Consider the following 226,474-nt stretch of genomic DNA (forward strand, 5'->3'; position numbering starts at 1 on the left):
GACATCATGTCGACCAGCTTCTTCCTGGGCCGCCGCTCGCTGATCCCGTCGGCGCGCCAGGGCATGCCGCTGTGGCAGGACCGGCTGTTCATCTTCCTGATGCGCAACGCCGCCAATCCCACCGACTTCTTCCATATTCCGCCCGGTCGGGTGGTCGAACTGGGCGCGCAGGTGGCCGTATGAGTGCTGAGGGACAAGGCGGACAAAGTTCGCAGGCGCGCGGTCGCCGTATGGCCACCAAGGGCCGGCCTCGTCCGGCCCCCGCCGAGGTCGCCCAAGGTCCGTCTCAAGACGACATCGGCGTTGAGGCCCGCGTCGTCGCCGGCATTCTGCTGAACGCCGCGCTTGAGAAGCGCAACGGCCTGGACGAGGCCTTGGCCCAGCCTGCCGCCCGCGCGCTGGAGCCGGTGGACCGCGCCTTCGCTCGCGCTGTGGCCATGGCCGCGCTGCGTCGTCTGGGCGAGATCGACCAGATCCTGGACCGCCGCCTGAAGAAGTCTCCCCCCGAGGCCGTCCGCACCCTGATGCGCATCGCCCTGGCCCAGACCCTGGTGCTGGAGACGCCCGCCTTCGCCGCCGTCTCCACGGCGGTGAAACTGGCCGAGCGCGACCCCAAGACCCGGCCCTACAAGAACCTGGTCAACGCCGTGCTGCGCGGCGTGGGGCGTGAAGGACCAGGCCTGACGACGGCCGAAAGCAATCTGCCCGACTGGATCGCCGCCCGCTGGAAGGCGACCTATGGCGAGGCCGCCCTGACCGGCCTGGCCCTGGCCGCTCGTGAGGAGCCGGCCACCGATCTCAGCCTGAAGCCGGGCGTCGATCCCGCCGCCGTGGCCGCCATCGTCGAAGGCGAGGCTCTGACAGGCGGCACCGTTCGCACCGGCCGTCGCGGCGATGTGGCGACCTGGCCCGGCTTCGACGACGGCGACTGGTGGGTGCAGGACGCCGCCGCCGCCGTTCCGGGGCGCCTGCTGGACGTCAAACCGGGCGAGACCGCCCTGGACATGTGCGCCGCGCCGGGCGGCAAGACCCTGCAACTGGCCGCCGCCGGCGCATCGGTCGTCGCCCTGGACCGTTCGGCCCCGCGCCTGAAACGCCTGAGCCAGAACCTTGAACGCACCGGCCTGACGGCCGAGGTCGTCGCCGTCCCGGCCGAGGACTGGGAAGACGACCGCACCTTCGACGCCGTCCTGCTGGATGCGCCCTGCACGGCCACCGGCACCTTCCGCCGCAATCCGGAAGTCCTGCGCGCCACCAAGCCCGCAGAGGTCGCCAAACTGGCGGACGTCCAGCACCGCCTGCTCGACGCCGCCGCTGAGCGGGTCAGGCCGGGCGGGCGGATGGTCTATTGCACCTGTTCGTTGGAGCGCGAGGAGGGCGAGACCCAGATCATCGCCTTCCTGCGCCGCAACCCCGCCTTCCGCACCGTCGTCGCCGATCCGGCCATCCTAGGCGCGCCGCCAGAGGCCCTGACGCCCGAAGGCTGGCTGCGCATCCTGCCCTCCATGTGGGCCGAACACGGCGGCCTCGACGGCTTCTTCGCCGCCAAGCTGGAACGGGTTTCCTGAGGGAGAGCGGCTTGCTCCCGTCCGCAAGCCGTCCTATCCGAGGGGCCATGGCCCTTACCCCCCTGATCTGTCCGTCCATCCTCGCCAGCGACTTCGCGCGGCTGGGTGAAGAGGTTCGCGCGCTGGAGGCGGCGGGCGCCGACTGGATCCATGTCGATGTGATGGACGGGCATTTCGTGCCGAACATCACCCTGGGCCCCGACATCGTGAAGGCGATCCGGCCGCACACCCGCCTGCCGTTCGACGTGCACCTGATGGTCGCGCCGGTCGATCCGTGGCTGGAGGCGTTCCGCGAGGCGGGCGCCGACGTCCTGACCGTCCATCCCGAGAGCGGGCCTCACCTGCACCGCACCCTGGGCCGGATTCGCCAGCTGGGGGCCAAGGCCGGGGTGGTGTTCAATCCAGCGACGCCGCTGTCGATCCTGGAAGAGGTGGTCGATCTGGTCGATCTGGTGCTGATCATGTCGGTCAATCCGGGCTTCGGCGGCCAGAAGTTCATCGACAGTTCGTTGCGCAAGATCGCCGGCGCGCGGGCCATTCTGGACCGGGCCGGATCGGCGGCGCACCTGCAGGTGGACGGCGGCGTGACCTCGGCCAACGCCGGGGCCTGCGTCGCCGCCGGGGCCGACGCCCTGGTCGCCGGGTCGTTCGTGTTCAAGGGCGACTATTCGGCCAATATCGCCGCCCTGAAGGCTGCGCCGAACGCAGGGCAGAACGCGGCGTGAGCCCTCTCGGCCCCTTCGCCCCGCGCAGCGCCGACGCGACGCCGGACGTCGCCTCGGGTCAGATTCCCGGGCTGCCGGGCGCCCCGGTGCGCACCCCGGTGCGGGCGGGCGATGCGGCGACCGGACCGGGCTTGTGGCCCGCGCTGGCCGGACGGCTGGCGACGCGTCAGCTTTGGATCGAACTTTACGGCCTGCCCGGCTACGGCCTGACCTTGGGCGGGGGCAAGGTGACCGCCTTCGCCGCCACGCCCCGCGACTTCCGTCCCCACGATCCCGCGCCGGGTCGCACCGTCCTGGTCGGCCGCTTCATGCTGGCGGGCGCCTCTATGGAGGTCGAGCCGCCGGCCGATCCCTGGAACCGGCCCAGCCCCTCGCGGCCCTTCGCCGTCGAATTGCACGCCTTCGTCTGGTTGCCGGGGCTGATGGCCCAGGGCGATCGCGGCGCGCGCGAAGCCTTGCGCCTGACCCTGGCCTGGGCTGACGCCTTCGCCCGCTGGTCGCCCTTCGCCTGGGGGCCGGAAGTGCTGGCGCGCCGGGTGATCAACCTGGCCTGCGGCGCGCGCCGTATGGGCGCGGTGGCGACCGAGGCCGAGCGACTGAGGCTGGCCGACACCCTGGCGCGCCAGACCCGGCAGCTGCTGCGTCCGCCCGGCGGGCTGGCGACGCGGGCGGAGCGTCTGACGGCGGCGGCCATCGGCGGCTGCGTCCTGGCCGGAACGCCGGGGCAGGCCCTGCGTCGTCGCGCGCTGTCGCGGCTGGACGGCGCCTTGAAGACGACCGTTCAGGACGACGGTGGCCACGCGTCGCGCAGTCCCGAGGCCGGGCTGGAGCTTCTGCTCGACCTGCTGACGCTGGACGACGCCCTGTCCCAACTGTCCGAGCCGACGCCCGACGGGATCTCGGCGGCCATCGCCCGACTGACCCAGGGCCTTCGCCTGCTGACCTTGCCTGATGGGCGCCTGGCCAGCTTCCAGGGTGGCGGTCCGTCGAGCGCCGAACGGGTCGCTGCGGCCCGCGCCCATGACGATGAGGCTGTTCCGGTCAAGGGCGAGCCGCCCGTCTCGCCCATAGGGACTGTCGCCGGTCTAAAGCGGATCGCCAGTCCGCTTCTGGCTATCGTCGCCGACGCCGCCGCGCCGGCGCGGGGCGCCTGGGGCGCGTCCGCCTGCGCCCAGCCGATGGCTTTGGAGATCGCATGCGGCAAGGATCGGTTGGTGACCGGCTCGGGATGGACGCCCGCCTCGACCGACCGTCAGGCCTTGCGGCTGACGCCGGGCCATTCGACCCTGACGCTGGGCGAACGGTCGCTGAACGAGCCGCTGGGCGGCTGGAAGGGCGATCTGCTGGGTCCGCGACTGGTCGGGCCGCCGATCCATGTGACGACGGACCAGCGCGGCGGCGACGGGGCGGTCTGGCTGGAGATGGAGCACGACGGCTGGACCGAGCTGTTCGGGCTGAACCACCAGCGGCGTCTGTATCTGGACCAGCGACTGGACGAGCTGCGGGCCGAGGAGAGGCTGTTTCCGACGCCCGGCCGCAAGGAGATGCTGCGCCAGATCGCGGCGCCCTACGCCATCCGTTTCCATCTGGAGCCCGGTGTGCAGGCGTCCCTGGCGCGCGACCGTCGTTCGATCCTGCTGCGCGGGGCCTCGAGCCGGGGCTGGTGGTTCAGGACCGACGGACCGGACGTGGCCATCGAGCCCAGCGTTCATATCGACGCCGGCCTGACCCGCCGCTCGCTTCAGATCGTGGTGCGCGGCTCGGCCCGCACCGACAGCGAGACCAAGATTCGCTGGAAACTGAGCCCGGCGGGCGCGAGCGGCGACCCGACCTAGAATCGTCCGTGGGGTGACGGGGAGCCCGATTGGCGCTAGAGGGCGCGCCATCCTCCCCCAGCCTTCCACGGACGCCGCCTCATGCCCGCCGCTCCCGACTTTCCGCCCGCGCCCGATCAGGTGAAGCCGCAACGCGCCCTGATCTCCCTGTCCGACAAGGCCGGGCTGGAAGACGCCGCCCGCGCCCTGCATGACCTGGGCGTTGAACTGGTCTCGACCGGGGGCACCCGCGCGGCGATCGAAAAACTGGGCCTGCCGGTCAAGGACGTGGCTGATCTGACCGGCTTCCCCGAGATGATGGACGGCCGGGTCAAGACCCTGCACCCGGTCGTCCACGGCGGCCTGTTGGGCGTGCGCGACGCGGCAGACCACGCCAAGGCCATGACCGACCACGGCATCGGCGCCATCGATATCGTCTGGATCGACCTCTATCCGTTCGAATCCACCGTCGCCGCAGGCGGCTCGTTCGAGGCGGCGGTCGAGAATATCGACATCGGCGGCCCGGCCATGATCCGCTCGGGATCCAAGAACCACGGCTATGTCGCGGTCGCCGTCGATGGCGAGAGCATCGGCCTGATCCTTGAGGCGCTGAAGGCGGAGGGCTCGACCGATCTGGCCCTGCGCAAACGCCTGGCCGCCCGCGCCTTCGCCCGCACCGCCGCCTATGACGCCGCCGTCTCCGGCTGGTTCGCCCAACAGGTCGAGGACGTGGCCCCGGCCCGCAAGTCCATCGCCGGTTCCCTGGCCCAGCCCCTGCGCTATGGCGAGAACCCGCACCAGACCGGCGCCTTCTACCGCACCGGCGAGGCGCGTCCCGGCGTGGCCCATGCGACCCAGATCCAGGGCAAGGAGCTGGGCTACAACAATATCGCCGACGCCGACGCCGCCTATGAGTTGGTCGCCGAGTTCGAGGCCCCGGCCGTGGTCATAGTCAAACACGCCAACCCCTGCGGCGTGGCCGTGGGCAAGGACCTGTCCGAAGCCTACGCCCGCGCCCTGGAATGCGACGCCGTCTCCGCCTTCGGCGGCGTGATCGCGGTCAACCGCCCGCTGACCGGCGACGACGCCCGCGCCATCACCGGCATCTTCACCGAGGTCGTCATCGCCCCCGGCGCGGACGACGAGGCCAAGGAAGTCTTCGCCGCCAAGAAGAACCTGCGCCTGCTGATCACCGACGGCCTGCCGGACCCGCACGGGCCGGGCGAGGTGTTCCGTTCGGTCGCCGGCGGCTTCCTGGTCCAATCTCGTGATCGCTCGCTGATCAAGCCGTCGGACCTGAAGATCGTCACCAAGCGCCAGCCGACACCGACCGAGATTCAGGACATGCTGTTCGCCTTCACTGTGGCCAAACACGTCAAGTCCAACGCCATCGTCTACGCCAAGGACGGCCAGACGGCCGGCATCGGCGCCGGTCAGATGAACCGCCGCGACAGCGCCCGCATCGCCGCCATACGCGCCAAGGAGGCCGGCGAGGCGAAGGGTCTGGCCCATTCCCTGGCCGAAGGCTCGGCCTGCGCCTCGGAAGCCTTCTTCCCCTTCGCCGACGGTCTGCTGGAAGCGGTCGCGGCCGGCGCCACGGCGGTGATCCAGCCCGGCGGATCGATGCGTGACTCCGAGGTCATCGCCGCCGCTGACGAGAAGGGCATCGCCATGGCCTTCACCGGGGTTCGGGTCTTCAGGCACTGATCGTTGGGAAGAAGGGCGCTACCGCTCGACGCGCGGCGTTTCGCTGCTTGAGCGCCCTTCTCCCGGGTCGCGGGACCTTTGCGACGCGCCTTAACGTGACTGGACGCTCGGCGTCGGGCGTGATCGTCTGCGCGTCTGTTTCGCTGGAGCGCGCCCATGACCGTCCTGATCCGTCCCGAAGGCCAGACCGCCGACGACCTGAAGCTGAACCGCCGAACTTTGGGGGCGCTCGGGGGGCTGCTGTTCTCCGGCTATGCCGTCGCGGCCCTGGCCAAGGAGTCCAAGCCGATCACGACGGACGCGGACGGACTGGCGACCGAGGCGGTGACCTATGCCGCCCCCGACGGCTTCGAACTGCCGGCCTATGTGGCGCGGCCTGCCGGAAACGGGCCCTTCCCGGTCGTGGTAGTGGTGTCGGAAATCTTCGGCGTTCACGAATATATCCGCGACATCTGCCGCCGGCTGGCCAAGCAGGGCTACGCTGCGATTGCCCCCGCCTTCTTCAACCGCGTCGAAGATCCCGCGCCGTTGTCGGACATGGGGCGGATCATGCAGATCGTCGGGGCGGCGAATTATGAACAGGTGATGGGCGACCTGTCGGCGACGCTGGAATGGGCCAGCCAGCAGGGCTGGTCGAAAGACGGCAAGGTCGGGATCACCGGCTATTGCTGGGGCGGCAAGGTGGTCTGGCAGGCGGCGGCGCGCTTCGCCGCCATCGGCGCCGGCGTGGCCTGGTACGGCCGTCTGGCCCCCGCCGCCGATGCGACGCCGGTGCAGGTCTCGTCGGGTCAGCCCTGGCCGGTCGATTTGGCCGACGACCTCAAGGCGCCGGTGCTGGGCCTGTATGGCGGCAAGGACCAGGGCATTCCGCTGGCCAGCGTCGAGCGGATGCGCGAGGCCCTGGCCCGTGCGGGCCAGACCGGCAGCGAGATCGTCGTCTATCCCGACGCGCCGCATGGTTTCCACGCCGATTATCGCGCCAGCTATTCCGAGGCTGACGCCAAGGACGGCTGGTCCAAACTTCTGGCTATCTTCGATAAAGCGTTAAAGAATTAGGGCGTTAGTATCGTTACGGCTGCGGAGGGCGGCCCTGTGCGGAGGAGTTCGGGATGAGCGGATCGCGGCGTCGCGGGGCCATATGGCTCGGCCTGGGTCTGATGTTCCTGCCGCTCGCTGCGTGCGGAGGCGGCGGCGGTGGTGGTGGGGGGGGAGGCGGCACGATCACACCGCCGCCCCCGCCTCCTCCCCCGCCTCCTCCGCCTCCGCCTCCCCCACCGCCGCCGTCGGTGACCTCGAGCGAATATCTTCGGAACTACGGCCTGGCCAATATGAGGGCGGAGGTCGGCTGGCAGGCCGGCGCGACCGGTGACGGCGTCACGGTCGCCGTGGTCGATTCCGGCGTCAGCTCCACCCAAGCCGACCTGCAGGGCCGGATCTCGTCGGACTCGACCGATGTGGTCGCGGGACGCAACACCCCCTATGTCGCCAACGACAGCCACGGCACGCTGGTATCGGGCGTCATCGCCTCGAACTTCAATGGTCTGGGGACCATCGGGGTGGCCTATGAATCCACCATCCTGTCGATCCGCACAGACATCTCCGACTGCGATGACGAGGAGGATCAGGTCTGCTTCTCCAGCTCGGATCTGGTGCGCGCGCTCGACTACGCCGTCGCCCACGGGGTCAAGATCATCAACATGTCGCTGGGCGGCGACGGTCGTCTGGGGTCGGGTTTCGAGGCGGCCCTGCTTCGGGCGGTCAACGCCGGGGCGGTGATCGTCGCCTCGTCCGGCAACGACGGCGAGGCCAACCCGGGCTGGCCGGCGCGCTACGCCATCGATCCCCGCTTCGCCGGCGCCGTCATCGCGGTCGGGTCGCATGGCGAAAACAGCCTGATGTCGGATTTCTCGAACCGGGCCGGCGACACCGCCGCCGCCTATATTTCCGCGCCGGGCGAGGATGTCATCACCGGCTGCGACGGGACGCAGTGTTACCGGATCAACGGCACGTCCTTTTCGGCGCCGCACGTCTCGGGCGCCCTGGCCCTGCTGATGGACGCCTTCCCCAATCTGAGCGCGCGCGAGGCCCTGGCCATCCTGATCGACACGGCGCGCGACGCCGGCGATCCGGGTACGGACATCGTCTATGGGCGCGGCCTGCTGGACATGAGCGCCGCCTTCCAGCCCGTCGGCGCGACCTCGACCCCGATGGCGGACGGAACCTCGATCGTCGCCGAGAGCGAGCCCGGCAGTTTCGTCGGCGCCGCCTTCGGCGACGCCTTCTCGCGCCAGACCGCCCTGGAGACCGTGCTGTTCGACGGTTATGAGCGGATGTTCGCGGTCCAGCTGGGCGGAGCCTATCCGACAGCGCCCAGCCGCTCCTATCAGGCCGCGCCCTTCGAGCAGAGCACGACAGCGACCACCAGCCTGGCCTTGCCCGGGGGCGGACGGCTGAACCTGATCGCGGCCCAGCCCGGTCCGACGCCGGAACCCGTGGCGCCCCGACAGGACCTCTACAACGCCCCCTGGATGGGCGACGAGCCGCGCCAGGAGGCCATGCTGAACCTCGAGACCGGGCGGATGAACTTCTCGGTCTGGCAGGGCAAGGGCGGGGCGGTCTCGCCCTTCGACGGGACGGCGGGTGACGGTTTCGCGGCCCTGGCCCAGGCCGATCATGCGATGCGCGGCGCCATGCGGTTCGGGGCCGTGACCGTCTCGGCCGAAAGCGGCGGCGGCGATCGTCGCATGCCGCTGCGCCGGGTGGAGGGGGACGCCTCGACCTATAGCCGGGCCTCGATCGGATGGCGTGTCGCGGACGGCGGCTTGTCGTTCAGCGTCGGCGCCCTGGACGAGCGGCTTGGCCCCTTGGGCGCCTTCCTGCCGGGCGGGTCGGATTTCGCCCTGCCGTCGCGCACCAGCTTCTACGCCGTGGGCGGCGACTGGTCGTTGAGACCGAACCTGCGGCTGATCGGCGAGGCGGGGATGGGGTCCAGCCGGATCGAGGGACGGTTCCTGTCGATGGACCGGGCGGCGATCAGTTCGAATTGGCGGCTGGGTCTGCTGACGGGCTGTTCGATGGTCTGTGACCGGTTCAGCCTCACCCTGGCGCAGCCGTTGCGGATCGAGAGCGGGACCTTCTCGGCCTATCTGGCCGATGTGCCGATCGAATATTTCGATCCCCTGACCTATTCGCGCCGCAGCTTCTCGGCGACCCCCAGCGGACGGCAGGTCGATTTCATTCTGGGCGGCGAGCGTCGTCTATGGGACGGATCGAGCATGACGCTGCAAGCCGTGGCCAGCCGCGAGCCGCGCCATGTGGCGGACGCGCCGCCGGAGTTCGCCCTGATCGGGGCCTGGCGGCGTCAGTTCTGACCGACGCCGCCTGACGACCCTGGATCAGGCCTTGCCGTCGAAGGCCTGACCCTCGGCGGCCTGTGCGCCGCTGTAGGGGTTGGAGCCTTGCGCGCCCGACCCCTTGGCCGCGACGACCACCATGGCGGGACGGACGGTGCGGCCGAACAGTTCGAAGCCGGACTGCATGGTCTGGATCACCGATCCGCCGGGCACGGTGTCAGACGGCTGTTCCATCATCGCCTGGTGCAGATGCGGGTTGAAGGGCTCTCCCGCCTGGGGTGCGACACGTTTCAGCCCATTGCCTTCAAAGGCCTGAAGCAGGGCCTTCTGCGTCAGTTCCAGTCCGGTCACCAGACCGGCTGTGGCGCCCTCGGCGTCCTTGGGCGCGGCCATCAGGGCGCGCTCCAGATTGTCGGCCACGCCCAGCAGGTCCTTGGCGAAGCGCTGGATGGCGAAGGCGCGAGCGTCATTCTGCTGCGTTTCCGAACGGCGCTTAAGGTTCTCCATCTCGGCGGCGACGCGCAGGGCGCGGTCCTTCCACTCGTCACGTTCGGCGATGACGGCATCCAGCGGCGCCAGGTCATCTGACGGATGAGAATCCAGGCCGTGTTCAGCGTTGGTCTCGGCCATATCGGCGTCTGCGTTGAAGTCTTCGTTAAGGGGCTTGTCGCTCACTTGTCGTTCCCGTCCAGCATCCGGCCCAGCACCCGGGCGGTATAGTCCACCAACGGAATGACACGGGCGTAGTTCAGTCTTGCAGGCCCTATGACGCCGATGGCGCCCAGAACCCGTTGTCGGCCGCTCATATAGGGCGCCGCGATCACGGCGGAACCCGAAAGTGAAAACAACCGTGTTTCCGCGCCGATGAAAATGCGCACGCCCTGGGCCGCATCGACACCGTCCAGCAGGCCGATCAGCTGTTCCTTCTGCTCCAGGTCGTCGAACAGGACGCGGACCCGCTCCAGGTCGGCCAGCCCCTCGCCGTCCTGCAGCAGGTTGGCGCGGCCGCGCACGATCAGGGCGCGCTCACGGTCCGGCCCGCCGGACCAGGCGGCGAACCCGTCTTCGACCAGGCGGGCCGCGGTCTGGTCCAGTTCGCGTCTGGCGATTTCCAGTTCGTGCGTCATCTCCCGCTTGGCGTCGGCGAAGGGGCGGCCGCGCAGGCGCGCGTTGAGGAAGTTGGAGGCCTCGACCAGGGTGGACGGCGTGACGCCCGCCGACAGGGTCATGATCCGGTTCTCGACCGTACCGTCGTCGGCGACGATCACCGCCAGGGCCTGATCCCCGCCCAAAGCCACGAACTCCACGTGTTTGACGCCGGACTCGCGCACCGGGCTCGACACCACGCCCGCGCCACCCGCCAAGCCTGACAACAGGTTGGACGCCTCGTCCAGGGCGGATTCGAAGTTCCGGCCCCGCCCGGCCAGCCGCCCGTCGATCTCGCGCCGCTCCTCCTTAGTCAGGTCGCCGATCTCCAGCAGGCCGTCGACGAAAAGGCGCAGGCCCGCATGGGTCGGGATCCGCCCCGCGGACGTATGGGGCGAGGCCAGCAGACCGGCGAGGGTCAGGTCCTGCATCGTATTGCGGATCGAGGCCGGCGACAGGGCGATCCCGCCCAGCGACAGGGTGCGTGATCCGACCGGCTCGCCCGTCTCCAGATAGCTCTCGACGATCCGGCGGAAGATGTCCCGAGCGCGCGCATCCAGCCCCGCCAATCCCGCCAGGGACTGGGCGCCATCGAACGGCGGGGTTTTGGGGGCATACAGGCTCACGGTTTCAGGATAAGCACCGCCGCCACGGCTTCCAAGGCCAGACTTCCAAGGAGTGCTCTCAATGCGCCATTCGCAACGCACCGACGATCAACTGCGTCCCGTGACCATCGAGACCGGCGTCAACCGCTATGCCGAGGGCTCGTGCCTGATCACATTCGGCCACACCAAGGTGCTGGTGACGGCCTCGGTCGAGGAGAGCATTCCCGGCTGGATGCGCGGCAAGGGCCAGGGCTGGGTCACGGCCGAATACGGCATGCTGCCCCGCGCCACTCACACGCGCGGTCGCCGCGAGGCTGCGGCAGGTAAGCAGTCGGGCCGCACCCAGGAGATACAGCGTCTGATCGGCCGTAGCCTGCGCGCCGTGGTCGATCTGAAGGCTCTTGGCGAGCGTCAGGTGGTGCTGGACTGCGACGTCATCCAGGCCGACGGCGGCACCCGCACGGCCTCGATCACCGGCGCCTGGGTCGCCATCGCTTCGGCCCTGAACTATCTGCGCGACGAGGGCGTGCTGAAGTCCGATCCGATCCTGGACCAGGTGGCGGCCGTGTCGTGCGGCATCTGCAACGGCGTGCCCGTTCTGGACCTGGACTACGAAGAGGACTCCGAGGCCGAGGCGGATTCCAACTTCGTCCTGACCGGCGCGGGCCAGATCGTCGAGGTCCAGGCCACCGGCGAGAAGCGCGGTTTCTCGCGCGCTGAATTCGACCGGCTGTTCTCGCTGGCCGAGGTCGGCTGCACCGAACTGTTCGCCCTGCAGAAGGCGGCGCTGGCGGCGATCAAGCGATAAGGGGTTTCGCCTTGGGCCGCAGGCGGGCATCCTGACGCCGTTGGTCCTGACTGGAGGCAAGTCCATGCGTCGATCCCAATGGCTTTCGCTGGCCGCCTGCGCCGTGCTCATGGCCGGATGTCAGCCCTCCGGTCCCGGAGCGACCGCATCCAGCGATTCGGCGTCGAACCCCGAGGTGATCGATGCGGTTCCTCTACAGCCGGAAACCACGCCGGTCGCTCCGCCTGCCAAGGCGGAGGCTCCGGCTAAAGAGCCGGCAAAGCCAGCCGAGGAGCCCCAGGCCAGCATCCCCGAGGGGCCGGACATGGCGCCTCAGCCGGTTCCGGTCAGCGAAGTTCCGTGTCGTGAAGCCATCGGGGCCGCCGCCTCGGCCCGTCTGGTCGAGCGCTGCATCCAGGTCAGCCCGGCGACCCGCCCGCCCTGCAACGCCGCCAACCCTTGCGACCTGATCCAGGGCGAGATCGACCGGTCCTGCAAACTGTGGGAACGCGACGGCGACCCGCCGGCGGCGTGCAAGCCTTAAGGGCCGACCCTCAGCCGGCGGCGCGCACCGCGCCGGCGACATCGGCCACCACACGTTTCACCAGCGTCTCGTCGTCGCCCTCGGCCATGACGCGGATCAGTTTTTCCGTGCCCGACGGCCGAACCAGCAGCCGCCCCTGACCGTTCAGCGCCGCCTCGGCCTCGGCGATGGCGGCCTTGACCGCAGCGGTCTCCAGCGGCTTTTCAGCCGTGAAGCGGACGTTCTCAAGCTTTTGCGGGACGGGGTCGAATTGGCGGGCCAGTTCGCTCATCGGCTTGCCGGACTCGACCAGCACCGCCAGTACCTGCAACGCCGCCATCAGGCCGTCGCCGGTCGTGGCGTGGTCGTGCAGGATGATGTGGCCCGACTGTTCGCCGCCGATGTTGAAACCGCCCTCGCGCATCCGCTCCATGACGTAGCGGTCGCCGACCTTGGTCCGCTCCAGCGTCAAGCCTTCGGCCGTCATCCGCCGCTCCAGCCCCAGGTTCGACATGACGGTGGCGACCACGCCGCCGCCGGTCAGGATGCCGCGTCTGGCCCAGTCCAGTCCGACCAGAGCCATGATCTGGTCGCCGTCCACGACCTGGCCCTTCTCGTCGCAGATGATCAACCTGTCGGCGTCGCCGTCCAGGGCGATGCCGATGTCGGCGCGGTAGCGTTTGACCGCATCGACCAGGGTCGCCGGATGGGTCGAGCCGCACTCGGCGTTGATGTTGGTCCCGTTCGGGGTCACGCCGACGGGGAAGACCTCGGCGCCCAGTTCGAACAGGGTGGTGGGCGCGACCTTGTAGCCGGCGCCGTTGGCGCAATCGACGGCGATGCGCAGCCCTTGCAGCGTCAGCCGCTTGGGGAAGGCCTGTTTGGCGATCTCGATATAGCGGGCCTGGGCGTCGTCGATCCGTTTGACCCGGCCCAGCTTGTTGGACGGCGCCAGACCCTGGTCCAAGCTCTGGTCCATCATGGCCTCGATCTTCAGCTCGATCTTATCTGACAGTTTGTAACCATCGGGACCGAACAGCTTGATCCCGTTGTCGGCATAGTCGTTATGCGAGGCCGAGATCATCACACCAAGGTCGGCGCGCATCGACCGCGTCAGCATGGCTACTCCTGGGGTCGGCACAGGTCCGAAGGTGCGCACGTCCATACCGACAGAGGCGAAGCCGGCCACAAGAGCCGGCTCGATCGTATAGCCCGATAGGCGGGTGTCTTTGCCGATCACCACCAGATGGCGGCGGTCGTCGTCGGTGCGGAACAGTTTCCCGGCGGCCAGCCCCACGCGCAGCGCGACCTCGGCCGTCATCGGATAGGTGTTGGCGCGCCCGCGAATGCCGTCGGTGCCGAAGTATTTTCTGTCGCCCAAGGCTTGGTCCTTCGTCTGGCGGCTTCCGTAGCGGGAAACCTTCCGAAACCCCTTTTTTAGGTGCAGTCCGTCTTAAGATTGCATAGACGGCCAGTGGGGCTTGGTGTGTGGCTTAGCCCCGGATCGCCGCCAGTGCAAAGCGGCGCCCTGCCATTTCCCTATTTCCTTGGAGCTTCCAGCGCATGTGCGGCATCATCGGCGTCACCGGCAACGGACCTGTCGTACCCCGGCTGATCGACAGCCTGAAGCGGCTGGAGTACCGCGGCTACGACTCGGCGGGCGTCGCTGCGGTTGTCGACGGCGCGGTCGAGCGCCGGCGCGCCCAGGGCAAGATCCGCAATCTGGAAGCTGTCCTGGCCGAACAGCCGATGACGGCGACGGTCGGCATAGGCCATACCCGCTGGGCCACGCACGGCGCGCCGACGACGGCCAACGCCCACCCGCACAAGGCCGGGCGCGTCACCCTGGTCCACAACGGCATCATCGAGAATTTCGCCGAGCTGAAGGCCGAGTTGGCCGCCGAAGGCCATGTGTTCGAAAGCCAGACCGACACCGAGGTTATCGCCCACCTGCTGGACGCTGAACTGAACACGGGCCGCAGCCCTCTGGAGGCGTTCAAGATCACCCTGGACCGCCTGACCGGCGCCTATGCGCTGGCGGTGCTGATCGACGGCACAGACGACCTGATCCTGGGAGCCCGGCGCGGCAGCCCGCTGGTGGTCGGCTGGGGCGAGGACGAGATGTATCTGGGTTCCGACGCGCTCGCCGTCGGCCCCTTCACCCAGAAGATTTCCTATCTGGAAGAGGGCGATTACGTCGCCGTGACCAAGGCCGGCGCCCAGATGTTCGACGTGGCCGGAAAACCGGTCGACCGCGCGGTGGTCCAGGTCTCGGCGTCCTCGGCCATGGTCGAGAAGGGCGAGTATCGCCACTTCATGGAAAAGGAAATCCATGAGCAGCCCGACAGCGTTCAGCATACCTTGTCGGAATATCTCGATCTGGTGACCGGGACGGCCAAGATGAACGCCGTCGATTTCGCCGCCATCGACCGGATCCAGATATTGGCCTGCGGCACCGCCTTCTACGCCGGCCAGATCGGCCGTTACGCCTTCGAGAAGCTGGCGAGCCTGCCCTGCGACGTCGAGATCGCCTCCGAGTTCCGCTACCGCTCGCCGGCTGTGTCGCAAAAGACCCTGGCGGTCGCCGTCAGCCAATCGGGCGAGACCGCCGACACCCTGGCCAGCCTGACCTGGTGCAAGGCGCAAGGGTTGAACACCGCCGCCGTCGTCAACGTCCATTCCTCGTCCATGGCGCGCGAGGCGGCCGTGCTGTGGCCCACCCATGCCGGGCCGGAAATCGGCGTCGCCTCGACCAAGGCCTTTACCGCCCAGGTTGCGGCCCTCCTAGCCTTGGCCGTCGCAGCGGGCGTGGCGCGTGGGCGGATCGATGCGGCCCAGGAGGCCGAACTGGTCAAGGCTCTGTTCGAAAGCCCCCGCCTGATTGCCGAGGCCCTGACGATGGGCGACAGCATCCGCGCCGTCGTTCAGGATCTGGCCAAGGCCGACGACGTCCTGTTCCTGGGGCGGGGCGCCATGTTCCCCCTGGCCATGGAGGGCGCGCTGAAGCTGAAGGAGATCAGCTATATCCATGCCGAGGGCTATGCCGCCGGCGAACTGAAGCACGGCCCCATCGCCCTGATCGACGAAGAGACGCCGACCATCGCCCTGGCCCCGCTGGACGATGTGTTCGAGAAGACGGCGTCGAACCTGCAGGAAGTCGCCGCGCGCGGCGGGCCGGTCATCATGATCGCGCCGGAAAAGGCCCCCGATCCGCACGGCGCCGGCATCCGCCGCATCCACGCCCCCGACTGCCACCCGCTGATCGCACCCCTGGTCTATGCCGTGCCGGTGCAGCTGCTGGCCTATTACACCGCCGTTCAGAAGGGCACCGACGTCGATCAGCCCCGCAACCTGGCCAAGTCCGTCACGGTGGAGTGACCGCCGACGACGGCGTTGCGAAGGGCGTCGACGTCGATGATCTGGATGGCCCCGCGGCGCAGACGGATGGCGCCGAGGCCCTGAAGCTCGGTGCAGCCGGTCGAGACGCTGGCCCGGCGCACGGACATCAGGTCGGCCAGATCACTCTGGCGCAGCGCCACCGTGTCGCCTCCGCCGAGGTCGTGCACGTCCAGGATCAGCGCGCCCAGCCGCTGGCTGACCCGAAGACCGGCGTGCCGTGCGACCTCCGCTCGCAGCGCGGCGTTGCGACGTCGCAGATCGGCGACGGTCGTCTCGACCAATGAGGATTTATCTATTCGGTGCGCCAGCGTCCGCGCCGGCAAGGCCATGAAACGCCCCCGCGTCAGCCACAGGGCGGTCTCGACCTCGCCGTTCCCCAGCACGACGTCGAAATTCACCAGATCATCGCGCGACGCCAGGCCGCGTGACAGGGTCTCGTTCGGTCCCAATCGCGCGGCGACTCCGTCCAGGATCAAGGTGACCAGAGGTTCGCCGTCGCGGGTTGCGGCGGTGCGCTCGCCTGGAGCGGCGACGAAGGAATCGCCTTCGTCGAGCCCCTGGACCGCCAGATGAGACAGCAGGGAATGGGCCAGATTCGGATTCGACATACGCCGTCTAGATCGCGAAGCGGCGCCGTGCGCGATAACATGCGTTAAGGGGTCAGACCGGCTCGCACTGAAGCCTCAGATAGGTGGGGTCGAACTCGGCCATCTCAGCCAGCCGCCGCCAATCCAGGATATCGATCCGCCCGCCCGACCAGTTGACGACCCCTTCGCCGCGCAACTCCGAGACCAGACGGCTGACATGAACGGTCGATAGGCCGAGCGCATCGCCCAGGGCGGTCTGGGTCAACGGCAGTTCGAACGTCATCTCTCCTGTCTGGCCGACGGTCTGGAGACGCAGATAGAGTTCGCAAACCAGATGGGCCAGATGACCCAGGCCGCTGCGTCGACCCATGGCCACCAGCCACTGGCGGTGGATGGCGGCGTCGATGATGGTGTCCAGCCACAGCAGGCGGGTCAGGTGCGGATGGCGTTCGGTCACCTCGATCAGGGCGCTATGCGGGGCCTGGGCGACGACGCAGTCGGTCAGGGCGACGACGCCATGGTCCATCTGTTTCATCAGCAGGCTGTGCAGATCGATGAAGTCGCCCGAGATGTTGATCTCGGTGATCTGGCGCGCGCCGTCCGCCAGTGTCGAATAGCGTGCCGAAAAGCCGGAGATCAAAAGGGTGCTGTGTGTCGGTCGGGTGTGTTCGCGCACGATGTCCGATCCGGCCGCGACCGTCCGGGGGGCATCAAGCACCTTTTCCAGCGCGGCCACCTCTTCCGGCGAGACCCGGTCGCGCAGCGACAGTTTCTCGACCAGATTAGAGATTCGTGGGGCGGGGCGAAGCTTGATCATCGGGCGGCCTCCAAGGTCCATCCGTCCGGCGCCGTATCGGAGGCTGACGCCGTGATGCTGACGACGGTTTCGCCGTCTGCGTCCGTCACGATGACGGTGAACGCCTGCGTCGTCCAGAACGAAGCGCCGCGATAACGCAAGATTTCTCCGAGCACCGCCACCGCCTCCTCGCGCGCGGCCTCCACGCTCTTAAGCTCCTCGCCCTGTTCGTCGCGGATGCAATCGCCGTTCTGAGTATGGAAAAAATAGCGCGGCAACTGTTCCTCCGGAGGGCTCGTGCGGGAGGAAGCGGTCTTCGCGCAGAATGGTTCAGCGCCCTTCAGATTTCCTGGTTGAACGCGCCGATCTCGGGATAGGCGGCCAGGCGCGGCTTGATCTCCTTGCGGAACAGATCGCGCATGTCGTCCTCGGAGCGCATGCTCTCGACCACCACCACCAGTTCCGGCTTGTTCGACGAGGCGCGGACTAGGACCCAGGAACCGTCCTCCAGATGCACCCGCACCCCGTTGACGGTGATGGCCTCAAGGATCTTGCGACCCAGGATCGCGCCCCCGGCATCGGCCAGGTCGGAGTATTCCTTCACGATCCGCTCCAGCACCCCGTACTTCAGCTCGTCGTCGCAATGGGGCGACATGGTCAGGCTGGTCCAGGCGTCCGGCAGGGCGGCTTTCAGTTCGCTGAGTTTCTTGCCCGGGTTACGATCCAGCATGGCCAGGACGGCGCCGGCTGCGACAAGACCGTCGTCATAGCCATGGCCGAGGTCGCCGGCCATGAAGAAGTGTCCCGACTTCTCGAACCCGGCCAGGGCCCCCAGTTCGGCGGTCTTGCGCTTGATGTAGGAATGGCCCGTCTTCCAGTAGACGACCTCCGCGCCATTGGCTTTCAGGATTTCGTCCGTCTTGTAGAGGCCGGTCGACTTCACATCGACCACAAATGTGCTGTCCGGATAGACCTTGGACAGGTCGCGGGCCAGCATCAGGCCGATCTTGTCGGCGAAGATCTCCTCGCCCGTATCATCGACCACGCCGCACCGGTCCCCGTCGCCGTCGAAGCCCAAGGCCAGGTCGGCGCCCGTCTCGCGCACCCGCTGGGCCATCTGAACCAGCATGGCGTGATCTTCCGGGTTCGGATTGTATTTGGGGAAGGTGTAGTCGAGGTCGGTGTCCATCTCGATCACCTCGACTCCCATCCGGCGAAGCGCATCGGGTGCGAAGGCGCCCGCCGTGCCGTTGCCGCAGGCGCAGACCACCTTCAGCGGCCGCTTGATCTGAACCTTGGAGGCAACGTCGGCGACATAGGTCTCGCGGAAGTCCTCGATCCGGACCAGCCTGCCGCCCGGCCGGGCCACGCCTTCGCCGTTCAGTACGATCTCTTTCAGCCGGCTCATCTCTTCGGGGCCGAAGGTCAGGGGCTTGTTCGCGCCCATCTTCACGCCGGTCCAGCCGTTCTCGTTATGGCTGGCGGTGACCATGGCCACACAGGGCGCATCAAGTTCGAACTGGCCGAAATAGGTCATGGGCGACAGCGCCAGGCCCACGTCCAGAACCTCCATCCCGCCTTCAAGCAAGCCGAGGATCAGGGCTTGTTTGACGCTGAGGCTATAGCTGCGGAAGTCATGACCGGTGACGATCTTCGGCGGCGCGCCGATTTCGTGGACATAGGTCGCCAGGCCGAGGCCCAGCGCCTGGATGCCGAGGAGGTTGATCTCCTTTTCCAGAATCCAGCGCGCATCGTATTCGCGGAAACCGGTCGGCTTCACGAAAGCCAGGTTTTCATAGTCCGCAGTATTCGGCTGCAGGTCCTGCCTGGGCTTGAGCATCTTGTGCAGCTCAGGCGGCGGCACGCTTGCGAATGCGGGCGATGCGGCGAAGGCGGCGCCAGAAGCGGCCGCGTTCAGGCTCGGGGTAAGGCTGCAGGTTCTCGACGAACTGTTCCGCCGAAGCGCGCCAGCTGAACTTCTCCGCATAGGCGCGGACGACCTTCCGATCCAGATCCAGGCACTCGAGGCAGGCCGTCTTCAGATCCTTATTGATCGCCCCGGCGTTTGAACCTGGGATGATGTCGATGGGGCCGTGGGCGGGATAGGCGGCGACCGGCGTGCCGGCGGCCATGGCCTCCAGGATCACCAGGCCGAAGGTGTCTGTCCAGCTTGGGAAGACGAAGACGTCGGCGTCGCGGAAGCAGCGGGCCAGATCGTCGCCGAACCGGGCGCCCAGGAACTTGGCCTCAGGGTATTTTTCCTGAAGCTCGGCGCGCGCCGGGCCGTCGCCGACCACGATCTTGGTGCCCGGCAGGTCGAGTTCGAGGAAGGCCTCGATGTTCTTCTCCACTGCCACGCGGCCGACGTTGAGGAAGAAGGGCCTGGGCCAGTCCTTTCCGCCCATCTCGTCATAGATGCGCTCCAGGTCAGGATTGAACACGTCCGTGTCCACGCCGCGCGACCAGGGCGAGACGTTCTTGAACCCGTGCTCCACCAGTTCGTCGCGCAAGGTCGGCGTCGCCACCATCAGCCGGCCCGACGGCTTGTGGAACCATTTCATGTAGGCGTAGCCGACCTGAACGGGGATCGGGAAACGCGCCGAAACATATTCGGGGAATTTGGTGTGGTAGCTGGTTGTGAACGGCAGCTTCCATTCCACGCAGATGCGCCGCGTGGCGATGCCGATCGGACCTTCAGTGGCGATGTGGACAGCCTCAGGCTCGAAGGCCCGCAGCATCTCGCGGATCTCTTCTTCCGCGCCCAAGGCCAGCCGGATTTCCGGGTAGGTCGGGCAGGGTATGGTCTTGAACAGGCTGGGCTCGATGACCTCGACCTCATGGCCCATGCCGCGACATTCCGCGACGGTGCGCGTCAGGGTGCGGACGACGCCGTTGACCTGAGGCTCCCAGGCGTCGGTGGCCAAAACGATGCGCATGGAGGCGGGCGGACCCTGAGCCGTTGAGTAAGGGCGGAAGTTCTAGACGGTTCGAATGACGAAGGCGAGACGACGATTGCCATCATCATGTTGCAGGTGGTCGGCTCAGGACAGTTGGAGGCCATTGTCCCCGGCATGAGCCAAGCCCCCGAGCGTTTCTCGAAGCTGGACATGGGCGGCCATGATCGAGCGGAGCGACAAAGCCCGTGAAGGTTCATCGATGAAGTCGCCGCTGTCCAGCATGGCGTCGCGCCAGAGGCCTTGAGGCGTGAGGAAAAGCCATAGGGCGTGCAGCGCGCAGCGCGCCTGTTCAATCGAGGCCGGGCAGGGGCCGTCGTCGGCCAGCACCGCAAGGATCAGCGACGCCTTGAGCCATTGCGTCTGCGACCAGAGCCGTGCGCGTCCACTCTGGATGATGCCTTTGTCATTCACGGCCTCCACGACGACACCACGTTTTAAGTCGATACCTAGAAGCCCACCAGCATAGCGTTTGCGAGCTTCCAATAGGGCGGCGGTGTCCGATGCTAATCTGCTGTAGCGCGCCAGCAGCCAGGCCCGATGGAAATGGTCACCCGGCGACGCCGGATGATCAATGTTGACTGCTTTTTGAATCGCGCTGACAATCTGATCTGCAAACTGTCGCCAGCCCTGGTCTTCGCTTATGTCAGTCCAGGCGAGCGCGCTCTCCAGCATTACGGAAGAATCCGCCTGGTATGATAGCCAGCCTTCTTGCCTTAAAAGACGTTCGCGAAGGACCCTGGCGTCGTGCTCCGCTGACGGGTCGTGCGTCGCCGCGAAAATAGCCGCCAAGGCAACGAGAAAACCGCCATAATCGCCTTGTTCGGAATGGCCGTCATCCGATGTCAGGTGCGATCGGCCTTTGTCGATCACGGCCTGCCATGGTCCTGGCCAGGCCTGTCGGCCGGCTTGCGCATATGCTTCGAGTTGGGCTGCTTGAACTTGAAGCTTAGGCGATGTCGCGATGCGACGCCCGCTCGGGCTGAGAAGCGTTTCGAACACCCCGGAAGCCCCCTGTCCCATAGTGCACCAAACCGGAAGCGCAGACTGACGTAACCAGGTCGCCAGCCGCTCAGCGCCGCTTTTCAGCGACTCCGGGGCGTGCGTCGGAAAATCGAGATGCGTCGGGGACAGTCTTCGGAGCCGCTCGACGACCTTCCTGACGTCCTGGCTGCGCTTAAGGTCGGTGACCAGAACGGCATCGCGTTCGACGATGACGCCCACATCTTTGAGCCCCAGGGTGGCGACGATCATCCCGTGGCAGGCGCGCACCAGGCAACCCTCGGAGTCTTCCAGAATATGAAGCCCGGCGCTTCCCTTCCCGGTCGCCTCCACGGCGTCCCATGCACCCAGGTCGGACCAGAAGAAATCCACAGGAAGCACCGAGGCTCGACGGGTCTTTTCCATAATGGCGTAGTCGATGGAGATTTTCGGTCCATCCGCAAACCGAACCCCCAGCATCGTGGACCGGCCGTTGGACTCGGAATCTTCAAGCCCGCCGATGGCCGCCGCCATTACGGCCGGGGCAAGCCGAGAAATCTCTTCGACTATGACATCCGCCCTGGCGACGAAATTGCCGCTGTTCCAGAGATAGCCGCTCTCGATATACCGTCGGGCCGTCGCCAAATCGGGCTTTTCCACGAAAGCGGCGACGGCCGACAAACCAGGTCCGGCTGGAAAAATGTAGCCATAGGCGGATGACGGCCGGGTCGGCACGACGCCCAGGGTCACGATCTGTCCCGCGTCTGCGGCGGGGATGGTTTCATATATGGCCGCCTGGAAGGCATCGTGATCGGGAATGTGGTGATCGGACGCCAGGAAAATATTCACCGCCGCCTGGTCGCGTCGCGCGGTCCAGAGCGCGGCGACCGCCATTGCCGCAGCAGAATCTCGCCCTTCGGGTTCGAGAAGAACGGTGGCGACAGCGCCGATCTGATCCAGCTGCTCCAGAATCTCGAACCGGTGATCCTGACTGCCTACCACGAGCAATTCACCGTCAGTCTCGATCAGTGGCAGCACGCGCTTCACGGTGTCTTGGAACAACGACCTTTCGCCTGCCAGTGGAAGGAACTGTTTGGGCCGCGAGGGACGCGATGCCGGCCAAAGCCGCGAACCGAACCCGCCGCACATGACAACCGGGCAAATCATCCCCACGACTACACCGCTCCGATCAAACGGCCGCCTTCAAGCGTGCCTCAGGGCTTATCTCGAAACAACCTTGTGTTCTGATTTGAAAATATTCAAGGTTGTATTTCTCTGATGGTTTACAGTGGCAACACCGTCGTCGATTTCACCTCCTCCAACACCGCATAGGTCCGGGTCTCCCTCACCCCCGGCATCCGCACCAGAACGTCGCCTAGGAAGGCGCGATAGGCGTCCATGTCGCCGACGCGGGCCTTGATCAGATAGTCGAAGCCGCCGGCGACCATGTGGCACTCCAGCACTTCGGGTTGGCTGCGGACGGCGGCGGCGAAGGCGTCGAAGACGTCGCCGGTGGTGCGGTCCAGCAGGACCTCGACGAAGATCAGCAGGTCGCGCCCGACCTGTGACGGGTCGATCATGGCGGCGTAGCCGGTGATGATCCTCCTCTCACGCAGCCGTTTGACCCGTTCGAAACAGGCGGCCGGCGATAGGTTGCAGCGCCGCGCCAGCTCGGCGTTCGAGATGCGGGCGTCGGTCTGGAGCACCCTAAGGATGCGGCGATCGACGCCGTCGATATCAATCATTGGAAATCACGCTCCGACACCGAACAATCATCGATAACGGCCCCTATCATACGAAGCACCTTCTTCGAACTCGAGAATATACGGCGGAAATCCACAGGACTTGACGCCCCATGACGCCCGCCGCCTTTTCGCCTTCGAGCCTGGCCGTTTGGGACGGGTTGGACCATCACAAGTTCCGCGACGAACGCGCCGCCGTCGCCGACAATCTGACGCTCATGCCGCTGGACGCCGGCGAACGCGAGGCGGTGGTCGCCGAGGCGATCGACCTGGTCGAACACGCCCGGCGCAGCCAGAAAAAGCAGGGGGTGGTCGAGAGCTTCCTTCAGCAGTTCAGCCTGGGTACCCGCGAGGGTCTGGCGTTGATGTGCCTGGCCGAGGCCTTGCTGCGGGTGCCGGACGAGGAGACCCGCGACCGACTGATCGCCGAGAAGATCGGCTCGGCCGATTGGGCGTCGCACCTGGGCCAGTCCGACAGCCTGTTCGTCAACGCCTCGACCTGGGGCCTGATGCTGACGGGCAAGTTGGTGGACGTGGACGATGAGGCGCGCACCGATCTGCCCGGCTTCCTGAAGCGCATCGCCGGTCGTCTGGGCGAGCCGGTGATCCGTCAGGCTGTAGCCACGGCCGTCAAGATCATGGGCGAGCAGTTCGTGGTGGGCCGCACCATCGAGGCGGCGCTGAAGCGATCGAACCGCGAGGGCTGGCTGTGCAGCTTCGACATGCTGGGCGAGGGCGCGCGGACCCTGGCCGACGCCGATCGCTATGAGCAGATCTACGCAGACGCCATCGAGGCGGTGGGCCGGACCTCCAAGGGGCAGGGCCCGGAGCATGGGCACGGCGTCTCGGTCAAGCTGTCGGCCCTGTCGCCCCGTTACGAGGCGACGCAGGAGGACGGCGTGTGGGCCACGCTGTATCCGCGCGTACTGCGTCTGGCCAAGATCGCAGCCAAACACGACATCAACTTCACCATGGACGCCGAGGAGGCCGACCGGCTGGCCCTGTCGCTGAAGCTGCTGGACCGGCTGGCGCACGAAACGGATTTGGGCGGCTGGACCGGCCTGGGTCTGGCGGTGCAGGCCTATCAAAAGCGCGGGCTAGAAACGATCCAACGGGTTGCAGACCTGGCCCGTCGCTCGGGCCGCCGGCTGATGGTGCGTCTGGTCAAGGGCGCCTATTGGGACACCGAGATCAAACGCGCCCAAGTTTTCGGCCGCACCGACTATCCGGTCTTCACCACCAAGGCCGCGACCGACCTGAACTATCTGGTCTGCGCCCGCGCCATGATCGAGGCCTCCCCGGCGATCTATTCGCAGTTCGCCAGCCACAACGCTCACACCCTGGCCGCCGTGCGGCGCATGGCCCGCGACCGGGGCGTCACGGTCGAGCACCAACGCCTGCACGGCATGGGCGAGGCTCTGTATGACGCCGCCATTGAGGAATGGTCCGACGAGACCGTGATCGTCCGCGCCTATGCCCCCGTCGGCGGGCATGAGGAATTGCTGCCCTATCTGGTGCGGCGCCTGCTGGAAAACGGCGCCAACTCCTCCTTCGTCCACGCCCTGCTGGACGAGCGCGTGTCCGCCTCGGCCGTCGCAGCCGATCCCATTTCCCTGGTCGAGCAGGCGCCCGACCGTCACCCCAAGATTCCGGTTCCGAAAGACATGTACGGCGATCGTCAGAACTCCCTCGGCCGCGACTATTCCCAAGCCGCCGACCGTGAAGCCCATGCCCGCGCACTCGAGGGCGTTGATCGCGAAAAGCTGACCTCCGGCCCGATCGTGGCTGGCCGCCTGCGCGCGGGGATCAACGCGCAGGACGTGACCAACCCCTTCGACCGGTCGCAAGTGCTGGGCCATGTCTCGGAAGCCGAGCCAGCCGACATCGACGCCGCCGTCGAGGCCGCCGCAAACGCCCAGATCAAATGGGACCGTCAGGGTGGGGCGAAACGCGCCGTGGTCCTGCGCGCCATGGCCGACGCGCTGGAGGCGGACCTGGATCGTCTGGTCGCCCTGCTCAGCCGCGAGGCGGGCAAGACCCTGAACGACGGCGTCGCCGAGGTGCGCGAGGCCGCCGATTTCTGCCGCTACTACGCCCTGCTGGCCGAACGCGACTTCACCGCTCCCGAAACCCTGAAGGGCCCGACCGGCGAGACCAACCAGTTGTTCCTGCATGGACGCGGCGTCTTCGCCTGCATCTCGCCGTGGAACTTCCCCTTGGCCATCGTTACCGGCCAGATCGCCGCCGCCCTGGCCGCCGGCAACGCCGTCCTTGCCAAACCCGCCGAACAGACGCCGCTGATCGCCGCCGAGGCCGTGCGCCTGTATCATAAGGCCGGCCTGAATCCGGACCTGCTGGCCCTGGTCCCCGGACGCGGCGAGACGGTCGGCGCGGCCCTGGTCACGCATCCGGGCGTCGACGGCGTCGCCTTCACCGGCGGCACCGATACAGCCGGCGCGATCAACCGCGCCATCGCCGCCCGTCCCGGCGCCATCATCCCCTTCATCGCCGAGACCGGCGGCCTGAACGGCATGTTCATCGACACCACGGCGCTGAAGGAACAGGTCATCGACGACGTGATCCAGTCGGCCTTCGGCTCCGCCGGCCAGCGCTGCTCGGCCCTGCGCGTCCTCTATGTGCCCAAGGACTCGGCCGACGCCCTGATCGAAGGCCTGAAAGGCGCCCTGGCCGTCCAGACGGTCGCCGACCCCGCCGACCCCCAGACTGACATCGGCCCCGTCATCGACCCGGAATCACGCCGCGCCCTGGAGGCCCACGTCGAGCGTCTGTCGAAGGAAGCGAAGATCATCGCCCGCGCCGACCTGCCGCTCGGCGCCGAAAAGGGCGACCTGTTCGCCCCCACCATCGCCGAAATCCCCACGCCGGACTTCCTGGAACGCGAGGTCTTCGGCCCCATCCTGCACATCTATCGCTACGACTCGGCCGACCTGAAGTCGGTCGCCGGCAAGCTCGCCGCCCGCGGCTACGGCCTGACTTTGGGCATTCACAGCCGCATCGAAGCCTTCGCCACCCAGGTCGTTGATCTGGTTCCTGCCGGCAACGTCTACGTTAACCGCTCGATCACCGGCGCGGTGGTCGGCGTGCAGCCCTTCGGTGGCGAAGGGCTTTCTGGGACGGGACCGAAAGCGGGCGGCCCCAACAGCCTGATCCGCTACGCGGCGGAAAGGGCGATCAGCGTCAACATCGCCGCGCAAGGCGGCGACCCGGCGCTGCTGAATCTGTAGCTGCAGCCGTGACGGGGCTCCGGCCGCTGTGTTGCGGCCGGTTCGCGCTTGAGCTAAGCGACCGTTCCGCAGTGGACAGGGGTCCCGCGCACTCAGGATGAGCATTGGAACCCGTTCATAATTTCAGGACCGCACTGTGCTTGGCGCAGCGGAATCCGCGTGAGGCGGCGATGGCGCTGCTCGCCGAAGGTTGGAAGGCGCGCCACGACACCCAGCCGATGGATGTCCGGGCGCCGATCGATTGGCTGACAGCGGGCGGAGAGGACGCGAACTGGCGGTTTCAGATTCATTCCTGGCGGCTGATCGATCCCCTGATCGTGGCGCGGGACCGCACCCAGAAGGCGGGATGGAGCCAATACATTATTCCCGTCATGCTGGACTGGGCGGACGCGGAGGCTTTGCATGGGCGCGATCATCCGGCGGTGTTCTGGAACGACATGGGAACAGGGCACCGCGCTGCGAGGCTGGCCTATATTCTTAGTCGGCCGGAGATCAACAAAAGGCGTAACAAGCCTCTGAAGGCCCGACTTCAAGCGCTGGGTCGGTCCCACGTCTCCAAGCTCCGGGAACCTGAGTTCTTTTCCCTAACGAACCACGGGTTTTTCCAGGTCCACGGTCTCATGGCGCTTGCTCTGACCTTGCCGCAGACTGAAGAGTCCGAGGCGGCGCGGGACCAGGCCAGGGACATGTTCAGGCGCCTGATGCGCCAGCAGTTCGGTCAGGAGGGCGTCCATCTGGAGCACTCGCCCGGCTATCACGGTTTTGCCCTGCGGACGTTGAAACAGCTTCTCGGCAGCGGCTGGTATGATGACCTGACCGATGTGATCGACATCCGCGATAGGGCGCTCGCAGCCCAGCCCTGGTTCGTCTTTCCTGACGGCCGCATCTCTGCGATTGGCGACTCCAGTCGGCGGAAATCATCTCTGGAGCGGGTGAGTGACGACGTGGTCGCCGCCAAGCTCTTCAAAGAAGCGGGCTATGCGATCGTCAAGAGTTCGCCGGACGCTGCCCCTGATGAGGCCTTCATGCTGATCGTCGGTGCGGGACATCACAGCAGCATGCATAAACATGCCGACGACCTGAGTTTCGAACTGTTCGACAAAGGGCGCTATTGGATCATCGACAGCGGTCGATACACCTATTCGAAATCTCCCATCAAAAATCATATGCGGAGTGCGGCGGCCCATAACAGCATCGACCTCATGGAGGAGCGCGACGATAACGGCGTCCGGCAGACGCAGCCTGTTGGGGGCATGTTGAGCTCGCTGAGCCGAGACGGCGATACCTGGGTCATCAAAGGCGCGTTTGATCGGCCCTTGTTTGGCGTGGTCCACGAACGGACCTTCCTTTACACGCCCGGCCAACGTCTGGTCCTTGAGGATCACATTCGTTGCGGGCGCAGCCGCAAGGTGACGGCGTGGCTTCACCTCGCTTCCGACCTCTCCGGCCAAGTTCATAAGAACGGGTGGCGGCTTCCCGGCGCCGCAATCCGGTATGAATCCGTACTGCCGATCACCCTGTCTCGCCATCGGGGCGCCAAGAACCCGATGCAGGGCTGGGCCGCGCCCGCTTACCACCGGCTGGACGCGATCGATGCGCTGGGCGCCGCCTTGCAAGGCGAGGAGATTCGGCTACGGACAGTAATCGAATTTGGCGAAGTTCCGCCTTCGCGGGCCGATCCTCGATCCGCAATCCAAGGGCTGGTGGCCGGGCTCAAGCGTGCGCTTTTCGCTCGTCGCCGATGACGCTCGAACGCCCTTGAGACGAGCCGGCGCGCGTCGTTCTTGCGGCGAAGCGACGGATGCGGGATACCCCCGACAAGGGCCGACAGGCGCCCCGACCCGGCGGAGACCTCGTGCAGTGACATTCATCTCTTATGGTCGGCAGTGGATCGATGAAGAGGACGAACAGGCCGTCCTGACCGCGCTGCGGTCCGACTATCTGACGCAGGGTCCGGCGACGCAGAAGTTCGAGAACGATCTCAAAGCATACGTCGGGGCTAAGCATTGCGTCGTCGTCAGCAATGCCACCGCCGGTCTCCATCTGGCAGTGGCGGCGCTGGAGCTTGAGGGCGGCGAGGGCATCACCTCTCCCAACACCTTCGTCGCGACCTCGAACGCCATGGCCTATACCGGCCTCAAACCGGTATTCGCGGATATCGATCCGCGCACTTTCAATCTCTCGGTCGATGCCGTTCGGGCGGCCATAACGCCCCGCACTCGCCTGGTCGCGCCCGTCCATTTCGCCGGTCTTCCCGTCGACATGAAAGCGCTGAAGGCCGCAGCGGACGAACACGGCCTTCGCGTGATCGAAGACGCTGCGCACGCCATCGGGTCCGAGTACGCCGACGGCGGAAAGGTCGGCGACGGCCGCTATTCCGACCTGACGGTCTTCTCCTTCCACCCGGTCAAGACCATGACCACAGGCGAAGGGGGCGCGATCACCACGAATGACGACGCCCTGTACGAGCGCCTGCTGATGCTGCGCTCCCATGGGATCACGCGCGATCCGGCCAGGCTGGAGCAAAGCCCGGGTCCGTGGTGGTACGAACAGCAGGGGCTGGGGTACAACTACCGGATGACGGAGCTCCAGGCCGCGCTGGGCTCGAGCCAGCTTCGGAAGCTGGACGGGTTCGTCCAGCGGCGCCGCGAGATCGTGCAGCGCTACCGGCGCGACCTGGCCGATCTGGACTGGCTCAGTCTGCCGCACGACGCCGGCCAGCAGCAGGTGAGCTATCATCTGTTCGTGGTGCAGATCGACTTCGAACGGATCGGCGTAAGCCGCGCAGACGCGATGGCCGCGCTTGCCGCGCGGGGCGTCGGGTCTCAGGTGCACTATATCCCCGTGCACACCCAGCCTTGGTATCGGGCGACCTATGGCGCCGCGAGCGTGCCTGCGGCCGAGGCCTATTACGACCGCTGCCTGTCCATTCCCCTGTATCCGGCCATGACCGACGCCGATGTCGATCAGGTGGTCCAGGCGGTGCGGAGCCTGGCGTGAAGGCGCTGGCCGTCATTCCGGCGCGCGGAGGCTCCAAGCGAATCCCGCGCAAGAACATCCGCGATTTCCGGGGAAAGCCGATCATCGCCTGGTCGATTGAGGCCGCCCTCTCAAGCGGACTATTCGAAACTGTAATGGTGTCGACTGATGACCCGGAAATCGCGGAGACGGCTAGGGCCTGGGGCGCGGAGACACCCTTTCTGCGATCAGCGGAGAACTCGAACGACCACGCAACTCTAGCGGATGTTCTGAGAGAGGTAATTTCCGAGTATGTTGAGAGGAATACAAGTTTCAGTCATGCTTGCTGCCTCTACGCGACTGCTCCCTTCGTGCGGGCCGAGCATCTGGCGGAAGGCTTAACGATGTTGGAAAGCCGCTCGTTTTCATCCGTTATATCGGTGACGCCTTTTGATTACCCAATTTGGCGATCCTTTTGCATGTCTGATGAAGACAGGCTCGCGTATAATTTTCCAGATTATCGAGATAAGCGATCTCAGGATATTCGACCATCATACCAAGATGCAGGGCAGTGGTGCTGGTTCGACGTGAAACACGTAATGGAAGATGGTCGTTTGGTCGGGGATAATACCGGCGCGGTTGTTCTACCTCGGTCTAAAGTGCAAGACATCGATGATGAAGAAGACTGGCGAATAGCTGAGTTGAAGCATCAAATTGCATTTGGAGAACGATAAGCTGTGATTTTCGAGCGTCCAGATAATGGGATGTCCCAAAAGGGCGAAAGTCGATGCGTTGCAATTAGGGTAGATGCCTCCGAACACATTGGCGGGGGGCACGTGATGCGATGCTTGACGCTCGCGCAGGCTCTGATTGTTCGCGGGTCGACGGTCCATTTTATCTGCAGGAAGTTGCCAGTCGCGATTGAGGACGTCGTGCGTCGCAGCGGTGTCAACCTGCACATTATTGACGCGACGGGACCGGAAGCCGACGGGGGCAACTGGGAGGCCTCATCGATGCCTGACCCTCTTCAGCGGCACGACGCGAAGCTGACCATGGAAATCATCAATCGCTCGCGGGCGGATTGGCTGGTAGTTGACCATTACCAACTTGGTTTGCCATGGGAGGCGGAGGCCCGATTGGGGGTGAGCAGGGTTGTGGTTCTGGATGACCTCGCCAATAGGCGGCATGATTGTGACGTGCTCCTCGATCACAACATAGACCGGCTGGAAGAGGATTACAGGGGACTCGTACCTCAATCATGTAGATTGTTCGTCGGTAGTAAGTACTTCTTGCTACGAGATGAGTTCCGCAAGGCAAGGTATGTTACTACCAATCATATTGAAGTGCGAGACGTCACTAGATTGTTGTTGTCTCTCGGCGCGACCGATATTGATGGCCAGACTGCGCGAGTTCTTAGCAATATAAAGGAATTTAATCCCGACATCGCGGTTGATGTAATTCTTTCGTCAGAAGCAAAAAGCTGGGTCGCCGTGGAGGCGATGGCGCGCCAGCATCCAAACATATCGCTACATGAAAATAGTCGAGCGATGGCTGCGCTAATGACATCTGCAGATATTGCGGTGGGCGCAGGTGGAATGACAATGTGGGAGAGGGCGTGCTTGGGTTTGCCAAGCGTTGTGCTTGCTCTTGCGGAGAATCAGAAGCGTAGCGTCAAGGCTATGGCCTCTGCCAATGCTATCGAAGTAGCAGAATCAATCGAGCATGTGGGGCCGGTGGTTCGCAAGCTTTGCGTAAATACGACTCGGCGCGCTCAAATGGCGCGTGCCGCCTTTAATTTAGTTGATGGCGAAGGCGCAGGCCGTATAGCTGATGCTGTACTAAGCCTCGATCCACATCCATCTCCGTATAGTGAGGAAATATGACCGTTTCGGCCGGTGTGCTTGGATCGTTGGATCTTCGTCCGTTAGCGACGTTAAATGATGTTGAGTTGTTACGTATACTAGAGGTAAGGAACGAGCCGAGTGTGCGCGACGCGATGTTCACCTCTGACGTTATACATTTAGATGATCATTTAAAATGGGTGGAAAAGGTTAAAAGTAGTCCTGCATTTGAGTTGTTTGGAGTGGATTTTAACCAGGAAATAATCGGCATGGTGGGTCTTACCGATTACGATCGTGCCAATAAAAGAGCAAATTGGTCATATTATTTGACGGAGCAGGTCAGGGGAAGGGGAATCGGCATAGCCGGCGAGTTCCGATTTCTTGACCTCGTCTTTTGCGACCTAAATGTCGAAAAATTGAATGGAGAGGTGCTTTCTTTCAATCAGAAAGTACTGGATCTGCATAAGCGATTTGGTTTTTTAGAAGAAGGTGTCCGGCGAAAGCACATCATCCGCGATGAGCAGTGGATTGACTGCGTCCTCATCGGAATCACCAAGGAAGAGTGGGCTGAGAAGCGGCTGTTGGTCCGGCAAGCCCTGTTTCACGAGCCCTAGGCTCCAGACCTATTCATAGCCAAAATCCGACGAGAATGGCGGGCGACGCGGGAGAGTAAGCGGTCGGTGAGTTGTCGTATCGAGTGGCGACACTGGGGTAGTCCTTGACCCGACAGAATGCGTTTTCGACGTGGTGTCGCTCCTGCTACCGAGCTTGTCGTAGACGACCACGCGCCTTAGGTTGTTGCGGCCTAGGATGACGGAAACGGCCCCGGTGTGGCGCAGCGAACGCTGTAGGGCATCGGCGTCTTAGTCCTTGTCGGCCAGGACGTAGCGGGCTTCGTCCGCGCGAGCGAGGAGCGAGGAGCGAGGAGCGCCGGTGCGACGGTGATGTCGAAGACGCTTCCTGTCGTCAGGGTCAGCGCAAAGAGGGCTGTCCGACGACGTCAGCGAGGGCGTGAACCTTGGTCGTTCGGCCGGCAGCCGATCTTTAGCACATGGTTGACGCCCGAGATCACGCGCCGGGCACCGACCCGCCGGGCGCCCGCCTACTGCCAGGTTCGGCTCGACGGTCGCCCAGTGATCATCTGATTGCCAAAACAGCTTGCCCATCACCGGCTCCGACGCGACCACGACGCATCGGAAGCATAATTTTCCGTTAGGCTTCTAGCCGGTGATTGGGTTTGGAGCCTAACGTCCTTTCCAATTCGGAAGCCGTTTTTCCGTGAAGGCAAGGGCACCCTCCTTGTAATCGTCCGTTTGTTGAAGCTGGGCCTGGCGTTCATCGCCGGACCGTCGAAGTTCGGCGTCCGTGAAATCATACGCGCTTCGGGCGATTGCCAGGCTCTCCCTCACAGCTAACGGAGCGTTAGAGGCAATGGTTTCTGCAAGCGTCAGAGCGGCGGGTATCAACTGCTGCGCATCCACGACTTCATTGATTAGGCCTAGAGCCAAGGCGCGCTGGGCGTCAATCGGCCGGCCGGTGAGGAGCATCTCGATAGCAACCTTCTGCGGCACCGTCCTTGCGAGACGGTAGGCGCCTCCCGCTGACGCCATGAGGCCTCGTCGCACCTCAGGCAATCCAAAACTCGCGTTGGGGGTGGCTAATGCAAGGTCGCATGCCAGCATGATCTCAAAGCCGCCGGCAAGTGCGAAGCCGTCGACCGCAGCGATCCATGGTTTAGTCCGCTGTGCATGCACGAATCCCCCAAATCCACCGGAAGCTGTGAATAGGGCGTCCAAATTTCCTTCGGAAACTTCGCGAAGATCCGCTCCAGAGCAAAACGCGCGTCCTCCCGATCCTGTGAGAATGACGGCTCGGAGGTGAGGCATTGCGTTGGTTCGCGCTACAATCGCGCTGAGTGAATGTGCGAGCTCTGCGTTGACTGCGTTCATTCGCTCCGGGCGATTGAGGGAGACAAGCATTATATGACGGCCGATCTCCTCGACCTGGATGACAGGGGGAGAATTATTGCTGTCGGTATCGCTAGCCATATTCGGATCCTCATTCGTCACGCCTTGGGATAGGGTATCCTATCGGTGTTGAGGTGTGCTTGGCACCCCGCTACCCTGCGCTCAGGCGTCAAATATTTGGGCCACAGTCTTTTTTGTAGGCAGATGAAGAGAGCCCAGTGATAAATCGTAAGGACTGCCAACTTCGAAGGGTGACGATCGACGACGCTGGTCGAATGCTGTCTTGGCGAAATCAAGAACGTGTCCGCACCAACATGTATAACAGCGACGTAATTCCACTAAATGAGCACACGGAGTGGATACAAACGGCGCTAGCCGAATCTAGTCAGAGGCATTTCGTCTTTGAATATTCGGGTGTTCCTTTAGGCGTTGTATCGTTCTCGCAAATCGATGAACGACGATCCTCGTGTTCGTGGGCATTCTATGTTGGAGAACCTAATGCACCTAAGGGTGTTGGCGCGGCGATGGAGTTTCTAGCACTGGATTACGCATTCGAAGAAATCAAAGTTGAAGCGTTGCTTTGTGAGGTGCTTTGTCACAATCGGACAGTTTTAAAGATGCATCAGCGCTTCGGGTTCGTAATCCACGGCAATTTGGCGCGTTTCGATGCTAAAGGTGTTGAACGTGAAGCCGTCGCTCTACAAATAAGACCTGAACAATGGCGTGACCACAGAGAGTCACTTAAGTCAATAATTTTTAAGGAAGTTAGTTAGATGAAGTTTGTATGGCCCGAGCGAGCATTTATGATCGCTGAGCTTTCAGCTAATCATGGCGGATCTCTCGAAGTGTGTTTGGAAACGGTTCGAGCTGCAGCAGATTGCGGCGCGGACGCAATCAAACTTCAAACCTACAGGCCTGATACAATTACACTACAGTGTGACGGTGAAGCATTCCGATTGGGGCAGGATTCTCTGTGGGCCGGGCGGACCCTATACGACCTTTACGCGGAAGCTCAGACTCCTTGGGAATGGCACGCTCCGATCAAGGCGGAGGCGGACCGGTGCGGCCTGACATTCTTTTCTTCGCCGTTCGATTTCACTGCGGTCGATTTTCTCGATGAGCTGGATACAGCAATCTTCAAGATCGCCTCCTTCGAGATCGCCGACATCCCGCTGATCGAATACGCCGCTTCCAAGGGACGGCCGATGATCATGTCCACCGGCATCGCCGGATTGGCAGAAATCGAGGAGGCGGTCGCCGCCTGTCATCGCCAAGGCAATTTCGACATCACCCTGCTGAAATGCACCTCGGCCTATCCGGCCGAGCCGAAGGACGCGAACCTGCGGACCATTCCCAATCTGGCTGAAACGTTCGGTTGCAAGGTCGGGCTGTCGGACCACACCATGGACAACGCCGTCGCCGTGGCGGCGGTGGCGTTGGGTGCGCGCGTGATCGAGAAGCACTTCATCGTCGATCGCGCGGTCGGCGGCCCGGACGCCAGTTTCTCGCTGACGCCTGACGAGTTCAAATCGCTGGTTGAACAGGTCCGCATCGCCGAACAGGCGCTGGGTCGGGTCCAGTACGGTGCGACTGGTCAGGCAGCGGCCAACCGCAAGTTCGGCCGGTCGCTGTTCATCGCCGAGGACACCAAGGCCGGAGAAGAACTGACGCCGGCCAATCTTCGTTCCGTGCGTCCCGGCGACGGCCTGCATACCCGCTACTATCGCGAACTGCTGGGCCGCCGCCTCAGAACGGCGGCTCCGAAAGGGACGCCGATGAACTGGGCGCTATTGGAATAGCGCCCAGTTCGTCAGGGCATCGCATTGACGTTGAAGGCCCGCGTTTCCTCGACGGTGAAGAAATGCGGGTTGGTGCCGGAATTATATTCGAAGCCCTGTTCCACGCGCACGCCTTCTTCGCCCAGACGGTTCTTGGCGAAGTCCACATCGACATGATGGAAGCGGATCGTCGGCGCGATGACGTAATGGTCGCCGAACTCATAGGTGAGGTGCGAGTCGTCGGCGGGGCACATGATCTCGTGCAGCTTTTCGCCGGGACGAATGCCCACGACGTGGGTCGGCATGCCGGGCGCGATAGCCTCGGCCAGATCCATGATGCGCACCGACGGAATCTTCGGGATGAAGATTTCTCCACCGTGCATCCGGGTGAAATTCTTCAGAACGAATTCCACGCCCTGTTCCAGAGAAATCCAGAACCGAGTCATGTTTTCGTGAGTGATTGGAAGAGACGTCGCGCCCTGGGCGATCAGCTTCTCAAAGAAGGGCACCACCGAACCGCGTGAGCCGACGACATTGCCGTAGCGCACGACGGCGAACCGCGTGCGATGGCTGCCGGCCATGTTGTTTGCGGCGACGAACAACTTGTCGGAGACCAGCTTGGTCGCGCCGTACAGATTGATCGGATTTGCGGCCTTATCCGTAGATAGGGCGATGACCCTGTCAACATTATTAGCCAAGGCGGCGGCGATCACGTTTTCCGCGCCGTTCACATTCGTCCGGATGCACTCCGTTGGATTATATTCGGCGGCCGGAACCTGTTTCATCGCCGCAGCGTGAATGACGAAATCGACGCCCCGCATGGCCTGCGTCAGGCGTTCGCGATCCCGCACGTCGCCAAGGAAGAAGCGCATGCAAGGATCGGTGAACTCTTGCTGCATCTCGAACTGCTTCAGCTCATCGCGAGAGTACACGATCAATCGTTGCGGTCGGTAGCGCGCAAGAATCTGACGGATGTACATCTTCCCAAACGATCCTGAACCGCCCGTGATCAGGATGGATTTTTGGTCGAACATGCGGAAATCTCGTGGGTTGTCGTGAGGGGAGGGTGGCGCTTTCTAGTAGTCGAAGGCGCTTTCGGCAATCAGATTGCGGGGATGACGTTTGCTGTGGTGGGAGACGCGGCTGAAAGCCCGAGACTTTCTGCCCAACCCTATCTGGTTGCCTCGCCGGCACATGACGGCGACATGAAGGAGACTGCATTGGCGCCATGCCGGCGTAAGCATACCGTCGATGGGTCGTTCATCCGCATGCATAGTCGCAAGAAGCTTCCGCGCAGCACATCCCGATCAATGATACATAAAACGAAATCGCGCTGTCGCTTCACAAGGCCGGATGGATTTAGGGGGGCAAAGGGTCACGCAACTGCCTACCGTTTGAATCCCTGGGCGTAAGCCGCTCCGTGGAGCCACAAGGACATCGTCAATTTTCTACGAATGGAAGGCCAAATTGATGACACCGTTCGGTTGTTGGGCACTGACGTTCTCGGAATCCGGCACCACTAAATCCCGAGGTCTTCGCGCCATTCCCGTTCGACCTGGCTGCACAGCAGTTCGAAATCCACTAAATGTCCATTCTCGTCTCGAATTTTCACCGACTCGGCTCCACTCTGCATGAGCGTATGAGCTTTAGCTACCGCGTCCTTGGCGTTTCCGGCTCGCATACTGACGGCGCCGCTATGGTCAGGGCTGGTGATCGTGAATTTCATCCGTGGAGCCTCTAACCCTGCTGGTTTGATGTGATGAACGCCATCTGAAATCTCATCGCGTATTGATCAAAGGCGTCTAGATCGCGTTCTCATCCGTTAACGAGAAGAGCCGACCAACCTATAGCGAGCACATGCGCCAAGCAACTGACGGATGCCTGCTGACAGACCAAGCGCATATGCGTTCATGCTGCGCGTCCGAATGCGATCTGATCGAGAGATTCGGATGTCCAAGCATCCGACAATCCGCACGACCGCGGGTTCGCCAAAGGATTTTCAGAGGTTAACGCAGTTGGGGATATCCGCTCAACGCTCTGGAACCCTCCATTGCCTTACGCACTTCGCATAACCGACCGGAGGTCGTGCGCGGTCCGCGCGTGGGCGAATGTTTAATCGGTGCAGAGTTGTTCTGAATTCGGAACCGACTGCAGCTTTCAATCTGTTGTTCGGACGGTATGGTGCGCGCAAATTCATCGGAGTGGTTTCATTGACGTCAATCCAGGATGGGCCTCGCCGCCTTGCACGATTTTGGCGTAAGTCGACGGGCGGCGCTGCACGGCAGATATCAGCGGATAGTTCTGACGAGCTTTCTCGTGGAGCGGTATTGATCGGCCAAGGCGTACAAGCGCTGGAGGTGTCCGCTGATCTGCGCCCGACTTCGCCCGCATCGTCGAAAAGCGTCATCGCGCAGGTTCGCTTTTATGATGAGGTGGGCAAGGCGATGGAGGCAGGGTCTCCACCGTTGCGACACTCCGACAAGGTCGGCAGTTATTTTCATCCCTACGATTATATGCGTGGCGGCACATTTCGTTTCGTCATACCGGCGCCGAGCGGGGCAGCGAAGGCGGAGGTGATCTTGCGCCATTGGCGCAAGCTGGACAAGACGCCGTATGGTGCCGGCGCCGTGTCCATCGAGTCAGTCGATCCAATCGCGGCGCCGCAACGACCAGGGGCCCTAGTGCGGGAAGACGACGCTTGGTCGGCTGAACGTGTCTTGCGCGGCGCCATCAAGTCATATGCAACCGCTCTGACGGCAGGCGTGGACCCCCTTCCAGGGCATGAGGCGCCTTTTGGCGAGGCTGTCGCCGAGCACTTCATCTTCGAGACGAGGGACGCCAAGCTTGCGCGGGGGTTGGCGCTTAGACGGCTTGCGGCAGGTCGCGACCGAGACGCCCTGTTTCTTTTGCCGCTTGTGCCCGACCAACGTTTGTTGGAGGCCGCGTGCCGCCGTGCTCTGCTGGACTGGGCTGAGAGCTTCTCTCCGCCTGGGCTCGAGCGGCGTCTCGGAGATGCGGGGGCTGTGGTCCTGATCGCTCAAGAAAGAAGTCCGCTGATCGGGGAGTCTATCCTGAGTTTCTTCAAAGAGCGGGATTGGCCTCTGGAGGTGTTTTCTCCTGATTGTCCGACCGGTTCTCTCGCCCTCGGCGTGTGGACCGCAGTCGAACCCTTGGATGGAGCCGAGGCCGGCCAGGCCGTTCGGTTGGCGGATCAGGTCGTGCGAGCGGGTAGGGGGCGGGACCTGAGGCTTGTATGGGCTTCAAGCGCAAGAGACGCCTTGGTTGCGGCGTCAGTGGGTCGACGACTGGAAATTCCGATCGTGTATGAGATCGGCGATGCCGCAGAATGGATCGACCGTTTCAACGACGCCGTTTGGCGATCGACCGACGAGGGACAAAGAGAGGAAGCGCTTCTGCGCGCCGCGTTGCGGACCGCAGATCGCCTGGTAATCCAAGACGAAGGCCAGCGCGCGTGGCTGTCGATGCTGACCGAAGGTTCAGAACGGATTTATTGCGCTGGTTCAGAGCTCGCCATGCTGAATGGCCTCGCGAGAGGAAATCACGCGACCGGAACCGCGTCGGAATGAACATGCAGCCCAACCAGGACTTGGCGACGTCCCGAATTTCCGGATTGCAGGAGGCGAACCGCATCGGCAGGGTTTACGCCGATTGGACGGCCCTAAAGGCTGCCGGCGCGATTTCCGACGCCATTTGCGCCGTGGAGGTCTTGCAAGCGTACGATCGGCCTCGACATCTCATGAACGCCCGACTTCGGGAGATGCGGACATGGTTGCCCGTCGCGCTGTTGAAGCGTGGCCGGCCCCAAGACGCGCAGACGGCGCTCGATTTGGCGGAGAACGCCTACGGAGCCTCTTCCCAAACGCGTTCTGCCCAGGCTCAGATTTATTACCATTCCGGACGGCTGGGAGACGCCGCCGCGGCGTTCGGAGAGGCGCTCGTTCTCCTGAAGCCGACGACCAAGCCCTCTCCTGCTTATGACCGAGCCGCCCACGCCTGGGTGGACGCCCTTTGCCTGAACGGTGAGCATGAGCGGGCGCGCAGGCTCGTGGAGCGACTGTTCGCCAAACGAACAACCTGGAAGACGGACAATATCCGCGCCCTGCGCCTGACGGTGAAATCCGCCGCAGATCTGGACGAATTCGCCGCGTTTCTGGCTCCTTCTTTCAGCAAGCAGGGCGCGGAATCCCGAACGGCGCTTTATCATTACTCGATGGCGTGTCGCGAACAGGGGCGTTATCGGGAAGCCGAAGCGGCGGTTCGCCAGCGCTTTATCACCAGCGCTGAAATCGTCGGCTTTGGCTCCAAAAAGGCTCCGTCGAAAAGCGCGCGCCAAGGTTGGGTCGAGGACGCGCGCGTTACGCTGCAGAACCTTAAGCAAGCGCTGGATGAAGCCGAAGCTCCAATGTTCCTGATCAGCGGCACCTTGCTTGGCTGTGTCCGCGAGAACGACATCTTGGGACACGATAAGGATATCGATGTCGGGGTGATGGAGGCGGGCTTGGATAAGGCGAAGATCCAGGATGTCATCGCCCGAAGCGGCTGGTTCTCGATAAAGCCCTATCAGTCGCCGGGCCTTCTTCGCCTTCAGCACGCGAGTGGCGTGTTAGTCGATGTGTTCTGGCATCGCGAAGAGGATGGCCGCATCGTCCACGAGGGCCTGAAAAGCAAATGGTGGAACTCGCCGTTCGATTTAGTGAGCCGTGAGTTTCTTGGGCAAGATCATCTGATTCCCCGGAACTACGACCTGTATCTGCAAGAAAACTACGGAGATTGGGTGCGACCTAGCGTCGAGTTCGAAACGTTCGTCGATACGCCCAACATGGTCATCACTCACGAAGGTGAGATGATGTGGTATTATTACTGCAAGATTTTTGAGTATTATTTTTCGGGAAAATTCCCGCAGTTTGAGAAGGTCGCTCTGGCGATCTTGGCGCAAAGGCCCCGAGATTGGGCGATTGTGCGGGTCCTTGAATCAGTTCGTCGATTTGAGCTGGGGCGGAGTGCCGGTTGATCGTGGTTCCCGCCAGGCTTTCTGTCCCGGGATGTAGAGGGTCCAGCCATCGGGATGTTTAAAGCAAAGCACATCCATGGCGCGCCCCGTTCGTCGCCGGATGATTATTTTTCTTGTGGCCTGCTCCACACGGCGCTCCTCGGTCTCACGAACGGGACGATGATAGGTGCGGACTATGTGGTGACGACGAAGCTCCGGTGACATTCCAATGACGCTCCATATGGTTGACTGGAGTGAGGGATAGTGGAAAGGGTGCGGCGATGCGCAAGGTCATAACCTACGGTACGTTTGATCTCTTCCACATGGGCCACCTTCGGCTCCTGGAGCGCCTCCGCGCGCTCGGAGACCACCTGACGGTTGCAGTCTCGACAGACACCTTCAACACGATCAAAGGCAAGAAGAGCGTTGTGTGCTTCGAGGAGCGAATGCACATCATCGCCGCGCTCCGCTGCGTCGACGATGTCATTCCCGAAAACGACTGGTCGCAAAAAGCGGTGGACATCGTTTCGCGCGGCATCTCCGTGTTCGGCATGGGGCATGACTGGCAAGGTCATTTCGACGACTTGAAGCCGATGTGTGAGGTCGTTTATTTGCCGCGCACCGAAGGCATCAGCACCACCTTGATCCGCGAATCGATTGTGTCGCCCACTACGGTCCGCGCCATACTGACTGAAATCGACGCTGCTGCACCAAACATCGCAGTGGGGCGTTGATTCTCTAGTGGCTTCATTACCAATCGGCTGCAGACCGGCGGCGGGCGTTAGCCGGCCGCAACCGAAGCCGTGAGCGCCATGCGCATCGCAGTAATCTTTGGCACGCGGCCCGAAGCCATCAAGATGGCGCCGGTTATCCGCGCGTTGCAAGCGAATCCATCCTTCGAATGTCTCGTCTGGTCCACCGGCCAACACAGGCAGATGTTGGACCAGGTCCTGTCTCTGTTCAGTCTCCGCGTTGATGAAGATCTGGGCTTAATGCGGCCAGACCAGACCTTGAACGAGCTCTTTTCTTCTGCCGTTCTCGGCGTTGACCGAGTGCTGAAGGAAAACCGGCCTGATCTGCTTCTGGTCCATGGCGATACTTCAACTGCGGCGGCCGCCGCCACGGCGGCGTTTCATCGCAAGGTCTCCATCGGACATGTAGAAGCCGGGCTGCGGAGCGGGCGTCTGGACCAGCCATGGCCCGAAGAGTTCAATCGCCGTGTCACAGATATGGTCAGCGATCATCTGTTCGCCCCCACCGAAGGGGCGAGACGCAATCTTCTGGCGGAGTCTGTCCCGGCGGACAAAGTCCATGTGACCGGCAACACGGTCATCGACGCGCTGCTTCAGGTTCAGGAGCGTCTTCGCGCAAACCCCGTGAGGGCGGCAGAACTGGCCACTCGCTTCGACATGATCGAGGATGAGCGCCCGCTGGTTCTGGTGACGGGTCATCGCCGAGAAAATTTCGGGGAGGGTTTCCGAGGAATCTGCGCAGCCATCAAGCGTCTGTCCAACTCTGGCGCGGCTCAGGTGATCTTTCCTGTTCACCTGAATCCACACGTGCGAGGCCCTGTCCGGGAAATGCTGGCCGACTGCCGCGGCGTTCACCTCATCGAACCGGTGGATTATGAGGAGTTCGTCTATCTCATGGGGCGCTCGAGCGTCATTCTGACCGACTCCGGGGGAGTCCAGGAGGAAGCGCCGTCGCTCAACAAGCCGGTTCTGGTCACCCGCGATGTCACAGAACGTCCCGAGGCCGTTGAAGCGGGTGTTGCAGAGCTGGTGGGGACCAGCCCGGACCGGATATACGAGGGTGTCCTGGCGGCCTTGATCCGTCCCGCCATGAATGTGACCAACCCGTATGGTGATGGATACGCGTCGCAGCGTATCGTAGAGAAGTTGATTAATGTCGCTGACCGTTTACGCTGAATTCAACGCTTCTCCTTTGCCGAGGCTCGATCTTGTGGTGGTCGGCTTGGGCTACATCGGCCTTCCCACTGCGGCGGCGCTGGCGCGAGCCGGCCACCGGGTTGTGGGCGTCGATGTAAACCCTGATGTTGTCGATGCGGTCAATCACGCCCGTCCGCACCTTGTGGAGCCGGGACTGGAAGATCTCCTTGTCGAGGTTGTCGAGAAAAGAGCGCTCAGCGCGACGACGGACATGCCTGAGGCGGAAGCCTATCTGATCGCGGTGCCCACCCCTGTGGGTCAGGATCAGTTTCGTACGCCCGATCTTAGCTATGTTTTCGCTGCCGCAGACGCAATCGCGGCTCGCCTGCGTCCCGGCTGTCTCGTGGTGCTGGAGTCCACCTCGCCCGTGGGCACCACGCGCAAGATGATCGACCGCATGAAGCGGGCGCGGCCTGACCTTCGTTTCCCTGAACCGGGCGAAGATGCGGGGGCCGATATCGACGTCGCTTATTCGCCTGAACGGGTTATTCCGGGGAAAACGCTGTCGGAATTGACGAGCAATGCTCGTGTTCTTGGGGGCGTGACCCCCAAGGCCGCTATGCGGGCGGCGCGGATCTATCGATCGTTGACGACAGGCGACCTCCTTTTGACCGATGATCGTTCTGCGGAAATGGTTAAGCTGGTTGAGAACGCTTTCCGGGACGTGAACATCGCGTTCGCCAACGAGCTATCGCTGATCTGCGACCGAATGGGGATGGATGTCTGGGAAGTGATCGCGCTGGCCAATCATCATCCCCGCGTCGACATCCTGAAGCCTGGGCCGGGGGTGGGCGGGCACTGTATCGCCGTTGATCCCTGGTTTATCGTCGCCCAGGCGCCTGAGCAGTCCCGTCTCATCAGGACCGCGCGCGAGGTGAACGACGGCAAACCGTGGTTCATCATGGATAAGGTCAAAGCGCTTCTGGATCGGGATCCAGAAGCCCGCGCCGCTTGCCTGGGGTTGACCTTCAAACCGGACGTCGATGATTTTCGCGAAAGCCCGGCGCTCGAGATCGCGCGGGCTCTAAGTCGCGCCTATCCTGGCCGGATTGTGTGTGTTGATCCCTATAAGGATCTCCTCAACGACCCTGAGGACCTCGTCTTTACGACGTTCAAAGAGGCCATGACCTGCCAGGTGCTGGTCGGTCTGGTTTGCCATAGTGAATTTTACACGACGGAACGACCAAGGGGCCAACTCGTCGATGCCTGTGGGCTTTGGTCGTAACGCTGGCTGAAGCGAATGGAAGTTGCTAGAGGGCTAGGTCATAGGCAGCGAAGCGGAATGACATGAGTGCTATGCCGCCATGGCTTTCAGCCTCCACCCACTCCCCTGACAGGACAAAGACTGCGTTCGGGGGGGCTCTGAAGCGTCTCTGGCGCGGGAGTGAGGATGTACGCCGTACGATAAAGAGCACGGCGGTGGTCATCCATGCGCTGATCCTCCGCGAAGCGCTCACACGCTATGGGCGTCGTTCCGCGGGGTTCCTTTGGGCGATCGTTCAGCCCGTGACTCAACTGGTCGCCCTACTTCTGATTTTCGCCTACCTCCGTCACCGGACCCCTGCAGCCGGTGAGAGCCTGACGATCTTTCTCATGACAGGGATCATGCCTGTATTTCTGGTCAGGGGGGGGCTGAGGCAGGGCGCCGGCGCCATTGCGAGCAATCGCGGTCTCATGATCTATCGCAAGGTTGGGGCTTTCGAGGTGATTACCGCACGGCAGATACTTGAGCTGACGATAAGTCTCTGCGTCGTACTTTGTGTCATGCTTTTCATGAAGGTGTTTCACGGTCTCGCCTTTTACGAGTGGGTGGACCGCGGCTTTAGTCTGCTTCAGGCCTTGGCTGCCCTCGCTTGCCTGGCTTACGGACTTTCGTACCTGAGCGCGCAGATCGGGAGGATGTTCGATCAGTGGCGGGATTTTTCCGGCATACTCGGCCGCATCCTCTTTTTCACGTCAGGCGTGTGGTTCACGCTCGACAGTCTGCCGCCAGGAATACGAAAATGGGCGGTCTTGAACCCGTTGGCTCACGTGATCGAGTGGATCCGAGACGCCGCCCTGCCGACCTTCTCTAGCCTGCATGTGGATCGCCTTTATCCCTTCCAATTCGGACTGACGTGCCTGTTTATTGGGTTGTTCATCGATTGGTTGCATCAGATTAGCGGCTACGACCTCGTCGCGGGGCGGCGTCGATGATTGAGTTGATCGATCTGGAGAAATCTTACCTGACGCGTCACGGCCGCAGACCCATTATCCGGCCGACGAATTTTGTCTTTTACCGGGGGGCGAACACTGCGGTTCTGGGCTTGAACGGCGCAGGCAAGTCTACGCTGCTGCGGTTGATCGGCGGTGTCGAACGGCCAGATCGGGGGCGGGTGGTCCGATCGGTTTCCGTCTCCTCCCCCATTGGTCTGACAAACGCCTTCAACGGCGAGTTGACCGGAGCGGAAAACCTAAAATTCGTTTGCCGAATTTACGGGCGAGACATAGCCGAAACGACAGAGTTCGTTCGTGAGTTTTCGGAATTGGGCCCTTACTTCTATGAGCCGATCAGGACCTACTCCTCCGGCATGAAAGCTCGGTTGATGTTCGGTTTGAACATGGCGATAGACTTTCAGGTCTACTTGATCGATGAGGGCCTTAGCGTGGGCGACGCTTCGTTCCGCCGAAAATGCCACGAGGCTTTCGCGGAGCGACGGTCCCGATCAGATATCATCATGACCGCCCACAGCATGTCTACAATTCGGGAATTCTGCACGAGCGCCGTTGTTGTCGACAACGGCCGCGTCGTGCCTTTCGAAGATTTAGACGCCGCCGAGGAGTATTACATGGAAATCCTGGCCCGAAAGAGCATCGCATGACTACGATGGATGTGCCGGTCACTGCAGCGCAGGCGAAAGCAGCGGTCCGCCGTGCATGGCTGTGGCGCTCGGCGGTTATCGTCGTTCTCGGGCCGACACTGATTTATGCCCTCTACCTGCTGCTGCTCGCACCCGCGCAGTATCAGACGTCGTCCTCATTTGCGTTGCGCGGCGCACAGGCGGGTTCACCTCAAGACGCGCTGAGCCTGCTCGGCATCGCGGCGCCGACGTCGAACGCGGCTGACGCGAAGGTTGTCGAAACCTACATTCGTTCGGAAGCTATGGTGAAGGCGCTTCGGGAGAGCCACGGCTTCAACGAGGCCTATTCCCATTTTTCACTCGATCCCTTCTCGTATCTGTCCCCCAAAGCGTCTTTGCGTAAAGCGACGGCGTTCTGGCGGAGCAAGGTGAAGATCATCCACGACCCCGCCACACAGGGGGCTACTGTAGAGGTCAGCGCCTATTCGCCGGAAGAGGCGCTTCGTCTGTCTCAAGGCGTGCTCAGACTCAGCGAGGATCTCGTGAACGGTCTGCCGCGTCGCGCGATGCGCGACCTCGCAGCCGCTGCCGATCGCGAGATCGCCATGCGCCGCAAGGCCTATGAAGACGCTCGGGACCGCCTCACGGAATATACAGGGCGGAACTTCTCTGGCGTCCAAGCGGCTGCTCCGGCTCAGCAGGCCCTGTCACTGGTCGGATCGCTGGACGCCAGCCTAGCCGAGAAAAGGACGCAGTTGGCGACCGCACGCGAAACGTACCAGCCTGGCGCGCCTCAGCTTTCGGGTCTTGAGCGCGAAATTGAGGCGTTGGAGACAGAACGCGCTCGGGCGGTGGACCGGGCTCTCCAGGCGCCGGGCGAGCGGGCGGCCGGAGGCGAGATTGAGGCGCAAAGCCTGCTTCTCGACTATCAAGTCGCCCAGCAGAGCTATCAGGTCGCAGTTCAGGCCGCCGACACGGTTCGCCGTCAGCAGATTATCGATCGCAAATACATTGTTTCTTATGTGCCGCCCTTCCAACCTGAGACGTCCAACTGGTGGAGCCGTCTGGGTGGCATTGCGGCGGTGTTCTTTGGCGCCGCGCTGCTCTGGGGCGCGGGCACGCTCATCTATTCGATCATCCGGGACCACGTCGAGTGACCTTTTTCAACGCAATCATGAGCGCCTCCGCTGCACTGCTGCTCGTCAGCGGCGCAGCTCAGGCGCAGAACGCCGGCGCTGTCGAGCCTGCCCAGATCGCGGTCGACGCGCGCGCGCCAACCGGACCTGAACGACTGGTTCTAGAGCGGGGGCGGGGCGACAGGCCGCCGCCGCTTGGCTCGGAGATGTTCGGTGGGGCGGTGCTCGACAAGGATTCTGCGATTGTTGATCCGAACCACGTCCTGAGGCCGGGGGATCAGGTCCGCGTCACGATGTGGGGCCTTGTCAATGAGGCGCAGGACCTGGCGATCGATAGTCAGGGCAACGTCGTCGTCGCAGGCGTCGGTCCTGTACGGTTGGAGGGCGTGACTGCTGGCCGCGCGCCCGCGGTGATCGAAGCCGCTGCGCGAAAGGTTTATAGCGATGGCGTGCAGGTATACGCCGCTGCAATCAGCGCGAGTTCAACGCAAGTCTTGGTGACCGGTCCAGTCGGCCGACCCGGCGCTTACTCCGGGTCTTCCGATGATGCGCTCATCGTCTATCTGCAACGCGCGGGGGGCATTGACGCGGAACGCGGCAGTTACCGCCGAGTACGCATCATGCGGGGCGGTCGGACCTTGGAGACGGCCGATCTTTACGAGTTTCTGCGAAGCGGGATCCTGCCGGGTGTATCCTTCCGCAACGGTGACGCCGTGGTCGTTGAGGAGCAAGGGCCTGCGGTCTCGGTCACCGGCGACGTCCGGGCGGCCTATACCTTCGAGCTGTTGTCGGAAGGCGAGACGGGCGCGCAGCTGATGCGTTACGCCCGCCCACGTCCAGGCTCGACCCACGCCGCAGTGGTCGGCGTCAGAGATCGACAACCGTTCTCTGTGTATCTGCCTTTGGAGGCGTTTTCGAGCTTCATGCTGCGCGACGGCGATCAGGTCCAGTTCACCTCCGACGTTCGCAGCACCGAGGTTCTCGTCAGGGTGGAGGGCGCTCATGAGGGGGCGTCGGTTTTCACCCTTCCTAAGGGGACGACGCTGGGGGGGCTATTGCAGCAGGTGGCGGTCAGCCCCGACGCAGATATGAGTTCCATGCACCTAAGACGCGACAGCGTCCGCGTGGCTCAGAAGCAACTGATTGAAGAAGGCCTGGATCGGCTTGAACGCTCGGCCCTCACGGCTCCCGCGCGGTCGCCGGCTGAAGCATCAGCCCGTGCGGCTTCCGCGACGTTCTTGACCCAGTTCGTCGACAGGGCGCGTAGCGTGGAGCCGCTCGGCATTTTGGCCCTCAATGGTCGCGACCCGAACAGCGTTCGTCTAGAGAGCGGAGACCTCGTCGTCATACCCCGGCTTTCCCAGGTTGTTACGATCGCAGGCGAGGTCCAGGCTCCGCAGTCCTTGTTGGCGTTCAATGGGGGGGATGTCGATCAGTACGTCGCCGCCGCGGGCGGATTTACACGTCGCGCCGACAAGCGCCATGTTCTTGTCTATCGTCAGGACGGTCAGCTTCGCGACGGCGGCCGCGTTGAACCGGGTGATCGCATCCTTGTTCAGGCAAAGCCGGATTCAACCCTGCTGCCCTTCATTCGTGACATCACGCAGACACTGTTCCAGACAGCGGCCATCTTCCTCGCTTTCGATAACTGAGGCGCGGTTCCCTACCACGTAGCGCCCGCGTGGTAGGGATCCTTGCAGCCGATCGTCCAGGATCGGTGGTGTACGAGGATCATGCTTCCAAACCCCGATTTCGCCCTTGTCTGCTGACGAATCTCACCATCACGGTCGTCGAAAGAGCAAGAGATGAGCCATCGCTCTCGCCTTGGAGATACGCTGGCGCTTGTGGGGTCGTTGGCGCCGTGGCCCCTTCGCGTGTTCGGGGCGAGAGCGGCCTCCCGACGAGGGCTTCATGTAGCCGCGCTCAGAGCGGCGCCCAACGACCCTTGGGTGCTGGCGAATCTGGGTATGTTCCAAAGCGCAGCGGCAAACCCGCGAGCGAAGGTTGCCAAGGCGATCGGGCTGGCCGGGTTAGGCAAGGTGGTTGACGCCAAGGCGCTCCTAGGGCCGCTGCATCTCGTACCGTGGCGACACCGCACCCAACTTGCCAAAGTCATCGCGCCTTTTGATCCAGGGACAGGGCTGGACCTGCTCCCTCGCGAGGCGCTTGCATCGCGAGCCGCCTGTCTGATTGCCTTGGGAGCCGTCACAGAGGCCGAACAACTTCTGAATCAGCTTGGCGCCGGGAGGGAGACCGGCCTCCTGCGGGCGGCCTGTAGCACGCGCAAAGGTGCAAATCGGCGGGCCCGCATACAGATCAACGGGGTCTTTCTCGCGGATGGGCTGAAGGCCCCTTTTCCTGAAACGGATGAGCCTCTCACGCTCACTGGCCTGAATGACGTGTCTCGCGATCCGATCGACCAAATAGGAGGCGCGCTGGTATCTGTAGTGCTTGCGGTCCGCGACGCAGCGAACACGCTCGGCATGGCGCTGGACTCCCTGCGAGGGCAAACGTGGCGAAACGTCGAAATTCTGGTGGTCGATGACGCCTCAACCGACGGCACGGCTGATATCATCGCTGAGCACGCCCGTTCCGATGAGCGGGTCGTACCTCTGCGCAACACTGGGGTCGCCGGCGCTTATGGCGCAAGAAATACCGGGATCGAAGCCGCCCGAGGTAACTACGTCACATTTCATGACGCCGACGACTGGGCGCACCCCCAGCGGATCGAGCGCCAAGTCGCAGCGCTCGACGCAGGTAAGGTCGGCAGCGTGTGCTCCCATATCAGGCTGAATGCCGAAGGCCATCTTTTGGCGCCGCGCGTATTCCCGCTCGCACGGATCAATCCAATTCTTCTCATGGTGCAACGCGAGGTGCTTGTGCAGTGGGGCGGATTTGACAACGTCCGCTTGGGGGGGGATTCAGAACTTCTCGCTCGGATCGACGCGCTATACGGCCGAGACGCTGTCGCCAGGATCGCCGAAGTCCTCGTGATCGCCGGATGGAGCAGCTCTTCGCTGATGGGATCCGCTGACACGGGTCTGAAAGGCGATGGCGCTGCGTTGAGGGTCGCCTATGTCGAGGCGTGGCGTCGCCGGCATGCGAAGGGAGAATTCGCGACCAAAGCGCGGCAGGCCGCCAGCCTTGCTTTCGCCGAGAAGACGTGGCGTTAAGGCGCTGACTGGCACCGACGAGGCTTCTATTGACTGACACCGCCAAGGCGGATGCGCGATCGCAACTGCGTCCCCCGCAACCTTCAGAAGTCGCCGAACTGACGAATTTGAGGCTGAAGGTTCTTGCTCTATCGGCTGAGAACGAGCGCCTCCGCAACACGGTGTCGTTCCAGTTGGGTGGCGCCATTCTGAAAATGCGCTCCCTTGAAGGGATGCTTCATTTTCCGGGCGAGCTTGCGCGCCTCAGCCAGCTCTCGCGTCATCGCCGGGGACGCCTGAAGGATGGGGAAGAGGCGCCCAAGAGCCTCGAAGAGCGGCTGCGAAGGATCGTGACGCGCGCCGTCGACATGAGCGCTGCGGAAATCGAGGCCGCCGTAAGGCTTGAGGGCGGATCCGAGGTCGTTCAGGCGACCCTGCTGACCGGGCTCGCCAATATCATTCGCCCACTGGATCCGGCAAAGGCGCTGATCCTGTCCCGGCGCGCCGCCGCCTTAGCCCCGACAGCGCAAAACAACATCGCACTGGCGAACCTCTTGGTTGACGCTGGCGCTGTAGAGGAGCCTCTCTCTATCTACCGCCGCCTCCGCTCCAAACGGACGCCGATGCCGTATCGGTCAAATCAGCGGATGGCGTTGCTGGAAGGCATGGTTCGCGTCCAGAGCGGCGGCCTGGAAATCCCTCCTCGTGTCGCGGGCCTACGGACGTCTGGAGAACGACGCATTCTCTATGTCGCCGCCAGCTCATTTCCATACCACACGACAGGATATACTTCCCGCACGCAGGCCTTGCTGAGTGCGCTCATTCAAGGGGGAGAACGTGTCGACGCAGTGACTCGGCCGGGATATCCCAACGACAGGAACGATGTGCACGTGATGCACGCTGAGGCCGTTCAGACCGTGAACGCGGTCACCTATACTCGGCTAACCGGCCCGCAATCCAACAGTACGCCGTTCGATCATTACTGCGAACGCGCCTCCGCCAGTCTGTCTCAGATGATCGAGAAGACCGGAGCGACCATCGTACACGCAGCGTCCAACTATCTGAATGCTATGCCGGCCCTAATCGCCGCAAGAAAGGCGGGGCTGCCTTTCGTCTATGAAGTCAGAGGTCTGTGGGAACTGACGCAAGCGGCGAAGGATCCTCAATTTGAACTCAGCGAGCGGTTCCGTTGGCAGCGTGAACAAGAGGCGCGGGTCGCCGCGGCGGCAGATCGGGTGCTCACGATTTCGCAGGGCTTGAAGGCTGAACTTATCCAGCGAGGCGTGGACGCGCGTAAGATCGTCATCGTGCCGAACTGTGTGGATTCAGAAGTCTTTATCCCGACCCGACGCGACAAGGCGTTGCGCGACGAGCTCTTGATCGGTCAATCCAAGGTGCTCGGCTTCATTGGTTCCATGACAGCGTATGAAGGATTGGTCGATCTCGTTTCGGCGATGGCGGAGCTTCGACGCCAGGGGGTGGATGTCTGTGCGCTTCTGGTGGGAGACGGTCCCGCTGCGCAGGAGGTTCGGGAGGCCGCGCGCAGCTTCGGTGTGGAACGACATTTGATCATGCCGGGCCGTGTCCCGCATACCGATGTGGCGCGTTGGTATTCGCTCATGGACGTCGCCGTTTATCCTCGCCGGCCTTCGCGTGTGACCGAAATGGTGCCGCCGCTGAAGCCGTTGGAAGCTATGGCGGTCGGCGTCCCTGTGGTGGCGTCGAACGTTTCGGCGATACAAGAAACCGTCAAACACGATTATAATGGCCTCCTTTTTGAACGTGGCGACGTCAGTGACCTCGTCCAGCAGTTGAAAATCGCTTTGACCCAGCCCCGTCGAATGCGAGCTTTGGCCAAGCAGGCTCGCCGTCACGTACAAAATGATTACAGCTGGACCGCTGCGGCAGCCCGCGTCGCGGATGCTTACGCCGAGCTCGAGGTCTCGGTCGCACGATGATGGATTCTGCTGACAGGAAGCCTCGTGCGTGGGCGGGCTTTGCGCTTCGCCGGAAGCAGTGAAAACATGAGCACGAGAACGATCCGCCGAAGGGTTGAAAGCCCGGTGCTGCGCTGGACGCCTCCGGGGCCAGACCGACAGTACCGCGTGGCTGTAAGAGATGAAGATACCGGTCGTCGCCTCATCATTTACGAGGGATTCCAGACGGAATGCCGCCTCCCGGCGGATCTCCGTTTGACGCCAAATCAGCTGTCCTTCTGGGTCGGCAGCCGGTCTGAGCAGGAGCCAACCGCACGTTTCCTGCGCTGTCAGGATTATACGGTCATCACCCGGTTAGGGGATGATTATCAAAGCGCCGCGCCTGATCGCCTGACCGCCTCCGAGAGGCCGAATGTCGATGAGTACCGCCTGCGGGTCCGTGACAGCGAAACGGGTCGCATTCTGGTGGAGATGAGCCGCTCCTATCCCGCATTCCTGCTTCCGGCCGGACAGCTTGAGGAAGGGATTTTTGAGTGGACAATACAGCCACGGCTGAAGGCGGGTTTCGGTAAACCGGTGTGGGCGTCGGTTACTGATGTCATGGTGTCGGCAGCTCGCAGTCGTGCGGAACGCTTGATCGCTTTGCCGGAAGAACCTCGTCCCGCCCTCGCGGTCGTGCGTGGAGAGTTGCCACCGGGCTCTCTGGCACGCATTCGTGAGGCGCCGCCGCAACCAGCGACCGTGGCGCTCGCCCTTCCTGTCACTGCTGACCCTCGTATTGCCCCCGAGCCCAGCCTCCAGAGCGTTATTACGACGCAATGGATTAACTCGGCAGGGACCGGGGCCATTCAGATGGCGTCCCGCACGCTCAAGGATGCAGGCGTCTCTGCTTGGTTTTTCCTAGATATCGGGTCGATGAACCAGGCCGGATCGGCCGTCGCCCGTGATCTAACGGCGACCTTGATCGGCGATGGTCATCAGATTGGTCTCACTATTGGTGAGTCGGTTTGGGATTTTCGCCCCCAACCGGAGGGCTCGCTAACGGATTTCGTGAGTCGTCAGCTGGATGCCTTTATCACGCTGACGGGCGGCGGTGATGTTACGCCAGTCCGGCTTTCTGTCACCGCGCGGACTCAGGAGTGGCTCCGGGCGTGTAGCGAGGCAGGACTTTCGGTCGTCACGATGCCTCGGAAAACGCTACGAGCCGGCGCGCGCTGGATGCACTGGCGAACTGCGCCTTTCGTCACAGCAGATGGCGTGGTCGTGTTGCCGCCGGCAATGTTGTTGTCCACCCCTGCACATCCCCGCGACCAGGTTTTGAGGCACCCTGTCAACGCTGCGGATTCCCTGGCCGCTGCGTCTGCGGCGCAGACTCTCAATGCGTTGGCGACGACAGGCAAGGTGCGCCTTCTGATCGCAGAAGCCGATCCGCTGCGGCTGCTGGCCCGAGTTCGGTTTAAACGTCGGAAAGAGGCGGAGGCTTGGAACGGCGTTCTTCGCCATGACCTGCCGGAGTGGTGGGATGCGGGATGGGGCCGCACAGCGGCGGGCTACGACGTCGCCCAAGGCGTCAATGAGATCCAGGTGCAAATGCTCTCCGGTTTGGCAGGCGGAATGAAAAACTCGGATCTCCCGTGGGGTGCAGCGACGGACGTTTTCGACGAGACCAAAATCAGGGGATGGCTGGACGCCGAACCCAGCGCCAATCTCATTGTTGAACAACGTCGGGGGCCCCGATTGACGCGTCTTTCTGAGGGACGAGCCTATGACAATGCGCTTCGTCTGGCGTTGTTGGCGGACCATGCATGAGCAGCGATTTTCCGGCCGCAGCGGTGATCGAGGCAGCTCAAGCCTTGCGGGCGTCCTTGTCGTGCGGCCGAGCCCTCGTCGTGGGTCCCGACACCTTGGCGCATTGGGTTCAGCTTGAGTTTTCGCCAGCAGTCCTGGTGAAGATGGACAGCGTCGACGCGGCTGCCCAGAATGCTGACCCGTCGCCGATTGACCCGGGCTATGATCTGCTTGTGGTCAAGGACGGCTTGGAATTTGGAACCGTAGCGGAGGCGCGAGACCGTCTATTGGCGCTCAAATCCTTGCTGACGACCGACGCATTTGGGCTTTTCACCATCAGACCGATGGCTCATCCGCTGTCGGTCGACGACGCCCCAACGCCTGTTGGCCCCCACGATCTTCTGCTTTTTCCCTACGCTGCGAGAATGGGCGATCTGGGGGCTACGGCGAAGAATCGTCTACTGTTGTCGCCTCTGAGCTGGAGATACATGTTTGAACGGGCCGGTTTTTCCATAGTGAAGACGTTTAGCCCTGAAACCGACGCACAGCGCATTGAGCTGCGGCGCGCTCATGGCCCCCGACTCCATCGTTTCGACGATGACGCACTGAACACAGGCGCCGTGACGTTTCTGGTCTCGGTTGATGGAGCCTCGCAAAATGACCTTGCGTGACCTTCGACGAGCGCTCACCCAAGGTCGCAGGGTTCTGTTTCCGGCCTCTCTGGATCTGGTGCTGGAGCGGACACCGGAATGGCGAGAGGTCGAGGAGGAATGGCTATCGCAGAAACAGGCTTTTGGAATTCAGACCGAGGACGCCGATATCCTCCAACTCGGTTGCGGCGACGGACGGCTGCTGTTCCTGCTGCTGGGTGGTGATCACCCCGCACGCCGCGCGACCGGGATCCGAACTCCTATAGGATCGAAGACCCTCATAGACTGGCCAATGGAGGATCGTCTGGGGCGCATTCAGATCCATGACGAGATCGCCTATCTGGACGCCTTCGATCCTGCCTCTTTCGACCTCATCATCTGCGATGATCTCGAGGACGTCTTCCGCCTCGACGGCTTGGAGGACAGGTTGGATCGACTCTATTCGCTTTTGCGGCCTGGTGGGGAGGCTGTGCTGACGGTTCAATGCGCCAACACGACTGGAACGGGCGGCTTTGGGGTTCTGACGGCGTCGTCATGGATCATGATGTTTATGCGGGCGGGATTTGAACCGGCGAATGTCATGCGGCTGCCCACGGCCGTCGGCAGGGAGGCCATGGAACAGGCGGCGGGGGACGACCATTCCCTTCGACTTCATCTCTTGCGCCCTTGGGAGGCGTGGGAGCTTGAACGGCTGCGGACCACAGATGAACCTGTCGCTATCCCTGCATCTAAAAAAACTAAGAAAAAGGCCTGAATATTCAGGTGAGTATCGTCGGACGAGATAGAGCATGACGCCTAGTGAAATTCAGGCCCGCCTCGACGCCTTTACGGCATCGCAGAACTGGATGCACAATATCCCGCTGCCTCATGGCCTTTTCACAGTGAAGCCCGCAGCGAACCATCTGGCGCCGTTCGACGACAAAGAAACACGGGCCCGAAAAGTGGCGGTGCTTCAGAGTCGAGGCGCAAAAGAAGGTCTGCTTTGCGCGCTGGACTTGGGGGGCAAAGACATCCTGGACGTCGCTTGCGGCGAGGGAAAGTACAGCTTCATCGCTGCCGGGGAGGCCAAGAGCGTGTTCGGTCTCGATATTGATGAGGAGCGGATTGCAAAAGCTCGATTCGTGAACGAACTGGTGACGTTGGATAATCTGTCGTTTGACGTAGTCGATATTTACTCAAGCCGTTTCCAACAAATTCCCAAGGCAGATCTAGCCCTGTGTTTCGGCCTGATCCACCGCCTTCCTGACCCTTTCAACTTCATAAATGCGGTCAGTTCCCGCGCTGACGCCCTGCTTTTTGAATGGATCGGCGCTCCTCCCCTCCTGGATCAGAATGTGCCTTGGGCCTTCCATAATCAAGGACGCCTCTATGAATGGCAGAACGCTATTGGAAATTTCGAAGAAAAGGCCGTGGCGTCGAAAGGGCGGGCGGGCGGCGGCGTCAATCGCGCGTCGTACTGGAACATCAGTTACGGTGCGCTGGAGGCGATGTGCCAGCGCTCAGGTTTGAACCACTTCCTGCGTTTTTCGCGCGCGCCAATGTATCCAGACCTGTCAGCGCAACCCGAGCTGCAAACGAAACGTGTCATGCTTCTCGCATCCCGTAATCCCGCAGAGGTCATGGGTCGGCGAACGCGCGAAGGGTTGATCCGTTGGAAACCCAAGCGCCCTGTATGACGTGGCTCGAAGCCGCTCGGCAGAACCACCGCGAAGCGGCGGCTATGTTTCGCAATGTCGCGCCCTTATTCGCAAAAATCGAGGTCGCGCCGCTTAGCATCGCACACGCCTGTCGGATGCACATGTTTACGCGAAGGGCGATGGGTTCGAAATTGTTCGATATGGGCAAGGTCATGCCCGGCGATTGGGATCGGGAGTTTGGCGGCATCGCCAATCCATCACTCGCGCAAGACCCGATAATCACGGGAATTCGCAGACGCTACCTGGACGGCCTTCCTTGGAGCGAAACCGGCGTCCTCGAACACAAGCTGTTCCAGATCGCGCGAAGCCCCCGCGGCAAAATCGATGGCTGCCGTACTCGGGAAGACCTAGAGCGACGTTACGCAGCATTGGATGACGTGGCGGCCTCCATCCAGTCCGAAGGCTACAGGGTCCGTCATGATCTGGAGGCGAATCCCGTCCCGGGGTACGATGACATCAGCGTCAGCATTGGCCGGCAGGGAGAATTGCTGTTGGCTACCGGAGGGCTGCATCGCTTGGGTATCCTTCAGGCTGTTGGCTATGAAAAGATATCTGTGCACGTCGTCACGCGTCATGAGGAATGGCAGCAACGCCGAGATCTCAACGTGGCTGAAGACCATCCGGATCTCCTCAGTATGGCTTGATGGGGCGCCCCCCGAGCCGAGGATCGGTTGGACCTTCGCTTGGAAACTGACGCGTGACACCGCCCTCATCCCCCGCTATCTCGCGGCCGTGATGAACGAAACAGAACGCCAGTCCGAGGAACGTAGCTGGGAGACGGCGAAGACGCTCGCCGAGGCCCTGCCGTATATTCAGGTCTATGATCGCGAGACCGTGGTCATCAAATACGGCGGCCACGCCATGGGCGAGAGCGCCGTGGCGCGTCAGTTCGCGGCCGATGTCGTGCTGTTGAAGCTGATGGGTGTGAACCCGGTCGTGGTGCACGGCGGCGGGCCGCAGATCAGCGCCATGCTGGAAAAGGCGGGGGTGAAGTCCAGCTTCGTCGACGGGCTGCGGGTCACCGATCCGGCGACGATGGAGGTCGCCGAAATGGTGCTGTCGGGCGCGGTGAACAAAGAGATCGCCCACTGGATCACCATGGCGGGCAAGGAGGCGGACGTGCGCGGCGTCGGCCTGTCGGGCAAGGACGCGGGCCTGCTGACGGTCGAAAAGACGCGCCGGACCAAGCGCGATCCCGACAGTATGATCGAGCACGAGGTGGACCTGGGCTATGTCGGCGAGCCGACCAAGGTGGATCCCAAGCTGATCAAGGGGTTGCTGGCGTCCGAAACCGAGGACTGGGTGCCGGTCATCGCCCCCATCGGGGTGGCCGAGGACGGCCAGACCTACAACGTCAACGCCGACACGGTGGCGGGCGCGATCGCCGGCTCCCTGAACGCCAAGCGGATGCTGCTGCTGACCGACGTGCCGGGGGTCAAGGGCGCAGACGGCGACATCATCCGGCAGATGACGCTGGAGGAGGCCCAGGCCCTGATCGACAGCGGCGTCGCCCACGGCGGCATGATCCCCAAGCTGGAGACGGCCATGGCGGCCGTGCGTGCGGGCGTCGAGGCGGTGGTCATCCTGGACGGTCGCCGGCCGCACGCCATGCTGGTCGAACTGTTCACCGAGTTCGGCGCCGGCACCCTGGTGAAGGCGTCTTGACGGACCTTGGTCATGTCCGCGCCTGGGTGTTCGACATGGACGACACCCTGTATCCGCGCGAGCAGGGGCTGATGCGGCTGGTGCAGGCGCGGATCAACGCCTTTGTGGTCGAGGCCGTGGGCCTGGATCCCGAGGCGGCGGCGGTGATGCAGCGCCAATTCCTGGACGAGCACGGCACCACCCTGGCCGGTTTGATGGCCAACTATGCGGTCGATACCGAGCGGTTCCTGCGCGAGGTCCACGATGTGCCGCTGGACGGGGTCGAACCCAATCCGGCGCTCGCTGACCGGCTGAAGGCGCTGCCGGGGCGTTGCTATGTCTTCACCAATGGGGCGCGGGACTATGCGCACCGGGTGCTGGACCGGATCGGGATCGCCGACTGTTTCGACGGCGTCTTCGCTATCGAGGACGGCGACCTGACGCCCAAGCCCAATCCCGCCACCTTCCGCCGGATGCTGGAACGCTTCCAGATCGACCCGCACCAGGCCGCCTTCTTCGAGGACACGCCCAAGAACCTCGAGCCGGCCAAGGCGCTGGGCATGGCTACGGTCCTGATCGGCGACGGCCACGGCAAGCCGCTGGGCGACCACATCGACCATGTGGCCCCCGACCTTCTCGACTTCCTTTCCGCCCTGACCTTCAAGGACGCCGCATGACCGACCTGTCGCATCTCGAATCCGTCATCGAGGCCGCGTGGGAAGACCGCGCGAACGTCTCGGCCGCCACGCACGGCGACGTGCGCGACGCGGTCGAGACGGCCCTGGCCTTGCTCGACGCCGGTCAGGCGCGGGTGGCCTCGCGCGGCGACGACGGGGTCTGGACCACGCATCAATGGCTGAAGAAGGCCGTGCTGCTGTCCTTCCGCCTGAACGACAATCAGATCATGCGCGCCGGCGACCGCGGCCCGACCAGCCATGCGCCCGGCGTCGGCCCCTATTGGGACAAGGTGCCCAACAAGTTCGGCGACTGGGCGGCCGCCGACTATCAGGCCGCCGGCTTCCGCTCGGTGCCCGGCGCCATCGTCCGACAGGGCGCTTTTATCGCCAGGAATGTCGTGCTGATGCCGTCGTTCGTGAACATCGGCGCCTTCGTGGACGAGGGCTCCATGGTCGACGCCTGGGCCACGGTCGGCTCCTGCGCCCAGATCGGCAAGAACGTCCACCTTTCGGGCGGCGCCGGGATCGGCGGGGTGCTGGAACCGCTTCAGGCCAATCCGACCATCATCGAGGATGGTTGTTTCATCGGCGCCCGCGCAGAGGTGGCCGAAGGCGTGATCGTGCGCGAGGGCGCGGTCTTGGCCATGGGCGTCTATCTGTCGGCCTCGACCAAGATCGTGGACCGGGCGACCGGCGAGGTCTTCCGGGGCGAGGTGCCGGCCTATTCGGTGGTGGTGCCGGGCGCCTTGCCCGATCCCAAGGGTGGCCCGTCGCTGTACTGCGCCGTCATCGTCAAGCGGGTGGACGCCCAGACCCGGGCCAAGACCGGTGTGAACGAACTGCTGCGCGACTGATCAGGCGGCGACGCGGGCGGGTTCGACCTGCGGCGTATCGAATGTGGCGCGAAGGGTGAAGGTCGATCCCTGGCCGGGGATCGACGCCACCGTGATTTCGCCCTCCATCAGGGCGGCCAGACGGTGGCAGATGCTGAGGCCCAGGCCTGTGCCGCCGAACCTGCGCGTGGACGACCCGTCCACCTGAGAGAAAGGCTGGAAAAGGCGGTCGAGATCGTCGGGCGCGATGCCGATGCCGGAATCGACCACGCGGACACGCAGGCCCACCCGGTCGTCGCTGCGCACCTCGCTTTCCAGGATCAGCCGGACCTCGCCCTGAGGCGTGAACTTGATCGCATTGGCCAGAAGGTTGTGCGTCACCTGGGCCAGGCGCAGGGGATCCAGCCGAAGGACTGCCGGCGGGACGCCGCGCGTCTCGGTCACAAAGGCCAGGCCGCGCGCCTCGGCCTGCGCCCTGAACGGGCCGGTCAGGCGGGTCATCAGCGTGTCGGTCTCGACGTCTGCGAGGTCCAGCTCCATCTTGCCGGACTCGATCTTGGTGATGTCGAGAATGTCGTTCAGCAGCACCATCAGCCCCTCGCCCGAGTTGCGGATCACGCCTACGAACTCCTTCTGACGATCGTCCAGGGCCGACATCTGCAACAGTTGCGCGGCGCCCAGCACCCCGTTCATCGGCGTGCGCAACTCGTGTGAGATGACGCCCAGAAAACTGGACTTGGCGGCGTTGGCCGCATTTGCGTGGTCGCGCGCGGTCTCGAGCTCGGCGATCAGTTCGGCCTGACGCTGGTTCACCGCCTCGAGATCGCCATCCTTCATCTGGGTTATGACGACCTTGATGAACAGGGCCAGCGCCAGGACGGGGATCATGCTGAGCATGACCCAGAAGCCGGGGGCGCCCCACAGGCGAACCAGCAGCAAGACCGTCACGGCGGTATAGGGCGCCGAGACGATCAAGGCCTCTTGGGGGGCGGCGCGCATCTGGGTGAAGACCAGCACATAACCCGCCATCAGAAGGCCGACGCCCAAAGGCACGCCATAGGCGCCGCCATGAACAAGGGCCAGCAGCGGCGCGGCCGCCCAGGCGATGCAGGATACGGTCGCGGTCGTAAGCTTGATGCGGTCATGAAGTCGGCGATCCGGCAGGATCAGGCGGCGTTCGACGAAGGTTCGAACCATGCCGATGGCGGTCGCGGCGCAGAACCAGGCGACGGCTTCCCGCCAGCCCGTAACCGTGCCCAGAGCGAGCGCCCAACTGGCGATCAGAAGGTAGCGCATATAGCCAGCGGCAATCACGTGCTGCAGAAGCGGGCGGCCTGCGGCGGATTGGGGCTGGATCATCGAATGGCTCTCCAAGGTCGGACAGCCAACTTCGGCGAGCGGCGCCTAACATACGGTGAACGCTAGTCTTTATCTCTATTCTGTGTTCGGTATCGTATCTTTCGAAGCGCCAGGAATGGCGGAGGCGGTCTCGAGACCGCCTCCGCCAAGGGTCAGGCGGCGCTCTTCATCGCGTCGGCGTTGACGGCGGCGTCGGCGATGCCGGTCAGGTCTTCGTCGGTCTGGGATTCTTCCTGCAGGGTCTCGTCCAGCAGGGCGGCGGCGTCTTCCATGCCGAGCACCAGGGCCCAGCGCTTCAGCGTGCCGTAGCGGGTGATCTCATAGTGTTCCACCGCCTGGGCGGCGGCCAGCAGGCCGGCGTCGAGGGCGGGGTTGTCCTTGTATTCTTCCATGATCTCCTCGCCCTCGGCCAGGATGCCTTCGATGGCGTCGCAGGTCTTGCCGCGCGGGGCCTTGCCGATGATCTCGAACACCTGCTGCAGGCGTTCGATCTGGCCTTCGGTCTGGTCCTTGTGCTTTTCGAAGGCCGCCTTCAGCTCGGGCGACTGAGCGGCGCGGGCCATCTTGGGCAGGGACTTCAGGATCTTGCGTTCGGCGTAATAGATGTCGCGGAGCGTGTCGTGGAACAGGGTGTCGAGGGTTTTCTCGGCCATGGTCGTTCTCGCAATATGTGATGGGGCGCGGGGGCGCGCCCCATCACAAGCGATAGGACCGGCTTCCGTTCCTGTGTCCGAATCCGGGCCTAGGCCTGGAGCGCGCGCTTCAGATCCGGCGGCGTGGCTTCTTCCGTGAGGAGGCGGATAGCCTCTTCGACCGTCACCAGCGTCTGGGCCTGTGAGCCTAGGCGGCGGATCGCGACCATGCCCTGTTCGGCTTCCTGGCGCCCAACCACGGCGATGACCGGCACCTTGCCGACCGAGTGTTCGCGGACCTTGTAGCCGACCTTCTCGTTGCGCAGGTCGATCTCGGTGCGCAGGCCGGCGGCCTTGAACCGGGCCAAGACGTCGCAGGCGTAGTCGTCGGCGTCCGAGGTGATGGTGGCCACCACGGCCTGGGTCGGCGCCAGCCATAGCGGGAAGGCCCCGGCGTAGTTTTCGATCATGATGCCGATGAACCGCTCGAAGCTGCCCAGGATGGCCCGGTGCAGCATGACCGGACGGTGTTTCTGGCCGTCCTCGGCGATGTAGGTGGCGTCCAAACGTTCGGGCAGGACATAGTCGAGCTGGATCGTGCCGCAGGTCCATTCGCGGCCGATGGCGTCCTTGACGATGAAGTCCAGCTTGGGCGCGTAGAAGGCGCCGTCGCCCTCGGTCACGACCGGCTCGGTCCCGGCGGCGCGGGCGGCCTCGGCCATCAGGGCCTCGGCCTTGTCCCAGAACTCGTCCGACCCGGCGCGGTTTTCGGGCCGGGTGCCCAGGCTGATATAGGCCGTCTCCATCCCCAGGTCGGCGTGGACGCTGCGCGCCAGTTTGATGAACTCGGCCGTCTCTTCGACGATCTGGTCCTCGCGGCAGAAGATGTGGGCGTCGTCTTGCGTAAAGCCGCGCACCCGCATCAGGCCGTGCAGCGAGCCGCTGGGCTCATAGCGATGGCAGGCCCCGAACTCGGCCATGCGCAGCGGCAGTTCGCGGTAGGAGCGCTGGCCCTGATCGAAGATCTGGACGTGGCCCGGGCAGTTCATCGGCTTGAGGCTCAGTTCCTCGCCCTCGACCGTCTCGCAGACGAACATATTGGGCCGGTACTTGTCCCAGTGGCCGCTCTGTTCCCAGAATTTGCGGTCCAGAACCTGGGGCGTCTTGACCTCGACATAGCCGGCGGCGTCCAGGCGGCGGCGCATATAGGCCTCCAGCACGCGCCACAGCACCCAGCCCTTGGGATGCCAGAAGACCATGCCGCGGCCCTCTTCCTGCATGTGGAAGAGCTCCATCGCCTTGCCGACCTTGCGGTGGTCGCGCTTCTCGGCCTCTTCCAGACGCAGCAGGTGGGCGTCCAGATCCTCCTTGGTCGCCCAGGCGGTGCCGTAGATGCGCTGAAGCTGTTCGCGCTTGGAATCGCCGCGCCAATAGGCGCCGGCCAGCTTGGTCAGTTTGAACGCCTTGCCGACATGACGCGTCGAGGGGAAGTGCGGTCCCCGGCACAGGTCGATCCAGTCGCCCTGTTTGTACAGGGTGATGGTCTCGTTCTCGGGCAGGTCCTTGATCAGCTCGGCTTTGAACTTCTCGCCGCGCGCCTCGAAGAAGACGATGGCCTCGTCGCGGTCCCAGACCTCGCGCTCGAACTTGGCGTCGCGATCGACAATCTTCGCCATTTGCTTTTCGATGGCGGCGAAGTCGTCGGTCGAGAACGGTTCTTCGCGGAAGAAGTCATAGTAGAAGCCGTCCTCGATGGCCGGGCCGATCGTGACCTGGGTGCCGGGGAACAGGGTCTGCACCGCCTCGGCCAGGACGTGGGCCGTGTCGTGACGGATGGTGTACAGGGCGGCGGGATCGTCACGCATGATCAGGCGGAAGTCGCCGCTCGTCTCCAGCACCCGGCCCATGTCGCGCTGCTCGCCGTTCAGTTCGGCCAGAACGGCCTTCTTGGCCAGGGACGGCGAGATCGAGGTCGCGACGTCGCGCGCCGTCGAACCGGCCGGATATTGGCGCACGGCGCCGTCGGGGAATTTCAGATCGATCATGTGTCAGTCTTTGCAGGCGGGACCGGGTCGTAGCCCGATCCTCCGAAGGGATGGCATTTACAGAGCCTGCGCACGGTGAGCCATCCCCCCTTGACCGGTCCGTGCTGGATCAGGGCGTCGCGCCCGTAATCCGAACAGGTCGGCAGGAACCGGCACTGCTGGCCGATCAGGGGGGACAGCGTCAGCTTGTAGCCCCGATGGGCCGCGCGGACGCCGCGTTCATAGAGAGACATCACGTCCCTTCGCCGGGGGCTGGATGGGTTCGCCGCGCTTATCCCCTGTTGCCGCAGGGGGATCAACCGGTCGTGCCCGTCAGGCCGCGCCGGCGAGACGAGTTCGCGCGGTCAGGGCGTTGTGCATCGCCTCCAATGTCGCCTCCAGCGAGACCAGGGTCGAGGCGTGGCGGGCGGGATAGTCGGCGACCTGACGCAGCACGCGCAGATCCTCGAACCGGCCGGTCGGGCCGTCGCCGCCGGACTTCAGCATGGCGGACATGGCGGCGCGGGCGTCTTGGAGTTCATCGAGCGACGCGCCGATCACGGACTGGCCCAGCACGCCAGCGGCGGCCTGGCCCAGGGCGCAGGCCTTCACGTCCTGGGCGAAGTCGGCCACGCGGCCCTGGTCGTCCAGCGTCACATCCACCGTCGCCCGCGATCCGCACAGTTTGGCGACCCGCTCACCTGTGCCCTCCGGCGCAGGCAAACGTCCCGCATGCGGCAGGTTCGCCGCCAGCGTCAGGATACGCGCGCTGTAGAGATCGTCGATCATGGGGCGAAGATAGGGTGTGCGGGGGCTGGGGGGAAGTCGCAGGACCCTCGACTCCACCGGAACGGGCAGAGAGACGTCGGCGCTAAACCGTCAGCGTCAGCGAGCCGTCCGCGCCAACTTCAAGACCTGCGTCCGCATAGTTCGCCAGCGTGGCATGATCCGTCTCCAGCGGATGGGTCCAGGCGGCGGTGACGACGATCACGTCGGCGCCGGCCGCTTCGCCCGCCTTGATCCCGGCCTCGGCGTCCTCGAACACCAGACAGTCGGCGATGTTGAAGCCCAGACGCCTGGCCGCCAGCAGATAGCCGGCCGGATCGGGCTTGCCGCGTTCGACGTCCTCGGCGGTGATGATGACGGCGGGCGGCGCGACCCCGGCGGCCTTCAGCCGGGCCTTCGCCAGAGGGACCGAGGCGGAGGTGACGACGGCCCAGCGGTCGGGCGGCAGGCGATTGACGAAGTCGACGGCGCCGGGGATGGGGGCGACGCCCTCCACGTCTTCGATCTCGCCGCGCTCGACCCAGGCGACTTCGGCGTCCAGGTCGATGTCGGGCAGGTTCTGGTTGCGGATGGTGTCGACGGCCCGCACCCCGTGCATGACCGCCAGCAGCGCTTGAACGTCCAGGCCGTGACGCTCGGCCCAGCGGGTCCAGACCCGTTCGGCGGCGAGCGTGGAGGTGATCAGGGTGCCGTCCATGTCGAACAGGAAGGCCTGATAGGTTTTGAGCGAGGCAGGCATCCGCCTATCCAGCACGGGGCCGAGCGGCGGGCAATCGGATCAGTTCGCCTGGAGCGAGTTCCAGGTGCGCGCGGTGTCGGGCGAGGTCGCGCCCGATGGTGTCGGCTGGGCAGGCGTCGGCTGTGCGGGCGTCGCGCCGGCGGCGCTGCGCGATCGCAGCCAGCGCAGGTTCTGTTCGGCCTGTTCGGGCGGCAGTTCGCGGCGCAGGATCTGTTCGGCCTCGCCCATCTTGCCTTGCAGGCCCAGCACCATGGCCAGGTTCTGGCGGACCTTGCCCGAGGCGGTCGGCTGGGCGACGGCGCGGCGCAGCAGGGTCTCGGCGCCCGGCGCATCGCCGTGGGTCAGGGCGGCGGTGGCGGCGTTGGTCAGGACATCCGGGTTGTCGGGCGACAGGGCCAGGGCCTGGTTCCAGGCGGCGCGGGCGTCGTCGAACCGGCTGACCTGCTCATAGGCGACGCCCAGCAGGGAATAGGCCCGCCAGTCGCGCGGGTCCTGGTCGCGCGCCTTCTCCAGCGGAGCCACGCCGTAGAAGGCCTGGCCGCGCGCGATATGGGCGCGGCCCAGTTCCAGCAGGGCGTCGAGATTGTTCGGCTGGACGGTCAGGGTCGCCTGGGCGGCCTCGGCGGCCTGATCGTAGCGGCCCAGTTCGCGCAGCGCCTGCGCCAGCTTCACCCCCGCGACCGCATCGGTCGGGTTGGCTTCCTGCTCCGACGCCCAGAAGACCGAGCGGGACAGGGCGTCCATCCGGTCATAGGTGGCGCGCACCGCGGCGGACGACGGCGCGCGCGTTTGGGCCTGAGGTTGGGCCGTCATGGCCGGCGTGGGGTCGGCCGCCAGGGCTGATCCGCCGGACAGGGCGATCAGGGCGACGGTTGCGAGAAGGGCGGGCATGCGCGACATGGGTCAGGTCCAGACGGTCCTTGGGTCTTGCCGGAAGATCGCCTGTTCGCGTCAACTGATGGTTAACTTCGTCTCGAGGGCCCCATGTCCATCTCGCATCCCCTGCTGGTTTCCGCCCAAGACGGCGACGGCGCGATCCCGATCCGCTTCGTTCAGGCGGACGGTGAGCTGGATGGCGCAGCCCGCCGCTGGGGGGATCTGCACGGGTTCGAGGGCAAGACGGGTCAGCTGTTGGTCGTGCCGGGGACGGACGGCGAGGTGGCCCAGGTCGTGGTCGGGGCGGGGGCGGCGTTCGATCCGATGAGCGTGCGGGGGCTTTCGGCGCGGCTGCCGGGCGGCCTGTATCGGTTGGAGGCGGCGGCCGAGGATACGGAGCTGGCGACCCTGGCCTTCCTCTTGGGGGCCTATGTGTTCGACCGCTACAAGGCCCGGCCGGACAGGGCGCCCGTGCGGCTGGTCGCGCCGGACGGGGTGGATGTCGCGGAGGTCTCGCGCATCGCCGCCGCCTGCGCTTTGGCGCGCGAGATGGTCGATACGCCGGCCGCCGACATGGGACCGTTGCAGATCGAGACCATCGCCCGCGAGATCGCCGAGAGCGCGGGCGCCGCGATCAACGTCACGACCGGCGACGCCCTGCTGGAGGAGAACTATCCCGCAGTCCACGCCGTCGGCCGCGCGGCCGCGCCGCACCGGGCGCCGCGCCTGATCGAGATCGGCTGGCAGCTGGACCGGACCGACCTGCCGCTGGTGGCCCTGGTCGGCAAGGGGGTGGTGTTCGACACCGGCGGGCTGGACCTGAAGCCTGCCGCCGGGATGCGAAACATGAAGAAGGACATGGGAGGGTCAGCCCACGCCTTGGCCCTGGGGCGGCTGGTGATGCAGGCGGACCTGCCCGTGCGGCTGGTGGTCATCGTGGCGGCGGTGGAGAACGCGGTCTCGGCCGACGCCTTCCGGCCCGGCGACGTGCTGAACAGCCGCAAGGGCCTGACCATCGAGATCGGCAACACCGATGCGGAGGGACGGCTGATCCTGGCCGACGCCCTGACGCGGGCGGGCGAACATGCGCCGGATCTGACGCTGGACTTCGCCACCCTGACCGGAGCGGCGCGGGTTGCCCTGGGGCCGGACCTGCCGCCCCTCTATACCGACGACGAGGCGCTGGCCGCAGGCCTGCTGGCGGCGGCGGGGGTGGTGCGCGATCCCCTGTGGCGGATGCCGCTGTGGCCCGGCTATCGCGCGTCGCTCGACACCGAGATCGCCGACATGAAGAACGATTCCTCCGCCTGGGCGCAGGCGGGTTCGGTCACGGCCGCTCTGTTCCTGCAACGGTTCGCGCCGACCACCGGCGCCTGGGCGCACATGGACATCTTCGCCTGGAACCCCCGCGCTCGCCCCGGCTATCCCGAAGGCGGCGAGGCCCAGGCGCTGAGGGCCTGCTACGCCATGCTGAAGGCGCGCTACGCCGGTTGAGGGTCAGGCGAAGACGGCGCCTGGCTCCACGTCGTCGGAACCGGGGCGGGGCGGTCGGGGCCGTCTGACGCGCCGCCCGCGCGCCCGGGCGGTCCTGGCGATCCGGCCGCCGAGGCGCCGGGCCAGGCCCCGAAGGCCTTCGATCCGGCGGGCCATGCCGCGCCAGCCGGAGACGGCGCCGAGCCCGATGGTCAGGACGATCAGGTCGAAGACCACGGTCACGTCGAACATCAGGACCCAGGCGATCAGGTCGGGCGCCGCCATGGAGAAGAACCGCAGGCCCTCGGCCTCGAACAGAAGGACCGTCGCAAGCCCCAGCAGGACGACGACGGCGATGCCGACCCTCTGTCCGCGCGACAGGCGCGACAGGCGCGACAGCATCCGCGCCGGCGCCTGCACCAGTCCGTGACGCAGGGCGGCGCCGACGGGGCCTCGGTCAAAAGCCGTCAGGCCGAAGACGATCATCAGGGTCAGGGACAGGGACAGCAGCATGGCGGGCCTGTGCGAAAGGGAGGACGGACGAACGCCGCCCGCCATCGACGTGGGGGCTTATGGCGACGCTTCAAGGCGGATGAGCGGTTCAAGAACGCGGTTCGGTTGATTTTCCTCAGAAAAGCGACCTCTGTTAACGGCCCCTTCGCCATCAGTGGATAAGACGGGGGGCTCAATCACGCGAGTTCACGTTTGACCGACGTCCTCGATCTTGTCCCGCCCGGCGACCGTCTCGCCCGCCCCGACCTCGCCGAACTGGCGCTGGAGGGGCTGGTGCGCGCCTCGGCCTACAGGAAGACCGAGGCCATGCATTGCCGCGTGGCCGTCGCCGACATCCTGTCCGACGGGGAGGTGCGGATCGACCAGCTGCTGCACGGCGAGATCTTCGACGTTCTGGATCGGGCGAACGGCCGGGCCTGGGGCCGGGCGCGCCGCGACGGGGTGGTCGGCTGGGTGGTGCTGGACAGCCTGTCGAACGGCGCGCCGCTGGCGACCCGTCGCGTCGCCGCTGTGGACGCCGCCCTGCCGCTGAACGCCCTGGTGGTCGAAGGCGCGGCGGGCCTGGTCGAGGGCGAACTGCGTCCGGTGGGCGAGTTCGAGACCGATCTGGTCGCCGTGGCCGAATGGCTGCTGGGCCGCCCGCACGAGCTGGGCGCCCGCTCTTCGATCTCCACCGACTGTTCCGGCCTGGTGCAGCAGGCGCTGCTGGCCTGCGGCCTGCCGGGACCGCGCCGATCGGACGCCCAGGCGGGGCTGGGCCAGGCCGCGCCGAGCGACGCCCTGAAGCGCGGCGACATCGTCGTCTGGCTGGCCGGCGCCGGGGACCAGGACTGGACCGGCCATTCCGCCCTGATGATGGACGCCGAGCGGATCATCCATTCCAGCGGCGACAAGGGCGGGGTGGTGATCGAGCCCCTGGCCGAGGTCGAGGCCCGGCTGACCGCCGAAGGCTTCGCCGCCGCCGTCTTCCGCCGCCTCTGAGGCCGATGGGCCTGAGACCGCTCTGCGAGGGGCGAGTGCACAAATAAAAAAAGCAGTGCACTTTCGTGCACTTTCGTCGGCGGGTTTTCGGGCGCGGATCGCCCGGTCCGGGTTCGCGATGTCAAAGACCCGGCCCGATTATAAGCCCGCGCCGCAGCCTGTCAGGGTGAGCGCTGACATAGTTTTACAATGCCTTGAATAGCCGGGATATTTTCGCCGGACCTGTGCGAGGTTTCCGTCCGGCGAAGAGGATCAGGCGCCGGCCGGATGCTGGAGCGAGATCGCCCGCATGGCGCCCAGCCGGGCGAAGGCCAGGGTCAGGGCCTTGCGACGGGCCGGGGCCAGGGGCGTGATCGGCGCCTCGCGCACCACCGCCCCGCCGAAGCCGTCGGCGACGATCAGGCCCGGCTCGTCGGCCAGGATGTCCTGCGGAAATTCAGGCGCGACGGCGAAGTAGAAGGCGTCGCAGAACGGCCCGTACTCAGGCCATTTGCGATCCACCCGATAGTCCTCGACGCCGGACTTAACCTCGCAGATGACGATGTCGCCCTTGCGGCCGATGGCCATGACGTCGGCGCGACGGCCGTTGGGCAGGCAGACCTCCAGCAGGGGCGCATAGCCCATGTCCATCATCAGCCGCGCCGCGCCGCGCGTCACCGACTGGGTGGTTTCCGGGCGGCTGAAGACCAGTTCGAGATGGACGGCGGCGGACATGCCGACACTTATGTTCCGGCTACGTTCCCATCGCAAGCGTCGCCTTTACAGGCCGGTGTGGACCAGGCGGCCGGTGTCGAAGCCCAGGGCGCGGACGCGGGCCAGGAGGCGGTCGCGCTCGGCCTGGGACGCGTTCTGGTTCCGGTGCCAGATCCACCAGTTCGACTTGTCCGGCAGGCCCATGATGGTCCAGCTGTAGTCCGGCGCGTGATCCCAGACCCAGTAGTTCTGGCCCGCCAGGCCGCCGAAGCTGAGCAGGCCGGTCAGGCTGAAACGGAACTTGGCGTTGGTCGCGGTGTCGGTGACGCGGGCGTTGGCGCGCAGGACCTCGACCTTGCCGTCGTTGCGGCGGGTGCAGGTGACGGCGATGGCGTAGCGGTCGGCGGCGTCGCGTTGGGTGAAGTCGATCTGGGCGCGGCTGCAGTCCTTCTGGACATTGTTGTGATTGCGCTCGATCTCGAACCAGCGGCCGTCGAACCGCGCCAGATCGACGTCCGAGGCCTGGGCCTGGGCTGTGGTGGGGGCCGTGGCGGACACGACGGCGAGGGCGGCGGAGGCGGCGATCAGGCTGGCGCGAAACATGGGCGTATCCTCGTTCGGTTTTGAGGAGATACGCCGCATCGCCGCGATCGGTTGCCCTCAGCGTTTCAGGCGCGACGTTTTCAGGCGCGACCGATTGACCGCCCATTCGTCGCGCGTCTGACCCCACAGATCGACGGCGTGGTCCTGGAACGGTTCGGGCAGGATACCTGGTCCGCGATTGCGCGATCCCAGCCGCGTCGCCACCGCCGCCGAGGCCAGGTTGTCCGGGTCGATGCAGTGGATGACGTCGTCCCAACCCAGGACGTCGAAGGCGTAGTCCAGGGTCGCGGCGGCGGCCTCGACCGCATAGCCCTTGCCGGTCGCGTCCTTGTGCAGGCTCCAGCCCACCTCGCGGCCGGGCCAGCCATAGGGATGCAAGGGCCCGATCCGGCCCAGCCACAGGCCGGTGGATTTCTCCAGGATGGAGAACATGCCTTCGCCGGTCAGGGCCCACATGCCGGCGATCGTGCAGAGGCTGCGCCAGACCTGGGGCGCGGGCTGGACCCCGCCGATGAAGCGGGCGGTCTCGGGATCGGCCATGAAGTCGGCCCAGCGCGGGAAATCCTCCACGGCCGGCGGCCGCAGGATTAGCCGTTCGGTTTCCAGGGTCGGGCCCAGGACGACATGGGGCGGGACGGCGTAGGCAGGGTCGGCGGCGTCGCTCACAGCAGATACTCCCGCTCCAGCTCGTAGTGGCTGCCGCCGTCGGTCAGGACGCTGGAATACAGGCCGAAGCGGTCGATGCGGATCGGCGGCGAGTGCAGCAGATTGTGGCCCGCCATCCAGGCGCCGATGCGGTCGGGATTGGTCTGGGTCTTCAGATAGGCCAGGGTGACGTGCGGCTTGTAGGTGCGCGCCTCCATGGCGATCCCGGCCCGTTCGCCGGCCGACTTGCAGCGCCCGGCCAGGACCGACAGCCGGTCGTTGGGGGTCTCGACCCCGGCCCATAATGTCTGGCTGCGGTGGTCGTCGCCGAAACAGCCGACCCCCTTCAGCGCGATCTTGAACGGCCCGCCCGCCACGCGCGCCAGTTCCGAGGCCAGGTCGTCGGCGCGCCGTTCGTCCATCTCGCCATAGAAGGCCAGGGTGACGTGAAGGGCGTCCAGCGGGCGCCAGCGGGCGCCGGGCAGGCCGGATTGGCGCCGTTTCAGCGTGTCTGCGACATCCGGCGGAAGGGTCAGGGCGGTGAACAGGCGAAGCATGCGACCGAAGGTAGCGGCCGGAACGGGGGCCTCCAAGTCCGGTTTTGCTTGCAGTGGGGCCGGCGGCTCCCGATATTCAGCGTCTGTGACCGGAGAAGCCTCTCCGGCCAATCGGAGAAAGTTCGTCGCCATGAGCGATTTCAACAACGGCTACGCCCGTCCTCTGCCGCAGACGGCCGACATGTCGGTCGACGCCGGCCTGCGCAGCTTCATGCTGGGCGTCTACAACAAGCTGGCCCTGGGCCTCGTGGTCGCGGCGGCCCTGGCCTATGTCACCGGCAATGTGCCGGCGGTGCAGCAGCTGCTGTTCGCCGTGGGTCCGGACGGCCGCGTCGGCCTGACGGTGCTGGGCATGATCGTCCAGTTCTCGCCCCTGGTGCTGCTGTTCGGCTCGATGTTCTTCATGAAGAACCCGACGGCCAAGGGCGTGAACCTGCTCTACTGGGCCGTGGTCGCCTCGATCGGCGCGGGCCTGGGCATACTGTTCCTGCGCTACACCGGCGCCTCGCTGGCCTCGACCTTCCTGGTCACGGCGGCGGCTTTCGGGGGTCTGAGCCTGGTGGGTTACACCACCAAGAAGGACCTGACCGGCATGGGCACCTTCCTGATCTTCGGCGTGATCGGCCTTATCATCGCGTCGATCGTGAACATGTTCCTGCAGTCCGGGACCTTCTACCTGATCATCTCGGGTCTGGGCGTGCTGATCTTCGCGGGCCTGATCGCCTACGACACCCAGCGTCTGAAGATGACCTACTACGCCCTGGGCGGCGACCAGAACGCGATGGGCGTGGCCACGGGCTTCGGCGCGCTGAGCCTGTTCATCAACTTCGTGAACCTGTTCCAATTCCTGCTGGCCTTCATGGGCGGCAACCGGAACTGAGGTCTGTCGCAAGACGGATACGGAAAGGGCCCCTCGCGGGGCCCTTTTTGCGTTAGTCGATCACCTGAAATTTGCGGCCGTCGAAGACCCGCAGCACCTGGGCCAGGTCACGGCCGCGTTTCAGGATCTGGCCGCCTTCGCCGATGACGGCCCATTGGCCCTGGCGGGTCTGGAGGGCGGGGCGTTTCTCGATCCGGTAGAGCGGGGCGTCGCCGCTGCGGCGGAAGACGGCGAACTCGGCGAAGTCCTTGTGTCCGACCATGGCGTAGTCGCGCCATTCCCCTTGCGCGACCATACGGCCATAGACCCGAAGGATCGGATCCAGTTCGCGCCGGTCGAAGAAGACGGGGCCGGACGACGGGGCCGCCTCGTGCGGGTTCATGCTCATCGCCTCAACTTAAGGACAAGGCGGCCCGGCGCCAGTGGGCGAGAGGAAAACGACACAGACACGAAATGGCCCCGTTTCGGTCCTTCGCCCGCCCGGTTGGGCGACGAAATATCGATCATCGGCTCGTCGGAGTTCGGAAGCGTCCGGATCCTGAACAGCCCCCCCAGCCCCCTGGATGTTTCCACGAAGGGCTCCGGCGGCCGATGCTTCCTCCAAGCGAGCGCCCGCCCTGCCTTTCCCCTCCCCCTCCCTGGCAAGGCGGGCGTTTCGCTGTCTGGACCTCGGCTAAAGCGCCAGGGTCAGGCTGAGGGTCTCTCCATTCCGCAGCACGGTCGCCTCGACCGCGCCCGTCGCGCCTTGCAGGGCGGTGGCGGCCGCCTGGGCGTCGGCGACGGCTGCGCCGCCGACGGCGGTGATCAGGTCGCCGGCCGTCAGCTCGGCCTGGGCGGCAGGCGATCCGGCCGTGACGGCGAGGACCTGGGCGCCGCCGTCCTGATTTCGCAGGGTCGCGCCATAGGCCAGCACCGACTGGGCGCCGACGATCACCGGCTGGTCCACGGGGGTCTCGACCGACAGGCTGGTCGTCGCGTCACGGCCGTCGCGCAGATAGGCGACGCTGAGCTCCGACCCCGGCGCGGCGATGCCGATGGTGGCGTTGACCGAGCCGGCGTTGGCGACGGGACGGCCCTCGATGCGGGTGATGACGTCGTTGTGGCGCAGGCCCGCGCGCTCGGCCGGCGATCCCGGCGCGACATCGGCCACGACCGCCCCGCGCACGATGCCCAGGTGCAGTTCACGCGCCCGCTCGGCGTTCAGCGAACCGAAGATGGCGCCGGTCTGGCCGCGCTTGACCTCGCCGTTCTTCTTCAGCTGGTCGGCGACATAGAGCATGATCCGCGTCGGCACGGCGAAGGCGATGCCGTCGTTGCCGCCGCCCAGGCCGCCCGACAGGATCGAGGTGTTGATGCCGATCAGCCGTCCCCGGCTGTCCAGCAGCGGCCCGCCCGAGTTGCCCGAGTTCACGGCCGCATCGGTCTGGATATAGTCCTCGACCGCATCGCCCAGGCCGGAGCGGTTCAGGCCCGAGATGACGCCCATGGTCAGGGTCTGGTCCAGGCCCAGCGGATAGCCGACGGCGAAGGCCAGGTCGCCGGTGCGCAGGGTGTCGGAATCCACCGTCTGGACCTGTTTCAGGTTCAGCGGCCGACCGTCAGGGGTGATGCGGAGCACGGCGATGTCGGTGGCCTTGTCCGCCCCGACCAGAACCGCGTCGAACAGCCGGCCGTCGGTCAGGTCGACGGTGAACTTTCGCCCGCCCTCGACCACGTGATTGTTGGTGATCAGCAGCCCCTCGGCCGCATCGACGATGACGCCGGAGCCGGAGGCGTAGGGTTTGGGATCGGCGGCGTCCGAACTGGGGCCGCGCGACTGGCCCAGGGTCGTCACCTGCACCACCGCCGGCAGCGACCCCTCCAGCCCCGAGGAGAAGCTGAACACGCCGCGGCGGGCGTCATAGGGCAGGGCGGCGCCCGATTGCGCCAGCACGGGGCTCGCGGCGGCGGCCAGGGCGCCCCAGGCGCAGACGGCGATGGCGACGGACGATACGGCCTTGAAGCGAACCGGCATGAGCTTTCCCTTGATCCAGCCCAGACCCTAGCGTCAGAAAATCCGCCTGACGATGGCTGTATTGGCCCTTGCGCGAAACGCGTTCAGGCGTGACCATCGTCGCTTCGACATCCGGAGCCTCCGCCACCCATGAGCCAGACGACGATCGACCGCAGCCGTTCCGGCGCGACGCCCTTCGCCCGGCTGTTCCGCGACCACCCGCGCGAGGTGGGCGAGACCTATCTGGAACATATGGCCGCCTCGGCCGCCTTCGGATTCAAGCTGTTGCGGCTGGCCGGCGCCGCCTTCGCCCACGCCGTCGTGCCGGGCGTGCACAAGAGCACCGTCTCGACCGCGATCCGGGGCATGGCGGGCGAGATGGGCGGCCGGGCCGAGGAGGCGCGAGAGACCCGGATGCGCGACGCCGGCGTCTGGGACGTGGGCCTCTAAAGCCGTCGAATCCGCCCCGGCCATGCAATCGCCGGGATCCGTGCTATATAGGCCGGCTCAACCTCACGCAGGATCGCCGCCTTGAGCATCACGCTCGACCTTTCGCGCGTCTCTAACGCGCCGGCCGTCAAGGCCCCCGTCAACCTCAGCGGTCTGACGCGCGCGGGCCTGCGCCAGGCGCTGATCGACGCCGACGTCTGCCCGCCCGAAAAGGCCAAGATGCGCGCCAGCCAGGTGTGGGGCTGGATCCACCACTACGGCGTGACCGAGTTTTCGGCCATGAGCAATGTGGCCAAGGACATGCAGGCCAAGCTGGCCGAGCATTTCACCCTGGCCCGTCCCGAGATCGTCGAACGCCAGGTGTCCAAGGACGGCACCCGCAAATGGCTGATCCGCACCGCGCCGGGCATCGAGATCGAGACCGTCTATATCCCCGACGTGGGCCGGGCCGGCGCCCTTTGCGTGTCCAGCCAGGTCGGCTGCACCCTGAACTGCACCTTCTGCCACACCGGCACCCAGAAACTGGTCCGCAACCTGACCGCCGCCGAGATCGTGGCCCAGGTCCAGGTCGCGCGCGACGACCTGGAGGAATGGCCGTCGCCCAAGGAAGACCGCCGCCTGTCCAACATCGTCTTCATGGGCATGGGCGAGCCGCTGTACAATCTGGACCACGTCGCCGACGCCATCGACATCATCTCGGACAATGAGGGCATCGCCTTGTCGCGTCGGCGGATCACCGTCTCGACCTCGGGCGTCGTGCCGCAACTGGATGCGCTGGGCACGCGCACGGCGGCCATGCTGGCCATCAGCCTGCACGCCACCAACGACGCGCTGCGCGACGTGCTGGTGCCGCTGAACAAGAAGTACAATCTCGAACAACTGATGGCGGGCATCCGGGCCTATCCGGGCCTGTCCAATGCGCGTCGGGTGACGTTCGAATACGTGATGCTGAAGGGCGTCAACGACAGCCCCGAAGAGGCGCGCGCCCTGCTCAAGCTGATCGAGGGCATTCCGGCCAAGATCAACCTGATCCCGTTCAACCCCTGGCCGGGCGTCGAATACGAATGCTCGGACTGGAAGACCATCGAGCGTTTCGCCGCCATCCTGAACAAGGCCGGATACGCCTCACCCATCCGCACCCCCCGCGGCCGTGACATCCTGGCCGCCTGCGGTCAGCTGAAGTCCGAAAGCGAGAAGGTCCGCGCCAGCACGCTCAGGAAGGCGGAGCAGGCGGCGGCCTGATCCGTCGTCTCCTCCCCACTTGTGGGGAGGGGGACCGCGAAGCGGTGGAGGGGCTCTTGAAGTCCCACGGGCGTTGGCGGTGTGTTGAAGAGCCCCTCCGTCTCTACGCTTCGCTTCGAGCCACCTCCCCATGAAATGGGGAGGAGACGGCTGGTTCGACACATAATGTCACGCACTGTGTCCCGGCCGCGCTTGCGGATTGGGGCGACAATCGGGCAAGGCGTCTAGGTATGGATCCGTCCTTGTCGAACGTCCTTTCCAGCGCCGAGGTGCAGGCCTTCGCCTCGGGCTTCCCGGTCATGGTCATGCACCTGATCGTCACCCTGCTGCTGCTCGTGGCGGGGGCGACGGTCTATGCGTTGCTGACGCCGTGGAAGGAGGTCGCGCTGATCCGCGAGGGGAATGCGGCGGCCGCCATCGCCTTCGCCGGCATTCTGATGGGGCTGGCCGTGCCGCTGGCCGTATCCCTGTCGGTCTCGACCTCGGTGCGCGACATCGCCATCTGGGGCGTGGCGACGGTGGTGCTGCAACTGCTGGCCTTCCGGGTGGTCGATCTGATGCTGACGGGCCTGCCGCAGCGGATCAAGGACGGCGAGATCGCCGCCGCGGTGGTGCTGATGGGCGCCAAGCTGGCGACCGCCGTCATCCTGTCCGCCGCCCTGACCGGCTGATCGGCCGGGATCGTGCAGTTTCCCCGCCTGCCGGACTGGGCCATCTACGGAGCGGTCGCGGCCGTGCTGCTGGCGGTGTCGCTGGGCCGGCGCGAGAATGCCGACGCCCCGCCCGCCGCCTCGCCCCAAGCCCAGGCCGAGGGACCACTGCTGGGGCCGATCACCCCCTTTGACGCGGCCGTGACCCTGGATGCGGGCGAGGCGCCGTTCCAGCCGTCGTCCGGCACCGCCTTCTCCATCGCCGGGCGCGGGCGCTGGGTCACCGCCCGCCATGTGGTCGAGGGCTGTCGCAAGCCGGCCCTGGTGGTGGGGCCGGGTCGAGCTGTCGCCGCCGACGTGCGTCTGGCCCCGCGCGCCGATGTCGCCCTGTTGATCACCGACGGCGGGTCGACCGCTTTGCCGGTCGCCGCCGAGGCTCCCTTGCGCAAGGGCCAGCGCGCCTTCCATCCCGGCTTTCCACAGGGACGGCCAGGCGAGGTCACCTCGCGCCTGCTGGGCCGCGAGACGTTGAAGGTCTTCGGCCGGGGCGCGCACGAAGAGCCGGTCCTGGCCTGGGCCGAGGTCGGGCGCACCAATGGGCTGGAAGGGACATTGTCAGGCCTGTCGGGCGCCCCCGCGCTGGACATTCACGGCCATGTGGTCGGCGTGACCATCGCCGAGGCCCCGCGACGGGGCCGGATCTACACCACGGCGCCCGAAACCTTCGCCCCCGCCATCCGGGGCGAACAGATGGCTGACGAAAAGGTGCGGGACCAGCCGGTGACCATCGACGACTACGGCCGGGTGTCGAACACCCTGCGCCGGGACCTGCGGGTGGCGCAGGTGGTGTGCCTGTCGGTTTGAGGATCTGAGACGGCCCCTCTCCCTCCCCGGACGGGGAGGGAGAGGGGTTTGTGCGGCCTTACTTCAGCGCGCCGTTGTTCAGGTTCAGGGCGCCGGCCTCGATGACTTCGAGGTTCGGATGTTTGGCGCGCAGGGCGTCGAGGAACAGCGAGCCGTCGCCGACGATGACCAGGCTGGCGCGATTGACCGGCAGGTGTTCGGCGAAGGCGGCCTGGACCTGTTCGGGCGTCACGGCGCGAACCTGGCCGGCGTAGTCGGCGAGGTCGCTCATCGGCAGGTCATAGAGGGCCAGGTTGGCGACCAGGGCGCCCAGACCGTCCACCGTCTCCAGCGAGCGGCCGAAGCCGCCGATCAGGGTGGCGCGGCGCGGGGCCAGGTCGGCCTGGGTCGGGGTCTCGGTTCCCAGTTTGGCGATCTCGGCCAGGATCAGGTCGGCGACCTCGTCGGCGGTTTCGTTCTTGGTCTGGGTCGAGGCGGTGAACAGGCCCGCATCCGCCCGCACGCCCAGCGACGACGAGGCGCCGTAGGACAGGCCGCGCTTGATGCGGATTTCCTGGTTCAGCCGCGACGAGAAGCCGCCGCCCAGCAGGGTGTTGCCGACCGTCAGCGGGAAGAAATCGGCGTCGGTGCGCGACACGCCGCGAACGGCCGCGACGACGGCGGCCTGGCCGGCGCCGGGCTGGTTCACCACCACGATGCGCGGGGCCAGGGCCTCACCGGCGGGGTTGGCGGTGGCGGCCGGGGCCGCGCCGGCCGGGTTCCAGTCGCCGAACGCCTGTTGCGCCAGGGCGCGGGCGGCGTCAGGCGTGATGTCGCCCGAGAAGACCAGGGTCGCGTCCGACGGGCGATAGCGGGCGGCGTGGAAGGCGGCGACGTCGGCCGGGGTGATGGTCGGCACAGTCTGTTGCGTGATCGTCGCGCCATAGGGGGCGTCGCCATAGATGACGCGGCCCACGGTCATGCCGGCGATGGAGCCCGGCTGGCTGAGGGCGACGCGCAGGCCGTCCAGGGTCTGGGCCTGCTGACGCTCAAGCTCCTCGGCGGCGAAGGTGGGGTTCTTCACCAGATCGGCCATCAGGGCGACGGTCGTCGGGAAGGCGTTGGACGGGGCGTTGGCGTAGACATTGGAGAAGTCCACGCCTGCGCCCGCGCCGACCGCGGCGCCCAGCTGTTCGATCTGGGTGGCGATTTCCGGCGCCGTCTTCGTCTTGGTGCCCTGGGTCAGCAGGGCGGCGGTCATGGCGGCGATGCCGGCCTTGCCCGCCGGATCGTCGGACGAGCCGGCGTCGAAGCTGAGACGGGCCGAGACCAGCGGCACGCCGTCGGTCGGGGCGACCAGGACGCGCAGACCGTTGTCGAGGCGGAAGTCGGCGACGGCCGGGGTCGTGGGCGCGACCTCGGCGCCCGGCTGGGGCAGGGGGGTGCGCTCGGCCTCGGGCAGAAGGACGGCGGGCTGGCCGGCCGGCGCCAGGTCGGCGACCTTGACGGGAGCGTCGACGTTCATCTTCTGGATCGAGGCGGGGTTCTGGTCGTCGGCGGCCAGGAAGGTGATCGTCGACTGGCGCTGAGGCGTCAGATATTTGCGCGCCACGCGCTGGATGTCGGCGACGGTGACGGCCTGGATCTGGGCGACCTCGTCGTCGGCGGCGGCGGCCGAGCCGGTGTTGATCAGCGCATAGCCCAGGGCGGTGGCGCGGTCGTCCACCGTCTCGCGGCTGCGCAGGGTGTTGGCGACGATCTCGTTCTTGGCCTCGGACAGTTCGTCGGCGGAGACGGGGGCGTCGCGCAGCTTGGCGATCTCGGCGTCCAGGGCGGCGATCCCCTCTGCAGCCGTATGGCCCTGGGCCATGATGGCCAGGGCGGACAGGTTGCCGACCTGTTGCGAGAAGTCGGGGCTCGAGCCGATCTGGGCCGCGATCTGCTTGTCATAGACCAGCGAGCGATACAGGCGGCTGGATTCGCCGGTGGACAGGATGCCGTCCAGCACGGTCAGGGCGGCGCGGTCGGCGTCGGCGTATTTCACCGTCGGCCAGGCGACGACGGCGGCGGGCAGCGGCACGTTCGGCGCATAATAGGTGACGTTGCGCGGGGCGGTCGGCTCGGGCTCGACCACATTGTTGGCCGGGATCGGCGTGGTCGGGTTCTTCAGCGGGGTGAAATACTGATCGATCCAACGGTCCAGCTGGGCCTGGTCGAAGTTGCCCGCCACGATCAGATAGGCGTTGTCGGGCCGGTAGTAGGTGGCGTGGAAGCGGCGCACGTCGTCCAGCGACGAGGCCTCGAGCTCCTCGATCGAGCCGATGCCGGGGCGGCGATAGGGGCTTTCCTGATAGATGGTCTCGGGCACGAACAGGCCGAACAGGCGGCCGTAGGGGTTGGCCAGGATCCGCTGGCGGTATTCCTCCTTCACCACGTCGCGCTCGGCGACGAAGGTCGGTTCGTCCACGACCAGCGAGCCCATGCGGTCGGCCTCGGCGAACAGCATCCGCTCAAGGTGGTTGGCGGGCACGGTCTCGAAATAGGCGGTGGTGTCGTCGGCGGTGAAGGCGTTGTTGGAGCCGCCCACATCCTCGGTCAGACGGTCGAAGGTCTCGGGCGGCAGGTTCTTGGTGGACTTGAACATCAGGTGTTCGAACAGGTGGGCGAAGCCCGAACGGCCCGCCGGATCGTCCTTGGAGCCGACCTTGTACCAGACCTGGACCGTGACGTTGGAGGTGTCGGCGTCGCGCGACGTATAGACCTCGAGTCCGTTGGGCAGGACGCGCTTGGCGAAGCCCAGCGGGGGCACGGCGACGCCCTGGGGCGCCTGAACGGCGGCGGCGGCTCCCTCGACGAAGGCGGGGGCTGCGAAGGCGGGGGCGGCGAGGCCCAGCAGCAGGGCCGAGGCGGCTGCGCCGACCTTGAGGGTGGCGGTGAGGCGGAATTTCATACGGGGCTCCCAGGCCCGGAACGCCGGGCGAGGCATGACCGTATCAGCGATTGACGGCTATGCACCTTACCGAGCTGTAATGAAGCTGTCCGGCCGGTCATGGACAAGCGCCGGGCGGCGCGATATGGCCGATCACCGCATCCCTGCGGTCCTTCCCAGTCCCGAGGTCGAGTGCCGAGACCCGCGAAAGCGACAGCTGTCTCTGACGAGAAAATCGCGGTCTGGACCTTCACCCTTCGAAATATGGTTACCGCTCCGGCGGTCCTTTACGGCAGCTGGCTGTCGGCCGGGCTGATCGTGGCGGCGCTGGGGCAGCCTTGGCTGGCCCTGGGGTTCTGCCTTGTCGGCATGGCTTTCGACGCCTGGGCGCAGCGGCGTATCCGGCGGTATCGGCAGGCGCCGCCGCCCGCGTCGGGCTGGCCCGTCGTGCTGATGCTGATCGTCGCCGTCCGATTCGCCCTGGGGGTCTCCGGCCCGCTGGCCGCCTGGCTGCTGGACCCCAGCGTGGCGGCGATGCTGGTGGTGCTGCTGATCCAGGTCTGGTCGATCGGCGTGGCCCTGGTGCAGTTCAATTCGGCCCCTCGGCTGCTGGGGCTGGCGGCGGCGCCGATCTTCGTGACCGTCGGGGTGGTGATCTATCCGTCGCTGGTCGGGCCGCATGGTCTGGCTGTGGCTGGCGCCTTCGTCCTGCTGACGACCATTCTGGTCATCATCGCGCGCGAGACCCACGCCCTGTGGCGCGAGCTGTTCGCCGCCGACCAGCGCAACACGGCCCTGCTGGCCGAGGTTCAGGCCGCCCACGAGACCGCCGTTCTGGATCGGGACGCGGCCCGGTCGGCGCGGCGCGAGGCGGATGAGGCGAACGCCGCCAAGTCCCGCTTCCTGGCCAATATGAGCCACGAGATCCGCACCCCCCTGAACGGCGTCATCGGCATGGCGCAGATCATGGCCGGCGACGGGCTGGAGGATCGGCAGAGGGCGCGGCTGAAGATTCTGAACCGGTCGGCCCACACCCTGCTGGATCTGATCAACCAGATCCTGGACCTGTCGCGCATCGAGGAGGGGCGGCTGGAGATCGTGTCGCAGCCGGTGGACGCCGACGCCCTGATCCACGAGGTGACCGAGGCCCTGCGCCCCCTGGCCGAGAGCAAGGGGCTGGACTTCCGCATCGAGACGCCGGGCCTGGGCTGGGTCGAGGTCGATCCGGTGCGGCTGCGCCAGATCCTGTTCAACCTGCTGTCCAACGCCATCAAGTTCACGGCCGAGGGCGAGGTGGCGCTGGATGTCGCGCGCACGGACGCCGGGGTGGCGTTCCGGGTCTCCGACACCGGGCGGGGCATACCGGTCGACCAGATCGGGCATCTGTTCACGCGTTTCGCCCAGATCGAGGCGGCGGCGGTCGATCGCCGCGACGGGGCGGGGCTGGGCTTGTCGATCGTGGCGGCGCTGGTGGACCTGCTGGGCGGTCGGATCGCGGTCGAGAGCGAGGCCGGCGAGGGGGCGACCTTCATCGTCACCCTGCCGCTGAAGCGGACGCAGCCTGTGCAGGGTGACGACGCGTCGGACGCCGAGCCGGAGAGGGCGCTGCGGGTGCTGGTGGCCGAGGACCATCCGGTCAATCAGCAGGTGATCCGGGGCCTGCTGGGCCAGGTCGGGATCGAGGTCGAGATCGTGGAGGACGGGCTTGAGGCGGTGAAGGCGACGCAAGCGCAGGCGTGGGACCTGATCCTGATGGACGTGCAGATGCCGAACATGGACGGACCGACCGCGACGCGGACCATCCGCCAGCGCGAGGCCGACGAGGGACTGGCGCGCACCCCGATCATCGCCCTGACCGCCAATGCGATGGTGGAGCAGGTCGAGGCCTATCTGGAGGCGGGCATGGATGCGGTGGTCGCCAAGCCCATCGACCTGAAGGTGCTGCTGACCACCATTTCCGATGTGATGGCCGCCCGGACCTAGAGCAATCGTCGCCTTGGTCGATGCGAGCCTGAAAGATGTTCGTCACAACGGGCGCAACGAGGTCACGGAGAACACGACGGGACCGAACGCGCGTCGGTTCTCAGTTCCATGTTCGGGCGGCGGATTGATCTTCGGCTTCGCCGCCGCAGGCCATCGAGACGTTCCGAACCGGTACGGCTTCGTCGTGTCGTCGTGACCTCGTCGTGACCGCTGTGATGAACCCACTGTCTGAACGGAGCTGAGGGGTCGCCTCGTCCAACTCAGCCGCCCCGATCTAATCCCTGAAGACCTCGACGCCGATCTCGCCGGCGGGGGTCAGCCAGGCGTGTTTCATGCCCTGGCTGTTGAAGGGGGCGGCGATGTTTCCGGCGGCGTCCAGGGCGATCATGCCGCCGTCGCCACCCATTTCGCCGATCTCGTCGATGACAGCCTGGGTAGCCTGGGCCAGGGTCTGGCCGGCGGCGACGCGCCAGGCGACCTGGGCGGCGGCGGCGACGCGGATGAAATATTCGCCCTGACCGGTGCAGGAGGCGGCGGCGCGGCCGTCGGCCCAGGTTCCGGCGGCGGGGATGGGGGTGTCGCCCACGCGGCCTGGCATCTTGCCGAAGACCCCGGCGGTCGAGGTGGCGGCGGCGAGGCGGCCCTGGCTGTCCAGAACGCAGGCGCCGACGGTGCCGTGGCTGAGGGTTCCGGGCGGGTGGTTGTCCTCACCCTGGCCGGCGCCGGTGAACCAGGCGGTCTCGTCGGCGATGGGCTCCAGCCCCTGGTCATGGGCGAACAGGGCCGCGCCCTCACCCACCAGCATGACGTGGGGGGTGCGGTCCATAACCGCGCGGGCGGCGACGACGGGGTTGCGGAAGCCCTGCAGGGCGGCGACGGCGCCGGCGCGCTTGGTCGATCCGTCCATGATGCTGGCGTCTAGCTCATAGGCGCCGGCTAAGTTGGGCGAGGCGCCCTTGCCCGCGACGTAGAGGCCGGAATCCTCCAGCATGACGATGGCGGCGGTGGCGACGTCCAGGGCGCTGTCGCCCGCGTCCAACCGGACCTTCATGGCCTCGACCACTTCACGCATGTGGACGACCTCGGCGTCGTAGTTGCGTTCGCGCCGGGCGCCGGCGCCGCCGTGGAGGATGAGGGCGGTCATGTCGTCTTCCTGAGCCTGGTCTTCGTCGCCTCTTTCAATCGGGCGTGGCGCTCTTTAGCGTCGCGATGAAGGCCGCGCCATGTCGGTCCAGGGAAAACGGCCTCAAGCAGCGCGAAGCGCGGTAGGCCCAGAAAGGAAACTTTGATGCGTGCTGTTCTTTCGAAAGCGCCTGGCGGTCCCGAAACCCTGGTGATTGAGGACGTGCTCGATCCGACGCCCAAGGCGGGCGAGGTGGTCATCGAGGTCAAGGCGGTGGGGATCAACTATCCCGACACGCTGATCATCGAGGACAAATACCAGTTCCGGCCCGAACGGCCCTTCTCGCCCGGCGCCGAGGTCGCGGGCGTGGTCGAGGCGGTGGGCGAGGGCGTCAAGGGCGTGCGCAAGGGCGATCGCGTCATCGCCGTGCCGGGCTGGGGCGGGCTGGTGGAGCGGCTGGCCGTGCGGGCCGAGACGGTCATCCCCATTCCCGAGGCGATGAGCTTCGAGGAGGCGGCGGCCCTGATCATGACCTATGGCACCAGCTATTATGCGCTGAAGGACCGGGCGCAGCTGAAGGCCGGCGAGACCCTGCTGGTGCTGGGCGCGGCCGGGGGCGTGGGCGCCGCCGCCGTCGAACTGGGCAAGGCCATGGGCGCGCGGGTCGTCGCCGCCGCCTCGACCAACGACAAGGTCCAGTTCGCCCTGGACCTGGGGGCCGACAACGGCCTGATCTATCCGTCCGGGCCGATGGACAAGGCGGCGCAGAAGGAGCTGTCCGGCGAGTTCCGGCTGGCCACCGGCCGCGACGGCGCCGACGTGGTCTATGATGCGGTGGGCGGGGACTATTGCGATCCGGCGCTCAGGGCCATGGACTGGAACGGGCGGTATCTGGTGGTCGGCTTCCCGGCGGGGATCCCGTCCCTGCCGCTGAACCTGACCCTGCTGAAGTCGGTGTCGGTGATCGGGGTCTTCTGGGGCGCGGCCGTCGCGCGCGATCCCAAGGGGCACGCCGCCAACATGGCCGAACTGATGCAGATGTACGCCGACGGCAAGATCAAGCCGCGCGTGTCGAAGACCTTCCCCCTGGAGAAGGCCGGCGAGGCGATCAAGGCCCTGGGCGACCGTCAGGCCCTGGGCAAGATCGTGGTGACGGTGGAGAGCTAATCCTCCCCAGCGCAGCGGGGGAGGGGGACCGCGCGCAGCGTGGTGGAGGGGGCGAAATCGGGCTGGATGTTGAACGTCTAGCAATGGAGTGCGGGTCCGCCCCCTCCACCGCTTCGCGGTCCCCCTCCCCCGTTCCGCTACGCTTCTCGGGGGAGGATCGTCATTTGTCCTTCAACCGCTGGACCGCATCCTCGGCCTTGTCGCGGTGGCGGCGTTTGATGTTGGCGCCGACCATGGCCAGGACGGCAGTGATCACGGCGGCGTCGTCGGTGTAGCCGATGCCGGCGAAGATATCGGGAATGGCGTCCACGGGCAGGACGAAATAGGCCAGGCCGGCGAAGATCATCCCCTTGGCGGCCATCGGCGTCTGCGGATCGCGCGCGGCGTACCAGGCGGCCAGGGCCTGGTCGGCGAAGGGGATGCGGGCGGCCGTGCGGGTGATCTTGGGCCAGAAGCCCCTGGTCACGCGCGCCTCGTTGACCTTCACGACGGAAGGGACGAGGGCCTTTTTCGGGTCCAGCGCGTCGGATGGATCGGCGGGTTTGGCTTTGGCGGTCATGGCCGCTAAATCCTCAAAAGAAACTCAGGTTCAAACAATACATAGGAACGATCAGGATGAAACTCGACAACACGATCGCCGCCGTGGTCACCGGCGGGGCCTCGGGTCTGGGCGAAGGCACGGCCCGCGCCATCGCCGCGACGGGCGCACGGGTCGCCCTGTTCGACCTGAACGAAGAGCGGGGCGAGGCGATCGCCAGGGAAATCGGCGGCGTCTTCTGCAAGGTGGACGTGACCGACGACGCCTCGGTCGCCGCCGCCTTCGAAAAGGCCCGCGCCGCCCACGGCCAGGAGCGGCTGACCGTCAACTGCGCCGGCATCGCCACGGGTCAGAAGACCGTCTCGCGCAAGAAGGACACCGGGGAAATCCGCGCCCACGACATGGCTCAGTTCGAACGCACGGTGCGGGTCAATCTGTTCGGCACCTTCCGCGTCCTGTCGCAGTCGGCGGCGGGCATGGTGACGCTGGAGCCGATGGCGGACGGCGAGCGCGGCCTGATCGTCAATACGGCGTCCGTAGCGGCCCAGGACGGCCAGATCGGCCAGGCGGCCTATTCGGCGTCCAAGGGCGGCGTCTATGCGATGACCCTGCCGGTGGCGCGCGATCTGGCTCAGGAAGGCGTGCGCTGCAACACCATACTGCCCGGCATCATGTGGACGCCGATGATGGCCGGCATGGACCAGAAGATCCAGGACGCCCTGGCCGCCGCCATCCCCTTCCCCAGCCGCCTGGGCACGCCGGCCGACTATGCGTCCCTGGTGCTGGAACTGGCGCGCAACGTCTATATCAACGGCGAATGCATCCGCCTGGACGGGGCTATCAGGTTGGCGCCGCGCTGACGCGCGGCGGCTCGTCGCTTGAGCGCGAAGGCGATCAGACGGTGAGCGCCGGGAGCGTTTCGGCGGCGCTTTCCGACGCGGGCGACGCGAACCGCGATAGGTCGAAAAAACCTCTTGCGGAACCGCTCAACCCTCCGCTATACGCCCCCTCCTCGACGGGGAGCGCACCTAGCTCCTACGGAGTGCGGGCGTAGCTCAGTGGTAGAGCACAACCTTGCCAAGGTTGGGGTCGAGAGTTCGAATCTCTTCGCCCGCTCCAAGTCGGGATGCATCGAAAACGGGTCTGGCCAGTCGGTCAGGCCCGTTTTGCGTTTCAGGCTGTAATCAGACTCGGATGTCGAGATAGGAGCCGGGACGCATGATGCGGGGCTCCTCGCGCTCGGGCGCGGCCGGGAGCGGCTCGGGGGGGCGCGAAGGGCTGACGGTCCGGATGTTCGACATGACGGCGGCCGAGGGCAGGGGCGGCTTGGGCGGCGCCGTCTGATCCAGGGCGGCGCGGAAGAAGGCCGCCTGAGCGTTGCGTGCGCTCGGCAGGTCGAGGCCCGGTGCGGGCATGTTCAGCGGCAGGCCGGTGCGAATCGCGCTCATGCCGGTATGGTTAATGCAAAGCCTCGAAAAAGGGTTAACGCGCCGGTAGGGGGGTTATCGCGGACGCGGAGCGGGGCGCGGCGGGGCCTGCATGGAGGCGACCAGCCGCTCGATGTCGGCGTCGTCCAGCAGGGGGCCGGACTGTTTGGCGGTGATCCGGCCCATGGCGTCGACGGCGAAGGTCTCGGGCACGCCGGAGATGCCCAGGTCGAGGCCCGCACGGCCCTCGCGGTCCACCAGAACCATGGAATAGGGGTCGCCCAGCTCGTCCAGGAAGGCGCGGGTGGCGACCGGCTCGTCCTTGTAGGCGACGCCGACGACGGCGATCCCGCGCGCCTTCAGCGCCAGCAGTTTGGGATGTTCGATCCGGCACGGCGCGCACCAGGAGGCGAAGACATTGACCAGCATGGGCCGACCGACGCCGGCGGTCTTCAGGTCCAGATTGCCCGGCGCCGCCTGATCGCCCGACAGCAGCGGAAGGACGGTCTCGGGAATGGTCTGGCCGACCAGGGCGTCAGGCTTGAAGGCGGGGTCGCGCTTCAGCGACCAGCCGACGAACAGGGCCGCCAGCGCCGCGAGGACGACCAGCGGAATAAGGGCCAGCCAGCGGTTCATTTTTTGGGCCCTATCGCGCCTTGCGCTGCTTGAGGACGTTCTTTTGGCCCTACCGCGCTTCGCGCGACTTGAGGGCGGTTGGTGTCCGCTGCTTGCGGGGGTGTGCCTTGGTCTGCCTCAAGTCTGGCCAGTTCCCGCTTCCATTTGCGCGAGGCGATCACGGCGCGAGCGCTCAGGGCGGTCAGGACCAGGGCGCTGACGGCCCAGGCGGGCCAGACGAAGGCGGCGTAGGGGGTCATGTCGAGGTCGAGCATCGCTTAAGCCTCCTGAGCTGAACGGGCGCGCAGGGTCATGACGCGGCGGCGGCGGATCTCGGTGCGGATGGCCGTCAGCCACAGGGCGAGGAACAGCACCCCATAGGCCGCCAACATGGTCAGGAAGGGCGGCAGATAGACGGGATCCAGGCCCGACGATCCGGGGGTCAGGAAGCTGGCGGGCTGGTGCAGGGTGTTCCACCAGTCGACCGAGAATTTGACGATCGGCAGGTTGATCAGGCCGACGAGGCCCAGGACGGCGGCGGCGCGCCCGGCCTTCTGCTCGTCGTCGATCGAGGCTCGCAGCGCCATATAGCCGAGATAGAAGAGGAACAGCACCAGCACGCTGGTCAGGCGCGCGTCCCACACCCACCAGGTCCCCCACATCGGCTGGCCCCACAGCGAGCCGGTGAACAGGGCCAGGGCCGTGAAGGCCGCGCCGGGCAGGGCGGCGGCGCGGGCGGCGGCGTCGGCCAAGGCATGACGAAACACCAGGGCGAAGAAGCTGGAGACGCCCAGGGCCGCATAGGCGCCCAGGCCCAGGGTGGCGGCGGGCACATGGACGAACATGATCCGAACCGTGTCGCCCTGCTGATAATCGGCAGGGACCGAGAAGCTGAGCCAGGCGCCAACGCCCAGCAGCACGGCGGCGAGACCCCACAGAACGGGCGTCAACGGGCCGGTGAAGGCCATGAAGCGCTGCGGATTGGACAGGCCGAACATCGGTTCAGCGCTTACGCGGCGAAGGGGCGGCGGGCAAGCTCACCCTTGCGCGTTCCGAACGGCGGCGGCGCCGGCGAAGGGCGCAATGACGGCGGCGAACAGGACGTAGGCGCAAAGCAAAGCCAGGGCCGGAGCGACGGGCTGACCCGAGGCGGCGCGTTCCAGGGCGCCGGCGCCGAAGACCACGGGCGGAATGAACAGCGGCAGGACGACCACGGCGATCAGCAGGCCGCCGCGCTTGGCGCCCAGCGCGAGCGCTGCGCCCAGCGCGCCGGTGAAGGCGAAGCCCGCGCCGCCGATCAGGGCGGTCAGGGCGACGAGCGGCGTCAACGGCGCGGGCAGGCCAAGCGCAAGGGCGGCGACGGGGGCGGTCAGGGCGAGCGGCAGGCCGACGGCGATCCACTGGGCCAGGGCCTTGATCAGCACGACCTGCTCCAGCGACAGATGGCCGAGCGCCAGCAGGTCCAGGCCGCCGTCTTCCATGTCCCGCTCGAACAGCCGCTCCAGCGACAGCAGGGACGCCAGGGCCAGGGCCAGCCAGGCGACGCCGCCCGCGACCGGGCCGAGCGTGCGGGGGTCGCCGCCGGCCGCCAGCGGCAGGATGGCGGTCAGACAGGCGAAGAAGCCGCAGGCCAGCAGCGGCCCGCCGCCCCCGCCCCACGCCAGGTCCAGCTCGCGTTCCAACAGGACGCGCGTGGCGCCGCGCAGGCCGGGCGGGCGGGGTTCCTGATCGAGGTCGCGACGGTTCATTTGAGGCTCCCCAGGTCGAGAGCGCGGGTCGGCAGGGGCAGAGGGTCGTGGACGGCGGCGACGATCAGGCCGTCCGCGTCGAGATGGCGCTTCATCTGTTCGGCGAAGGCCTCGCGCCAGCGGGCGTCGAGCGGCGCCATGGGCTCGTCCAGCAGCCACAGGGCGCGCGGCGATCCGACCAGCCGGCCCATGGCCAGACGGCGGCGCTGGCCGGCGGACAGGCGACGGACCTCCAGGTCCAGCAGGGGTTTCAGGCCGAAGGCTTCGACGGCGTGATCGAGGCCATACTGGGTGTGGCCCAGCCAGTCGCACTGGAACCCCAGCTCCTCGCGGGCCGTCCGGCCGCCCTTTAGACCGTCCAGATGGCCCAGGAAATGGGTCTCTCGCCCGCGCGCCTGCCGCTCGTCCAGCGGATTGCCGTCGCCGTCCTGAAAGGCGACGGTTCCCGCGTCGGGCCGCAGCAGGCCGGCGATGGTGCGCAACAGGCTGGTCTTGCCCGCACCGTTCGCACCCGTCAGGGCCAGGACCTCGCCGGCGCGCAGCGTCAGGTCGAGGCCGTGGAACAGCCTCCGCTCGCCGCGCGAGACGGTCAGGTCGGAGAGGGTGAGGGTGTGGATCATCTACGCCCCCGCCAGGTTCGCGAATCTGCGAACCCTTCTCAATGTCCCTGTCGAGGGTGTGGACACATGGACGGTCGGGTCCCGTGGAGCTATAGGCACGGTCGCCGCAGCAGGCTTTCGCCGCGCGCGCAGGGGCCCTGTGAGCCGCTGCGTCTGTCGCGCGAAGGCGCAACCGGATTGTCGGGCGGCGCTGACCAGAGGAAGACTCCATGCCGTCGAACGACAGCTTCAAGACCCGCCAGGACCTTTCCGTCGGGCGTAAGAAATACGCCTATTACAGCCTTCCCGCCGCCGAGGAAGCCGGTCTGACCGGGATTTCCCGCCTGCCGCGCTCGATGAAGGTGCTGCTGGAGAACCTGCTGCGCAACGAGGACGGCGTGTCCGTCACCGAAGCCGACCTGCGCGCCGTCGCCGCCTGGGTCGAGAACAAGGGCTCGGTCGAGCACGAGATCGCCTTCCGCCCGGCCCGCGTCCTGATGCAGGACTTCACCGGCGTCCCCGCCGTGGTCGACCTGGCCGCCATGCGCGACGCCATGAGCGCCCTGGGCGCCGACGCCGCCAAGATCAACCCGCTGGTGCCGGTCGATCTGGTCATCGACCACTCGGTGATGGTCGACAACTTCGGCACGTCCAAGGCCTTTGGCCAGAACGTCGAGCGCGAATACGAACGCAACATCGAGCGCTACAACTTCCTGCGCTGGGGGTCGTCGGCCTTCAACAACTTCCGCGTCGTGCCCCCCGGCACCGGCATCTGCCATCAGGTGAACCTGGAGAACCTGGCCCAGACCGTCTGGACCCTGGAAGAAGGCAAGAAGACCGTCGCCTATCCCGACACCGTCGTCGGCACCGACAGCCACACCACCATGATCAACGGCCTGGCCGTCCTGGGCTGGGGCGTTGGCGGCATCGAGGCCGAGGCGGCCATGCTGGGCCAGCCGATCCCGATGCTGATCCCCGAGGTCATCGGCTTCAAACTGACCGGCGCCATGCCGGAAGGCACGACGGCGACCGACCTGGTGCTGACCGTCACCCAGATGCTGCGCAAGAAGGGCGTGGTCGGCAAGTTCGTCGAATTCTTCGGCGACGCCCTGCCGAACATGACCATCGAAGACCAGGCGACCATCGCCAACATGGCCCCGGAATACGGCGCCACCTGCGGCTTCTTCCCCGTCTCGGCCGCCACCATCGGCTATCTGACCGCCACGGGCCGCGACAAGGCGCGCGTCGCCCTGGTCGAAGCCTACGCCAAGGCCCAAGGCCTGTGGATCGACGAAACCTCGGAAGACCCGGTCTTCACCGACGTGCTGGAACTGGACATCTCGACCGTCGTGCCGTCGCTGGCGGGTCCGAAGCGTCCGCAGGACCGCGTCGAACTGACCACCGCCGCCCCCGCCTTCGAAACCGCCCTGGCGGAAGTGTTCAGCCGCCCGACCGACGCCGAGCGCGTGTCGGTCGATGGCCAGAAGTTCACCGTCGGCGACGGCGACGTGGTCATCGCGGCCATCACCTCGTGCACCAACACCTCCAACCCGTCGGTGCTGATCGCCGCCGGCCTGGTGGCGCGCAAGGCCAATGCCCTGGGCCTGAAGGCCAAGCCGTGGGTCAAGACCTCGCTGGCGCCGGGCTCTCAGGTCGTCACCGACTATCTGACCGACGCCGGCCTGCAAAAGGACCTGGACGCCCTGGGCTTCAACCTGGTCGGCTATGGCTGCACCACCTGTATCGGCAACTCGGGCCCGCTGGACTCGGCGATCTCCAAGGCGATCAACGACAACGCCCTGGTCGCCACGAGCGTGCTCTCGGGCAACCGCAACTTCGAAGGTCGCGTGAACCCGGACGTCCAGGCCAACTACCTGGCCTCGCCGCCGCTGGTCGTGGCCTATGCCATCGCCGGCTCGATGCGGATCGACATCACCAAGGATCCGATCGGTCAGGACAAGAAGGGCAACGACGTCTTCCTGAAGGATGTCTGGCCGACCTCGCAGGAGATCGCCGACATCCAGAAGAAGTCGGTCACCCCGGCCATGTTCGCCAAACGCTACAAGGACGTGTTCAAGGGCGACAAGCACTGGCAGGCGATCAAGGTCACCGGCGGTCAGACCTATGAGTGGGACGACAGCTCGACCTACGTCGCCAACCCGCCCTACTTCGAAGGCCTGTCGATGGACCTGACCCCGGTCCAGGACATCGTCGAGGCGCGCGTTCTGGCCATCTTCGGCGACAGCATCACCACCGACCACATCAGCCCGGCCGGTTCGATCAAGAAGACCTCGCCCGCCGGCGTCTATCTGACCAACCACGGCGTCGAGGCGGCCGAGTTCAACAGCTACGGCGCCCGTCGCGGCAACCACGAAGTCATGATGCGCGGCACCTTCGCCAATATCCGCATCAAGAACCGGATCACGCCCGAGATCGAGGGCGGCGTGACCAAACACTTCCCGTCGAACGACACCATGTCGATCTATGACGCCGCCATGCGTTACCAGTCGGAAGGCCGGCCGCTGGTCGTCTTCGCCGGCAAGGAATACGGCACCGGCTCGTCGCGCGACTGGGCGGCCAAGGGCACGCGTCTGCTGGGCGTCCGCGCCGTCATCGCCGAAAGCTTCGAGCGCATCCACCGTTCGAACCTGGTCGGCATGGGCGTCGTGCCGCTGCAGTTCAAGCAGGACGGCTGGCTGAAGCTGGGACTGACGGGCGAGGAGATCGTCACGATCCGCGGCCTGTCGGACGCCAATATCGGCAAGCTGAAGCCCCGCCAGGACCTGTGGGTCGAGCTGTTCCGTCCGTCGGACGGCAAGATGGCCCGCTTCCCCGTGCGTTGCCGCATCGATAACCAGACCGAGCTGGACTATCTGCTGGCCGGCGGCGTCATGCCCTATGTGCTGCGCAACCTGGCGCGCGGCCCGGAAACCGAAGCGCCGATCGCCGCCGAATAGGCAGCGGTTCGCCGAGATGAAGAAAGGGCCGGCGGAGCGATCCGCCGGCCCTTTTGCTTTGGCGAGGGGTGGCGTCAGTTTGCGGCGACGACCACCAGCTTGCGGTTCACGAACTCCTTGATGCCGACATCGCCCAGCTCGCGGCCGAAGCCCGAGCGTTTGACGCCGCCGAACGGCAGTTCGGGCATGGAGGTCGTGGTGGTGTTGATGAAGACCATGCCGGTCTCGATCCGCGAGGCCAGCTTGCGGGCGCGGGTCGTGTCGCCCGAGAAGATCGACCCGCCCAGGCCGAAGCGGGAATCGTTGGCCAGGGCCACGACCGCATCGTCGTCCTCGACCACGAAGACCTGGGCCACGGGGCCGAAGAACTCCTGATAGAAGGCCGGGTTGTCGCGGGCCACGTCGGTCAGGACGGTGGGCTCGTAGAAGAAGCCAGTGCGGTCGGCGGGCTTGCCGCCGATGACGGCCTTGGCGCCGTGCCGCACCGCCTCATCGACCTGTTTGGTCAATGTTTTCAGCGCGTCCTCGGACGACAGCGGCCCCAGGACGGTGGCCTCGTCCAGCGGGTCGCCCATGACGGCGCTCTTCATGCCTTCGATGAAGCCGGTGGTGAAGGCGTCGGCGACCGACTTCTGGACGATGAAGCGTTTGGAGCCGGTGCAGACCTGACCCGCGTTGGACAGCCGACCCTCGACGCCCGCCGCGATCGCCTTTTCGATGTCGGCGTCGTCCAGCACGACGAAGACGTCGCTGCCGCCCAGTTCCAGCGTGGACTTCTTCAGCATTTCCGACGCGCGGGCCGAGACCTTGGCGCCGGCGCCCTCCGACCCGGTCAGGGCTACGCCCTGGATGCGGTCGTCGCCGATCAGTTCGGCGACCTTGTCCGAGGAGATGTAGAGGTTGGCGACGAAGCCCTCAGGGGCGCCGGCTTCCTGGACCAGTTCGGCGAAGCGGGCGGCGCAGCGCGGCACAATACCGGCGTGCTTGTAGAGCACCGGATTGCCCACCGCGATGGCGGGGGCGACGACGCGGATCAACTGATAGATGGGGAAGTTCCACGGCTCGACCGCCAGCAACACGCCGACGGGATGGAACTCGACCCAGGCCTCACCCAACTCGCTGTCGATCTTCTGGGGTTTGAGGAAGTCGGCGGCCTTTTCGGCATAGTAGGCGGCGATACCGGCGCACAGGTCGATCTCACCCTGCCCTTGGGGCAGGGGCTTGCCCATCTCCTCGGCGATGGTGCGGGCCAGGCTGTCGCGGTTCTCGGTCAGCAGGGCTGACAGCGACTTCAGCACGGCGAGACGGGGCTGGATGTCGCCCTGGGACCAGTCGGAGCGGAAGACGGCGTCGGCCTTCGCCAGTGCGGCATCGACGGCGTCGTCCGAGTGCTCGGGGTATTCCTGCAGCGTCTGTTCGGTGAACGGATTGAGGGTGCGATAGGCCATGCGGCGTCCTGAAGCTTCGGCCGGACGTCCGGGGCGACGCCGATCCGTTGTCTAAGGAAACGAACGCGTGCTGGGCGGGGCGGTTGCCCGCCTCTTAGTCCGCGTCGCTGAACGGCGGCGGCAGTTGGCCGGACTTGAAGATGATGGTGGGCGCCTCGTCATAGTCGCCCATTTCGGTGTCGGCGGAGACGGCAAAGGCGACGACGCCCAGGCGCAAAGGGGCCAGGCGTTCGGCCTTGCGGCGCGCCTCCTCGGCGTCCTTGCAGCCGACCTGCGGCTCGGCGCGGAGGGCCTTGCCCCGGCCCTGGACATAGGCCTGGACGATGTAGACGGTTTCGGTTGCCATGCGCATTCCAAGTCGCCTGTTCGGCGCTCAGGTCAACTGATCAATCGAGCTTTAAGGCCTCCGCCAGCAGCCGGGCCTCGGCGGCGCGGCTGGAGCCGGCGCGCCAGGCGACGACGATCTCGCGGTGGGGCGGGGCGCCGTCGGCCTGGTTCTCGAAGGCGCGGATGGCGACGGACGGGTTGTCGGCGAGGCCCGCCTGGACCGCCATCTTCGGCAGGAAGGAGACGCCCAGGCCCGAACCGACCATCTGGACCAGGGTGTGCAGGCTGGTGGCGGCGAAGACGTCGTCGCCGCGCGGGGCCTCGATGTCCAGGGCCGCCAGGGCGTGGTCGCGCAGGCAGTGGCCGTCTTCCAGCAGGATCAGATCCTCGGCCCGCAGCGAGCCGGGGCGGATGGGCCCAGGCGCGGCCAGGGCATGATCGTGGGGGGCGGCGGCCATGATCTCGTCGTCGCCGATGCGGGCGTGTTCGATGCCCGGCGCGTCGTAAGGCAGGGCGATGACGGCGGCGTCGATCTGACCCGCCTTCAGGGCGGCGAGCAGGCGGGGCGTCAGGTCCTCGCGGATGAATAGTTTCAGGCTGGGATAGGCGGCCTTCACCGACGGCAGTTTGGCGGGCAGCAGGAAGGGGGCGACGGTGGGGATGACGCCCAGGCGGAAGCGGCCCGACAGCAGGCGGCCGGCGTTCTTGGCCGCCTCGACCAGATCCTCGGTCCGGGCCAGCACGTCCTCGGCCCGACGCACGGCCTCGGCCCCGACGGCGGTCATGATGACGGCGCCGCGTGCGCGCTCGACCACCGGCGCGCCCAGGATGCGCTCCAGCTCCTGCACCCCGGCGCTGAGCGCGGGCTGGCTGACGTGGGCGGCCTCGGCGGCGCGCGAGAAGCTGCCGTGTTCGGCCAGGAGCTTGAGATACTGAAGCTGACGCAGGGTGGGAAGCATGGCTGTAAGATAGGCCTGGCCTATGGTAACGCCAAGGATAATCGATTGGCTTTATTTCTTAGGGCCGTGTCGAATGACCCCGTGACCAAAAGGGCTATCGCGGACGCTGATGTCCGTGCGCTCATCCAGCAGGGAAACGCCACCATGACCGACGAAGCCAAATGCCCCTTCTCCGGCCGGACGACCGAATCCGTCGCGGGCGGCGGGGTGCAGAACCGCGACTGGTGGCCGGGCCAACTGCGCACCGACTTGCTGAACCAGCATTCCAACCGGTCCGACCCGCTGGGCGAGGGGTTCAGCTACCGCGAGGCCTTCGCCAAGCTGGACTATGAGGCGCTGAAGGCCGACCTGCGGGCGCTGATGACGGACTCGCAGGACTGGTGGCCGGCGGACTTCGGTCACTATGGGCCGCAGTTCATCCGCATGGCCTGGCACAGCGCCGGCACCTATCGCGTCGGCGACGGACGCGGCGGCGGCGGGCGCGGTCAGCAGCGGTTCGCGCCGCTGAACTCCTGGCCCGACAACGTCAATATCGACAAGTCGCGCCGCCTGTTGTGGCCGATCAAGCAGAAGTACGGCCAGGCCATCTCCTGGGCCGACCTGCTGATCCTGACCGGAAACGTGGCGCTGGAGACCATGGGCTTCCGCACCTTCGGGTTCGCGGGCGGCCGCGAGGACGTCTGGGAGCCGGATCAGGACGTCTATTGGGGGCGTGAGACGACCTGGCTGGGCGGCGACGAACGCTACGCTCACGGCTCGCACGGGGTGGTGAAGCCGGGCGACGAGGCCGTGCTGGTCTCGGACGATAATGCTGACGGCGACGAGCATTCGCGCGATCTGGAGAACCCGTTGGCGGCGGTTCAGATGGGTCTGATCTACGTCAATCCGGAAGGGCCGGACGGCAATCCCGATCCGATCGCCTCCGCCCGCGACATCCGCGACACCTTCGGACGGATGGCGATGAACGACGAGGAGACCGTCGCTCTGATCGCCGGGGGCCACACCTTCGGCAAGACCCACGGCGCCGGCCCGGCCGACCACGTCGGGGCCGAGCCCGAGGCGGACGGTCTCGAGGCGCAAGGCCTGGGCTGGGCCTCCAGCTTCCGTTCCGGCAAGGCCGGGGACGCCATCACCAGCGGGCTGGAAGTGACCTGGACCCAGACCCCGGCCCAGTGGAGCAACTTCTTCTTCGAGAACCTGTTCGGCTTCGAATGGGAGCTGGAGAAGTCGCCGGCAGGCGCGCACCAGTGGGTGGCCAAGGACGCCGGCGAGATCATTCCCGACGCCCATGATCCGTCCAAGAAGCGTCGTCCGACCATGCTGACGACCGACCTGGCGCTGCGGTTCGACCCGGAATACGAGAAGATCTCGCGCCGCTTCCTGAACAATCCGCAGGCCTTCGCCGACGCCTTTGCGCGGGCCTGGTTCAAGCTGACCCACCGCGATCTGGGACCGCGTTCGCGCTACGTCGGGCCGGAAGTCCCGCGCGAAGTGCTGATCTGGCAGGATCCCGTGCCGGAGGTCGATCACCCGCTGATCGATGCGACGGATGCGGCGGTTCTGAAAGCTAAGGTGCTGGCAACGGACCTGAGCGCCGCCGAACTGGTGGGCACGGCCTGGGCCTCGGCCTCGACCTTCCGGGGCGGGGACAAGCGCGGCGGGGCCAATGGGGCGCGCATCCGCCTGGCGCCGCAAAAGGACTGGGCCGCCAACCAGCCCGAGCAGCTGGACCGGGTGCTGAAGACGCTGGAGCGCATCCAGTTCGAGTTCAACCAGGGCCAGACGGGCGGCAAGACCGTCTCGATGGCCGACCTGATCGTGCTGGCGGGCAATGCGGGCGTCGAACAGGCGGCCAAGGCGGCCGGCCATGAGGCCAGCGTGCCCTTCACGCCGGGTCGGACGGACGCCAGCCAGGCGCAGACGGATGTCGAATCCTTCGCCTATCTGGAGCCGGTCGCCGACGGGTTCCGCAACTTCCAGAAGGCCCGCTATGCGGTTCCGGCCGAGGCCCTGCTGATCGACCAGGCGCAGCGGCTGACGCTGACGGCGCCGGAGATGACGGTGCTGATCGGGGGCTTGCGCGCCATCAACATCAATACCGGCGGGGCGACGCATGGCGTGCTGACGGAACGGCCGGGCGTGCTTTCCAACGACGTCTTCGTCAACCTGCTGGACATGGATGTAAAGTGGACGGCGACCTCGGACGCCCAGGATGTGTTCGAAGGGCGCGACCGTCGCACGGGCGACCCGAAATGGACCGGCACCCGCGTCGATCTGGTGTTCGGCTCCAACGCCGTGCTGCGCGCCCTGGCCGAGGTCTATGCCGGGGCGGATGCTGAGGCCAAGTTCGTGTCTGACTTCGTGGCGGCCTGGACCAAGGTGACCGAGCTGGACCGGTTCGACCTGCACGGTTGAGCCGCATCCGGGTTTGAAGAAGCAAAGGGCCGGACGCCGTCGCGTCCGGCCCTTTCGCTGGGCTAGCGCAGCTTGATCTCGAACAGTTGGGGCCAGTGCTTGCCGGTGACGAACAGCCGCTTGCCGGCGGCGTCCCAGGCGATGCCGTTCAGGACGTCGTCATTGGGGTCCAGTCCGACGTCCTTGGGGACCAGGGCGGTCAGGTCGATGAAGGCCTTCACCACGCCGGTCTCGGGGTCGATGCGGGCGATGCGGTTGTCCTGCCACAGGTTGGCGAAGACCTCGCCATTGATCCATTCCAGCTCGTTGATCTGATCCAGCGGCTGGCCGTCGGCGGTGACGGAGACGCGGCCGGTCTCGGCGAGAGTCTCGGGATCGAGGAAGCGCAGCTGGTCGGTGCCGTCGCTCATGATCAGGCGGCGGCCGTCGGTGGTCAGGGCCCAGCCCTCGCCCGGATAGGAGAAGCCGCCCAGGGGCGAGAAGTCGTCCAGCTTCCAGATGAAGCCGATGTGGTTGCGCCAGGTCAGGCTGTAGAGCTTGCCGTTCAGCGTGGTCATGCCCTCGCCGAAATAGATGGTCGGCAGGTCGCGCTGGCGCTCCACGCGGCCGGTTTCCAGATCCACCTTGCGGATGAAGGACGGATAGAGGCCGGTGCTCTCGTAGAGGCCGCCGTCATGGAAGAAGAGGCCTTCGGTGAAGGCCCCCGTGTCGTGCGGATAGGCCCGCACGACCTCATAGGACTGGACCGGAACCTCGGCCCGGACGGGCAGGCCAACGCCTATCGCCAGAAGCAGGCCGGCGACGAGGCCGGCGAGGCGAGGCGACAGGCGGACCATGATCCCTCAGCCCCGCTCGGCGGCGGCTTCGGCCTCGGCCTTCTGGGCGCGGACCTCGGCGGCGTTCGCCTCGCTGCGGGCGCGTTCGGCCTGTTCCTTCTTGGTGGCTCCGCGACGACCCATCATGTTCAATGCCTCAACACCGGCCGAGAAGGCCATGGCCGCATAGATGTAGCCCTTGGGCACATGATAGCCGAAGCCGTCGGCGATCAACACCATGCCGATCATCAAGAGGAAGCCGAGCGCCAGCATGACCACGCTGGGGTTCTTGTTGATGAAGTTCGCCAGGGGGTCGGCGGCCAGCAGCATCACGGTCACGGCGACCAGGACGGCGACGACCATGATCGGCAGGTGTTCGGTCATGCCGACGGCGGTCAGGATCGAATCGATCGAGAAGACGATGTCCAGCAGGATGATCTGGAAGATGGCCGCCCCGGCGTTCATGATCATCACGTCCTTCTTGTCCATGACGTCATGGCTGGGCGTGGGATCGACGGTGTGGTGGATTTCCTTGGTCGCCTTCCAGACCAGGAACAGGCCGCCCGCGATCAGGATCAGATCCTTCCACGAGAATGCGTTGCCCATGACGCTGAAGACCGGCTGAACCAGGCCGACCAGCCAGGCGATGATCGACAGCAGGGCGAGGCGCATGACCAGGGCCAGGCCGATGCCGATGCGGCGCACCTTCTGGCGCTGATGCTCGGGCAGCTTGTTCGACAGGATGGAGATGAAGATCAGGTTGTCGATGCCGAGCACGACTTCCATCACGATGAGCGTCACCAGCGCGGCCCAGGCGGCCGGGTCGGAGAGCAGGGGCGTTATGCTGTCGAGCATGAGGTGTCCTAGAGGAAAAGCTTGAGCGGAAAGCGCTAGGGCCGGCGCGGGTTCCGATCAAGCATCCGGCTGCGGCGTCATGGTCGCACCCCCCGGTTTGAGGCGGCGCGCGCGGCGTTATCGCGCAGGGGCAGACGCCCGGATGGCTTCACGGAATGTTGCGAGCGGCAAAACCCCGTGCTATCAGGCGCCCGGCTTGGAGGGGGCGTATTTACGGATACGGCCTCCGTCGTGCTTTCCGTAAGCATTTCAAGCTTTTGACCGTTGCGACCCTCGCAGTCGGTCGCGACCCTGACACAACGACCTCGGACCCTAATCAGTGGCTGATGATTTCAGAACGACGGAAGTCGGCGATCGCTACGCACAGGCGCTGTTTGACCTGGCGCTGGAAACCGGCCGCCTGGACGCCGTGCGCGCCGATCTGAAGTCGCTGAAGGCGGCCTGGATCGAGAGCGCCGACCTGCGTCGTCTGGCGACCTCGCCGGTCATTTCGGCCGATGATCAGGCCAAGGGTCTGGTCGCCATCGCCGCCAAGGCCAAGTTTGAGAAGACCACGTCCAACTTCCTGGGCCTGCTGGCCCAGAACCATCGCGCCAAGGATCTGCCGGGCGTGATCGCCGGCTTCGAGGCGCGTTACGCCAAACACGCCGGCGTCGTCGCCGCCGAGGTCGTCTCGGCCCAGGCGCTGGACGCCAAACAGGTCGCCGCCATCACCGCCGCCCTGTCCAAGAGCCTGGGCAAGGCGCCGGAACTGACCGCACGCGTCGATCCGTCGATCCTGGGCGGCCTGAAGATCAAGGTCGGCTCGAAACTGTTCGACGCCTCGCTGAAGACCAAGCTCGACCAGATGAAGTTCGCCCTCAAGCGGGCGTAAGCCCGCTCCCGCCAAACGAATGCGCGCCTGAACGGCGCACCCGCAGAAGACTGAAGAACAGAGAGCCCGTCATGGACATCCGCGCCGCTGAAATTTCGGCCATCCTCAAGTCGCAGATCGCCAACTTCGGCGTCGAAGCCGACGTTTCCGACGTCGGCAGCGTGCTGTCGGTCGGCGACGGCATCGCCCGCATCCACGGTCTGGACAATGTCCAGGCCGGCGAGATGGTCGAGTTCACCAAGGCCGGCGTCAAGGGCATGGCCCTGAACCTGGAACGCGACAATGTCGGCGCCGTGATCTTCGGCGCCGACGCCGCCATCGCAGAGGGCGACGACGTGCGCCGCCTGGGCGAGATCGTGGACGTGCCGGTCGGCAAGGGGCTGCTGGGCCGCGTCGTCAACCCGCTGGGCGAGCCGATCGATGGCAAGGGCCCGATCCAGTTCACCGAGCGCCGCCGCGTCGACGTCAAGGCGCCGGGCATCATCCCGCGCAAGTCGGTTCACGAGCCGATGCAGACCGGCGTGAAGGCCATCGACACCCTGATCCCCGTCGGGCGCGGCCAGCGCGAGCTGATCATCGGCGACCGTCAGGTCGGCAAGACCGCCGTCGCCATCGACGCCATCCTGAACCAGAAGAACGTCAACAAGACCGACGACGAGAGCGCCAAGCTCTACTGCATCTACGTCGCCATCGGCCAGAAGCGCTCGACCGTCGCCCAGATCGTCAAGACCCTCGAAGAGGCCGGCGCGATGGAATACACCATCGTCGTCGCCGCCACGGCGTCCGAGCCGGCCCCGCTGCAGTTCCTGGCGCCCTTCGCCGGCACCGCCATGGGCGAGTTCTTCCGCGACAACGGCATGCACGGCCTGATCGTCTACGACGACCTGTCCAAGCAGGCCGTGGCCTATCGCCAGATGTCCCTGCTGCTGCGCCGCCCGCCGGGCCGCGAAGCCTATCCGGGCGACGTCTTCTACCTGCACAGCCGCCTGCTGGAGCGTTCGGCCAAGCTGAACGAGGATTACGGTTCGGGCTCGCTGACCGCCCTGCCGCTGATCGAGACCCAGGCCAACGACGTGTCGGCCTATATCCCGACCAATGTGATCTCGATCACCGACGGCCAGATCTTCCTGGAATCGGACCTGTTCTACCAAGGCATCCGTCCGGCCGTGAACGTCGGCATCTCGGTGTCGCGCGTGGGTTCGTCGGCCCAGACCAAGGCGATGAAGAAGGTCGCCGGCACCATCAAGGGCGAACTGGCCCAGTATCGTGAGATGGCCGCCTTCGCCAAGTTCGGCTCGGACCTGGACGCCTCGACCCAGAAGCTGCTGGCCCGCGGCGCCCGCCTGACCGAGCTGCTGAAGCAGCCGCAGTACTCGCCGCTGGCGATGGAAGAGCAGGTCGTCTCGGTCTACGCCGGCACGCGCGGCTATATCGACGGGATCGCGGTCAGCGACGTCGGGCGTTTCGAGAAGGAACTGCTGGCGCGCGTCCATGCGAACCACGCCTCGCTGCTCGAAGGCATCCGCACCAAGAAGGACCTGACCTCGGACCTCGAAGCCGAGCTGAAGGACATCCTGGCCGCCTTCGTCAAGACCTTCGCCTGAACCCCGCCGGATAAGCTGAGAGAGTAAGCGCCGGATGGCCAGCCTCAAGGAAATGCGCAATCGGATCGGAAGCGTCAAAGCGACGCAGAAGATCACGAAAGCCATGCAGATGGTCGCCGCGGCCAAGCTGAAACGCGCCCAGGATCAGGCCGAAAGCGCCCGGCCCTATGCGCAGAAGATGGCCTCGGTCATCGCCAACCTGGCCGCCGGCGTCTCGGGCGCCGATGCGCCCAAGCTGTTGGCCGGCACGGGTCAGGACCAGCGTCACCTGATCGTGGTGGCGACGGCGGACAAGGGTCTGGCGGGCGGTTTCTCGACCAACGTCATCCGCGCCGCGCGCGAACGGATCAACAGCCTGGTCAACGCCGGCAAGGATGTGAAGATCATCGCGGTCGGTAAGAAGTCGCGCGACCAGCTGACCCGTCTGTACGGCGACAAGGTGATCCACACCTTCGAACTGAGCGAGCACAAGACCATCGGCCTGCCGTCGGCCCAGCCGGTCGCCGAAATGATCGCCACGGCGTTCGAGGACGGTCAGGCCGACGTGGTCACCTTGTTCTACAGCCAGTTCAAGTCGGTGATCCAGCAGGTCCCGACCGGCAAGCAGCTGATCCCGGCCGTGGTCGAGGGCGACGCCCAGCCCATCGACCTGAACGGCGCGGTCTATGAATACGAGCCGTCGGAAGAGGAAATCCTCGAGACCCTGCTGCCGCGCAACCTGACGACCCAGATCCTGGCCGCTCTGTACGAGAACCAGGCGGGCTTCTTCGGGTCGCAGATGGCGGCGATGGACAACGCCACGCGCAACGCCGGCGACCTCATCAACGCCCTGACGCTGCAGTACAACCGCAAGCGCCAAGCCCAGATCACCACCGAACTGATCGAGATCATCGCCGGCGCCGAAGCCCTTTGATCCCGACCGAACAGACATTCCGATACGGACCCCAGCCATGACCGACACCGTCGCCCCCAAGAAGCCCGCCGCCCGCAAGCCCGCCGTCAAGAAGGCCGCTGCTCCCGCCTCGATGGGCGCCGCTCCCGTCTCCGTCGTCGCCACCGGCAAGATCGCCCAGGTCATCGGCGCCGTCGTCGACGTCGAGTTCACCGGCCACCTGCCGGCGATCCTGAACGCCCTGAACACGCAGAACGTCGATCAGAAGACGGGCGAGCCCTTCACCCTGGTGCTGGAAGTCGCCCAGCACCTGGGTGAGAACATGGTCCGCACCATCGCCATGGACACGACCGAGGGCCTGACGCGCGGCCAGGCCGTGATCGACACCGGCTCTTCGATCCAGACCCCGGTCGGACCGGGCGTGCTGGGCCGCATCATGAACGTCGTTGGCCAGCCGATCGACGAAGCCGGCCCGATCAAGACCACGCAATACCGTCCGATCCACCGCGAGGCCCCCTCGTTCGAGGAACAGACCACCTCGTCGGAAATCCTGGTCACGGGCATCAAGGTGATCGACCTGATCTGCCCCTACACCAAGGGCGGCAAGACCGGCCTGTTCGGCGGCGCCGGCGTGGGCAAGACCGTGACCATGCAGGAACTGATCAACAACATCGCCAAGGCGTACGGCGGTTATTCGGTCCTGGCCGGCGTGGGTGAGCGCACCCGCGAAGGCAACGACCTGTATCACGAGATGATCGAGTCCAACGTGAACGTGGACCCGGCCAAGAACGGCGGCTCGACCGAAGGCTCCAAGTGCGCCCTGGTCTATGGCCAGATGAACGAGCCTCCCGGCGCCCGCGCCCGCGTCGCCCTGACCGGCCTGGCCCAGGCCGAGTATTTCCGCGACGAAGAAGGCAAGGACGTCCTGCTGTTCGTCGACAACATCTTCCGCTTTACGCAAGCCGGTTCGGAAGTGTCGGCTCTGCTGGGTCGTATCCCGTCGGCCGTGGGCTATCAGCCGACGCTGGCGACCGAGATGGGCAATCTGCAAGAGCGCATCACCTCGACCAAGAAGGGCTCGATCACTTCGGTCCAGGCCATCTACGTCCCCGCCGATGACCCCACCGACCCGGCGCCAGCCGCGTCCTTCGCCCACTTGGACGCGACGACCATGCTGTCGCGCGACATCGCCGCCCAGGCCATCTTCCCCGCCGTCGATCCGCTGGACTCGACCTCGCGGATCATGGACCCGCTGGTCATCGGCGAGGAGCACTACCAGGTCGCCCGTTCGGTCCAGGAAGTGCTGCAACAGTACAAGGGCCTGAAGGACATCATCGCCATCCTGGGCATGGACGAGCTGTCGGAAGAGGACAAGCTGGTCGTCTCGCGCGCCCGCAAGATCCAGCGCTTCCTGTCGCAGCCCTTCTTCGTGGCCGAGCAGTTCACCAATGCGCCCGGCAAGTTCGTCGAACTGGCCGACACGATCCGCTCGTTCAAGGGCATCGTCGCCGGCGACTACGACCACCTGCCGGAAGCCGCCTTCTACATGGTCGGCGCGATCGAAGAGGCCGTCGCCAAGGCCGAGAAGATGGCGTCGGAAGCCTGATCATGGCCGGCAAGCTGAACTTCTCCCTCGTCTCGCCGGAACGCGAGGTCTTCTCCGGCCTCGTGGACCAGGTGGATGCGCCGGGCGTGGAGGGCGACTTCGGCGTCCTGCCGGACCACGCCCCCTTCATGACCGCCCTGCGCGAGGGCCTGGTCACCGTCTATAACGGCGGGACCAAGATCCAGTACGACGTCCACGGCGGTTTCGCCGACGTCAACGGCGAAGGCCTGACCATCCTGGCCGAACAAGCAACCGAGGTCGTCGCGGGCTGAGCCCTTCCAAGGGTCGAACGATTTGAGGCCTCCCGTTTCGGCGGGAGGCCTTTTTCGTGGGCGACGGTCGCGCTAGGACCAGCCCATGACCGATCCCCTCGACATCCAAGGCGTCTGCGCTCCCGGCTATGAGGCCGTGCGCGAGGCGTTCGCCGCCAACTTCACTGAGGCGCCCGAGGGGCTGAACGAGCAGGCGGCGCGGTTCAGCGTGCTGGTCGAGGGCGAGGCGGTCGTCGATCTGTGGGCGGGCCATGCGGATACGGCGAAGACGACGCCGTTCACGGAGGCGACCCTGACCTCGGTTTTCTCGACCGGCAAGGCGGTGATGGCGATCCTGATGGCGACGGCGGTCGAGGCGGGGCAGGTCGATTATGACCAGACGGTCGCCTCGCTGTGGCCCGAGTTCGGGGCGGCGGGCAAACAGGATGTGACCGTGGCCGAGTTGTTGAGCCATCAGGCGGGCCTGCCGGGGTTTTCCGAGGCGGTCGATCCGACCATCTGGTTCGACGTGCCCGCCGTCCTGGCGCGGCTGGCGGCTCAGGCGCCGATGTGGGCGCCGGGCACGGCCTCGGGCTATCACCCCGTCACGGTCGGCTATCTGGCCAATGAGGTGTTTCGCCGCGCGACGGGGCGGACCATGGGCCAGGCGTTGCGCCAGGACTTCCCTGAGCTGGATCTGTGGATCGGCTTGCCGGAAAGCGAGCACGGGCGGGTGGCGCAGATGAGGAAGCCCACCTCGGCGCCCAGCCTGGGCGTGGTCGATCCGATCAAACAGGCCGCCTTCCTGGATCGCGGCTCGGCGCCCGGCGGGCGGGGCTCGGCCGCATGGCGCGAGATGGAGATCCCGTCGGCCAATCTGCACGGCACGGCCCTGGGACTGGCGCGGATGCTGGGGGTGGTCGCCAACGGTGGGACGTTGGACGGCCGGTCGGTGCTGTCGGCGGGGACGCTGGAGCAGTTGACGCGCGAGCGGATCCACGGGCCGGACAAGGTGCTGCCGTTCGAGATCAGCTGGGCGGCGGGCCTGATGCGCAACGACGGGCTGAAGGTGTTCGGGCCGGACGAAGCCTTCGGCCATTACGGCTGGGGCGGGTCGATGGCCATGGCCGATCCGTCGCGCCGGTTGTCGGCGGCCTATGTGATGACGCGCCAGTCGCCGCACCTGATCGGCGATCCACGTCCCCGGCGCCTGCTGGACGCGCTCTACGCCGCCTTCTGAACCCGGCCGGGCGCGGTCAGCAGGCCGACCAGACCCGCCAGGCCCGCACAGGCCGCGCAAGCCAGGATCACCGCGCGGAAGGCGGCATGGAAGGCGTCGCGGCTGACGGGCGTCATCTCGGCCCCCGACATGACCTGAGCCAGCAGGGCGCGGCCGTCGGGCTGGTCCGCGACGGCGGTAAAGACCGCCGACAGCACCAGACCCAGCAGGGCCACGGCCAGCAGGCCCGCGACCCGCGCCACGGCGTTGTTGACGCCCGAGGCCACGCCGGTGTGGCCCGGCTGGACCGCCCCCATCACCGTCGCCGTCAGCGGCCCGACGGCCAGGGTCATGCCGATCGCCATCACCGTCATCCCCGCCAGCGGCCCGTCGACATAGCCGGCGCCGGGCGCAGGGACCGCCAGCAGCGCCAGTCCGACGCCCGCCAGGGCCGGCCCGACGCTGAGCGACAGGCGCGCGCCGAACCGGTCGGCGATCCGTCCGGCCAGGCCCGAGAACAGCCCCATGACGGCGGCGAAGGGCAGCATGGCCGCCCCGGCCTCGGTCGCGCTCCAGCCGTGGACCCGGATCAGGTCGAACGGCAGGAAGAACATGGCCCCGCCCAGGGCGAAATAGAGCAGCAGGGTCAGCAGGTTTACGCCGCTGAACACCGGCGAGCGGAACAGGCCCAGCGGCATCATCGGCCGCTGCTCGCGCGCCTCGGCCCAGAGGAAACCCGCCAGCAGGGCGGCGCCGCCGACCAGTCCGCCCAGGATGACGGGCGAGGCGAACCCCAGGTCGGGCGCGGCGGTCAAGGCCCAGGTCAGGGCGCCCAGACCCGCCACGGCCAGCACGGCGCCCAGCCAGTCCAGGCCCTTGGCCTCGGGGTCCCGGCTCTCCGGCGTCACAGCCAGGGTGACGACGGCGGTCAGGATCGCCAAGGGGACATTGATCCAGAAGATGGCGCGCCAGTCGGCCGCGTCGGCCAGCCACCCGCCGACCAGCGGCCCGATCATGCCGGTCAGGGCGCCGAATCCGGCCCAGGTTCCGAACGCCTTGCCGCGCTCCTCCGGGGGAAAGGTCGCGCCGATCACCGCCAGGGCGCCCGGCGTCAGCAGGGCCGCGCCGATCCCCTGGACCGCGCGACCGGCCACCAGAGCCTGGACCGTGGGCGCCAGGGCGCAGCCGATGGAGGCCAGGGCGAAGATGGCCACGCCGATCAGGAAGACCCGCCGCCGCCCGAACCGATCGCCCGCCGCCCCGCCGATCAAAACGAGGGCGCCCAGGGTCAGCAGATAGGCGTTCGACACCCACTGCACGGCCGCCGTTCCCGCCGCCAGGTCGCGCTGCACCGCAGGCAGGGCGACGCCCAGAGCCGAGCCGTCGATGAAGGTCAGGCTGGATCCCAGCACGGTCGCCGCCAGCACCCAGCGCTTGCGCGCCGCTGACAGCGGGTGATTTGGGGTCGGTGCGGCGCGGACCTGGGCGTCGTCGCAGGGGCCGGGCTGGGCGGTCGTCATGGCGTCGCCTCCGTGAGGCGGGCAGGCTACGCCGGTTCCGCCGTGGTCTTCAACGCCTCGCGCGCCGCGCGGCTGCGATTGTAGGCGGCCAGGGCGAAGACGACGGCCCCGGCCCAGATGAAGCCGAAGGAAATCACCCGCAGCAGGGTCAGGGGCTCGCCCGCCCAGACGCCGCAAGCGAACTGAAGCGTGGGCGCCAGGAACTGGATGAAGCCGATGGTGGACAGGGGCAGCCGCCGCGCCGACCAGGCGAACAGCACCAGCGGGATCACCGTCGCCGGCCCGTTGACCAGCGCCCAGGCCAGACCGGCGGGCGAGGAAAAGCCCGTCGCCTGACCGTGCATCGCCAGCCAGGCCAGGAAGACGGCGCCGATGGGCGCCAGAACCAGACATTCGACGAACAGGCCGGTCTGGGCCGAGGCGGGCACGCGTTTGCGGATCACTGCATAGGCGCAGAAGGTGACGGCCAGGGTCAGGCCGATGACCGGCACATGGCCCAGGGCGATGGTCTGGATCACCACCCCGACGGCGGCCAGGGCGATGGCCGCGCCGCTCCAGCGGTCGATCTTCTCGCGGAACAGCACCGCCCCAGCGGCCATGTTCAGCAGGGGGTTGATGTAATAGCCGAGGCTGGCCTCCAGCGTCGCATGGTGGGTGGTGGCGAAGACATAGAGGCTCCAGTTCGTCGCGATCATCACGGCCGACAGGGCCAGCCAGGCGAAGGTGCGCGGCGTCGCCAGCACCCGTTTCGCCTCGCCCCACTGTCCCGCCATCAGCAGGAACAGGCCGGCGAAGAACACCGACCACACCGCCCGGTGCGCCAGGATCTCGGGCGCGCCGAAGCCGTGGGCCGCCAGCGCCATGAACAACAGCGGCAGCAGGCCCCACAAGGTGTAGCAGGCGATGGCGGTGGCGACCGCGCGGGGGTCGGCGGCGGGGGTTGTCATGGGCGGCTCAACTTCACTTTCGTCATCCTCCGGCAAGCCGCGTCTTCGCGGCGCAGACCGGGGGACCCAGCGGCGCCAAAGGCGAAATCTTTCAGCAGCACAGCGTTCGAAATTCCGTCCGCGACAGGTTCGCGCTCACGCGCGCCGCGGGGTCCCCCCGTCGCGCTGGGCGCGCCGGAGGATGACGAAAACAGCGGTCAGACCGTCAGGGTGCGATAGCCCGACGACGAGGTGATGACGCCCGTCTCGTCCAGCAGTTGGGCGATCTGGACGGCGTTCAAGGCGGCGCCCTTGCGCAGGTTGTCGGACACGACCCACAGGTTCAGGCCGTTCTCGATGGTCGGATCCTTGCGGATGCGCGACACATAGACGGCGTGTTCGCCGGCGGCGTCGACGGGGGTGATGTAGCCGTCGTGCTCCTGCTTATCGATCACCAGCACGCCCGGCGCCTCGCGCAGGATGGCGCGGGCCTCGTCCGGCTCGATGGGGCGGTCGAACTGGATGTTCACGGCCTCGGAGTGACCGACGAAGACCGGCACGCGCACGCAGGTGACCGTGACCTGGATGTCGGGGTCCAGCATCTTGTGCGTCTCGTCCGACATCTTCTTCTCCTCGTCGGTCGAGCCGTCCTCGAGGAAGGAACCGATGTAGGGGATGACGTTGAAGGCGATCTGTTTGGGGAACTTCTTGGGACGCGCGTCACCCAGGCCATAGATGGCCTTGGTCTGGTTCCACAGCTCGTCCATGCCTTCCTTGCCGGCGCCGGACACCGACTGATAGGTCGAGACCACCACCCGCTTGATCTTGGCCGCGTCGTGCAGGGGCTTCAGCGCCGTGACCAGCTGGATGGTCGAGCAGTTGGGGTTGGCGATGATGTTCTTCTTCTTGGCGTCCTTGACCGCGTCGGGGTTCACTTCCGGCACGATCAGCGGCACGTCGGGGTCCTTGCGGAAGGCCGAAGAGTTGTCGATCACGATGGGGCCGGCCTTGCCGATCTTTTCGGACCAGGCGCGCGAGACATCGCCGCCGGCCGACATCAGGACCAGGTCCACCTTGGAGAAGTCGAACTGTTCGATGTCCTGGCATTTGATGGTCTTGTCGCCGAACGAGACCTCCACGCCCTTGGATTTTCGCGACGCGATGGCGTGCAGTTCGTCCACCGGGAAGCTCAGCTCCTCGAGGATGTTCAGCATTTCGCGGCCCACATTGCCCGTGGCCCCGACGATCGCGACGCGATAACCCATGTTTCTTGTCCTTCGGACGCGCTACGCTCGGCTCGCGGAGCCTCGCTGCTTGAGCGCATTTTAGTGATGGCCCTGCAAATAGGCGTTCGGGGCCGCGAAGCAATCGCTTTTCACTGTCCTGGGCTTTAAGCAACGCTCCCATGACCTCCCGCATACGCAACGCCTACGACATCCGCGTGGAAGAGGGCGTGCTGACGCCCGATCCGGCCCAGGGCGAGGTGATCGTCGCCCTGGAACGGCTGGAGACGGACCTGGCCAAACGCGGCCTGTTCGGCCGTCCGCCCGAGGTGAAGGGCGTCTATCTGTGGGGGCCGCCGGGACGGGGCAAGTCCATGCTGATGGACCTGTTCTATTCGGCGACGCCCGAGCCGCGAAAGACGCGCGCCCATTTCCACGCCTTCATGGCTCGGATCCACCACCTGGTGAAACAGTGGCGCGAGGGGGATGCGAAGACGCGCAAGGCCGTGTTCGGCACGCATAAGGGCGACGATCCGATCCCGCCGATCGCCAGGCTGATCGCGTCGGAAGCCCGGCTGCTGTGTTTCGACGAGCTTCAGGTCACCGACATCGCCGACGCCATGATCCTGGGACGGCTGTTCGAAGCCCTGTTCGAGGATCGGGTGGTGCTGGCCATCACCTCGAACCGCGCTCCGGAGGACCTGTACAAGAACGGCATCAACCGCCAGCTCTTCACGCCCTTCATCGACATCATCCGCGAGCGTTGCGCGGTGGTGGAGATGGCCGGCGCGCGCGACTGGCGGCGGGACCGGATGACCTCGGCCCAGGTGTGGCACACGCCCGACGACCGCGCAGAGTTCGAGGATCTGTGGCGCGAGCTGAAGGGCGGGGAGCCCGAGGAGCCGGCGCACCTGACCGTGCTGGGCCGCGACGTGGTGGTGGAGCGCACCGTCGGCTCGATGGCGCGGGCGACGTTCGCCGAGCTGTGCGGCAAGCCGCTGGGACCGCAAGACTATCTGGCCGTCGCCGAGCGGTTCCATACCCTGTTTCTGGAAGACGTGCCGATCCTGAGCTCTGCAAACCACCACGAGGCGCGGCGTCTGGTGACCCTGGTGGACGCGCTCTACGAGGCCAAGACCAAGCTGATCGTGCTGGCGGCGGCCCGGCCCGAGGCCCTCTATACCGAGGGGGTGGGGGCGTTTGAGTTCGAGCGGACCGTGTCGCGGTTCAACGAGATGCAGAGCAAGGACTGGCTGGCGCACGTGCGCGACTGACGGCTAGGGTGGGGACTGACCTTCGGAGAGTTTCCATGCGCCGCCTCGCCCTCGCCGCCGCCCTTCTTATGACTCTGTCGCCGCTGACGGCGGGGGCGGCCTTGGCCCAGACGGCGCCGGCGGCGGCCAGTCGAGGTCTGACGCCGGCCGAGGTCGGGGCGTGGATCACCAGCCTGGGCGGGCGCGTCGGGCCGGTGCAGACCGAGAACGGACTGACCTTCTTCACCGTGACCAATGCGGGCCTGACCTGGGCGGTCTTCTTCTACGGCTGCGAGGCGGGCGTCTGCGGCGAGGTTCAGTTCAGCGCGGTCGTGCCGGGCGCCGGGGCGACGCTGGACAAGGTCAACGCCTGGAACCGCGACAACCGCTATCTGAAGGCCTTCCATACGGCTGCGGCGACCCCGACGGCGACGGCGCAATACGACGTCGTCGTGCTGTCGGGCGAAGGCGTGGCGCAACTGGCGGACCCGCTGGCGGTCTGGCTGCAACTGCTGCCCAAGTTCGCGGGCGAGATGGGGTATGTGGCGCCGCAATGATCTCGCTCTCCCGGTGGGAGAGGGCTTGAGCACACGGCGGCGATAGCCGTCGTTCTGGTGCGAAAGGGTGAGAGTCGCGCTCGTGCTAACTGGCCCACCGCCCGACCCTCATCCTGCCCTGCGGGCCACCTTCTCCCAATGGGAGAAGGGACAAGAAAAAAAGGGCCGCGGATTGCTCCGCGGCCCTTCGTCATTCGACAGAGGCGTGGCTTAAGCCAGCGAGCCGTCGATGTCCTTGCAGGCCTGCAGCAGGCCCTGGACCGAGGCGACGGACTTTTCGAACATCGCCTTTTCTTCGTCGTTGGTGGTGAACTCGATCACCTTCTCGACGCCGCCGGCGCCGATCAGGGCGGGGACGCCGACGTAGAGGTCCGACAGGCCGTATTCGCCCGACAGCCAGACAGCGCAGGGCAGGACGCGCTTCTGGTCCAGCAGGTAGGACTTGGCCATGGCGATGGCGCTCTCGGCCGGGGCGTAGAAGGCCGAGCCGGTCTTCAGCAGGGCCACGATCTCGCCGCCGCCCTTGCGGGTGCGGTCGACGATGGCGTCCAGGTCGGCTTGGCTCAGGAAGCCAGCGGCGACGGCGTCGGGCAGGGGCAGGCCGCCGACGGTCGAGTGGCGCACCATCGGCACCATGTCGTCGCCGTGACCGCCCAGGGTCCAGGCGTGGATGTCCTGCACCGAGACGCCGGTCTTTTCAGCCAGGAAGTAGGCGAAGCGGGCCGAGTCGAGCACGCCGGCCATGCCGACGACCTTCTCCTTGGGGAGCCCTGAGAACTTCTGCAGGGCCCAGACCATGGCGTCGAGCGGGTTGGTGATGCAGATGACGAAGGCGTTGGGGGCGTGGGCCTTGATGCCCTCGCCGACGGCCTTCATGACCTTCAGGTTGATGCCGATCAGGTCGTCGCGGCTCATGCCCGGCTTGCGCGGCACGCCGGCGGTGACGATGCAGACGTCGGCGCCCGCGATGTCGGCGTAGTCGTTGGCGCCCTTCAGGGCAACGTCCGAGCCGAAGACGGCGGTGGCCTCGGCGATGTCGAGAGCTTTGCCTTGCGGCGTGCCTTCGGCGATGTCGAACAGGATCACGTCGCCCAGGGCTTCGCGCGCGGCCACGTGGGCCAGGGTTCCGCCGATCATGCCGGCGCCGATAAGGGCGATCTTCGCGCGAGCCATGGATGTCTCCGTTTATTGCGTGTGCGAAATGGGGATTAATCGTGCGGGCGGTCTAGACCCCTCGCGCGGCTGTCGCAAGAACCTCGCTTTACGGCCTTGGTCGGGGCTGCGAAGGTCCGGCCCTAACCGGAGGATTTCGATGCGCCCTTCTCTCGCTCTCGCCCTGCTGCTGGGCGCCGCGCCCGTCGTCGCTTCGGCGCCAGTCATGGCCCAGACCCCGCCCGCCACGATCGGCGACCGATACATTCCCGCCCCCTGGTGGATGCGCGATCCGGTGATCGCCTCGGTCGGCCAGGTGCGGGTCGAGATCCAGGCCAACCGCGCCTTCGTCTCCGCCAGCTTCCAGTCCGTGGATCGCAGCGTCACCGAGGCGTCGCGCGCCGCCGCCGACCAGGTGCGGGCGCTGAGCCAGTCTCTGTCGGCTTACGGTGCGGACAAGGTGCGGGTCGAGACCAGCGTCACCACCCGGCCTCTCTATGACCAATACCGCGACGAGAACGGGGTGATGCGCGACAACACCCGCGCCGACCGCGTGGCCCGCTATCAGGCCGACGCCTCGGTCAGTGTGACGGTGCGCGACGTGCGCCTGATCGAGCGGGTATACGCCACCATCGTGGCCTCGCGCCCGACGTCGATCGGTCAGGTGAACTTCAACCTGGAGCCTGAGAATAGCTGGAAGGCCAATCTGCAGGCCGAGGCGATGAAGGATGCGCGCCGCCGGGCCGAGGCGGCGGCGGCGAATGCGGGCGCGACCCTGGGCCGGGTCAAGATCATCGATCCCTCGGGCCGCGTCTGCCAGACGGACGTCCTGGCCGGCTGGCCGTCCTACGCCGCCGGCGGACAGGCGACGACGGTGGACGACATCGTAGTGACGGGATCGCGGGTGAGCGCCGAAATGGCCTTCGCTCCGCCGCCTGCGCCTCCTGCGCCGATGGCAGGCGGGGCAGGCCCCAGCGAGGCGGACATAGAAGCGGCGCGGCTGGCGCTGCAACCGCCGTTGCAGACCCTGACCGACAGCGCCTGCGTCATCTACGGGCTGAACTGAGGATGGGGTTTGAGGTTGCGCCGGCTTTCGGGGTCGGGTCGGTCGCCGCAGCCGAATGGCCGCTGTGCCATGTGCGGCTGCAGGACGATGCGCGTTTTCCCTGGTTGATCCTGATCCCGCGCGTCGAGGGGGCGGTAGAGCTGGAGGACCTGAGCGTCGAGCAGCGGGCGATGCTGATGGAGGAGACGGTGCGGGCCGGGGCGTTGGTCCGGCGGCTGGGCGCTGTGGAAAAGCTGAACGTCGGCGCCATCGGCAATGTGACGGCGCAACTGCATGTTCATGTGGTGGGGCGGAGGCGCGACGACGGCCTGTGGCCCGATCCGGTGTGGGGGCGAGGGCCGGTTATTCCGTATACGGACGATGAGCGGGCGCGGCTGCTGGCCATCCTGAGTTCGTCATCTTAGGCCTTGTGCCTAGGATCCAGACTCCCGGTTTTGACGATGACGCACTCTGCGGACGCACCGGGAGTCTGGATCCTCGCCACGAGGGCGAGGATGACGGATTTAAAAGGCGGTTCGCCCCATGACCCTCAGATAATATCCAGCGGCACCGCATGGTTCGGGGCCCTGAACGCCTCGTCCAACCGTTCCAGATCTTCCAGATCGAACTGGATTTCCAGGGCGTCGGCATTGGCCTCGACGTGTTCGACGGAGCTGGCCTTGGGGATGGCGATGACGCCGTCGTGGCGCAGGACGGCGGCGAGGGCGACCTGGGCCGGGCTGGCCGAATGGCGGTTGGCGATGTCGCGGATCAGGGGCTGTTCCAGCAGTTCGCCGCGTCCCAGGGGCGAATAGGCCATCATCGGCATGTCGCGCGCCTGCATCCAGGGCAGGAGGTCGAACTCCACCCCGCGCGAGGCCAGATTGTAGAGCAGCTGGTTGGCGGCGCAGTCCTCGCCGCCCTCGATCTCCATCAGCTGTTCCATGGCCCGCAGGTCCAGGTTGGATACGCCCCAGCGGGCGATCATTCCCTCGTCGACCAGGTCTCGGAAGGCCTCGACGGTCTCTTCCAGCGGGACGTTGCCTTCCCAATGCAGCAGGTAGAGATCCAGCCGTTCGACGCCGAGCCGTTCCAGCGACTTCTCGCAGGCGAGCATCATCTTCATCTCCGAGGCGTTCTCGGGCCGGACCTTGGAGACCAGGAAGACCTCGTCGCGACGGTCGGCGATGACCTCGCCCACCAGCCGTTCCGAGCGGCCGTCGCCATAGAGTTCGGCCGTGTCGATCAGGGTCATGCCCAGGTCGATGCCGCGGGCCAGGGCCTGCTGCTCCTCGTCGCGCCAGGCCGGGTCGTCGCCCAGCTCCCAGGTGCCTTGGCCGAGGGCGGGAACGGTCGTACCGTCTGCGAATGTGACGAGGCGGGTCATGTCCGTCCTGACGAAGAATAAGCGGCGAAGACCGCGAAGGAGGGTGGAATGCGAACGCGGCTTATCAAGACCGACGGCCTGGTCCAACAGGTTCTGGACGCCGGGTTCGAAGACCAGAACGCGCCGCTGGTCCTGCTGATCCACGGCTTTCCCGAACTGGGGATCAGCTGGCGGGCCCAGGTCGAGGCCTTGTCCCAAGCAGGATACCACGTCGCAGCCCCCGACATGAGGGGTTATGGCGGGACCGAGAAGCCGGCGGGGGTGTACGCCTATTCCATCCTGCACCTAGTCGGGGACATGGTCGATCTGGTCCGGGCGCTGGGCAAGAGGGCCTGCGTCGTCGTGGGTCACGACTGGGGCGCGCCGGTGGCCTGGCATTGCGCCCTGTTGAGGCCCGATGTCTTCACCGCAGTGGCGGGCCTGTCGGTGCCGTTCCAGCCGCGCCGGCTTAAAGGACCGCCCACCGCCGCCATGGCCGCGATCTCGAAACGGGCCGGGCTGGGCGACCTCTACATCAGCCGGTTCCAGGCGCCGGACGCCCATCTGCCGATGGACGCCGATGCAGGGACGGCGTTGAGGAAGCTGTTCTACGCCTATGACGGGGCGACCCCGGCGGATCGGCGCTCCACCGGCTTCATGCCCGAGGGTGTGGATTTGCTGGACACCATCAACGACGCAGCGACCCTGCCGCCGTGGATGAGTGAGGCGCATTTCGATGAGTATGTGCAGGCCTTCTCGGCCGACGGGTTCGACGCGCCGCTGAACTGGTATCGGGCGATGGATTTGAACTGGTCGCTGACGGCCTTCGTGCAGGACCAGAAGATCACACCGCCCGCCCTGTTCGTCGTCGGTGAGAACGATCCGGTGCGCCACTACGCCGGAGGCCATGAGGCGGGGTTGAAGGACTGGGCGTCGGGGCTGAGGCGGTCGGTGGTCGTGCCGGGGGCGGGGCACTGGATCCAGCAGGAGCGGGCGGATGAGGTGAACGCGCTGCTGCTGGAGTTTTTGGGCGGGCTTTAGGCCGCGTCCGCCATCGCCATCTGCTCGCGCACTTTTGCGACGATTTCCAGGCCGCGGATGCGGGCGGCGTTGTCGAACATCATGCCGGTGACCATCAGCTCGTCCACGCCGGTCAGGGCGATGAAGTCGGAGAGCTGGCGCTTGACGGTCTCGGGCCCGCCGACGGCGGAATAGAGCAGGCGGCCCTTTGCGCCCTCGATCTGTTGCGGCGTCAGGACGGTGGTGATGTCGTCGACGGGCGGGGGCAGTTTGCCGGGCTTGCCGGTCGAGAGGCGGGCGAAGCTCTGCTGCATCGAGGTGGACAGGCGCACGCCCTCCGCGTCGGTGTCGGCGGCGAAGACGTTGATCGCGGCCATGGCGTGGGGCTTGGCTAGGCGGTCAGACGGGGTGAAGGTGCGGCGATAAAGCGCCAGGGCCTCGAGCAACAGTTCGGGAGCGAAATGGCTGGCGAAGGCGTAGGGCAGGCCGAGTTGGCCGGCCAGCTGCGCGCTGAACAGGCTGGAGCCCAAGAGCCAGACGGGTACGCGCAGGCCGGCGCCGGGCACAGCGCGAACGGGCTGGTTCTCGGACGCCGGCTCGAACCACTGGATCAGCTCGACCACATCGCGCGGGAACTGGTCGGCGCCTTCGAAATAGCGACGCAGCGCACGGGCGGTGGCGCCGTCCGTGCCGGGCGCGCGGCCCAGACCGACGTCGATGCGGCCGGGGAACAGCGTCTCCAGCGTGCCGAACTGTTCGGCGACCACCAGGGGCGCGTGGTTGGGCAGCATGACGCCGCCCGAGCCGACACGGATACGCTGCGTCCCCGCCGCCACATGGCCGATGACGATGGAGGTCGCGGCGCTGGCGATGCCCGGCATGTTGTGGTGCTCGGCCAGCCAGAACCGCTCATATCCGAGACGGTCTGCGGCCTGGGCCAGGGCCAGGGTTTCGTCCAGCGCGCGGCGGGCGTCGCCGCCTTCGACGATGGGGGAGAGATCGAGTACGGAAAAGGGTATCATGCCGACTAGATCGGGGCTGCCAGCCGGGGTTCAAGGGCAAGGCGCCGGGAACCGCAACCGGGGCAGGGGCTTTAATCGTTCAACACGGAGACATGCGCCATGACGGATGCCGATCCCACCCAGCCCGAAGTCCAGCCCCATGAATTCCAGGGTGACGACGCGCGCGAAGCCGCCGACATGGGCGAAAAGCCTGATCTGGGTCACAAGGCCGACACCCTGATCGATGCGCTGGACGGCAGCGATTCCGGATCCGACACCCGCGCCGGCTCGCTGCGCGGCGGCTCGGCCAGCGGTTCGGACGACGACCCCGACTCCCGCAAGATCAATCAGGCGTTGGCCGAAGAGGGGCGGGAGTTCGAGGATCCGGATTCGCCGACCAACGCCTCACCCAATGCGTTGGAGGGATCGGGCCGTCATTTCGAAGGTCCCGGCGGCGATCCGGCAGAGGGCGCGCGAGACGACTAGACGGCGCGCCTTGCCGCCGCCGCATGCATGCGCCACGGTGGGGCTTAGACCACTTAGGTCAGGGACGATTTCTAGATGATGCTCCGTTTGGCGGTTCCGGCCGCTCTGGTTCTGTTTTGCCTCGCCGGATGCGACCGATCGGCCGAGCCTGCCGAGGCGGGGCCTGCGCCGGCCGCCGTCACCGCCCCGCCGGCCACCGAGCCTGCGGCGCCTGTTCCTGCGCCCGCCGCCGCCGCCGGCGCGCCTGTCGCCGCCATGCCCGCGATGACCGGCGCGCCGGAATACGCCGCCCTCTATCCCGGCGCTCGCGTGGATGGTCAGCCCTTGCTGGCAGACGGCGAGGCCGGGGACGGCGGGCTGGTCACCTACACCACCGACGCCTCGCCGGACCAGATCGTCGCCTTCTACCGCGAACGGGCCGAGGCGGCGGGCCTGCGCTCCGTCACCGGCATGAACCAGGGCGACGCCCGGGCCTATGGCGCGGCGGGCGAAACGGCGGACGGCCCCCGGCTTCAGGTCGTGGCGGCGCCGGACGAGGCCGGCGCGACCTCGGTTCAGCTGAGCTGGAGCGAGGGCCAGTGAGGACGGTCGCCGCCCTGGGCGCGGCGACGGCGATCCTGCTGGTCAGCGGCTGCGCCGGCGCGCCAAGGCCCGCCGTGACGACGCCTTCGCAAGGGTTTGTGGCGGACGGCGTCATCGCGCGGCTCGCCGAGGCGGTCGCGCCTCCGCCCCCGGTCGGTTCGGGCCAGGACCTGGCGGACAAGGCGGCGTCCGCCCGCTATGTCGCGCTGGAGGACAGCGACCGCTGGCTCCTGGCCACATCGCATGCGGAACTGCGCCCGCCACTGGCCTTGCAGCATTTCGATTGCGCACTGGGGGTCCGGCTGGGGTCGGCCGAGACGCCGGCGCTCGACCGCCTTATGGCCAAGGTTTTCCATGACGCCGACGCCGTGGCCGAGCGGGTGAAGGCGCGGGCGGCGCGGCTGAGGCCGGTCGGCGACGACCCGCAACGCCGCGCCTGCCAGACGCTGAATGCGACGGGCCGGGCCAGTCCCTCCTATCCGTCGGGCAGCGCCGCCGTCGGAACGGCCTATGCCGAGGCCTTCGCGGTGCTGGAGCCGGATCGCGCCCAGGCCGTGCGGCGGATCGGCCATGAGATCGGGGTCAGCCGGCTGATCTGCGCCATGCATTATCCGACCGACGTGGCGGCGGGCGAGGACATCGGCCGCGCTGCGGCCGCCGAGGCGGCGGCGACGCCCGCCTTCCAGGCTGATGCAACGGCGGCGCGGGCAGAACTGGCGGCGGCGCGTCGCAGCGGCCTGACCAATCCCGGCTGCGCGGCCGAGCGCGCGGCCCTGGCGACCGTCCTGCCCTGAGATGGTGCTATGGCTGGTCCTGGCGGCGCTGACGGTCCAGGCGCCCGCCGCGCGCGACTGCTCGGCCGAAGAGATTCGTGAACTGACGACGCCGTCGGATCGGCCCTATCGGCTGGCGTGCCGCGCGACGCTGTCGGGCGTCGATATCCGCCGCCGCATCCTGTTCGAGGGCGCCGAGGCGTCCGGCGTGGCGCTGGACTGCGGCGGCGGACGCATCGTTGCGCCGGGTCAGCCGACGACGACGGCGCCGACCGTGGCGGTATGGTCCCGCCGCGAAGGGGCCGGATGGTCGAGGCCGGCCGATGTCGTGGTGCGAAACTGCGTCGTCGTCGGCAATGTGCGGATCTGGGGCATGGGGGCGGGCGGGTCGATGCGGGACCTGCTGGCCTCGTCGCGCACCGTCGGCCACACCATCGCGGCCCAGTCGGCGGCGCCGATCGGCACGGTGCTGGATCATGTGCGGTTCGAGGCCGTCGGGACCATTCCCCTCTATGTCGGTCCGGGTGTGACGCGCACGATGGTGACGCGATCCACCTTCGTCGGCCGCTCCACCTCAACCGCCGTCTATCTGGATGCGGAAAGCGCGGGCGCGCGTCTTCAGGACAACACTTTCGACATTCAGACGGGGCGCGAGCAGATCGCCGTCGACGGTTCGGGCGCCAACCAGATTGTGGGCAATCGACTGGCCCTGGACGGGCGGGGCGGGGTCTTCCTGTACCGCAACTGCGGCGAGGACGGCGTGATCCGCCATCAGACGCCGTCCTATAATCAGATTACGGACAATATCTTCACCGGCGCAGCGTGGTTGCGGCCGCGCGCGGTGGTGATCGGCGCGCGCGAGGGCGGCCGGCCCTACTGCGGCGACGACCGGGGCTGGCCGTTCGGCTCCAGCGTGGACGACGGCGACGGCGCCACGGGCAATCTGGCGGCGCGCAACACTGTGCGGCGGTGAGGCCTCGGCGCCGCACTTGCGCGATCCCTCTCCGCCGGGCCAACTGAGCCCCTGATCGACCGGGGGATGATGATGCGGCTGGCTCTTTTTCTTGCGTCCCTGACGGCCGCCCTCGGCCTGGCCGCCGTCGCCAGCCAGACCCCTGCGCCCCTGCCGGCCTCGACGCCCGCCATCGGCTTTTCGGCCGAGCGCGCCATGGTCGATGTGCGCCGCATCGCCCGCGCGCCGCATCCTGTGGGATCGGTCGAACATGCGCAGGTCCAAGCCTATCTGTTCCAGCGTATGGCGACGATGGGGCTGCAACCGCATCTGCAATCCGGCGCCCTGTCGCCGGCGGCGGTCGCAAGGATCGAACGGGACGGCGGCGATGCGGACGCCCTGAGGGCCGTCAACATCGTGGGGGATCTTCCGGGCCGGAAGCCCGGCCTGCCCGCAGTCGTCCTGATGGCCCATTATGACAGCGTGCCGAACTCGCCTGGCGCAGCCGACGACTCCACGGGCGTCGCGGCGATCCTGGAGGCGGTGCGGGCGATCAGGGCGCGGGGGCCGATGGACCGGTCGCTGGTGGTGCTGCTGACCGATGCGGAGGAGTTGAACCTGGACGGGGCGCGAGCCTTCTTCAGCGAGCACCCGCTGCGCGATCATATCGGCGCGGTGATCAATCTGGAGGCGCGGGGCGGGGGCGGTCGCGCCATGATGTTCGAGACCGGGCCAGGCAACGCCCAGACCATCGCCCGCTACGCCCAGGCGACGCGAAAGGCCAGCGGCGGCCCGTCCAGCAACGCCCTGGCGGTCTTCATCTATCGGCTGATGCCGAACGGAACGGACTTCACGGTGGCGGCGGGGCGGGAGCTGGCGGGGGTCAACTTCGCCTTCATCGGCCGCCCGGCGCAGTATCATTCGCCCGCCTCGACGCCCGACGCCCTGGACCAGGGGAGCCTGCAGCATATCGGGTCGCAGGCGCTGGAGACCGCCGACGCCCTGCTGCGCGCGCCGTCCCTGCCGCAGGCGACACAGGATGCGGTCTATGCCGATGTGTTCGGCCTCTTCGTGATCAGTCATGGGCCGGGCGTCGGATGGCTGCTGCTGGTCGTTGCAGGCGCCCTGACCGCCTTCGCCGCCTGGGGCGCGCGTCATGCGACGGGGTTGACGGTCATGTCGGTGGTGCGGGGCGCGACCGGGGGGCTGTGGCTGGTCGCCGGCGCCGTGGTCGTGGGCCAGGCCGTGCGGGTTCTGGCGGGACCCGTCGGCAGCCGGATCGCGTCGGCAGAGACCTATTACACCCTGCTGCGCCGCCTGCCGATGCTCGAGATCGGCGTGGCGCTGGCGGTCGCAGGGCTGGTCCTCGCGCTTGTTGCAGGGCGTGCGCGGGTGGGCCGCAGGGTGTCCGCCTGGGTCATCGCGGCGGCGGCCGTTCTGGCGACGGTCCTGGGCGGTCTCAGCCTGATCGTCGTCGGCGCGGCGGTGGTCGGGGTGGTGCTGAGCCTGTGGCCGGCGGGCGAGGACGAGACCCCCTGGGGCGGTTGGCTGGGGCTGATCATCCTGGTGCTGGTTCTGGGGACGCTGGTTCAGGCGGTCGCGCCCGAAGCCGCCTTCCTGTTCATCTGGCCCGGCCTGACCGCTGCGCTCGCCGCCGCCGCGACGGCTCTGATCGGGGCCCGGCTGATGTCTTGGCGCACCCTGATCCCCCCCGCCGTCGCCACGGTGGTCGTCGGGGCCTGGCTGCTGGTTCAGGGTCACGGCGTCTTCCTGGGCGTCGGCATAGACCTGCCCGGCGCCCTGGGCGTCATCGCCCTGCTGATCGTGATGCTGGCCCGACCCCTGACCCCCACGACGTCGCGCGGCGCGCGGGGTCTGGCGGTTCTCGGCGCCGTGGGTCTGGTGATGGGGTGCGGCCTCGCCCTTGCGGCGCGGGCCGTGGCGTGATTTCCAGCCTGATTTCCGGGTCGTAGGCGGAATCAATCCGGGCTATGGGTGTCGCCTGCACCGTCGGGAGGGTGGGCGCGCTTGCACCACGCATACGTCAATCCGTTCGCCGTCCTGTCGCTGGCGGTCGCCATCCTGGGCGCCTGGACGGCGCTGGATCTGTTCAACAGGACCCGCAGCCACCTGGGGTCGGCGCGGCTGCGCTGGCTGGGCGTCGCGGCCATCGCGCTGGGGGTCAGCGTCTGGTCGATGCATTTCATCGCCATGCTGGGGTTTCACGCCACCGAGGCCATCTCCTACGACCCTGGCCTGACCCTGATCTCCTTTCTGCTGGCCGTCCTCGGGACGGGTGCGGCCTTCCTGGCGGCGGGGACGCCGGGCGCGGGGTTTGGGCGGCTGGCGGCGGCGGGCGTGCTGATGGGGACGTCCATCGTCGCCATGCACTATGTCGGCATGAGCGCGATGCGGATGGCCGCGACCCTGACCTATCGACCGGGCGTGGTCGCGCTGTCGGTCGTGGTCGCCATCGTCGCCGCCTACGCCGCCCTGATCGCCGCCCGCCAGGAGCGCGGCCTGAAATGGAGGGCGGTTGCAGCGGTCATCCTGGGGCTGGCGATCGTCTCGATGCACCATATCGGCATGGCCGCCCTGATCCTGACCCCGGTCGCGGGGGCCGCTCAACCGGCCGGCGCGGCCTCGCCTCTGGCCCTGGCGGTCGCGGTGACGGCCGGATCGGTGACCCTGCTCTTCATGGCCCTTGGCGCATCCGTCGCCGATCAGAGGACCAATGTCCTGGCCGCCATCGACGCCGGCGGCGTCGGCTTCTGGGAGGCGGCCCTGCCTCTGAAGGCGCCGGTCATGTCGCCCCGGGCCAGGGATATCCTGTCCATCGGCACGGACACGCGCCTAGGTCCGACTGAGATCGGCGATCGCCTGTCGCCCGAGGACCTGCCGCTGCACCGGGCGGCCCTGCAACGCGCCATGTCCGAAGGCGTCGAATACGATCAGGAATGGTTCCTGCCCGCGACCGGCCGCTGGATCCACCTGCGTGGCAGACTGATCCGCAGCCGCTCGGGCCGTCCGCTGAGGATGTCCGGCGTCATCACCGACATCACCGACCGGCGCGCGGTCTTCGCCGCCCTAGCCGACAGCGAACGGCTTCAGCGGGTGTTGATCAACGAACTGAATCACCGGGTGAAAAACACCCTGGCGACGGTGCAGTCCATCGCCCGGCAGACGGCGCGCCGCACGCCGGACGTGGCGACCTTCACCACCCTGTTCGAAGCCCGGCTGCTGGCCCTGTCGAACACCCAGAACCTACTGACGGCCGGCAATTGGGAGCGGGCCGATCTGCGCGCCCTGCTGGCCCAGGAACTGGCGCCCTATGCCGAGGAACAGGTTCGACTGAACGGTCCGGACGTCGATCTGGATTCCCATCAGACCCTGGGCATGGGGCTGGTGTTTCATGAACTGGCGGTCAACGCCGCCAAATACGGGGCGCTGTCCACGGCCGCCGGCTGCGTGCGGATCGACTGGTCGATCAGCGAGGGCCATCTGCTGCTGGATTGGGTCGAGAGCGGCGGGCCCGAGGTCAGGCCGCCCGAACGGCGCGGGTTCGGTTCGGCGCTGATGGAGTCCACCGTGCATCGTTCGCTGCGGGGGTCGGCGGCTTTGGCCTATGCGCCCGAGGGCATTTGCTGCAGCCTGAGACTGCCGCTTTAAGATACGTCAGAAACGGTCGCAAGTCGCAGATGTTCTTGTTTTGATCGACGAGAACATCTTGTGAACCAGAACAAACCATGCACATAGTCGTCCTCACGAAACGGGGGCGGGTCCAGGCGGGTCTCTCCCAAGCTTAATGACGGGAATCATGGCAAGGGAGACGAAGGCAATGGCTTCACAGGCAGCACTCAAGTTGGTGGGCAAGGACGACGGCGACAAGCAACGCGCCCTGGAGGCGGCGATCGCACAGATCGATCGCGCCTTCGGCAAGGGTTCGGTGATGAAACTGGGCAAGGGCGGGGTCGCCGACGTGATCCCCTCGGTGTCCACCGGATCGCTGGGTCTGGACATGGCGCTCGGCATCGGCGGCCTGCCGCGCGGTCGGGTGATCGAGGTGTTCGGCCCTGAATCGTCGGGCAAGACGACCCTGGCCCTGCATACGGTGGCCGAGGTTCAGAAGGCCGGCGGCGTCGCCGCCTTCGTGGACGCCGAACACGCGCTGGATCCCGGCTATGCCCAGAAGCTGGGCGTGAACCTGGATGATCTGCTGGTGTCGCAGCCGGACACCGGAGAACAGGCGCTCGAGATCGTCGACACCCTGGTGCGCTCCGGCGCCGTGGACATCGTGGTCGTCGATTCCGTCGCGGCTCTGACGCCGCGCGCCGAGATCGAGGGCGAGATGGGCGACAGCCTGCCGGGCCTTCAGGCGCGTCTGATGAGCCAGGCGCTGCGCAAGCTGACGGCCTCGATTTCCAAGTCGAACTGCATCGTCCTGTTCATCAACCAGATCCGTCACAAGATCGGCGTCATGTATGGCTCGCCCGAGACGACGACGGGCGGCAATGCGCTGAAATTCTACGCCTCGGTGCGTCTGGACATCCGCCGCACCGGCGCGATCAAGAACCGCGACGAGGTGGTCGGCAACACCACCCGGGTCAAGGTGGTCAAGAACAAGGTCGCCCCGCCGTTCCGCGAGGTCATCTTCGACATCATGTACGGGGAAGGCATCTCCAAACTGGGCGAGATCATCGACCTGGGCGTCAAGGCGGGGGTGATCGAGAAATCGGGCAGCTGGTTCAGCTACGACTCGACCCGGATCGGCCAGGGCCGCGAGAATGTGCGCGAATTCCTGAAACAGAACCCCGACATCGCCGTCTCAATCGAGAAGGCGGTGCGGGCCTCGACCAACAAGATCGCCGACGAACTGCTGGGCACGCCCGAGCCGGACGAAGGTCAGGATCTCGAAGGCTGACACCAAGACAAGAGGCTGGGCGGCCGGGCGGACCTTGCGGGGTCGCTCCGGCGTCGGCCCGGTCTTTTCACCCTACTCCGTCGCCCCTAGCGACCCGCCACCGACCCCGCGAAGGGCGGCGGAGCGACCCGCTCGACCTCGTGTCGGGCGGGTCTTTTCTTTTTGGTGGTGGGTCTGACTATCCTTTCGTCATTCCGGGCGAAGGGCCGCTTGGCCCGCAGACCCGGAATGACGAAAGTGATCAGCGCATCTCAAACGAAAACGGGCGACCCGAAGGCCGCCCGTTCCCATTAACTCGACGATGTCCGCAGCCGATCAGGCGGCGGCCTTCTCCGGGGCGAACTTGCCGTAGAAGGTCTCGTTCTTGGCGGCCATGTCGTGGAGCAACTGCGGGACCTTGAAGCGGTCGCCGTAGGTCGCGGCCAAGCGGTCCGCCGTCTCGACGAACTTGGCCAGGCCGATGCCGTCGATCATGCTGATCGGGCCGCCGGTCCAGGGCGCGAAGCCCCAGCCCAGGATGGCGCCCAGATCGGCTTCACGGGGATCGTCGATGACGCCCTCGGCCCAGCAGCGGGCGACCTCGACGGCCTGGCGATACAGCAGGCGCGTCTTCAGCTCATCGATCTGGGCGAAGGCGGTCGCCTCTTCGGGCTTGTCGATGCCCTTGGTGGTCGGCGCCAGATCGGCCAGCCCCGCCCACAGCGTCTTGGGCTTCTGGTCATAGTCGTAGAAGCCCTTGCCGTTCTTGCGGCCGAAGCGTCCGCCCTCGACCATGGTGGCTACGATCTGCTCGCCCTCGTTGGCGACGTACTTGTCGCCGAGGTCGGCCTTGGTCTGTTTGGCGATCTTGTAGGACAGGTCCAGAGCGACGTCGTCGTGCATCTCCAGCGGGCCGCGCGGCATGCCGGTCATGCGACCGACATTGTCGATCAGGGCAGGGCCGTAACCCTCCTCCAACATCGCCATCCCTTCCATCAGGAAGGTGGAGAAGCAGCGCGAGGTGTAGAAGCCTCTGGAATCGTTGACGACGATCGGTGTCTTCTTGATCTTCAGCACATAGTCCAGCGCCTTGGCGATGGCGGCCTGGCCCGTTTTCTCGCCCAGGATGATCTCGACCAGCATCATCTTGTCGACGGGCGAGAAGAAGTGGATGCCGATGAAGTCCTCGGGCCGGACCGAGGCCTCGGCCAGGCCGGTGATCGGCAGGGTCGAGGTGTTGGAGCCGAACACGGCGCCCTCGACCAGTTGGGCCTCGGCGCGCTCGGTCACGTCGGCCTTGATCTCGCGGCTTTCGAAAACGGCCTCGACGACCAGGTCCGACCCCTTGATCAGCTCATAGTCGGTCGTCGCGGTGACCGAACCCAGCAGGGCGTCATACTTCTCCTGCGTCAGCTGGCCGCGCGACAGGCGCTTCTTCAGCAGTTCCTCGACATGGGCCTTGCCCTTGTCGGCGGCTTCCTGGGTCTGGTCGATCAGGATGGTCTCGATGCCGGCGAGCGCCTGCACATAGGCGATGCCCGCGCCCATCATGCCGGCGCCGATGACCGTGACCTTCTTCGGATCGGACTTCGGAATACCCGCCGGACGCACGGCGCCCTTGTCTAGTTCCTGTTTCGACAGGAACAGCGAACGGATCATGGCCTGGGCCTGCGGCGTCATCAGGGTCTTGATGAAGTAGCGGGTCTCGATGCGCAGGGCCGCGTCCATCGGAACCTGGGCGCCCTCATAAACAGCCTTCATCAGGTTCACCACGGCGGGATAGTTGCCGTAGGACTGTTTGCGCAGCATGGCGTTGCCGACCATGAAGTTCTGGATGCCGGCCGGGTGATAGGGGCCGCCGCCGGGCAGTTTGAACGATTTGTCGTCCCACGGTTGCACGGCCTTGCCGCCGTTCTTGATCCAGGTCTTGGCGGCCTCGACCGACTGACCCTTTTCGACCACTTCATGGACGATGCCGGCGCCCTTGGCGTCGTTGGGGCGGAAGGACTTGCCCTCGCTCATGGCCATCATGGCGTTCTGGACGCCGACCAGGCGCGTCAGGCGCTGGGTGCCGCCGCCGCCGGGGAAGAGGCCGACCTTGATCTCGGGCAGGCCAAGCTGGATCTTGTTGTCGTTCTCGACCACGCGGTAGTGGGTCGCCAAGGTGAACTCCAGCCCGCCGCCCAGGGCCAGGCCGTTGATCGCGGCCGCGATCGGCTTGCCCGAGGTTTCCAGCGCGCGGAAGGCGCCGTTCAGTTTCCAGCCGGCGTCGAACGCCTTTTGCAGGTCGCCGCCGCCCGACAGCACGCCACCGGCCATGTCACCCAGGTCCGCGCCGGCGCAGAAGCCCGAGGCCTTGCCCGAGGTGATGACCGCGCCCTTGATGGCGTCGTCGGTCTTGATGCGTTCGACGAGTTCGGGGATTTCCTTCATCACCGAAGAGGTCAGGGTGTTCATCGAACGGCCCGGCACGTCGAAGGTGATCAGGGCGATTCCGTCGGCGTCGACGTCGATCTTGAAGTTTTCCATGGGTGCGATCCTCAGACGCGTTCGATGACGGTGGCGGTGCCCATGCCGCCGCCGATGCACAGGGTGATCAGGGCGGTCGACTTGTTCGAGCGTTCCAACTCGTCCAGGGCGATGCCGGTGATCATGGCGCCGGTGGCGCCCAGGGGGTGGCCCATCGAGATGCCGCCGCCGTTCACGTTCATCTTGGCGTGGTCGATGTTCAGGGCCTGCATGTAGCGCAGCACGACGGCGGCGAAGGCCTCGTTCAGCTCCCACACGTCGATGTCGTCGGGCGTCATGCCCAGCTTGCCCAGCAGTTTGCGGGTCACATACTCAGGGCCGGTCAGCATGATCGACGGCTCCGAGCCGATCGAGGCGCCGCCCAGGATCTTGGCGCGTGGCTTCAAGCCCAGGGCCTGGCCAGCTTCCAGCGAACCGATCAGCACGCCGGCCGAACCATCGACGATGCCGGACGAGTTGCCGGGGGTGTGGACGTGATTGACACGCTCGACCTCGGGGTAGCGCTGGTTGATCACGCTGTCGAAGGCCATCTCGCCCATCATGGCGAAGGAGGGGTTCAGGCCGCCCAGGGCCTGCATGTCCGTGTTCGGACGAATGGTCTCGTCGTGGTCCAGGATGGTCAGGCCCAGCTGGTCCTTGACGCCGATGACCGAGTTCTTGAACCGGCCTTCGGCCCAGGCCTTGGCGGCGCGCTTGTGGCTCTCCATCGAATAGGCGTCCACGTCGTCGCGGCTGAAGCCGTATTTCGTGGCGATCATGTCGGCGGATACGCCTTGCGGCACAAAATAGGTCGGGAAGGCTGCGGCCGGATCGGTCGGCCAGGCGCCCATGTCCGAACCCATGGGCACGCGGCTCATGACCTCGACCCCGCCGCCGACGGCGAAATCGGCTTCGCCGGACTTCACCTTGGCCGTGGCCATGTTCACGGCTTCCAGGCCGGAGGCGCAGAAGCGGTTGACCTGAACGCCCGCCGTATATTGCGACCAGCCAGCCGAAAGCACCGCCGTGCGGGCGATGTCGGCGCCGAGTTCCCCCACCGGGGTGACGCAGCCCAGGATGACGTCATCGACCTTGGACGTGTCCAGGTCGTTGCGGTCGCGCAGAGCCTCCAGCACTTGGGTGGCCAGGCTCAGGCCGGTGATCTCGTGCAGCGAGCCGTCCTTCTTGCCCTTGCCGCGCGGCGTGCGGACGGCGTCGTAGATATAGGCGTCAGCCATGAGGTGCGTCTCCAATAAGGACGGTTCCAAGCGTGATCGCCAAGAACCCTACGTTTACGTCAACGTCAAGTAATAAGCCGCGTGAGGTGGCGCCAGGGCTAACGGGTCCGTGGCGTGTGTTCATCGCCCTCACACGACTGAGCCGGCTCCATCGCTCATGTTGGAGCATCCCCCACGCCGTGGGGGATGCGCGCTTCAAACCCGGCTCGCGTTAGGTCTCAGCGTGGCGGGATGCGTGTCGCCCCGCCGGTGATCTTGCATGCGTAATCGGTTTGCGGATGGCCGGTCTGGACTCCGGTCGGCGTCAGAATGCCTTGCCGCTGCGTGCAGGCGGCTTCCAGCTCATCCATGTCCTTTTGATAGCTGTTTACACCGCCGATCGAGCTGCAGCCCGCCAGCAGAGGAAGGCCGACTAGGACGGAGAGAATGAGAATACGCATGGCTTCGATGCTCCCTTGGAGCGTCGATACGCTCCTCGCTGCCCCCCGGCCCGTGCAGGCTACTGCGTCGCAGACAGCCTGACCAGCTTGCCATCGTCCTCGTCCGTGATGGCCCAGACCGCGCCGTCCGCGCCCACGGCGATGTCGCGGATGCGTTCGCCCAGGTCAGTCAGCAGCCGCTCCTCGCCCACGACGCGGTCGTTTTCGATCACCAGCCGCGCGATGTGCTTTTCCTTCAGCCCGGCGACCAGCAGGTTTCCCTCCCAGCCGGGGAACATGGCGCCTTGATAGAAGGTCGCTCCACCCGGTGCGATGACCGGATCCCAGTAGTAGACGGGCTGTTCCGTGCCGGCCTTTTCGGTCGCGCCGCTGTTGATCGCGCCGCCGGCGTATTCGACGCCGTAGGCCGCATCCGGCCAGCCGTAGTTCAGGCCCGCCTTGTCCAGATTGACTTCGTCGCCGCCCCGCGTGCCGTGTTCGATGGTCCAGACGGCGCCCGTGCCGGGTTGGACGGCGACGCCCTGGACGTTGCGGTGACCCAGGCTCCAGATTTCGGGTAGGGCGCCGGCGCGGCCGACGAACGGGTTGTCTTCGGGGACGGAGCCGTCGGCGTTGATACGGATGGTCTTGCCCATATGCGAGCCCAGGTCCTGGGCCTGGGGCCGCATCGGCTTGTCGGAGCGTTCGCCCAGGGTGATGAACAGCTTGCCGTCCGGCGCGAAAGCCAGGGACGAGCCGAAATGCTTGTCGCCGTCATAGACGGGCAGGGCGCGGAAGATGACCTGGACGCTCTCCACCCGCGATCCGTCGTCCGACAGGCGACCCCGCGCGACCGAGGTGGCGTTGCCGCCTTCGCGCGCCTCGGAATAGCTCCAGTAGATCAGCCGGTCCTGGGCGAAGGTCGGGCCGGTCATGACGTCCAGCAGGCCCCCCTGGCCGCGCGCATCGACCGCCGGCAGACCCTGAACCGGCGCACTGATTTCGCCCTGGGCCGTCACGATGCGCAGACGGCCGGGCTTTTCCGTCACCAGCCAGCGGCCGTCGGGCAGGGCGGCGAGGCCCCAAGGGTGAACCAGTCCGGAGGCGACGACCGCGTGGGTCAGGGCCTGTTCGGTCTTCACGCCGGGAGCCCGGGTCTGGCCGGGGAAGGCGGGCTGCTGGTCCGGATTGTTGGCAGGCCGCGTTTCCAGCGCCGCCCCCGCCTGCGCCGGGACGGGCGCGCTCTCGCCGTTGGCGCCGCAGGCGGCGGCGAGGACGAGCAGGGAGGTGGAGGCGGCGGCGAGGATCAGGCGCATGGCGTGTGGCTCCGATGGCGGAAGGGTGTTCATTGGAAAACAGCAGCGTCAGCGTTACCGTTCCGGCGGTGCGTCGTCTTGCGCCCTATCGCCGCACGAGACGACTTGAACCGCGCGCCCGACGGCGATATAGGCACGCCTCTTTCGCGCTGGCCATCGGCCTCGCGTAGGCCCGGGACTGGGTAGCTCAGATGGTTAGAGCGGTGGATTCATAACCCACAGGTCGGCGGTTCGATCCCGCCTCCAGTCACCACTCCCGCAAACTGCAACCTGCGCCGTTGTGCTGCGTTTCTCGGTCGAGACCTTAACCTTGACCGGAGATCCGCCATGACGATCCGAACCAAAGCCTTGCTGGCGGCCGTCGCCGCCCTGACCTTGGGCGCCGCAGCCTGCACCCAGGCCGAGCAGGAAAGGACCGAGGATCATGCCGAGGCGGCCGCTGACAAGACGGCGGACGTGGCGTCGCAGGCCGGCGAGGTCATCGAGGGCGGCGCGATGAAGGCGGCCCAGGCCGTCGAAACCGGAGCCGGCAAGGTTGCTGACAAGCTGGAAGGCGAACAGGCCGAGGCGGCCGCAGAAGGCAAGCCCGGAGCAATCAACCCCGCCACGGACCAACGCGTCCCGGCCGACAACTGATCACAGGTCAGGCGGGAGGCGGCGCGTCGCCTTCCGCCAGCACCGCGTCGATCAGGGCGCGGGCCTGGGCGCTGGACCAGTCCGCTTCGCCTTTCATCGACGCGCGGATCCGGCCCTGGCGATCCAGGATGATGGTCTGCGGCATGGCGCCCTTGCCGGGAAATTCGAACGGCAGCTGGAAGCGGATGTCGCTGTAGAAGGGCAGGGGGGCGTGGTCGTCCAGGAAGCGTCTGGCTTCGGCCGCCGCCTCGGGCGTGGCGTCCACATTGATCGGCAGGACGACCAGGTCCTCGTTCGCCTCATAGGCTTTCGCTAGCGCCTGAAGCGTCGGCATCTCCGCCTTGCACGGCGCGCACCACATGGCCCAGAGGTTCACGACCACGACCTTGCCCTGGAAGGCCGAGAAGCGGACGGCCGTGCCGGTACGGTCGCGGAAGGCGTATTCGGGGGCCGTCTCGGGCTGAGCCGGGGTCGAAAGCGCCGCCAGGGGACCGACGGCGAACCGCGCCAGGTCGCTTTTCGGCGTCGCGGCGGCGGTTGCGACCTGTTCGACTTGCGTCTTCTGGCGATGATTGGCGTATAGCGACATCGCCATGCCGCCGGCGCCGGCGATGGTGCTGACGACCACGACCGCGCCCACGACCGCCCAGATCGCCTTTCTCGAGCCGCTCATGACTGAATCCACCTCTTCCGACGCCAAGCCATCCGGCGGTTCGACTGCGCCGGTGAAGCCTGCGGGTCAAGACATGTGGGGCGGACGCTTTTCGTCGCGCCCCGCCGAAATCATGCAGGCGATCAACGTCTCCATCGGCGTGGACCAGCGTTTGTGGCGCCAGGACCTGGCCGGATCGCGCGCCCACTGCCACATGCTGGCCAAGCAGGGCATCATCCAGCAGGTGGACGCGGACGCCATCCTGGGCGGGCTGGACGCCATCGAATCCGAGATCGAGGGTGGGACCTTCCCGTTCCGCGATCAGTTCGAGGACATCCACATGAATGTGGAGGCGCGCCTGAACGAACTGATCGGGGAGCCGTCGGGCCGCCTGCACACGGCGCGCAGCCGCAACGACCAGGTCGCCGTCGATTTTCGCCTGTGGGTGCGCGACACCTGCGATCGTTCGGTCGCCCAGTTGAAGGCGTTGCAGGCCGCCCTGCTGGCGAGGGCCGAACAGCACGCCGGCGACCTGATGCCCGGCTTCACCCATTTGCAAACCGCCCAGCCGGTGACCCTGGGCCACCACCTGATGGCCTATGTCGAGATGTTCGGGCGCGATGCGGGGCGGTTCGCCGATGCGCGCGCTCGGATGAACGAGAGCCCGTTGGGCGCTGCGGCCCTGGCCGGTTCGCCCTTCCCGATCGACCGGCAGATGACGGCGGCGGCGCTGGGCTTCGACCGGCCGATGGCGAACTCGCTCGACGCGGTGTCGGACCGGGACTTTGCGCTGGAAAGTCTGGCCGCCGCCTCGATCGCGGCGGGCCACCTGTCACGCCTGGCCGAGGAGATCGTGATCTGGATGACGCCGATGTTCGGCTTCGCCAGCCTGCCCGACGACCTGACGACCGGCTCGTCGATCATGCCGCAGAAGCGCAATCCCGACGCCGCTGAACTGGTGCGGGCCAAGACGGGCCGGATCATGGGCTCGCTGGTCGCTCTGTCCACGGTGATGAAGGGCCTGCCTCTGGCCTATTCGAAGGACATGCAGGAGGACAAGCCGCCGGTGTTCGAGGCCTTCGACGCCCTGGACCTGGCCCTGGTCGCCATGACGGCGATGGTCTCGGCGCTGCAACCCAATACCGAGCGTATGGCCCAGGCGGCGCGCGCGGGCTTCTCGACCGCGACGGACCTGGCCGACTGGCTGGTGCGCGAGCTGAACCTGCCGTTCCGCAAGGCGCACCATGTGACGGGCGCGGCGGTGAAGCGGGCGGAAGGCTTGGGCGTGGATCTGTCGCAACTGCCGCTGCAGGAAATGCAGAAACTGGAGCCGGGGATCACCGAAGCGGTTTACAAGGTGCTGACCGCCCAGGCTTCTTGCGAAAGCCGTCAAAGCTATGGGGGAACCGCGCCGGAACAGGTCCGTGCGCGTATCGCCGACTGGAGAGCCTGCCTGTGAAAAGAACCCTCATCGTCGTGGGCGCGCTCGCCCTTATGACCTCCGCCTGCGGTCGCATGGCCGATCTGGAATCTCCGGTGCGCCAGACCGAACGCGCGCCGCGCGACAGCCGCGCCCCGCACCTGCCTGAGCCGGCGACGATCAACCGCCCGTCCAGCAGCGTGCCGATCGACGGAGGCCCCAACAATCCCATCGGCGCCGGCGCCGCCCAGAACGACCCGCGGTAACCGTTGCACCACTTCGACCTCAAGGACGGCGCCCTGTATGCCGAGGGCGTGCCGCTGGAGCTGATCGCGGACGAGGTCGGCACGCCCGCCTATGTCTATTCGACCGCGACGCTGAAGCGGCATTACGGCCTGCTGCGCGCCGCCGCCGATGCGCATCGCGACGCCTTGGGCGAGGCGCTGATCGCCTTTGCGGTCAAGGCCAACTCCAACCTGTCGGTGCTGGCGACCCTGGCGAAACTGGGGTCCGGCGCAGACACCGTCTCCGAGGGTGAAATCCGCCGGGCGCTGGCGGCCGGCGTGCCGTCCGATCGGATCATCTTCTCCGGCGTGGGCAAGACCGATGTGGAAATGGCCTTCGCCATCAGCGTCGGCGTGCGCCAGATCAACGTCGAATCCGGCGCCGAGCTGGATCGGCTGATCGCTATCGCGGCCATGATGGACACTTCGCCCGCCATCGCCGTTCGGGTCAATCCGAACGTGGGCGCCGGCGGCCACGCCAAGATCACCACGGGGGGCAAGGGCGACAAATTCGGCGTGCCGGTCGAGGAGGCGATGGACCTCTATCAGCGCGCCTCGGCCTCGCCCCACGTCACGCCGGTGGGGCTGGCCTGCCATATCGGCAGCCAGATCACCAACCTGGCCCCGCTGGAGGCCGCCTTCACGGTGTTGGCCGAGATGACGCGGATGCTGCGAGCGCAGGGTCATGCCGTGACACGCCTGGACCTGGGGGGCGGGCTGGGCGTGCCCTATTCCGGCGGGACCGAACCGCCGTCGCCGGCGGCGTATGTCGCCATGGCGGCGCGGGTGCTGAACGGGCTGGACGTCGAGGCGGCGTTCGAGCCGGGGCGGCTGCTGGCCGCCAACGCCGGCGTGCTGCTCAGCCAGGTGATCCAGGTCAACGAACGCTCGGACGGGCGACGTTTCCTGGTGCTGGACGCGGCGATGAACGACCTGATGCGGCCGGCGCTCTATGACGCCTTCCACGACATCCAGCCGGTCAATCCGCGTGTGGGCGAGCGCCTGCCGCACGATGTGGTCGGGCCGGTGTGCGAGACCGGCGACACCTTCGCGCGCGATTGCGACCTGCCGCCGCTGGAGGCCGAGGATCTGATCGTCTTCACCGGGGCGGGGGCCTACGGCGCCGTCATGGCCAGCGAGTACAACAGCCGGCCCCTGGTGCCCGAGGTTCTGGTGGACGGCGATCAGTGGGCCGTGATCCGGCCGCGTCCGACCTATGAGGACATGCTGGATCGTGAACCGTTCGCCGATTGGCTTTAGTCGAGAATTGTTCTCGACCGTTATAAAGTAACACGGTATAGGCCGCGTCATGTCCCCCGGCCCCGAACAGTCTGTCATGCTTTCCCTGCTGGGGGGCGGCTTCGTCGCGGCCTTCCTGCATGCGGCCCTGCCCACCCACTGGCTGCCCTTTACGCTGGTGGGCCGGGCGCAGGGCTGGCGGCCGTCACGGATCCTGATGGCGGTGACGGCGGCGGGTCTGGCCCATATCGCCACCACAGCTGTGGTCGGCGGTCTGATCGTGGCGGCGGGCCTGGCGCTGGATCAGTGGATTCAAGGGATTCTGCCGCATCTGGCGGCGGTGCTGCTGTTCCTGTTCGGCGCCTTCTACCTGGCCCGCGCGACCTTGCGTCGGCCGGCTGTGGCGGGTGGCCCGTCGTTGGAAACCGCAGAGCCGGCGGTGTCGGACAAGGCGGCCTTCCTGGGCCTGATCGCCATGATGGCGGTGTCGCCGGGCGAGGTGCTGTTGCCCATCTATCTGTCCTCGGCCTCGGCGGGGATCGGCGCCCTGGCGCTGCTAACCCTGGTGTTCGCGCTCGGGACCATCGCGGGCATGGCGGTGTTTACCGCCCTGGCCAGCGCCGGCGCCTCGATCCTGCGGCTGGAGCGGTGGGCGAGATACGAGGGGGCGGTGCTGGGCGTGGCCCTGATCGCGCTGGGCCTCGTCGTCGCCATGCACCAGCATTGAAGCGATATTACATGATAACATTCAACGCGTTATCATGTAGCAGCTTGGCTGTTTGGCCAAAAGGCGTATAGGCGAACCATGAACGCCGCGCACGACCACGCCGATCACGACCATGACCACGATCACTCGGATCACGGTCACGGCCATTCCCATAGCCATCACGGACACAGCCACGGTCATGGCGGCCACAGCCACGGACCGGTGGACACCGGCGACTGGCGCTACGCCGTCGGCCTGGTCGTCAATCTGCTGTTCGTGGCGTGCGAGTTCGGCGCGGGCCTGATCGCGGATTCCACCGCCCTGCTGGCGGACGCCGGGCATAATCTTTCGGACGTGCTGGGCCTGGCCATGGCGGGCGGTGCGGCCTGGCTGGCGCGGCGCGGGGCGCATGGGGCGGCCGGCGGTCGGCGCACCTATGGGTTCGGCAAGGCCACGGTTCTGGCGGCCCTGGGCAATGCGCTGCTGCTGATCTTCGCCTGCGGGGCCATCGCCTTCGAGGCGGTGCGCCGCTTCAACGAGCCGGCGCCGGTCGGGTCGGGCGTCATCATGGCGGTGGCGGGCATAGGCTTCGTCATCAACCTGGGCACGGCGCTTCTGTTCATGAAGTCGCAGCACGACCTCAATGCGCGCGGCGCCTATCTGCACATGATGGCCGACGCCGGGGTGTCGCTGGGCGTCGTGGCGGCGGGGGGCTTGATCATGCTGACCGGCTGGTCTGTGGTCGATCCCCTGGTCAGCCTGGCGATCGTGGTCGTGATCCTGTGGTCGACCTGGGGCCTGCTGAAGGATTCGGTCAACCTGGCCATGGACGGCGCCCCGACGGGCGTGGACGTGCCGGCGCTGGAAAAGGCCCTGGTCGGTCTGCCGGGCGTGCGGGCGGTGCATGATCTGCACGTCTGGGGCCTGTCCACGACCGAGACGGCCCTGACGGCGCATCTGGTGCACGACCGTCCGGATACGGCCGCCCTGATCTGCGAGGCGCAGGTTGTAGCGAAACGCCACGCCATCGGCCACACGACCTTGCAGCTGGAGACCGAGCCGCTGCCGGATTGTCCGGGCTGACCCGTTACGCCTGGGCGAAGGTCAGGGGCGCGCCCCAGAACTGCGACACCATCTCCGACTGGGGGCCGGCCTGGCCGGTGGTCAGGAAGTCGCGGCGGCCGCTGTCGCCCAGGTCGTATTCGGGATGGGCATTGAAATAGCGCTCCAGCGCGTCGGCGACGGCCTTGGGCTGTTCGATCAGCAAGGTTCCCGCCGGCAGGGCCTGTGCGAACAGTTCGGCGACGATCTCATAGTGGGTGCAGCCCAGTATGGCCTTGTCGGGATGGCGGCCGATGCGGCGGCGCAGGGCGTCGACGTGGTCGCCGATCACCACCTTCAGCTCCTCGGCCGGGGCGCCCAGTTCGATCAGGCCGGCCAGGCCAGGACAGGGCTCGGAGAAGACGGCGATGTCCTCGCGCCGCTTGTCGATCTCGATCTCGTAGACGCGGCTGATGGCGGTGGCGGCGGTGCAGAAGACGCCGGTGATGGCGATGGAGGCGACCTTTTCGCCCTCCTGCGGGCGCTCGGCCTCGAAGCTCCAGGGCTTGCCGGTGGCGGCCTCGATGGTCGGCACGATGATGCCCAGGATGTTGACCGGGCGGCCCAGCCGTTCGCGCAGACCCGGCAGCCAGGTCTGTTGCAGGCGGCGAAGCGCAATGGCGCTGGCGGTGTTGCAGGCCAGGACGACCACGGACGCGCCGGCGTCGAACAGGCGTTCGCAGCCCGCCTTGGTCAGTTCGACGATGTCCTCGCCGCCGCGCCCGCCATAGGGGGCGTGGGCCTGGTCGGCTAAATAGACGAAATCGCGTGCGGGGAACCGCCGGGTCAGTTCACGGTGGACGGTCAGGCCGCCCACGCCGGAGTCGAAAACGCCAATAGCCATGGGCGCGCTTTAGAACAGTGCGACGACGTATCCAACCGGATTGGCGAAGATTACCGTCCTGTCAGGTGACGGGGCCGTCCGGTGCGCCTAAGTGTGTGGGCGATCATGATCTTCTATCGGAGCATTCCATGCATAGACGCCAGCTTCTCATCGCGGGCGGCAGCCTGATGGCCCTGTCGGCCTGCGCCTCGACCGGATCGGGCGCCGCGCCCGGCGCCGCTGCGCCGACCGCCATGGACCTGGCCGAGGAAGCTCGCGTCGCGCGCGCCGTCCTGCCGGCCGCGACGCCCCGCGCCGAGCTGCTGCAGCCCTGGACCGGCGCCTATGACGGCGTGCCGCCGTTCGACAAGGTGACCCCCGCCAAGCTGCGCGCCGCCATGATGGAAGGCATCGAGCTGCAACGCGCCGACATCGCCGCCATCGCCAACAATCCCGAGGCCCCGACCTTCGCCAACACCATGGCGGCGTTGGAGCTGGCCGCCGAGCCTCTGGACCGCGCCTCCAACATCTACGGCGTCATGACGTCGAACATCGGCGGCGAGGCCTATGATGCGCTCGACACCGAACTGTCGCCGATCCTGTCGGCCGCCTCGGACGAGATCACCTTCAACGCCCCCCTGTTCCAGCGTGTGAAGACCGTCGCCGACAACGCCGACGCCATGGGCCTGAGCGCCCAGCAGAAGCGGCTGGCCGAACGTCGCCGCGACGCCTTCATCCGTTCAGGCGCCAATCTGGACGCGGCCGGCAAGGCCGAGCTTGGCCGGATCAACACCGCCCTGTCCAACGCCTTCACTCGCTTCGGCCAGAAGGTGGTGTCGGACGAGAACAGCTGGACGCTGATCCCGAACGAAGCCGGTCTGGCAGGCTTGCCGGACTCCAACAAGGCCGCCGCCGCCTCGGCCGCACGCAGCCGCAACCTGCAGGGCTGGGCCATTCTGAACACCCGTTCGTCGGTCGACCCCTTCCTGACCTTCGCCGACGACCGGACCCTGCGCGAGCAGGTCTGGAAGAAGTTCGTCAATCGCGGCGACAACGGCGACGCCAACGACACCAATGCGACCATCGCCGAGATCGTGAAGTTGCGCGATCAGCGCGCCAAGCTGCTGGGTTATCGCAACCATGCCGAACTGCGCATGCAGGACACCATGGCCAAGACCCCGGCCAATGCGCAGAACCTGATGGACCGCGTCTGGGCGCCGGCCAAGGCCCGCGTCGCCGAGGAGGTCGCCGACATGAAGGCGATCGCCGGCTTCGACATCGAGCCGTGGGACTATCTCTATTTCGCTGAGAAGGTGCGCAAGGCCAAGTACGACCTGGATCAGAACCAGCTCAAGCCGTATTTCGAACTGAACGCGGTGCGCGCCGGCTCTTTCGCCATGGCGGAGCGCCTGTACGGCTTCCAGTTCAAGAAACTGCCCAAGGGGACGGTCCCGACCTTCGAGCCGGACGTCGAGGTCTATGAGGTCCACGACAAGACCAAGGGGCGCCAGATCGGCCTGTATTACACCGACGACTACGCCCGTCCGGGCAAGCGTTCGGGCGCGTGGATGACCACCTACCGGTCCTTCTCGACGCTGGACGGCTCCAAGATCATCCTCGGCTCGAACAACAACAACTTCACCAAGCCAGAGCCGGGCGAGCCGGTCCTGATCTCGCTGGACGACGCCGAGACCCTGTTCCACGAGTTCGGCCACACCCTGCACTACTTCTCGTCCAACGTGACCTATCCGTCGTTCGGCAATACGCCGCGCGACTTCGTGGAATATCCGTCGCAGGTGCACGAGCACTGGGTGCTTAGCCGGCCGATCCTGGACGGCTATCTGAAACATTATCAGACGGGCGAAGCCATGCCCCAGGCCCTGGTCGACAAGATCCAGGCCTCGTCCACCTTCAACCAGGGCTATGCGACGGTCAGCTATCTGTCTTCGGCCATCGTCGACATGGACCTGCACACGCAAGCCACGCCGCCGACCGACATTGACGCGTTCGAGAAGGCCAGCCTGGCGCGGATCGGCATGCCCAAGGAGATCGTGATGCGGCACCGCCTGCCGCAGTTCAATCACCTGTTCACGTCCGACGCCTATTCCGCCGGCTACTACAGCTACCTGTGGTCCGAGACCATGGACGCCGACACCTGGGCCTATTTCGAGGAGTCGGGCGACGTGTTCAATCCGGACATCGCCGGCCGCTTCAAGTCGATCATGCTGGCGCCGGGCAACACCACGGATCGCGCGGAAGCCTATCGCGCCTTCCGCGGCCGCGACCCGGACGTGGCGGCCTTGCTGAAGGTCCGGGGCTTCCCGGTTTCCTGATCTTGGGGCCTGTCGCCTTTCGGTGAATGAATGAACGGCCGGCGGAGCGATCCGCCGGCCGTTTCGTTTGCGGGCGACCTGGCCTAGAGCAGACGCAGACCCGCCGAGAGAAAGCCCGCATGTCCGTCGTCGCCTCCTACGTCTATCGTGACGGCAAGCGTGCGCGCGAGGCGCCGTTGACCCACGAAGGGCTGGCGCTGGAGCCCGGCGAGTTCGTCTGGATCGGTCTGCACGAACCGACCGACGCCGAGTTCGACGTTCTGGTGCGACGCTTCCACCTGCACCCCCTTGCGGTCGAAGACGCCCTGTCGGCCCATCAGATGCCCAAGGTCGAGGTCTATGGCCGCGAGCTGTTCGTCGTCGCCCGCACCGCCGAGAAGGTGGACGACCACATCGTCTATGGCGAAACCCACGTCTTCGTCGGCACAGATCATGTGATCAGCATCCGCCACGGCTCGGCGCGATCGCACATGCCGCTGCGCGCCCAGCTCGAGGCCTCGCCGGACCAGCTTCGCGCCGGTCCCGACTTCGTCCTGCACGGGGTTCTGGACTTCATCGTCGATTCCTACGTCCCCATCGTCGATGGGGCGGAAGACAGCGTGCTGGAGGTGGAGCAGCAGGCGCTCGAGGCCTTCCTGTCGCGCGTTGAAATCCGACGACTGTTCACCCTGCGTCGCGAACTGCTGAAGTTCCGCCGCATCCTGGGACCGATGGAGGAGGTGGCGGGACGGCTGCAATCGCTGGACCTGCCCTGTATCGACCCCGACATCCGCCCCTATTTCCGCGACATCGGCGACCACGTCCGCCGCGTGAACAGCCGGTTGAACGGACTGACCGAAATCCTGGCCTCGGTTTTCGAAGTCGCCAATCTGCTGGAGCAGCAGCGGCAGGGCGTCATCACCCGCAAACTGGCCTCATGGGCGGCGCTGCTGGCCGTGCCGACGGCGATCGCGGGGATCTATGGGATGAACTTCGACTTCATGCCCGAGCTGCACTGGCGCTACGGCTATGCCGCCGTCATGGGCCTGATCGCCGTCGTGTGCATGGGCCTTTACGTGACCTTCAAACGCACGAAATGGCTTTGACTAGCCGCTGTTGCGCAGGCCCGCCGCCACGCCATTGATCGCCAGCAGGATGCCCTCGCGGACACGGGGGTCGTCGTCGCCGGCGCGGCGGCGGCGGATCAGCTCGATCTGGACGTGATTCAGCGGCTCGACATAGGGCATGCGCAGGCGGATCAGCCGGTCCAGCTCGGGCTGGCCGCCCAGCAGTTGGTCGTGGCCGGTGATGGCCAGGATGGCGTCGTGGGTGCGCTGCCATTCCTCGCGGATCTCGCCATAGATGCGGGCCGCCAGGGAGGCGTCGGGGACCAGGGTGGCGTAGCGGCGGGCGATGGTCATGTCGGACTTGGCCATGACCATCTCCATGTTCTGGACCAGGGTCTTGAAGAAGGGCCAGGCCTCGGCCATCGCCTTCAGCTGGCCCATGTCCTGGCCCTGAACGGCCGAACCGAAGCCGAACCAGCCGGGCAGCATGACCCGGCTCTGCGACCAGCTGAACACCCAGGGAATGGCGCGCAGATCCTCGATCCGGGTCGAGGCGGTGCGCGACGACGGGCGCGAACCGATCTTCAGGTCGGCGATCTCGGCGATGGGGGTGGCGGCGCGGTAGTAGTCGACGAAGCCGTCGGTCTCATAGACCAGTTGGCGATAGGCGGCCATCGAGCGGGCCGACAGGTCCGACAGGGTGGCGCCGTGCTCGGCGGTGAAGGCGTGATCCGTCCCCTTGCCCAGCGAGGCCAGCATGGCGCCGCAGGTCAGGGCGTCGAGATTGCGCAGGGCGATCTCGGGCTCGCCGTATTTGTTGGCGATGACCTCGCCCTGTTCGGTGGTGCGGATCCGGCCCTGGACCGTGCCTTCCGGCTGGGCCAGGACGCCGGCGAAGGACGAGCCGCCGCCGCGCCCGACCGTGCCGCCGCGCCCGTGGAACAGTTGCAGCTTCAGCCCGTGCTTCTGCGTCACCTCGACCAGGGCCCGCGAGGCCTCGTGCAGTTCCCAGCCCGAGGTCAGGTAGGAGCCGTCCTTGTTCGAGTCGGAATAGCCGATCATCACCTCCTGCACCCCACGCGCCTTGGCGACGGCGAGGGCGGACGGTTCCTTAAGCAACCGCTCCAGCGTCGGGCGGGCGGCGCGCAGATCCTCAATGGTCTCGAACAGAGGCGCGGCCTGGATCGGGCAGGCGGCGGGGTCTTCGGGCCGGTAGAGACCGACCTCCTTGAGCAGCAGATAGACCTCCAGCAGGTCCGAGGCCGCGTCGGTCTTGGACACGATATGGGTGCGGATGGCCTGGGGTCCGAAGGCGGCGAGCGCGGTCGCCGCCGCCTGAAGGATGGCGCGCTCCTTCAACGTCTCGGGTTCGTATTCGGCATAGGGGCTGAACAGCAGGCGCGACGAGGCCAGTTCCTCGGCCAGGACTTTCAGTCGGCCTTCCTCGTCCAGCGCCAGATAGTCGGACTGGACGCCCGCGACCTTCAAGAGGTCGGCGACGATCCGTTCGTGGACGTCGGCGTTCTGGCGCATGTCCAGGGTCGCCATGTGGAAGCCGAACACCTCGACCGCCGTGATCAGGTCGCTGAGCCGGTCGTCAGCGAAGACGCCACCGTGGTGCGAGACCAGGCTGTCGTGCAGGGTCTTCAGATCGGCCTCAAAGGCGTCGGGACCGGGGTAGGGCTCGGCCTCGACGGCGGGACGACGTGGGGCGGGCGCTTCGCCCAGCTTCTGATGCGTGGCCGCGAGCCGGGCATATACCCCGGTCAAGGCGCGGCGATAGGGCTCGTCCGCGCGGTGGGGCGAGGGGTCGTGGGCAGCGTCGGCCAGGGCCTGAAGCTGCGGCGACACCTGGGCCAGTTCGGCGGCGAGGCTGAGCTCGGCGCCCAGGGCGTGGACCTCTTCCAGATAGAAGCGGAGCACCGCCCGCGCCTGGGTGCGGAAGGCGGCGGTCATGACCGTGGCGTCCACGTTCGGATTGCCGTCGCGGTCGCCGCCGACCCAGGTGCCGACCCGCATGAAGGGTTTGAGGTCCGGCGCGTCCAGCAGACGCCGCCAGGCCGCCAGCTGCCTGGGCGCGACGTGCAGGAAGATGCGGTCCAGGAAGGAGACGACGGTGTCGATCTCGTCCTGCACCACCAGTCCCTGGGTGCGGACCAGGCGCGTGGCCCACAGGATGACGATCTGTCGGCGCAGCGGCTCAGACACGGCGTCGACCGTGCAGGCGTCGCCGGCCTTGTCGCAGGCGTCGAGCAGGTCGGTGATGGCGGCGATGCGGTCGATGACGCTCTTTCGGCGCACCTCGGACGGGTGGGCGGTCAGAACGGGCGAGATCAGAGATTGGTCCAGCAGGGCGCGCACGGCTTCGCGGTCCACGCCCTGATCCGCCAGCCGCTTCAGCGCGCCTTCGGGCGTGTCGGGCCGGGCGCCGGCCTCGGCCTGGCTCTGAGCCCGCCTACGGGTCGAGCGGTCCTCGGCGATATTGGCCAGAAGGGAGAACAGGGCGAAGCCGTGCGCCAGCCCGGCCGCCTGATCTACCGACATGGCGGTCAGCAGCTTCTCCAGCCGTTTGGCGGGATGGGACGCCGGATCGCGATGGTAGGCGATGGAGGCCTGACGCACCGCCTCCACATGGTCGAACAGGGCCTGTCCGCCTTCTTCGCGGATGATGTCGCCCAGAATCCCGCCCAGCAGTCGGACTTCGTCGCGCAGGGCGTCGTCGGCGGCGGGGCTCATCATGGTCGGTATCCTGGGCAGGCGTAGGGAGGCGCCCATGGAACGGGCCAAGAGCCGCCGCGTCAACGCACGTTCCGTGACATCGGCCGATAGAAGCGATCATGGTGAACCCGGCGTTAGGGTTTCTTAACCGGCGCACGCGATGATGACGGCGTAGGATTCCAGATCGGTTCCGCCCGTGTCCATGTTCGCCAAACGCCAGTCCGCCCTCGCCGCCGCCGCCGGAGCCGCTCCGCGCGCAAAGGCGAAGCCGAGCCTGAAGCCCGTCGTTCACGCGCTGAAGAAGCCCCCGGTTGTCGCGGGTCTCGCCGGCCTGTTCCTTTTGACCACCAGCGCCCTGTTCCTGACCGTGCTGGGCGACCCCAGCGCCGGAACGCCCTCGGCCCATGTCGCGCTGGAGCGTGAAGCGCCCGCGCCGCCCGCGCCGGCGCCGACCGGGTTCGAAGCCTTCTCCATGGGGGCGATGGGCCTTTATCAAAATCTCGCAGGCGGCGGCGATCCTGCAGCCATGGGCGACGCGGTCATCACCCTGCCGGACGGCGGCAGCGTGTCCGGCGGTGGGGCCGCCTATACCGCGCCAGTCCACGCCGCCTCGCCCTTGGCGCGCGCGCCGATCGCGGGCCTGTCGCAACCCGGTCCGAACGGACCCCTGCCGACCATCGCGCCCGACGGCCGCGTCCCGGCCCAGGCCTACGCCCGGCCGTTCCGTTCGAACGGCAAGCCGCGCGTGGCCCTGATCGTCGGCGGTCTGGGCCTGAACGCCGTGACCACCCGCGCCGCCATCGAACGCCTGCCGCCGGAAGTGACGCTCAGCTTCGTGCCCTATGCCGAGAACCTGCAGTCGTGGATCGACCAGGCGCGGGCGCAGGGCCACGAGGTCATGCTGGAAATGCCGATGGAGCCCACCGGTTATCCCGACAACGATCCCGGCCCCTACACCCTTCTGGTCGATGGCGGACCCGACGACGTCCAGGCCAAGATGGACTGGCTGCTGGGTCGAGCGACGGGCTATTTCGGCGTCACCAACTATCTGGGCGACCGGTTCGCCACGTCTGACGCCGGCATGAGCGCCTTCCTGGGCGTGCTGCGCCAGCGCGGGATCGCCTTCCTGGACGACGGGTCGTTCCAACGCCGGCCCGGCGCCTGGGCCCGCGCCAGCGCCGACCGTGTCATCGACCGGACCCAGTCGCCCGCCGCCATCATCGCCTCGCTGAACAGCCTGGAAGCCCAGGCCAAGCTGCGGGGCTCGGCTCTGGGAACCGGCTTCAGCTATCCGGTGACGGTCGAGGCCGCCGCGCGCTGGACCGCCGGACTTGAACAACGCGGCCTGCAACTGGCCCCCGCCTCGGCCATGTCGATGCGGCCGGGTCGGTAGTGTCCGATCTGAAAGCCTATCGGCCCAACGTCGGGGTCGTGCTGTTCAACCGCGAAGGCCTGGTCTGGTACGGCCAGCGCCACGCCACGCCCGGTCCGCATAACTGGCAGTTCCCGCAAGGGGGCGTCGATGCGGGCGAGGATTTGGAAGCCGCCGCCCGACGCGAGCTGCGCGAGGAGACGGGCGTGACCTCGGTCGAGCTGCTGGCCCGCACCGACGACTGGATCCTGTACGACTTTCCGCCCGAGGCCATGAACAACGCCAAGGCCTGGCGCGGCTTCAAGGGTCAGAAGCAGCAGTGGTTCGCCTTTCGCTTCACCGGCGACGAGGCCGAGATCGATCTGGCGGCCGACGACGAGGTGGAGTTCGACGCCTGGCGGTGGGGGCCGCTTTCGGAAGCCTGCGACCTGATCGTGCCGTTCAAGCGGCCGGCCTATGAGCAGGTCGTGGCCGCCTTCGCGCATCTGGCGACATAGAAAAAGGGCGGCGCGAACGCCGCCCTTTCAGAGTTCGCCGTGAAACGACTTAGGCCGCTTCAGCCTTCTTTTCAGCCTGGCCTTCGATCAGGGGCTGGCCGGCGCCGATCTCGATGCGGCGGGGCTTCAGGGCTTCCGGCAGTTCGCGCTTCAGCGAGATCGACAGCAGCCCGTTGACCAGGTTCGCGTCGGTTACGACCACATAGTCGGCCAGCTGGAAGCGGCGCTCGAAGTCGCGCTCGGCCAGGCCGCGATGCAGATAGGTTTTCTGTGTCGCGGCATCGTCGTTGGCGGTCTTGCGGCCGGTCACGGTGAGCAGGTTTTCCTTCACTTCGATGTTCAGCTCGTCGTTGGTGAAACCGGCGACAGCGATCTCGATGCGATAGGCGTTCTCGCCCGTGGTCTCGATATTGTAGGGCGGATAGCCCGTGTCCTGGCTGGTGGCGCGCGAAGCGCTTTCCAGCAGATTGGCCAGACGGTCGAAGCCGACGGCCGAACGGTACAGCGGGGTGAAATCATAGGTACGCATCAGCATCCTCCTGAGGATCAGCAAGGTTGAGCCGCCCGGCGGTTTGGCCCGGACGGTAGGGAGTTCAGCCAGACGACCCGAGATCGGCGCCGCCCGTCTGGAGAGCCCGAAATCGGCGCTCTCGGAAGATGAAATGGTGACCCGCCAAACGCCGTCAAGGGGGGCGATGTCATGACAAATCGCCCGCGTCAAATCGCCGGCCTTTCGGGATCGTCATTTGCGTGGAGCCCGAGGCTTCGTATGGAAGGAGCGACCTGAACCCGGAGACCCCATGCCATGCGTTTCGCCGCCACGCGTTTGACCGCCCTAGGCCTCGCCGCCCTATTCTCCACGGCCGCTGCACAGGCCTTCGCTCAGGCCCAGACCGAGGGCGCGTGGACGCCGCCGCGTTCGGCCCTGTCCAGCGCTATTCCGACCTTCGCTGAGGACACGGCGTTGCAGGCCGCCGTCGCCGCCGAGACACGACCCGCCGCGGACCGGGCGCGCGACGTGTATCGTCATCCCTATGAGTCCCTGACCTTCTGGGGCCTGACGCCGGGCATGACGGTGGTGGAGATCGAGCCGGGGGGCGCCAGCTGGTGGCGGCATATTCTGGAGCCCTATGCGGCGGCGACCGGCGGTCGCTACGTCGCGGTCAACCGCCCGCTGGAAGACATGGGCGTCGCAGACGGCAGCGCCGATTTCATCCTGGTGGCCCGCGCCTTCCACAACTGGTCGCGCAACGGCCGGACGCAGCCCTATCTCCAGGCCTTCTTCAAGGCGCTGAAGCCCGGCGGCGTGCTGGCCGTGGAACAGCACCGCAGCGCGGAGGGTCTGAACGTCGCCGACGTCGCCTCGACCGGCTATGTGCCGGAAAGCTATGTCATCCACGAGGCCCAGGACGCCGGCTTCGTGCTGGAGGCGCGCAGCGAGTTGAACGCCAATACCAAGGACGACCACGACCATCCGTTCGGCGTGTGGACCCTGCCGCCCGTGCGCCAGTCCGCCGTGCGCGACGATCCGTCGGGCCGCACCCTGACGCCGGAGGAACGCGCCGCCTTCGACGCCATCGGCGAAAGCGATCGCATGACGCTGCGGTTCCGCAAGCCGGAATAGGTGCTGAATGGGCCTGAAGGTGCGTTGCGTTTTGACCGGCGCCGCGAACCTGATTAAGCCCGTTCCACCAAGGTTTGTCGGACGCGGGGCCCGATGTCCTGCGGGAGTGTTGTATGGCTGATTTTCCAGCGAGCGCGGGCGGGATGTCGCGTCGGTTCCTGCTGAGCGGCGCGACCGGGCTTGCGCTGACCGGCGTCGCCGCCTGCGGACGCAAGGAGGCGACCAAGGCGCCGGAAACGCCGGCTGCGCCCGCCGGTCCGTCGGAAGGGTCGCTGGAATGGGCGGTCGAGGGGCCGTGGCGATCCGCGCCCGACCGGGCGCGCGACGCCTTCCGCCATCCGATGGAGACGCTGCGGTTCTTCGGCTTGCAACCGCGCATGACGGTGGTGGAGTTCTGGCCCGGCAGCGGCTGGTACACCGAGATCCTGGCGCCCTATCTGGCCAAGGGCGGCGGAACCTATGTGGCGGCCCTGTTCCCCGAAGGCTCCACGGCCGATCTCGCCCAGGCGGCCTTGAACGCCGCCTTCCGCGCCCGGTTCGCCGGCGACCGCAAGCTTTACGGCCAGCCGCAGTTCTCGATCTTCGGGTCGGATTCCGGCCCTGTCGCGCCGCTGGGGACGGCGGACCTGTGCCTGTTCATGCGCACCCTGCACGGCTGGATGGCGGCGGGCATCGCCGAGAAGGCCTTCGCCGACGCCTTCGCCGCCCTGCGCCCCGGCGGCGTCCTGGGCGTCGAACAGCACCGGCTGTCGCCCGAGGAGGACCAGGACCCGGTCGCCGCCAACGGCTATGTGCAGGAAGCCTTCGTACGTCAGTTGGCGGCGGAGGCCGGCTTCGTCTTCGTCGCCGCCTCCGAGATCAACGCCAACGAGGCCGACACCAAGGACCATCCCTTCGGCGTCGACACCCTGCCGCCCACGCGCCTGACGGCGCCGCGCGGCGAGCCTGCCGATCCCACGTTCGACCGCTCGAAATACGACGAGATCGGCGAGAGCGACCGCATGACCTTGAAGTTCAGGAAGCCCGAGTGAACCGCGCCCAAGCCTTCGCCGCAAACGCCCCCCTGATGGGGGTTCCCGGCGCCGCCTCGCCCCCCGGCGGCAAGGGCGACTGGTTTCGCGGCGCCGGCGGCATGCGCCTGCGCGCCGGCCTGTGGAAACCGTCGCACCTGAGCGCGGACAAGGTGCGCGGCACGGTGGTGCTCAGCCCTGGCCGCACCGAGCCGATCGAGAAATATTATGAGGTGATCGGCAACTTCCTGGCGCGCGGCTGGTGCGTCCTGACCCACGACTGGCGCGGCCAGGGGCTGTCGGCGCGACTGCTGCCCGACCGGCTGAAGGGCCACGCGCGCGCGGTCGAGGAGTTCCTGGACGACTACAACCGACTGCTGAACACCTATCAGGACCAGTGCCCCAAGCCGTGGATCATGGTGGGGCATTCGATGGGTGCGTGCCTGAACCTGCTGACGCTGGAAAGCGGCGAAGACCGGTTCGCCGGCGCCGTCCTGTCCAGTCCCATGCTGCGCATCAAGACCGGCAAACGGTCGATGTGGTCGGTCAAGCTGGTGGTGCGCTGGAACATCCGCCACGGCCAGGCGGGCGACTATATCCTAGGCGACCCCGACGATCCGTTCGACCACAACTTCGCCGAGGACGCCCTGACGTCGGACGAGAGCCGATACGAGATGTGGCGTCAGCAGCTCTACGCCTGTCCGCACCTGGCCATCGGCGGTCCGACCTACGGTTGGCTGGCCTTCGCGCTGGACGCAGGCGAGCGGGCGCTGAAGCCCAAGGCGCTGAAATCGGTTAAAATTCCCGTCGCCGTCGTCCAGGCCGACGTCGATGACGTGGTGTGGAAACAGACCAGCCGCTGGGCCGCCAAACGCTTGCCGCGCGGTCGTTACGTCGAGGTCGCCGGGGCCAAGCACGAGGTCATCATGGAGGCCGACGACATGCGCGCCGTCTTCCTCAGCGAGTTCGACGCCATGGCCGATATGGTGGTGCCCCAGGAAGATGTGTTCCAAGACCCCTCGGCGCGCACCGAGGATGTGACGGAAGCGACGCCTTCTGTGGCCTGAGGGCGAACGCAGGCGGTGCTGTTAGGTCTGGGTGCGCCAGCGCCGGTCGATCGTCTGCGTGACGCCGCAAAGCTGCAGAAAGGCCACGGCCACGCCAGCTCCGAACTCGGATTTCACGAGCAGAGGCAGGACCAGCCACTCGCGCGGGAAACGCATCACCAGCACGTTGTCGCTGGACCGCAGGTGCGGGCAGTATTTCATCGAACGGTCGACGCATCGGCGATGCAGGGGTGCTATCGAGCCAGCGTCGATCATAACCCGGTCATCCGCGATGTCGCTGCGAACCTGACCCCCGCGCGCCCGGAGCTGTCCGGCGCAACGGCGCGTCGCGATTTGGGTCCAGCGATCTCCCTCGGCCGTCGGTTCGCCGCACATGGGGCACAGCATGCGCGCGACGGTGAGTCGCTGTCGGACCAGATGATTTTTCGAATACTGCGGCTTGCCGCTTCCGGGATTGCTGGCCTGCATCAGGGCGAGGCGTCCGCCGACCGTCTGGCAGGGCGCGGCGCCGAGGATTTCCTCGCCGCTCCAGCTGGTGACCCAGGGCACATCTCTGCCGACGACCAGCGTGGAATGCCCTGACATCGACCGTGTCCTCCAACCGCGATCACCTGACGCCGTCGCAAGACGGGCGTCAATACGTGTTGGTTTTCGGGGGCTTGGAGTTCAGATCGCAGCCCGCTTCAGCGTCACCAGGGCCTGGTCGATCAGGCGGGCGTCGCCGACGGCCAGAACCTGACCGCCATCGTCCGGCGCCGCGCCGCGCCAGTTGACGACCTTGCCGCCGGCGGCCTCGATCACGGGGACCAGGGCGGACCAGTCCCAAGGCTTGAGATTGGTCTCGGCGACAAGGTCCATCTTGCCGGCCGCCACCATGGCATAGGCGTATGCGTCGCAGCCCAGGCGAGCCAGGCGGGCGGTCGCGCGCACCTGGGTCCAGGCGCCCAGTTCGGCGCCGTTGAAGATGTCGGGGTCGGTGGTCGAGATGACGGCGTCGGTCAGTTTTTCGCACGCGCGCACGGCGAGCGGCGTCTCGGCCTCTCCGCGCAGCAGGCGGGCGCCGGACGGGCCGCCGATGAAGATCTCGTCCAGATAGGGCTGGGAGATGACGCCGACCGTGGGACTGCCCCCCGCGCGCAGGGCGATCAGGGTAGTCCATAGCGGCAGGCCCGAGATGAAGGCGCGGGTGCCGTCGATGGGGTCCAGCACCCAGACGTGCTCGGCGTCGGGTCGGTCTTGCCCATATTCTTCGCCGATGACCCCGTGGTCGGGATAGCGTTCGGCGATCAGGCGGCGGATGGCCGCCTCTGCCTGTTTGTCGGCCTCGGTGACCGGGTCGAAACCAGCCGCCCCGCCCTTGTCCTCATGCCCGATGTCGGAGCGGAAGAAGGGCAGGGTCACGCGCGCGGCTTCATGCGCCAGTTCGATGGCGAAGGCTTCGTATTCGGTCATGCGGCTCCCTTACCGTGCTTTCGCCGGCTTGGGCGCCCCTGGTCATCCTTGGTCGCCTCAGGTCGGCGCGCCGTCGGCGTGCAGGGACTTGGCCAGGTCGAGCAGGCGACGACGCGGCCGTTCGTCCAGCTGATAATAGGCCTGGATCAGGTCCAGGGTTTCCTTGCGCGAGAAGACCTCGCCGCCCTTGGGGGGAGAGGCTTCGCTGTCCAAGGCCTCGGCCAGGCCGTCGTAGAAATAGCTGACGGGCGTCTCCAGCGCCTCGGCCAGCTGCCACAGGCGCGCGGCGGAGATGCGATTGGCGCCGCATTCGTATTTCTGAATCTGCTGGAAGCGGATGCCGACCTGCAGCGCCAGCTTCTGCTGCGTCAGGCCCAGAAGGCGGCGACGGCGGCGCAGGCGGCGGCCCAGGTGAAGGTCGATGTCGGTGGGCATGGCCCGATATCCTCGTCTCACGCGCTGTCCCGATGCGGGACGGCTCGCGTCGAAGGCGGCAATCGCCGTGCCGGATCGCGTCAGAGGGGAGTTCGCGCTTATCGAAGAGGTTTGCGTCGATGACGCAACCGTATGGGCCGAACTGCATTTACTGCAACAGCTTGGCTTTTACAGGAAGGAACTAGGCATGGGTTTGGGAATCATTGGTTGGCTCGTCATCGGCATTGTCGCCGGTTGGTTGGCTGAAAAGGTCATGGGTCGTAATCACGGCCTGATCACAAATCTGATCGTCGGCGTCATCGGCGCCCTGATCGGCGGCTTCATCGCCGCCAACGTCTTCGGCACCCCCGTGGGCGGCTTCAACTTCGTGACGCTGATCGTGGCGTTCCTCGGCGCCTGCTTGCTGCTGTTCCTGTTGGGACTGGTCAAGCGTCGCGCCTGATCTTCGGATCAGATGAATGAAAAGGGCGGCTCGCAAGAGCCGCCCTTTTTGTTGCCTGGAACCTGGCGCCTGGAGTGGGGCGTCCCAGCGCCGGATCGGGCGCAAAGAAAGGGGCGGTCGGGAAACCCGACCGCCCTTGTCTACGCCTGACGGCGTTCAGCCTTACTGCGGCTCAGTCGGCGCCGGTTGCGCTTCACCAGCCGGCGGGGCGGCGGGATCGGTCGTCATCGACGGGTCAGCCGGTTCCGACATCGGCGCCGCCGGCTCGGAAGTCGGAGCCGGGGTCGTGGCCGGTGCGGCGGCAGGCGGGGCGCCGGCGATCGGCGAGGCGGCGTCGAACTCGGCCTTGGTGTAGGCGACGACGACGCCGGCGCCTTCCTGGCGGATGCCGCTCAGCGGCACGGCGCGAAGCTGGCCGTCGGCGCCGCGAACCGTCAGTTCCTGCTGGCCGGCGGCGTTGGACTGAACGCCCTCGAGCTTGCCCAGTTCACCGTCAGGACCGCTGACGCTGGAGCCCGGATTCAACGAGAGGGAGGGCTGCGACGGCGCAGCGGCAGCCGGAGCCTCTGCGGGCGGGGTCGCTTGAGCGGGCATTGTCTCTTGCGCCAGAGCCGGCGCGGCGGTCATGAAGGCGGCGGCTGCGCCAGCCAGAAGAGCGGTCTTGATGGTCATGGGAGATCGTCCCCGGTTACGCGAGCCCGACGCCCGCACCAGACCAAACTCGCGGTGTTACGGAATGTTTCACGCGCCCCGAAATGACCCCAGGTGCGCCCCAGTTGGACGATTCTTGGTCTATGTTCGGGCGACCGTGATTCGAAAGGCCACGCTTGTCCCGCCAGACTGTCCATGCCCCCGGCCTGCTCCGCCGCCTTCTGGGACTGGCCTATGAGCTGACGCCGCAGGTGTTCGCCGTCCTGGCGTTCGGGGCGGGCGCCCTGATGCTGGCCTCGGCGGTGACGCCCGAGTTCGACGGTCGGCTACGCCAGCTGACCGGCGTGGTGTCGCCGGTGCTGATCGACCTGTCGCATTTCGTGGCCAGTATCGCGGGCTTCCTGCTGATGATGTTGTCGGCGGGTCTGTGGCGGCGTCGGCGCGGCGCCTATTGGGCGGCCCTGCTGGTGCTGGCGGTCGGGGCCGTCTTCTCGGTGCTGAAGGGGCTGGATTGGGAGGAGGCGACGGACCTCGTGATCGTCGCGGCGCTGCTGGCGCCCTGTCGCACGGCCTTCAATCGGCGGTCGCGCCTGAGCGAGCCCCTGCGACCCAGCTGGCTGCTGCTGCTGATCGCCGTGGTGGGGGCCATGCTGTGGCTGGGCTTCTTCGCCTATCGCGACGTGGCCTATAATGACGAGCTGTGGTGGCGTTTCCTGACGGATCGGCAGGCCTCGGGCTTCCTGCGCGCGGGTCTGGTGCTGGCCATACTGACGCTGGTCGTGGCAGGTCGGTCGCTGTTGAGCTCCCCCGGCGCCCACAGCCACGGCCCGGCCGGAGCAGACGAAATCGAGCGCGCCAAGGCCGCCTTGAACCAGGCCGATTCCGCCCCGCCCGAGGCCTGGCTGGCCATGCTGGGCGACAAGGCCCTGATGTTCAGCCCGTCAGGCCGCAGCTTTCTGGCCTATCGCGTGCGGGGCCGGCGATGGATCGCCATGGGCGAACCAGCAGGGCTGAAGCGCGAGCGCCGCGAACTGCTGTGGACCTTCGCCGAGACGGCCGACAGCTACGGCGGGGCCGCCGTCTTCTATTCCGTCGGCGAGGATGTGCTGGGCGATCTGGCGACCATGGGCCTGGCCGTGCGCAAGGTCGGCGAGACGGCGGTGATCCCGGTCGCGGACTTCTCGCTGGAGGGAAAGCCCAAGCAGAACCTGCGGACCGCCGTCAATCGGGCCGAGCGGGAAGGGGCCTCGTTCGAGGTCCTGCCGCCCGGATCGGTCGGACCGATCGCGGATCAGCTGAAGGCCGTGTCGGACGCCTGGCTGGCGACCCATGCCGGGGGCGAGAAAGCCTTTTCGCTGGGCCGGTTCGATCCGGCCTATCTGGACCTGACGCCCCTGGCCGTGGTGCGACAGGAGGGACGGATCGTCGCCTTCGCCAATCTTCTGACCGCGCCGGACGAAGCGGCGGTCGATCTGATGCGTCACCACCCCGACGCGCCGCCCGGCGTGATGGACTATCTGTTCATCCGCTGCGCCCAATGGGCCAAGGATCAGGGGCTGGCCGACTTCGACCTGGGCCTGGCCCCGCTGGCCGGGCTGGAGGATCGGCGACTGGCGCCGGTGTTCGCGCGGGTCGGCGCCCTGGTGTTCGACGAGGGCGGGGCGCTTTACGGCTTCCAGGGGCTGCGCAGCTACAAGGCCAAGTTCGCGCCGGACTGGCGCTCGCGCTTCATCGCCGCCCCGGCCTCGACGCCCCTGCCGCTGGCGCTGCTGGACGTGGCGCTGCTGACCAGCGGCGGTTGGCTGGGCATGCTGGGTATAAGAAAGATCTAGGCGCGGCTCAGGTCAGCAGGGCCTTCAGCACGCCGTCCAGCACCGGCCGCCCCCTCGCGGTCGCGACCAGCCGTCCGTCCGTGAGCGACAGGAAGTCGTCAGCGATCAGGTCCGCCGCCGGCGCACGCTCGGGCGACAGGCCGAGATGCGACAACAGATCGACCGGCGCGCCCTCGGTCGTGCGAAGGGCCAGCAGTAATCGCTCCTCGGCGGCGCCGGGGGGGTCAAGGGTCTCGCGTTCGGCCCAGGGCGCCCCGCCTGCGACGCCCGCGACATAGTCCCCGATCCGCCGCTGGGCGACGGTCGCGGTCCTGACGCCGTCCAGCGTCAAGCGGCCGTGGGCGCCGGGGCCGAGACCCAGATAGTCGCCGCCGCGCCAGACATGCAGATTGTGCGACGACCGGGCGGCCGGGCCGCGCGCGTGGTTCGACACCTCATAGGCGTCGAAGCCGGCGGCCGAGAGCACGGCCTGGGTGGTTTCATAAAGAGAGGCGGCGCGGTCCTCGTCGGGCGGGGTCAGGGTTCCGCGGGCGAAGGCCCGGCCGAAGGCGGTCATGGGCTCTATGGTCAGCTGATAGGGCGAGACGTGCTCGAACCCCAGGTGAAGGGCCGTGGTCAGTTCGGCGGCCCAGTCGGCGGGCGTCTGATCCGGCCGCGCGTAGATCAGATCGATGGACAGGCGATCGAAGGCGCGGTGGGCCAGATCGACCGCGCGCAGGGCCTCGGCCGCCGAATGGTCGCGACCCAGAAAGCGCAGGGCGGCGTCGCCCAGCGCCTGGACCCCCATGGACAGGCGATTGATCCCGGCCTCGGCCAGGGCGGCAAACCGGCCGGCCTCGGCGTCGGTGGGATTGGCCTCGAGCGTGATCTCGATATCGCCGGCGGGCGCAAACAGGTCCCGCGCCGTCGCCACGATGCGCGCGACGGCCTCTGGGGCCATCAGCGACGGCGTGCCCCCGCCGAAGAAGATCGACGCCAGTCGTCGCGGGCCGGTCAGAATACGCTGCGCGCGCAGATCGGCCAGGATCGCCTCGACCAGACCGGCTTGCTCATCGCTACGCCCCCGGTCGCGCACGACGTTGAAATCGCAATAGGGGCAGATGCGCGCACAATAGGGCCAGTGGACGTAGAGGCCGACGCCGGTCCCTGGATCGCGGGGATCAGTCAATCAGGGCGGCCTTCAGCTTGGCGAAGGCGCGGGTGCGGTGGCTGATGGCGTCCTTGGCCGCCGGCTCCATCTCGCCGAACGTTTGATCGCCGCCGTCGGGAATGAAGAGCGGGTCGTAGCCGAAGCCCCGGTCCCCGCGCGGCGGGAAGGTCAGTTGACCATGAACCTCCCCCTCGACCACCACACAGGGTCCGTCGGGCCAGGCGACGGCCAGGGCCGAGGTGAACCAGGCGGTGCGGTCGATCGCGCCGATCTCTTCCAGCCGCTGCTCGACCTTCGTCATGGCGACGGCGAAATCCTTGCCCGGTCCGGCCCAGCGCGCGGAGAAGATGCCCGGCGCCCCGTCCAGGGCCGCGACCGACAGGCCGGAATCGTCGGCCAAAGAAATCTCGCCCGACAGCTGGGCCGCGTAGCGGGCCTTCAGCATGGCGTTGCCGGCGAAGGTGGTCTCGGTCTCGTCCGGCTCGGGCAGATTCAACTGGCCTGCGGTGACGATCTCGTAATTTCCACCCAGCAAAGCCGAGATTTCCGGGACCTTTCCGGGGTTGTGGGTGGCGACGACGAGCCGCATCCCCTTGATAAGTTTGAGAGTCATCGACGATCACGCCCCTGAAACAGTCTATTGCCAAAGTTTAATATCGTTAAACGATATGTAACGTGCCTTTTCCGTCCGCACGGCCTATCTATTGATCGTCAGGAACGAGGTCGCAACGTTCATGGCTTCCGCGAAAACGGAAACGATCATGCGATTAACAAATGCAAAGGGCGATAATCGCCCAAACAGGAAAGACGGAGAACCATTATGCATACGATGAACACCTCGCTGTGGCTCGACAAGGTCGGCGCTGCTTTTGTCAGCACCGTTCTGATCGCCGCCCTGCCGACCGCCCTGGTCGCCATCCTTATCCAGGCCCTGTGATCCTGTCCCTTTCGATCACGAGAGCTTTGACGATCTGCATGAAGACCGCGATGTATAGAGCCGCGCGCGGGTTCGCCGGACCCCGCGTGGCCATCGCCCCGCTTCCTCCGGCCTGAGATCACCAAGACCATGCGCCTGCCTACGCCGCGAAATCCGCTGAAGCGAGGCGAGGCGCGTTCTCCGAACTGGCTGGGCGCGATGCGCGAGCCGCTGAGGGGGCCCTTGCGGGCGATGGGACCGGGCTCGGTCTCCAGCATGCTGAAGGTGGTGCTGGACGTCGCCTACATCCTGCTCTGGCTGATCACCGGCCTGCTGTTGCTGTTGGTGGTCGCCGCGATCTTCATTCCCCTGGACAATGTGAACATCACCGTCAGCGGCGATTTCGGCGGCCGGCAACTACCGTTGACGCGCACCCTGCTGCTGTTCGGCCTGGGTGTGGCGACCGCCTATTTCGGCGGCTTCATGCTGATCCTGCGCAGCCTGCGTCGCATCATTCGCACCCTGACCATGGGCGACCCCTTCCAGCCGGACAATGTGCGCCGCCTGCGCCAGATCGGCCTGACCTTGGCGGTCGTGACCGGCGGCGTCTGGGTGGCGCAAGGCTTCGTCGCGTCGCGTCTGGCGCCCGGCGTGATGGACCCGCAAGGGTTCGGCGAACTGCTGACCCCGATCTTTTCCGTCCTGATCGTCTTCGTGCTGGCGGAGGTGTTCCGCGAGGGCGCGCGTCTGCGCCGCGAATCCGAACTGACGATCTGAGCTGTTTCGAATAGGATTCCCGTATGGCCATCCGCGTCCAGCTCGACCGCGTCCTCGTCGAACGCCGCATGTCGTTGACCGAACTCGCGGACCGGGTCGGGGTGACGGTGGCGAACCTGTCGATCCTGAAGACGGGCAAGGCGCGCGCGGTGCGGTTCTCGACCCTGGACGCCCTGTGTCGTGAACTGGACTGCCAGCCCGGCGACCTGCTGGCGCATGAACCGGGTCCCGGCGACACCATCGAGGACGACGGCGAGGCATGAAGCGAAAGGGCTCCAGCCGCGACGAGAACGGGTTGACGCCCGAAGACCGCCGCATCTGGAGCCGCATCACCGGCACCGTGGCGGTGCCCAAGGTCCGCAAGGCCGCGCGTGTGACGCCTGGCGCTGAACCGCCGCCGCAGATCGTGGTCACGCCCATCGATAGGCCGCGGCCCCTGGCTAAGTCGTCGCCAAAACGCGCGGTCGCGCCCTCGGCTATCGAAAAGCGCGCCTCGACGCCGCGCCCCAAGCCGGCGCCCGAGGATCTGGAGCCTCGGCGCAAGCATCGGCTGTCGCGCGAGCGCGATCCGATCGAGGCGCGCATCGATCTGCACGGCTTCGGCCGCTTCGAGGCCGAGGATCAGCTACGCGGCTTTCTCATCTCGTGCCAGGCGCGCGGGATGCGGGCGGTGCTGGTCATCACGGGGCAAGGCCGGATGGGCGGCGGCGTGATCCGTTCGGCCTTTGGGGAATGGATGCATTCGCCGGCCCTGCGCGGCGTGGTGTCCGGCTTCACCGTGGCCCATCAGCGCCACGGCGGAAACGGCGCCTTCTACGTCACCCTGAAACGTCGGACCTGACGCCAAAAGAAAAGGCCGGACCCGCGCTGGCGGACCCGGCCTTTCAGAAACAGCTTGGCGTCGACTTACTTGGCGGCGATGGCGCCGGCCAAGATCACGCCGATCTGCTTGCCCATATGGTCCGACAGGGCCTGCGCATCCCATTCATCATAGGCGGCGCGGCGATAGTTCGACAGATAGGCGTCCCAGATCAGCTCGACCAGCAGGCGGATGTCCGCGTCCTGGCTCAGCTCGCCCTTGCCCACGGCGTCCTGCAGGATGCCGCCGATGGCCAACAGCAGGTTCTTGGTCGCGGCGCGCGCCCGCATCTCGGCGGCCAGCGGCTGGAACCACGACCGGGCGACGATCGCCTGGAACAGGGGCAGTTGGTCCAGCGACGAATGGTAGCCGGCGCTGAGGGCGCTGACCAGACGCTGGCGAACCGGTTCGCCCTGCGGGGCGGCGGCCTCGACCACTTCGGCCAGACGGGTCATGTCTTCCGTCAGGACGGCCTCGAACAGTTCGGCCTTGTCCTGGAAGTTGGCGAAGACGGCCCCGGTGGACATTCCGGCGCCCTTGGCGATGTCGCGGATGGTGGCGGGCTCGTAGCCGCGCTCGGCGAAGAGCGAGCGGGCGGCGTCCAGCACCTTTTGTCGCGTGCGGATCTTGGCGGCCTGACGTCGATTGAGACGAGGTTCGGCGGTGAGGGTGGCGACGGAATCAGTCATGAAATCAGGCTTTTACTCTACTTTAAGTCTCGGACGAGAGGGGAGGGTCCAAACGACTTCAGGTGAATATCTCGGCCCGATGGCGGGACGGACGGGCGCTGCTGCTCTCGACAGTGAGGAATACAGAAGCCGCGCTTGCATCACGGAACCATGACGAAAATGGGTCCGCAGGACGGCGGGCAGCGCTCAGCTGGGGTCGAGCTGGGCCAAACCTTCCGTTCGACGCAGGGCGCGGCTGGGGCGATTGCGGCGTTCGACAGGCGTCGCCGCCTGGAAGGCTCTGCGGAACTGGTCGCGGCGTTCGTGGATCGAGGCCAGCACCAGACCCATGGGCACGCCCAGATCGACCAGGGTGTTTTCGGCCAACTGCAGGCTGGCCTCGGTCGTCTCCGGCACCGCATCGGTGACCCCCAGCGCGTACAGCCGCATGGCGTGCTGGTCGTCGCGCGCGCGGGCGATCAGGATCAGGTCGTCGCGCATCGAGCGTGCGGCCGCGACCACCTCGTCCACCTTGCCGGGGGCGTCCATGGTCACGATCAGGGCGCGCGACGACCGGACGCCGCAGTGTTGAAGCATCTCCCTGCGACCCGCGTCGCCATAGAAGACGTCGAACCCGTCCCGCCGTCCGGCGGCGACCACGCCCGGATCAGTGTCCAGGGCGATAAAGGTCTGGTGGTGTTCTCTCAGCATGTCGCCGATCAGCCGGCCCACGCGGCCGAAGCCGACGATGATGACGGCGCCGTCCATCGCCTCGGGCGCGGGAAGGTCGGGCAGGTGTTCGCCGTCCACCGCCGTCTTTCGCGCCAGCCTCTGGCCCAGCATGGCCAGCAGAGGAATGGAGAAGATGCTGACCGTCGCCGACAGGGCCACGGTATTGGTCAGGGCGGGCGGCGCGATCCCCTCCACCAGGCCGGTGGAGAAGACGACGAAGGCGAACTCGCCCGCCGGCGCCAGCACCAGGGCGGTCTCCAGCGCCGGCCGCGCGCCCAGGCCCCACAGACGCGCCAGGGTGAAGATGACTCCGGTCTTTACCACGGTCAGCAGCAAGGCCAGGCCGAAAACGCCCATGGGATCGGCGGCGATGGCGTCCAGGTCCAGGCCCAGGCCGACGCCGACGAAGAAGACGCCCAGCAGTAAGCCCTTGAACGGCTCGATCGAGACCTCGACCTCGCGCCGGAATTCGGTCTCGGCCAGCAGCACGCCCGCGACCAGGGCGCCGATGCTCATGGACAAGCCGCTGGCCTGGGCGGCGAGACCGGCCCCGACCACGACCAGCAGGGATGCTGCGACGAACAGTTCGCCCCCCTGATCGGCCTTGCGCGCCTTGGCCACCGACCGGAACATCGGCCGCAGGACGACCCGGCCCAGCAGCACCAGAAGCCCCAGGCCGATGGCCGCCGGAACCAGGGTGAACAGCGACCGGCCCAGCACCGTCGGGTCCAGCGCCCCGCCCTGCTGCGCCACGGCCGCCAGGACGGTGACGGTGATCAGGATGGGGGCGACGGACAGGTCCTGGGCCAGCAGGATGGCGAAGGTGGATCGACCGACCGTCCCTTTAAGTCGTCCCCGTTCGGCCAGGACCGGCATGACCACGGCCGTCGAAGACAGGGCCAACCCCATGCCCAGCACCGCCGCACTGGCGAGCGTTTGGCCCATCAGCAGGAAGCCGCAGGCCAGAACCGCCGTACAGGCGGCGACCTGCATCAGACCCAGGCCGAACACCAACCGTCGCATCGCCCGCAGCCGCTCCCACGACAGCTCCAGCCCGATCATGAACAGCAGGAAGGCGACCCCCAGTTCCGACAGCTGGGCCAACTGGCCCGGATCGCCGATGGTCAGCCACGAGAGCCAGGGCGCGGCCTGGGCGAACCGGCCCAGGCCATCGGGTCCCAGAAGGACGCCGGCGGCGAGGAAACCCAGCACCGGACTGATCTTCAGACGGTTGACCAGCGGTACGATCACCCCGGCCGCGGCCAGGAAGACCACCAGATCCTTGTAATCGCCGCCGCCCGATCCGTGCATCCGCCCTCGCCTTCGCCTTATCTGACCCTGATCCACGCGTCGTGGCGAGAGGTCGCACGGCTTTCATGAACTTTTTTTAAGGCGACTCCTCTTGGCGCAGGTTTACGGTTCGCGCCGACCCGTCCGTCCGGGGGCGGCTTCCAGGATTCAGTGATGAAAAGACTGCTTATCGGGGCCGCCGTCGGCGCCCTTCTTCTGCCCGCCAGCGCCTTCGCCCAAGACGTTGATCACGACCACGCCTGCCTCGACGAGACCTGCTCCATCGTCTCGCTGTTCTCGGGAGAGGAGACCGCCGCCGGCTGGAAAGGCACCGAGGCGCCCCGTTACGGAACCTGGGGCTTCGACATGGCCGGCCGCGACACCTCGGTGAAGCCGGGCGATGACTTCTTCCAGTACGCCAACGGGACCGCGCTGACCAAGCTGGAGATTCCGTCGGACCGCACCAGCTACGGCTCGTTCGCCCTGCTGCGCGAACTGTCCGACAACCGCATGAAGGAGCTGGTCCTGGGTCTGGCCGGTCGCAACGACCTGACGCCGGGCTCGGACGAGGCCAAGGTGGCCGACGCCTATCGCTCCTACATCGACGAGGCCCGCGTCGAGCAACTCGACGCCCAGCCGCTGCAACCCTATCTGGCCGCCATTCGCGCCGCAGACAGCCGTGACAAGATGGCGGTCTATATGGGCCAGACCATGGGCCGCTTCGGCTCGTCCTTCTTCGGCACGGGCATCACCATCGACGCCAAACAGCCGACCCGCTACGTCGTCTCCACCGGTCAGTCGGGTATCGGCCTGCCCAACCGCGACTACTATCTGGACACCCGCTACGCGGACAAGAAAGAGAAGTATCAGGCCTATGTCGGCCGGATGCTGGAGATGATCGGCTGGGCCAACCCGACCGAGACCGCCGCCGAGATCGTGGCCATGGAGACCAAGATCGCCGAGGCGCACTGGACCCCGGTCCAGAACCGCAACCGCGACGAGACCTACAACGAGTTCACCATCGCCAAGCTGGCCGAAGATGCGCCCGGCTTCGCCTGGCAGCCTTATTTCGACGCCGCCGAACTGGGCGGCGTGCCGCGTCTGATCGTGCGTCAGGACACGGCCCTGCCCAAGATCGCGGCCATCTACGCCGAGACGCCGGTCGAACTGCTTCAGGCGTGGGAGGCCTTCCACACGGCCGACGACATGGCGCCGCTGCTGTCCAAGCGCTTCTCGGACGCCCAGTGGGAATTCCGTTCGCGGGATCTGTCCGGCCAGCCCGAACAGCGCACGCGTGAAAAGCGCGCCATCTCCTTTGCTGAAGGCTCGCTGGGCGAGGCGACGGGCCGGCTCTATGTCGCCCAATACTTCCCGGCTGACTCCAAGGCCAAGATGGAACAACTGGTCGCCAACCTGCGCACCGCCCTCTCGCACCGGATCGACAACCTGACCTGGATGGGCGCGGAGACGAAGGCGGCGGCGCAGGAGAAGCTGCGCAAGTTCACCGTCAAGATCGGCTATCCGGACAAGTGGCGTGACTATTCCGGTCTGGAGGTTCGCGCCGACGACCTGGTCGGCAACGCCGAGCGTCGCGGCCTGTTCGAGTGGAACTACGATCTGGCGCGCCTGAACGAGCCGGTCGACAAGACCGAGTGGGGCATGACCCCGCAGACGGTAAACGCCTACTACAACTCGGCCAATAACGAGATCGTTTTCCCGGCGGCCATCCTGCAGCCGCCCTTCTTCGATCCCAACGGCGACCCGGCGGTCAACTACGGCGGCATCGGCGGCGTGATCGGCCACGAGATCGGCCACGGCTTCGACGACCAGGGCTCCAAGTCCGACGGCGACGGCGTGCTGCGCAACTGGTGGACGCCTGAGGACAAGGCCAAGTTCGACGCCCTGACCACGCGCCTAGGCGCCCAGTACGACACCTATGAGCCGCTGCCCGGCTATCACATCCAGGGCGGCCTCACGATGGGCGAGAACATCGGCGACGCCTCGGGCGTGGCGGTGGGTCTGGAGGCCTATCACCTGTCGCTGAACGGTCAGCCCGCGCCGGTGATCGACGGCACGACCGGCGACCAGCGCTTCTTCTACGGCTGGGCCCAGGTCTGGCAGTCGAAGTACCGCGACGAGGCGCTGAAGCAGCAGGTCGCCACCGATCCGCACTCGGCCGCCCAGTTCCGGGTCATCGGCCCGCTGCGCAACGTCGACGCCTGGTACGACGCCTTCGACGTTGAGCCGGGTACGAAATACTATCTGACGCCCGACGAACGCGTTCGCATCTGGTAAGGTCGAGGCATCGCCGAACGGAAAAGGCCGGGGTTCGCCCCGGCCTTTTTCATATCGACAATCGCCTGCAGAAACCTCGACATCGCATCGACAATCTGTCGAGGTTTTTCAGAGGTCGTGTCTGGATTCCAGACGCGAAAAAGCCCGCTGCGGGGGATACATCGCAGCGGGCTTTCGCGCTCTTTGAAGAGCGGACGTTTCCTCCCCGAAACGCCTTCGAGTGCTGCGCGCTTGAGCAACGCTTGCCCTCGAGTGAGATCATTTGACGCAAGGGCCGGCGGGTCGTCAACGGCGCGTTCGGGCTTAATCGAACTTTCTTCGACTTATCGCTGATAATACATCCCGGCCGCCCCGCATTCTCGAAGCTTATTCGATAATGTCCTGGATGGCGGCGACCAGGCCGGCGCGCGGGATCTTCATCTGGCCCGGCCGCTCGGCCTTCCAGGCGTCATTGTCGGTGATGGCGGCGGCGGCGGCCCGACCGGCGTCCAGATCCTTGATGGTGACCTCGCCGGCAGCGATCTCGTCCCCGCCCAGGATGACGACGGCGGGCGATCCGCGCCGGTCGGCGTATTTCATCTGGGCCTTCATGCCCGCGCGACCCAGATAGAGCTCGGCGGAGACGCCCGCGGCGCGCAGTTCGGCGACGGCGGTCAGATAATGGGCCATGTCGTCCTCGGAGAAGACGATCACCACCACGGGGCCGCGCACGGCGTCCTCGGCGCCGCGTCCGGCGGCGCGCAGGGCTGAGGCCAGACGCGAAACGCCGAAGGAGAAGCCGGTGGCGGGCACGCTCTGGCCGGTGAAGCGGGCAACCAAGTCGTCATAGCGGCCGCCGCCGCCGATGGAGCCGAAGCGGACCGGTCGACCCTTGTCGTCGACGGTGTCCAGCAGCAGCTCGGCCTCGAACACGGCGCCGGTGTAATATTCCAGGCCCCGCACGATGGTCGGATCGAACTTCACCGCCTCCTGGCCGACCTTCATGGCGCTCAAGGCCCGGTCTATGGCCGCCAGTTCGTTCAGCGCCGCCTCGCCCGCCGCGCCCAGGTCTCCGGAACGGGCGACGGCGTCCAGCGTCTCGGCCCGCGACAGGCCCGGCGTATTGGCAGAGGCCAGGAAGGCCTCGATGGCGGCCGTGACCTTGGCCGGCAGGCCTGCGCCCTTGGTATAGTCGCCGGAGTCGTCCAAGCGGCCTTCGCCCAGCAGTTGGACCACGCCCTCCCAGCCCAGGCGGTCGAACTTGTCGATGGCGCGAAGGGCCGTCAGGCGCTGACCGGCCTCGGTCACGCCGCCGGCGTCGAACAGGCCGTCGAACAGCTTGCGGTTCGAGACGCGGATCTGGGCTTGGCCAGCGTCCAGGCCGGCCCCGGCCAAGCCTTCGCAGGCCATGGCGATGATCTCGGCGTCGGCTTCGGGTCGGTCGGAACCGACGGTGTCGGCGTCGCATTGCCAGAACTCGCGGAACCGGCCGGGACCCGGCTTTTCGTTGCGCCACACCGGGCCATAGGCGTAGCGGCGGAATGGCTTGGGCAGGGTCTCCCACGTCTGGGCTGCGAACCGGGCCAGGGGCGCCGTGTGATCATAGCGTAGGGCCATCCAGTCGCCCGGCTCGTCCGATCCCGCATCGTCCTGAAGTGCGAAGACGCCTTCGTTGGGCCGGTCGGCGTCGGGCAGGAATTTGCCCAGGGCGTCGGCGTATTCGAAGGCCGGCGTCTCCAGCGGCTCGAAGCCCCAGCGCTCATAGACTTCGGACACACGGGCGACGATGCGCCGCTCGGCGGTCAGGTCGCGGCCGCGCTTGTCGGCGAAACCGCGCGGATTGCGGGCGAGCGGGCGAAGGGGGGCGTCGTCGGTCATGGCGCGCGCTTAAGCCAAGGGGGCGACGATCGCAACGTACCGCCTGCGGCGACCCCTCGAATCGGCCCGGCGCATCGGGTCAGCGTCTTGTTCCTGCAAAGAAAAACCGACATCCAAGGAACGAAGGCGAAATCTGGTCCGTTGATGGGCCGCATGACCCCACACGCCCTTCTCGTCCCCAAGACCTGCACCACCTCCGACCGCCGCACCATCCGATGGTGGGAGTGCGAACTGGTGGATGACGCAGGCGCGCGTCGCATTCGCGAGCAGGCCTTCTTCTCGATCGGAGAGGCCCGGTCCTGGGCCTCGGCCCAGGGCTATCCTGTCTGGGAAGAGCCGTCCTCGCCGGACGGGCGTTGATGTCTGCCGCACCTCTGCCGGACGTTCTGAACGCAAAAGCCTTCGACGCACCGCGCATCCTGCTGGCGGGGACGGTTGATTACGCCATGTACGAGCGCTTCCGAGACCAACTGTCGCAAGCGCCAACCTCGGGCCTCGTCGTGGTCGAACTGTCCACCCTGGGCGGCGATCCGGAAGTGGCGCGGATGATGGGCGAAGACGTGCGGTTCCAGACCGAGATCAATCCCGATCGCAGGCTGGTCTTTCTGGGCAAGGCGGCCATCTATTCGGCCGGCGCCACCTTCATGAGCTTCTTCGCCATCCCAAACCGCTATCTGACGCGCGGGACGCGGGTGATGATCCATGAGCGCAAGATGGACAAGCATCTGCAGGTCACCGGCCCGCTGACGACCTGCATCGCCTCGGTCAAGGCCGTGCTGCACGAGCTGGAACACTCCATAGCCATCCAGAACGAGGGCTTCGAGAACCTGGTGCGCGGCTCTTCGATCACCATGGAGGACGTGCTGCGCAAGGCGCCCGAGAACTGGTACGTCGAGGCCCAGGACGCCAAGGCCCTCGGGCTGATCGCCGAAGTGATTTGAGCCGTTCAACGGCCGGTCAGGCTTCCAGGGTCTCCACCGTCAGATTGCCGTTGGTGTAGACGCAGATTTCGGCGGCGATCTTCATGGCCTTGCGGGCGATCTGTTCCGCGTCGAGGTCGGTCTCTTCGATGAGGGCGCGGGCGGCCGACAGGGCGTAGTTGCCGCCCGAACCGACGGCGGCGACCCCGTGTTCCGGCTCCAGCACGTCGCCGACCCCGGTGACGGTGAAGATGGACGACTTGTCCGCCACCAGCAGCATGGCCTCCAGCCGACGCAGATAGCGGTCGGTGCGCCAGTCCTTGGCCAGATCCACGCAGGCGCGGGCCAGCTGATCCGGGTACTGCTCCAGCTTGGCTTCCAACCGCTCGATCAGGGTGAAGGCGTCGGCCGTCGCCCCGGCGAAACCCGCCAGCACCTTGCCGCCCGCCAGGGTTCGGACCTTGCGCGCCGCGCCCTTGACGATGGTCGGCCCCATCGAGACCTGGCCGTCGCCGGCGATGACCGTGCGGCCGTTCTTGCGCACCGCCAGGATGGTGGTGCCGTGCCAGTCGGGGAAGGCGGAGGGGGCGTCATAGGATCGTGTCATGGCGGTCAGATGGCCAATGGCGGTCGTTCGATCAAGGTGGGCCCCGATACAACCACCAGGTCATATTTCGACCGAAGTTAGCGCTATAACGGCAAAATCCTGTCCAACATTGTGCCAAAAAGAGAAATTGGATTGCTCTGTCGCATCGTCTTTGTGAGTGAAACGGTCGGGGCCGCCGGCCGATCGAAACAGTCGCTCGCCGAGATTTTGGGGGCGGCCGAGCGCAATAATCGTCGTGACGAGATCAGCGCCGCCATGCTGTTTCACGACGGTCAGGTCGTTCAGATGATCGAGGGCGATCGCGCGGATCTGGATCGGCTGATGCGGCGGCTGTCCACGGACGGCCGGCTCGCCAATCTGCGTGTCCTTGAGGATCGGCCGATCATGCAGCGTCGTCTGTCGGAGCCGATGCGGTTGTGCCGCCTGACGGAGATCCAGGTCGGCGCCCTGCTGAAGGACCGCCCGCTGTCGGCGCTCGAAACGCCTCGCCTGGAACGGTTGCTGTCCAGCGACGATCTCGGCGCCTTCGCCGCCTGAAGCGCCAGCGGCGCCAACTGTTAACGCTATTCGATTAGTGGTCCCCACGGGACCGGGTCTGGCCCCGTGTTAAGCGTAGAGTGTGTTATGGCGTTGTTCCGTATCGTTTATGTCAGCAAGGCGACGGGGTCGGTCGGCTCCAACCTGATGGCCCTGATCGACATCATCGGCGTGTCCGACCGCAACAATCGCCGCGACCATCTGACGGGCGTGCTGATGCGCCACGAGGGGCGGTTCTTCCAGGTGCTCGAGGGCGCCCGGGTGGACCTGGATCGCGTGATGGCGCGGGTCATCAAGGATCGCCGCCACGAAAACCTGCGCGTTCTTTCCGACGACGCGATCAGCGAGCGGCTGTTTCCTGATTGGGCCATGGCGCGCGTGGAAACCACGCCCGAGATCGAGCGCTTCCTGAGCAGCGACCTGTCCGAGGCGGCCGCGCCCACCCGCGCCGGCCTGCTGCTGTCGGAGTTGGGCCGCACCATGGCGGTCGCGCTTTAGACGAACGGCGGCTCTCGCGCCCCGTCCCCGGGGTCGCTAGATAGGGCCGTGACCTTTTCCGAAGACGAAGTCGAACGCTACGCCCGACACCTCGTCCTGTCCGAAGTGGGCGGGCCGGGGCAGCAGGCCCTCAAACGCGCACGCGTGCTGATCGTCGGCGCGGGCGGCGTGGGCGCCCCGGCGGCGCTTTATCTGGCGGCGGCGGGCGTCGGGACCCTGGGTCTGATCGACGACGACGTGGTCGGCCTTTCCAATCTGCAGCGGCAGATCGCCTTTTCCACGCCCGAGATCGGCCGACCCAAGGTCGAGGCGGCGGCGGAAAGGCTGGGCGGGCTCAATCCGCATGTGAACATCGAGACCTTCACCGAGCGTTTGACCGATCAGAATGCGGCTGAGCGCATTGCGGCCTTCGACATCGTCCTGGACGGGACCGACGATTTCCAGACCCGGCTATGGGTGAACGCCGCCTGCGTGACGGCGGGCAAGCCCCTGGTGTCGGGCGCGTTGGGCCGCTGGAACGGTCAGGTCGGGGTGTTCGGCGGACGGCCCTGCTACCAATGTCTGGTGCCGGAGATCCCGCCGGATGCGGAAACCTGTTCGCGGGTCGGCGTGGTGGGGGCGCTGGCGGGGGTCATCGGCGCGATGGCGGCGCTGGAGACGATCAAGCTGATCACGGGGGCGGGCGAGGCGCTGAGCGGACGGCTGCTCCTCTATGACGGTCTGGCGGGCACGGCCCGGACCGTAAGGGTCGCCGCAGACCCGACTTGTCCGGTCTGCGGGCTTTGACCTCAGGCCGCCGTGGCGAACCGGACATCCGTCAGGGCGAAATCCAGAGGCGGCGCCGCGAACCCCAGGGCGGGATTGCTGAGCACCGTCACCAGTTGTTCGCCGCAATACAGATACAGGGTCTCGAACCCGACCCAGGTGCGGGCGATTCCCTCCAGCGCCTGATTGGCCGCCGTGTCATGCTTGGCGTCGAGAAAGCAGATATCCCGCACCGGCACGCCGGGCAGGTTGACGATGCAAAAGTAGGAGTCCAACGCACGCTTCCTCATACACAGGCGCCGGAAACGAAGCTCGCTCGCAGCGGTTCCTCCCCTGCCCGTGGTTTTCGACAGCGGTGTGTGTCCTGTTAGACAGACTTGTGAAGAAGGAGGGCGGATGGCCCGACGCCCTGCCTCTCCCAAACGCCTGACCGCCGCCAACCTGGCGGCCCTAGGCGCGGATCGGCTCAGCGGTCTGCTGATGCAGGCGGCCGACGCGGACGCCATCCTGAAACGCAAGCTCAGGCTGGTGCTGGCGGCCGAGGCCGGGCCTGACCTTCTGGCGTTGGAGTTGGACAAGCGGCTGTCGACCATCGCCGCCAGCCGGGCGCGAGTGTCGTGGCGGAAGCGGCCGGACCTGCTGCGGGATCTGGAGATTCTGCGCGGCGCTATCGTGGATGACCTGGCCGTCGCGGCGCCGGGGGAGGGGCTGGAGCGGCTGATCGGCTGGTTCGATCTGTTTCACGGTCTGGCGACGCGGGTGAAGGACCAGAAGGGCGAGTTGGCGGCGGCGTTCGAGACGGCGGCGCCCGATCTGTGGCGGATCGCCGAGGCTGTGGTTCAGGCGGACGAAAAGGCCGTCGCGCCTCTGACCCAGGCGGTGGAACGCCAACCGCTGGAATACGCCCGCTGGATCGGCGCAGGCGGCGAGGACCTGACGGCGGACCTGGCCAGGCGGCTATTGGACCATCTGGACAAGACGTCGAGCGCGCGAGGGATGCGAACGGTCGTGCGACGACTGGCGGACCGGGCCGGCGATCTGGACCTGTGGCTGTCATTGACCACGCCGGACGAGCGGGGCTCGCCGGACTTCGCGGCGGCGATGGCCAAGCGGTTGCTGATCGCGGATCGCGTGCCGGAGGCGCGACAGGCGCTGGAGGGGGCGCTGAAGCCCTCGGCAGGCAACCGGCGCTGGACCTTCGGGCGTTCGCCCCAGGCTGGATCGCCCGTCCTGACGCCGGCCTGGGAGGCGGCGTCGATCGACCTGCTCGACGCCGAGGGGCGCAAGGCCAAGGCGCAGGCGCTGCGCTGGGCGATGTTCGAACGCGACCTGTCCGCGCCCGTGCTGAGAACCTATCTGGCGCGCTTGCCGGACTTCGACGACGTGGAGGCGCTGGATCGCGCCCTGGCGCACGCTGCGACCTATCCGGATTTCGAGACGGCCCTGGGCTTCCTGATGGACTGGCCCGCCCACCGGGAGGCGGCGGCCCTGGTCGAACGCCGCATCCGCGAGGTTCGCGCCCCCTTACCCATGAAGGCCGACTGGGCGGCGCGGCTGGCGCAGAAATATCCCGATGCGGCCGAGCGGCTGCTGGCGTCGGCCTAAAGCATCGCCGGCCTAAAGCATCGCGGGGATGACCCGGTCCGGCGGGCGATGGCCGTTCTGATAGGTCATGACGTTGGCGATGACGCGGTCGCCCATGTCCTGGCGGGCTTCCAGGGTGGCGGAGCCCAGATGGGGCAGCAGGACGACGTTGGGCTGGCCCAGCAGGCCGGGATGGATGTCCGGCTCGTTCTCGAACACGTCCAGGCCGACGCCGGACAGGGCGCGCATGGCGACGGCCTGGGCCAGGGCCGCCTCGTCGATCAGTTCGCCGCGCGCGGTATTGATCAGGATGGCGTGGGGCTGAAGCCGGGCCAGGCGTTCGGCCGACAGCAGGTGGTGGGTGTCCCTCGTCGCCGGGCAGTTCAGCGAGACGATGTCCATCCGCGCCAGCATCTGGTCCAGGTCGTCCCAATAGGTGGCGCCCAGCTCTTCCTCGATCAGGGCCGAGACGGGCTTGCGGTTATGATAATGGACCTGAAGCCCGAAGGCCTTGGCGCGGCGGGCCAGGGCCTGGCCGATCCGGCCCATGCCGACGACGCCCAGCCGCTTGCCCCACAGTTTGCGCCCGCACATCCAGGTCGGGGTCCAGCCCTCGAATCGGCCCTCGGCGACGACTTGTGCGCCCTCGACGATTCGGCGGCTGACAGCCAGGATCAGGCTCATGGCCAGGTCGGCGGTATCCTCGGTCAGGACGCCGGGGGTGTTGGTGACGATGATGCCGCGCGCCACGGCCGCGTCGATGTCGATATGGTCCACCCCGGCGCCGAAGTTGGCGATCATCTTCAGCTGCTCGCCAGCCCCATTGATCAGTTCGGCGTCGATCACATCGGTGATGGTCGGGACCAGAACTTCGGCACGCTGGACGGCGGCCTGCAAGTCCACCCTGTCCATCGGCTGATCCTTCAGGTTCAACTCCGCGTCGAACAGTTCGCGCATCCGTGTTTCCACCGCGTCGGGCAGGCGTCTGGTTAATACGACCTTAAGCTTGCGGGCGGACATTGCGGGCCTTGGTTTGCGGGCGGCGATCATGGAATCGAGGCCCGCGCGACGGGTCGTTCCATTCAGTGTCTAGCAAAGCCGCCGCCATCTTCCAAAAGCTCCTGCGTCGCACCGTCGTCGTCCTGGTCGTCCCGCTGTGTTTCGGCGGGCTGGGGGTGATGACGGGCGGGCTCCAGACCATGCCGGACGGGCGTCCCACGCCCACCGGGCTTCAGGTGCCGCGCTGGATCTCGCTGAAGTCCTCGCATGTCCGCGCCCGCCAGGGGCCGGGGCTGGACTATCCGATCCTGTGGGAATACCGCGCCGCCGGCCTGCCGGTGCAGGTGATCGCCGAGACGACCGAATGGCGCAAGATCTGCGACCCGGACGGGGCCGTGGCCTGGATCCACCGCACGGTGTCGTCGGGCCGTCGGTCTGTGTTCAATACCTCGGCGGACGAAGTGATGATCCACGCCGCCAAGTCCCAGGCCTCGGCCGTGCGGGCGCGCCTGTCGCCCCGCTCGCTGGTGTCGCTGGACGAATGCGAGGACGGCTGGTGCGAGGTGCGGGCGCGTCGCTTGCGCGGCTGGGTCCAGGAACGGGCGGTGTTCGGAACCCAGGCGCGAGCGCTGTGCAACGCCAACCGTCCGGCGGGAACGGGACGCGACTGACGCCCGCTGTTGAGCGAAGTCGCGCGGTCGTGTAACCCGCACGCAACAGCAGACGCAACGGAACCGCCTTGACCCAGTCCCAATACCCCTCGTCCTTCGATCACGAGGCCTTGCTCGCCTCCGGGCGCGGCGAACTGTTCGGTCCCGGCAACGCCCAGCTGCCCGCTCCACCCATGCTGATGTTCGACCGGATCACCCAGATCTCGGCCGATGGCGGGACCCACGGCAAGGGCTATGTCGAGGCGGAACTCGACATCAATCCCGAGCTCTGGTTCTTCCAGTGCCACTTCATCGGCGACCCGGTCATGCCCGGCTGCCTGGGTCTGGACGCCATGTGGCAACTGGTCGGTTTCTACCTGGGCTGGATCGGCGGCCCCGGTAAGGGCCGCGCCCTGGGCGTCGGCGAGGTCAAGTTCACCGGCCAGGTCACGCCGGACATCAAGAAGGTGGTCTACAAGATCAACCTGAAGCGCGTCATCAACCGCAAACTGGTCATGGGCATCGCCGACGGCGTGCTGGAGGCCGACGGCGAGGTGATCTACACCTGCAACGACATGCGGGTCGGACTCTTTGGCGCGACCAAGGACGAGCCTGTCGGCGGCTGAGCCCCTATATAACCGCGAACAAGGCGGAAGACCCCCGGGTCGAGAAGCATAAAAAGGAAACACAATGCGTCGTGTCGTCGTCACCGGCCTGGGCATCGTCTCTTCCATCGGCCACGGCGCCGAGGAGGTCACCCAGTCCCTGCGCGAAGCCCGTTCGGGCGTCGTCCATGCCGCGGATCACGCCAAATACGGCTTCCGCAGCCAGGTCTGGGCCCCGCCCAAGATCGGCCCGTGGGAAGAGCTGATCGACCGCCGCGCGGCCCGTTTCCTGGCCAACGGCACGGCCTGGGCGCACATCGCCTTCGAAGAGGCGCTGAAGTCGTCAGGCATGACGGCGGACGAGATCAAGGACGACCGCATCGGCCTGATCGTCGGCGAGGGCGGCCCCTCGACCCAGGTGATCCTGCAGGCGGCGGCCACCACCATCGAGAAGACATCGCCCAAGCGCATCGGCCCGTTCGCCGTGCCCAAGGCCATGGCCAGCGGCCCGTCGGCCGTCCTGTCCACCTGGTTCCAGATGCGCGGGATCAACTATTCGATCAGCTCGGCCTGCGCGACGTCCGCCCACTGCATCGGCGCCGGGGTCGAACAGATTCAGTGGGGCAAGCAGGACGTGGTCTTCGCCGGCGGTTGCGAGGACATCGACTGGTCCATGTCGAACATGTTCGACGCCATGGGCGCCATGTCGTCCAACTTCAACGAGACGCCCTCGGTCGCCTCGCGCGCCTATGACGCCAACCGCGACGGCTTCGTCATCGCCGGCGGCGCGGGCATTGTGGTGCTTGAGGAATACGAGCGGGCCAAGGCGCGCGGCGCGACCATTCTGGCCGAAGTCACCGGCTACGGCGCCAACGCCGACGGCTACGACATGGTCGCCCCTTCGGGCGAAGGCGCCCAGCGCTGCATGAAGATCGCGCTGGAACAGGCCGGCAATCCGACGATCGACTATCTGAACCCGCACGGCACCTCGACCCCGGTCGGCGATTCCAAGGAGATGGAGGCCGTCCGCACGGTCTTCGGCGCCGACATGCCGCTGATCTCCTCGACCAAGTCGCTGACGGGCCACTCGCTCGGCGCGGCCGGCGCGCAGGAAGCCATCTACTGCCTGCTGATGATGCAGAACGGTTTCGCCGCCGAGAGCGCCCATATCGAAAACCTCGATCCGGCGTTCGAGGGCATGCCCATCCTGCGCGAACGCAAGGACGTGGAACTGACCCACGTCATGTCCAACAGCTTCGGCTTCGGCGGCACGAACGGCACGCTGATCCTCAGCAAGGTCTGACCTCCCTTTTCCGCTCATCCAGGCTTTCGCCGGGATGAGCGGTTAGGGTTCAGTCGTAGCGGACGCCCGACAGATAAAGCCCCGCCGATGGGGCGACCGGCCCGCACCGGGCACGGTCCTTCGCCTCCAGCACCTGTTTCACGTCGTGAGCGGTCCAGCGGCCCAGCCCCACCTCGACCAGGGTGCCGGCCATCGACCGCACCTGGCGGTGCAGGAAGCTGCGGGCCTGGAAGACCAGATGCACCTCCTCGCCGAGGCGGGAGACGCGGGCCACGTCCAGGGTGCGGACCGGCGACTTGGACTGGCAGCCCATGTCGCGGAAGGTGGTGAAGTCGTGGTGGCCGACCAGGACCTGGGCGGCGTGGTGCATGGCCTCGGCGTCCAGGGTCTTCTTGACGTGCCAGACCCGGTCCCGCTCCAGCACCGGCTGGGGGCGGCGGTTCAGGATCCTGTACAGATAGCCCCGGCCGGTCGCCGAGAACCGGGCGTGCCAGTCAGGATCGGGGGCGTAGTCGGCCGACAGGACGCACACGTCCTGTTTGATCAGGTGGGCGTTTATGGCGTTCAGCACCGTATCGACGGGCCAGTCGCGTTTCAGATCGGCGTGGATGACCTGGGCCGTCGCATGGACGCCAGTGTCGGTGCGGCCGGCGGCGGCGATGCGGATCCGCTCGCCCGAGAAGGCGTGGATGGCGGCTTCCAGCGCGCCCTGAACGGTCGGCTGGCCGTCCTGAGCCTGAAAGCCGTTGTAGGCCGTGCCGTCGTACTCGATGGTCAGCTTGTAGCGCGGCATCAGCCGAGCGCGGTCCCGGCCGGCAGGGCAAAGCCGCGCAGTATGTCCTCAGCCGATTGCGCCGCCCTGCCCTCGCGCTGGACACGGATCAGGCGCACGGCGCCGGTTCCGCAGGCCACGGTCAGGGCGTCGTCCAGAATCTCGCCGGGCGCGCCCGAGCCGTCCGCCAGGGCCGACAGCAGGGCCTTCACCCGCACCGGCCCGGTGTCGGAAGGCGCTTCGAACCAGGCGCCGGGGAAGGGGGACAGGCCGCGGATGTGGGCGTCCGCCTCGGCGGCGGGGCGGGTCCAGTCGATGCGGGCTTCGGCGGGGGTGATCTTCTTCGCATAGGTCGGTTCGCCGACCTGCTCCGACGGCGTGACGCTGCCGCGTTCGATGGCGGCCAGCGCCCGGGGCCACAAGCCGGCGCCGACATGGGACATGCGCTCGGACAGGGTGGCGGCCGTGTCGTCGGCGCGGATGTCCATCAGTTCGGTCAGCAGGATGGGGCCTTCGTCCAGGCCCACGCCCATCTGCATGATCTGGACGCCGGTCTGGGCGTCGCCGGCCATGATGGCGCGCTGGATCGGCGCCGCGCCGCGCCAACGGGGCAGCAGCGACCCATGAAGGTTGAAACAGCCGAGGCGGGGCGCATCCAGCACCTCGGCCTTGAGAATCTGGCCGTAGGCGACGACGCAGGCGGCGTCGAGATCCAGGCTCTGGAAGGCGGCGATCGCGTCCGGGCTCTTCATCGACTCGGGCGTGAAGACGGGCAGGCCCATGGTTTCGGCGAAGGCGTGAACCGGCGACGGCGTCAGCTTCTGACCCCGGCCCCTGGGGCGCGGCGGCTGAGAATAGACGGCGACGATCTCGTGGCCCGAGGCGATCAGCTCGGCCAGGGACGGCACGGCGAAGTCGGGAGTTCCCATGAAGGCAAGGCGCATGGGCACGCCTTTAGAGGTTTACTGCCAGCGGGTGAAGACGCCGCCGCCCTCGTCCCATTCGCCGCCCGCATCCAGGGCGTCATCGAAGTCGAGCAAACGGTCCAGCAGCAGGCCCGCCACCACGCCCAGCAGCGCGACGCCGGCCAGGGTCGCGACCCCGGCGACGCCGATCTTCTGATTGCGGGTCAGGCGACGACGGCCCGAGGAATCGATGATCAGCGAGCGACCGCGCGGAATGGACGGCGCGACCCGACGCGCGGCGCGTTCAATACGTTCGGGGCGAACGATCTTGGTCATCAGGCGGCGATCCTGTCGCGGGCGGCCTTCTTGACCTTGGTCACGGCGCGATCCCGCTTGAGACGCGACAGATGGTCGATGAAGAGCACGCCGTTAAGGTGGTCCATCTCGTGCTGGATGCAGACGGCGTAGAGACCCTCGGCCTCTTCCTCCACCGACTGACCGTCACGGTTCAGATAGCGAATGCGGACGCGGGCCGGGCGTTCCACCTTGTCGAAATACTCGGGGATCGACAGGCAGCCTTCCTCGTAGGTGTAGAGCTCGTCCGAGGTCCACAGGATTTCCGGGTTGGCGAAGAAGCGCGGATTCTTGCGCGCCTCGGCGTTTTCGGCCGCTTCTTCCTCGGTCTCGCAGACCACGCCGTCCTTGTCGCCCAGGTCCATGACGATGACCCGGTCCAAAGCGCCGATCTGCACGGCGGCCAAGCCGATGCCCGGCGCGTCGTACATGGTCTCCAGCATGTCGTCCATCAGGGTGCGGACGGCGTCGTCCACGGCCGCAACGGGCTGGGAAACCTGCTTCAGGATCGCCAGGTCGGCGGGGATGTCGATGGTGAGAATGCGTCGGATGGCCATGGCCGGGACGTAGGCCCGACCTGGCGCGAGGTCAAGATTTCCGACCGCAGCGGTCGGACTTGGACTCCGCCTTATTCCTTGCCCGGCAGGGGCCGGGGTTTGCGGTTCTCGTCGATGGCCACATAGGTGAAGACACCCTGGGTCACGCGAACCGAGGTCGCCAGCGGCTGGCCCCGCGCGCGCTTCCAGGCCTCGACATGCACGCGGATCGAGGTGCGGCCCGTACTGACCACATGGGCGTAGATGCTGACCTCGTCGCCGACCGAGACCGGCTGGTGGAACACCATCCCGTCCAGGGCCACGGTGGCGCACCGCCCGCACGCCAGTTCGAACGCCGGCGTCGCCCCTGCCACGTCCATCTGCGCCAGCAACCACCCGCCGAAGATGTCGCCCTCGGGATTGGTGTCGGCCGGCATGGCGATGATGCGGCCGACGGGCTGGGTGTCGGGCGGGGATGCGGGAGCGTCCGTCATGCGACGTAACCGGCCTGCATCAGTTCGGCGACATGAACGATGGCCGTAGGTCTGCCGTCTTCGACCACGAACAGGTTGGCGATCTTGTTGGCGGTCAGCAGATCGACCACGTCGCTCATACGGGCGTCCGGATCGACCGTGATCGGGTTGGGGCCCATAATGTCGGCGGCCGTCAGATTGGTCGTGTCGCGCTGGAAGGCGCGGCGCAGGTCGCCGTCGGTGACGATGCCGGCCAGGGCGCCGTCCGCATCCAGCACGGCGACCGCGCCCTTGCGGCCCTCGGTGATGGCCGAGACGACCTCGCTGAAGCTGGCGCCCAGTGGCACGCTGGCGGGGACGGCGGCGTTGTCGCCCATCCATTCGCGCACGCTCTGCAGGCTCATGCCCAGGGCGCCGCCGGGATGATGAAGGCCGAAGTCCATGGCGGTGAACTGACGGCGATCCATCAGCACCATGGCGAGAGCATCGCCGAGTGCGAGCGTCATCAAGGTCGAGGTCGTCGGCGCCAGGCCGTTGGGGCAGGCCTCGGCCACCTTGGGCATGGTCAGACAGACTGCGGCGTTGCGGCCCAGGAAACTCGTCGGGCGCTGGGTGATGGCGATCACGGGGATGCCGTTGCGCTGGCAATAAATCAGGGGGTCGCGCAGTTCGCGGCTCTCGCCCGAGTTGGAGATGGCCAGGACGGTCACGTCCGGGCGCAGCATGCCCAGGTCGCCGTGGCTCATTTCAGCGGGGTGAACGAAGAAGGCGTTGGTGCCCGTCGAGGCCAGGGTCGCGGCGATCTTGCCGCCGATATGGCCCGACTTGCCCATCCCTGTGACGACCACATAGCCGGGACGGCTCATGATGACGTCGACGGCGCGGGCCATGGAGACGTCGATGGCCCGCTCCAGCGCTTGCAGGGCCTCGATGTTCAACTGGACGACCTCGCGGGCGCGGTCCGTCATGACGGCGATGTCTTCGGGGGTGGAATGAACGATCTCGGTCATGGTCCGTCGGCCCGCAGCCGGGCTCTCCTTTTTCACCTGTGACCGCGCCGGACGGCGCGATCACAATGCGTCCTTTCAGACGACTTTGTCAGTTTCGGGTCAACCTTTGCTGCTCTGATGCGTTAGGGTGCGCTGGGGAAGTCGGATAAAAAGAGTTGAATTCTGCATGACGTCTCACGCCGGAGCCGCCGAACTGTTGTTGCCGCCGCCGCCCGTCCGGGCCGACGGAATCGCGCTGTTTCTCGACATGGACGGGGTGCTGGCGCCGATGGCGCCGACGCCGGATGCTGTAGGCCCTGTCGCGCGACGCACGGCGGTTCTCACGGCGGTTGAGGCGCGTCTGGAAGGACGCGTCGCGATCGTCAGTGGGCGAACTCTGGCCGAGATCGACCGCATTTCCGACAACGCCCTGGTGTCCGGCTCGGGCGTCCACGGCCTGGAGCGGCGGCTGAAGGACGGATCGATCCAGCGCCAGTCTGCCGACGCCGGCGTGGCCAGGGCGCTGGAAGCTTTCACCGATTTCGCCGCCCAACGCCCCGGGGTGATTGTCGAGGACAAGGGCGTGTCCGCCGGCCTGCACTATCGCCTGGCGCCGGACGAGGCCTCGGCGGCCGAGCGGTTGGCCGACCGCCTGCAGGCCGAAACCGGCTTGACGCTGCAACCCGGCCACATGGTGCTGGAACTGAAGACGCCCGGCGCCGACAAGGGGACGGCCGTGGCCGCCTTCATGGACGAGGCGCCGTTCAAGGGCGCGGTCCCGGTCATGCTGGGCGACGACCTGACTGACGAATACGGGTTCGAGGCCGCGAAGGCGCGGGGCGGATACGGCGTGCTGGTGGGGCCTGAGCGGCCGACGGCGGCGCGTTACCGGCTGGACGACGTGGACGCTGTGCTGACCTGGCTCGAAGCCGTGGCGGAGGCCTGATCGATGACGCCCAATCTTGACCTTTTCCCCATCGGCAACTGCGCTGTCAGCGCTCTGATCGACCGCCAGGGCCGCTTCGTCTGGGCCTGCGCGCCGCGGGTCGACGGCGATCCAGTCTTCTCGAGCCTGATGAACGGCGATGATCCCGATCACGGTTTCTGGTCGGTCGAGCTGGAAGGGCTGAAGCACGTCAGCCAGGCCTATATCCGCAATACGCCCGTGCTGCGCACCGTCCTGACGGCGGAGGACGGCGCGGCGGTCGAGATTATCGACTTCGCGCCGCGTCATCCGAAGCATTCGCGCACCTATCGGCCGCTGGCGTTCGGGCGCATCGTGCGGCCGCTGGAGGGGACGCCGCGCATCCGCATCCGCCTTCGGCCGTCGGCCGACTGGGGCGCGAGGCCCGCGCCTTGCACGTCCGGCTCCAACCACATCCGCTTCATGTGCCCGGATGTGACCTTCCGTCTGACCACCGACTGTCCAGTGTCGCACGTGCTGAACGAGCGGATCTTCCGGCTGGAGCGACCCTACGCCTTCTTCCTCGGCCCGGACGAGGGGTACGATCAGGATGTCGGGCCGGGCGTCCAGGCGGCGCTGGATCGCACCGTCGCCTATTGGCAGGACTGGGTGCGCAAACTCTATCTGCCGCTGGATTACCAGGAGGCCGTCATCCGGGCGGCCATCACCCTCAAGCTTTGCGCCTATGAGGAGACGGGGGCCATCGTCGCCGCCATGACCACCTCGGTGCCCGAGTTCAAGGAGAGCGGCCGGAACTGGGACTATCGCTACTGCTGGATCCGCGACGCCTATTACACGGTGCGGGCGTTGAACCGGCTGGGCGCGGTCGACATCCTTGAGAACTATCTCGTCTATCTGCGCAACCTGGTCGACAACTCCGGCGGCGGTCACGTCCAGCCGGTCTATGGCGTCGGTCTGGAGCCGGGCATCGGCGAAAGCATCGTCGATACGGTCGAGGGCTATCGCGGCATGAAGCCCGTGCGCATCGGCAATCAGGCGCATGAGCACCTGCAGCACGACGTCTATGGCCAGATCGTCCTGCCTCTGGTCCAGGCCTTCTATGACGAGCGCCTGCTGCGGCCCGGCACGGTGGACGACTTCTATGCGCTCGAAAAGGTCGGAGAGCGGGCCTTCGCCATGCACGATCAGACCGACGCGGGCCTGTGGGAGTTTCGCACCATCGCGCGGGTGCATACCTATTCGTCGGTGATGTGCTGGGCCGCCTGCGACCGCCTGGCCAAGGCGGCGGACCATCTGGGGTTGCACGCCCGGGGCGAAGTCTGGCGTGAGCGGGCGGCGACGATCCGTACACGGATCGAAGCCGAAGCCTTCCTGCCGGACGAGGGGCGGTTCGCCGCCAGTTTCGGGGGACGGGAACTGGACGCCTCCCTGTTGCAACTGACGGACCTGGGGTTCCTCGACGCCCACGATCCGCGTCAGGTGGCCACCTTCGACGCCATCGAGCGCGATCTGAAGAAGGGGGCCTTCCTGTTCCGCTACGTCGAGCCGGATGATTTCGGGGAACCGGAGACGGCGTTCAACTTCTGCACCTTCTGGTTCATCGAGGCCCTGCACCAGAACGGCCGCGTCGAAGAGGCGCGCGCCATCTTCGAGGAAATGCTGGCGCGACGGACCCATGCGGGCCTGCTGAGCGAAGACATCTCCATCGAGGACGGCGAGTTGTGGGGCAACTATCCGCAGACCTATTCCCTGGTCGGCATCATCAATTGCGCCGTGATGTTGAGCCGTTCCTGGACCGATGTGCGTTGAATCGCCGACCGTCGTGTTTCTGACCCCGGGGCTGGGGTCGCCGCCTGAAGTGAAGTCATGAGCCGCCTGATCGTCGTATCCAACCGGGTTTCCGCCCCTTCCGACCCTGCAGCAGGGTCAGCGGGGGGGCTGGCCATGGCGCTGTCGGCGGCCCTGCGAAAATACGACGGCCTTTGGTTCGGCTGGTCGGGCGAGACGGTCGAACAGTGGACCGGCGAGGTGAAGATCGAGGACCGGGCCGGCGTTACCGTCGGTCTGGTGGATCTGGAAGCCCAGGACGTCGACGAATACTACAACGGCTACGCCAACAAGACGTTGTGGCCGCTGTTCCACCACCGGATCGACCTGGCCCAGTACGAGCGGTCGTATGGCGAGGGCTACGAGCGGGTGAACCGCCGCTTCGCCGAGGTGCTGGCCCCGTTGATCCAGCCCGACGACATGATCTGGATCCACGACTATCACATGATCCCTATGGCGCGGGACCTGCGCCGGCTGGGGATCAGGAACCGGATCGGCTTCTTCCTGCACACGCCCTGGCCGGCGCGTCAGTTGCTGGTGACGCTGCCGCATCATCGGCGGCTGGTGGAGTCGATGTTCGACTTCGACCTAATCGGCTTCCACACCCAGGAATGGAGCGACCTGTTCACCGACTATGTGGTCTCGGAGGCCCAGGGCGAACTGGACGGGACCGGCGGGCTGGAGTGTTTCGGACGCAAGGTCCAGACCGGCGTCTTCCCCATCGGCATCGATGTGGACGGCTTCCTGGCGGCGCGGAACTCGACCCTGGGCGCGCGGACTTATGACCGGATGGCGGCGTCCTCGGCCTTCCGGTCGATGATGGTGGGCGTTGACCGGCTGGACTATTCCAAGGGGCTGGAAGAGCGGCTGCTCGGCTATGAGCAGTTCCTGCACGACAACGCCTCGATGCGGGGCGAGGTCTTCCTGTTGCAGGTCACGCCGATCTCGCGCGACGACGTGGATTCCTATCAGGATATTCGCGCGCGGCTCGACGCCCTGGCGGGGCGGATCAACGGCGCCTTCGGCGACATGGACTGGCAGCCGATCCGATATCTGAACCGCACCTACCGCCGCGATCAGCTGGCCGGCATCTATCGCGCGGCGAGGGTCGGACTGGTCACGCCGCTGCGTGACGGCATGAACCTGGTGGCCAAGGAATATGTCTGCGCCCAGAACCCCGAAGATCCGGGCGTGCTGATCCTGTCGCGCTTCGCCGGGGCGGCCGAGCAGATGGGCGAGGCCCTGCTGGTCAATCCCTACAGCCGCGAGGAGCTGTCGGACGCCATTCAGAAGGCGCTGACCATGCCGCAGGCCGAACGTATTCGGAAATGGGAGGCCCTGATGGAGGTGGTGCGCGCCACCGACGTAGGCATCTGGCGAGACGATTTCGTGCGCGCGCTGCGCGCCGACGACGCGACGGCTCAATCGACCCAGTGGGCCGGGGCCGCCTGACGGTCAGCTCAGGTCGAAGGCCAGCATCAGGGTGCGCTGGGCCGGATTGAAGTTGTCGTCGGACAGGATGTAGAGGCGCGTCTTGCCATGACGCGTCTCGGCGGCGACCCCTTCGAAATTGTCGGTGGTGCCAGGTAGTTTCAGCTCGATCAGGATCGGCCCCAGGGTTCCATCCGGGGCCATGCGGCGCACGCGGGCGCGCATGTCGATGGGCGCACGATACAGCCGCTGGACCACGAACCATCCGTCGCCGGACGGATCACGATCCAGGCCGGTGATGCGGTAGTCGCTATCGGGAATGGGCGTCTCGGGCGGAGCGGTCACGACGGTGCACCGGGCCGATGAGCAATCCCAGACGCCGCCGGCCTCGCCCGAGACGCGCCAGCCGTTGGGCGAGACGGCTAAGCCTTCCATCCCGTCATTTTCGGTGAAGGCGAAGTCGGGCGCCCGCATCGGTGTCGGCTGGGTCTTGAGAGCCGACAGCGGGCCGTAGTTCCAGATCCGGTGGCGCCGTTCGAAACTGACCAGCAGATCGCCGGAGGGGGTGATGGCCAGCCCCTCGGCGTCGCCGTCCTGCTTGTCGGCGATCGTCCGCCCGTCTTCCAGCGTCAGGCGGCGCGAGCGGAAATGATCCAGGCCGATCAGCCGCCCGGCGGCGTCCAGGCGAATGTCGCCGCGCACCAGATCGCCCGCATCCGACACCGTGACGAAGCCGCCGTCGCCGGTCAGCTTGAGATCCGACAGGCTGTGCAGCGGCGAGGTCGGTGCGGCGACGATCCGCAGTCCGCCGGCGAACCGCACGCCCTCCGCCAGCTGGGCGCCGCCGGGCAGGCCCAGGCCGACACTCTTCAGTTCCGCGACGCCGGGCGTCCACCCGTCGGCCGACAACGGATAGGGGCGGGGCGCGCCCAGCGAGGCGGCGCAGGCCGTCAGCGACAGGGCGATCCAGACGGACGCCAGCCGGCCGAAACGGCTCATGCCGCCAGCTTCTTTCGCGTCCGTCGCGTGGGACCGGCCGCGCCTTCATTCTCGAACAGTTCGGCCAGCTTCTCGGTCATGGCGCCCGCCAGCTGTTCCACGTCCACGATGGTCAGGGCCTTGCGATACCAGCGGGTCACGTCGTGGCCGATGCCGATGGCCAGCAGTTCGACGGGGGAGCGATCCTCGATCTCGGCGATCACCTGACGCAGGTGCTTGTCCAGATAAAGCGCAGCATTGGCCGACTGGGTCGAGTCGTCCACGGGCGAGCCGTCGGAGATGACCATCAGGATACGCCGCTGCTCGGTGCGGGCCAGCAGGCGATTGTGCGCCCATTGCAGGGCCTCGCCGTCGATATTTTCCTTCAGCAGGCCCTCGCGCATCATGAGGCCCAGGTTCTTCTTGGCCCGGCGCCAGGGCGCGTCGGCGGCCTTGTAGATGATGTGGCGCAGGTCGTTCAGACGGCCCGGATTAGCGGGCTTGCCGGCGGTGATCCAGGCCTCGCGGCTTTGTCCGCCCTTCCAGGCGCGGGTGGTGAAGCCCAGGATCTCGACCTTGACGCCACAGCGTTCCAGGGTGCGGGCCAGGATGTCGGCGCAGACCGCCGCCACCATGATCGGCCGCCCGCGCATCGAGCCGGAGTTGTCCAGCAGCAGGGTCACGACCGTGTCGCGGAACGGGCTCTCGCTCTCGGCCTTGAACGACAGGGGGGCGGTCGGATCGGTGACGATCCGCGTCAGCCGGGCGGTGTCCAGCATCCCCTCTTCCAGATCGAAGACCCAGGAGCGGTTCTGCTGGGCCAGCAGGCGACGTTGCAGCTTGTTGGCCAGGCGCGAGACGACGCTGGACAGGATGGCCAGCTGGCCGTCCAGCAGGGCGCGCAGCCGGTCCAGCTCGACCGGATCGCACAGGTCGGCGGCGTCCACCACCTCGTCGAAGGCGGTGGTGAAGACGCGGTAGAAGTCGACCGCCCGCCCGTCGTCGGCCGTCTGCTGGCGGTTGGGCTGCTGGCCTTCCTGCAACTCCGGGCCTTCGTCGGAGCCTTCGCCGTCGGGATCGGCGGGCGCGCCCTTGGGGCGGCTCTCGCGTTCTTCTTCCGAGGACTGATCGTCGGCGTCGCCCTCCATCGACTGGGAGCCCTCGCCGCCGTCCTCGTCTTCCTCCTCGTCCTGATCGTCGTCGGCGGCCGGATCCTGGGGATCGGGTTCCTCGTCGCCGGGATCTTCTGAGGAGTCCTCGCCGCGCCCGTCGCCGGGGTCGAGGTCCAGGGCGCGCAGCACCTCGCGCATCTTCAGCGCAAAGCCTTCCTGATCGCCCGCGGTGCCGGCCAGGGCGTCCAGCTTGGCGCCCGCCTTGGCCTCGATATTGGCGCGGACCAGATCCAGCATGGCCTTGGCGCCGTCGGGCGCGGGCCGTCCGGTCAGTCGCTCACGCACCAGAAGCGCCACGGCCTCGGACACCGGCACGCGGTCGGCCTCGTTGATGCGCAGGGCGCCGGTCTTTTCCAGTCTGGTCAGAAGGGCGGCGCCCAGGTTGTCGCGCACCCCGGCCAGATGTTCCGAGCCGAACGCCTCGACCCGCGCCTGCTCGACCGCGTCGAACACCTCGGCCGCCTTGGTATCGGCCGGCCGCATCCGGCTGTTCACGGCCTCGTCGTGGTTAGCCAGTCGCAGCGCCAGCCGGTCGGCCTGGCCGCGCAGAGAGGCGCTCTCGGGGCCGGATGGATCGCGCGGCGGGTGCGGCAGGGTCAGGACGCCGTTCGCCAACTTGGGACCGTCGGACCCGAACATGACTTCCAGCTCTGGCTGTTCGGCCAGCGCGCGCGCGGCGTGGCCCAGCGCGCGCTTGAAGGTTTCGGCGGGAGTATCCGGGGCGGCCATGGCCCTCAGTTAGTCCGTTCGCGCCTGTGATAAAAGCGCCGTCAGCCGCCTTTTCAGCCAGCCTTCAGGATCGGCATGCGGCGGCCATAGGTCAGACAGCGCCAAACCCACTCCAGCGGCCCCATGCGGAACCGCGACAGCCACAGCGGCGACCAGATCAGCTGCAAGGCCCACACGCCGACGACCACGCCCCACAGCGCCGGCCGATCCACCTGCCCCATCAACCCCAGGCCGCGCCCGCCGTAGAACAGGCTGCTCATGATCAGGGACTGGGTCAGATAGTTGGTCAGGGCCATTCGTCCCGTCGCCGCCAGGGGCGACAGGAAACGCGCCGCCCCGCCTTTCCACAGCAGGATCAGCGCCGAGGCGTAACCCAGTCCGACCAACGGGTTCAACAGGCCCTCCACGCCCGCCGCCCACAACGGCTGGCCCCCCGTCCCGTCGCCGCCCCAGGTCAGCAGGGCCACGACCGCCAGGGCCGCAGCGCCCACGGCCAGGGCGACGCCATAGGCGCGACGCCCCCGCCCGCCCGACAGGAAACCGGTCTTGAACAGCCCCAGGCCGATCATCATCAGCCCGACGGTGGGAATGACGAAGGCCATCAGGCTGGGCCCCTGCAGGGCGATCCAGCCGTTCAGGTTCTGGCGATAGGCCCCGGCCAGCGACCCGGCGGCGTCCGCCGTCTGGGCGCGGACCTCGGCGATCCTTTCGACAGAGGATTGAAGCCGGGCCATCACCTCGGCCTGCGTCTCGGGCGGAGCGAATTGCAGGCTCAGCGACCCCAGCAGCTGAAGCGTCCAGAACAGGCCGAACAGGATCACCCCGACGGTGAAGAGGGTGCGGGGCCGCCACGACCGGGCGAACATGACGAACAGGCCGGACCAGGCGTAGAGCAACAGCACGTCGCCCCACCACAGCGCCAGCCCGTGGCACAGGGCGAAGATCGCCAGCCAGAACAATCGGCGACGCAGCAGCCTGCCGCGGGCCTCATCGCCGCGTTCGCCCCCGACCAGGAACAGCGACACGCCGAACAGCATGGAGAACAGGGCGATGAACTTCTGATGGAAGAAGGCGTCGACGATCCACTGCGACACGGCCGCCGCGCCGCTGTCGGGGAAGGGCCACAGTCCGGGGACGCCATAGGCCGACATGGGGGCCGCGAAACCGGCGGCGTTGACCGCCAGTATGCCCAGGACGGACAGGCCGCGGATCAGGTCCAGCGGCGCAATCCTTGCGCGGGGCTCCGTCGGTGCGGTCAACGGCGTCGCCTGGGTCTCGTGAACCGTCGTCGCCATCCTTGGATCCCCCGATCCTGAAGCGGGCCGTCAGCCTTTGGGCATCAGGCCCAGTCTGTCCTTCACGGCCGGCTTGGCCTCGAAGGCGATGAAGGCCGCGCACAGCCCGGCCCAAAGCGCATAGCTGACCCCCACGACCATGGCGATCGGCAGGCCGCCGACCCCGAAGATCAGCAGGGTCGTCTCGGTCGCGCCCAGCGCCTGCATGACGTCGCCGGCCTCGAACCAGCCCATGAAGGTCATGGCCAGGGCCACCAGGATCTGCACCACGGCCGCGCCCAGGCCGCCGTACATCATGAAGCGCCAGACCACGCCCAACCGGGTGCCGGGCCGTCCGTCGCGCTGTCTTTCGGACAGGATGCGCCACAGGGCCAGCGGGGCGCCCACCAGGCCGATCAGCAGAACCACCAGCCGCCAGTCCATGTCGCGTCCTGGCGCGATGACGTTCGGCGGCCAGAAGGGCAGCGTCAGCAGCAGCGGCGGCCAGGCCGCCCCCGCCAGCGACGCCAGCACGGGATAGAGCGGCGCAGGCCGGGCGGCGATCGTCGCCTGACCCGGCAGGTCGGAATAGCTCTCGAACCGGCTCATCGCGTCGGCGCCGGCGTGTCGCCGGAATAGTCGTAGAAGCCGCGCCCGCTCTTCCTGCCCAGCCAGCCCGCCTCGACATATTTCACCAGCAGCGGGCAGGGGCGGTATTTGCTGTCGGCCAGGCCGTCGTACAGCACGTTCATGATGGCGAGGACCACGTCCAGACCCATGAAGTCCGCCAGCTCCAGCGGCCCCATCGGATGGTTGGCGCCCAGGCGCAGCGCCTTGTCGATGGAGGCGACGTTGCCGACGCCTTCGTACAGGGCGAAGATCGCCTCGTTCATCATCGGCACCAGGATGCGGTTGACGATGAAGGCGGGGAAATCCTCGGCGTCCGTGGTGGTCTTGCCCAGGCTCTCGGCGAAGGCGACGGCGGCGGAATGGGTTTCGGCCGAGGTGGCGATGCCGCGGATGATCTCCACCAGCTTCATCACCGGCGCCGGCTTCATGAAGTGCAGGCCGATGAACCGGTCCGGCCGGTCGGTCGAGGACGCCAGGCGGGTGATGGAGATGGACGAGGTGTTGGACGCCAGCAGGGTGTTCGGCCCCAGGTGCGGCACGACCTGCGCATAGATGGCCTTCTTGACGGCCTCGTCTTCCAGCGCGGCCTCGATGACCAGATCGGCGCCGTCAACGGCGTCGGCGATCACGTCGCTCACGGCGATGCGGGCCAGCGCCGCGTCGGCGGCGGCCTGATCGACCAGGCCGCGCGCGACATGGCGCGACAGGCTGGCTGCGATCTCGCCCTGCGCCAGGGGCAGCCGGGCGCCGACGACGTCATACAGCCGGACCGAATAGCCCCCCAAGGCCACCGCATGGGCGATGCCTGCGCCCATTTGTCCGGCGCCCAGGATGGCGACTGTGGTGATCGTGCTCATGAACCGTGGTCGAAAGTGGTCGGGGCGCGCACCTTAGGAAGGTCCCGGCGCGGCGCAAGGCCCGATCGGCCCCCGACCCTCAGATTCCCGTCCGCCGTGGCGCCTCAGCCCAGCAACTGGACCAGGGCCGGCCCCGCCGTGCGGTTGAACAGCACGCTGATGAACTGCAGCAGCAGGATGACCACGATGGGCGAGATGTCGATGCCGCCCAGGTTCGGAATGATGCGCCGGAACGGCTCCAGCAACGGCCGCGTCACCTGATCCAGGAAGCTGCCCACCGAAGCGACGAAACGGTTGCGGTAGTTGACGACGTCGAACGCCACCAGCCAGCTCAATATGGCCTGGGCGATGATGAACCAGATCATCAGACTGATGATGGCGTTGATCAGCCAGACGATGGCGTAACCCATGAACCTTACTCTCCTGTTGGATCAGGGCTTCTAGCGTGTTCCCACCCCGTCCGACAACGGTCGTATCCGACCTGCGCCGATTGCGCGCACAAGCCCGTTGACACCACGCCCGCCCGCCTTCTATGTCCGCCTCGCCTGTGAACCCGATCCCACGCTGGAAACGGGGCCGTAGCTCAGTTGGTAGAGCGCGTCGTTCGCAATGACGAGGTCAGGGGTTCGACTCCCCTCGGCTCCACCAAGCTCGGTGGTTCCAGGCTTAGAGGCTCGTAGGTCAGCTCTGCTACGCACAGCTGCTACACGAGGTCCAATGTCGCTTCTCACGAACGTCTTCCGACGGGGTGTTACCTACTACTTCCGCACGCGAGTTCCGGAGCGCTTCAGGTCGGTTCTGAAACGTCGAGAGCTCTGGAGGTCGCTGCGCACGACGGAGCGGTCCACAGCCCGTCGCAGGGCAACCCTAGCCGCCCTCTTGACCCAAGGGCTCTGGCGCGATCTTGACCGCGAGATGTCCAGTTCGCGTAGCCTACCTGACCCCGCCCGGATCAAGTTCCTGATCGACCGATGGCTGAAGGCCGAGCTGGACGAGGACGAATACATCCGGAGCATGCCCAACTCGATGATCCATGCTGGGGTCATCTTGAAGCGGCTTCCGGACGGCTTCGCTGACACGGTTGTCCGATACCTCGACGACCACGAGTCCGCCGAGTTCGAGGTGCTATCGGCGGAGGATCGGGCCGAACGGCTCGGCGATGACGGCTACTACTTGTCGAAAATCGATGATCAGGCTCTCCGCAAGGCCGCGCATCGCAAGATGTTCAAGGGGGCGGATCGCCGCCATCGCAACGAAGACGGCTCCGTCGCCGAGTCATATGTCGCTGACCTGTTTCGGCGAGAGGGCCTGGAGGCAGACCCATTCAGCGCGGTCTTCGAGCAGACAGCGGGGCAGATGATCCGGGCGCAGCGTGAAATTCATGATGCGATTTTGTCGAGAGACGCTTCCGAGTGGCGTCCGCGATTGGACGACGATCCAGCAGGCGCTCTGCTCGACCGCATCAGAGAGAGCCTGGCTGCACAGCCTGCAGAACCGGCGCAAAAAATGCTGAAAGGTCGGGCTGCGACACGGCTGAGTGAGGCTGCGCTGGAGGCGATCCCAGAAATCGCGCGGATCGAGAAGTTCAAGCCAAAACGGGTCAAGGATTACGAAAATGCGGTGGAGACATTCATCGCTTGGCGTGAGCGAGATCCGCTGATTGGCGAGGTCACCCAAGAGGACGCCGGGAACTTCAACGTGGCTTTAGGCCGGTATCCGACAAACTGGAAGAAGCGCAGGGAGTATCGCGACCTCCCGACATTTGAAGACCGGCGTGCCAAGTCGGTTGAGCTAGAAGACACCGCAGTCCTTGGTGCCGAGACGATCAACACGAAGTATCTGGCACCGCTCCGAGCGATCTACGAATGGCAGCGAACGGCTGGCAGCGGCCTAGTCGATCCGTTTAACGGCATCGCGACACGCAAGCCGCGAAAGATGGACCCCAAGGACGAACGTCGCGATTTCACAATCCCTGAGCTTCAGCGCCTGTTCGCTCTGCCGATGTTTACCGGAAGCAAGGGTCCAAAGTTCGAGCCGCTCTACAAGCCTGGACCAGTGCGCATTTCCGATCACCGGTTCTGGATCCCCTTAATCTGCATCTTCTCGGGTTTGCGTCTGAACGAAGCCTGCGGCCTCGCCATCGCCGACATCAAAAACGAGGGCGGCATCCTTTATATGCACGTCCGGGACGAGATGGATGGCCAAAGCGTCAAGGCCGCTGCGTCGCGTCGCAAGGTGCCGCTGCATTACGAACTGATCACGCTGGGCCTTCCTGCGTTCGTAGCGCGAATGAAGGAACGCGGTGCTGATCGTCTCTTCCCGGAGCTACGCTTAAGCGCTTCTGGATACTACAGCGACGCTCCGTCAAAGTTCTTCTCCAAGGTGATCGATCGGATCGTCGATCCGGAACCGGATGACCCTGGAAAGCTCGTCTTCCATTCGACCCGCCATACGGCGACGTCTCGCCTTCGCGCAGCCGATGTGCGCAAAGACGTGTCCGAAGAGATCATTGGGCATGAGTCGAAAGACACCCATTCCGGATACGGGAAAGTGGACATCGCGACGCTAAAGGTTGCCGTGGACAAGATCAGCTACCCCGGTCTCGACCTATCGCGTCTGCGGTTTCCTGAACTCTGACGCTTGCCGTTGCCGAGCTCTCAGAGGGGGAGCCCTGCAGTAGGTGCAGGCGCAGCTGGACCTAGCTCGCGTGTGAACCTGCTAGCAGCCAACACCGCTGTTCGACCCCGGTTTGTGACCGGAACGATACCGCTTTGGCGAGCGGTCCCAAGGTCCATTGTCTGCGGGCTGGTTATGGCTAGGTAACCAGGACGGCCGGTCCCAGGGTCAGCTTTCACCCGCGTAATACCGACATAAAACAAGCGACGATCTTCTTCGAGTTTCGCGGTGATCTCAGCTGGCGTCGCGCCTGGCTGCGCCGCTCCCGGAAGTAAGCCTTCGATACATCCGACAATGAAAACGTATGGCGAACTCAGCCCCTTGCTCTTGTGAAGGCTCATAACCCGAACCTCCGCGACCTCCATAGGCACCTCGGGTTCGTTGATTGCCGTAGAAAGCAGGTTGAAAAAGTCCTGAAGGTCGAGTGCGATTGCTGCCTGCTGGGTCGCGACCTCATGAAGGAGAGGGACTAGTGCAGGGTTGGGGATCCACGCGGCTATGAACCCTGCGAGGTTTGCGCCAACGAGCTGAAGGGCAGCCACGTCCGCCATGACCGTTCGATACTGTGCAACTAAGCCAGTGGTATGCGGGATCCTCAGCAGTCCTTGCGACATTTGTGACAGTGCGTCGTTCGCAGAAATGCCCACCTGCTCACAGTGGTTGAGGACGCGGACATACTCATTTGTCCGCCACCGTGTATGGCCCTCTCCCAAGAGCCATCTAAGTGCTACCCGATCTTGGGGGTTCAGCGCCAACTTCAGCAGGGCGAAGCACCGCTGTGCTGCTTGGCTGTCGAGCGGGGCTTCAGCGTAATACGACTTTACGGGGATATGGGCGGCTCTCAATCGATCAAAAACGGGCGTGGCGAAGGTGGACCGCTGAGCCAGAACGATAATATCACCTGGTGCCACTCCGGCACCGACAAGTTGAATGATCTTGGCGGCGACTGCATCGGCCTCTGCGTCTTGGTCTAGATATTGTCGGATCGCGATCGTGCCTGGCCCGTTCGCCGCGAATGACGTCATTGTCCTAGGTTGGCGTTGCGCGTTGTGGGCGATCAAGCTGTTCGCCATGCTAACGACGGTGGTTGGGCATCGGCGGCAGTCGGCGATTGCGTGATCCTGGCCGTTGTTGACAACACTCCAGTTTCTAACGCCGTCAGGGTGAGCGTGCTTGAAGCTGTAAATCGACTGGTCGTCGTCGCCTACCACGCAGACATCTGCCTGACCGGCCAACAGGTTAAGCACTTCCTGCTCGGCGCGATTGAGATCCTGATACTCGTCAATCAAGATGTGCCCGAACTCGGTCCTCTCTTGGCATCCTGGATTGTTCCAGAGGTAGCCATACGTCGTGGGAATGATCTCGCCGATCAGCATTGCCTCGTGGAGGCGAAGCCATCTGACCAACGCTTGTTCGAAGGCGAGATCTTGTGGCGTCTGCACGTGTCCTGGCTGCTGATGCTGCAGTCTCGCCCATGCCGCCTCATAGGCTCTCATGTGCCGACGTCGATCATGCTTCGTGCCGAAGGCAGACCCCAGATCCTCAAGGAGAGGTTGAAGTTCGAACTCGTTCAGTGGACGAGGAGTCCGCCCTAGCGTCGGAAGCACGTGGTTGCGCATCAAGATGGACATGCAGAGCGAGTGAACGGTCCGTCCACGAAGAGCATCAGCGCCTGGGATCGCCATCCCAGACAACTCGCGGTGAAGATCGTCCGCTGCTACTCGGGTGAATGTCACAGCCAGGATTGCTTGGGGAGAAACGCCTGTTTCGAGTAAGCGAGCGATCCGCCTCTTCATCGCAAACGACTTGCCTGCGCCCGGCCCGGCAAGCACCCGGACTCTCGCATGCGCAGACGAAGCGATCCCATGTGCAGGCGATCCTACCTGCAATCCATCATCCCACGGCATATCTTCGTTCCCCCAGTTCACGATCGCTTACGACGAACGCCCTGGTTGCACAATGCCGTGACGCGTTTCAGAAGGTATACCCCGACGAGACGTCTCATGATTGGGCGGGAAATGTCCCAATAGGATTGGCGGGAGACTTCTGAGACGGTATTGTGGTATGGTCTAGAACCATATGAGACGAACCGACGATGACTGGCAAAATCTGCGGCTACGCGCGGGTGAGTTCCGCAGGTCAGGATCTGAAGATCCAAGAGGACCTTCTGCTCGACGCGAAGTGCGAGAGGCTGTTTGTGGAAAAGGCATCTGGCACGTCTCAGGATGGGCGAGTGGCTCTCGCTGCCGCGCTCGATTACGTCCGCGATGGTGACACACTTATCGTGACCCGCCTGGATCGTCTGGCCCGCTCTATGTCCGATCTCAGGAACATTATCGACCGACTGACTGAGAAAGGCGTGGCCTTCAAAGCGTTGCAACAAGGAGCGATCGACACGACGAGTTCGAGCGGCAGGCTGATGTTGAACATGCTGGCCGCGTTCGCTGAGTTCGAAACTGATCTTCGCCGGGAGCGGCAGCGTGAGGGCATCGAAAAGGCGAAGCTGGCCGGAGTGTATCGCGGTCGGCCCAAGTCTGTGGATGACGGGGAGATCCGGCGATTGTTGGACGACGGGGTCGGGCCAACTGAGGTAGCGAAGCGTTTGAAGGTAGGGCGTGCGACCGTCTACCGCGTGAAAGGCTCTGCGACCCTGTTGGATGCCCCGGAGAGCCTCGTGGAGCGGGCTTGAGGGGCGGGGCGGAGCAAGAGTCGCCTTCAACAAAATGAGTCTCTGTGAGGCGAAAATCGGCCTGCAGGCTCACGCCGCTGTCGGCAAGAGCTGGGACATTTTGCTTGACTTTTGCGGCGCTCTCATGTATTCGTGCGTGCGCCCGCACGCCCATGCGCCCGCGTTTTTAAGAACCTTATATATAGGGTTCTCTTTGGGTGTATTTAAACTAGAATAATCAATAAACGCAGATCGATTTGGCGATCGTCAATCAGGAAGCGCCTGCGGCGAGGACGCAGTTCCTCCCTCACGACTTCGCTGCGCCTTCGGCTTGCTCCGGTCGTGTGGTCGTCACAGCGTCCTTTTTTTGAGTTCCGGGGATAGACAGCAAGACGCTGTAAAGGTATCCGGTGTTCGTGGATGGCTTGATCGCCGTCCTGCCGGAAACAATGCGTTGCGACGCCTCCGGAACCCCTCAGCTGGACATGAGCCTCAGGTTCACGTCCGGTGTCCTTCGGGACAAGATCAACACCAGTCTCAGAAAAACATAATGTCAGGTGTTTCCCGGGCGGGAGCTTCACTCCCTGCCGCCATCACCAGCCCCACTGCGTGGGCTGCCTTCAAGCACGTCTTCGAGGCCAGTTTCTGGTCCCTTCAGTTTCCGCCGGACGGAAGCGACCATCTCGACTTCCGTCATGGTGAGGCGTTCAGCGAGATGCTTCACGGTGTGAACGCTCGCGGCTACGCAGAGCAAGCGCGAGCGATCATTGGAATGCGGCTCATAGAGCTTGCGTCCAGGATCTCCCCCTACGTTATTCGGCAGCGTCGGAAACAAGGCGATGCCGAAGCGCTGGAGCAGATCCGCCGACAGATTAAAAACCAAATCAGGGATGAGTTGACGGCGCACTTCGACATCGAGGTGTGGCAGCAAGCCGTGACGACGGACATGGGCGAGATACTCAACTCGGTGCCGCATGCCGTCGAGTATTTGGGCTTGGACCAGAACGTCAGCCCCAGGACATTGGACAAGGCGATCAAATACGTCTTCCAACGGTGCGATCCTCGCATTGAGGAAATCGCCGGTTCCATGGAGGTCCGGGGAAACTACAAGCTCGACGACATTCGCGGTAGCGATGAAGACCATGACAGGGCCGTCGCCTGGAAGCTCGTGGTCAAGTTCATGGACGCGACAATCCGGAACACCGATGCCTCATGGCTGAAGAGGCAGGACAGCGCCTCAATCGTTGAGCTCCTCCATTCGAGGGTCCGCGATATTTCAACGACCGAAGGGGCATGGGGCCTGGTCCACGCCACCCTGCAGGGTAGACGGGCGTCCCTTGGTCTCGACCTCCCACAGGCCCTGCAGAGGCGGATTTTGGAACTGATGGAAATGCAAGAGCAGCGCCTTTCACTAGCTCCGGGCCTGGAGCCGCAAAAACTGGCCGCATGACGATGGTCTCGGGGAAGGCTGGACTTCGATGTCTCGGCCTCCGTCCTTCTCGCGAGATCCGCTTCCTCTTTCAAATCTAACCCTCAACCGGACCAATCCGGACAAGCCTAAACCTCTCTCAGAGAGTGCGACCATGATCACCCCCACACCGAGCATCACCATGCCGGACAATATCACCGCCCCCATTGCCTACGAGGCTGCAGACTTCATCACCCAGCTGACAGACTGGCGGATCATCCAGACCAGCACCGATCCGCTGACATTCGACATCGAATGGGCTGACGTCTTCGCAGGAGCCTTCGAGTTCGACGGCAGCTGGCAGACGCGTGACTACGCTAACGCCCACATCGCTCAATGGGTCACTGACCTTATCCGGAATGATCTCAACAAGACGAGCATCAGGAAAATGAGTCTCCAGGTGCCCCAGGAAGGCCAAGTTGAACCCTTCCTGGCAGGACTAAAGGAAAGGGTCTGTATCGCGCTCAGCGACGCTCTCCGGGCGCATTACGACGTGTCCCTGAAGCAGTGGGAGCGCGACGCACGGACATGCGCTGGATTGATCGAAAGTCCCGTCGAACAAGAACGCTTCCGAGCCTACGTCGGTCTCGATCAGGTCGTGTCTGAAGACGCTGCGCGGAAGGCGATCAAGTATGTCTTCCACCGCATGCACTGGCATCTGGATCGCGATGGCAGGTTCGTCTCTCTTGAACCGGACTGGCGGTTTTCCCGCGCGCTTCCCCGCCGAGATGCCGCCGATGAAGCGGCCAGAGCACGAGCCCTTGTATGTCGCTGCGTCGAGGTGCTGGCGAACGAAGATCTTGATCTCAGGCTCTATCATCACGACGAGTCGCTCATGACCCGTGACACCCTCCGGGACGATCTGGAGAAGCGCTTCGCCAAGGACGGCGTATGGGGGTTGATCAACCTCGTCCTAGTTCGAGATCGGTTGGTGTTCCCGATTTCATCACCGCGCCTCGACGAACCGACTGCGTCCGCGATTATCGTCCGTCAAAAGGAGCGCCTGTTCATGCCGCACAGGATGCGGTGGAACGAGAAGTCGTAGAAATGGGGCGCCTATAGGGACCCCGGTGCCTTCAGTGCCGACCGGTTGGGAAGCGATCCCTTATACCTTGTCGGCACTGACCATTTCACGGCCACCATAGTGCACCTCATAAAGGACATGGCCCCGACGATTAGGCGGTAAAGCCCCACGGAATAGCTCGGCAAATGAGCTGATCGTCCGCAAGGGCGTGAGGTATAAGGACAACGGCGTGGTCCCAGGTTTGGCCTGTTCGAAGGGTTCGTCTTCTGTGCAGTCCGCGCCCCGAAACAGCTTAGCCTTATACCTGCTATGCCGACATGCATCCTTGCGGAATGGGGTGGGCTCACAGGTGTCCGACTTCGGGCCAGCGCTCCCTCAACCTTTCGACCGTTGTCCGCCATTTGGGCGTCGTGGGCTTGCATACGCTATTCTGGTTGCCGAACATCCCCACCTCATTCACGGCTTCGTTCAAAGGCACGGAGTGGATCCAGCGGATCGGAACAAACCAGTCGCTGCGTTCCGGGTCATCGACGAAGGCCCTGTGATAATCGCCCTCGGCGAGCATCTCGACAGCAGCTCGTTCTCCGTCCGGGGTATGAACCGAGAACTCCGCCAGCGGCTGTGCCCGTCCCGTAACCTCGCCAACACCAACGAAGCCGTGGCCGGGTGACTTCACCCAAACCCTGTCGCCGACATTCAGAAGGTTCAGCGTGTTGCTATACCAAGACCCGCCTCCCGCGCTGATGAAACCGTAGCGACGCGCCTCCTCCCACGACCGGCGTCTATCGCCGACACCGTAAGAAGCATAGAACTCGCCGATCCACGGCTCGCTCTCGCGCTTGCCGCGCGTCTTCGGGGCGGCGGCAGCGCTGACCTGGGTCTGCACCGGGTCGAGCAACCAGGCGCGGCTCAGCAACTGCTGGTCGCCATGATCGAAGACCTGGAAGCACAGCACGTTGATCGCGATGTCGCGCTTGTTCAGGTAGGCGACGATGCGCTCGCTGCTGTCGTCGAGCGAGGCGGCTACGATTACGATCTGATGGCTGTCGTTCAGCGTTTCCTCGTCAAGCGGCTGCCCGAACATCCCCAGAAAGTCCTCTGCGAGATCGCAACCGGGCGAAAAGCGACGATAGATGGCATTGATGTCCTGAGCGTCCAGCCCTTCAACCCAGACGGCGTAATCGATGGCCTGGGCGACAACCTCGCGTGGGGTGCGGTCCCGTTTCAGTTCGATCAGCACCAAGGCTCCGTCTGGAGCGATGGCGAGCAGGTCGATGAAGCCCCCGGAGTGGGTGCGCTCCTGGCGACCTATCAGCATCCACTCGTCAGACAGCATGCGCGGCGCAGAGACGATCATGTCTTCTAGCGCGCGCTCGCTGGGTAGCTTGCCTTCCACAAGCTGTAGCGGGCTGCTTCCAACCGTCCAGATCGCGTTTCGGATTGGCATCAGGCAGCCCGCGCCGCGAAAGCCGGTGTCAACGCATCATGGAGGAGGGCGTCGAGAAGGCGGGCGCGAGTGGTCTCGGCGGTTGTCAGCTTTCGCTCCAGCCGGCCGCAGAGCGACATGAGGGCATCGACCTTCGCGACAATGCGATGTTGCTCAGCAAGCGGTGGTAGGGCGATAGCGATCCGGTCCATTCGATTTTTAGGGAGCCCGCCTCGGCCAGCACCTGTCTGCTCGTCGAATATGAACGCCTGCAGATATGGCGACATGACGAGACGGTGAAGAAATTCATTCATGCCTTTAACTGCCGGGCGGATGATCGCTACGTGCTGGCTCACGTTCGCTTCACCGAGGGGGTCCTGCACGACGCCGCAGCGTCCCATTGAGCCCCCTGTGATGTTCAAGAGCAAGTCTCCGGGCAGAACGCGCGTGCCCTTCATACGCTCGTGAGTTAGCGCATCGATGAAGACTACATCGTCTAGACGAAGACCCTCGTTGTAGACGTTCTGAGAACGCAGGAATGGAATGCCAGATTCCTTGTAGACATCCTTGCCCCCTCGGGGTGTGCTGCCCGAACCCGTTTTTGAACAGATCTCGCCGACCCGAGTCCATGCCCAGCCCCTCGGCAGCGTGAACGGGGCTTCACCTTCATCGACAGGGTGGATCAATTGCTTGACGCCGAGGTTCCGCTTCTCGGTTTCAACCTCCTTCAGCAACGCTGATGCAGGTTCATCGGTCGGGTCCTGTGGGACCAATTTGCCGCGCACCGCGAGGCCAAGGATGGTCTCTCGCATGTGTTTAATCTGGTCGGGACGGGCGGTGAGAGCGGCCAGCGCGTCGATGGCGAAGCGTGCGTCTGCCTGAGAAGTTTGCGGATTGGGCCTATTGAGGCGAGTGAGGCTTGCCAAAGTTGCGCGGTCACGCGCTCGCTCACGCCGCTCCCGCGCCGCCTCCAGTCGGTCGCATAGAGCCATCAATTCGTCGACCTTAGTCACGATGCGGTGCTGCTCGGCGAGCGGGGGGAGGGGTATGAGGAGTGCTTCCAGCTTACCCTTTGTGATGTGCTGAAGCCCAACACCGCCGTGCGCCTTTGCGATCATTTCATCGAGTCGTCCATTGATCGCCAGACGCAGGAAAGCCGACACGACCGCCTTCGTTCTGAAGTCACATCGAAAAATGTGCTGATTCAGAACTGCTGGTCCGCGATCCCAGATGAAAGCTCCGAAAGAGGTTCCGGGCGTCCCCGACCAACTGATGAGGAAAGAACCAGTGTCGATGAGCGACCGCTCGCGAACCATCTCGGGATTGCAGAAGTTGAACGGTGCGTCTGGATTGTTGAGGTTCTGGATTCGAACAATTCGAAGCCCCTCCGTCGCCCAATCCGTGGGTTTGAAGGCCATGCCGTTCAGGAGATTTAGCTGATCGCCGATTTCGGTCCACTTCCAGGTAGTCGGCAGATCGAATGGTGCAGCGGGATCGTTGTGCTCTCTAAAACCCATCGCAGCTCCCTCGGAGGCGTATTGCGTCACGAGTTTACCGCGCACTGCCAGATCAAGAACGAAGCGACGCAGACGTTTAACCGCGTTGGGCGTGTCTGCGATCTTCTCGTAGTGCTCCAACAAACGTTCAGCGTTCATCTGGCGAGCGCCTCAGCAAGAATGGCTTTGAACTGATCGCGCAAGGTCGCCGTCTCAGCGTCGGTCCGGGCGAGTTCTTCCATGAGCGCTTGCGGGTCGCCGAGGTCGTCGGCTACGGCATGCGGGTTCTTGACGTCGAGATTGTAACCGCGCGCCTTGATCTCCTCGGCGGTAATCTTCCAAGCTAGCGGCGTCTCCTCACGACCCTGTCGTTCGGCACCTCCCCACCAGTCGATACAGCCTTTCAGATGCTCCAGCCGGATCGGCCTAGTCATTGAGTAGGCTTTCTGGCCCGGAGGGACCTGATGCTCGAAGAACCAGATGTCGCTAGTCGGCTCCCCCTTCTCGAAGAACAGCAGATTAGTGCCGATGGAGGCGTAGGGACGGAAGACGCTGTTGGGCAAGCGAACGATTGTATGGAGGTTGCACTCCTCCATCAGCGCCTCCTTCAGCCGGGTCTTCACGCCCTCGCCGAACAAGCTGCCATCCGGCAGAACGACCGCCGCCCGTCCGCCTGGCTTCAACAGGCGGATTATCAGCGCAAGGAATAGGTCTGCGGTTTCGCGGGTCTGGAAGTGCCTGGGAAAATTGCTTTCGATCCCATCCTCTTCCTTGCCGCCGAAGGGCGGGTTAGTCAGGACTATGTCGACGCGGTCCGACTGTCCGTAGCTGATGTAGGGCCGCGCAAGGGTGTTGTCGTGGCGCACGAAGCTGGGGTCCTCGACCCCGTGTAGCAGCATATTGGTCGTCGCAAGCATATGCGGCAGCGGCTTCTTCTCGACGGCCCGCAGCGCTCCCTGCATTTCCTGCTCATCCTCAGGGCGTTTCACATAGCGGTCTCGCATGTGGCGTATCGAGCAGGTCAGGAAGCCGCCGGTTCCGCAAGCGGGGTCGAACAGGATCTCGCCGGGCTTAGGATCGATGCGATCGACCATGAAGGCGGTCACAGCGCGTGGCGTGTAATACTCCCCGGAGTTACCGGCGTTCTGGAGGTCGTTCAGCAACTGCTCATATACGTCACCGAAATGCTGGCGTTCGGCCAGATCGTTAAAATCGACCTCGTTGATCTTGTTAACCACCTGCCGCAGCAGTTGCCCGGATTTCATATAGTTGTAGGCGTCCTCGAAGACGTTTCGGACCACCCGGGCGCGGTCACCGGGCTGGCCGGTAAGCGGCAGTGTCTTCAGTTTCGGGAACAGGGTGTCGTTGACGAAATCGATCAGCGCCTCACCCGTCAGCCCCTCAGGATCAGCGGCCCAGGCCGACCAGCGAAGATGATCCGGGATCGGCGAGCTGTAGTCGTCGCGGAGCAGTTCCAGCTCCTGATCTTGATCGTCGATGATCTTGAGGAAGAACATCCAGCACAGCTGACCCACGCGCTGAGCGTCACCATCGACGCCGACATCCTTGCGCATGATGTCCTGAATGGATTTGACGAGGTTGCGAAGAGACATGGGCTACGCGGACTTTTCGTAAAGGGCTGTTTGGAGGTCGTGAACGGCGCGCTCATACCCCGATCGCCCGCCAAATGCCTTCACCAACTGCACAGCCGTGCCCATCTGGTCAAAGGGTGCGATCTTTAGCACCTGAACGTCGTCGAGGTTCAGCAGCCCCTCGTCCTCGTATTTGGTCAGCAGGGCCTCTAGGACCGTGCGCGCCTGCAGTCCATAGCGAGTGAACACATCTCGCTTGCGGACGCTGTCAGCACGTTCCTGGCGTGTAAGGGGCGGTTGATCGAAGGCGACGTGACAGATCAGGTCAAAGAGGTCCAGATCCTTGCCCGCCAAGTCGCGGACCGCCTCCAGCGGCAGTCCCTCGTCCGCCAGTTCCTCGATAATGGCCTGCTTGCGGTCCACCTGATTCCAGCGCCTCAAGAAGGCGTCGAGCGATGCATACTGTTTGCGCAGCGTGTTGCGGGTGAAGTCGCGCAAGCTCTCCGTGACCAGCTTTCCGTTCGCGTCGAGATACTCGATCCGCTCCGAGACGACCGCCACGGCGACGCCGTCGACAAACACCTTTCGCTGCCTCCGTCCCAACCCGTCAGTGATTGTGATGTCAGGCTGATCAACTACGACTTCGTCCGGTCCCGGAACAGGAGGCACGGAGTCACTGCCCTCCTCGATCACCTCAGCATCTTCGGGAGGCGTAATGGGATCGAAGTCGCCCGGCTCGTAGATCTGGACCGGCTCGCCGTCGAAATCCGGATCGGCGAAGTGGTTGGTGGCACCCCTGAAATCCATGAGGGTGAAGTAATATTTCCGGGTGTCCTCGTGGACGCGGGTGCCTCGACCGACGATCTGTTTGAACTCGGTCATTGACCCCACCGAGCGGTCCAGAACGATCAAGCGACAGGTCTGGGCGTCGACCCCGGTCGACAAAAGGCGTGAGGTCGTCACCAGCACGGGATAGCGCGCCTCGGGGTCGATGAAGTTACCCAGCTGCGCTTGACCTTCCTGGTCGCTGCCGGTGATGCGCATGACGTAGCGGGCGTTCTTGGCGACCAGATCCTGATTTTCGTTGACCAACGCCCGACGCATGCGGTCTGCATGTTCTTCATCCACACAGAAAACGATAGTTTTCTGGAAACGGTCACCGCTCTCCTTCAGAAACTCCGTGACGCGACGCGCGACTAGTTTCGTGCGCTCATCCAAGACCAGGACGCGGTCGAAATCCTTGGTGTTGTAGATGCGGTCCTCGATCTCCTCTCCACCTCGGTCGGTATCGCCATGCTGCGGACGATAGCCTTCGATGTCGCGGTCGAGGTGGACCTTTATGACCTTGTAGGGCGCGAGGAAGCCGTCGCGAATGCCCTGCTTCAGTGAGTATGTATAAACGGGCTCGCCGAAGTAGGCGCTGTTCGAGGCGTATTCGGTCTCCTTCGGCGTAGCGGTCAGTCCAACCTGTGTTGCCGACGAGAAGTGGTCGAGAATCTCGCGCCAAGCGGAGTCGGCGGCAGCGCTGCCGCGATGGCACTCGTCCACAACAATGAGGTCGAAGAAGTCCGGCGAAAACTCTCGGTAGAGCTTCTTCGCCTCCTCCGGGCCGGTGATGGCCTGATAAAGCCCAAGGTAGATCTCATAGGCAGTGTCGATCCGGCGGCGGCGATCCATCGCTAAAGGCAAGTCTATCTGTGTTCCGTCAGACCGTTCGATGGTTTTCGACTTCGTCGACAATTTCGCCATAGCCGGCCCGAAAGGCCTGAAATCATTCACCATGGTCTGATCGACGAGAATGTTGCGGTCGGCGAGGAACAGAATCCGCTTTTTCCGTTTCGCTCGCCACAACCTCCAGATGATCTGGAAGGCCGTGTATGTCTTGCCGGTCCCCGTGGCCATCACGAGCAGGACGCGGTCCTGGCCTTTGGCGATCGCCTCAACTGCGGCATTGACGGCGTTGACCTGGTAGTAGCGAGGCACCTTTCCGCTGCCGTCGTCGAAATAGTCCTGAAGAACGATTTTTTCAGCCTCCGGGGTCAGCCCCTTCCACGTCCGGTAGCGCGACCACAGGTCCTCGGGGGAAGGGAAGGCGGCGAGAGACAAAGTTGTTTCGCGTTCCGCGCTCACGCCCGTCCGGTCGTGAAAAACGAACCCTGTGCCGTTGGATGAGAAGACGTAAGGAATGTCCAAGGTCTCAGCATATGCCAGCGCCTGCTGCATGCCGTCTCCGACACTATGCTTGTTGTCCTTCGCCTCGATCAGGGCGATGGGCAGGTTCGGCTTGTGGTAGAGGACATAGTCGGCCCGCTTGGCCTTGCCTCGCGTGACCAGTTTGCCGCGAACGATTATGCGACCTTTGGTGAAGCTGACTTCTTCTCGGATTTGAGAGGCAAGATCCCAACCAGCGCCTGTAACGGCGGGCGTGATAAACTTCGAACAGACGTCTCGCTCGCTGAAGGAATATCGTGTCATACGCGTCGAAGGCGTCCATGAACGGATCCGCCTGATTTGATTGTGTAGCTGGTCATCAATCATCCCCCATCGGTCACATTACCAGAGCAAGAACCTCTTCATTCGGCAAGCATGCGTTGTGTCAACGACGCTATTCACGTCGCCCAAATGGGTGGAAGACAGAAATCTGAAGGGGCGGCGCCACTGCCTTGGCTTAATCGCTCCGCGACAATGTCTAGCTCTTGCATTGTCGGCGGCCGTCCAGCCGGAAATGTCCGCGATCTTCCGAGCGGTGTCCGCGATATTCCGAGATGACAGGGCAGGCGCTTCTCACAGCCCGGCTTTTTGCTCCGAACAGCATGCATCGGCCGACGTCTAACCGTCATGGCGGAGTTCTCTCGGAATATTGCGGACACCGCTCGGTATATTGCGGACAGCAGACGTGCCCCCATGCCGCTATGCATGCACTTCCATAAGGTCGGTCAGACGGGTCGTATATCTTGGCGAACGGTTGTTTGCCCTGGTGGACCAGGCCGTCTCCTTGCCTATTCCACCAGGGCGAAGGGTGCCTCGCCCGAACCTCGCGTTGACCGCGTCTAACGCCCCCATCAGACGTTCAGATCGCACCGAGTCAGCCGTTGATAGCAGATCTCGCGGGCTTTCCGCTTCCGGCTGAAGGTCCAGCAGTATGACACCGCACTTGGCGTAGCGGAGGCCTGGTCTCCACATCGATCGGCCCGCCGCCACCGCTTGGCGGATCAGAGCAAAACTGTCGCTCGTTTGCTCGATCTCGAATGACCGCTGTCCGTTATACCATGGCTCGCCGGAGTGCGGGTTCGTGTGGAAGAATACCTGCATCGCGTTCGCCGACAGCCCGTGTTTGCGGCACTTCTCAGCGGCCCGCGAAGCGTGAGCGGCTAAGGCTTCGCGCATGTCCACCCAAGTCTCCACCGGACGACCGAACATCCGTGTGACTGACACGGTCTGCTTCTGCTCCGGCGCCAACGTTAAGGGCATGCAGGACACGCCGTTCAGTTCGGCGTGGGTCCGCTGTCCAGTGACGGTCATCAGCTTCCGGACCGACGCAGAGGGAAGCGCCGCGAACTGCTCCACAGTGAAGACGCCGAGATTATTCAGCTTGGTCTGCGATGCACCGCCGACGCCCCAAATCTCAGAAATCGGCATCTCTTCGAAGGCGCGGCGACGAACCGCAATGTCGCTGAAATCCGATACGCCAGCCACCAAGCCCTTTGCGTGCTTGTTGGCCAGTTTCGCCAGGGTCTTCGTTGGCCCGATGCCAATGCAAGTGGGGATTTTCGCTACCTGCCTCACGCGGTCACGAACCCGTCGGCAATAGTCCACCCGCGCGAACTGCGTCAGATCGAGAAACATCTCGTCGATTGAGTAGGGCTCGACCCTTTGAAAGTGCTCCGACAAGACCTCGAACACCCGGCGGCTCATGTCACCGTAGAGGGCGTAGTTCGACGATTTCGCAATGACATTGCGGAACTCTGGCTTGCGTCTGGACAGGTGCCAGACCTCTCCCATCTTCACTCCCAGCGCCTTGGCCTCGGCGGATCGGGCTATTGCACACCCATCGTTGTTCGACAGGACGATGACGGGCTTCCCGACCAGGGTGGGGTCGAAAGCTCTCTCACAGGAAACATAGAAGTTATTGCCGTCGATCAGCCCGAACATCACACTTCGGTCCTGACTAGGGCGGCGATCATCGCCCAAACCTCGGTCTCGTCTGAAATCACCTGAGCCGGTTGGTTCGCCGGCTCAAGCCACCAGACGCCATTTTTCTCAGTCAGCACCGCCAGCACGACATCGCCGTGAAGAAAGGCGACACAGACCTTTCCTGTGCGAGGTTCTCCGTCTGTGTTGACCACCAGGATGTCGCCGGAATGGATCCCGCGAGCTTTCAGGCCGTCACCTTTGACGCGGACGGCGTAGCGTTGGGGCCGACGGAGTTCGAGCAGATCGGCCAAGTCTGGAACCGCTTCAACGTGGTCCTGCGCCGGGCTTTGGAACCCGGTGGTCTCGTCGCCCTGATATGCCCTCTCGCCCATCAGTCAGCGATGAGCACAAAACAAGAACATAGCAAGGGCGTGCGGAAATCATGCCCATGTTCCACAGGGGCTCTGCGTCCCATTCTGACGTGTTGAGGACGGTGGCTACTTTCTATCGCGCCCTTGGCCTATCGCTGCTTGCCCACAAGGCTCAGGCCGGTGCTTACTGTCCCAATGAGCGATTATGAAAAGCGCCTGGACGCCCAGATCGGTGAGGCCATTCGCAAACGCAGGGAAGCTTGCGGCATGTCACAGCGCCAGCTTGGCATTGCGACCGGCGTTAGCTTTCAGCAAGTGCAGAAATATGAAGAGGGCAAAAACCGGATCGCGAGTTCCAAGCTCGTGCTGGCCGCTGATGCGCTGAAATGCGAAGCCAGCGAACTGCTCGGAGAGGACAACGCGGACTTTCCCGGCGCTCACCGGATGATGCGAGCTTGGTCGAAGCTCAGCCAGGAGCAGCGCGAAGCGGTCACCTCAATGATAGAGACCTTCGCCAGCTAGTGCGCCGCTATGTGTAACAACTTCGCATCTCATGTGTCCGCGAATAGGATCGTTGAGGCGTTCAGCCAATGCGGGTCTCCCCTTCGCTTTGAAGGTGGCGTGATCCCCAACTTGCAGCCTCGCGATGACATCCGGATTGGTGATCTGGCTCCTGTTGTGACTTGGGACGAAGGCCCCCTGCTAACCGAACTGAAGTGGGCGTGGAAATCCCCGCAGGGGCGTCCAGTGTTCAACTTCCGCAGCGACGGTCGCAGCTTTGAGGAGTCGAACAGATGCCTGGTCCCGGCCAGTGCTTTCTACGAGTTCACTGACGCTGAGCCGGGCCAGAAACGTAAGACCAAATGGTCGTTCACCGTGGCGAACGAGGAATGGTTCTGGATCGCGGGGCTCGTCAAGGATGGTGCATGGGCGATGTTGACGACAGAGCCTGGTCCCGACATCGCGCCCTACCACGACCGTCAGATCGTCGTCATGGGCACTGGAGACGGATTGGACTGGTTGACGCTCCAGCGTCCTCAAAACGAGCTTCTGAAGCCCTCTGCAGGGGGCTCGCTGTCTGTGAAGAAGGTGTTTCCGTAAAGAGGCTGAGCGTTCGGCTCTCAGCCAAGGAAATCGGACTCTAAACGTCAAGCTGTGCTGGCAGACGGCTCAGCAAGTCGTCGAATAAAACGCGTTCATCTACGCCGATCGCGCGAGCGATGGCGATCATGTCCAGCACATTCATCTGGCGTTCGCCCACCTCGATTTTTGCGAGCCAGCCATGATGAACCTTCCCCAAACGCCCTTCCACCTCGCGCTGTGTCAGCCCCTTTGCAAGGCGAGCCGCCACGACGACCTGAACGGCTGTCCGGTAGTCTTCTGATGACACCCACTTCCGCATCCGCGCGCCTTCCAGGGAGGGAAGACCTGCGCTAGAGGCAGTCGCATCTGGTTCTATTTCGGAACCAAGCTTGTGAGCCTATTCGGAGAAGTCTGTGCGCTTGAAAAATCTCGTAGTGGCTGTGGTTCTGGCAAGCTCGCCGGCGGTTGCTGCCAATGCTCAGCCTAAGACGAGTTTTACGTATCAGACCACGACTCCTGAGCGCCTGGTCCAACGGATCTCGCAGCATTGCATGGCTTTCGGCTCGGTGATCGAGGTCACGCCGAACCAGGTGAAGTGCGAGACCACCCTGACCAATGAGCAGAAGGCAAACCTCCGCTTCCTCCGCTTCCGCCAGCGTGGCTACTCAGACCAGGTCCGCCAGTTCGTGACCTACACCGTCGTCCCCAACGGGGAAGGCTCCATCGCCCAGGGTCGAGAGTGGGTTGAGGCTCAGATCGGATCACAGACCAGAACCGTCGAGCTCGACGTAAACCGACCCTACGGTGCTTCGCACTGGCTGCAGTATTTCGGTGGGCGCTAATCCCTACATAGTCCGCGTGATTGCCTAAACCTAAGTAAAATCAGTCTGATACTGTCTGTCTCCAACGACATTTGGAGACAGGAAATGCTTACCTTCAATCTCATCACAATGCTTGGAGAACAAGTCTCCGGCATCGAGCCGATTATATGTGGCGACCAGCAGGACGCCGTCGCCTACTCGTGCGGCGTCCTGACCGAGCGGACCAAGGCTCACGCGGAGATGTATGCGAACCTCAGTGTTTATTGGTCGCTGGAAGAGGGCGAGCGCTCTCTCGGCGATGCGACCGTTCCCGCTGGTCGCAAAGTTGGCACGTGGCGTCTGGTGTTTTCCGGTGGTCAGCCGAAGCTCGCTTGGGCCGATTGTGTTCAGGGCTGACGCTGCTACGCGCATCTGCTACGCGTAACCAAATTCCCGCTGATCAACGGTCTTGGGGCACTTAAGCTGCGCTTGAAGTTAGAGTTTGGTGGAGCCTCCCCTCGGCTCCACCAGGCGATTTCCGAGAATTTATTTCAGCGCGACATAGCCGCGCTCGATGATGCGGCGCAGCGCCTCATAGGCTTCGGCGAGTTCGTCGAAGGCGGTGCGGGCGGCGGTCAGGCGGGCGACCTGGTCGGCGGTGACGGCCGAGCCTGAGTGGGCCAGGCGCAGGGATTCCGCGACCCATTTGGCGCGGGCCGTGGCGGTCATGACCGCCAGCTTCTGCAGAGAGGCGGCGTCGACGCCGGTCAGGGCCTGGCCGATCACCTCGCGGTTGGCGACGAAGGCGGCGTAGTCGATCTGTTCCAGCTGGCCGCGCAGGCGGCGCTGTTCCTGAGGATCGGTGTCCTGGGGTTCGAAATGGTCGCTGTGGCGACGCACGCTCGAGGTCATCTTGGTGGACACTTCAGGCCCTTCCCCGGCTGGTTTGGCGCGGTCTGGAGCGACCGGGCCGAGGAAGGTTGCGCCTCGCCGGTTAACGACGCGTTGCGGCGGAGGCGAAGGCGGCTGATCGGACGGCGAACTCCCGACGGAGTTCGATCGGCGAACCTCAAGCGCGACGGCAAGCGCTAGGGTGATCTGGTCAATCCGGAGTTGCAGGCGTATCGTTTGCGCGTGAAACGGAGAATGCCATGCTGAGCCTGCTGATGCTGCTGCTTGCCCAACAACCGGTCGTTCACCCTGCGCCGCTCGAGGACGCGCCGAAGGTTCGGGTGATCCCCGACATCGACCCCGCCGCCCGGGGCTGCGAGACTATGCTGACCGAGGCGAATGGCGCCGCGCGGCCCGCCGCCGGACCTTCTTCCCTGCTGGATCGCGGGCGCGACGCGGGACAGGCGCGCCGTTATCTGCTGCTGGATCGTCGGGATCAGAACGGCTGTCCCCTGCCGATCAGCTTCGCCATACCCGATCAGCCCCGCGCCCTGGGGCGCGAACTGGGGCCCTCGCCGAGCTGGGGCGCCCCGGCGACGCCGCGATTCTGATTTCAAAAACGCCTTAACTGCGGGGATGGGCGGCCGCATAGGCGCTGAGAAGCCTGTCCGCATCGACGCCGGTGTATTTCTGGGTCGTCGACAGGCTGGCGTGGCCCAGCAGTTCCTGGATCGAACGCAGGTCGGCGCCGGCGCCCAGTAGATGGGTCGCGAAACTGTGGCGCAGGGCATGGGGGGTGGTGCGGTCGGGCAGACCGAGCCGCCCGCGCAGCCGCTGGACCGAGGCCTGGACGTGGCGCGGGCTTAAGGGGCCGCCGCGTCGGGCGCGGAACAGGGCGTCGGTCGGCTGGAGCGGGAAGGGCAGCAGGGCCAGATAGGCGTCCACCGCCGCGCGCACGGCGGGCAGGATCGGGGCGATCCGGGTATTGGACCCCTTGCCGACGATGCGCAGGGTCTCGCCCAGCGGCGCATCGCTGCGGACCAGCGACATGGCCTCGGAAATCCGCAGGCCGCAGCCGTAGAGCAGGGTCAGCACCGCCCGGTCGCGCGCGGCCTCCCACGGTTCGGCGTCGGGATCGGCGTCCGGCTCGGCCAGCAGGCCGCGCGCCTGATCTTCGGTCACCGGCCGGGGCAGGGACGGCTTGACCTTGGGACCGCGAACCAGGGCCAACTGCGGAGCGGGCGTGTCCAGCCGCCGGTCGAGAAAGGCGTGGAAACCGCGAATGGCCGACAGGCTCTGGCTCAGCGACCGGGCCGCCAATGGGTGATCTCCGGATCGTCGCTCGGCCATGTGGGCGCGGACCTCGGCGGCGGTGATCGTCCCCATGTCCTTCAGCGACAGCGCCTCGCCGCGATGGCGGTCAAGGAAGGCGACATAGAGCCGCCCGATGTGCCCATAGGCCTCCAGCGTGCGCGGCGACAGCCGACGCTCGTGCGCCAGATGGTCCAGCCAGGCGCGCAGGGCGTCGGAGGCGGTCAGTTCAGGGCTTTTCAGTTCAGGACGGGCCATCGCTCGGCCATCCGCTCCGTCACCCGCGCCAGGAAGGCGGCCAGTTCGCAGCCCATGTTGGGTGTGAAGCCTTCCGGCTCGGGCGAGCCGAAGGCGCAGATGCAGGGGCGCGGCGGTCCGCCCGGCGTCAGGTGCGGGGCCATGCGGACCAGGGCGATGGACCGCACCTGTTCCTCGGCCGCGCCGAAGAAATTCAGTCCTTGTATCATTGGGCCGAGCCAGGTCAGGCCATGCTCGCCCAGCAGGTTGTCGACATCGCCTTCTTCCAAGGCGCGCCAGCCGAAGGGCACGCCGCCCGGTTTTTCCAGAGCGATGGCGGCGCCGGCCAAGCCGAACCGCCCCTGCGCCGCCGCATCCAGCCGACGGGCCAGATCGGAATGGTTCTTGGCCTCCATCAGGTCCAGGGTCGCAACATGCGTCTGGGTCTGGGCGGCGAAGTTGGCGCGGGCGATCAGTTCGATCTCACGCCGGGCGCCGGTCTCGCGCTCGACCACGGCCTCCAGTCGTGTCAGGGCGGCGGCGCCGAACTCGACCACATTGCGGCCGTGCGGCCGCAGACCGATCTCTTCCAGCAGGGAGCGGTCGTCCAGCAGGGTCTGGGGATGGGTCTGCAGCCAGCCGCGCACGTCGGGCCAATGCAAGCCGTCGCCGATATGGGGCGCTGCGTCCGATTCCGACGTTTCGAAAAGGTCCAATGAGCCGCTCAAACAGACCTCTCCGGGAACCGCGATGCTACAGAATAGACTGACCCGTCTTGGCCCAGTCCGCCACGAAGGCATCAAGACCCTTGTCGGTTAACGGGTGGTTCACCAAGGCCTTGAATGTGTCGGCGCCGAAGGTGGCGGCGTCCGATCCTGCGACGGCGGCGGCGGCGACATGGCCCACATTGCGCAGGGACGCGGCCAGGATCTGGGTCTCGAAACCGTGCACGTCATACAGGACGCGGATTTCTTCCAGAAGGCCGATGCCGTCGGCGCCGTTGTCTTCTAGACGTCCGACGAACGGCGAGACGAAGGTGGCGCCGGCCTTGGCGGCCAGCAGCGCCTGGGCGGCCGAGAAGCACAGGGTGACGTTGGTCTTGATGCCCTTGTCGGTGAAGACGCGGCAGGCGCGCAGGCCATCCCAGGTCAGGGGCAGTTTCACCACCACGTTCGGCGCGATGGCGGCCAGCTTGTCGCCTTCCTTGACCATGGTCTCGAAATCGAGCGAGACGGCCTCGGCGGAAATCGGCCCCTCGACCAGGGCGCAGATTTCGGCGATGACCTCGGCGATGTTCCGACCCGACTTGGCGATCAGCGACGGATTGGTGGTGACGCCATCCACCATTCCGGTGGGGACCATGTCCTTGATGACGGCGACGTCGGCGGTATCGAGAAAGAGTTTCATGGGCAGGGCTTTTAGCGCCACCGACGATAGGAATCGAGCCCAATCCTCCCCCGATGGGGGAGGATCAAGTGAAAGTCGCCTCGGTCCTCATTCCCCTTCCGGTGCCGGAGGCCTTCGACTACGAGGTTCCCGAGGCGCTGAGCCTGGCACACGGAGATTTGGCGCGGGGCGATCAGGTCGCTGTGCCGCTGGGGCCGCGCCTGATCCGGGGCGTGGTGTCTGAGGTGTTCGAGACGACGGGCTCGAACCGGCGCCTGAAGGCGATCGACAGCCGACTGGACGATCCGCCCCTGCCGGCGGGCGTGATGGATTTTGTCGAATGGGCCGGGCGCTGGACCCTGTCGGCGCCGGGCGAGATGGCGGCGACGGCGTTGAAGGGCTTGCGCGCGCCTCGGCCCCGGCCGGAACGCCGGGTGCGACGCCTGGGCGAGCGGTCGCCGTCGCGCGCCACCCCGGCGCGGACGGGCGTGCTGGAGGCCCTGGGCGATCGCGCCATGCCGCCGGCCGACTTGGCGCGGGCGGCGGGCGTGTCGTCGGGCGTGGTCAAGGGCCTGATCGACGAGGGCGTGCTGGAGATCATCGAGATCACTGCCGAGGCGGCGTTCGACCGGCCCGACCCCGACCACGCCCCCGCCTCGCTGAACGGCGACCAGGCGGCGTCGGCGACGGCGATGGCGGATGGCGTGGCGGGTGGCGGCTTCCGCCCCTTCCTGCTGGATGGGGTGACGGGGTCGGGCAAGACCGAGGCCTATCTGGAGGCCATTGCGCGGGTGCTGCGGGCCGATCCGGCCGCGCAGATCCTCATCCTGCTGCCCGAGATCGCCCTGACCCAGGCCCTGATCGAGCGGATCACAGCGCGGTTCGGCGCCGCCCCGGCCGAATGGCATTCCGGCGTCGCCCCGCCGCGCCGTCGCCAGGTGTGGGAGGCGGTCGTCGCCGGGCGCTGCAACATCGTGGTCGGCGCGCGCTCGGCCCTGTTCCTGCCCTTTACGAACCTGCGTCTGATCGTGGTGGACGAGGAGCACGACGGCTCGTTCAAACAAGAGGAAGGCCTGGTCTATCACGGGCGAGACCTGGCGGTGGCGCGGGCGCGGATCGAGGGGGCTGCGGTGGTCCTGGCCTCGGCGACGCCGTCGCTGGAGACGCTGTGGAATGCCCAAAGCGGGCGTTACGGCTGGCTGAAGCTGGGCGCGCGGCACGGGACGGCGGTGCTGCCGGACATCGCCCTGCTGGACCTGCGCCAGAATACGCCCGATCCCCAGACCTGGCTGTCGCAGCCCCTGCGCCTGGCCATCGGCGAGACCTTGTTGCGGGGCGAGCAGACGCTGCTGTTCCTGAACCGGCGCGGCTATGCGCCCGTCGTCCTGTGCCGGGCCTGCGGGCATCGGTTGACGGCGCCGGACACCGACAGCTGGCTGGTCGAGCATCGCTATACCGGACGACTGGTCTGTCATCTGACCGGCTTTTCCATGGCGCGGCCCAAGCTGTGTCCGTCGTGCGGGGCCGAGGATTCGCTGGTCTCGGTCGGCCCCGGCGTCGAACGGGTCGAGGAGGAGGTGCGCCAGCTGTTCCCCGAGGCGCGGACGGCGGTGTTCAGCTCCGACACCGCGCCCGACGCCCGGTCGGCGCGCGCCCTGATCCAGCGGATGACCGACGGCGAGATCGACATCCTGGTCGCCACCCAAGCCGCCGCCAAGGGCCACAACTTCCCCCGCCTGACCCTGGTGGGGGTGGTGGACGCGGACCTGGGGCTACGCGGCGGCGACCTGCGGGCGGCCGAACGGACCTATCAGCTGCTGGCCCAGGCGACGGGGCGAGCGGGCCGCGCGGATCGGCCGGGGCGGGCCCTGTTGCAGACCTGGACCCCCGAACATCCGGTGCTGATGGCGCTGGCGGCGGGCGACCGCGACGCCTTCGTCGAGGCGGAGATGGCCGAGCGAGAGGCGGCGTCCCTGCCCCCCTACGGCCGGCTGGCGGCGATCATCCTGTCGAGCGAGAATGCGGCAGCGGTGGAGAAGACGGCCAACGACCTCGCCCAGGCCATTCCCAACGCCGAACGGCTGGAGGTCTATGGCCCCGCCGATGCGCCTCTGGCCCTGGTGCGGGGGCGACGGCGCAAGCGACTGCTGGTGCGGGCCGACCGGGACGTGAACATCCAGGCCTTCCTGCGCGCCTGGCTGGCGCGGGTGAAGGTCCCGGCCTCGGTCCGCCTGACGGTGGACGTGGACCCCTATTCTTTCTTGTAAGCGCTTAGACCGCCATCACCGTGCCGAGCAGCACGCGGGCTCCGGGCCGGCCCAGGGTGGCGTTTGTCGCGGCTTGAAGATCGGCGGACAGCTGATCGATGTTGGGCACGACGCCCGGCCGGACGCTGTTGGCGAAGCGCTGGGCGGCGGTGTTGTAGGCGGCGCGCAGGCGCGGCGCCGACTGCTGGGCGCGGGTGCGCAGGGCGGCGTCGGGCACGTCCACGCCCGTCTCGATCGACAGGACGCCGCGACGACCGCTGGCGTGGATGATCGAGGCGGTGACGACCGGCAGGCGGAAATAGGTCTCCGCGGACGCGGTCCCGCCGCCGCTGCTGGACGACGCCCTGGCGGGCGACGAGGCTGAGGTCGAGGCGGCGGCCGTCGCGACGACGGCGAGACCGAGAAGAGCGCGGCGTTCCATGGCCTACTCCCTAACAGGTATCGCTTAAGAAACTGCTGAGCTACGCATATAAGGACATCCTTATATGTTTATTGCTCCTTCACGTCTGCCGGGCTATGAGGCCCCAAACCTTCTTGCGGCCAGGAGCCCGACCCATGACCGACTATATCGTCCGCGACATCTCCCTTGCCGACTGGGGCAATAAGGAAATCGAGATCGCCGAAACCGAAATGCCGGGCCTGATGGCTCTGCGCGAGGAGTTCGGCGCCAGCCAGCCGCTGAAGGGCGCCCGCATCGCCGGCAGCCTGCACATGACCATCCAGACGGCGGTCCTGATCCAGACGCTGGAAGCCTTGGGCGCCGAAGTGCGCTGGGCCTCGTGCAACATCTTCTCGACCCAGGACCACGCCGCCGCCGCCATCGCCGCCAACGGCACGCCCGTCTTCGCCACCAAGGGCGAGACGCTGGAAGAATACTGGGACTACGCCCACAAGATCTTCGAATGGGCCGACGGCGGCTATCCGAACCTGATCCTGGACGACGGCGGCGACGCTACCCTGCTGTGCGTGCTGGGTCCGAAGGCCGAGAAGGACATCTCGGTCCTGGCCAATCCCCAGAACGAAGAAGAAGAGGCCCTCTTCAAGGTCATGAAGCGCTATCTGGCTGAGAAGCCCGGCTTCTATTCGGCCATCCGCGACGCCATCGGCGGCGTGTCGGAAGAGACCACCACGGGCGTGCACCGCCTGTATCAGATGGCCGAAAAGGGCGAGCTGCCCTTCCCCGCCATCAACGTCAACGACAGCGTCACCAAGTCCAAGTTCGACAACCTGTACGGCTGCCGGGAATCGCTGGTCGACGCGATCCGTCGCGGCACCGACGTCATGCTGTCGGGCAAGGTCGCGGTGGTCTGCGGCTACGGCGACGTGGGCAAGGGCTCGGCCGCCTCGCTGCGCCAGGGCGGCGCCCGCGTGATCGTGACCGAGATCGACCCGATCTGCGCCCTGCAGGCCGCGATGGAAGGCTATGAGGTCCAGACGCTGGACGACACCGCCGGCCGCGCCGACATCTATGTGACGACGACCGGCAACAAGGACGTCATCACCGTCGACCACATGCGGCAGATGAAGAACAACGCCATCGTCTGCAACATCGGCCACTTCGACTCGGAGATTCAGGTCGCCGGCCTGAAGAACTTCAAGTGGGACGAGATCAAGCCGCAGGTCCACCACGTCGAGTTCCCGGACGGCAAGAAGATCATCCTGCTGTCGGAAGGCCGCCTGGTGAACCTGGGCAACGCCACGGGCCACCCGTCCTTCGTGATGTCGGCGTCCTTCACCAACCAGACGCTGGCCCAGATCGAACTGTGGACCAACGCCGACAAGTACGAGAACAAGGTCTACACCCTGCCCAAGCACCTGGACGAGAAGGTCGCCATGCTGCACCTGGCCAAGCTGGGCGCCAAGCTGACCGTCCTGACCAAGGACCAGGCCGATTACATCAACGTGCCGGTCGAAGGCCCGTTCAAGGCGGATCACTACCGTTACTAAGCTCTCCCCGAGGCTGGAACCGCGAGGTTCCAAGTGACGAGGGCGTCTTCGGACGCCCTCGTCGACGTCCTGGTGGTCGGGGCCGGCGCGGCCGGGATGATGGCCGCCATCGAGGCCGGGCGACGCGGGCGGCGGGTCAGGGTTGTGGACCATGCCGACCGGCCCGGCGAAAAGATCCGCATCTCGGGCGGCGGGCGCTGCAATTTCACCAATCTGGGCTGCGGACCGGCGAACTTCCTGGGCGAGAACCCCCGGTTCGCGACCTCGGCCCTGCGCCGCTACACCCAGCACGACTTCGTCAAGCGCATCGACAAGGCCGGAATCGCCTGGCACGAAAAGACGCTGGGCCAGCTGTTCTGCGACGACAGCGCCAAGCAGATCGTCCGTATGCTGACGGAAGACATGGCGACGGCGGGCGCCGCCCTGAACATGAAGACCGGCGTGGAGCGGATCGCGCGATCCGGCGACGGCTGGGCGGCGACGCTGTCGGACGGATCGCAGGTCGCGGCGGCGTCTCTGGTCGTGGCGACCGGCGGCAAGTCGATCCCCAAGATGGGGGCGACCGGCTGGGCCTATGAGATTGCGCGCCAGTTCGACATTCGCGTCACCGAGACGCGGCCGGCCCTGGTGCCTCTGACGTTCGAGGCGGGGCTGCTGGAAACGCTGGTTCCGCTGGCGGGGGTGGCGGTGGACGCCTCGGTCGCCTCGGCGCCCGAAGGGGCCAAGGCGCGCAAGGCCAGCTTCAACGAGGCCATGCTGTTCACCCACCGGGGCCTGTCCGGGCCGGCCATTCTGCAGATCAGCTCCTACTGGCGCGAGGGCGAGGCCGTGGTGGCCAGCATGGCGCCCGGTCGCGACGTGTTGGAGGAGTTGAAGGCTGCCAAGGCGTCGAACGGGCGCCAGGCCGTGCATACGGCGCTGGGCCATATGGTGCCGCGTCGCCTGGCCGAGAGCCTGTGCGTGCGCGAGGGCGCGTCGGGCAATCTGGCGGACCTGTCGGACAAGGTGCTGAGGCGGCTGGATCAGGCGGTCAACGCCTGGGCGGTCAAGCCGGTGGGGTCGGAGGGCTATCGCACCGCCGAGGTCACCTTGGGCGGGATCGATACGGCCGCGCTGGATCAGCAGACGATGCAGGCCAAGGCCGTGCCGGGGCTGTATTTCATCGGCGAGGCGGTGGATGTGACCGGCTGGCTGGGCGGCTATAATTTCCAGTGGGCCTGGTCGTCGGGCTGGGCGGCCGGGCAGGTCTGCTAGGCGGCGGGTTTCAGACCCTAGCGGAGAAAAAAAGAGAGTGCAGTTCGTGCACTTTCTGAGCAAGGTGTTGTTCTCTAGCAGATTTTTGGCCTTCCAAGTTTGGACTCCCGTCCAGACCGTCTGAAAGCAGAGCCGAATGCGTTCGGTGGCGATGTCAAAGACCAAAGGCCCGATCATACACCCTGCCGACATCGTGCGCAGAAGATGACCGATCAGGCGCCATAACGCGCGGAAAACACGCTGAATCCTCGGCGAGAATGCGCGGGTTGACGCGCCAGCTCCATCATTGACGTGTCCCCTCGAGGCCTTGCGCGGCTACCAGCCTGCGGCCCCGCGACGCATGGCGGGGAGGGGATGCGGCGCCTAGCTTGATGGGGCGGTACGGGCCCCTCTGGCGTCGTTCCCGTTCGGCGTCTCCTCCTTCCTGCGCCGGACAGGGCGGCGCGATGTCGAATCGCACGGGAGCGTCGGCGCGGCGGGTGAGATCCCCCCTTTGATCCGCTGCGTCGGCTCCCGATCCCCCGTTCCCTCGATCGACATGGAGTCCCGATGCCCCTTCTGATGTGCCCCAACGACAATGCCGCGATGCAGACACTGGAACGGGACGGCGTCCAGTTCGACATGTGCCCGACCTGCCGCGGGGTCTGGCTGGATCGCGGCGAGCTGGAAAAGCTGATGGCCGCCGCCGTCGAGGAAGGCCGCGCCGCCGCGCCGGCGCCCCAGGCCTACGCCCCGCCGCCGCAACCGCAAGCCTATGCTCCGCCTCCGTCGCAGCCGTGGGGCGGCGGGCAACAGCCCTATCGCGACGACCGGGGCTACAAGGGCCGCGACGACCGCCACCGCGATGACGACTATCGCTACAAAAAGAAGAAGCGCGACAGCATCTTCGACATCTTCGACTGAGGGAACAGCCGGCCCGATCTAGGCGGCGAGACCCGCCGCCTGCATCAGGCCCTTCAGGGCGGCGACGCTTTCGGGCGCGGCGGACAGGGCCGTGCGGACATCCGGGGCGCGCAGCAGTTTGACCGCCTCGGCCTTGGCGCGATCGGCCGCAGGACCCATCGGTCCGGCCTCGCCCACCGCCAGTTTCAGCAGGGCCGCCAGCTTCTGGGGAGCGGAGACCTGGGCGCGGACGATCTGGCCGACCAGATTGGCGTCGCCTTCCAGATTGCCCCCGACCGCGCCGATGGCCTCGACAATCTGGGCCTGGTCGTGCTCGCCCAGATGGGCGGCGCGCACCGAGCGCTGAAGCCGGGCCAGGGTCGCCAGCTTCTGCGAGGCGCTGGGGCCGCCGGGCGTGGGCTGGCGGATCTCGGTCTCGAACCGCAGCGAGGTGATGCAGGCGCTGAGCCAGCGGGCGGCGGCGCGCTTGTTCGCCCCGCCGGTGACGTTTTCGCACAGTCGGGTCAGATGCTCGGCCTCGGCCAGGACGGTGGGGCAGTTGTTGACATAGGCGCCGACGAAATCGGCCGTCACCAGGCTCTTGGAGCGTTCGACGAAGGCGGTCTGGACGTCTTCCAGCGTCAGCAGGCGACCGGCCGACGCCGTCAGGGCCATGGCCAGCAGGCGCAGGATGTCGATCTCGCCGACCGGGTCGTGGGGCCGTAACCGACGCGGGCTGGTCAGTTCGCGCGTCACCAGCTTGGCGAGCGAGGCCGCCAGAAGGGGGAAGTCGCCGGCCGACAGGTAACGGCCCAGCCGCGCCGCCGGGCCGTCGACCTCGGGCATCATCAGGGCCATGCGCGGGTCCATCCGCAGCAGGCTGTCGACCTCGTTGGGCGCGACCATCCGCACGATGGCCGCCAGGTTGGCGCCCTGATCCAGCGAGGGGCCCAGGATTTCGCTCAGATTGGTGCGCACGGACAGCATTTCGGCGACGATCTGCTCGATCGCCACCACGACCAGGGCGCGGGGCTGGCCGTCGGCCGGGGCGGCGTCCATCAGGTCCATCAGGGTGTTCAGCCGCTCGCGCGCGCCGCGTCGGTCGCGCAGGGCGCCGGCCACCACCCCGCCCATGCTGAAGGCCCGGTCCGGCGCGCCGTTCAGCCGGTGCGCCAGGTCGGCGATGGAGCGGTCCTGCACCGACGGGAATTGACCCGCGCGTCCGGCCTTGAGCAGGCGGGCGATGCTCTGCTCGGCCAGCTTCTGGTAGTGGCGCACGACGCCGTGGACGTCCTGGCCCGTGGCCTGGCTCTCGGGCACGGCCACCTTCTGGATGGCGTGCTGAAGTTCGACGCCGGCCGCCTCCAGCCGTTCGGCGATGTCGGGGCGGTGCAACAGTTCGAAGGCCGTGACCCCCTCGCGCTTCAGCCACTCCTCCAGCACCCGGCCGATCAGGGCGCGGGCGTGGGGGGCGTAAAGTTCGACGGGATTGCTGCAGGCCGGACGCACGGCCTGTTCGACAGGCTTCTTCTTTTTCTCTTCCGGCATGCCCAGCGACAGGATGGTCAGGGAGTTGAACTCCATCGTGTCGGGATCCAGCGTCTCCTTGGTGACGCGGGCGGCGACAGCCAGGCGATCGTGCATCTGATCTTCGGCCGTTTCGATGGCGTGCTGGCGCACTTCGGTGGCGATCAGCAGGGTCCACGCCGAGGGCGCGCTCTTGCGGATATAGACTTCGTAATGGATCGGACCGGCCATGCGGCCACCTTGTGCGGCAAGGCTTTAAGGCCAGGTTGTCAGCGGCCGATCTTTCGCCTCACGACGGATTGAAATCGACACCGCGTTGAAAGACATGGACGGGAGAACCATCTGAGGGTCACATCGCTCTTTGAGATTGTGGAGCGAATTCCCTTCTGCCCGCCGGGCTACAGCCCTAATGTGACCGTGATCGAACGGTTACGCTTGCTGTGCGTTCTCGCTCGCGGGAACGTAAAGTTCAGGAGAAGACACCCTTGGCCAACATCACCCTGATCGACGACGACGAGAACATCGTGGCGTCCGTGTCGCTGGCGCTGGAAAGCCATGGCCACAAGATCACCGCCTATCACGACGGCGCATCGGGCCTGGCCGCGCTGGAATCGTCGCCGCCCGATCTGGCGATCCTGGACGTGAAGATGCCGCGCATGGACGGGATGGAGGTGCTGCGTCGCCTGCGCCAGACCTCGCAGATTCCGGTCATCATGCTGACGTCCAAGGACGAGGAGATCGACGAGATCCTGGGCTTCAACCTGGGCGCCGACGACTATATCCACAAACCGTTCAGCCAGCGTCTGCTGATCGAGCGGGTCAAGGCGCTGCTGCGCCGCACGGGCGCCGACGGCGGGGAGCCGGAGACGGCCGCCGAGGTCTCCGGTCGCGCCATCAAGCGCGGCAAGCTGTCGATGGACCCGGCGCGTCACGAATCGACCTGGGACGGCAAGCCGGTCAAGCTGACGGTCACCGAATTCCTGCTGCTGCAGGCTCTGGCCCAGCGCCCCGGCTTCGTGAAGAGCCGCGACAACCTGATGGACGCCGCCTACGACGATCAGGTCTATGTCGACGACCGCACCATCGACAGCCACGTGAAGCGGATGCGCAAGAAGTTCCGCGCCGTGGACAACGAGTTCGACGCGATCGAGACCCTGTATGGCGTCGGCTACCGCTACCGCGAAAGCTGATCCTTCCGGCGGGCGCGAGCCCGACGAGGAGCCCCTGAGCCGGCCGAAGTTCCGCTTCGGCGGATCGCGGCTGGGCGGCTTTATCCTGGCCCTCAATCTGCTCAGCCTGCTGATCCTGTTCGGCGGGGCTCTTGCCCTGAACGAATGGCGCCAGGGGCTGATCGAGGCGCGGCAGGAATCGCTGAGCGTGCAGGCCGAGCTGCTGGCCAACGTCCTGCGCGAGGAGGGCGTGACGCGGGGCGAGCCGACGCCCGAGCTTGATCCTATCCGCGCCTCGCTGTGGCTGACGGACCGGTTCATTCCGGCGGGCCAGCGCGTGCGGCTGTACGACATCAACGGCCTGCTGCTGGTCGATAGCTATCAGGTGACCGAGGCCATCGGCGGCCGGCCGCTGCCTGAGGCCAGGCCCGCCGGCGCCCCGACCGAGGAGGGGCCGGCGGCGACCCTTGTGGCGGAGCGTCGCGTCGCCCGCGCCGACAGCGAACTGGCCGCCGAGGTCACGGCCGCCCTGGAAGGCGCGCCACAGGCCGCCATGCGGCGCAATGAATCCGGCGAGCGGGTGGTGTCGGTCTCCATCCCCGTGCGCCACGTGCGCCAGGTGCTGGGCGTGCTGACGGTCGAGTCCGGCGATGTGGATCAGATCCTGAGCGCCCAGCGACGCGCCCTGGTGCCGTTCGCTCTGGTGGCGCTGGGCGTCAATCTGCTGGCCTCGCTGCTGCTGCATCTGTTCGTGGCGCGGCCCATCATGCGGCTGTCGGCGGCGGCGGATCAGGTCAAGCTGCAACGCGCGCGCGCCATCTCCCTGCCGGATCTCGAGGACCGCAAGGACGAGATCGGCGACCTGGCGCGGTCGCTGGAATCCATGACCGACACCCTGTCCACGCGGATGGACGCCATCGAGCGGTTCGCCGCCGACGTGTCGCACGAGATCAAGAACCCCTTGACCTCGATCCGGTCGGCGCTGGAGACCCTGCCGCTGGTCAAGACGGATGCGCACCGCGAGAAACTGACGGCCCTGCTGCAGCAGGATGTGCGCCGGCTGGACCGGCTGATCACCGACATTTCCAATGCATCGCGGCTGGATGCGGAACTGTCGCGGGATCGGCCGCGCCCGGTCGAGCTGAACCGGCTGCTGAGCGACATCGTCGGCGTCTATGAGACGACGGCCAAGCCGGGCGACATTCCCGTGCTGTTCCAGGCGCCAGAGACGCCTCTGCGCGTCCTGGGGCGCGACGGACCGCTGGGGCAGGTGTTCCGCAACCTGATCGACAATGCGCGGTCCTTCAGCCCCGAGGGCGGCGTGGTGCGGGTGACGCTGGACGACACGGGCGAGGACCTGCCGATCCGCGTCCGGGTGGACGACCAGGGGCCCGGCATTCCGGCCGAGAACCTGGAGACGGTGTTCGAGCGGTTCTACACCTCGCGGCCCAAGGGGGCGGTGTTCGGATCGAACTCGGGCCTGGGGCTGTCCATCGTGCGCCAGATCGTCGAGGCGCACGGCGGCCGGGTCCGCGCCGAGAACCGGCCGGAGGGCGGCGCCCGGTTCGAAATCCTGTTCCCTGCGGTCGGCCGCCGCCCATGAGCGCCGAGCCGCCCGTCCACGGCACCACCGTCGCCGTTCGGCGGCGGGGCCAGTGGCAGGGCGTGATGATCCTGGGGCCGTCGGGCGTGGGCAAGAGCGACCTGGCGCTGCGGTTGATCGGGCGCGGCTGGCGGCTGGTCAGCGACGACTACACCCAAGTCTGGGCGTCGGGCGGGGTGCTGCACGCCTGCGCGCCCGCCACGATCCTGGGGCGGATCGAGGTGCGCGGGGTGGGAATCGTGTCCGCGGCGACACGCCCCTTGGCCAGAGTCGTGCTGGCCGTCGCCTGTGTTCCAGAGGCCGTCGAACGGCTTCCGGAGCCGCAGACACGGCGTTTCGCGGGGGTGGACCTGCCGCTGCTGGCGCTCGATCCCCGACCCGCCTCGGCCGTCGATGTGGTCGCAGTCGCGTTGGAGACGCTTTGAAACCCCGAACGACAGGTCTATGACACGCCCCTTGCGGTCCACAGCGGGCGGCGTCCGGCCTCCCTTGCCGGGCGGGGGAATGTCCGGGACGGTTTGGGGTGGGATGCGAGTGAAGTCCTCATGATCGGTCTGGTCATCGTCACCCATGGCGGGCTGGCTTCTGAATTTCTGTCGGCGATGGAGCATGTGGTCGGGCCGCAGCGCGGCGTCGCGGCCATCTGCATAGGGCCGGAAGACGACATGGAGCGTCGCCGTCGCGACATCGTCGATGCGGCCGCCGCCGTGGACGACGGCGAAGGCGTGATCCTGCTGACCGACATGTTCGGCGGCACGCCCTCGAACCTGGCCATTTCGGTGATGGAACAGACCCATGCCGAGGTGATCGCCGGGCTGAACCTGCCCATGCTGATCAAGCTGGCCAGCGTGCGCGGGCGCGAGACGCTGGAATCCTGCGTCGCCCATGCGCAGGACGCGGGCCGCAAATACATCTCTGTCGCGTCCTGGGTGCTTGCGGGCGAAAAATGACGGTCACGGCGACGCTGAACATCTGCAACACGCGAGGCCTGCACGCCCGCGCCTCGGCCAAGTTCGTTAAACTGGCCTCGGGCTTCGATAGCGAAATCCGGGTCACGCGCGACGGGGTGACGGTGGACGCCCGCTCGATCATGGGCCTGTTGATGCTGGGCGCCGGCATCGGCTGCAGCGTCGATGTCGCAGCCGAAGGCCCCGACGCCGAAGAGGCGGTCGAGGCCCTGACCGACCTGGTCGCGCGCAAGTTCGACGAAGACCAGTAGGCGTCACGCTTCGAACACTTCCGGGTTGAAAGTCCGGCGCGTCGCCGTCACCATCCGAGAATGACTTTGCCGGAGGGGGCGTGATGACAGGCCTGCAAGCTGCATTGGCGTTCGCGATCGCACTCTCGACGCCCCAGACGCCGCCATCAACCTTGCCGCTGGCCGACGTCAGGGATGGCGAACCCCTGGCCTTGGCGCATCGGGTCCTGCCGCCGGATGTCGCCGGCAAGATCGTCGGCGGCTACGTCCGACGCCAATGGGTTCCGGGACAGAGCTATTTCATCCGGCTGGACGAACGCCCGGCGGTGCATTCGCCGGACCTGTGCCGCCAGCTTTCTTATTTCGGCGGGGCTGGGGCGGTGGCTGCGGGCGAGACGGCCGCCGACGACACACCGCTGGAGGTGCAGCCCTTCACGCCCGCGACGCTTTACGCTCCCGCCTATCCGGAGACCGCCGACGAAGAGAGGTGCAAGACGGTTGAAGGCTGGATCACCACTCCGCCGGACCGGCCGGACCGGCCGGACGCGACGCTGCGGATGCTGGCGCGACTGACCGATGCGATGGAGCAGGCGGCCGGAGAGGGCCCTTTGTCCTTCGATATCGAATGTGTCGCCGAACTCTCCTATTCGACTTTCGGCCCTTGTCCGGATGCGCGACGCGCGCTGGCGGACCTGCCCCTGGGCCGCCTTTTGGGCGTTCGCTTGGAGAACACCGTCTATCAGGACGAGCCGGTCCAGAACGGCATTCGTGTGCGCAAGATGCAGCCTGTCCAGGACGACCGCTGGCCTCAGGCCGAGGTCAATTTCGACGCTTCTGGGCCGGACGGGCGGTCATGGACGGTCGTGCTGAAGGGCGTCGACCGCCTGGAGGCGATCGAGATGCAACGCTCCACCGTCATTCGGCACTGAGGCCGACCCTTAAAGCCCCAGGGCCGAGCGGATGGCGCGCCAGTCGACGTATTTGAAGTTCTGGGAGCCTTCGTCGTTGACGTCGTCCTGGATCACCACGAGGCCTTCGGGGAAGGGGCCGACCGCACCGCTGGCGGCGGCCAGGCCATCCGTGCCGGTGACGCCGTCCACCACGCCGTCGGTGATCTTGAACCGGCCCTTGTATTCGGGCGCCGCGCCGTCGATGCGCCAGACAGGGAAGGTCGAGTCGCCCTGGCTGGAGGCGATCAGATAGCGTTTGTCGCCGTCGGTGATCGTCGTCAGCCCCTCGGCGTCGGCCACGAGCGTTCCCGGAGCGATGGGCTGGATCAGGGTGCGGGCGGCGCCCGAGGCCGGGTCGAGGCCGTAGCGCCACAGGCCGACGTTCTCTTCGTTGATGTAGAGGGCGTTCGTGGCCTCGTCGGCGGCGCAGCCTTCGGAAATGGTGCCGATCTCGGCGCGGCGGACCTCGCGGGCGGACGGGGCGCCGTCGGCGCCGACGGTCAGGACGAACTGGCGCAGCTCGCCCTCATGGCCGACCAGAATGGCGTGGACCTCGGCGCCGCGACGGGCGAAGCAGAAGCCGTAGGGCTCGATCACATCGGTGGTCAGCGACCCCCAGTAACGCACGCCGTTCTGGCCCGTGCCGGCGGGATCGAACAGATAAAGCGCCACGCCGGTCTTGCCCGGCGTGCGGTCGCTGGCGCCCAGCACCAGTTGGGGCTTGCCGCCGACGCTCAGGCCCTCGACCAGATCGACATTGTTCAGGAGGCCTTCGGGCAGGAACTGCAGGATCGCGCCGTCCAGGCCATAGATATAGAGGCCCGACTTCTTGTCGGTTCCGGCGACGAAGCCGGGCGTCGTCTTGCCCATCACGGTGACGTGGGCGGCCGGGGCGTAGACGGCGGGGTCGTCGGCCGCGTCCTGGCCGGGATCGCCGACCGGGGGCGTCTCCAGCGTCGCCTGCACGGCGGCGCCTTCACCCACGAAGCCCTCGCCCTCGCCCTGATAGTCGACCTCGGTCGTGGCGCAGGCCGCGAGCAGGGCGAAGACGGAAGCGGTGGCGGCGAAGCGGGCGGCGCGTCGGATCGGCGAAGTCATGGCAGGTCCCCAGGATGTGATTTCGTCACGTGATTTCGTCGGGGCCCAGATCAAGGCCGACCGCCGACAGGTCAACGGACTTATGGTGACGGTTTGAATGCGGTTCGATGACGCATGGTCGGTATCAGGACGGATCGTCGCGCAAATGTCCGGAAAACGCGAAACGGCCGTCGCCAAACCGTCGCTTCCACGTCGCCCGCCCCCGGTAAGCGAGCCGCCCATCGGCAGAGGTGAAACGTCGCCCGCCGCAGGGGATCATCGAGATGAAAATCAAACTGCTCATGGGCGCCGCCTTGGCGCCGCTCGCCTTCGCCGCTCCGGTCTTGGCCGCCGACGAGGTCGCGCCGCAGCAGACCGCCCAGGCGCCCGTCACGGCTCTGGAAGAAGTCGTCGTCACCGGCGAGCCGGCGATGCGCAACCGCACCGACGACGTCGTGCCGACCCTGTCCTACGACCTGGACTATTTCCAGCGGTTCGAGCCGCTGACGGCCGGCGACGCTCTGAAGCGCGTGCCCTCGGTGACCTTCCTGTCGGACGTGCTGGAATCGGACGGCGTGCGTATGCGCGGCCTGGACTCGGCCTATACGCAGATCCTGATCAACGGCGAACGGGTTCCCGGCGCCAACCTTGACCGCTCCTTCTTCGTGGATCGCATCCCCGCCGAACTGATCGAGCGGGTCGAAGTCGTCCGCTCCTCGTCGGCCAACCGCTCGGGCGACGCGGTCGCCGGCGCCATCAACATCGTGCTGCGTGACGCCCTGTCGCTGGACGGCGGCTATGTGCGTCTGGGCGCGCTGCATTGGGAAGACAGCGAATACGGCCAGTGGGGCGGCACCTACGGCGCCGTCTGGGGCGGTCAGGTCGGGCCGGGCCGCCTGCTGATCGGCGGCAACATCCAGGATCGCCGCAACCCGAAGCAGAAGTTCTCGCAGCGGTTCGACGCTCCGGGTGAAGAGCTGAACGACACCGAGGCCCAGACCGACACCCGCGACGGCACCGACTATTCGGCCAACCTGTCGTATGAAGTGCCGGTCGCCGGCGGAAACCTGGAACTGAGCGGCGTCTTCGTGCGCACCGACCGCGTCCAGGACGAAAGCTCGATCGAATACGACGAAGGCGACATCGACGACGTCGCCAAGATCAACGCCAACCCGCTGGACATCCTGACCGACAACTGGTCGGTCAACAGCCGTTACGAGCGCGAGATGCTGGGCGGCGAGACGACCTTCAAGCTGGGTTACGCCACCATCGATGACGAGCAGTTCGAGCAGGAAGAGGAACTGGACGTCGGCGACGAGGTCATCGAGGGCGAACGCACTCGCACCAACGTCACGGACGAGGAAATCCAGGCCGCCATCGAGCACAAGATCGAACTGAGCGGCGACATGGAGCTGGAGTTCGGCGTCCAGTATTCGAAGAAGAACCGCGACACCTCGGTCTTCTCGGCCGAGGCCGAGGTCGAGGACGAGCCGGTCTTCCGCGCCCTGCTGGACAGCGAATACGAGGATTATGAGGCCGTCGACGGCGGCATCAACGCCATCGAAGAGACCAGGATCGACCCCTACATCATGCTGTCGGGCGAGAACGGCCCGGCCAAGTGGGAAGCCGGCCTGCGTTACGAGACGACCGACTTCTCGATCACCGACGAGACGGTGGACGCCGACGACCGCACCAACGACAAGGACTATGGCATCCTGCTGCCGTCCGCGAGCGTGCGCTTCAAGCTGTCGGACGCCGACCGGATCACCGCCTCGGTGGCCCGCACCGTGCGCCGCCCCAGCTTCGACTTCCTGTCGCCGGCCCTGCTGGACGGCGAATACGGCGACAACGATTTCGTCGGCAATCCCGACCTGGAGCCGGAAACGGCCTGGGGCGCGGACCTGGGCTTCGAGCGTCGCTTGGGCCGTCGCGGCGTGATCGGCGTCAACGCCTTCTATCGCGACATCACCGACCTGATCGAACTAACCAACACCGGCGATTATTCCGAGCAGGCGCTGGACGACTATGACGACGCCATCGACGACGGCGCGACGCCGGAAGAGGCGGCCGAGGAACTGGTCTCCTACGTCTTCACGGCCGAGAACGTCGGCGACGGCCAGGTCTGGGGTGTCGAGTTCGACCTGTCGACGCCGCTGGACTTCATCGGCATGGAGCACACCGGCGTCTTCCTGAATTACTCCTGGCTGGACAGTTCGGTCGACGATTTCATGGGCGACCGCCGCTTCAACTCGCAGTCGGACTATGTCTTCAACGTCGGCTTCACCCAGGACATCCCGACCTGGGGCGCGGCCTTCGGCGCCACCTATCGCAAACAGGGCGACGCCAAGAGCCGGATCGTCGGCGAAGAGGTCGTGACCTCCTACGGCGGCGATCTGGAGATCTTTATCGAGAAGCAGGTGGCCTCCAACGTGGTGCTGCGCTTCACCGGTTCGAACCTGCTCGACTCGTCCAAGGACGAGACGTTCGACAAGTTCAACACCTTGGCCGACCAGATCGACCGCGACTACGACGAGTATGAGATCGAGTCCGAGAACGCCGGGCCGGTGTTCCAGCTGGTCGCGCGGATGGCCTTCTAGGGTCCTGCCTTCCCGAGACGACGAAGGGGCCGGACGGCGACGTCCGGCCCTTTTGCGTGGCGGCGCCCCTCCAAAGGTCGCAATCGCGACCCCATATGCCGGCGGGGCGGTTGACCCCGACGGGGCGTCTGCCTACAGCCCCGAGAGCCTGTATTCGCGGGGCCTCTCCCCCCGCGCCGAACGATCAGAGGACACCATGGCCGAAGCTTCCTACGACGTCGTCATCATCGGCGGAGGGCCGGGCGGCTACAACGCCGCGATCCGCGCCGGCCAGCTGGGTCTGAAGGTCGCCTGCGTCGAGATGCGCGAGACCCTGGGCGGCACCTGCCTGAACGTCGGCTGCATGCCGTCAAAGGCCCTGCTGCACGCCTCGGAACTGTGGAACGCCGCCAACAGCGAGTTCGCCAAGATCGGCATCGAAGTTCAGCCCAAGCTGAACCTGGGCCAGATGCACAAGGCCAAGGACGACAGCGTCACGGCCCTGACCAAGGGCATCGAATTCCTGTTCAAGAAATACAAGGCCGAGTGGATCAAGGGCCGCGGCAAGATCGTCGGCAAGGGCAAGGTCGAGGTGACCGCCGCCGACGGTTCGGTCCAGACGCTGGACGCCAAGAACATCGTCATCGCCACGGGCTCGGAGCCCACCCCGCTGCCGGGCGTGGCCTTCGAGGCGGGCAAGGTGATCGATTCGACCGGCGCCCTGTCGCTGCCGGCCGTGCCCAAGAAGATGATCGTGGTCGGGGCCGGCATCATCGGCCTGGAGCTGGGGTCGGTCTGGCGCCGGTTGGGCGCGGAAGTGACCGTGGTCGAGTTCCTGGACCGCATCACGCCCGGCATGGACACCGAGGTGGCCACCACCTTCCAGCGCACCCTGACCAAACAGGGCATGACGTTCAAACTGGGCGCCAAGGTCACGGCCGCCAAGTCGGTCAAGGACGGGGTCGAGCTGACGGTCGAGCCGTCGGCGGGCGGCGCGGCCGAGACGCTGAAGGCGGACGTGGTGCTGGTCGCCATTGGCCGTCGCCCCTACACTGAGGGGCTGGGCCTGGAGAGTGTTGGCGTGACGCCGGACAAGCGCGGCTTCGTCGATCACGACCACTTCAAGGTCGCGGATGGCGTCTGGGTGATCGGCGACGTGACCCACGGGCCGATGCTGGCGCACAAGGCGGAAGAAGACGCCGTGGCCGCCATCGAGACCATCGCGGGCAAGTATGGCCACGTCGACTACGCCTTGGTCCCCAGCGTCGTCTACACCTTCCCCGAAGTGGCCTGGGTGGGACAGACCGAGGATCAGCTGAAGGCGGCGGGCGTCGCCTACAAGAAGGGCAAATTCCCCTTCACCGCCAACAGCCGCGCCAAGATCAACCACGAGACCGACGGCTTCGCCAAGGTGCTGGCCGATGCGACGACCGACAAGCTGCTGGGCGTCCACATCATCGGCCCGCAGGCCGGCGAGATGATCCACGAAGCCGCCATGACCATGGCGTTCGGCGGCTCGTCGGAAGACATCGCCCGCACCTGCCACGCCCACCCGACCCGTTCGGAAGCCGTGCGTCAGGCGGCCATGGATGTCGAAGGCTGGATGATGCAGGCCTGATCAGACCGCGAGGCGGTCGTCGACGACACGAAAAAGGCCCGGCGGGTTCTCCCCGCCGGGCTTTTCTGCATCAGGCGTGAGGCGTCAGGCCGCCCAGGCGGCCGAGGCGTGACCGCCGGACGCTGCGGCGATGCGGAAGCGCGACACCAGGTCGGCCAGGCGTTCGGCTTCCTGGCTGAGGGCTTGGTTGGCGGCGGTGGTCTGTTCGACCATGGCGGCGTTCTGTTGGGTGGTCTGGTCCATCTGGTTGACGGCGGTGTTGACCTCGGCCAGGCCTACGGCCTGTTCGCGGGCGGAGGCGGCGATCTCGGCGGCCAGGGTGTTGATCTGGGCCACCTGGCCGATCAGGGCGGTCAGGGCGCCGCCAGTGCGGGCGACCAGGCGAGAGCCCTCGCCTACGCTGGCGCTGGAGGCGGCGATCAGGGTCTTGATCTCCTTGGCCGCTTCGGCCGAGCGCTGGGCCAGCGCCCGGACTTCGGAGGCGACGACGGCGAAGCCGCGGCCGGCCTCGCCCGCGCGGGCGGCCTCGACCCCGGCGTTCAGGGCCAGGAGGTTGGTCTGGAAGGCGATCTCGTCGATGACGCCGATGATCTCGCCGATGCGGCCGGAGGTGCTTTCGATCGCGCCCATGGCGGCCGTGGTGTCGGCGATGATCCGCTCGCGCTCCTCGCCGCCGCTGCGGGCCTCGGCGGTGATGCCGGCGGCGGACTGGGCGCCCTCGGCGGTCTTCTTCACCGTGACGGTGATCTGGTCCAGGGCGGCGGCGGTCTGTTCCAGGGCGGCGGCCTGGCGTTCGGTGCGGCGCGACAGGTCGTCGTTGGCGGTGGTGACCTCGGCGGCGCCGGCGCGCATGGCCTCGACCATCTCCAGGATCTCGCCCATCGTGCCCGTCAGGGCGTCCACGGCGGCGTTGTAGTCGTCCTTCAGCTTGCGGCTGCGCTCGGCGAAGCCGATTTCGATGCGGTGGGTCAGGTCGCCGCGCGCCAGCGCCGACAGGCCCTGGCCCAAGGCCTCGACCACCACGGCGTCTTCCTGGGCCAGGCGTTGACGATCGGCCTCTGCGGCCAGTTCTGCGGCCTTGGCGGTCGCGCGCATGGCTTCGGCCTCGGCCTCGGTCTGGGTCTGACGGACGGCGGCGTCGCGGAAGGCCAGGACGGCGCGGGCGATCTGGCCGATGTCGTCGCCGCGCGCGGCCCAGGGGGCCTCGAAATCGGTGCGGCCCTGGCGCAGGGATTCCATCCGTTCGCACAGCATCCGCAGGGGCGAGAACATCCGCCGCGACAGATAGAGGCAGCCGCCCACGACCAGCAGGGCCACCACCG

General features: G+C 66.2%; 214 protein-coding genes and 3 tRNA genes (2 of these 217 running past the window's edge). 122 read left to right on the forward strand and 95 right to left on the reverse strand.

Features of this window, described 5'->3' with window-relative positions; translation table 11 throughout:
* The 7 genes from ACODSC_RS09320 to ACODSC_RS09350 all read left to right on the forward strand — a co-directional run.
* A protein-coding gene (locus ACODSC_RS09320) for a potassium transporter Kup (RefSeq protein ID WP_488813623.1) crosses the window boundary here: on the forward strand, nt 1-183 show its 3' end. It extends 1,794 nt beyond the left edge of the window; only the last 183 of its 1,977 coding nucleotides appear in the window; its start codon lies beyond the left edge, outside the window; its stop codon occupies nt 181-183.
* A 47-nt stretch (nt 184-230) separates the two neighbouring features.
* Nucleotides 231-1,568: an RsmB/NOP family class I SAM-dependent RNA methyltransferase gene (locus ACODSC_RS09325; RefSeq protein ID WP_488813624.1), complete on the forward strand. Its 1,338-nt coding sequence runs from the start codon at nt 231-233 to the stop codon at nt 1,566-1,568.
* A 47-nt stretch (nt 1,569-1,615) separates the two neighbouring features.
* On the forward strand, nt 1,616-2,293 hold the full coding sequence (gene rpe, locus ACODSC_RS09330; protein WP_488813625.1) for a ribulose-phosphate 3-epimerase: 678 nt from the start codon (nt 1,616-1,618) through the stop codon (nt 2,291-2,293).
* The gene (locus ACODSC_RS09335) at nt 2,290-4,128 is read left to right on the forward strand and encodes a heparinase II/III family protein (RefSeq protein ID WP_488813626.1); all 1,839 of its coding nucleotides are present in this window, start codon (nt 2,290-2,292) and stop codon (nt 4,126-4,128) included. The genes rpe and ACODSC_RS09335 overlap by 4 nt, the downstream gene beginning before the upstream one ends.
* A gap of 81 nt (nt 4,129-4,209) precedes the next feature.
* Nucleotides 4,210-5,814, forward strand: a complete 1,605-nt coding sequence (purH, locus tag ACODSC_RS09340; RefSeq protein ID WP_488813627.1) for a bifunctional phosphoribosylaminoimidazolecarboxamide formyltransferase/IMP cyclohydrolase — start codon at nt 4,210-4,212, stop codon at nt 5,812-5,814.
* Between the two features lie 156 nt (nt 5,815-5,970).
* Nucleotides 5,971-6,870 (forward strand): dienelactone hydrolase family protein, encoded by a 900-nt coding sequence (locus ACODSC_RS09345; protein WP_488813628.1) that lies wholly within the window; start codon nt 5,971-5,973, stop codon nt 6,868-6,870.
* Nucleotides 6,871-7,100: 230 nt separating this feature from the next.
* Nucleotides 7,101-9,185: a S8 family peptidase gene (locus tag ACODSC_RS09350; protein WP_488813629.1), complete on the forward strand. Its 2,085-nt coding sequence runs from the start codon at nt 7,101-7,103 to the stop codon at nt 9,183-9,185.
* A 24-nt stretch (nt 9,186-9,209) separates the two neighbouring features.
* Here the strand turns inward: ACODSC_RS09350 and grpE are convergent, their stop codons facing one another.
* Nucleotides 9,210-9,797 (reverse strand): nucleotide exchange factor GrpE, encoded by a 588-nt coding sequence (grpE, locus tag ACODSC_RS09355; RefSeq protein ID WP_488814055.1) that lies wholly within the window; start codon nt 9,795-9,797, stop codon nt 9,210-9,212.
* A gap of 41 nt (nt 9,798-9,838) precedes the next feature.
* Nucleotides 9,839-10,891: a heat-inducible transcriptional repressor HrcA gene (hrcA, locus tag ACODSC_RS09360; protein WP_488814056.1), complete on the reverse strand. Its 1,053-nt coding sequence runs from the start codon at nt 10,889-10,891 to the stop codon at nt 9,839-9,841.
* Between the two features lie 109 nt (nt 10,892-11,000).
* Here hrcA and rph point away from each other — a divergent pair, with 109 nt between their 5' ends.
* Together rph and ACODSC_RS09370 are read left to right on the forward strand one after the other, a co-directional pair.
* Entirely contained in the window at nt 11,001-11,726 is a 726-nt protein-coding gene (gene rph / locus ACODSC_RS09365; RefSeq protein ID WP_488813630.1) for a ribonuclease PH, read from the forward strand.
* Between the two features lie 64 nt (nt 11,727-11,790).
* Nucleotides 11,791-12,249 (forward strand): hypothetical protein, encoded by a 459-nt coding sequence (locus ACODSC_RS09370; RefSeq protein ID WP_488813631.1) that lies wholly within the window; start codon nt 11,791-11,793, stop codon nt 12,247-12,249.
* A gap of 10 nt (nt 12,250-12,259) precedes the next feature.
* Here ACODSC_RS09370 and glmM read toward each other — a convergent pair whose 3' ends face one another.
* Nucleotides 12,260-13,609, reverse strand: coding sequence for a phosphoglucosamine mutase (glmM, locus tag ACODSC_RS09375; protein ID WP_488813632.1), 1,350 nt, complete (start codon nt 13,607-13,609; stop codon nt 12,260-12,262).
* 182 nt (nt 13,610-13,791) lie between these two features.
* Here glmM and glmS point away from each other — a divergent pair, with 182 nt between their 5' ends.
* On the forward strand, nt 13,792-15,606 hold the full coding sequence (gene glmS / locus ACODSC_RS09380) for a glutamine--fructose-6-phosphate transaminase (isomerizing) (protein WP_488813633.1): 1,815 nt from the start codon (nt 13,792-13,794) through the stop codon (nt 15,604-15,606).
* Here glmS and ACODSC_RS09385 read toward each other — a convergent pair.
* The 7 genes from ACODSC_RS09385 to ACODSC_RS09415 form a co-directional block, all read right to left on the reverse strand.
* Entirely contained in the window at nt 15,567-16,235 is a 669-nt protein-coding gene (locus ACODSC_RS09385) for a helix-turn-helix domain-containing protein (RefSeq protein ID WP_488813634.1), read from the reverse strand. The genes glmS and ACODSC_RS09385 overlap by 40 nt on opposite strands.
* 52 nt (nt 16,236-16,287) lie before the next feature.
* Nucleotides 16,288-17,031, reverse strand: a complete 744-nt coding sequence (locus ACODSC_RS09390; protein WP_488813635.1) for a Crp/Fnr family transcriptional regulator — start codon at nt 17,029-17,031, stop codon at nt 16,288-16,290.
* On the reverse strand, nt 17,028-17,288 hold the full coding sequence (locus ACODSC_RS09395; RefSeq protein WP_488813636.1) for a DUF6894 family protein: 261 nt from the start codon (nt 17,286-17,288) through the stop codon (nt 17,028-17,030). Before ACODSC_RS09395 ends, ACODSC_RS09390 begins: the two co-directional genes overlap by 4 nt.
* 62 nt (nt 17,289-17,350) lie before the next feature.
* The gene (locus ACODSC_RS09400) at nt 17,351-18,850 is read right to left on the reverse strand and encodes a phosphomannomutase/phosphoglucomutase (protein ID WP_488813637.1); all 1,500 of its coding nucleotides are present in this window, start codon (nt 18,848-18,850) and stop codon (nt 17,351-17,353) included.
* 10 nt (nt 18,851-18,860) lie between these two features.
* Nucleotides 18,861-19,946, reverse strand: a complete 1,086-nt coding sequence (locus tag ACODSC_RS09405) for a glycosyltransferase family 4 protein (RefSeq protein ID WP_488813638.1) — start codon at nt 19,944-19,946, stop codon at nt 18,861-18,863.
* A 105-nt stretch (nt 19,947-20,051) separates the two neighbouring features.
* Complete coding sequence (locus ACODSC_RS09410) at nt 20,052-22,112, reverse strand: sugar phosphate nucleotidyltransferase (RefSeq protein ID WP_488814057.1); 2,061 nt, start codon at nt 22,110-22,112, stop codon at nt 20,052-20,054.
* 116 nt (nt 22,113-22,228) lie between these two features.
* Nucleotides 22,229-22,690, reverse strand: coding sequence for an Lrp/AsnC ligand binding domain-containing protein (locus ACODSC_RS09415; RefSeq protein ID WP_488813639.1), 462 nt, complete (start codon nt 22,688-22,690; stop codon nt 22,229-22,231).
* 110 nt (nt 22,691-22,800) lie between these two features.
* Here ACODSC_RS09415 and putA point away from each other — a divergent pair, with 110 nt between their 5' ends.
* The 6 genes from putA to pseH (ACODSC_RS09445) all read left to right on the forward strand — a co-directional run bounded on the left by putA (nt 22,801) and on the right by pseH (ACODSC_RS09445) (nt 31,345).
* Nucleotides 22,801-25,932 (forward strand): bifunctional proline dehydrogenase/L-glutamate gamma-semialdehyde dehydrogenase PutA, encoded by a 3,132-nt coding sequence (gene putA / locus ACODSC_RS09420; protein ID WP_488813640.1) that lies wholly within the window; start codon nt 22,801-22,803, stop codon nt 25,930-25,932.
* Between the two features lie 140 nt (nt 25,933-26,072).
* Complete coding sequence (locus tag ACODSC_RS09425) at nt 26,073-27,677, forward strand: heparinase II/III family protein (RefSeq protein WP_488814058.1); 1,605 nt, start codon at nt 26,073-26,075, stop codon at nt 27,675-27,677.
* 115 nt (nt 27,678-27,792) lie between these two features.
* Nucleotides 27,793-28,932 (forward strand): UDP-4-amino-4,6-dideoxy-N-acetyl-beta-L-altrosamine transaminase, encoded by a 1,140-nt coding sequence (pseC, locus tag ACODSC_RS09430; protein ID WP_488813641.1) that lies wholly within the window; start codon nt 27,793-27,795, stop codon nt 28,930-28,932.
* Complete coding sequence (gene pseF / locus ACODSC_RS09435) at nt 28,929-29,624, forward strand: pseudaminic acid cytidylyltransferase (protein ID WP_488813642.1); 696 nt, start codon at nt 28,929-28,931, stop codon at nt 29,622-29,624. Before pseC ends, pseF begins: the two co-directional genes overlap by 4 nt.
* A gap of 30 nt (nt 29,625-29,654) precedes the next feature.
* A complete protein-coding gene (gene pseG, locus ACODSC_RS09440; protein WP_488813643.1) occupies nt 29,655-30,773 on the forward strand; it encodes a UDP-2,4-diacetamido-2,4,6-trideoxy-beta-L-altropyranose hydrolase in 1,119 nt (372 codons plus the stop codon).
* The gene (gene pseH, locus ACODSC_RS09445) at nt 30,770-31,345 is read left to right on the forward strand and encodes a UDP-4-amino-4,6-dideoxy-N-acetyl-beta-L-altrosamine N-acetyltransferase (RefSeq protein WP_488813644.1); all 576 of its coding nucleotides are present in this window, start codon (nt 30,770-30,772) and stop codon (nt 31,343-31,345) included. The genes pseG and pseH (ACODSC_RS09445) overlap by 4 nt, the downstream gene beginning before the upstream one ends.
* Before the next feature lie 630 nt (nt 31,346-31,975).
* Here the strand turns inward: pseH (ACODSC_RS09445) and ACODSC_RS09450 are convergent.
* Nucleotides 31,976-32,779: an enoyl-CoA hydratase-related protein gene (locus ACODSC_RS09450; protein ID WP_488813645.1), complete on the reverse strand. Its 804-nt coding sequence runs from the start codon at nt 32,777-32,779 to the stop codon at nt 31,976-31,978.
* A 170-nt stretch (nt 32,780-32,949) separates the two neighbouring features.
* On the opposite strand from ACODSC_RS09450, the gene pseH (ACODSC_RS09455) reads away from it, so the two are divergent.
* Both pseH (ACODSC_RS09455) and pseI read left to right on the forward strand, forming a co-directional pair.
* Nucleotides 32,950-33,471: a UDP-4-amino-4,6-dideoxy-N-acetyl-beta-L-altrosamine N-acetyltransferase gene (gene pseH / locus ACODSC_RS09455; protein ID WP_488813646.1), complete on the forward strand. Its 522-nt coding sequence runs from the start codon at nt 32,950-32,952 to the stop codon at nt 33,469-33,471.
* Between the two features lie 30 nt (nt 33,472-33,501).
* Entirely contained in the window at nt 33,502-34,497 is a 996-nt protein-coding gene (gene pseI, locus ACODSC_RS09460; protein ID WP_488813647.1) for a pseudaminic acid synthase, read from the forward strand.
* An 11-nt stretch (nt 34,498-34,508) separates the two neighbouring features.
* Here pseI and pseB read toward each other — a convergent pair whose 3' ends face one another.
* A complete protein-coding gene (gene pseB / locus ACODSC_RS09465) occupies nt 34,509-35,510 on the reverse strand; it encodes a UDP-N-acetylglucosamine 4,6-dehydratase (inverting) (protein ID WP_488813648.1) in 1,002 nt (333 codons plus the stop codon).
* Between the two features lie 485 nt (nt 35,511-35,995).
* Entirely contained in the window at nt 35,996-36,202 is a 207-nt protein-coding gene (locus ACODSC_RS09470) for a hypothetical protein (protein WP_488813649.1), read from the reverse strand.
* A gap of 601 nt (nt 36,203-36,803) precedes the next feature.
* On the opposite strand from ACODSC_RS09470, the gene ACODSC_RS09475 reads away from it, so the two are divergent.
* From ACODSC_RS09475 to dapD, 19 genes are all read left to right on the forward strand, one after another.
* The gene (locus tag ACODSC_RS09475) at nt 36,804-38,063 is read left to right on the forward strand and encodes a hypothetical protein (protein WP_488813650.1); all 1,260 of its coding nucleotides are present in this window, start codon (nt 36,804-36,806) and stop codon (nt 38,061-38,063) included.
* The gene (locus ACODSC_RS09480; protein WP_488813651.1) at nt 38,060-39,508 is read left to right on the forward strand and encodes a LicD family protein; all 1,449 of its coding nucleotides are present in this window, start codon (nt 38,060-38,062) and stop codon (nt 39,506-39,508) included. Before ACODSC_RS09475 ends, ACODSC_RS09480 begins: the two co-directional genes overlap by 4 nt.
* A 260-nt stretch (nt 39,509-39,768) precedes the next feature.
* Complete coding sequence (locus tag ACODSC_RS09485; protein WP_488813652.1) at nt 39,769-40,221, forward strand: adenylyltransferase/cytidyltransferase family protein; 453 nt, start codon at nt 39,769-39,771, stop codon at nt 40,219-40,221.
* Nucleotides 40,222-40,299: 78 nt separating this feature from the next.
* Nucleotides 40,300-41,415, forward strand: a complete 1,116-nt coding sequence (wecB, locus tag ACODSC_RS09490; protein ID WP_488813653.1) for a non-hydrolyzing UDP-N-acetylglucosamine 2-epimerase — start codon at nt 40,300-40,302, stop codon at nt 41,413-41,415.
* Nucleotides 41,393-42,661: a UDP-N-acetyl-D-mannosamine dehydrogenase gene (wecC, locus tag ACODSC_RS09495; protein ID WP_488813654.1), complete on the forward strand. Its 1,269-nt coding sequence runs from the start codon at nt 41,393-41,395 to the stop codon at nt 42,659-42,661. The genes wecB and wecC overlap by 23 nt, the downstream gene beginning before the upstream one ends.
* A gap of 194 nt (nt 42,662-42,855) precedes the next feature.
* Nucleotides 42,856-43,632 carry an ABC transporter permease gene (locus ACODSC_RS09500; protein ID WP_488813655.1) on the forward strand — a complete coding sequence of 259 codons (777 nt, stop codon included), beginning with the start codon at nt 42,856-42,858 and terminating at the stop codon, nt 43,630-43,632.
* Nucleotides 43,629-44,297: an ABC transporter ATP-binding protein gene (locus tag ACODSC_RS09505; protein WP_488813656.1), complete on the forward strand. Its 669-nt coding sequence runs from the start codon at nt 43,629-43,631 to the stop codon at nt 44,295-44,297. The genes ACODSC_RS09500 and ACODSC_RS09505 overlap by 4 nt, the downstream gene beginning before the upstream one ends.
* Nucleotides 44,294-45,433 carry a KpsE/RkpR family capsule polysaccharide export protein gene (locus tag ACODSC_RS09510; protein ID WP_488813657.1) on the forward strand — a complete coding sequence of 380 codons (1,140 nt, stop codon included), beginning with the start codon at nt 44,294-44,296 and terminating at the stop codon, nt 45,431-45,433. Before ACODSC_RS09505 ends, ACODSC_RS09510 begins: the two co-directional genes overlap by 4 nt.
* Nucleotides 45,430-47,064, forward strand: a complete 1,635-nt coding sequence (locus ACODSC_RS09515; RefSeq protein ID WP_488813658.1) for a polysaccharide biosynthesis/export family protein — start codon at nt 45,430-45,432, stop codon at nt 47,062-47,064. Before ACODSC_RS09510 ends, ACODSC_RS09515 begins: the two co-directional genes overlap by 4 nt.
* Before the next feature lie 297 nt (nt 47,065-47,361).
* Nucleotides 47,362-48,585, forward strand: coding sequence for a glycosyltransferase family 2 protein (locus ACODSC_RS09520; protein ID WP_488813659.1), 1,224 nt, complete (start codon nt 47,362-47,364; stop codon nt 48,583-48,585).
* A 29-nt stretch (nt 48,586-48,614) separates the two neighbouring features.
* A complete protein-coding gene (locus ACODSC_RS09525; RefSeq protein WP_488813660.1) occupies nt 48,615-50,522 on the forward strand; it encodes a glycosyltransferase in 1,908 nt (635 codons plus the stop codon).
* Between the two features lie 39 nt (nt 50,523-50,561).
* Nucleotides 50,562-52,310, forward strand: coding sequence for a hypothetical protein (locus ACODSC_RS09530; protein WP_488813661.1), 1,749 nt, complete (start codon nt 50,562-50,564; stop codon nt 52,308-52,310).
* Entirely contained in the window at nt 52,307-52,960 is a 654-nt protein-coding gene (locus ACODSC_RS09535; protein WP_488813662.1) for a hypothetical protein, read from the forward strand. Before ACODSC_RS09530 ends, ACODSC_RS09535 begins: the two co-directional genes overlap by 4 nt.
* Nucleotides 52,947-53,693, forward strand: coding sequence for a hypothetical protein (locus tag ACODSC_RS09540; protein WP_488813663.1), 747 nt, complete (start codon nt 52,947-52,949; stop codon nt 53,691-53,693). The genes ACODSC_RS09535 and ACODSC_RS09540 overlap by 14 nt, the downstream gene beginning before the upstream one ends.
* A gap of 34 nt (nt 53,694-53,727) precedes the next feature.
* Nucleotides 53,728-54,615: a class I SAM-dependent methyltransferase gene (locus ACODSC_RS09545; RefSeq protein ID WP_488813664.1), complete on the forward strand. Its 888-nt coding sequence runs from the start codon at nt 53,728-53,730 to the stop codon at nt 54,613-54,615.
* Nucleotides 54,612-55,280 (forward strand): hypothetical protein, encoded by a 669-nt coding sequence (locus tag ACODSC_RS09550; RefSeq protein ID WP_488813665.1) that lies wholly within the window; start codon nt 54,612-54,614, stop codon nt 55,278-55,280. Before ACODSC_RS09545 ends, ACODSC_RS09550 begins: the two co-directional genes overlap by 4 nt.
* 91 nt (nt 55,281-55,371) lie before the next feature.
* The gene (argB, locus tag ACODSC_RS09555) at nt 55,372-56,301 is read left to right on the forward strand and encodes an acetylglutamate kinase (RefSeq protein WP_488813666.1); all 930 of its coding nucleotides are present in this window, start codon (nt 55,372-55,374) and stop codon (nt 56,299-56,301) included.
* Nucleotides 56,298-56,957, forward strand: a complete 660-nt coding sequence (locus ACODSC_RS09560; protein WP_488813667.1) for a pyrimidine 5'-nucleotidase — start codon at nt 56,298-56,300, stop codon at nt 56,955-56,957. Before argB ends, ACODSC_RS09560 begins: the two co-directional genes overlap by 4 nt.
* Entirely contained in the window at nt 56,954-57,811 is an 858-nt protein-coding gene (gene dapD, locus ACODSC_RS09565) for a 2,3,4,5-tetrahydropyridine-2,6-dicarboxylate N-succinyltransferase (protein ID WP_488813668.1), read from the forward strand. The genes ACODSC_RS09560 and dapD overlap by 4 nt, the downstream gene beginning before the upstream one ends.
* Here the strand turns inward: dapD and ACODSC_RS09570 are convergent, their stop codons facing one another.
* The 7 genes from ACODSC_RS09570 to ACODSC_RS09600 form a co-directional block, all read right to left on the reverse strand.
* Nucleotides 57,812-59,149 (reverse strand): sensor histidine kinase, encoded by a 1,338-nt coding sequence (locus ACODSC_RS09570; RefSeq protein WP_488813669.1) that lies wholly within the window; start codon nt 59,147-59,149, stop codon nt 57,812-57,814. It lies immediately after the preceding gene.
* A 152-nt stretch (nt 59,150-59,301) separates the two neighbouring features.
* Nucleotides 59,302-59,802 carry a YciE/YciF ferroxidase family protein gene (locus ACODSC_RS09575; protein ID WP_488813670.1) on the reverse strand — a complete coding sequence of 167 codons (501 nt, stop codon included), beginning with the start codon at nt 59,800-59,802 and terminating at the stop codon, nt 59,302-59,304.
* An 89-nt stretch (nt 59,803-59,891) separates the two neighbouring features.
* Complete coding sequence (thrS, locus tag ACODSC_RS09580; RefSeq protein ID WP_488813671.1) at nt 59,892-61,826, reverse strand: threonine--tRNA ligase; 1,935 nt, start codon at nt 61,824-61,826, stop codon at nt 59,892-59,894.
* Nucleotides 61,823-62,059, reverse strand: a complete 237-nt coding sequence (gene yidD, locus ACODSC_RS09585; RefSeq protein ID WP_135194176.1) for a membrane protein insertion efficiency factor YidD — start codon at nt 62,057-62,059, stop codon at nt 61,823-61,825. The genes thrS and yidD overlap by 4 nt, the downstream gene beginning before the upstream one ends.
* A gap of 79 nt (nt 62,060-62,138) precedes the next feature.
* Nucleotides 62,139-62,594 (reverse strand): iron-sulfur cluster assembly scaffold protein, encoded by a 456-nt coding sequence (locus ACODSC_RS09590; protein WP_488813672.1) that lies wholly within the window; start codon nt 62,592-62,594, stop codon nt 62,139-62,141.
* Nucleotides 62,595-62,676: 82 nt separating this feature from the next.
* Nucleotides 62,677-63,330, reverse strand: a complete 654-nt coding sequence (locus ACODSC_RS09595; protein WP_488813673.1) for an HAD-IA family hydrolase — start codon at nt 63,328-63,330, stop codon at nt 62,677-62,679.
* Between the two features lie 39 nt (nt 63,331-63,369).
* The gene (locus tag ACODSC_RS09600; RefSeq protein ID WP_488813674.1) at nt 63,370-64,230 is read right to left on the reverse strand and encodes a tetratricopeptide repeat protein; all 861 of its coding nucleotides are present in this window, start codon (nt 64,228-64,230) and stop codon (nt 63,370-63,372) included.
* An 84-nt stretch (nt 64,231-64,314) separates the two neighbouring features.
* Here ACODSC_RS09600 and ACODSC_RS09605 point away from each other — a divergent pair, with 84 nt between their 5' ends.
* Nucleotides 64,315-65,700, forward strand: coding sequence for a leucyl aminopeptidase family protein (locus ACODSC_RS09605; RefSeq protein ID WP_488813675.1), 1,386 nt, complete (start codon nt 64,315-64,317; stop codon nt 65,698-65,700).
* 3 nt (nt 65,701-65,703) lie between these two features.
* Here ACODSC_RS09605 and ACODSC_RS09610 read toward each other — a convergent pair whose 3' ends face one another.
* Entirely contained in the window at nt 65,704-66,192 is a 489-nt protein-coding gene (locus ACODSC_RS09610; RefSeq protein WP_488813676.1) for a hypothetical protein, read from the reverse strand.
* Between the two features lie 192 nt (nt 66,193-66,384).
* Here ACODSC_RS09610 and ACODSC_RS09615 point away from each other — a divergent pair, with 192 nt between their 5' ends.
* Nucleotides 66,385-67,173 carry a C40 family peptidase gene (locus ACODSC_RS09615; protein WP_488813677.1) on the forward strand — a complete coding sequence of 263 codons (789 nt, stop codon included), beginning with the start codon at nt 66,385-66,387 and terminating at the stop codon, nt 67,171-67,173.
* Between the two features lie 252 nt (nt 67,174-67,425).
* On the opposite strand, the gene mmcB is transcribed toward ACODSC_RS09615, so the two are convergent.
* From mmcB to thpR, 4 genes are read right to left on the reverse strand one after another with little or no spacing between them, the layout of a single operon-like run.
* A complete protein-coding gene (gene mmcB / locus ACODSC_RS09620; RefSeq protein WP_304937073.1) occupies nt 67,426-67,887 on the reverse strand; it encodes a DNA repair putative endonuclease MmcB in 462 nt (153 codons plus the stop codon).
* A gap of 45 nt (nt 67,888-67,932) precedes the next feature.
* Nucleotides 67,933-68,469: a lipocalin family protein gene (locus ACODSC_RS09625; RefSeq protein WP_488813678.1), complete on the reverse strand. Its 537-nt coding sequence runs from the start codon at nt 68,467-68,469 to the stop codon at nt 67,933-67,935.
* 57 nt (nt 68,470-68,526) lie between these two features.
* Nucleotides 68,527-69,135, reverse strand: a complete 609-nt coding sequence (locus tag ACODSC_RS09630) for a GNAT family N-acetyltransferase (protein ID WP_488813679.1) — start codon at nt 69,133-69,135, stop codon at nt 68,527-68,529.
* Entirely contained in the window at nt 69,132-69,671 is a 540-nt protein-coding gene (gene thpR / locus ACODSC_RS09635; RefSeq protein WP_488813680.1) for an RNA 2',3'-cyclic phosphodiesterase, read from the reverse strand. The genes ACODSC_RS09630 and thpR overlap by 4 nt, the downstream gene beginning before the upstream one ends.
* A gap of 130 nt (nt 69,672-69,801) precedes the next feature.
* Between thpR and ACODSC_RS09640 the strand changes: the two genes are divergently transcribed.
* Nucleotides 69,802-70,551, forward strand: a complete 750-nt coding sequence (locus tag ACODSC_RS09640; protein WP_488813681.1) for a Bax inhibitor-1/YccA family protein — start codon at nt 69,802-69,804, stop codon at nt 70,549-70,551.
* A 52-nt stretch (nt 70,552-70,603) separates the two neighbouring features.
* Here ACODSC_RS09640 and ACODSC_RS09645 read toward each other — a convergent pair whose 3' ends face one another.
* Together ACODSC_RS09645 and ACODSC_RS09650 are read right to left on the reverse strand one after the other, a co-directional pair.
* Nucleotides 70,604-70,939, reverse strand: a complete 336-nt coding sequence (locus ACODSC_RS09645) for a DUF2794 domain-containing protein (protein ID WP_488813682.1) — start codon at nt 70,937-70,939, stop codon at nt 70,604-70,606.
* Between the two features lie 285 nt (nt 70,940-71,224).
* On the reverse strand, nt 71,225-72,565 hold the full coding sequence (locus ACODSC_RS09650) for a trypsin-like peptidase domain-containing protein (RefSeq protein WP_488813683.1): 1,341 nt from the start codon (nt 72,563-72,565) through the stop codon (nt 71,225-71,227).
* Between the two features lie 129 nt (nt 72,566-72,694).
* Between ACODSC_RS09650 and ACODSC_RS09655 the strand changes: the two genes are divergently transcribed.
* The 4 genes from ACODSC_RS09655 (at nt 72,695) to ACODSC_RS09670 (ending at nt 75,750) form a co-directional block, all read left to right on the forward strand.
* The gene (locus ACODSC_RS09655) at nt 72,695-72,994 is read left to right on the forward strand and encodes a DUF6356 family protein (RefSeq protein WP_476695204.1); all 300 of its coding nucleotides are present in this window, start codon (nt 72,695-72,697) and stop codon (nt 72,992-72,994) included.
* Nucleotides 72,995-73,075: 81 nt separating this feature from the next.
* The gene (gene rlmN / locus ACODSC_RS09660; protein ID WP_488813684.1) at nt 73,076-74,236 is read left to right on the forward strand and encodes a dual-specificity RNA methyltransferase RlmN; all 1,161 of its coding nucleotides are present in this window, start codon (nt 73,076-73,078) and stop codon (nt 74,234-74,236) included.
* Between the two features lie 230 nt (nt 74,237-74,466).
* Nucleotides 74,467-74,907 carry a DUF350 domain-containing protein gene (locus tag ACODSC_RS09665; RefSeq protein WP_488813685.1) on the forward strand — a complete coding sequence of 147 codons (441 nt, stop codon included), beginning with the start codon at nt 74,467-74,469 and terminating at the stop codon, nt 74,905-74,907.
* Between the two features lie 12 nt (nt 74,908-74,919).
* A complete protein-coding gene (locus tag ACODSC_RS09670; protein ID WP_488813686.1) occupies nt 74,920-75,750 on the forward strand; it encodes a S1 family peptidase in 831 nt (276 codons plus the stop codon).
* 58 nt (nt 75,751-75,808) lie between these two features.
* Here the strand turns inward: ACODSC_RS09670 and ACODSC_RS09675 are convergent, their stop codons facing one another.
* The gene (locus tag ACODSC_RS09675) at nt 75,809-78,679 is read right to left on the reverse strand and encodes a M16 family metallopeptidase (protein WP_488813687.1); all 2,871 of its coding nucleotides are present in this window, start codon (nt 78,677-78,679) and stop codon (nt 75,809-75,811) included.
* A 243-nt stretch (nt 78,680-78,922) separates the two neighbouring features.
* Between ACODSC_RS09675 and ACODSC_RS09680 the strand changes: the two genes are divergently transcribed.
* Nucleotides 78,923-80,641 (forward strand): ATP-binding protein, encoded by a 1,719-nt coding sequence (locus ACODSC_RS09680; RefSeq protein WP_488813688.1) that lies wholly within the window; start codon nt 78,923-78,925, stop codon nt 80,639-80,641.
* Between the two features lie 274 nt (nt 80,642-80,915).
* Here the strand turns inward: ACODSC_RS09680 and ACODSC_RS09685 are convergent, their stop codons facing one another.
* A complete protein-coding gene (locus ACODSC_RS09685; protein WP_488813689.1) occupies nt 80,916-81,785 on the reverse strand; it encodes an isoaspartyl peptidase/L-asparaginase family protein in 870 nt (289 codons plus the stop codon).
* A gap of 144 nt (nt 81,786-81,929) precedes the next feature.
* Between ACODSC_RS09685 and ACODSC_RS09690 the strand changes: the two genes are divergently transcribed.
* Entirely contained in the window at nt 81,930-82,931 is a 1,002-nt protein-coding gene (locus ACODSC_RS09690) for an NADPH:quinone oxidoreductase family protein (RefSeq protein WP_488813690.1), read from the forward strand.
* Between the two features lie 160 nt (nt 82,932-83,091).
* Here the strand turns inward: ACODSC_RS09690 and ACODSC_RS09695 are convergent, their stop codons facing one another.
* Nucleotides 83,092-83,490, reverse strand: coding sequence for a YkvA family protein (locus tag ACODSC_RS09695; protein WP_488813691.1), 399 nt, complete (start codon nt 83,488-83,490; stop codon nt 83,092-83,094).
* A gap of 56 nt (nt 83,491-83,546) precedes the next feature.
* Here ACODSC_RS09695 and ACODSC_RS09700 point away from each other — a divergent pair, with 56 nt between their 5' ends.
* The gene (locus ACODSC_RS09700; RefSeq protein WP_488813692.1) at nt 83,547-84,329 is read left to right on the forward strand and encodes an SDR family NAD(P)-dependent oxidoreductase; all 783 of its coding nucleotides are present in this window, start codon (nt 83,547-83,549) and stop codon (nt 84,327-84,329) included.
* Between the two features lie 184 nt (nt 84,330-84,513).
* Nucleotides 84,514-84,588 (forward strand) — tRNA-Gly (locus tag ACODSC_RS09705).
* A 65-nt stretch (nt 84,589-84,653) separates the two neighbouring features.
* Here the strand turns inward: ACODSC_RS09705 and ACODSC_RS09710 are convergent.
* The 6 genes from ACODSC_RS09710 to ccmA are packed head-to-tail and all read right to left on the reverse strand — an operon-like array spanning nt 84,654 to nt 87,879.
* Nucleotides 84,654-84,917: a hypothetical protein gene (locus ACODSC_RS09710; RefSeq protein WP_488813693.1), complete on the reverse strand. Its 264-nt coding sequence runs from the start codon at nt 84,915-84,917 to the stop codon at nt 84,654-84,656.
* Between the two features lie 54 nt (nt 84,918-84,971).
* A complete protein-coding gene (locus ACODSC_RS09715; RefSeq protein WP_488813694.1) occupies nt 84,972-85,532 on the reverse strand; it encodes a DsbE family thiol:disulfide interchange protein in 561 nt (186 codons plus the stop codon).
* Nucleotides 85,529-85,786 (reverse strand): heme exporter protein CcmD, encoded by a 258-nt coding sequence (gene ccmD / locus ACODSC_RS09720; RefSeq protein ID WP_488813695.1) that lies wholly within the window; start codon nt 85,784-85,786, stop codon nt 85,529-85,531. The genes ACODSC_RS09715 and ccmD overlap by 4 nt, the downstream gene beginning before the upstream one ends.
* 3 nt (nt 85,787-85,789) lie before the next feature.
* Entirely contained in the window at nt 85,790-86,509 is a 720-nt protein-coding gene (locus ACODSC_RS09725) for a heme ABC transporter permease (protein WP_292078909.1), read from the reverse strand.
* Nucleotides 86,510-86,548: 39 nt separating this feature from the next.
* Nucleotides 86,549-87,259, reverse strand: coding sequence for a heme exporter protein CcmB (ccmB, locus tag ACODSC_RS09730; protein ID WP_488813696.1), 711 nt, complete (start codon nt 87,257-87,259; stop codon nt 86,549-86,551).
* Nucleotides 87,256-87,879 (reverse strand): heme ABC exporter ATP-binding protein CcmA, encoded by a 624-nt coding sequence (gene ccmA / locus ACODSC_RS09735; protein ID WP_488813697.1) that lies wholly within the window; start codon nt 87,877-87,879, stop codon nt 87,256-87,258. The genes ccmB and ccmA overlap by 4 nt, the downstream gene beginning before the upstream one ends.
* A 209-nt stretch (nt 87,880-88,088) precedes the next feature.
* Here ccmA and acnA point away from each other — a divergent pair, with 209 nt between their 5' ends.
* The gene (gene acnA / locus ACODSC_RS09740; RefSeq protein ID WP_488813698.1) at nt 88,089-90,815 is read left to right on the forward strand and encodes an aconitate hydratase AcnA; all 2,727 of its coding nucleotides are present in this window, start codon (nt 88,089-88,091) and stop codon (nt 90,813-90,815) included.
* A 74-nt stretch (nt 90,816-90,889) separates the two neighbouring features.
* Here acnA and ACODSC_RS09745 read toward each other — a convergent pair whose 3' ends face one another.
* The 3 genes from ACODSC_RS09745 to ACODSC_RS09755 form a co-directional block, all read right to left on the reverse strand.
* Nucleotides 90,890-92,263: an NAD-dependent succinate-semialdehyde dehydrogenase gene (locus tag ACODSC_RS09745; protein ID WP_488813699.1), complete on the reverse strand. Its 1,374-nt coding sequence runs from the start codon at nt 92,261-92,263 to the stop codon at nt 90,890-90,892.
* Between the two features lie 94 nt (nt 92,264-92,357).
* Nucleotides 92,358-92,609, reverse strand: coding sequence for a hypothetical protein (locus tag ACODSC_RS09750; RefSeq protein WP_488813700.1), 252 nt, complete (start codon nt 92,607-92,609; stop codon nt 92,358-92,360).
* Nucleotides 92,610-92,649: 40 nt separating this feature from the next.
* Complete coding sequence (locus ACODSC_RS09755) at nt 92,650-93,549, reverse strand: hydrogen peroxide-inducible genes activator (protein ID WP_488813701.1); 900 nt, start codon at nt 93,547-93,549, stop codon at nt 92,650-92,652.
* A gap of 144 nt (nt 93,550-93,693) precedes the next feature.
* Here ACODSC_RS09755 and katG point away from each other — a divergent pair, with 144 nt between their 5' ends.
* Nucleotides 93,694-95,964, forward strand: coding sequence for a catalase/peroxidase HPI (katG, locus tag ACODSC_RS09760; RefSeq protein WP_488813702.1), 2,271 nt, complete (start codon nt 93,694-93,696; stop codon nt 95,962-95,964).
* A gap of 62 nt (nt 95,965-96,026) precedes the next feature.
* On the opposite strand, the gene ACODSC_RS09765 is transcribed toward katG, so the two are convergent.
* A complete protein-coding gene (locus ACODSC_RS09765; protein ID WP_488813703.1) occupies nt 96,027-96,800 on the reverse strand; it encodes a glutaminyl-peptide cyclotransferase in 774 nt (257 codons plus the stop codon).
* A gap of 6 nt (nt 96,801-96,806) precedes the next feature.
* Nucleotides 96,807-97,634: a TerC family protein gene (locus tag ACODSC_RS09770; RefSeq protein WP_488813704.1), complete on the reverse strand. Its 828-nt coding sequence runs from the start codon at nt 97,632-97,634 to the stop codon at nt 96,807-96,809.
* A 319-nt stretch (nt 97,635-97,953) separates the two neighbouring features.
* On the opposite strand from ACODSC_RS09770, the gene ACODSC_RS09775 reads away from it, so the two are divergent.
* The 6 genes from ACODSC_RS09775 (at nt 97,954) to ACODSC_RS09800 (ending at nt 104,101) form a co-directional block, all read left to right on the forward strand.
* The gene (locus ACODSC_RS09775) at nt 97,954-98,508 is read left to right on the forward strand and encodes a F0F1 ATP synthase subunit delta (protein WP_488813705.1); all 555 of its coding nucleotides are present in this window, start codon (nt 97,954-97,956) and stop codon (nt 98,506-98,508) included.
* A gap of 71 nt (nt 98,509-98,579) precedes the next feature.
* Complete coding sequence (atpA, locus tag ACODSC_RS09780; protein ID WP_488813706.1) at nt 98,580-100,112, forward strand: F0F1 ATP synthase subunit alpha; 1,533 nt, start codon at nt 98,580-98,582, stop codon at nt 100,110-100,112.
* 34 nt (nt 100,113-100,146) lie between these two features.
* Entirely contained in the window at nt 100,147-101,025 is an 879-nt protein-coding gene (locus ACODSC_RS09785; RefSeq protein WP_488813707.1) for a F0F1 ATP synthase subunit gamma, read from the forward strand.
* A 37-nt stretch (nt 101,026-101,062) separates the two neighbouring features.
* Entirely contained in the window at nt 101,063-102,610 is a 1,548-nt protein-coding gene (atpD, locus tag ACODSC_RS09790) for a F0F1 ATP synthase subunit beta (RefSeq protein WP_488813708.1), read from the forward strand.
* 2 nt (nt 102,611-102,612) lie between these two features.
* Complete coding sequence (locus tag ACODSC_RS09795) at nt 102,613-102,882, forward strand: ATP synthase F1 subunit epsilon (protein WP_409719604.1); 270 nt, start codon at nt 102,613-102,615, stop codon at nt 102,880-102,882.
* An 85-nt stretch (nt 102,883-102,967) separates the two neighbouring features.
* Nucleotides 102,968-104,101, forward strand: coding sequence for a serine hydrolase domain-containing protein (locus ACODSC_RS09800; RefSeq protein WP_488813709.1), 1,134 nt, complete (start codon nt 102,968-102,970; stop codon nt 104,099-104,101).
* Here the strand turns inward: ACODSC_RS09800 and ACODSC_RS09805 are convergent.
* From ACODSC_RS09805 to ACODSC_RS09815, 3 genes are all read right to left on the reverse strand, one after another.
* On the reverse strand, nt 104,086-105,600 hold the full coding sequence (locus ACODSC_RS09805; RefSeq protein WP_488813710.1) for an MFS transporter: 1,515 nt from the start codon (nt 105,598-105,600) through the stop codon (nt 104,086-104,088). The two genes, ACODSC_RS09800 and ACODSC_RS09805, sit on opposite strands and share 16 nt — an antisense overlap.
* 26 nt (nt 105,601-105,626) lie before the next feature.
* The gene (gene rarD / locus ACODSC_RS09810; RefSeq protein ID WP_488813711.1) at nt 105,627-106,547 is read right to left on the reverse strand and encodes an EamA family transporter RarD; all 921 of its coding nucleotides are present in this window, start codon (nt 106,545-106,547) and stop codon (nt 105,627-105,629) included.
* A 197-nt stretch (nt 106,548-106,744) separates the two neighbouring features.
* Nucleotides 106,745-107,791, reverse strand: a complete 1,047-nt coding sequence (locus ACODSC_RS09815; RefSeq protein WP_488813712.1) for an aspartate-semialdehyde dehydrogenase — start codon at nt 107,789-107,791, stop codon at nt 106,745-106,747.
* 140 nt (nt 107,792-107,931) lie between these two features.
* On the opposite strand from ACODSC_RS09815, the gene zapE reads away from it, so the two are divergent.
* Together zapE and ACODSC_RS09825 are read left to right on the forward strand one after the other, a co-directional pair.
* Complete coding sequence (zapE, locus tag ACODSC_RS09820; protein WP_488813713.1) at nt 107,932-109,023, forward strand: cell division protein ZapE; 1,092 nt, start codon at nt 107,932-107,934, stop codon at nt 109,021-109,023.
* A gap of 35 nt (nt 109,024-109,058) precedes the next feature.
* Nucleotides 109,059-109,559 (forward strand): YbjN domain-containing protein, encoded by a 501-nt coding sequence (locus ACODSC_RS09825; RefSeq protein WP_488813714.1) that lies wholly within the window; start codon nt 109,059-109,061, stop codon nt 109,557-109,559.
* A gap of 210 nt (nt 109,560-109,769) precedes the next feature.
* Here ACODSC_RS09825 and mdh read toward each other — a convergent pair whose 3' ends face one another.
* Complete coding sequence (gene mdh, locus ACODSC_RS09830; RefSeq protein WP_488813715.1) at nt 109,770-110,732, reverse strand: malate dehydrogenase; 963 nt, start codon at nt 110,730-110,732, stop codon at nt 109,770-109,772.
* Between the two features lie 139 nt (nt 110,733-110,871).
* Between mdh and ACODSC_RS09835 the strand changes: the two genes are divergently transcribed.
* Both ACODSC_RS09835 and ACODSC_RS09840 read left to right on the forward strand, forming a co-directional pair.
* Complete coding sequence (locus ACODSC_RS09835) at nt 110,872-111,777, forward strand: SIMPL domain-containing protein (RefSeq protein ID WP_488813716.1); 906 nt, start codon at nt 110,872-110,874, stop codon at nt 111,775-111,777.
* 2 nt (nt 111,778-111,779) lie between these two features.
* Entirely contained in the window at nt 111,780-112,181 is a 402-nt protein-coding gene (locus ACODSC_RS09840) for an HIT domain-containing protein (RefSeq protein WP_488813717.1), read from the forward strand.
* Nucleotides 112,182-112,306: 125 nt separating this feature from the next.
* Here the strand turns inward: ACODSC_RS09840 and ACODSC_RS09845 are convergent, their stop codons facing one another.
* Nucleotides 112,307-113,143 carry an aldo/keto reductase gene (locus ACODSC_RS09845; protein ID WP_372693276.1) on the reverse strand — a complete coding sequence of 279 codons (837 nt, stop codon included), beginning with the start codon at nt 113,141-113,143 and terminating at the stop codon, nt 112,307-112,309.
* 48 nt (nt 113,144-113,191) lie between these two features.
* Here ACODSC_RS09845 and ACODSC_RS09850 point away from each other — a divergent pair, with 48 nt between their 5' ends.
* Complete coding sequence (locus ACODSC_RS09850; RefSeq protein ID WP_488813718.1) at nt 113,192-114,163, forward strand: alpha/beta fold hydrolase; 972 nt, start codon at nt 113,192-113,194, stop codon at nt 114,161-114,163.
* Here ACODSC_RS09850 and ACODSC_RS09855 read toward each other — a convergent pair.
* Nucleotides 114,160-115,164, reverse strand: a complete 1,005-nt coding sequence (locus tag ACODSC_RS09855) for an LLM class flavin-dependent oxidoreductase (protein ID WP_488813719.1) — start codon at nt 115,162-115,164, stop codon at nt 114,160-114,162. The genes ACODSC_RS09850 and ACODSC_RS09855 overlap by 4 nt on opposite strands.
* 99 nt (nt 115,165-115,263) lie before the next feature.
* On the opposite strand from ACODSC_RS09855, the gene ACODSC_RS09860 reads away from it, so the two are divergent.
* The 7 genes from ACODSC_RS09860 to recA all read left to right on the forward strand — a co-directional run bounded on the left by ACODSC_RS09860 (nt 115,264) and on the right by recA (nt 122,857).
* Nucleotides 115,264-115,629: a ribonuclease gene (locus ACODSC_RS09860; protein WP_488813720.1), complete on the forward strand. Its 366-nt coding sequence runs from the start codon at nt 115,264-115,266 to the stop codon at nt 115,627-115,629.
* Between the two features lie 75 nt (nt 115,630-115,704).
* On the forward strand, nt 115,705-116,211 hold the full coding sequence (locus tag ACODSC_RS09865; protein ID WP_488813721.1) for a hypothetical protein: 507 nt from the start codon (nt 115,705-115,707) through the stop codon (nt 116,209-116,211).
* Nucleotides 116,208-117,005, forward strand: coding sequence for a phosphatase PAP2 family protein (locus ACODSC_RS09870; protein ID WP_488813722.1), 798 nt, complete (start codon nt 116,208-116,210; stop codon nt 117,003-117,005). Before ACODSC_RS09865 ends, ACODSC_RS09870 begins: the two co-directional genes overlap by 4 nt.
* A 1-nt stretch (nt 117,006) precedes the next feature.
* Nucleotides 117,007-117,957 carry a right-handed parallel beta-helix repeat-containing protein gene (locus ACODSC_RS09875; protein WP_488813723.1) on the forward strand — a complete coding sequence of 317 codons (951 nt, stop codon included), beginning with the start codon at nt 117,007-117,009 and terminating at the stop codon, nt 117,955-117,957.
* 72 nt (nt 117,958-118,029) lie between these two features.
* A complete protein-coding gene (locus tag ACODSC_RS09880; protein WP_488813724.1) occupies nt 118,030-119,883 on the forward strand; it encodes a M20/M25/M40 family metallo-hydrolase in 1,854 nt (617 codons plus the stop codon).
* An 81-nt stretch (nt 119,884-119,964) separates the two neighbouring features.
* Nucleotides 119,965-121,605, forward strand: a complete 1,641-nt coding sequence (locus ACODSC_RS09885; protein ID WP_488813725.1) for an MHYT domain-containing protein — start codon at nt 119,965-119,967, stop codon at nt 121,603-121,605.
* A gap of 169 nt (nt 121,606-121,774) precedes the next feature.
* A complete protein-coding gene (gene recA / locus ACODSC_RS09890) occupies nt 121,775-122,857 on the forward strand; it encodes a recombinase RecA (RefSeq protein ID WP_488813726.1) in 1,083 nt (360 codons plus the stop codon).
* A 315-nt stretch (nt 122,858-123,172) separates the two neighbouring features.
* On the opposite strand, the gene ACODSC_RS09895 is transcribed toward recA, so the two are convergent.
* The 4 genes from ACODSC_RS09895 to ACODSC_RS09910 form a co-directional block, all read right to left on the reverse strand.
* Nucleotides 123,173-125,365, reverse strand: coding sequence for a 3-hydroxyacyl-CoA dehydrogenase NAD-binding domain-containing protein (locus tag ACODSC_RS09895; RefSeq protein WP_488813727.1), 2,193 nt, complete (start codon nt 125,363-125,365; stop codon nt 123,173-123,175).
* Nucleotides 125,366-125,376: 11 nt separating this feature from the next.
* Nucleotides 125,377-126,582, reverse strand: coding sequence for an acetyl-CoA C-acetyltransferase (locus ACODSC_RS09900; protein WP_488813728.1), 1,206 nt, complete (start codon nt 126,580-126,582; stop codon nt 125,377-125,379).
* Between the two features lie 218 nt (nt 126,583-126,800).
* The gene (locus ACODSC_RS09905; protein ID WP_488813729.1) at nt 126,801-127,022 is read right to left on the reverse strand and encodes a hypothetical protein; all 222 of its coding nucleotides are present in this window, start codon (nt 127,020-127,022) and stop codon (nt 126,801-126,803) included.
* A gap of 59 nt (nt 127,023-127,081) precedes the next feature.
* A complete protein-coding gene (locus ACODSC_RS09910) occupies nt 127,082-128,317 on the reverse strand; it encodes a PQQ-dependent sugar dehydrogenase (protein ID WP_488813730.1) in 1,236 nt (411 codons plus the stop codon).
* Between the two features lie 176 nt (nt 128,318-128,493).
* On the opposite strand from ACODSC_RS09910, the gene ACODSC_RS09915 reads away from it, so the two are divergent.
* Together ACODSC_RS09915 and ACODSC_RS09920 are read left to right on the forward strand one after the other, a co-directional pair.
* A tRNA-Met gene (locus ACODSC_RS09915) sits at nt 128,494-128,570 on the forward strand.
* Between the two features lie 74 nt (nt 128,571-128,644).
* Nucleotides 128,645-128,953: a hypothetical protein gene (locus tag ACODSC_RS09920; RefSeq protein ID WP_488813731.1), complete on the forward strand. Its 309-nt coding sequence runs from the start codon at nt 128,645-128,647 to the stop codon at nt 128,951-128,953.
* A 7-nt stretch (nt 128,954-128,960) separates the two neighbouring features.
* On the opposite strand, the gene ACODSC_RS09925 is transcribed toward ACODSC_RS09920, so the two are convergent.
* Entirely contained in the window at nt 128,961-129,626 is a 666-nt protein-coding gene (locus ACODSC_RS09925) for a TlpA family protein disulfide reductase (RefSeq protein WP_488813732.1), read from the reverse strand.
* On the opposite strand from ACODSC_RS09925, the gene argH reads away from it, so the two are divergent.
* From argH to ACODSC_RS09950, 5 genes are all read left to right on the forward strand, one after another.
* The gene (gene argH / locus ACODSC_RS09930) at nt 129,625-131,064 is read left to right on the forward strand and encodes an argininosuccinate lyase (RefSeq protein ID WP_488813733.1); all 1,440 of its coding nucleotides are present in this window, start codon (nt 129,625-129,627) and stop codon (nt 131,062-131,064) included. The two genes, ACODSC_RS09925 and argH, sit on opposite strands and share 2 nt — an antisense overlap.
* A complete protein-coding gene (locus ACODSC_RS09935; protein ID WP_488813734.1) occupies nt 131,061-131,291 on the forward strand; it encodes a hypothetical protein in 231 nt (76 codons plus the stop codon). The genes argH and ACODSC_RS09935 overlap by 4 nt, the downstream gene beginning before the upstream one ends.
* A 3-nt stretch (nt 131,292-131,294) precedes the next feature.
* Entirely contained in the window at nt 131,295-132,569 is a 1,275-nt protein-coding gene (gene lysA / locus ACODSC_RS09940; RefSeq protein WP_488813735.1) for a diaminopimelate decarboxylase, read from the forward strand.
* Between the two features lie 76 nt (nt 132,570-132,645).
* Nucleotides 132,646-133,275: a hypothetical protein gene (locus ACODSC_RS09945; RefSeq protein WP_488813736.1), complete on the forward strand. Its 630-nt coding sequence runs from the start codon at nt 132,646-132,648 to the stop codon at nt 133,273-133,275.
* Between the two features lie 78 nt (nt 133,276-133,353).
* Nucleotides 133,354-134,337: a cation diffusion facilitator family transporter gene (locus ACODSC_RS09950; RefSeq protein WP_488813737.1), complete on the forward strand. Its 984-nt coding sequence runs from the start codon at nt 133,354-133,356 to the stop codon at nt 134,335-134,337.
* Between the two features lie 4 nt (nt 134,338-134,341).
* Here ACODSC_RS09950 and ACODSC_RS09955 read toward each other — a convergent pair whose 3' ends face one another.
* Nucleotides 134,342-135,199: a glutamate racemase gene (locus tag ACODSC_RS09955; RefSeq protein ID WP_488813738.1), complete on the reverse strand. Its 858-nt coding sequence runs from the start codon at nt 135,197-135,199 to the stop codon at nt 134,342-134,344.
* A 128-nt stretch (nt 135,200-135,327) separates the two neighbouring features.
* On the opposite strand from ACODSC_RS09955, the gene ACODSC_RS09960 reads away from it, so the two are divergent.
* Nucleotides 135,328-137,511 (forward strand): M3 family metallopeptidase, encoded by a 2,184-nt coding sequence (locus ACODSC_RS09960; protein ID WP_488813739.1) that lies wholly within the window; start codon nt 135,328-135,330, stop codon nt 137,509-137,511.
* A gap of 119 nt (nt 137,512-137,630) precedes the next feature.
* Nucleotides 137,631-138,596 (forward strand): magnesium and cobalt transport protein CorA, encoded by a 966-nt coding sequence (locus tag ACODSC_RS09965; protein WP_488813740.1) that lies wholly within the window; start codon nt 137,631-137,633, stop codon nt 138,594-138,596.
* Here the strand turns inward: ACODSC_RS09965 and ppc are convergent, their stop codons facing one another.
* Nucleotides 138,597-141,296: a phosphoenolpyruvate carboxylase gene (gene ppc, locus ACODSC_RS09970; protein ID WP_488813741.1), complete on the reverse strand. Its 2,700-nt coding sequence runs from the start codon at nt 141,294-141,296 to the stop codon at nt 138,597-138,599.
* A 181-nt stretch (nt 141,297-141,477) separates the two neighbouring features.
* Between ppc and ACODSC_RS09975 the strand changes: the two genes are divergently transcribed.
* Complete coding sequence (locus tag ACODSC_RS09975; RefSeq protein WP_488814059.1) at nt 141,478-142,668, forward strand: divergent polysaccharide deacetylase family protein; 1,191 nt, start codon at nt 141,478-141,480, stop codon at nt 142,666-142,668.
* Nucleotides 142,668-143,144: an RNA pyrophosphohydrolase gene (locus ACODSC_RS09980; protein ID WP_488813742.1), complete on the forward strand. Its 477-nt coding sequence runs from the start codon at nt 142,668-142,670 to the stop codon at nt 143,142-143,144. Before ACODSC_RS09975 ends, ACODSC_RS09980 begins: the two co-directional genes overlap by 1 nt.
* A 49-nt stretch (nt 143,145-143,193) precedes the next feature.
* Here ACODSC_RS09980 and ACODSC_RS09985 read toward each other — a convergent pair whose 3' ends face one another.
* Nucleotides 143,194-143,673: an Hsp20 family protein gene (locus ACODSC_RS09985; RefSeq protein WP_488813743.1), complete on the reverse strand. Its 480-nt coding sequence runs from the start codon at nt 143,671-143,673 to the stop codon at nt 143,194-143,196.
* 276 nt (nt 143,674-143,949) lie between these two features.
* On the opposite strand from ACODSC_RS09985, the gene ACODSC_RS09990 reads away from it, so the two are divergent.
* The 3 genes from ACODSC_RS09990 (at nt 143,950) to ACODSC_RS10000 (ending at nt 146,845) form a co-directional block, all read left to right on the forward strand.
* Nucleotides 143,950-144,768, forward strand: coding sequence for a class I SAM-dependent methyltransferase (locus ACODSC_RS09990; protein WP_488813744.1), 819 nt, complete (start codon nt 143,950-143,952; stop codon nt 144,766-144,768).
* Between the two features lie 113 nt (nt 144,769-144,881).
* Nucleotides 144,882-145,799 (forward strand): class I SAM-dependent methyltransferase, encoded by a 918-nt coding sequence (locus ACODSC_RS09995; RefSeq protein ID WP_488813745.1) that lies wholly within the window; start codon nt 144,882-144,884, stop codon nt 145,797-145,799.
* Nucleotides 145,796-146,845: an alpha/beta fold hydrolase gene (locus ACODSC_RS10000; RefSeq protein ID WP_488813746.1), complete on the forward strand. Its 1,050-nt coding sequence runs from the start codon at nt 145,796-145,798 to the stop codon at nt 146,843-146,845. Before ACODSC_RS09995 ends, ACODSC_RS10000 begins: the two co-directional genes overlap by 4 nt.
* Before the next feature lie 21 nt (nt 146,846-146,866).
* On the opposite strand, the gene ACODSC_RS10005 is transcribed toward ACODSC_RS10000, so the two are convergent.
* The 3 genes from ACODSC_RS10005 to ACODSC_RS10015 form a co-directional block, all read right to left on the reverse strand.
* Complete coding sequence (locus tag ACODSC_RS10005; protein ID WP_488813747.1) at nt 146,867-147,394, reverse strand: hypothetical protein; 528 nt, start codon at nt 147,392-147,394, stop codon at nt 146,867-146,869.
* Nucleotides 147,395-147,511: 117 nt separating this feature from the next.
* Nucleotides 147,512-148,297, reverse strand: coding sequence for a histidinol-phosphatase (gene hisN / locus ACODSC_RS10010; RefSeq protein WP_488813748.1), 786 nt, complete (start codon nt 148,295-148,297; stop codon nt 147,512-147,514).
* A 57-nt stretch (nt 148,298-148,354) separates the two neighbouring features.
* The gene (locus ACODSC_RS10015) at nt 148,355-148,732 is read right to left on the reverse strand and encodes a helix-turn-helix domain-containing protein (protein ID WP_488813749.1); all 378 of its coding nucleotides are present in this window, start codon (nt 148,730-148,732) and stop codon (nt 148,355-148,357) included.
* 187 nt (nt 148,733-148,919) lie between these two features.
* Here ACODSC_RS10015 and ACODSC_RS10020 point away from each other — a divergent pair, with 187 nt between their 5' ends.
* A complete protein-coding gene (locus ACODSC_RS10020) occupies nt 148,920-149,174 on the forward strand; it encodes a GlsB/YeaQ/YmgE family stress response membrane protein (protein ID WP_488814060.1) in 255 nt (84 codons plus the stop codon).
* Between the two features lie 162 nt (nt 149,175-149,336).
* Here ACODSC_RS10020 and ACODSC_RS10025 read toward each other — a convergent pair whose 3' ends face one another.
* Nucleotides 149,337-149,846: a hypothetical protein gene (locus tag ACODSC_RS10025; protein ID WP_488813750.1), complete on the reverse strand. Its 510-nt coding sequence runs from the start codon at nt 149,844-149,846 to the stop codon at nt 149,337-149,339.
* Nucleotides 149,847-150,001: 155 nt separating this feature from the next.
* On the opposite strand from ACODSC_RS10025, the gene ACODSC_RS10030 reads away from it, so the two are divergent.
* Entirely contained in the window at nt 150,002-151,657 is a 1,656-nt protein-coding gene (locus ACODSC_RS10030) for a phosphatidylglycerol lysyltransferase domain-containing protein (RefSeq protein ID WP_488813751.1), read from the forward strand.
* A gap of 7 nt (nt 151,658-151,664) precedes the next feature.
* Here the strand turns inward: ACODSC_RS10030 and hemW are convergent, their stop codons facing one another.
* Together hemW and rdgB are read right to left on the reverse strand one after the other, a co-directional pair.
* Nucleotides 151,665-152,825 carry a radical SAM family heme chaperone HemW gene (gene hemW, locus ACODSC_RS10035; protein WP_488813752.1) on the reverse strand — a complete coding sequence of 387 codons (1,161 nt, stop codon included), beginning with the start codon at nt 152,823-152,825 and terminating at the stop codon, nt 151,665-151,667.
* On the reverse strand, nt 152,818-153,420 hold the full coding sequence (gene rdgB / locus ACODSC_RS10040) for an RdgB/HAM1 family non-canonical purine NTP pyrophosphatase (protein ID WP_488813753.1): 603 nt from the start codon (nt 153,418-153,420) through the stop codon (nt 152,818-152,820). The genes hemW and rdgB overlap by 8 nt, the downstream gene beginning before the upstream one ends.
* 453 nt (nt 153,421-153,873) lie before the next feature.
* Between rdgB and ACODSC_RS10045 the strand changes: the two genes are divergently transcribed.
* The 3 genes from ACODSC_RS10045 to ACODSC_RS10055 are packed head-to-tail and all read left to right on the forward strand — an operon-like array spanning nt 153,874 to nt 155,341.
* Entirely contained in the window at nt 153,874-154,500 is a 627-nt protein-coding gene (locus tag ACODSC_RS10045) for a DUF2975 domain-containing protein (protein ID WP_488813754.1), read from the forward strand.
* A gap of 23 nt (nt 154,501-154,523) precedes the next feature.
* The gene (locus tag ACODSC_RS10050) at nt 154,524-154,763 is read left to right on the forward strand and encodes a helix-turn-helix domain-containing protein (RefSeq protein WP_017504942.1); all 240 of its coding nucleotides are present in this window, start codon (nt 154,524-154,526) and stop codon (nt 154,761-154,763) included.
* Nucleotides 154,760-155,341: a Smr/MutS family protein gene (locus tag ACODSC_RS10055; protein ID WP_488813755.1), complete on the forward strand. Its 582-nt coding sequence runs from the start codon at nt 154,760-154,762 to the stop codon at nt 155,339-155,341. Before ACODSC_RS10050 ends, ACODSC_RS10055 begins: the two co-directional genes overlap by 4 nt.
* A 65-nt stretch (nt 155,342-155,406) precedes the next feature.
* On the opposite strand, the gene ACODSC_RS10060 is transcribed toward ACODSC_RS10055, so the two are convergent.
* Together ACODSC_RS10060 and ACODSC_RS10065 are read right to left on the reverse strand one after the other, a co-directional pair.
* Nucleotides 155,407-156,048, reverse strand: coding sequence for a TetR/AcrR family transcriptional regulator (locus ACODSC_RS10060; protein ID WP_488813756.1), 642 nt, complete (start codon nt 156,046-156,048; stop codon nt 155,407-155,409).
* A gap of 186 nt (nt 156,049-156,234) precedes the next feature.
* On the reverse strand, nt 156,235-158,070 hold the full coding sequence (locus ACODSC_RS10065; protein ID WP_488813757.1) for a cation:proton antiporter domain-containing protein: 1,836 nt from the start codon (nt 158,068-158,070) through the stop codon (nt 156,235-156,237).
* 153 nt (nt 158,071-158,223) lie between these two features.
* Between ACODSC_RS10065 and ACODSC_RS10070 the strand changes: the two genes are divergently transcribed.
* On the forward strand, nt 158,224-160,344 hold the full coding sequence (locus tag ACODSC_RS10070) for a M13 family metallopeptidase (RefSeq protein WP_488813758.1): 2,121 nt from the start codon (nt 158,224-158,226) through the stop codon (nt 160,342-160,344).
* Nucleotides 160,345-160,710: 366 nt separating this feature from the next.
* Here ACODSC_RS10070 and hisS read toward each other — a convergent pair whose 3' ends face one another.
* Nucleotides 160,711-162,201 carry a histidine--tRNA ligase gene (hisS, locus tag ACODSC_RS10075; protein ID WP_488813759.1) on the reverse strand — a complete coding sequence of 497 codons (1,491 nt, stop codon included), beginning with the start codon at nt 162,199-162,201 and terminating at the stop codon, nt 160,711-160,713.
* A 153-nt stretch (nt 162,202-162,354) separates the two neighbouring features.
* Between hisS and ACODSC_RS10080 the strand changes: the two genes are divergently transcribed.
* On the forward strand, nt 162,355-162,561 hold the full coding sequence (locus ACODSC_RS10080; RefSeq protein ID WP_488813760.1) for a hypothetical protein: 207 nt from the start codon (nt 162,355-162,357) through the stop codon (nt 162,559-162,561).
* Nucleotides 162,561-163,142, forward strand: coding sequence for a ClpP family protease (locus tag ACODSC_RS10085; RefSeq protein ID WP_488813761.1), 582 nt, complete (start codon nt 162,561-162,563; stop codon nt 163,140-163,142). The genes ACODSC_RS10080 and ACODSC_RS10085 overlap by 1 nt, the downstream gene beginning before the upstream one ends.
* 16 nt (nt 163,143-163,158) lie before the next feature.
* Here ACODSC_RS10085 and hslV read toward each other — a convergent pair whose 3' ends face one another.
* Entirely contained in the window at nt 163,159-163,728 is a 570-nt protein-coding gene (gene hslV / locus ACODSC_RS10090) for an ATP-dependent protease subunit HslV (RefSeq protein WP_488813762.1), read from the reverse strand.
* A gap of 132 nt (nt 163,729-163,860) precedes the next feature.
* Between hslV and ACODSC_RS10095 the strand changes: the two genes are divergently transcribed.
* The 3 genes from ACODSC_RS10095 to ACODSC_RS10105 all read left to right on the forward strand — a co-directional run bounded on the left by ACODSC_RS10095 (nt 163,861) and on the right by ACODSC_RS10105 (nt 165,549).
* Nucleotides 163,861-164,265, forward strand: coding sequence for a BLUF domain-containing protein (locus tag ACODSC_RS10095; protein WP_488813763.1), 405 nt, complete (start codon nt 163,861-163,863; stop codon nt 164,263-164,265).
* A gap of 87 nt (nt 164,266-164,352) precedes the next feature.
* A complete protein-coding gene (locus ACODSC_RS10100; RefSeq protein ID WP_488813764.1) occupies nt 164,353-164,763 on the forward strand; it encodes a BLUF domain-containing protein in 411 nt (136 codons plus the stop codon).
* A 48-nt stretch (nt 164,764-164,811) separates the two neighbouring features.
* A complete protein-coding gene (locus ACODSC_RS10105; RefSeq protein ID WP_488813765.1) occupies nt 164,812-165,549 on the forward strand; it encodes a HesA/MoeB/ThiF family protein in 738 nt (245 codons plus the stop codon).
* A 2-nt stretch (nt 165,550-165,551) separates the two neighbouring features.
* Here the strand turns inward: ACODSC_RS10105 and ACODSC_RS10110 are convergent, their stop codons facing one another.
* Complete coding sequence (locus tag ACODSC_RS10110; RefSeq protein WP_488813766.1) at nt 165,552-165,803, reverse strand: hypothetical protein; 252 nt, start codon at nt 165,801-165,803, stop codon at nt 165,552-165,554.
* Nucleotides 165,804-165,924: 121 nt separating this feature from the next.
* Between ACODSC_RS10110 and ACODSC_RS10115 the strand changes: the two genes are divergently transcribed.
* Nucleotides 165,925-167,133: a DUF6880 family protein gene (locus ACODSC_RS10115; RefSeq protein ID WP_488813767.1), complete on the forward strand. Its 1,209-nt coding sequence runs from the start codon at nt 165,925-165,927 to the stop codon at nt 167,131-167,133.
* 12 nt (nt 167,134-167,145) lie between these two features.
* Here the strand turns inward: ACODSC_RS10115 and ACODSC_RS10120 are convergent, their stop codons facing one another.
* Complete coding sequence (locus ACODSC_RS10120) at nt 167,146-168,132, reverse strand: 2-hydroxyacid dehydrogenase (RefSeq protein WP_488813768.1); 987 nt, start codon at nt 168,130-168,132, stop codon at nt 167,146-167,148.
* 65 nt (nt 168,133-168,197) lie between these two features.
* Between ACODSC_RS10120 and ACODSC_RS10125 the strand changes: the two genes are divergently transcribed.
* The 3 genes from ACODSC_RS10125 to fabB all read left to right on the forward strand — a co-directional run bounded on the left by ACODSC_RS10125 (nt 168,198) and on the right by fabB (nt 170,669).
* Nucleotides 168,198-168,782 carry an SH3 domain-containing protein gene (locus ACODSC_RS10125; protein WP_488813769.1) on the forward strand — a complete coding sequence of 195 codons (585 nt, stop codon included), beginning with the start codon at nt 168,198-168,200 and terminating at the stop codon, nt 168,780-168,782.
* Nucleotides 168,783-168,850: 68 nt separating this feature from the next.
* Nucleotides 168,851-169,387: a 3-hydroxyacyl-[acyl-carrier-protein] dehydratase FabA gene (gene fabA, locus ACODSC_RS10130; RefSeq protein ID WP_488813770.1), complete on the forward strand. Its 537-nt coding sequence runs from the start codon at nt 168,851-168,853 to the stop codon at nt 169,385-169,387.
* A 64-nt stretch (nt 169,388-169,451) separates the two neighbouring features.
* Nucleotides 169,452-170,669, forward strand: a complete 1,218-nt coding sequence (gene fabB, locus ACODSC_RS10135) for a beta-ketoacyl-ACP synthase I (RefSeq protein ID WP_488813771.1) — start codon at nt 169,452-169,454, stop codon at nt 170,667-170,669.
* 49 nt (nt 170,670-170,718) lie between these two features.
* Here fabB and truA read toward each other — a convergent pair whose 3' ends face one another.
* The 6 genes from truA to ACODSC_RS10165 form a co-directional block, all read right to left on the reverse strand.
* Nucleotides 170,719-171,462: a tRNA pseudouridine(38-40) synthase TruA gene (gene truA, locus ACODSC_RS10140; protein WP_488813772.1), complete on the reverse strand. Its 744-nt coding sequence runs from the start codon at nt 171,460-171,462 to the stop codon at nt 170,719-170,721.
* Nucleotides 171,462-172,385: a methionyl-tRNA formyltransferase gene (gene fmt / locus ACODSC_RS10145; RefSeq protein WP_488813773.1), complete on the reverse strand. Its 924-nt coding sequence runs from the start codon at nt 172,383-172,385 to the stop codon at nt 171,462-171,464. The genes truA and fmt overlap by 1 nt, the downstream gene beginning before the upstream one ends.
* Nucleotides 172,386-172,403: 18 nt before the next feature.
* The gene (locus ACODSC_RS10150) at nt 172,404-172,682 is read right to left on the reverse strand and encodes a hypothetical protein (RefSeq protein WP_488813774.1); all 279 of its coding nucleotides are present in this window, start codon (nt 172,680-172,682) and stop codon (nt 172,404-172,406) included.
* Nucleotides 172,682-173,257 (reverse strand): peptide deformylase, encoded by a 576-nt coding sequence (gene def / locus ACODSC_RS10155; RefSeq protein WP_488813775.1) that lies wholly within the window; start codon nt 173,255-173,257, stop codon nt 172,682-172,684. Before def ends, ACODSC_RS10150 begins: the two co-directional genes overlap by 1 nt.
* A 71-nt stretch (nt 173,258-173,328) precedes the next feature.
* A complete protein-coding gene (locus tag ACODSC_RS10160; RefSeq protein WP_488813776.1) occupies nt 173,329-173,730 on the reverse strand; it encodes an acyl-CoA thioesterase in 402 nt (133 codons plus the stop codon).
* On the reverse strand, nt 173,727-174,719 hold the full coding sequence (locus tag ACODSC_RS10165; RefSeq protein ID WP_488813777.1) for a KpsF/GutQ family sugar-phosphate isomerase: 993 nt from the start codon (nt 174,717-174,719) through the stop codon (nt 173,727-173,729). The genes ACODSC_RS10160 and ACODSC_RS10165 overlap by 4 nt, the downstream gene beginning before the upstream one ends.
* A 166-nt stretch (nt 174,720-174,885) precedes the next feature.
* Between ACODSC_RS10165 and otsB the strand changes: the two genes are divergently transcribed.
* The 3 genes from otsB to ACODSC_RS10180 are packed head-to-tail and all read left to right on the forward strand — an operon-like array spanning nt 174,886 to nt 178,902.
* Nucleotides 174,886-175,644 (forward strand): trehalose-phosphatase, encoded by a 759-nt coding sequence (gene otsB, locus ACODSC_RS10170; protein WP_488813778.1) that lies wholly within the window; start codon nt 174,886-174,888, stop codon nt 175,642-175,644.
* A 3-nt stretch (nt 175,645-175,647) separates the two neighbouring features.
* On the forward strand, nt 175,648-177,432 hold the full coding sequence (locus ACODSC_RS10175; RefSeq protein ID WP_488813780.1) for a glycoside hydrolase family 15 protein: 1,785 nt from the start codon (nt 175,648-175,650) through the stop codon (nt 177,430-177,432).
* 57 nt (nt 177,433-177,489) lie between these two features.
* Entirely contained in the window at nt 177,490-178,902 is a 1,413-nt protein-coding gene (locus ACODSC_RS10180; RefSeq protein ID WP_488813781.1) for an alpha,alpha-trehalose-phosphate synthase (UDP-forming), read from the forward strand.
* A 3-nt stretch (nt 178,903-178,905) separates the two neighbouring features.
* On the opposite strand, the gene ACODSC_RS10185 is transcribed toward ACODSC_RS10180, so the two are convergent.
* The 6 genes from ACODSC_RS10185 to ACODSC_RS10210 all read right to left on the reverse strand — a co-directional run bounded on the left by ACODSC_RS10185 (nt 178,906) and on the right by ACODSC_RS10210 (nt 184,931).
* Entirely contained in the window at nt 178,906-179,880 is a 975-nt protein-coding gene (locus ACODSC_RS10185; protein ID WP_488813782.1) for an esterase-like activity of phytase family protein, read from the reverse strand.
* Nucleotides 179,877-181,760, reverse strand: coding sequence for a cobaltochelatase subunit CobT (gene cobT, locus ACODSC_RS10190; protein WP_488813783.1), 1,884 nt, complete (start codon nt 181,758-181,760; stop codon nt 179,877-179,879). Before cobT ends, ACODSC_RS10185 begins: the two co-directional genes overlap by 4 nt.
* Nucleotides 181,761-181,813: 53 nt before the next feature.
* Nucleotides 181,814-183,055, reverse strand: coding sequence for a DUF418 domain-containing protein (locus ACODSC_RS10195; RefSeq protein ID WP_488813784.1), 1,242 nt, complete (start codon nt 183,053-183,055; stop codon nt 181,814-181,816).
* Nucleotides 183,056-183,085: 30 nt separating this feature from the next.
* Nucleotides 183,086-183,643: a phthalate transporter gene (locus ACODSC_RS10200; protein WP_488813785.1), complete on the reverse strand. Its 558-nt coding sequence runs from the start codon at nt 183,641-183,643 to the stop codon at nt 183,086-183,088.
* Nucleotides 183,640-184,521, reverse strand: a complete 882-nt coding sequence (locus tag ACODSC_RS10205) for a 3-hydroxybutyryl-CoA dehydrogenase (protein ID WP_488813786.1) — start codon at nt 184,519-184,521, stop codon at nt 183,640-183,642. Before ACODSC_RS10205 ends, ACODSC_RS10200 begins: the two co-directional genes overlap by 4 nt.
* Nucleotides 184,522-184,625: 104 nt before the next feature.
* Entirely contained in the window at nt 184,626-184,931 is a 306-nt protein-coding gene (locus ACODSC_RS10210; RefSeq protein ID WP_488813788.1) for a YggT family protein, read from the reverse strand.
* Between the two features lie 162 nt (nt 184,932-185,093).
* Here ACODSC_RS10210 and ACODSC_RS10215 point away from each other — a divergent pair.
* Both ACODSC_RS10215 and ACODSC_RS10220 read left to right on the forward strand, forming a co-directional pair.
* Nucleotides 185,094-185,169: transfer RNA gene (locus ACODSC_RS10215), tRNA-Ala, on the forward strand.
* Between the two features lie 69 nt (nt 185,170-185,238).
* Nucleotides 185,239-187,158, forward strand: a complete 1,920-nt coding sequence (locus ACODSC_RS10220; RefSeq protein ID WP_488813789.1) for a DUF6538 domain-containing protein — start codon at nt 185,239-185,241, stop codon at nt 187,156-187,158.
* 20 nt (nt 187,159-187,178) lie between these two features.
* Here ACODSC_RS10220 and ACODSC_RS10225 read toward each other — a convergent pair whose 3' ends face one another.
* Nucleotides 187,179-189,104, reverse strand: coding sequence for an ATP-dependent helicase (locus ACODSC_RS10225; RefSeq protein ID WP_488814061.1), 1,926 nt, complete (start codon nt 189,102-189,104; stop codon nt 187,179-187,181).
* Between the two features lie 188 nt (nt 189,105-189,292).
* Here ACODSC_RS10225 and ACODSC_RS10230 point away from each other — a divergent pair, with 188 nt between their 5' ends.
* From ACODSC_RS10230 to ACODSC_RS10240, 3 genes are all read left to right on the forward strand, one after another.
* A complete protein-coding gene (locus ACODSC_RS10230; RefSeq protein WP_488813791.1) occupies nt 189,293-189,886 on the forward strand; it encodes a recombinase family protein in 594 nt (197 codons plus the stop codon).
* Nucleotides 189,887-190,415: 529 nt separating this feature from the next.
* Nucleotides 190,416-191,315, forward strand: a complete 900-nt coding sequence (locus ACODSC_RS10235) for a hypothetical protein (protein ID WP_488813792.1) — start codon at nt 190,416-190,418, stop codon at nt 191,313-191,315.
* 133 nt (nt 191,316-191,448) lie between these two features.
* Nucleotides 191,449-192,378, forward strand: a complete 930-nt coding sequence (locus ACODSC_RS10240) for a hypothetical protein (RefSeq protein WP_488813793.1) — start codon at nt 191,449-191,451, stop codon at nt 192,376-192,378.
* A gap of 322 nt (nt 192,379-192,700) precedes the next feature.
* Here the strand turns inward: ACODSC_RS10240 and ACODSC_RS10245 are convergent, their stop codons facing one another.
* From ACODSC_RS10245 to ACODSC_RS10270, 6 genes are all read right to left on the reverse strand, one after another.
* Nucleotides 192,701-193,804, reverse strand: coding sequence for an endonuclease NucS domain-containing protein (locus ACODSC_RS10245; protein WP_488813794.1), 1,104 nt, complete (start codon nt 193,802-193,804; stop codon nt 192,701-192,703).
* On the reverse strand, nt 193,804-195,438 hold the full coding sequence (locus ACODSC_RS10250; protein WP_488813795.1) for a restriction endonuclease subunit S: 1,635 nt from the start codon (nt 195,436-195,438) through the stop codon (nt 193,804-193,806). The genes ACODSC_RS10245 and ACODSC_RS10250 overlap by 1 nt, the downstream gene beginning before the upstream one ends.
* On the reverse strand, nt 195,435-196,892 hold the full coding sequence (locus ACODSC_RS10255) for a type I restriction-modification system subunit M (protein ID WP_488813796.1): 1,458 nt from the start codon (nt 196,890-196,892) through the stop codon (nt 195,435-195,437). Before ACODSC_RS10255 ends, ACODSC_RS10250 begins: the two co-directional genes overlap by 4 nt.
* Before the next feature lie 3 nt (nt 196,893-196,895).
* A complete protein-coding gene (gene hsdR / locus ACODSC_RS10260; protein WP_488813797.1) occupies nt 196,896-199,346 on the reverse strand; it encodes an EcoAI/FtnUII family type I restriction enzme subunit R in 2,451 nt (816 codons plus the stop codon).
* Between the two features lie 435 nt (nt 199,347-199,781).
* Nucleotides 199,782-201,023: a Y-family DNA polymerase gene (locus ACODSC_RS10265; RefSeq protein ID WP_488813798.1), complete on the reverse strand. Its 1,242-nt coding sequence runs from the start codon at nt 201,021-201,023 to the stop codon at nt 199,782-199,784.
* Nucleotides 201,023-201,397 carry a LexA family protein gene (locus tag ACODSC_RS10270; RefSeq protein WP_488813799.1) on the reverse strand — a complete coding sequence of 125 codons (375 nt, stop codon included), beginning with the start codon at nt 201,395-201,397 and terminating at the stop codon, nt 201,023-201,025. Before ACODSC_RS10270 ends, ACODSC_RS10265 begins: the two co-directional genes overlap by 1 nt.
* Before the next feature lie 174 nt (nt 201,398-201,571).
* Here ACODSC_RS10270 and ACODSC_RS10275 point away from each other — a divergent pair, with 174 nt between their 5' ends.
* Both ACODSC_RS10275 and ACODSC_RS10280 read left to right on the forward strand, forming a co-directional pair.
* Nucleotides 201,572-201,898 carry a helix-turn-helix domain-containing protein gene (locus ACODSC_RS10275; RefSeq protein ID WP_488813800.1) on the forward strand — a complete coding sequence of 109 codons (327 nt, stop codon included), beginning with the start codon at nt 201,572-201,574 and terminating at the stop codon, nt 201,896-201,898.
* A 9-nt stretch (nt 201,899-201,907) separates the two neighbouring features.
* Entirely contained in the window at nt 201,908-202,477 is a 570-nt protein-coding gene (locus tag ACODSC_RS10280; RefSeq protein ID WP_488813801.1) for an SOS response-associated peptidase family protein, read from the forward strand.
* A 40-nt stretch (nt 202,478-202,517) separates the two neighbouring features.
* On the opposite strand, the gene ACODSC_RS10285 is transcribed toward ACODSC_RS10280, so the two are convergent.
* Entirely contained in the window at nt 202,518-202,778 is a 261-nt protein-coding gene (locus tag ACODSC_RS10285) for a helix-turn-helix domain-containing protein (RefSeq protein ID WP_488813802.1), read from the reverse strand.
* Nucleotides 202,779-202,878: 100 nt separating this feature from the next.
* Here ACODSC_RS10285 and ACODSC_RS10290 point away from each other — a divergent pair, with 100 nt between their 5' ends.
* Nucleotides 202,879-203,301, forward strand: coding sequence for a hypothetical protein (locus ACODSC_RS10290; RefSeq protein WP_488813803.1), 423 nt, complete (start codon nt 202,879-202,881; stop codon nt 203,299-203,301).
* 84 nt (nt 203,302-203,385) lie between these two features.
* Nucleotides 203,386-203,676, forward strand: a complete 291-nt coding sequence (locus ACODSC_RS10295) for a hypothetical protein (RefSeq protein ID WP_488813804.1) — start codon at nt 203,386-203,388, stop codon at nt 203,674-203,676.
* Between the two features lie 129 nt (nt 203,677-203,805).
* Here ACODSC_RS10295 and ACODSC_RS10300 read toward each other — a convergent pair whose 3' ends face one another.
* A complete protein-coding gene (locus ACODSC_RS10300) occupies nt 203,806-204,183 on the reverse strand; it encodes a hypothetical protein (RefSeq protein ID WP_488813806.1) in 378 nt (125 codons plus the stop codon).
* Nucleotides 204,184-204,410: 227 nt separating this feature from the next.
* On the opposite strand from ACODSC_RS10300, the gene ACODSC_RS10305 reads away from it, so the two are divergent.
* Nucleotides 204,411-204,761, forward strand: a complete 351-nt coding sequence (locus tag ACODSC_RS10305) for a hypothetical protein (protein ID WP_488813807.1) — start codon at nt 204,411-204,413, stop codon at nt 204,759-204,761.
* 13 nt (nt 204,762-204,774) lie between these two features.
* On the opposite strand, the gene ACODSC_RS10310 is transcribed toward ACODSC_RS10305, so the two are convergent.
* From ACODSC_RS10310 to fsa, 3 genes are read right to left on the reverse strand one after another with little or no spacing between them, the layout of a single operon-like run.
* Nucleotides 204,775-205,719 carry a tyrosine recombinase XerC gene (locus ACODSC_RS10310; protein ID WP_488813808.1) on the reverse strand — a complete coding sequence of 315 codons (945 nt, stop codon included), beginning with the start codon at nt 205,717-205,719 and terminating at the stop codon, nt 204,775-204,777.
* Nucleotides 205,701-206,414, reverse strand: coding sequence for a DUF484 family protein (locus ACODSC_RS10315; protein WP_488813809.1), 714 nt, complete (start codon nt 206,412-206,414; stop codon nt 205,701-205,703). The genes ACODSC_RS10310 and ACODSC_RS10315 overlap by 19 nt, the downstream gene beginning before the upstream one ends.
* A gap of 37 nt (nt 206,415-206,451) precedes the next feature.
* Nucleotides 206,452-207,105, reverse strand: a complete 654-nt coding sequence (gene fsa / locus ACODSC_RS10320) for a fructose-6-phosphate aldolase (RefSeq protein WP_026108568.1) — start codon at nt 207,103-207,105, stop codon at nt 206,452-206,454.
* A gap of 68 nt (nt 207,106-207,173) precedes the next feature.
* Between fsa and ACODSC_RS10325 the strand changes: the two genes are divergently transcribed.
* Entirely contained in the window at nt 207,174-209,351 is a 2,178-nt protein-coding gene (locus ACODSC_RS10325; protein WP_488813810.1) for a primosomal protein N', read from the forward strand.
* A 4-nt stretch (nt 209,352-209,355) separates the two neighbouring features.
* Here ACODSC_RS10325 and ACODSC_RS10330 read toward each other — a convergent pair whose 3' ends face one another.
* Entirely contained in the window at nt 209,356-209,772 is a 417-nt protein-coding gene (locus ACODSC_RS10330; protein ID WP_488813811.1) for a Tat pathway signal protein, read from the reverse strand.
* A 134-nt stretch (nt 209,773-209,906) separates the two neighbouring features.
* On the opposite strand from ACODSC_RS10330, the gene ahcY reads away from it, so the two are divergent.
* The 3 genes from ahcY to ACODSC_RS10345 all read left to right on the forward strand — a co-directional run bounded on the left by ahcY (nt 209,907) and on the right by ACODSC_RS10345 (nt 213,455).
* Nucleotides 209,907-211,298, forward strand: a complete 1,392-nt coding sequence (gene ahcY, locus ACODSC_RS10335; RefSeq protein ID WP_488813812.1) for an adenosylhomocysteinase — start codon at nt 209,907-209,909, stop codon at nt 211,296-211,298.
* Between the two features lie 33 nt (nt 211,299-211,331).
* A complete protein-coding gene (locus ACODSC_RS10340; protein ID WP_488813813.1) occupies nt 211,332-212,552 on the forward strand; it encodes a BaiN/RdsA family NAD(P)/FAD-dependent oxidoreductase in 1,221 nt (406 codons plus the stop codon).
* A 549-nt stretch (nt 212,553-213,101) separates the two neighbouring features.
* Complete coding sequence (locus tag ACODSC_RS10345; protein WP_488813814.1) at nt 213,102-213,455, forward strand: TFIIB-type zinc ribbon-containing protein; 354 nt, start codon at nt 213,102-213,104, stop codon at nt 213,453-213,455.
* Nucleotides 213,456-213,473: 18 nt separating this feature from the next.
* On the opposite strand, the gene ACODSC_RS10350 is transcribed toward ACODSC_RS10345, so the two are convergent.
* Nucleotides 213,474-215,192: a hypothetical protein gene (locus ACODSC_RS10350; RefSeq protein WP_488813815.1), complete on the reverse strand. Its 1,719-nt coding sequence runs from the start codon at nt 215,190-215,192 to the stop codon at nt 213,474-213,476.
* Between the two features lie 254 nt (nt 215,193-215,446).
* Here ACODSC_RS10350 and chvI point away from each other — a divergent pair, with 254 nt between their 5' ends.
* The 6 genes from chvI (at nt 215,447) to ACODSC_RS10380 (ending at nt 219,860) form a co-directional block, all read left to right on the forward strand.
* On the forward strand, nt 215,447-216,151 hold the full coding sequence (gene chvI, locus ACODSC_RS10355; protein WP_409719397.1) for a two-component response regulator ChvI: 705 nt from the start codon (nt 215,447-215,449) through the stop codon (nt 216,149-216,151).
* A complete protein-coding gene (gene chvG, locus ACODSC_RS10360) occupies nt 216,120-217,733 on the forward strand; it encodes a two-component sensor histidine kinase ChvG (protein WP_488813816.1) in 1,614 nt (537 codons plus the stop codon). Before chvI ends, chvG begins: the two co-directional genes overlap by 32 nt.
* Entirely contained in the window at nt 217,730-218,158 is a 429-nt protein-coding gene (locus tag ACODSC_RS10365; RefSeq protein ID WP_488813817.1) for an HPr kinase/phosphorylase, read from the forward strand. The genes chvG and ACODSC_RS10365 overlap by 4 nt, the downstream gene beginning before the upstream one ends.
* A gap of 120 nt (nt 218,159-218,278) precedes the next feature.
* Nucleotides 218,279-218,683, forward strand: coding sequence for a PTS sugar transporter subunit IIA (locus tag ACODSC_RS10370; protein ID WP_488813818.1), 405 nt, complete (start codon nt 218,279-218,281; stop codon nt 218,681-218,683).
* On the forward strand, nt 218,680-218,952 hold the full coding sequence (locus ACODSC_RS10375) for an HPr family phosphocarrier protein (RefSeq protein ID WP_488813819.1): 273 nt from the start codon (nt 218,680-218,682) through the stop codon (nt 218,950-218,952). Before ACODSC_RS10370 ends, ACODSC_RS10375 begins: the two co-directional genes overlap by 4 nt.
* An 83-nt stretch (nt 218,953-219,035) precedes the next feature.
* Nucleotides 219,036-219,860: a hypothetical protein gene (locus ACODSC_RS10380; protein WP_488813820.1), complete on the forward strand. Its 825-nt coding sequence runs from the start codon at nt 219,036-219,038 to the stop codon at nt 219,858-219,860.
* Nucleotides 219,861-219,869: 9 nt separating this feature from the next.
* Here ACODSC_RS10380 and ACODSC_RS10385 read toward each other — a convergent pair whose 3' ends face one another.
* A complete protein-coding gene (locus ACODSC_RS10385) occupies nt 219,870-220,979 on the reverse strand; it encodes a phytase (RefSeq protein WP_488813821.1) in 1,110 nt (369 codons plus the stop codon).
* Between the two features lie 263 nt (nt 220,980-221,242).
* Here ACODSC_RS10385 and ACODSC_RS10390 point away from each other — a divergent pair, with 263 nt between their 5' ends.
* Both ACODSC_RS10390 and lpdA read left to right on the forward strand, forming a co-directional pair.
* On the forward strand, nt 221,243-223,555 hold the full coding sequence (locus ACODSC_RS10390; RefSeq protein ID WP_488813822.1) for a TonB-dependent receptor plug domain-containing protein: 2,313 nt from the start codon (nt 221,243-221,245) through the stop codon (nt 223,553-223,555).
* 196 nt (nt 223,556-223,751) lie between these two features.
* Entirely contained in the window at nt 223,752-225,152 is a 1,401-nt protein-coding gene (gene lpdA / locus ACODSC_RS10395) for a dihydrolipoyl dehydrogenase (RefSeq protein WP_488813823.1), read from the forward strand.
* Nucleotides 225,153-225,236: 84 nt separating this feature from the next.
* Here lpdA and ACODSC_RS10400 read toward each other — a convergent pair whose 3' ends face one another.
* On the reverse strand, nt 225,237-226,474 hold the 3' portion of the coding sequence (locus ACODSC_RS10400) for a methyl-accepting chemotaxis protein (protein ID WP_488813824.1). 577 nt of this gene lie beyond the right edge of the window; the window shows 1,238 of its 1,815 coding nt (coding positions 578-1,815); its start codon lies beyond the right edge, outside the window — the gene reads right to left on this strand; its stop codon occupies nt 225,237-225,239.

This window comes from Brevundimonas sp. FG128, from assembly GCF_057809775.1.

Coding starts and splice junctions, on each gene's coding strand:
- ACODSC_RS09325 (WP_488813624.1), top strand. CDS start 231: ATGGCCACCAAGGGCCGGCCTCGTCCGGCCCCCGCCGAGGTCGCCCAA.
- rpe (WP_488813625.1), top strand. CDS start 1,616: ATGGCCCTTACCCCCCTGATCTGTCCGTCCATCCTCGCCAGCGACTTC.
- purH (WP_488813627.1), top strand. CDS start 4,210: ATGCCCGCCGCTCCCGACTTTCCGCCCGCGCCCGATCAGGTGAAGCCG.
- ACODSC_RS09345 (WP_488813628.1), top strand. CDS start 5,971: ATGACCGTCCTGATCCGTCCCGAAGGCCAGACCGCCGACGACCTGAAG.
- grpE (WP_488814055.1), bottom strand. CDS start 9,797: ATGGCCGAGACCAACGCTGAACACGGCCTGGATTCTCATCCGTCAGAT.
- rph (WP_488813630.1), top strand. CDS start 11,001: ATGCGCCATTCGCAACGCACCGACGATCAACTGCGTCCCGTGACCATC.
- ACODSC_RS09370 (WP_488813631.1), top strand. CDS start 11,791: ATGCGTCGATCCCAATGGCTTTCGCTGGCCGCCTGCGCCGTGCTCATG.
- glmS (WP_488813633.1), top strand. CDS start 13,792: ATGTGCGGCATCATCGGCGTCACCGGCAACGGACCTGTCGTACCCCGG.
- ACODSC_RS09385 (WP_488813634.1), bottom strand. CDS start 16,235: ATGTCGAATCCGAATCTGGCCCATTCCCTGCTGTCTCATCTGGCGGTC.
- ACODSC_RS09390 (WP_488813635.1), bottom strand. CDS start 17,031: ATGATCAAGCTTCGCCCCGCCCCACGAATCTCTAATCTGGTCGAGAAA.
- ACODSC_RS09400 (WP_488813637.1), bottom strand. CDS start 18,850: ATGCTCAAGCCCAGGCAGGACCTGCAGCCGAATACTGCGGACTATGAA.
- ACODSC_RS09405 (WP_488813638.1), bottom strand. CDS start 19,946: ATGCGCATCGTTTTGGCCACCGACGCCTGGGAGCCTCAGGTCAACGGC.
- ACODSC_RS09410 (WP_488814057.1), bottom strand. CDS start 22,112: ATGATTTGCCCGGTTGTCATGTGCGGCGGGTTCGGTTCGCGGCTTTGG.
- ACODSC_RS09415 (WP_488813639.1), bottom strand. CDS start 22,690: ATGATTGATATCGACGGCGTCGATCGCCGCATCCTTAGGGTGCTCCAG.
- putA (WP_488813640.1), top strand. CDS start 22,801: ATGACGCCCGCCGCCTTTTCGCCTTCGAGCCTGGCCGTTTGGGACGGG.
- pseG (WP_488813643.1), top strand. CDS start 29,655: ATGTCCCAAAAGGGCGAAAGTCGATGCGTTGCAATTAGGGTAGATGCC.
- pseH (WP_488813644.1), top strand. CDS start 30,770: ATGACCGTTTCGGCCGGTGTGCTTGGATCGTTGGATCTTCGTCCGTTA.
- ACODSC_RS09450 (WP_488813645.1), bottom strand. CDS start 32,779: ATGGCTAGCGATACCGACAGCAATAATTCTCCCCCTGTCATCCAGGTC.
- pseI (WP_488813647.1), top strand. CDS start 33,502: ATGATCGCTGAGCTTTCAGCTAATCATGGCGGATCTCTCGAAGTGTGT.
- pseB (WP_488813648.1), bottom strand. CDS start 35,510: ATGTTCGACCAAAAATCCATCCTGATCACGGGCGGTTCAGGATCGTTT.
- ACODSC_RS09470 (WP_488813649.1), bottom strand. CDS start 36,202: ATGAAATTCACGATCACCAGCCCTGACCATAGCGGCGCCGTCAGTATG.
- ACODSC_RS09480 (WP_488813651.1), top strand. CDS start 38,060: ATGAACATGCAGCCCAACCAGGACTTGGCGACGTCCCGAATTTCCGGA.
- ACODSC_RS09485 (WP_488813652.1), top strand. CDS start 39,769: ATGCGCAAGGTCATAACCTACGGTACGTTTGATCTCTTCCACATGGGC.
- wecB (WP_488813653.1), top strand. CDS start 40,300: ATGCGCATCGCAGTAATCTTTGGCACGCGGCCCGAAGCCATCAAGATG.
- wecC (WP_488813654.1), top strand. CDS start 41,393: ATGTCGCTGACCGTTTACGCTGAATTCAACGCTTCTCCTTTGCCGAGG.
- ACODSC_RS09505 (WP_488813656.1), top strand. CDS start 43,629: ATGATTGAGTTGATCGATCTGGAGAAATCTTACCTGACGCGTCACGGC.
- ACODSC_RS09510 (WP_488813657.1), top strand. CDS start 44,294: ATGACTACGATGGATGTGCCGGTCACTGCAGCGCAGGCGAAAGCAGCG.
- ACODSC_RS09535 (WP_488813662.1), top strand. CDS start 52,307: ATGAGCAGCGATTTTCCGGCCGCAGCGGTGATCGAGGCAGCTCAAGCC.
- ACODSC_RS09540 (WP_488813663.1), top strand. CDS start 52,947: ATGACCTTGCGTGACCTTCGACGAGCGCTCACCCAAGGTCGCAGGGTT.
- ACODSC_RS09545 (WP_488813664.1), top strand. CDS start 53,728: ATGACGCCTAGTGAAATTCAGGCCCGCCTCGACGCCTTTACGGCATCG.
- ACODSC_RS09550 (WP_488813665.1), top strand. CDS start 54,612: ATGACGTGGCTCGAAGCCGCTCGGCAGAACCACCGCGAAGCGGCGGCT.
- argB (WP_488813666.1), top strand. CDS start 55,372: ATGAACGAAACAGAACGCCAGTCCGAGGAACGTAGCTGGGAGACGGCG.
- dapD (WP_488813668.1), top strand. CDS start 56,954: ATGACCGACCTGTCGCATCTCGAATCCGTCATCGAGGCCGCGTGGGAA.
- ACODSC_RS09570 (WP_488813669.1), bottom strand. CDS start 59,149: ATGATCCAGCCCCAATCCGCCGCAGGCCGCCCGCTTCTGCAGCACGTG.
- ACODSC_RS09575 (WP_488813670.1), bottom strand. CDS start 59,802: ATGGCCGAGAAAACCCTCGACACCCTGTTCCACGACACGCTCCGCGAC.
- thrS (WP_488813671.1), bottom strand. CDS start 61,826: ATGATCGATCTGAAATTCCCCGACGGCGCCGTGCGCCAATATCCGGCC.
- yidD (WP_135194176.1), bottom strand. CDS start 62,059: ATGTCTCTCTATGAACGCGGCGTCCGCGCGGCCCATCGGGGCTACAAG.
- ACODSC_RS09590 (WP_488813672.1), bottom strand. CDS start 62,594: ATGATCGACGATCTCTACAGCGCGCGTATCCTGACGCTGGCGGCGAAC.
- ACODSC_RS09595 (WP_488813673.1), bottom strand. CDS start 63,330: ATGCCTGCCTCGCTCAAAACCTATCAGGCCTTCCTGTTCGACATGGAC.
- ACODSC_RS09600 (WP_488813674.1), bottom strand. CDS start 64,230: ATGTCGCGCATGCCCGCCCTTCTCGCAACCGTCGCCCTGATCGCCCTG.
- ACODSC_RS09605 (WP_488813675.1), top strand. CDS start 64,315: ATGTCCATCTCGCATCCCCTGCTGGTTTCCGCCCAAGACGGCGACGGC.
- ACODSC_RS09610 (WP_488813676.1), bottom strand. CDS start 66,192: ATGCTGCTGTCCCTGTCCCTGACCCTGATGATCGTCTTCGGCCTGACG.
- mmcB (WP_304937073.1), bottom strand. CDS start 67,887: ATGTCCGCCGCCGTCCATCTCGAACTGGTCTTCAGCCGCCCGGAAACC.
- ACODSC_RS09625 (WP_488813678.1), bottom strand. CDS start 68,469: ATGTTTCGCGCCAGCCTGATCGCCGCCTCCGCCGCCCTCGCCGTCGTG.
- thpR (WP_488813680.1), bottom strand. CDS start 69,671: ATGCTTCGCCTGTTCACCGCCCTGACCCTTCCGCCGGATGTCGCAGAC.
- ACODSC_RS09640 (WP_488813681.1), top strand. CDS start 69,802: ATGAGCGATTTCAACAACGGCTACGCCCGTCCTCTGCCGCAGACGGCC.
- ACODSC_RS09645 (WP_488813682.1), bottom strand. CDS start 70,939: ATGAGCATGAACCCGCACGAGGCGGCCCCGTCGTCCGGCCCCGTCTTC.
- ACODSC_RS09650 (WP_488813683.1), bottom strand. CDS start 72,565: ATGCCGGTTCGCTTCAAGGCCGTATCGTCCGTCGCCATCGCCGTCTGC.
- ACODSC_RS09655 (WP_476695204.1), top strand. CDS start 72,695: ATGAGCCAGACGACGATCGACCGCAGCCGTTCCGGCGCGACGCCCTTC.
- ACODSC_RS09665 (WP_488813685.1), top strand. CDS start 74,467: ATGGATCCGTCCTTGTCGAACGTCCTTTCCAGCGCCGAGGTGCAGGCC.
- ACODSC_RS09675 (WP_488813687.1), bottom strand. CDS start 78,679: ATGAAATTCCGCCTCACCGCCACCCTCAAGGTCGGCGCAGCCGCCTCG.
- ACODSC_RS09680 (WP_488813688.1), top strand. CDS start 78,923: ATGGTTACCGCTCCGGCGGTCCTTTACGGCAGCTGGCTGTCGGCCGGG.
- ACODSC_RS09685 (WP_488813689.1), bottom strand. CDS start 81,785: ATGACCGCCCTCATCCTCCACGGCGGCGCCGGCGCCCGGCGCGAACGC.
- ACODSC_RS09690 (WP_488813690.1), top strand. CDS start 81,930: ATGCGTGCTGTTCTTTCGAAAGCGCCTGGCGGTCCCGAAACCCTGGTG.
- ACODSC_RS09695 (WP_488813691.1), bottom strand. CDS start 83,490: ATGACCGCCAAAGCCAAACCCGCCGATCCATCCGACGCGCTGGACCCG.
- ACODSC_RS09700 (WP_488813692.1), top strand. CDS start 83,547: ATGAAACTCGACAACACGATCGCCGCCGTGGTCACCGGCGGGGCCTCG.
- ACODSC_RS09710 (WP_488813693.1), bottom strand. CDS start 84,917: ATGAGCGCGATTCGCACCGGCCTGCCGCTGAACATGCCCGCACCGGGC.
- ACODSC_RS09715 (WP_488813694.1), bottom strand. CDS start 85,532: ATGAACCGCTGGCTGGCCCTTATTCCGCTGGTCGTCCTCGCGGCGCTG.
- ccmD (WP_488813695.1), bottom strand. CDS start 85,786: ATGCTCGACCTCGACATGACCCCCTACGCCGCCTTCGTCTGGCCCGCC.
- ACODSC_RS09725 (WP_292078909.1), bottom strand. CDS start 86,509: ATGTTCGGCCTGTCCAATCCGCAGCGCTTCATGGCCTTCACCGGCCCG.
- ccmB (WP_488813696.1), bottom strand. CDS start 87,259: ATGAACCGTCGCGACCTCGATCAGGAACCCCGCCCGCCCGGCCTGCGC.
- ccmA (WP_488813697.1), bottom strand. CDS start 87,879: ATGATCCACACCCTCACCCTCTCCGACCTGACCGTCTCGCGCGGCGAG.
- acnA (WP_488813698.1), top strand. CDS start 88,089: ATGCCGTCGAACGACAGCTTCAAGACCCGCCAGGACCTTTCCGTCGGG.
- ACODSC_RS09745 (WP_488813699.1), bottom strand. CDS start 92,263: ATGGCCTATCGCACCCTCAATCCGTTCACCGAACAGACGCTGCAGGAA.
- ACODSC_RS09750 (WP_488813700.1), bottom strand. CDS start 92,609: ATGGCAACCGAAACCGTCTACATCGTCCAGGCCTATGTCCAGGGCCGG.
- ACODSC_RS09755 (WP_488813701.1), bottom strand. CDS start 93,549: ATGCTTCCCACCCTGCGTCAGCTTCAGTATCTCAAGCTCCTGGCCGAA.
- katG (WP_488813702.1), top strand. CDS start 93,694: ATGACCGACGAAGCCAAATGCCCCTTCTCCGGCCGGACGACCGAATCC.
- ACODSC_RS09765 (WP_488813703.1), bottom strand. CDS start 96,800: ATGGTCCGCCTGTCGCCTCGCCTCGCCGGCCTCGTCGCCGGCCTGCTT.
- ACODSC_RS09770 (WP_488813704.1), bottom strand. CDS start 97,634: ATGCTCGACAGCATAACGCCCCTGCTCTCCGACCCGGCCGCCTGGGCC.
- atpA (WP_488813706.1), top strand. CDS start 98,580: ATGGACATCCGCGCCGCTGAAATTTCGGCCATCCTCAAGTCGCAGATC.
- ACODSC_RS09785 (WP_488813707.1), top strand. CDS start 100,147: ATGGCCAGCCTCAAGGAAATGCGCAATCGGATCGGAAGCGTCAAAGCG.
- atpD (WP_488813708.1), top strand. CDS start 101,063: ATGACCGACACCGTCGCCCCCAAGAAGCCCGCCGCCCGCAAGCCCGCC.
- ACODSC_RS09795 (WP_409719604.1), top strand. CDS start 102,613: ATGGCCGGCAAGCTGAACTTCTCCCTCGTCTCGCCGGAACGCGAGGTC.
- ACODSC_RS09800 (WP_488813709.1), top strand. CDS start 102,968: ATGACCGATCCCCTCGACATCCAAGGCGTCTGCGCTCCCGGCTATGAG.
- ACODSC_RS09805 (WP_488813710.1), bottom strand. CDS start 105,600: ATGACGACCGCCCAGCCCGGCCCCTGCGACGACGCCCAGGTCCGCGCC.
- rarD (WP_488813711.1), bottom strand. CDS start 106,547: ATGACAACCCCCGCCGCCGACCCCCGCGCGGTCGCCACCGCCATCGCC.
- ACODSC_RS09815 (WP_488813712.1), bottom strand. CDS start 107,791: ATGGGTTATCGCGTCGCGATCGTCGGGGCCACGGGCAATGTGGGCCGC.
- zapE (WP_488813713.1), top strand. CDS start 107,932: ATGACCTCCCGCATACGCAACGCCTACGACATCCGCGTGGAAGAGGGC.
- ACODSC_RS09825 (WP_488813714.1), top strand. CDS start 109,059: ATGCGCCGCCTCGCCCTCGCCGCCGCCCTTCTTATGACTCTGTCGCCG.
- mdh (WP_488813715.1), bottom strand. CDS start 110,732: ATGGCTCGCGCGAAGATCGCCCTTATCGGCGCCGGCATGATCGGCGGA.
- ACODSC_RS09835 (WP_488813716.1), top strand. CDS start 110,872: ATGCGCCCTTCTCTCGCTCTCGCCCTGCTGCTGGGCGCCGCGCCCGTC.
- ACODSC_RS09840 (WP_488813717.1), top strand. CDS start 111,780: ATGGGGTTTGAGGTTGCGCCGGCTTTCGGGGTCGGGTCGGTCGCCGCA.
- ACODSC_RS09845 (WP_372693276.1), bottom strand. CDS start 113,143: ATGACCCGCCTCGTCACATTCGCAGACGGTACGACCGTTCCCGCCCTC.
- ACODSC_RS09850 (WP_488813718.1), top strand. CDS start 113,192: ATGCGAACGCGGCTTATCAAGACCGACGGCCTGGTCCAACAGGTTCTG.
- ACODSC_RS09855 (WP_488813719.1), bottom strand. CDS start 115,164: ATGATACCCTTTTCCGTACTCGATCTCTCCCCCATCGTCGAAGGCGGC.
- ACODSC_RS09860 (WP_488813720.1), top strand. CDS start 115,264: ATGACGGATGCCGATCCCACCCAGCCCGAAGTCCAGCCCCATGAATTC.
- ACODSC_RS09865 (WP_488813721.1), top strand. CDS start 115,705: ATGATGCTCCGTTTGGCGGTTCCGGCCGCTCTGGTTCTGTTTTGCCTC.
- ACODSC_RS09875 (WP_488813723.1), top strand. CDS start 117,007: ATGGTGCTATGGCTGGTCCTGGCGGCGCTGACGGTCCAGGCGCCCGCC.
- ACODSC_RS09880 (WP_488813724.1), top strand. CDS start 118,030: ATGCGGCTGGCTCTTTTTCTTGCGTCCCTGACGGCCGCCCTCGGCCTG.
- recA (WP_488813726.1), top strand. CDS start 121,775: ATGGCTTCACAGGCAGCACTCAAGTTGGTGGGCAAGGACGACGGCGAC.
- ACODSC_RS09895 (WP_488813727.1), bottom strand. CDS start 125,365: ATGGAAAACTTCAAGATCGACGTCGACGCCGACGGAATCGCCCTGATC.
- ACODSC_RS09900 (WP_488813728.1), bottom strand. CDS start 126,582: ATGGCTGACGCCTATATCTACGACGCCGTCCGCACGCCGCGCGGCAAG.
- ACODSC_RS09905 (WP_488813729.1), bottom strand. CDS start 127,022: ATGCGTATTCTCATTCTCTCCGTCCTAGTCGGCCTTCCTCTGCTGGCG.
- ACODSC_RS09910 (WP_488813730.1), bottom strand. CDS start 128,317: ATGCGCCTGATCCTCGCCGCCGCCTCCACCTCCCTGCTCGTCCTCGCC.
- ACODSC_RS09920 (WP_488813731.1), top strand. CDS start 128,645: ATGACGATCCGAACCAAAGCCTTGCTGGCGGCCGTCGCCGCCCTGACC.
- argH (WP_488813733.1), top strand. CDS start 129,625: ATGACTGAATCCACCTCTTCCGACGCCAAGCCATCCGGCGGTTCGACT.
- ACODSC_RS09925 (WP_488813732.1), bottom strand. CDS start 129,626: ATGAGCGGCTCGAGAAAGGCGATCTGGGCGGTCGTGGGCGCGGTCGTG.
- ACODSC_RS09945 (WP_488813736.1), top strand. CDS start 132,646: ATGCTTTCCCTGCTGGGGGGCGGCTTCGTCGCGGCCTTCCTGCATGCG.
- ACODSC_RS09950 (WP_488813737.1), top strand. CDS start 133,354: ATGAACGCCGCGCACGACCACGCCGATCACGACCATGACCACGATCAC.
- ACODSC_RS09955 (WP_488813738.1), bottom strand. CDS start 135,199: ATGGCTATTGGCGTTTTCGACTCCGGCGTGGGCGGCCTGACCGTCCAC.
- ACODSC_RS09960 (WP_488813739.1), top strand. CDS start 135,328: ATGCATAGACGCCAGCTTCTCATCGCGGGCGGCAGCCTGATGGCCCTG.
- ACODSC_RS09965 (WP_488813740.1), top strand. CDS start 137,631: ATGTCCGTCGTCGCCTCCTACGTCTATCGTGACGGCAAGCGTGCGCGC.
- ppc (WP_488813741.1), bottom strand. CDS start 141,296: ATGATGAGCCCCGCCGCCGACGACGCCCTGCGCGACGAAGTCCGACTG.
- ACODSC_RS09975 (WP_488814059.1), top strand. CDS start 141,478: ATGTTCGCCAAACGCCAGTCCGCCCTCGCCGCCGCCGCCGGAGCCGCT.
- ACODSC_RS09985 (WP_488813743.1), bottom strand. CDS start 143,673: ATGCGTACCTATGATTTCACCCCGCTGTACCGTTCGGCCGTCGGCTTC.
- ACODSC_RS09990 (WP_488813744.1), top strand. CDS start 143,950: ATGCGTTTCGCCGCCACGCGTTTGACCGCCCTAGGCCTCGCCGCCCTA.
- ACODSC_RS09995 (WP_488813745.1), top strand. CDS start 144,882: ATGGCTGATTTTCCAGCGAGCGCGGGCGGGATGTCGCGTCGGTTCCTG.
- hisN (WP_488813748.1), bottom strand. CDS start 148,297: ATGACCGAATACGAAGCCTTCGCCATCGAACTGGCGCATGAAGCCGCG.
- ACODSC_RS10015 (WP_488813749.1), bottom strand. CDS start 148,732: ATGCCCACCGACATCGACCTTCACCTGGGCCGCCGCCTGCGCCGCCGT.
- ACODSC_RS10020 (WP_488814060.1), top strand. CDS start 148,920: ATGGGTTTGGGAATCATTGGTTGGCTCGTCATCGGCATTGTCGCCGGT.
- ACODSC_RS10025 (WP_488813750.1), bottom strand. CDS start 149,846: ATGACCATCAAGACCGCTCTTCTGGCTGGCGCAGCCGCCGCCTTCATG.
- rdgB (WP_488813753.1), bottom strand. CDS start 153,420: ATGACTCTCAAACTTATCAAGGGGATGCGGCTCGTCGTCGCCACCCAC.
- ACODSC_RS10045 (WP_488813754.1), top strand. CDS start 153,874: ATGCGCCTGCCTACGCCGCGAAATCCGCTGAAGCGAGGCGAGGCGCGT.
- ACODSC_RS10050 (WP_017504942.1), top strand. CDS start 154,524: ATGGCCATCCGCGTCCAGCTCGACCGCGTCCTCGTCGAACGCCGCATG.
- ACODSC_RS10055 (WP_488813755.1), top strand. CDS start 154,760: ATGAAGCGAAAGGGCTCCAGCCGCGACGAGAACGGGTTGACGCCCGAA.
- ACODSC_RS10060 (WP_488813756.1), bottom strand. CDS start 156,048: ATGACTGATTCCGTCGCCACCCTCACCGCCGAACCTCGTCTCAATCGA.
- ACODSC_RS10065 (WP_488813757.1), bottom strand. CDS start 158,070: ATGCACGGATCGGGCGGCGGCGATTACAAGGATCTGGTGGTCTTCCTG.
- ACODSC_RS10070 (WP_488813758.1), top strand. CDS start 158,224: ATGAAAAGACTGCTTATCGGGGCCGCCGTCGGCGCCCTTCTTCTGCCC.
- hisS (WP_488813759.1), bottom strand. CDS start 162,201: ATGACCGACGACGCCCCCCTTCGCCCGCTCGCCCGCAATCCGCGCGGT.
- ACODSC_RS10080 (WP_488813760.1), top strand. CDS start 162,355: ATGACCCCACACGCCCTTCTCGTCCCCAAGACCTGCACCACCTCCGAC.
- ACODSC_RS10085 (WP_488813761.1), top strand. CDS start 162,561: ATGTCTGCCGCACCTCTGCCGGACGTTCTGAACGCAAAAGCCTTCGAC.
- hslV (WP_488813762.1), bottom strand. CDS start 163,728: ATGACACGATCCTATGACGCCCCCTCCGCCTTCCCCGACTGGCACGGC.
- ACODSC_RS10100 (WP_488813764.1), top strand. CDS start 164,353: ATGGCGTTGTTCCGTATCGTTTATGTCAGCAAGGCGACGGGGTCGGTC.
- ACODSC_RS10115 (WP_488813767.1), top strand. CDS start 165,925: ATGGCCCGACGCCCTGCCTCTCCCAAACGCCTGACCGCCGCCAACCTG.
- ACODSC_RS10120 (WP_488813768.1), bottom strand. CDS start 168,132: ATGTCCGCCCGCAAGCTTAAGGTCGTATTAACCAGACGCCTGCCCGAC.
- fabB (WP_488813771.1), top strand. CDS start 169,452: ATGCGTCGTGTCGTCGTCACCGGCCTGGGCATCGTCTCTTCCATCGGC.
- truA (WP_488813772.1), bottom strand. CDS start 171,462: ATGCCGCGCTACAAGCTGACCATCGAGTACGACGGCACGGCCTACAAC.
- fmt (WP_488813773.1), bottom strand. CDS start 172,385: ATGCGCCTTGCCTTCATGGGAACTCCCGACTTCGCCGTGCCGTCCCTG.
- ACODSC_RS10150 (WP_488813774.1), bottom strand. CDS start 172,682: ATGACCAAGATCGTTCGCCCCGAACGTATTGAACGCGCCGCGCGTCGG.
- def (WP_488813775.1), bottom strand. CDS start 173,257: ATGGCCATCCGACGCATTCTCACCATCGACATCCCCGCCGACCTGGCG.
- ACODSC_RS10160 (WP_488813776.1), bottom strand. CDS start 173,730: ATGACGGACGCTCCCGCATCCCCGCCCGACACCCAGCCCGTCGGCCGC.
- ACODSC_RS10165 (WP_488813777.1), bottom strand. CDS start 174,719: ATGACCGAGATCGTTCATTCCACCCCCGAAGACATCGCCGTCATGACG.
- otsB (WP_488813778.1), top strand. CDS start 174,886: ATGACGTCTCACGCCGGAGCCGCCGAACTGTTGTTGCCGCCGCCGCCC.
- ACODSC_RS10175 (WP_488813780.1), top strand. CDS start 175,648: ATGACGCCCAATCTTGACCTTTTCCCCATCGGCAACTGCGCTGTCAGC.
- ACODSC_RS10180 (WP_488813781.1), top strand. CDS start 177,490: ATGAGCCGCCTGATCGTCGTATCCAACCGGGTTTCCGCCCCTTCCGAC.
- ACODSC_RS10185 (WP_488813782.1), bottom strand. CDS start 179,880: ATGAGCCGTTTCGGCCGGCTGGCGTCCGTCTGGATCGCCCTGTCGCTG.
- cobT (WP_488813783.1), bottom strand. CDS start 181,760: ATGGCCGCCCCGGATACTCCCGCCGAAACCTTCAAGCGCGCGCTGGGC.
- ACODSC_RS10195 (WP_488813784.1), bottom strand. CDS start 183,055: ATGGCGACGACGGTTCACGAGACCCAGGCGACGCCGTTGACCGCACCG.
- ACODSC_RS10200 (WP_488813785.1), bottom strand. CDS start 183,643: ATGAGCCGGTTCGAGAGCTATTCCGACCTGCCGGGTCAGGCGACGATC.
- ACODSC_RS10205 (WP_488813786.1), bottom strand. CDS start 184,521: ATGAGCACGATCACCACAGTCGCCATCCTGGGCGCCGGACAAATGGGC.
- ACODSC_RS10210 (WP_488813788.1), bottom strand. CDS start 184,931: ATGGGTTACGCCATCGTCTGGCTGATCAACGCCATCATCAGTCTGATG.
- ACODSC_RS10220 (WP_488813789.1), top strand. CDS start 185,239: ATGTCGCTTCTCACGAACGTCTTCCGACGGGGTGTTACCTACTACTTC.
- ACODSC_RS10225 (WP_488814061.1), bottom strand. CDS start 189,104: ATGCCGTGGGATGATGGATTGCAGGTAGGATCGCCTGCACATGGGATC.
- ACODSC_RS10230 (WP_488813791.1), top strand. CDS start 189,293: ATGACTGGCAAAATCTGCGGCTACGCGCGGGTGAGTTCCGCAGGTCAG.
- ACODSC_RS10235 (WP_488813792.1), top strand. CDS start 190,416: ATGTCAGGTGTTTCCCGGGCGGGAGCTTCACTCCCTGCCGCCATCACC.
- ACODSC_RS10240 (WP_488813793.1), top strand. CDS start 191,449: ATGATCACCCCCACACCGAGCATCACCATGCCGGACAATATCACCGCC.
- ACODSC_RS10245 (WP_488813794.1), bottom strand. CDS start 193,804: ATGCCAATCCGAAACGCGATCTGGACGGTTGGAAGCAGCCCGCTACAG.
- ACODSC_RS10250 (WP_488813795.1), bottom strand. CDS start 195,438: ATGAACGCTGAACGTTTGTTGGAGCACTACGAGAAGATCGCAGACACG.
- ACODSC_RS10255 (WP_488813796.1), bottom strand. CDS start 196,892: ATGTCTCTTCGCAACCTCGTCAAATCCATTCAGGACATCATGCGCAAG.
- hsdR (WP_488813797.1), bottom strand. CDS start 199,346: ATGACACGATATTCCTTCAGCGAGCGAGACGTCTGTTCGAAGTTTATC.
- ACODSC_RS10265 (WP_488813798.1), bottom strand. CDS start 201,023: ATGTTCGGGCTGATCGACGGCAATAACTTCTATGTTTCCTGTGAGAGA.
- ACODSC_RS10270 (WP_488813799.1), bottom strand. CDS start 201,397: ATGGGCGAGAGGGCATATCAGGGCGACGAGACCACCGGGTTCCAAAGC.
- ACODSC_RS10275 (WP_488813800.1), top strand. CDS start 201,572: ATGAGCGATTATGAAAAGCGCCTGGACGCCCAGATCGGTGAGGCCATT.
- ACODSC_RS10280 (WP_488813801.1), top strand. CDS start 201,908: ATGTGTAACAACTTCGCATCTCATGTGTCCGCGAATAGGATCGTTGAG.
- ACODSC_RS10285 (WP_488813802.1), bottom strand. CDS start 202,778: ATGCGGAAGTGGGTGTCATCAGAAGACTACCGGACAGCCGTTCAGGTC.
- ACODSC_RS10295 (WP_488813804.1), top strand. CDS start 203,386: ATGCTTACCTTCAATCTCATCACAATGCTTGGAGAACAAGTCTCCGGC.
- ACODSC_RS10305 (WP_488813807.1), top strand. CDS start 204,411: ATGCTGAGCCTGCTGATGCTGCTGCTTGCCCAACAACCGGTCGTTCAC.
- ACODSC_RS10310 (WP_488813808.1), bottom strand. CDS start 205,719: ATGGCCCGTCCTGAACTGAAAAGCCCTGAACTGACCGCCTCCGACGCC.
- fsa (WP_026108568.1), bottom strand. CDS start 207,105: ATGAAACTCTTTCTCGATACCGCCGACGTCGCCGTCATCAAGGACATG.
- ACODSC_RS10330 (WP_488813811.1), bottom strand. CDS start 209,772: ATGGAACGCCGCGCTCTTCTCGGTCTCGCCGTCGTCGCGACGGCCGCC.
- ahcY (WP_488813812.1), top strand. CDS start 209,907: ATGACCGACTATATCGTCCGCGACATCTCCCTTGCCGACTGGGGCAAT.
- ACODSC_RS10345 (WP_488813814.1), top strand. CDS start 213,102: ATGCCCCTTCTGATGTGCCCCAACGACAATGCCGCGATGCAGACACTG.
- ACODSC_RS10350 (WP_488813815.1), bottom strand. CDS start 215,192: ATGGCCGGTCCGATCCATTACGAAGTCTATATCCGCAAGAGCGCGCCC.
- chvG (WP_488813816.1), top strand. CDS start 216,120: ATGGCGTCGGCTACCGCTACCGCGAAAGCTGATCCTTCCGGCGGGCGC.
- ACODSC_RS10365 (WP_488813817.1), top strand. CDS start 217,730: ATGAGCGCCGAGCCGCCCGTCCACGGCACCACCGTCGCCGTTCGGCGG.
- ACODSC_RS10370 (WP_488813818.1), top strand. CDS start 218,279: ATGATCGGTCTGGTCATCGTCACCCATGGCGGGCTGGCTTCTGAATTT.
- ACODSC_RS10375 (WP_488813819.1), top strand. CDS start 218,680: ATGACGGTCACGGCGACGCTGAACATCTGCAACACGCGAGGCCTGCAC.
- ACODSC_RS10380 (WP_488813820.1), top strand. CDS start 219,036: ATGACAGGCCTGCAAGCTGCATTGGCGTTCGCGATCGCACTCTCGACG.
- ACODSC_RS10385 (WP_488813821.1), bottom strand. CDS start 220,979: ATGACTTCGCCGATCCGACGCGCCGCCCGCTTCGCCGCCACCGCTTCC.
- ACODSC_RS10390 (WP_488813822.1), top strand. CDS start 221,243: ATGAAAATCAAACTGCTCATGGGCGCCGCCTTGGCGCCGCTCGCCTTC.
- lpdA (WP_488813823.1), top strand. CDS start 223,752: ATGGCCGAAGCTTCCTACGACGTCGTCATCATCGGCGGAGGGCCGGGC.